We start from the raw sequence: 230,686 nt of genomic DNA, 5'->3' as shown, positions 1-230,686 counted from the left end.
AAAATTTTTGAGAAATTCTTCAGGGAAGAAACCGGAAATATACACAACGTAAAAGGACAGGGATTAGGACTTTCCTACGTTAAAAAAATTGTAGAACTGCACAAAGGACAGATTATCGTGGACTCTCATAAAGGAAAAGGAAGTACGTTTACGATAAAGCTGCCAATGAGCTAGAAAATTAAATGATAGATGATAAACGATAAATGATAAAAAACCTTCTTCACATCAATTATCAATGATCATTCATCCATTATAAAAGTTAAACCAAATATCAAAATATAGAAGATAGAGTGAGAAAGTTCATTCTTAATTGTTAATTATTAATTATTAAAATTATGAGCAACAGAATATTATTAGTAGAGGACGATCAGAGTTTCGGGGCGGTGCTTAAAGATTATTTGACCATCAATAATTTTGAAGTAACTCTTGCCACTGACGGGGAGCAGGGACTTAAAGAATTTACAGAAAATGAATTCGACATCTGCATATTTGATGTAATGATGCCTAAAAAAGACGGGTTTTCATTAGCAGAAGACGTAAAAAAGATTGATAAAAATACACCCATCATATTCCTTACCGCAAGAAATATGAGAGAAGATATCTTAAAGGGATACCAGTTAGGCGCTGATGATTACATTACAAAGCCTTTCGATACTGAGCTTCTTTTATATAAAATCAAAGCAATTCTTCAGAGAAGTTCTACCCTGGAAAATGAAGAGCAGGAGCAGTTCAAGATCAGCAACATTTTCTTCGATTCTATGCTGAGACAGCTGAAAGTAGGTGATAAGGAGTACAAGCTTTCACCGAAAGAAAATGAATTATTGAAGCTTCTTTGCATTCACAGAAATGATTTTATGCCTAGAGATCTTGCTTTAAGAAAAATCTGGAAAAAAGAAAATTATTTTACCGCAAGAAGTATGGACGTTTATATTGCAAAACTTCGTAAGCTGTTAAAAGATGATGAAGGATTGGAAATCATCAACGTTCATGGAGAAGGATTTAGGCTTTTGGTAAAAAATTAATCCAAAAATCAAATTATAAGTATAAAATTAGCAAAACAATTGAAAATGTTTTGCTAATTTTGTTTCATACCCATGGATATGAAGAATACATTTATAGGTTTGATCGCCGTATCATTATTAGCTGCATCTTGTAAAAAAGATGAAAGAGCTACTTATTTAAAAGAAGAAGCTAATGCCGGACAACCCAACGTAGCCCTTAATACGACCTCAAAAACAGCACTTATGGATCAGGCAGGCATTCAGTCTAATCCAACCCCGGCTCCTATGGCTACCGCTCCGGGGATGAATCCTCCACACGGACAGCCGGGACACCGTTGTGATATCCCTGTAGGCCAGCCATTAAACAGTGCTCCTGCAACAGCCACTCCTGCTTCACAAAATATAAATACAACGGGAAACAATATTGTCCAGATTGATCCTAATGCGGTATCACCAGGAAAAATTACCCTGGATAATAACGGAAAACAGGTAAAAACCGCCCCGGGAATGAATCCGCCTCACGGGCAACCTGGCCATCGATGTGATATTCCTGTAGGGCAGCCATTAAACAGCAAGCCTGCTCCGGCTCCCCAACCCGCTCAAAATGCAGTACAGACAACTCCGGCCCCAGCGCCAGCGCCTGCTGCACAGAATCTCGCAATGGGAGAAAAACCAAAGTTAAATCCTGCTCATGGTGAACCCTGGCACAGCTGTTCTCTGAAAGTTGGTGATCCTTTGCCATAAATTTCTTATTTTTGCAGAGATGAAGCTGTTTCACCTACTTGCCATAGTGTTTTGCCTGGGAGTTTTTTTGATTCCCAAGGATAACTTCTATGCGCAATCTATGCAGGAAACATGCTGTAAGGCAGAATCTTCCCAAAAAACGGACTGCTGTAAAAATCATCATTCAAAAAAAGACAGCCAGCATGACAACAAAAAATCATGTAATGATGACTGCTGCTCATCATGTGTGGCTTGCTATACTTTTATTGAAACCCCTTTCTCAAAAAACCTGCGTCTGGAACTGTCTTATTACAAAGCGAATAAGAATGCTCAGTTTCAATATTCAGATCCTTATCTTTCAGACCGTTTAAAGGAAATCTGGCAGCCGCCCAAGATAGGTTAATTAAATCTCAAGGGTTCATTATGTCTTATAGTGAACTGTTTTAATTAATTTAAACTTTAAACAAAATGAAATTATCTATTTCCAGGTTGATACTTGGTGTATTATTCCTGTTTACACCATTGATATCTGCTCAGACACTTTCTAAAAACCAGTTCAAAGTAAAAGGGAACTGCGAAATGTGCAAAACAAGAATTGAAAATGCTGCTAAAAAAGCAGGGGCTAAAACAGCAGTTTACTCTGTTGATCTTCAAACCTTAACGTTAGAAACAGACAAGACATCTGCCGACGATATTTTAAAAAAGGTAGCAGAAGCCGGCCATGATAATGAGAAATTCAAGGCTCCTGATACTACTTATGAAGGGCTTCCGGGATGTTGTCATTACGATAGAGATCTGCAGCCTTCACAGGCAGAAGCACATCATGAACACCATGCAGAAGCTACTATTTCCACTAAAAAAGTGAATGAATTCTATGTAAGAGGAAACTGTGCGTCATGTAAAGCCAGAATCGAAAAGGCAGCAAAAGAAGCAGGTGCCGGTACTGCTGAATGGAATGCAGAGAAACAAACGGTTACTTTAAATTTCGATCCGTCAAAAACCTCATCAGATAAGATTTTAAAAGCTATTGCTGATGCTGGTCACGACAATGAAAGATACAAAGCCTCAGATGCTGTTTACCATAGCCTTCCGGGATGCTGCCTGTATGACAGGGATTTTACTTTTGGGGAAGCTAATCCAACAGTACATTACGAAGAAGAAACAAAGCACGAAGATCATAACATCCATGAGGCCTCATCAGCTAAAGAAGATCATTCCCAGCATGAAAAAAGTATTGATGGAGTTGTCGTAACCGGTTCTAAGGCAGCAACAGCTTTAAGTAAGAAAGAAGCCGGGCTTGTTTTTAATATTGATAAAAAAGAGCTGTTAAAGGCAGCCTGCTGTAACCTGTCAGAGAGTTTCGAAACCAATGCAACAGTGGACGTTTCTTTCAGCAATGCTGTTACAGGAACAAAACAGCTGAAAATGCTTGGTCTGGATCAGAAATATACCAGCTTAACAAAAGAACAGTTACCAGAAATCAGAGGACTGGCTTCTGCTTATGGCTTAAATTTTATTCCGGGAAGATGGATTGAAAGTATTCAGCTTACCAAAGGAGGAAGTACCGTAACGAACGGCTATGAAAGTATCACAGGACAGATTAACACTGAACTTCTGAAGAATGCAAAGACTCCGGAAACATCATTAAACCTTTTCTCTGATTTTAATGGAAGAGCTGAAGTGAATATTACCAATGTTTCTCCTATCAACGATAAATGGTCACAAACCTTTCTTCTTCACGGCAACGGAACTTTTGGGAATACGGATATGAATCATGACGGCTTTCTGGACAGACCGAAAGGAACACAGATCAACGCAGCCTATTTGCTGAATTATAACGATCTTGAAAAGTCGGGATTCGGGTCTCACTTCGGAATTAATTTTATCAGAGATGAAAGAACGGCGGGAGAAATTGGTTTTGATAAAAAACTGGGTCAGGACAAACAGCCTTTTTATGGGGTAGGAATCGATATTTCAAGGTTCCAGGTCTGGAATAAGACGGGGTATGTTTTTAAGGGAAAGCCTTATCAAAGTATCGGCTGGATGAACCAGTACGTTTATCACCAACAGGACAGTTTCTTCGGATTGAGAAATTATGCAGGACAGCAGCATACGTACTATTCCAATTTAATTTTTGAAAGTATCATCGGAAATACCAACCATAAGTATAAGGCAGGTGCAAGTTTCTTATATGACGGCTATAAAGAAACGTATTTACTGGATGATATGAGAAGAAATGAAATTGTGCCGGGAATTTTTGCTGAATATACTTTAACAGGTTTAAAATACACTTTAGTAGCAGGTTCCAGAGTAGATTTTCATAATCTGGCAGGGACTCAGTTTACCCCAAGGCTTAATTTCAAATATGACTTCACGCCTCAGACAATTTTAAGACTTTCTGCAGGACGAGGTTTCAGAACTGCAAATGTATTTGCGGAAAGCCAGCAGTATTTTGCCTCAAACAGGGCTATCAATATTTTACCCAACGGAGGAAATATTTACGGTTTAAAGCCTGAAATTGCCTGGAATTACGGCGCAAGTTTACAGCAGGAATTTAAGTTGTTCGGGAGGAAATCCAGCATTATTGCGGACTTCTTCAGAACGGATTTCCAGGATCAGGTATTGGTGGATCTGGAGAAATCTCCTCAACAGCTGACATTCTATAACCTGGATGGAAAATCTTTTGCGAATTCATTCCAGACCCAATGGGATTTCATGCCTGTAAAAAATCTTGAGGTAAGACTGGCTTATAAATACTATGATGTACAGGCTGATTATATCGGTGGAAGAAGAGAAGTTCCTTTTATGGCAAAGCACAGAGGATTTGTAAACTTAGCGTATTCAACCAATAAAAATAATAATGGAGGATTCTGGAGCTTTGATACTACTTTAAACTGGGTGGGAAAACAGAGACTTCCTGATACATCAAGTAACCCGGCAGAGTTTCAGCTGCCAGCCTATTCTGAATCTTATGCTGTTTTGAATGCTCAGATATCAAGAAGCTTCAATAAAAAGATCAGAGCTTATCTGGGAGGTGAAAACCTTACTTCTTATTATCAGAAAAACGCGATTGTAGATTTTAAAAATCCTTTCGGAAGTTATTTTGACGGTGGAATGGTATACGCTCCGATTATGAAAGCGAACTTCTATGTGGGGCTGGATGCGACGTTTTAAGGCGGGAAGATGGAAGAGTGAAGCTGGGAGTGCTGTTAGCCGGTAGAGTTCTTATTGGGGATAAATTACTGACAGATGCTCTCTGAATAAACAAAACCTTACAAGTTTTTGAAACCTATAAGGTTTGATTTTTACCATCTGCAGGTAAAATTCATCAGCATTAATAAAGGAGAATAAAAACTTCTGATAACCTCCAGAAACTTCCCTCTTCCAGCCTCAAGCTTCCTGACCAATAAAAAAACCGCTTCATTGAAGCGGTTTTTTTATTTATCTCCCAAAGTCATCCTGAACTCTTACGATATCATCTTCGTCTGAAGGATTGGAGGCATCGGTATGCTGCCAGATTTCGGCAACGATTCCCCAGCCTTCAAGGCCGATTAATCTGTGTCTTTCACCCTGCTGAAGTTTTACCTGATCTTTCGGACCATATTCTTTCAACTCTCCCTCTTCATCAGTATTGCTTCTTTTGATGCCTACGGTTCCTTCCACTACCTGCCAGATTTCGGCTCTTCTGTGGTGGTATTGCCAGCTTAATCTTGCTTCCGGAGCCACGATAAGGATTTTCGGGCTCAGCTTTCCTCCTATTCTCAGGCTGTCTACATCAATCCCGTCAAAATACCGGTTGGCAAAATCCTGCGCCTGTGTTTCATCAATGACAAAGAAACCTCCCCATGGTCTTGTATCATCTTTTGCTGCAATGTTAAAACCCTGTGTCTGCAGCATATTTTCTACTCTCTCGAATATTTCTTTTTTTTCTGTACTCATACAGCTATATTTTTAAATTAGCGATTATTTATTTGATTCTTCTTTTGACATTGAATATGGGAAATCTTTTTCCTGTGAACCTCTTTCTTTGTTAGGTTTGCTATCCATTTTAAAATCCAAAACAGCACCTTTCATCAGTTCCTTGTGGCTCAGCCAGTTTTTAGAGTAAGGCTGTTGGTTTACATTCAAAGATTTTACATATAAGTTTTCCGCATTGTTTTCAGGAGCTTTTATTTCAATTTTCTTACCATTTTCAAGATGAATGGTTGCTTCTTTAAATAAAGGAGCTCCCAACACATACTGATCTGTTGCCGGCGTTACAGGATAAAACCCAAGGGCTGAGAAAATATACCATGCAGACGTTTGTCCGTTATCTTCGTCACCGCAGTATCCGTCCGGAGTGGCATGATACAGTTTATTCATCACCTGTCTTGCCCAATATTGGGTTTTGTAAGGTGCCCCTGCATAGTTATACAGATAGATCATATGCTGGATAGGCTGGTTTCCGTGGGCATACTGCCCCATATTCATGATCTGCATTTCTCTGATCTCGTGGATCACGCCTCCATAATAGCTATCATCAAAAACGGGAGGCAATGAAAATACTTCATCCAATTTGGCTTCAAATTTCTTTTTCCCACCCATCAGCTCCGCCAGACCGTCGATATCCTGGAAAACAGACCAAGTGTAATGCCAGCTGTTCCCTTCTGTAAAAGCATCTCCCCATTTGAAAGGATTGAAAGGTCTCTGGAAATTACCGTCTTTATTTTTACCACGCATTAAGCCTGTCTCCTTGTCGAATATATTTTTGTAATTATAAGCTCTTTTCTTATAAATATCAATTTCTGAAGCTGGCTTTCCTAATGCTTTCCCTAACTGATAAATTGAAAAATCGTCATAAGCGTACTCCAATGTTCTGGCTGCATTCTCATTGATTTTTACATCGTAAGGAACATAGCCTAATTCATTATAATACTTTACTCCTGCACGGCCTACAGCTTCTATAGGCCCTTCGTTATCTGCTCCGTGTTTTACAGCCTGCCAAAGCGTTTCCACATCATACCCGCGAAGACCTTTGATGTAAGCGTCTGCCACTACGGATGCAGAGTTATTTCCAATCATAATATCAGAATATCCCGGACTGCTCCATTCCGGTAAGAATCCTCCTTCTTTGTAAGCATTCACCAATCCTTCCTGCATTTCTACATTGATGCCTGGGTAAACAAGGTTCAGGAAAGGGTACAAAGCACGGAAAGTATCCCAAAATCCGGTTCCTGCAAACATTCTTCCGTCAACAATTTTACCGTTGTAAGGGCTCCAGTGTTTTATTTTATTCTGAGCATCAATTTCATATAATTTCTGTGGGAAGAATAAAGTTCTGTATAAAGAAGAGTAAAAAGTTCTCATCTGCTGATCTGTTCCTCCTTTTACGTCTATTTTCCCTAATGTTTTGTTCCAGATATTTTTAGCATCGGTTTTCACCTGCTCAAAGTTTCTGGTACCGATTTCTCTTTTAAGGTTCAGTTCTGCCTGTTCGAAACTGATGAATGAAGAGGCTACTTTTGCATAAACCGTTTCTTTATTTTTAAGCTTAAAACCTACTACAGCACCGGTATGATCACTGGTAATTTCTAATTGGTCATTGACAAGTTTATCATCTTTCCAGGTTTTTGTCAGTTCAAAATCTTTATCAAACTGAATGACAAAGTAGTTTTTAAAGTTTTCGTATTTCCCGGTAGAATATTTCGTTGTATATCCCAGGATCTTTCTTTCTTTTGGTAAAATTTTGATGTAAGAGCCTTTGTTCAAAGCGTCGACAACTACGTAAGCACTGTCTGTTTTTGGAAAGTCAAATTTAAAATAAGAAGCTCTTTCCGTAGGGGTAAATTCTGTGGTAACATTGATATCAGCAAGATAAACACTGTAGAAATAAGGCGTCGTAACCTCAGCTTTGTGACTGAACCAGCTTGCTCTTTCATCTTCTTTAAATTTCACTTTTCCTACTCCCGGCATGATGGAAAATGCGCCATAATCGTTCATCCATGGAGAAGGCTGATGGGTTTGTTTAAATCCTTTTATTTTATCTGCATCGTAGGTATATGCCCATCCGTCACCCATTTTACCGGTCTGCGGTGTCCAGATATTCATTCCCCATGGAAGTCCTACAGCAGGATAGGTATTTCCGTTGGATAAAGAAGGTTTGGATTGGGTTCCCATCAAAGGATTCACATAATCTACGGGAGATACATTCTGACCTAAAGCCCAGGCCTGTAATAACAGTAAGCAAGTAGAAAATATAAACTTCATTGTATCTTTTCGTTTGTTAATTTATATAAGCTTTTTTAAGGCATAGCTGGCAGCTCCAAGAATGGCCGCATCTTCAAATATTGCCGAAATTTTAACCTGCAAGTTAATATTATTCTTTGTTAAGTTCTGAATAAATCTTTGTTCAAAATGAGGATAAGCCTTGGCAATATTTCCTCCTATAACTAAAACTTCCGGTTTGTAATGGTCTACATATTTCACAATAAATTCAGAGAAAGAATCTGCATATTCATCAAACATTCTTTTCTGTATTTCCGCAGGTTTGTCCAGAAGATCTTTCGTTCCTGAAATTTCCTCACCGGTAAGTTTTTTGTAGTGATTCACGAACCAGCGCGTCGCCAGATATTCTTCACTGATAGAATCTTTAAAAGGAGAATCCCATAAGTCTTCATCGGTAGCAAATTCCCCATTATAGAAAGTGGTTCCCAATCCGGTACCGAGAGTGACTCCAAAAATCCTGTCGAATCCCTGAGCACATCCTCCGAATACTTCTCCTTCCATAAAGGCTGCCGCATCATTTACAAAATGAATCTGCTCCTGAGAAATATCCAGCCTTTTTGCCAGTTCTTCTTTGATATTAACCTGATAGATATCAATAAATTTTCCATGCTGCATAAGGGATATCCCGTTTTCATAATCGAAAGGTCCCGGCATTGCGATACCGATCAGAAGATCTTCTTTTACCAGATCATGAGCCACTTTATGAATGGCTGAAACCCATGCCTCAAAAATAACTTCTTTGTTATCAAAAGCATTCACATGTTCTCTTACATAAGTGGAAGAAATAATTTCACGTTTTTCCGGATCTACCTGAGCCAGCGTGATGTGCGACCCTCCGATATCGATTCCTACTATATTCTGCATTATTTTTAATTTTTAATTCCCTGGCTGAAAAACAGACAAACAGGAAATACCACCCCTGCCTGCCTGTATTGCATTTTCAGACTTTATATTTTCAATTCTGATAACTGTTTCATTATCTGAATTTTACTTTACAATTACTTTACCCGTTGATATTACTTTACTGTTTGAGGATGCAATTTTGTAAATATAAGTACCACTGATTAAATCCTGCGTATTCACTGCATTATTATTTTGATCAATATTCTGTTTTTTGAACAGTTTTCCTGAAGCATCATACAATGCCACTTCACTTGCAGAGTTATCGCTGATGGCAAAGTGAATATCATTTCCTCTCTTTACAGGATTTGGATAAACGGCACTGTTCTCTTTTACAGATTCAAGATCTTTCACGGCAAGAGATGATGTACAGGCAACGTCTGTTCTCCAGTTGGCATCTGTCATATTGACCAGGGTCGCAAAATGGGTATTTGCTGTAGCATCTAAGGCTCCCATTCCGCTTCCTTCATCCATTTTCCAGTTGGCTTCAAGACCTGTAGAATTGGCGGGAACACTACAGCTGTTACTCAATATTTCCTGTGGTGTCAGTGCTCGTTTCCAAACTCTGAATTCATCAAGGAAACCGTTGAGTGTACGGGAATTATCATAATTCCTACCCAGATAAAGGATTCCGTTTGCCGTAAAGTTGCCTGTCACCGCAAAGCTTGCATCAAGATTACCATTGACATAGATCTTCATGGCTGCGCCATCGTAAGTGGCTGCTATATGATACCAGGTATTGGTATTGAATGCTGTATTGGTATTAAGTTTCACCTGTGATGAACCGAAGCTCAAAATGAATTGAAGCTTATTATTCGCCAGATTTCCATCTCCGAAACGAAGCATAGCCGAATTATTATCTCCTACTTCCACTCCTAATACTGATGAAATGTAAGGAAAAGCTGTTTTGAAAGCATTTACTTTTACCCACCCTTCCAATGTCACAGCATTTCCGCTCAGGTTAAATTGTCCTGCGTTAAGATAATGCGTGCTTCCGTTAAAAGAAAGTGATCTTGCTCCGGGGCTTGTAACCGGTGCAAAACCGCTGTTAAATGATCCTTCAGCAGAATAGGTACTTGTAGTTCCTCCCGCGCATGAAGCCTGTACTTTCCATACGTAGTTTGTGTTTGGGGTCAGATTCTGTAATGAATAGGAGTTGGTAGTAATATTCGGAATTTCAGACCAGGTTGTTGCTGAAGCTGTTTTGTATTGCAGGGTATATGAAGTGGCGTTTCCTGCATCCCATGACAGTTGAGCCGTATTTCCAAGGAAACTTCCGGAAGTTAATCCTGATGGCGTAGTGCAGCCACTTCCGGAATTAAACCTTGGTGCGAAAATATAAGTACTTGTTAAGGCCGGTGAGCAGCCGGACTGTATTCTCCAGTCGTAATCCGTATTCAGGGTAAGGTTATTAATAACAATATTGTTTCCTGAATAATTGCTGGCTACATTCGTCCATACTGCTGAATTGACCGGCTTGTAATCAATATTGTAAGACTGGGAAGCATTGGAAGTCCAGTTCAGTTGAGCTGAAGTTCCTGTTATATTGGAAACATCGAGTCCCAATGGAGGATCACAGGTTTGTCCTTGCGACCATGAATATAGCTGGCCGCTTAAGATTGTATTTTCATTGTAAAGTATATTAGACCCTGTGCTCAGATAGCTGGCTACATTGGTTCCGGCCAGATCATACCACATGAAAACGCCGTATTGGTCATTCTTTGTGCTGGTAGCAAGGCTTGCCAGTGTAGCGGCGGATGTTGAGCCGGGATTGGGGTTTTGGATCCATGTTGCCGCAGCAGAAATCCTGGATTTATCAAGTGGAGGAACAACAGGAGCATTGTAGGTACTGTACATGGCGTTCCATGTATAATTGATATAGTTTCCTGCTAAATCTCCGTTATAAGTTTGTCTGGTTGTAGCCGGTCCATAATAATAGAATGTAATGAGTTTATCCGGCATTGCTGCTTTCAATTCCTGCAAAAGCATTACAAAAGAACTGTTATTAGGCTGTCCTGTTCCGTTATTTCCGTATCCTGCGTATTCATCATCCAGGTCTACACCATCCAGTCCATAGGTATAAACAGTATGAGCCACCTGCATTGCGAAATCTTTTGCCGCTTCCCGATTAGGAAAATTGGAAATTCCGGCTCCCTGGTGGTTTCCCAAGAGATCCAGAAGAACTTTTATTCCTTTTTGCTGTAAAGGCTTTACGTAGGTATTAACATCATTCAGGACTTTGGTGACGTTGTTATTGTTTGAGATGTAAGCTCTGCTTTTGGAAACATCATAATTGATATTGGCGGCAAAAATAATCGCAACATCAAAAAGCTGTCTGTTGGTGTTCTGCAAAGTATAGGAACCTGCATTCAGCATATTATTGTTATTCACTTCCACATAGCAGACTCCCAAGGGATCAAGCTGCTGTGCTTTGAGCAGCGGAGCAGATTGAAGCATGAGCGCCATTAAGGGAATAAAAAAGGAATTTTTTCTCATAGTCTATCAATTTTGTAGCAGAAAATCATTGGGCCGAAGCCCAATGACTGGTTTTGTTATTTTACAATTAGTTTTTCGGATTGTTTTAAACTTCCGTCATGAGATTCAAACTGAACGATGTAGTTTCCTGCTGAAATTCTGCTCAATTCGTATTGATTGTTTCCTGAGTTCAGTGATTTTGTGTCTACGATTCTTCCATTAAAATCATAAATTGTCAATTTTCCGTTGCTGTATTCATCCGGAACAGAAACTGTCAGTGATGAAGATTTGCTTGCCGGATTAGGATATAGTTTTATTTGATTTTTGACATTTACCTGTTCTGGGTTTATAGCCTTTTGGTTTCCGGCATTTCTCGCCAATAGTGAGCTTCCAGTTGTACATGGCAGATCTGTTCCCCAATTAGAAGAGTCTACACCCGTCAACGTTAAAGTCACTCCGTTTCCTGAAGTATCCTGAACAGTAGAACCACTTCCTTCGTTAAACTTCCAGTAAGCAGCCAGTGAAGCAGCAGGAACGGATACATTACACATATTCTGACTTATTTCCGTCTGGCTCAAAGCGCGTTTCCACACTCTTACCTCATCTATTTTTCCATTGAAATTCCTTGACGTGTTATATAAATATCCTACATTGAATGCTCCTGTTGAATTCACACTTCCGGTTTGAGCTTTAGTCGCATCCAGAACACCATTGATGTAAATTTTCATATTGGCACCGTCATAAGTAGCTGCCACATGATACCAGGTGTTGGCATTTAAGGCTGTTGCAGAGGCCAGTTTTTGCTGTACATTATTAATACTTACCACAAACTGAAGTTTATTATTCGCCAGGCTGGCATCCCCTAATCTCAGGAACGCAGAATTGCTGTCGCTCACTTCTGTTCCCATAATAGAAGAAATATATGGGGATGCAGATTTGAAGGACGAAGGTTTAATCCAGCCCTCAAAAGATAATGCAGAACCGCTCAGATTCATACTGCCGGCAGCTCCTGACTCTGTGCTTCCGTCCAGAGATAAGGCATAAGATCCTGTAGGAGTTGTTCCTGAGGCACTGGTAAACCTTGGAGCAAACATATAGACACTTTTCACGCTGCAATTGGTTCTGATTCTCCAGTCGTAATCAGTATTGGCTGTTAATCCGGAAATCGTTACAGAAGTGGAGCCCGTTGCTGTTACCGCATTCGTCCAGGTTGTTGAAGAAGCTGGTTTATAATCAACATCATAGGTATTGGTTCCCACGGCTGACCAGTTCAGTTTTGCACTTGTTCCTGTAAGATTGCTTGTGTACAGCCCGATAGGGGCATCACAGTTTGTACCTTGTGTCCATGACTGTAAAGTACCGCTTAAAACAGTAGGTTCTCCGTACAATGTCTGGGTTCCTGCTGAAAGCTGTGCAGTTTCATTGGTTCCATGCAGATCATACCACATAAATACTCCGTAACCGCCGTTCTTAGTCTGAGTGGCTAAACTGGTTGTTGTAGAGTTAGACGTATTTCCCATCCATACAGCTGCCGGAGAGATTTGTGCTTTGGTAAGCGGAGGTACATTCGGAGCTGAGAAGGTTCCGTACATCGCATTCCAGCTGTAATTGACATTGTCTCCTACCCTTGCTCCGTTCCAGGAAAGCCTTGAAGCAGCAGGACCGTAGTAATAGAATGAAATAATTTTATTCGGCAATAATGCTCTGAGCTCCTGAACCAGCATTACAAAAGAGCTGTCATTAGGCTGCCCTGTTCCGTTATTTCCGTATTCTGAATATTCATCATCAAAATCAATTCCATCAAGACCATAGGTATTCACTGTATTGGCAAGCTGTAAAGCAAAATCTTTTGCGGCTTCACGGGTAGGAAAATTACAGATTCCTGCTCCCTGATGGTTCCCCAAAATAGTGAGTACTACTTTCATTCCCTTTTGCTGAAGGGGCTTTATGTAGGTATCTGCATTGGTAAGCACTTTGGTAACGTTATTATTGGAATACAGATAAGCTCTTCCACGGCTGGTATCATAATTAATATTGGCCGCAAAGATATTCACCACATTGAACAGATAGCTGTTCGATGTCTGCAGTTTGTACGCTCCTGCATTCAGGAGGTTGTTGTTATTCACTTCCACATAGCATATCCCTGTAGGGCTAAGCTGTTGTGCTTGGATCAGAGAACCGGATTGAAGCATCATGGCAATCAGTGCGGTAAAGATGGATTTTTTTTTCATTGTATAATTTTTTTAAGGTGCTTTGGTGTCTGGATTTTTATATAGCTTTCCCCTGATACCTTCTTTTCAGGAAAGTATCTCAGATGAATAAACCATATAAAAGGATCGGCTATGTCAGTAGCTCAGGGTTTTCGTTAAAGGTTTTCCATAACAATTCGCCAAACAGGGTATTTGCCCATGCAAACCATTCTCTGGTGAACTTTTTGTCATTGTCTTTATGGAAGGATTCATGCATAAAGCCTGTTCCTCCGTGCGTTTTCTGTAAGGTATCTATACACCATCTGATCTCACTTTTATCTTTGGTAGTGAGAGCCTTCATGATGATACTCATTGGCCAGATCATATCCAATCCGATATGCGGCCCTCCTATTCCTTCTGCCAGCTTACCTTTGAAGAAGAACGGGTTGTTTTCTGACCATACAAATTTTCTTGTATTCAGATAAACAGGGTCATCAGCTTTCACCGCATCCAGATAAGGCAGTCCCAGCAAGCTTGGACAGTTCGCGTCATCCATCAGGTTATAACTTCCGAAGCCGTTCACTTCAAAAGCATAGATTTTTCCAAATTCAGGATGATTGTAAATTCCGTATTTTTTGATGGCTGCCTCTACCTCATCTGCAAGGCTGTTCAGTTGCTGAGCCAACGTTTTTTCATTTTTAATCTGAGAAACCATTTCTGCAGCCTGACGCAAGCTTACAACAGCAAATAAGTTAGACGGAATCAGGAATCCATAAATAGTAGCATCATCACTTGGACGGAACATAGAGCTGATAAGACCAACCGGTTTTGTTGGATACCCATATCCTCCCATTGGAACTCCATCTGTTGCCCAGGCTGTTGTACGCTCGAATTTGTAGGGTCCGAGGTCATGTTTTCTCTGCTGTTCTGTAAAGGTCTGCAGGGTAAGCTTAATTCCCTTCAGCCAGTTGGCATCAAAAGGTTTTGTATCTCCTGTTGTTTTCCAGAAGTGGTAGGCCAGACGGATAGGATAGCAAAGCGAGTCTATCTCCCATTTTCTTTCATGGGTACCCGGTTTCATATCAGTATGATCATACTCTTTCCATTTACTGATCTTCTGATCATCGTTATAGAAAGCATTCGCATAAGGATCCTTCAGGATGAAAGCAGTCTGCTTGTGAATCACTCCTGAGATCAGCTTGTGCAGCTTTTCATCTTTCTTCGAGAACTGCAGATAAGGAAAAACCTGCGCCGAGCTGTCACGAAGCCACATGGCATCAATATCCCCGGTGATCACATAGGTATCCGGTGTTCCGCTGGTTTCTGTATAATAAACAGTAGTATCCAATGTATTCGGGAAGCAGTTTTCAAAAAGCCAGCTTAACTCTTTGTTTTTTACTTTCTTTTTAAACGCTGCAATAGCACTTTCTACGGATTCGCTGGCAAAATGTCTTTTCTCTTTAGGGACGCGGACAACAGGAAAATCGTCCAGTACTAAATTTTTAGCAAAAACATTCTGTGTAAACAGCAATCCGGCTCCTGCCAGTGCACTTGTTTTAATAAAATTTCTCCTTTCCATTGGTACTTTGTTTCGTTTATTTTTATAGTTTTATTTTACCGGTTTGCTTCCCATTACGAATCTCAGTTCGCCGCCGTTCATGATATCGCTGTGGTGTAGTTCCCAGCTTTTATATTCTTTGCCGTTCAGGAACATTTTCTGTACATAGATATTCTTGTCGGATACCTTGTCAGCAATTACAGTAAAAGTTTTTCCATTCTCTAGTTTTAATGATGCTTTCGGAAATTGTGGCGCTCCTATGGCATAAACAGGTTTTCCCGGTGTCACAGGATAAAATCCTAATGAAGAGAAAATATACCATGCAGACATCTGACCGCAGTCTTCATTATTGACAATCCCATCCGGTTTCGCCGCGTACATATTATCACGGATGTATTTTACCATTTTCTGAGTCTTGTAAGGACTTCCTGCATAGTTGTACAGGTATGGAACATGATGTCCAGGTTCATCCCCGAATCCTAATGATCCAATGAATCCTGAGATATCAACGTGCTGCTCTCCTTCCATATGCAGCGCTTCTGTAAAGGTTTTATCCAGCTTTTCTTCAAACCCTTTTTTTCCTCCGTACAGATTCATCATTTCATCAATCTGATGCGGAACAAAGAAATCATACGCCCAGATATTTCCGGAAACCCAGTGTGGCTGAAGCTTTTTCCAGTCGTTAAGAGTGAAATCTGATAAGAATTTTCCGTCTTTCTGTCTTGGCCAGAAGTGGTTATTTTCTTTATTGAAGGTATTCAGGAAGTTCATAGAACGTTTTCTGTAAACTTCTGCTTCATCTTTTTTACCTAATTTTTCTGCCAGCTGCTGAATGCACCAGTCATCATATGAATATTCAAGTGTTGCAGACACGGAAGCACCGTTTTCTGATGGTGTATAACCTAGTCTGATATAATCATTAAGACCTCCACCTCCATCACTGCTGCTCATTTTATCCGTTAAAGAAGCATCTTTCATCGCTGCAAATGCTTTTTCGGCATCAATACCCGGAACTCCTTTTGAGATAGCATCCCAGATTACTGAAGCACTGTGATAACCCAGCATACAGAAGTTATCATATCCGCAAAGCTCCCAGATCGGCATATGATCTTTACGGTCTGTATATCTGCTGATCAGAGAATTGGCAAATTCTTTGGTGTGTTTCTGATCCATGATGGTCAGCAGCGGGTGAGTTGCTCTGAATCCGTCCCAGTATGAATACGTACTGTAATTCGTGAACCATTTGGTATTCATATTTTCCTGGGCGGCAACATAATCTCCGTTCACGTCCATATAAAGATTGGGTGCAATGAATGTATGGTAAACGCCGGTATAGAAAATTTTTCTCTGATTATCTGTTCCTCCTGTTACCTGAAATCTTCCGATAAGATCTCTCCAGGTTTTTTGGGCAGTTTCTTTCGCTTTCGCAAAGTCAATATTTTTTGCTTCGGTATCGAAATTTTCCTGTGCGTTTTCTGTACTCACCGGAGATAAAGATACTTTTACTTCAATGCTTTCCTGGTCTTCTGTTGAAAATCTTACGAAAGCTTTGGCATCCTTGGCAAGGGCAATTTTTTCATCATTTTTGATTTTTCCGTCAGCATAAACGCCGTAAGACTTAAACGGTTTGGAAAACTCCATCACGAAGTAAGCAAACCGTTTACCTCCCCAGCCATTGCTGTAGCAGTATCCTTTGATTTTATTATTGCCTTCCACACTGACTAAGGTATGGTAGATATTTCCGAAGATTTTATTGGTAGGATCAATAATGATGTTTGATTCATTACTCTTTGGAAAAGTATATTTATGAAATCCCACTCTTGGAGACGCAGTAAGCTCTGCTTTAATTCCGTAGCTGTCCAGCATCACAGAATAATATCCCGGGGATGCTATTTCTTTATCATGGGTAAATGTTGATCGGTAACCAGTTTCCGGTTTTTCTTCTGACCCGGGAACCATTTTTATCTGTCCTACAGTAGGCATAACCAGAATATCCCCAAGGTCGGCCCACCCTGTTCCGCTAAGGTGATTATGGCTGAATCCCATGATCGTTTTGCTGCTGTAATGATATCCTGAACACCAATCCCAGTCGCCACTTTTCGTATTCTGATCCGGGCTCAGCTGTATCATTCCGAATGGCGTGGTTGCCCCCGGAAATGTATGTCCATGTCCTCCCGTGCCTATGAAAGGATCTACCCAGGATAAAACATCATTTTTATTTTGCTGGGCATTAGCTACAGACATCAGGGTGGTAAAAAAGCAGATAAGCAGTTCTTTTTTCATGATAGAGAGGTATCGGAATTTTTTTGTTTTAAAGTTGGTTTAAAAATAGGAAAACCATTATACAATTCCCAGAAAACAAAGGAAAATTAAAATGATTAACCTATTTTGCTAAACTTATATTACTGTATTAAATTGAATTCTTTTTCATAAAATCAATGATTTCTGAGATATATCCAAAGGCAATAGCAACCACAGTATCAGCCGCACCGTAATATACTGTTACTTTATCTCCTTCTGTCAATGCCGCACAAGGGAATACCACGTTCGGCACATCTCCGGTAAGTTCATACAATTCAGCCGGAGCCAGTAAATAAGGCTTCGTTCTGTACAATACCTTTGTAGGGTCTTCAAGGTCCAGCAAAGCTGCTCCCATTGAATATCTGAATCCTCTGCAGGTATTGATCACTCCATGATAGAAAAGCAGCCATCCTTCTTCTGTTTTGATAGGAACAGGTCCTCCCCCGATCTTCGTACACTGCCATGCACTGTCTTCGAAAGGCGTTACTTTCATCACGCAACGGTGTTCTCCCCAATATTTCATATCAGGACTGTAACTGATATAAATATCTCCGAAAGGCGTATGCCCGTTATCACTCGGACGGCTCAACATGGCATATTTACCGTTTATTTTTTCAGGGAACAAAACACCGTTTCTGTTGAATGGAAGAAAGGCATTTTCACACTGGAAAAATTCTTTAAAATCAAAAGTATACCCGATTCCGATGGTTGGGCCGTTGTATCCGTTGCACCATGTGATCCAGTAACGGTCTTCAATGAAAGTTACGCGGGGATCATATTTGTAATCGGATTCAATCATATCCGTATTTCCTGCCTGCATTTCAATAGGATCATGGTTGATATCCCAATTGATCCCATCTTTACTGAAACCGGCAAAAATATTCATCTGCACGGCCTTGTTATCACAACGGAATACCCCAGCGAACCCATCTTCAAAAGGGATTACTGCACTGTTGAATATACTGTTGGATGTTGGTATCGCATATCTGTTAATGATCGGGTTTTCGGAAAACCTCCACATGATATCACTGCAACCTTCCGGGCGATCCTGCCAAGGGATCATTACTGATTGAGCTGTCATAAAGTTTTTAACTTTTTATTTAAAATTTGTTTATTAATTGTGTTCTTGTTCTTTCTGATTTTCAGGGTAAGGGAAAGGAACAAATAAGGTGACTAAAAATGCGGGAATGGTAGCAATCAATACCCAGATAAAGAACATTTTATATCCGATCCCGTCACTGATCATTCCACTGAACATTCCGGGAATCATTACGCCAAGGTTCATAATTCCTGTTGCAAATGCATAATGCGCTGTTTTGTGTTTTCCGGGAGCAATCTGCTGCATCATGTAAAGCATTAACCCTACAAAACCAAATCCATATCCGAAATACTCTATTACTACAGCAATTCCTACTGGTAAAAGGTCAGCCGGCTGATAGTATGCCAGTAACGCATATACTACAAACGGAATATTAAATGCACAGCAAAGCCATATCAATGATCTTTTCAGTCCGCGTGCTGAGATAAAATATCCGGCCAGTACAGACCCTAAAATAAATGCTGCTGAGCCATAAGTTCCATAAACCAGCCCTATATCCGAAGTGGATAATCCTAATCCTCCTGACGACCTTGGAGCCTTAAAAAACAGAGGAGCAATTTTGATCGCAAATCCTTCTGCAAAACGGTACAGAATAATGAAAAGCACAGACCATACAATATTTTTTTTGGTAAAGAAAGAAGTAATGACTTCCAATAATTCTTTACGGACATTTCCGGCTGTTTTTTCTTTTTTCTGTTCTTCTCTGTTTTCATCCGGAAGAATGAAATAGTGATAAATCGCTAATGCAAAAAACAGTAAGGCATAAATTGCCATAATGATCATCCATGCATTGGTAACTCCTTTTGTTTTTTCCAAAACCCCTGCACAATAAACGAGCGCTCCACTGCTGATAATTTTAGCAAGATTGTAAAAAGCACCCTGCCAGCCGATATATCTTGCCTGTTCCTTATTGGTAAGAAAGCCAATATACGTTCCGTCTGCTACGACATCATGGGTGGCTCCGCAAAATGCCACTACTGCAAAAAGGGCAATACTGTATTTGAAAAAATCATGCATCGGCAGACTTAAAGCTATCAGAGCAAACAGAATTCCTATGGCAAACTGGGTAAAAACAACAAAGAACTTTTTAGTTTTATAGATCTCCAGAAAAGGGCTCCAAAGCGGCTTCAATGTCCATGCAAACAGGATAAGCGCTGTCCAGAATGTGATCTGCGAATCCGAAACACCCATATCTTTATACATAATTCCTGAAACCGCATTAATGGTTACAAAGGGTACTCCCATTGCAAAATATAATGTGGATATCCAGAGAATTGGCTGGATCCGACGGGTTCCGGAATTGTTTTTTCCCATATTAAAAGTAAGATTCTAAAGAAAAAGAGAACATCTCAAAAGATTCATTCAGGCTTAAAAAACGAAACTATAAATTTTTTGGAGGTTCTACTCTATCCTCCCGCCTCAATGTTTGTTTCAGATAAACTGATTTTGAGATGTCTCTTTATTAATGAGTGATTCTGAATATTTTTATTTCTTATCCCACCAAAGCTTGGTTCCTCCGGTATCAGGGCCGTTCAGCATTTGAGCAGCCTGCTGGTAATTATACAATGACGTTTTCGTATCAATAGTGAAAGGAATTCTTCTGATCATTGCCTCTGTACTGATTGCACCGCCACTATCATTTTTTCTTACTTTGAAAAGAACCGGATATCCTGTTCTTCTCTGTTCTGCCCAGGCTTCCGGTCCGTTTGGATAAAGGGAAAGCCATTTCTGGGTAATAATTCTTTCTAATTTTCTTTCGTTGGTATCACTGTTATTCCATGCAATAGTGATGGTACTTAACTGAGGGTTTCCAACAGGTACGTTATTATCCGGATTTTTCGGATCAACATAAGGAGCTTCTGTAGAAGTTGTATCAGCAAGGTAAGCGGCAACGCTTGCACTTTTCCCCCATTCGCCGAAAGATTGCTGAACCCCTGTGGTATAGTTCGTTTGAATATCGCCCGCTCCTGCATATCCTCTCAAAGCAGCTTCTGCTTTAAGGAACCATGTTTCTGCAGCGGTGAATAATTTCATTTTACCATCTGTAGCAGAGAAATAATCTCCGTTGGCAGATTTTGCCTGTGGTTGCGAGAATCCTCCATACGTTGATTTACCATTTAATAAATCAATTCCCTGACGGATTCCTATATATTTTCCCTGTAAGCTTGGATCAGATGCAGGAATAGCATAAGCAGGAAGTCTCGGGTCATTATATCCGTTCATATAAGCCATCAATGGTGCACCAATTAAGCAATCTCCCCATGAGTAAATAATAAAACTCAATTCTGATTGCCCAACACTGATCAATGCATTATCCGCATTATCAGTAATCAATCCCGCAGATGAAGCTAATGCCTCTTCAGCATATTGCTTAGATTTTGCAGGATCTGCATAGCTCATTCTCATCGCTAATCTCAGCTTTAATGAATTGGCAAGCTTTGCCCACTGAGCCATGTTTCCTCCGTAAACCAAATCTGCATTTTTCAGAGATGATCTATCTTCTACATTCTTTGTTGCAGGCATTGCAATAACTTTCTGTAAATCTGCAATAGCAGCAGTAAGGTCAGCTATAAAATAATTATAAGCATCCTGTTGAGAGTCGAAATCAGTAACTCCATTAGGGTTTGGAGTTTCGTATTTGCTGTACACTACAGGACCATGGCTGTCTGAAACTCTTGCAGCAGTAATCACTTTCAGGATTTTCTTCACAGCAAAAGTTCCTGTGAAATCTACCCCTTGATAGTTATTTTTGGCAGCATTGTCAATAATAATAGAATAGTTGAAAATATCCTGCTGTCTGGCAATAATTCTATTATTCCATCCGTCCATCATAGAATAAGTAAGGTTATTTACTCCTCCGTTAAATGGTGTTGCTGTACTGAACATTCCGCTATACATATCTGCACTCAGGTTTGGATATAACTGATAATCTGCCTGTAAACCTCTTTGAATAGATTTCATGGGATTAACAATGGCTATAAAATCTGCATAAAAATTTTCAGGGCCTCCCAGCTTTTCCTGATTGTATTGATCAAAGTCATTGGTACATCCTGATGCGGAAAACAGTACTGCTGCTCCGAATACCAATGTTTTAATAGTATTGATTTTCATTTTCGTAATTGTAAGAGTTAGAAGTTAGCTTTTAATGATAATCCTATAGATCTGGTAACCGGCAGGCCGAATGAGTCTACTCCCACTCCACCAGGCGTATTTCCCGATACCTGTTCAGGATCAAACGGTGCTTTTTTGTAGAAGAAAAATAAATTGGTTCCTACTAAGCTTACCGTTGCGTTTTTCAGATATTTTGAACTTACATCAAATGTATATGAAACAGATGCCTGGCGTAAACGTACCGTGGTAGCACTGTAAAGATAAGCTTCGTCCACTCCTTTTCCATACCCTTCAGTAGTTCCTACTCCTTTATAATAATCTTTTGCGTTGGTCAAACCTGTATAAGCCTGTCCTGCATTCGGAGTACCCGGAGCATATACCGCATTTGGAATCGCAACACCACCAGCATCTCTGGCATCAGCAGTAGCCTGGCTTACCCCATAAAGATCATTTGCTTTTTCTGTAAGCGATAGAACTTTACCCCCGAATTTACCATCAATAAGGAAAGAAATTCCCAGTTTACCAATATTAAACGCGTTATTGAACCCAAGAATAAATTTAGGGTTCGGGTTACCTAAATAAGAAGGTGTGTTTTCGGCCAAAGGAACTCCTTTTTCATTCACTAAAATACGTCCCTGGTCATCTCTTTTGAATTTAATTCCGTAAAGATCTCCGAAAGAACCTCCAAGCTTAAGTCTTGTATAGTCTCCTCCTCCTGTTAATGAGAAAAGTTGATTTTCCGGAATACTAAGGCTTGGCGGGAATAATTCAACAATTTTGTTTTTGTTAGCAGAAGCATTCACCGTAGCCGTCCATCCGAACTTTTCTGAACCAAAGATTTTATAAGAAAGAGATGATTCAAAGCCTGTATTCCTGATTTTCCCGGCATTCAGATAATAGGACCCCGGAGCCAGTCCACCTAAGTTTGAAAAGACTGTTGTTTCCAGCAACTGATTGCTTGTGTTGGAATTATAGTAAGTAATATCGAAATTCAATCTGTTATTTAACAACCTCAACTCTGTTCCAGCCTCGAAAGTCTTATTTAGTTCTGGTTTTGGAAGTAATGCTTCAAACCCAGGTCTTGTTGCAAAAGAACTCTTAGGGTATACAATTGTTCCTGCATCTACTCCATAAGTATATCCTTTGTTGTATTCAACCATTGCGTTGGAAATATTGGTAGGTAGGCCCAATCCTACAGTGGCATAAGAACCTCTTACTTTCCAGAAATTAATAACTTCCGGTAGTTTAAAGATGGTCGATAAGATAGCATTAGCTCCTACAGATTCATAATCAAACCCTGTACGTCCTGTTAATGCTAAAGTAGAATCCCAGTCATTTCTGAAGGTCATATCTACATAGAACATATTTTTGTACCCTACGGAAGCACTTGCAAATACGGATTGTACCTGCTTTTTCATATTCGTATAGGTATTATGATATCCATCTCCCGGCGATCTGTTGATATTCCACTGAAGATTATTCGCTGCAAAGAGATTAGGATTTGCCAGATAGGCATTATCAATCTGTCCTATTTTATTTCTTGTAGTATTGATACTTCCTCCTACTGTAAAATCTAATGAGATAGTCTCACTTATTTTTGGGCTACCAATCAACAAAACATCACCATAGGTAGATGAATTTTCATAGGTATTTTTAAGCATTCTACCATTAGTACCATTAGCCAGCAGGGTTGGTGCGGAAAAAGCTGCAATATCACGCTGACTGTCTGAAATATTCCAGCTATAATTACCTCTCACTCTTGCTGTTAGCCAGGGATTGATCTGGTAAGACAGGGAAAGGGCTCCATATGTATTTTTATTACTTACAGTAACCGGATTACGATTTAAAATCCAGTAAGGGTTCTGTGTTGGAGGATTTCCTTTGAAACTTCCATCCGGGTTAACTTCCCACCAGTTCTGAGCCGGCAGGAATCTTGTTTTATCTAAATATGAATAATTATCAGGTCCGTATTGATCAAAGTCTACCCCTCTTGGCAGCCAGTACAAACTCGTTAAAGGAGAAAAAGATGCCCCTGGCGTTTGTCTGTTCTTACTTTCCTGTAATGAACCAATGAAGTTGGCATCTAATGTCAGCTTATCATCCAGAAATTTACTTGAATTTCTGAAAGAGACATTGTACTGATCAAAATATGACATTGGAACCACTCCCTTGTTGGTTGTATTTCCGATAGAGAAATAACTTGTTGATCTCTCGTTTCCAGACTGAAACGAAAGACTGTTTACCCATGTAGTTCCTGTTTGTAAAAAATCTTTAAGGTAATCTTTTGAAGAGCCTTTTGCTCCCCAGCTGTCTACAGCCTGACCAGGCTGTGATCCTGAAACTGATGGATCATAAGACAGATAGCTATGCTGCAGTTTTGGAAGACTATAAGCCCTGTCCACGGTAAGGCTGGAACTGTAAGTAATTGAACTTTTACCTGCACGTCCTTTTTTAGTCGTAATCAAAATAGCTCCGTTACCTCCGGCTGAACCGTACAATGCTGAAGCAGAAGCTCCTTTCAGGAAGTTGATGCTTTCAATATCATCAGGATTAATGGAACTCAATACATCCCCCGGATCCGGCATATTGGAATACTGTCCGATATCTGCCGATTTTCCTGTCCCATTGATAATAGGAATTCCATCGATAACATACAGCGGCTGTGTATTATTTACAGACTTATTCCCTCTCATAATCACCCTTACGGAACTTCCTACACCATTGGTTCTGTTGATCTGTACATTGGAAACTTTTCCGTTGATCGAATTTAATAGGTTGGGAGTTTTCACTTCTGTAAGCTCATCCCCGCCAATCTGCTGACTGGAATACGTCAAAGAGCGGGCCTGCCTTTTTATCCCCAAAGAGGTGACTACGACCTCCTCAATACTGGTTGTCTTCGTAGTGTCGGCTGATTTTTTCTCCTGTGCATTCGCCGTAAGTGAAAAAACGAACAGAACGGGTATAACTGCTTTTCTCATAAGGTATAGATTCGTTAGATTTAATTGAGAATCAATGACATCACTTTATTTTTCAATACAAAATAAATTATTGGTTTTTCAGCAAAATTTTGCTGTTTATGTATTAAATTATTTAAAGTTTTGTTAAGATTTGATTCACATTCACAAATCTAAATTTTGTAACCAGTCTGATATAATACTATTTTATCATAAAACGATATTATTTTTTCAGCATTTTCGTTTAAATACGATTAACCAGCTCTATATCAAACCAATACACTCTATTATCAACAATCAAAAAAATAGGATTTATCTTAGTTTTCACCAAAATAAAACCGGATATGAATACCCGGTTTTCATTACGCTTTATGCTGAAATAATTAATATCTAAAAGCAAATTTTCAAAATCATTCAATTTTTTTCACTCCTTTAAATTGTTCTTTAAATTCAGTTGGTGTTGTTTTTTTGATGGACTTAAATACCTTATTGAAGTTCGCAATATTATTAAAACCTGCTTCAAAAGCAATCTCAAAAACAGTAAGGTTCTTCTCCATCAGCCAGCGTGCAGCATAGCTGATCCTTATTTCATTCAGATAATTGATAAAGGTTTTCCCTGTTCTTTTTTTAATAAACCTGTTGAATGTCACATTGCTCATATTCACTAATGAAGCAACCTTATCCAGCGTTATTTTATTTTCAAAATTCTTGTGTACAAAATCATGTACAATCTTCATCTTGTCATTATCATCAAAAGTTTCAAGCTCAATACTGTATGATGACAAAAGTGTTTTATTATCCGCAATGGCCAATTCATTCAGAATCTTCATAATTTCTATGAAAGATTCAAAACTGTTCATCTTCGACAGGTTGAGAAACGAATCTTTTAGTTTTTCAGCTGTTTCCTCAGAAAACAGAATGCCTCTGATAGAATCCTTCATCAGATTGTTGATGGGTTTCAGAATATTTTTCTGCATCATGGACTGATTAAAGAAATCCTGATTGAACTGTATAGTGATTTCGTGGGTTTTTCTGTTTTTACACCGGTAGTTTGCCCAGCAGTGTGGCAAGTTAGGCCCTACGAGAACTAATTCCAGATTACCAATTTCTCCGGTATGATCACCGATCATCCTGCGGTAGCCCTTTCCTTTATAAACAAAATTAATTTCAATCTCAGGATGGTAATGATAAGGAAAATCAAAAGAAGCTTTAATCCTGTCAAATACGAGAAAGCTATCCTCGGGAGATAGTGGAGTTATTTCTCTCAGAATGTTTTCTAATTTGCTCATACAGGCAGTTTTGAAAAAAAGTTTTACTAATAGGGAACACAGTACAAATCTTTGTAAAAATGATAAAATAATATTAATGTAAAAACTTATTTTCGATTTATTTTATTCCTAATTCTTTAGATCAGATATCAGAAATTTGGGTTTCAATAATTTAATACCGTTCAAATCCTGCATTTTTGTATCTTTAATCTAAAGTTAAAGTATGCTGCAACCGCTTATTTTTGAAGATCATTATAAAAGACTGGGGCTCGAAGTCTTTTCAGAGGAAAGCCTGAAGAACTTCAGCGGAGATCTGTTCAGAACAGATATTAAAATATTTTTTATTCCTGCCGGATATGAGCTTACGGTCGATTTTAACGATTACAAAACCCAAAAACCTTCTCTGTTTTTTCTGACCAACCAGCATCTGAGCATACAAAAAGGAAAGAATCAAGCTATTCTCCTTTTTTATAACCGCGATTTTTACTGTATCCAGATTCATGATAAAGAAGTAGCGTGCGATGGCCTTCTCTTTCATAATGTATTTGAAATTCCTTTTGTGGAGCTTGATCATTCTGAAACGGCTCTCATAAAAGATCTGTTTCAGAACATTAAAGATGAACTTGAATGGAAGGATTCGTCAGCAGAGGAAATGATAAGAACCTATGTAAAACAGATCATCATCCGGGCTACCCGGAAATGGAAAAAACAAAATTTAGATAATAACACCTTCAGAATTCCTGGCAGTGAACTTGATATTTTCAGGGACTTCAGCAGGCTTCTGGAAATTCATTTCAGAGAAAAGCATCACGTGGCAGATTATGCAGAACTGCTTCATATGGCTCCAAAAACCTTAACCCATAAATTTAAACATCTAAATCTCGAATCTCCCAATCAGTTTATCATCAACAGAATTTTACTGGAAGCAAAACGATTGCTTTTTTATACAGACAAGCCTGTAAAAGAAATTGCCTACGACCTTGGATATGAAGATCCGGCTTATTTCAACCGCCTTTTCACCAACAAAACAGGAAATACACCGGCTAATTTTAAAAAAAATTACACTTCGGGAAAAAAGTACAATATTTAAGCCTTTTTATCTATTGAATACTTCCGAGCACCGACATACCTTTGTAACATCAAAATCAAACAACATTAAATACAAAAACAAACATTATGAGACGTAACGCAACAGCCGTTTGGAACGGTACCATCAAAGAAGGAAAAGGACATTTAACTACTCAGAGTACCACTTTAAACCAGACTCAATATTCTTTCAACAGCCGTTTTGCAGATGGCGTGGGGACAAACCCTGAAGAATTGCTGGCAGCAGCCCATGCAGGATGTTTCACTATGAAACTGGATGCAGAGCTTTCACAAGCCGGATATAACCCTGAAGAATTAAAAACAACTTCTGTCATCACTTTAGATCCCAACATTGGAAAGATTACAAAATCTGAGCTGACTTTAACCGCTAAGGTTCCTGGAATCTCAGAAGAAGAATTCCAGAAATTCGCTAAAATTGCTGAAGAAGGATGTCCTGTAAGTGCCGCATTCAATTTTGAAATTACATTGAATGCTACTTTGGAAAACTAATCCAAGTTTTCATTCAACATCAAATAGGAGCGGGCTTTAGCCCGCTTTTTATTTAAAATAAGAGTCCACTGGCTTTAGCCAAAACCTAAAGCCCAATATTTATCTGATAAACTTTTCCGGATAAAATATACCGAATGGTATATTTTTGTATATTTGCATCATATTTAAACATTTATAATGTCGAAGGCAGAAAAAACAAAACAGCATATCATTGAGAAAACAGCAACTCTTTTTAACACCAAGGGTTACATTTCCACATCGCTGTCAGACATTACCCAGGCAACCGGACTGACGAAAGGCAGTATTTACGGAAATTTCGAAAACAAAGATGAAGTAGCCATTGAGGTGTATAAATATAATGCCGGAGTGCTTGGTAAAACCCTAAGCCGTTCTTTTGGAGATGAATTCCCGACCTCTTTGGATAAGCTTCATGCTTTTGCGGATTTTTACCGGAAAAACTGGAAGTTTGTCTTTGCAAACGGAGGATGTCCTTTGATGAATGCTGCAACAGAAGCAGATGATTCCTTTCCAGCCTTAAGAGCCCAGGTAAAAAGGTCTTTTGAGCAATGGATGACAAAAATATCAGATACAATTGCAGCAGGGCAAAGTAAGGGGGAAATTGATAAAAGTATCCGTGCTGAGCAGTATGCTTCTCTTTTTATTATGCTTATTGAAGGTGGAATCCTGCTTTCAAAAACAATGGGTGATCAAAGCTTTCTAAACCATGCTTTAGATAGAGTCTCCCAGATGATTGATCATGAACTCAATATTCTTCCATCATAAATTATATAATATGGAAACAAAAAAAGTGGCTATTGTAGGATACAACAGAATTCCTTTTGCCAGAATGAATACCGCTTATTCGGAACAGGGGAACCAGGATCTCCTTCTTGCTTCTCTGAACGGATTGATAGACCGTTATCGTCTTAAAGGAAAGCGACTCGGGGAAGTTGCCGGCGGTGCTGTAATTAAACACATTTCTGAAAGCAACCTCATCAGAGAAACTGTGATGAATACAACGCTGGATCCTGCAACTCCTGCATGTGATCTTCAACAGGCATGCGACACGGGAATTGAGGCAGCCATTTATATTGGAAATAAAATTGCCCTGGGCCAGATAGACTGTGGTATTGCATGTGGTGTGGAAGCCATGAGCAATATACCTTTTGAATCTTCATCCCGTTTGAGAAAAGCCCTTCTGAAAGCTAATAAAGAAAAGTCAGCGTTTGGAAAATTAAAACAATTACTGAGTCCGAAACTGAAAGACTGGATGCCTATACCCTACAAAGGACAGGAGCCCAAGACAGGTCTTGTTATGGGTGAACATACAGAAATTACTGCAAAATATTACAATATATCAAGACAGGAACAGGATGAACTCGCCTTAAAAAGCCATGAGAATATGACAAAAGCTTATGATGAAGGATTCTTTGATGATATGGTCACCCCGGCTTTCGGTCTGGATAAGGATAACAATGTAAGACGTGACAGCAGTATTGAAAAGCTTTCACAGCTGAAACCTGCCTTCGACAGGCAGAACGGAACTTTAACGGCCGGAAATTCAACACCATTTACAGATGGAGCTTCAGCAGTTTTGCTGGCCAGTGAGGAATGGGCAAAAGCCAATAACCTTCCTGTTTTAGCTTATATCAGCTTTTCAGAATTGGCAGGAATAGAATATGTTGAAAATAAACAGGATCTTCTTCTTGCACCGGTTTTTGCAGCAGAAAGAATGCTGAAAAAAGCAGGAATGAATCTGTCTGATTTCGATTATTATGAAATTCACGAAGCATTTGCCGCACAGGTTTTAGCCACCATAAAAATCTGGGAAAATGACGAGCTGGCCAAAAAATTCGGACTGGAGAAAGCCCTGGGAAAAATAGACCGGAACAAACTGAATGTAAAAGGAGGAAGCCTTGCAGCAGCCCATCCTTTTGCCGCAACCGGAGGAAGAATTATTGCAACCCTGGCAAAATTACTTCATGAAAAAGGCAGCGGAAAAGGATTTATATCCATCTGTGCAGCCCGTGGACAAGGAGTAACGATGATTTTAGAAAAATAAAAACTCAAGTATGGATAGACTCGCACAATTAAAACAATTCATCGGAAAAGAATTTGACCAGTCGCCCTCCCCTTTTATGAAATGGCTCAATCCTGTTGTTCTTTCTGCAGAAGAAGGTCAGCTGGAATTTCAATATACCATAAGACCGGAATGGCTGAACCCTGCCGGAAACCTTCACGGTGGAGTTACCGCTGCCATTATAGACGATATCATTGGCGCTACCATGTTTTCTTTAAATGAAAATTCTTTCATTACCACGATAAATAATGTCATCGATTATTTTTCAACTGCAAAAGAAAATGATAATATTGTAGCCGAAACTAAAATCATTAAAAGAGGTAAGCAATTCGTCAATGCACAATGCGAGATATGGAACGCAGACAAAACACGATTAATCGCAAGAGGAACCTCAAATTTATTCAAAATCAATAACTAAGTATGAAGAGAGTTGTCATTACAGGTCTGGGCGCAGTGACGCCTTTGGGAAATAATGTCGAAGAATTTTGGCAAAACAGTATTAAGGGAGTCAGCGGCGCAGGACTCATCACCCATTTCGATACAGAAAAATTTAAAGTACATTTTGCCTGTGAGGTAAAAAACTTTGACCCTAAAGTATATCTGAACCACAATGAAATCAAAAGAAGCGACCTGTTTACACAGTATGCCATGTATGCTTCTTCGGAAGCCATTCAGGATTCCGGACTGGAACTTGAAAAGATGGATCCGTTCGATACCGGAGTAATCTGGGGAACAGGACAGGGTGGAATGTGGACCTTCGAAAAAGAAGTAATGGATTTTGCAGCGGGTGATGGCACACCCCGTTTCAATCCTTTCTTTGTTCCAAAGTTTATTGCCAATATGGCTTCGGGAATGATTTCCATGAAATATGGTCTTCAGGGAATTAATTATACTACGGTTTCTGCGTGTGCAACAGGAAATACGGCATTAATGGATGCCTTTAACTATATCCGTCTTGGAAAAGCAAAAGTAATCATCAGTGGCGGTTCTGAAGCGGCTATTACACCGGCTTCCATCGGAGGATTTTCTATTATGAAGGCCATGTCTACAAGAAATGATGATTTTTCAACAGCCAGCCGTCCTTATGATGTAGACAGAGATGGATTTGTAATGGGTGAAGGTGCCGGAGCATTGGTACTTGAAGAATATGAACACGCTGTTGCCCGAGGAGCAAAAATCTATGCAGAATTAGCAGGAGCAGCAATGACCGCAGATGCTTACCACATGACAGCTCCTCATCCTGACGGTGTTGGCGCTATTAAAGCAATGCAGCTGGCAGTGAAAGAAGCAGGAGCCAACATGGAAGATATTGATTACATTAACCCTCACGCTACGTCTACACCGATTGGAGATACGATTGAATTAACAGCCATCAACAAAGCGTTTAAAGGAAGCAAGAACCTTGATATCAGTGCCACAAAATCCATGACCGGGCATTTGCTGGGGGCAGCCGGCGCTGTGGAAGCGATTCTTTCCATTAAAGCCATTCAGAATGGGATTATTCCTCCAACGATTAATCTTCACAATATTGATGAGAGTATTCCTAAAGATATCAATATTGTATTTGGTGAGGCGAAAGAAAAGAACATTAATTTTGCATTGAGCAATGCCTTTGGATTCGGAGGACATAATGCCACTGTAGTATTTAAGAAATTCAGCTAATCTGATTAGATAATTGGAAATCCCTGTATGAAAACCATGCAGGGATTTTTTTTTGCAGTTTAAAACTTAAAAAGCAGCCAAAACTGACTGCTTCCAACATAACGAATTATATATTCCCTTAAAAAGAGATTGACTTGAAATTATTGGGCATCCGGGATAAAAAAATCATCCGCATTTTCGGCAATCGGAATATAGAGCCTCTCCCACTCTTTGCTTTTCACCATATCCCAGCTGTGACCGGTTCCTTTAAGGTCTTCAGCAAGAAGAACTACTCCCGGTTTAATCATAAAAGTGGAGCCATCCGTTACTTTAAATCTTATATTTCCTTTGATGGTAATCACATATTGTCTTCTGGGAGCCGGATGTGCATTTTTTTCCCACTCTTCCGTTTTATTGCTCATCCAGAATGTTGTGGTATTCATATGTTTAAGAGTAGGTATTTTTCCTTTTTCAAAAGTGCATGATCCGTCAGGATTATTAATTAATCTTATGGCAGGAATAAACTCAGTGGAGGCTTCCGCAGTGACGCTCAGATGGTTGTGTTTTTTATGCTGTGCATTCATAAATCCTACAGTAGTTACTAATAAAACAAGGCTTAAGCCCTTAATGATGTTTTTCATTATAAATTTAATTTTTTATTTTTAATTATAAACAGTATCGTAAACCAGCATTCTTTCAAAGAATGGTTTATATTTCTGAACCAAAGCCAGATGCTCAGGAAGTTTTCCGTACGCCTCAAGCTCTTCCAGACTATCGAATTCCATAGAAGCATTATAAGTAAATGTACTGTCTAAAACGTTTCTCGGACTGGAAGCTGCGGGTTTTCCGTAACGGAGATTCTTCTGATAAGGAAGCTTTTTAAGGCCTTCAAAAAAATTTTCAAATTCTTTTACTTCAGACTCGGAAAGATCTTTTCTGAGCCAGAACAACAAATAATGGAAGTACATTTTTTTCTTTTTTATAGGATTAAACATGGGTAAAGCAGAGGCAAACATATTTCCTGAGATCAGCAGCAAAGCAGAAGCCTGAACTGAGCGGAATAAAAATTTTCTTCTTTCCATTGTCATTTATTTTAATTAAAATCTATTCTGTATTTAAGGACAAACTGCCATTTCCTGTCAGAAACTACAGCATTGTTTGAAGGATCATTGGTATAAACGGGCCGGTTCTGAGCATCAAAGGTTAAACGGGAAGACATTCCATTCATCAAAAGAGAAACTCCGGCATCATAGATCACTGCATTATCATGAAGCCCTTTCAGATCTGAAAGCTGCATTCCTACAGCAGGCTGAAGCTGAAGGCTTTTCTTTTCTTTATCCAGATAAGGCAGGGTTCCTCCCAGTTGCACATAATACGTATTCCCGGTTCCGATAACAGGCATTGCATTTCCTGCTCCATTCAGGCTTGCCTGCGTAACCTCTACAGAAGTGGCGGGATTGTTGGTTCCCACATACCGGATATAATTGGGTCCATAATCGTTATGCATTGCCATTCCATAAGCGCTTATTGACGTTCCTTTTTCTTTGTTCAGCGGTGCATCGTAAAATAAATCTACCGCAAAGCTTTTCATATCATCATTCACTGTATTCTTACCGGAATCCAGATGCCATAATGCATTGTGGATATAATCAAAACCGGCTCCAAGACTTAGCACATTCTTCTTCCCTACATACGTTCCGGAATTAAAAGGGGTGGAAATATTTTCCTTGTCTAAAAAAGCATATCTGAAATATCCTGAGAAGTCTTTTCCAGGCGAGTTCTTGCTAAAAGAAGCTACATTCAGTTTCGGGTCGGAGGTTGCCATGGTATAGGGATCGGCCACGACCAGACGGTAATCAAACCTACCAAGCTGTCCTTTAATATAGGCACTCAATTCCCTTACGGTATAATCCGTTGCTCCCGCATTGGAGGTTGCGTAAGCGGGCAGGTCGTATAACAGCGTATTCAATGGTCCTGTAGTAAATCTTGAAAGACCACGCCATGTAGAACGTCCTGCACCAAAAGCAATTTTATCATTAAAAGCATATTCTGCATAAGCATCCAGAAGGTCAAAATAATTACTCCCTTTGGCATTTACGTTCACGTTGGTAGTTCCACCCTGCAATACAAACATCAGCTTTTCTGTTGGCTTATAAGTCATTTTCACACGAACTCTTCTGAGCGAAAGGTCAGACAGATCTGATTTTGCTTCATTATTGACAAGGCTTCCCGGATTAAGCTGGGTATATCTGGCCCACAATTCTGCATATCCGCTAAAGGAAATATATCTTGAGTGATCTTCATTGAAATAATGAGTCAATCCGGGATTATTAAAATCATTTTTTTTCTGGGCTTCTAATTTCCCCATCAATCCCAATAAGGAAAACAACGCAATTGCTGTTTTGAAAGAGGTAGTCTTCATAATTTTTCTATTCTTATCTTTTGTTGATTTCAACGGGACAAAATTAGACCGGGAATGTCCGGACAGGTATTAGAAATCTATTAGAAACCTTATAGAAAACTATTAAAAGGGTTAATGTTTTCTGATAAAAGAAAAATATAAAATACCTTTGTACAGTGCTTAGGGAATAAATGAAAGTCAGGCTTTTAAAACCAAAAAAAACATTTAAAAAACCAACACATATCCATAGTATTTCTTTATGAAAATTTTAATTGTAGAAGATAATTCACGTGTTTCAGGTCTTTTAAAAAGAGGGCTGGAAAGCCAGCAATATCAGGTGTATATTTCGGAAGATGCAGAAGATGCGATTGTTCTGCTGAATAAAATAACATTTGATCTCGCCATTACGGATATTATGCTCCCAAAAATGAGTGGAATTGATCTGTGTAAACTGATCAAACAGCAATATCCTGACCTTCCCATCATCATGCTTACCGCTCTGGGGACGATTGATGAAAAAATTGAAGGATTTGACGCCGGAGCAGATGACTATATGGTAAAACCCTTTGAGATCCGGGAGCTCTATGTGAGAATCAAAGCTATTCTGCAGAGAAGATCAGCTAAAAATAAGGAAGCATATCTTACCTATCTTGAGTATCATGACCTGAAGATTGATAAGAAATTCAACAGGGTTTTCAGAAACGGAGCGGAAATAGAACTCACTCCCAAAGAATTTAAGCTGCTGGTTTTTCTGGTAAACAATGCGGAAAGAATTCTTACCCGTGAGGAAATTGCAGAAAATGTATGGGGAAATCATTTTGATACCGGAACCAATTATATTGATGTTTATATTGCTTATCTGCGGAAAAAGATTGATAAAAATTTTGATCATAAACTGATTCACACCAAACCCGGAGTAGGATTTATTTTTGCTTCACGATTATGAAAATAGCAACCCGAACAGCACTTATATATTCCATCCTTACGGCAGGCATCTTATTTTTGTTCGCCTACGTTCTTTATTTTGTTTCTGAAAAAAACAGGGAAGATGAGTTTAACGACCGGCTGGGATACAAAGTGATCTGGCGTTCAGAATTTATATTTGATGCCAGAATCAGTGATGAAAAAATCCGTGAACTTCACCAGCGTAACCAAAAACTGCTGAATGAAGCAGACATCAGTGTTTACAACAGTAAAAAAGAGCTTACCTTCACAGATATTCCTCCTCTCAAAAGCAATGAAAAATATCTGGATAAAATTATCAAATCCCATAAAAACAGAATATTCTGGCAGCAGGGTGACCGTCAGTATATTGCCATTCAGTTCCGGTCAAACGGAGAAAAATATTATATCATCGGAAGTGCGGTAGATGTCACAGGAAAAGCTCATATTTCGGAGTTTAAAAAAGATATTATCATCATTTATATCAGTTCGATTGTCATTATTTTTATTATAGGATTTCTTTTTTCCTATTACACGCTTAAACCTTTAAAGGATATTATTCTCCAGATCCGCGATATTTCAGAGCATAATCTGAATAAACGGCTGGATATTCCCAAGGCAAAAGATGAGATTTATGAACTGACAGAAACTTTTAATTCTACCTTCAACAGGCTCGAAAAATCCTTTAACAACCATAAACAATTTGTTACCACGATCTCACATGAATTCAGGACTCCTCTTTCTACGCTCATTGCAGAACTGGAGCTTGCCAAAGAGCTTAATGTAACATTGGATGATTATAAGCTTTCTATTGACAATGCCCTTCAGGATGCCAATGATGCTTCGGAACTGTCCTCTGCTTTGTTGGATTTCGCCAGAGCCAGCTATGATGTATCGCAGATCAGTTTTACCAATCTGCGCCTGGATGAAATTTTGGCAGAAGCCAAGCTTGCATTGCTGCAGAAAAATGCCGGTTACAAAATCGGAATCAATTATATGGGCAATGCCTCAGACGATGATGAAAACAATTATGATTTCTATGGCAACCCTTACCTGCTGCAGGTTGCTTTTTCGAACTTAATAGAGAATGCCTGTAAATATTCGGCGGACAAAAGCTGTCATATTGAAATAGAAACTAAAACAGAACATATAAAAATCCGTTTTGTTGATCATGGAATCGGTATTTCAGAAAAAGATCTTTCAAAAATTTTTGATCTTTTTTACCGTGGTTCCAATAAGAGTTTCGAAAAAGGAAACGGAATCGGTCTTTCCATTGTAAAAAGAATTGTAGAAATACACGAAGGAAAACTGACAATAGATTCTGAAGTCTCAAAAGGAAGTGTATTTACTGTAGAATTTCCCTCCAAAAAATAAAAAAGCAGTCAGAAACTGACTGCTTTTTTTTATGCTTTCAACCATTCTGAAGAAGAAAGATAGTTCTGATCCGGATAATAGATGAAGAGGCAGTTTCGTCCCTTAATGGTATTAATGATAGACTGCGTCAGTTCTCTTGGTACAGCGGGACATCCCCAGCTTCTTCCGATTCTTTTGTGCATGGCTGCAAATGCATCACTTACATAATCCGCTCCATGAAGTACAATTGCTCTTCTGTAGGCGGCATCATTAAAGCCTTTGTCCATTCCAAGCAATTTCAAAGAATATCCGTTATCCCCCTGATAGGTTGCATCTGTGATATAAAATCCCAGGCTGCTCTGCAGCGAACTTTCCCTGTTAGAAAAATTCGTCGCAAATTCTTCGCCTGTGTTTTTTCCGTGTGCCACCAATGAGTTAAACAGAACTTTTTTGTCTTCAAGATCAATTACCCAAAGTCTTTTCATATTAGAAGACATAGAAAAATCGCAGATAGTTAATAAATGCGAGTCCTGGGTAAGCAATCCTGCTTTTTTTAAATTTTCATAGCCAGTCAATGCTTTTGAGAACACTTCATAATTCAGTTCATGTTCGGGGTCAAATGCGATTGATTGGTACAGTGCTTCTGATGAAGATATGGCTGTTGTGCCCTTCTCAGATTTCGTTTCAGCTACTTTTTCAGTTTTCGTTGTTTTGACATTCTCACTTTTCACCACCACTCTTAGAGAAATGTAGAATGAAGTCGTCACCATGTAAACAAGGCCTAGTACACTATAAAATCCTTTCATTCAATAATATATAAATCCAAATTAGTGGGGCAAAATTATAAAAACATAATTACCAAGGGGTTATAACTCTAAAAAGTTTAACGCTATTTAAGAAACTTTAACGTCCTGATTTTGTGAATTAAAGCAGTTATTTTTGAGAATCCGGGGCAAATTCCAGACTCACAGAATTCATACAATATCGTAATCCGGTAGGTTTCGGGCCATCATCAAAAACATGCCCCAGATGGGAATCACATCTTTTGCAAAGTACCTCCACTCTGTCCATCCCGTAGGATTGGTCTCTTTTATAATATACGCCTTCTTTATCTGCTTCAAAGAAACTCGGCCAGCCACAGCTGCTGGAAAATTTTGAGGTAGACCGAAAGAGATGATTTCCGCACACAGCGCAATAGTATTCCCCGATTTCATCAAACTCGTTATATTTTCCGGTAAAAGCCCTTTCGGTAGCAGCCTCTCTTGCGATTGCATATAAGTCCGGAGCGAGGATTTCTTTCCATTCTTCATTGGAAACATCAAGTTTTGTGGTATCAGTTCTGGAGTAGTATGGATTGCTTTTTGCTTCTGTATTTTCCATAAGAGTTTTTTTAATAGGTTCATATTTCTGCGTACATGCCTGCAGAAAAAATAATAGGATGAGTGAAACTAAAAATTTCATTACAAATTTTATTGTTTAACCGCAAAAAGTTTGAAGCTTAAAAGCTTTTTTTAAGATTAAACGGTTTCATAACCAAATTTAGTAAATTTGAGAATATGAATGACGAAGCAAAAAGAAAACAGCTCAGAAAATATAAAGCATTTGCCACAGGACTATTCGTCCTGATGGCCGTTATTTTCATCGTTACCACTATTTTACAGAAGTCTGACAGCTCTCACTGGGTTGGCTATGTACGGGCTTTTGCCGAAGCAGCAATGGTGGGTGCGCTGGCCGATTGGTTTGCGGTAACGGCACTCTTCCGTCATCCTCTTGGGCTTCCTATTCCTCATACCAATCTTATTGAAAACAGCAAACAAAGATTAGGGGATAATCTGGGAAGCTTTGTAGTGAGTAATTTTCTTTCTCCACAGAATATCCGTCCCTATATTCAAAAACTCAAAGTATCCAATTTCGCCGGCGAATGGCTTGGGAAAGAGAAAAACCAGGAAATATTACTGAGAAACCTGTCCGATATTGTACTGGATATTCTTAATAAACTGGACGATTCCACGGTGAGCCAGTTTATTAGCAAAAAGGTATCGGAAATGTCAGATGATATTAAGCTCAATAAGGTGGTCGGAAACGGGATTCACTATATTCTTGAAAAAAATGATCATCAGAGAATCATTACCAACCTTTCCAAACAGATCAAAGAATATATCCTTGAAAACGATGAAATGATTAAAGACCGCGTAAAGAAAGGCAGCTACTCCTTCATTCCTTCTTTTGTAGACAATAAAATTGCGGATAAAATTGCCGACGGACTTTCTGATTTTTTCAAAGAAATAGAAGAAAATCCCCAGCATGAAGTAAGGGCATTGATTACACAGAAAATTCATGAATTCTCTGTTGATCTGAAAGAAGATCCTAAATGGGATGAAGAATTTAAAACCATCAAAAACGGTCTCCTGAAAAATGATAAACTGGATGAATATTCCAATGATATCTGGGTTTCTATCAAAAAAACGCTGATGAAAGAACTTCAGGAGGAAAATTCCGCACTGAAGAACTACCTTTCAAAAAACCTGAATGAGTTTGCGCAGAACTTAAAAACAGACGAAAACCTTCAGAATAAAATTGATCATTGGGTTCGTGTGACAGCCTATAAATACATTCTGAAAAATACGCATCAGTTCGGGAGCCTCATCAGTACAACTGTCGGGAACTGGCAGGGAAAAGAGCTCAGTGAAAAACTGGAGCTGGAGGTAGGAAAAGACCTTCAGTTTATCAGGGTCAACGGAACACTTGTAGGAGGCCTTGTAGGGCTGATTATCTACACTATTGCTCACTTTTTCATTTAAAACTAAAATCCACGATACTCAGCCATGAAAAAAGTTTTTACTGCATTCTTTTTTTGTTTCCTCACATGTGCCCTCTGCCAAAAAGTTGAATTAAAAAAAATAACGGATTCTTCCCAGACGTTTACAGGAGAAATCGGAGGAAAACCTGTTACCATTGAACTCAACTACACAGGCGTGGCAGACTGTGATCAGTATCAACACTATGTGGACGGGTGGTATTATTACGACAAATACAAAAAGAAAATCCCGCTCACCGGTATTTATGATTATTATGGAAGCCTCTCATTATATAATTTCGGAACAAAGCAAAAGCAGAATGCCAGGCTGTTAAAGGAGCAGATCACCTCTATGCAGAAAGTTGCGCAAACAGATGAAATAGCACAGAAGCTGGCTCCCCGGGAGTCTATACTATTTGGAAACCTCAACACTAACAGCAACCCGATTTCCGGACATTTTTATATGGGCAAAAAAGAGCAGCCGGTAAAATTATTTACAGGCAATGCTATGATCTACCGCCTCAACAACTATTTGTATTTACCCAATAATAAAAAGATCAATACGTACGACTTTATCAATAAAGCAGGAGGAAATGAACTGATTTCCTATGCATCCGGGAAAAACGGAAACAGGGTGCTTCTTTATTTTGAGCAAACTTCCAACTTTAATGCCTGCGGGCGATGTGGTGCAAGCGAAGGAGAAAAAGGTTACAGGGTTCTGTATTTTACAAAAGACTGGAATTATAAAAATTATGAAGAATTCCTGATTGAAAGCTGCCTGGAAAATATGTATGACGTTACCAAAACAAAATCCAAAGATAAACAAACCATTACCTATACAATAGGAAAATCCGAAAGCACTCCGGCCCATACACTTACTGTTGATCTGAAAAATGCATCCGTGGTAAAGTCCAAATAAAAAGAGAGCCCTATAGACTCTCTTTTATTTTATCTCGGTAATCTGCCTGCTCTTTTCAGAAGTTCCTGATTGATCTCATTGATCAGAGCCGGCCCTTCATAAATAAATCCGGTATATAACTGAATAAGGCTTGCTCCTGCATCTAATTTCTCCATAGCGTCTTTTGCCGAATGTATTCCTCCTACTCCAATGATCGGGAATGCCCTGTTGCTTTTATCAGAAAGATATTTGATCATTTTCGTACTTCTCTCACGGATAGGTTTTCCGCTCAGGCCTCCGTTTCCAATCTGTTCTAAAACTTCCGGAGAAGTTTTCAGACCTTCCCTGTTCACTGATGTATTGGAAACTACGATACCATCAATTTTTGTTTCAGCAATCAGCTCAATGATTTCGTCTAATTGGTTGTTATTAAGATCCGGTGCAATTTTCAGGAGTATAGGCTTCTGTACCGCTTTTGACTGGTTTATTTTTTTCACTTCCGTAATCAGCTCTCTCAGATAGTCTACATCTTCAAGTTTCGCATGGCTTCCTACATTCGGGCAGCTTACATTCAGTACAAAATAGTCTACATGAGGATGAAGACCTTCAAAGCAGTCCAGGTAGTCCTGGGTATAGTTTTCCGGACTTGTATCCGTATTTTTCCCGATGTTTCCACCGATAATTATTTTTCCTTTGTTGGATTTCAGTTTTTCAATAGCTGCTTCCAGGCCATCATTATTGAATCCCATTCTGTTGATGATTCCCCCATCTTCAATAAGGCGGAATAATCTTTTTTTAGGATTTCCGGCCTGCGCTCTTGGAGTTACGGTTCCGATTTCCACAAATCCGAAACCTAAATCTGCCAGTTCATTGAACAAGACAGCGTTTTTATCGAAACCGGCAGCCAGTCCTACAGGATTTTTAAATTTCAATCCGAAAACTTCTCTTTCCAGACGTTTGTCTTCAACAGGTTTTGGGAAAAATAATTGAGTCAGAAATCCAAAATTCTTAAGTACCGAAAAGGTAAAGTGATGAACATCTTCGGGATCGAATTTGAAAAGAACCGGACGAATGAGCGATTTGTACATTGAAAAAAAGTTTTACAAAATTACTCATTTTAAAATTAATGCCCGATTGATGTATGATATTTTATCGAAATGTTTGATACATAGCATCTATAAAACCTAAAACTTTTTTCTAATCATTGAGATTATCTAAACGCTATGATTAGAAACACCATCCTGCCAAGGTTTAAAACCTTGACAAGGATATTTAAAATCTTAAGGTTGTAATTATCGTGAAAGGTTAAGAATATGAGCTCAGATCAAAATTCAGGATATCTCCTATTCTTTTGAACTCTTCATCTATAGTGGCGTTTACTGTAATTCTTTCATTGGAAATGGGATGATTAAAAATCAACTGATGGGCGTGAAGCGTCATTTTGCTGATGCCAAATGTCTGAAGCCACAACTTATTCTGTTTATTGCAGCCATGCTTACGGCAGCCTAAAATAGGATGCAGAATATGTTTAAAATGCTTTCTCAGCTGATGAAATCTTCCCGTTTCAGGAATGGCTTCTACCAAAGAATATCTCGAAGTCTGATGTTTTAAAAATGGCAGATCTATTTCCGAAATCTGCAAACGGCGATAATTTGTAACGGCATTTTGTCTGACTTCATTTTCATTAACCAAATCATAATCAATCGTTTCCACTTCTTTTGTCCAGCCGCGAAGGATGGCCAGATATTTCTTCTCTACTTCGCGTGATGAAAACTGCTCGCTCATGATTCTAAGGGTATCTTTATCTAAAGTGAACAACAGAACACCCGATGTTTTCCGGTCTAACCGATGTACGGGATACACTTTTTGCCCAATCTGCTTCTTCAGCTCCTGAATAGCATATGTATCGGCTTCTCCTGCATAAAAAGATTTATGAACCAGTAGTCCGCTGGGTTTATTAATGGCAATAATATGCTCATCGCGATAAAGAATTTCTAACATGGGGCAAAAGTAGAGGTTTTTTGATTATTCCTCAAACGTAAGATGCTCATTAAAAAACGGCAGCATCTGATTTTCAATTCTTCCGTTTTCTTTGCTCACTTCACTGCCGTGTGTCCCTATATATTCTTCTGCTTCATGTTTTATTTTCAGCATTTCAAGATTTTTGCTCAGGTTCATACAGCTTATGGGAATATGTTTTAATTCGTCATTCCTTCCCCAGTCAAATTTTATAGCCTTCAGTTTTTTAATATTTTCATAATGAGAGAAAATCAATTCTGAGGTAGAGTTTTTCTTTAATTCCTGGACAACAGCAGCATTCACTTTCAATTCATCACCTTCAAAAGAATAAGGGAAATCGGCATAGAAAGGAGGTTTATTTTCATTACCGTTATAAGCTCTTGCTATGGCGAAAATAATATTGGTTCTTGCATGCTCCCGTTTTGAAAGCTCCGAAATATCTTTAATACTATTCAGATTTTTATACAGGTCAATTTCATTGAGGGTAAAAAACTGGGCATCAATAATTCCGGGAGAAAGTGCATAGACAGAAGAAAAAACTTCGGGATGCAGAAAAGCATTCCGCAATGCTCCGTTTCCTCCCATAGAATGTCCGCTAATTCCGCGGCTTTCTTTATCAGCAATGGTTCTGTAATTTTTATCAATAAAATTCACCAGTTCAATGGAAGTAAAATCTGACCAGTTTCCGGAAGATTTTGAATTGGCATAAAAGCTTCCTTTGAAAACCGTGCTTTCATCAGGCATGACCATAATAACAGGCTTAATTTTTTTAGCATTAATGGCACGGTCAATAATATGATTCATTTTATCTCTGCTCACCAATAAACTGTCACTCCAGAAAAAGCCATGCAGGAAATAAATAACAGGATATCTTTTTGAAGATTTTTCATAATCCGGCGGCAGATAAATTGTCACTCTGCGCTTAGGATTTTCCCCGGCTTTATTTTGTAAGGTTCTGGCTGTAATATAAGCTGTCACCACTTTTCCTTCCGGAATTTTCTGTGCCCAAAACAACTGAGACAGAAAAACAAAAATTAAAATGAGAAAGGCTGATCTTTTCATTGCAAAATTTTAAGTCAGTTCAAATGTCGGTAAATTGTCTCAAAATAAGAATATAATGATGGAGATTTTATTCCTGCCTGATTAGCCCTGATTGCAGCGGCATCCTTTTGCGGAACGAAGTGGAGCAAAAGATACAGCGGAGAGCAGGTTCCCGGCTTCTGAAATCACAAAAGTGACTATTTACACTTTTATTTACTGCTTTTTTTGTTCATTTTCATGATTTTGGAATCCAAATTCCTATTTTTGCACATCAGACGTAAAAAAATTATGGCAAAGCAAGAAGATGTTTTCAAGAAAGTGATTTCTCACGCTAAAGAATATGGTTTTATTTTCCCATCGAGTGAGATCTATGATGGTTTATCCGCTGTTTATGATTATGGACAGAACGGTGCTGAACTTAAAAATAATATCAAACAATACTGGTGGAAAGCTATGGTACAGCTTAACGAAAATATTGTAGGTATTGATTCGGCAATTCTGATGCACCCGACAACATGGAAGGCATCCGGCCACGTAGACGCTTTCAACGATCCACTGATTGACAATAAAGATTCTAAGAAACGTTTCAGAGCAGACGTTCTGGTAGAAGATTACTGTGCTAAAATTGAAGATAAAGAGAACAAGGAGATTGAAAAAGCAGCGAAAAGATTCGGGGATGCTTTCGATAAGGATCAGTTTGTTGCTACCAATCCCAAAATCATTGAATATAGGGCAAAAAGAGAAGCTATTCTTTCAAGACTGGCAAAGTCTCTGGAAAATGAAGATCTTGCTGATGTAAAAGCTTTGATTGAGGAGCTTGAAATTGCAGATCCTGATACAGGCTCTAAAAACTGGACAGAAGTGAGACAGTTCAACCTGATGTTCGGAACAAAGCTGGGAGCTTCTGCTGACAGTGCTATGGATCTTTATCTGAGACCTGAAACAGCTCAGGGTATTTTCGTTAACTTCTTAAACGTACAAAAAACTTCACGTCACAAGCTTCCTTTCGGTATTGCACAGATCGGTAAAGCATTCAGAAATGAGATTGTTGCAAGACAGTTTATCTTCAGAATGCGTGAATTCGAACAGATGGAAATGCAGTTCTTTGTAGCTCCGGGAACAGAACTTGAATTCTACGAGCAGTGGAAGCAAAAACGTCTGAACTGGCACAGAGCTTTAGGTTTGGGAGACGAGAACTACAGATTCCACGATCATGAGAAACTTGCTCACTATGCGAATGCTGCAGCTGATATTGAATTTAACTTCCCATTCGGATTTAAAGAATTAGAGGGGATCCACTCAAGAACAGATTTCGACTTAAAGGCACATGAAGAATTCTCAGGAAGAAAGCTTCAGTTCTTCGATCCTGAAAGAAACGAAAACTATGTACCTTATGTAGTGGAAACTTCTGTAGGTTTAGACAGATTATTCCTTTCTATTTTCTCACATTGCTTAAGAGACGAAGTATTGGAAGACGGTTCAGAAAGAACTGTTTTATCGCTACCTCCTGCATTGGCGCCAATTAAAGCAGCTATTCTTCCATTGATGAAGAAAGACGGCTTAGCAGAATATGCAGAAAAGATCTTCAATGACCTGAAATATGATTTCAACTTATTCTACGAAGAGAAAGATGCGATAGGAAAACGTTACAGAAGACAGGATGCCATCGGTACTCCATACTGTATCACAGTGGATCACGACTCTCTTGTTGATCACACCGTAACGATCAGAGACAGAGACACAATGCAGCAGGAAAGAGTTCCTGTTTCAGAATTGAGACGCATCATTGATGAGAAGACGAACTTCAGAAATTTACTTTCTCAATTATAGTTTAAAAAGCCCTGTTTCAGGGCTTTTTTATTTTTTATCAACATATCTGTTAATTTATTACTTTTATCCCTCAAATTTTAACCATGAAAAAAATAACACTAATGGTGTTTGGGCTGATCCAGACCTTTGCTTTTTCCCAGACCCAGGACCTGACAACGCTAGCTGCCGGGGATCACGTGGGAATGAATGCTCTATTTGATGATAAAGACAATCTTTACGGCTACGTTTCTCTATATTCTTACGGAAAATCCGGTGACAAGACCAAAAAATTCGAGTATGTGATACTGGACAAAAACCTCAACCCTGTTGCCAATAAAGAATTTGAAGGAGACATTACGGCTGCCTCTTATTTAGGATATGTCGATTTCAAAGGACAGATTATCCTAAAGCCTTCCATGATGGATTATTCCCTTGTAAAAAGCAAAGAAATATTCACTCCGGTTTCTATGGTGATCGATCCAAAAACCAACTCCATTACCAGAAAAATATATTATGATTATCTGGAAAACGGTACTTTCAAAGAGATCAATGAGCCAAAGAGCTGGAAAGAACAGCGCAAAGAGAACCGTGACGAGAAGAAAGAAAAAGGTTACAACTATGTTTCTGCCGTTGGAGAACTGAAAGAAGGCGGTTATTTTGCTATTGAATACAAAGATTACGGCAAGTATGAGAACGGCAACAGCCTGATGAAGTTTGATGAGAATAAAAAAGAAGTCTGGAGATATAACTATAATACAGACGGAAGCAAAAAAATTCACACTTCTTTATCTGTTCTAGAAAGAGATGAGAAGTATATGTACTGTATCATGAAGAAGGTCAATGACAAGCAGAAAACATTCAGCCTGATGGTCCTGGATATGAAAACGGGTAAAGAAACGTCCAACAAACCCGTTACAGGATTATCTGATGATACGATAGACAATATTGAATCTTTTTACTCAGGATACCGAAAGCTTGACAATGATAAAACCTTTGATGATAAAGTAGTTCTTTTGGGAAGAAATTATGATAATTCCGAATCTGTAGGATTTGCAAGAATGATCCTCAATAAATCTGACTTTTCTGTTGATACGAAAGCCATCAATTACGAGCCTAATATCTCCGCTTTCCTTCCCAAAGTGGATAAATATGGAATGGTAGAAAGCGGCTACATGCTTCAGACCAAAGACATGTACTTTATGAACGATGGAAGTGTCGGTATTTTATCAGAAAAATATAAACCTGCAGGCCAGTACAATGCTCCGAAAACCACTGATCTTGTTTACATCTATACCGATAAGGATTTCAAGGTGAAAAATGTTCAGGTCTTTGAAAAGGAAAAATCAAAGTGGATAAACAGCGATTATCTGTTTTCGCAATACCTCAACGGAGGAAAAGATGTAGTGTTTTTCTACCGCGATTATCAGAAAGATGAAGTAACGAAACAGAAAAGGTGGAATCTGTTTATCAATACTATTATTGACGGAAAATTCAAACAGGAGATTATCCCGATTTCTGAAAAAGACAATTATGCCGTAACTCCGTATGTAGGAAAAGAAGGCTATATCCTGCTTCGTGAGTATAATGAGAAGGAAAAGTTTAATAAGATCCGTCTGGAGAAATTAAATTACTAAAATAATAAGAACCCTGACGTTTCATCAGGGTTCTTTCTTTTATGTTTGGCTAAAGCCAGTGGAATTTTTTATTATTTCAAAAACGGGCTAAAGCCCGTTCCTATTGATATTTCATCAGAAATACTTAAAATCAGTTTACTTTTGCCAGGGTCTCATTCGTTTGATAAAAATCTGCTATATTTTTTATTTCGTCAAGACTTAAATTCCACATAAAGTTCAGGAACTGCTGGTAACTTTCGCTTTGATTTTTAGGTTCTATCCTGTCAAGATACCGGTTCAGGTTATAATTTTTTCTCGCCTCGTATATTTTGGTAAAGCATTTTCCCAGCCAGCTTTTATAATATTTTTCTTCCTCTTCATCCTGCAAAAACTGCATGGCAGCATAAATTCCTAATCCATAATCTTCCGAGTGGAAATAATTGGGTAAAATCTCCATCCTTGCTGTTTTCTGTAATGCGGCAAACAGATCAGAAGGTTTTTCAGAAGCAGCGGGTGTTTTCAGTTCAGCAAATGTCTTTTTAAGCATTTCTATCCTTCTGGAAACTTCAGGATGTGATGCCAGGGAATCTTTGTTCAGCTTTTCTTTGTAAAAATTGTAGTTATACAGTGAGAAGTCTTCCTTTTTCATCCATTTTTCATTGAATGCCTGTCTGGGGAGATTAAATAGTTTTTTATAAGTTTCCACCTTTAATTCCCTTGGAGAGATCGTATCAAAATCCTGTAATCTCTGAAGAGCGTTTACAAATTCTGTTTTCCTGAAATCACTGTTTTTAAAAATAACATACCCTAAAGAATCTGCCTGTATTTCATTTTGTCTTCTTTCCACGCTTTTCTTGTAGACTCTGTTTTTAAAAATATCGAAAGCCTTTTGGTTCTGGCCCTGGCTTCTGCTTATCGTAGTAGACTTTATATTATCAACCACGATTTTATCCAGCTTATCCTGTTCGATGATTTTTAAAAAGGTTTTCAGGGAATGTTCTTCTATTTTATGTCCCAGTTCATGGGAAATCACTGCAGCAATCTGTTCCTCATTATTCAGCCAGCTGTACAATCCCATATTGATGACGAAAGTTCCGTCTGCAAGGCAATAAGCATTAGGAGTATTGTCCTTTGCAATCAGAATTTTCAGATCTTGTGGAATTTTAGGATTATTCTTTTTCAGACGTTGAATCATAGATTGTATGCTGGCTTCAAATTCAGATTTGAAAATGAAATCCTTATTCTTCACCTGCTTTTCAAAGTCAGTTCCGAATTCTTTATAGATCTTGGATAATTCTGAGCCCGTTTTCCCGGAATACTGCGCCTTCAGTCTCTTTACAGTAGCTTCATTATTCCCTTCAAAATTCTTCAAAAATGTTTTTCTCTGTATATAATCTGCAGTATCTATCGGCTTATACATCTGGGCTATTCCAATGATCGAAAATAGAAAGCAACCCAATACAAAAAGTTTTCTGGTCATAGTTTTCATCAATAAGAACAAAAATAACGTATTTGTGGGTTCATTTTAAATTTTATAGCCAAATTATTCTAAATTTGTTAAAGACCCATTCATGAAAAAATGAGAATACTGAAGTATATGATAGGCGGAGCTGTGGCAGGTGCAGCTGCTGCTTATTTTCTGGGATATGATTATTTATTTAATGGTATTTCCAAAACCTATCTGAAAGGAAAATCAAGTGCCTACATTGATGACGGAAATCTTTTCCCGAGCAACCCTGTTGCTACTGAAGAACCCAGACTCTGGGAGGAAGATCCCGGCTACAACAAAAAAGAATTACCGAAACATTTAGTTGAAAACTTAAAACATTCCAGAACAGCAGCTTTTGTGGTGATCAGGAATGGAAAAATCCTTCATGAACAGTATTGGGGCGGCTACAATCAGTTATCACAAACCAATTCTTTTTCGATGGCCAAAGCAGTGACGGTAATGCTATTGGGAAAGGCTCTGGAAGAAGGCATTATTCCGGATATTGATGAAAAGCTGTCGGATTTTTACCCGGAATTTAAAAATAAAGTATTCGGAAATCAGGTTACACTTAAAAATTTAGCACAAATGGAAGCCGGACTGGACTGGGATGAAAATTACAACAATCCTTTTCTTCCCAATGCCAAGGCTTATTACGGCAAAAGCCTTATAAAAGCGGTATTCTCAAGGAAATTTAAAGAAGAACCGGGAACCAGATTTGAGTACCAGAGCGGTTCTACACAGCTTCTTGGCTTTGCTGTCCGAAAAGCGCTGAACCAACCATTGGCAAGCTATTTATCAGAAAAATTCTGGATCCCTTTGGGAATGGAACAAAATGCCAAATGGAGCACAGATGATTACGGCATAGAAAAAGCCTATTGTTGTATTCATTCCAATGCAAGAGATTTTGCCAAACTTGGACAGCTGTTTCTGGATAACGGGAAGGCCGGTGATCATCAAATTCTTAACGCGGACTTTATTGAAAAGATGAGAACCCCTACAGAAAAGTCTGAAAACATTTATGGTATGGGACTTTGGATTAATCATGACAATCCGGTCAAACATTATTATTTCCTCGGATTGCAGGGACAGTATATCATTATGGTTCCGGAACATCATATTGTTATTGTAAAAACCGGAAGCTATCCCAACAATCCTAAAAATGACAGAGGAAGACCTGACCAGGTAAAATTCCTTGTAAATGAAATTGTAGAACTATTCCAATAAACAGCATGGAAAAGCACAGCATAAACGTTGATGAATACATTGAAAAATCTCCTGATTTTGCAAAACCTATCTTACATTATCTCCGTGAAATCATTCACGAAGCCTGTCCCGATGCGGAAGAAGCCATCAAATGGAAATTTCCTACGTTCATGTATAAAGGGAAGATTTTATGTTCCATCACCGCTTTCAAGCAATATTGCAGTATGGGATTCTGGCTGCATCAGGAAATGAAAACGTTACAGGAAATAGAAACAACTGCTGAAAAAAGTTCAATGTTCAGCTTAGGAAAAATAACCCGTCTTGAAGATCTTCCATCCCCAACTCAGCTGAAAAGAGCCATTAAAGAAGCCATGGAACTTACAGACATGGGTGTAAAGATGAAAAAAGCACCTCCATCCAAAATAGAAATGGAGGTTCCTGATTATTTTCAGTCAGCTCTAAATGCCCGGCCTAAAACGCTGGAAATTTTTAAAAAAGCTTCCCCGTCCTTCAGAAAGGAATATATTTCCTGGATCACGGAGGCTAAAACAGAAGCCACCAGAAATAAAAGAATGGAACAGGCTCTGGAATGGATAGCCGAAGGCAAAGGAAGAAACTGGAAATATGAAAGGAAGTAATCTTAATTACACATCGGGGTGTTTAAGCTTTCATTATTTTACCATAAAAGGCACAAAGTTTTAAATACTTCAATTTTCAGAACCAAACCTTATACATAATAAGTACACCTAAGTTTGTGAAAATCTTTGATTTTCATCTGAGCTTTTCTGCGGTATTATTTTACACTTACTTAAGTGAACTTAGGTGTTTAAAATGATACCTTTTATGACGCTGTGGTTTTGTAAAGTTTAAACAACTTTATCATTATTCTGAACTTAAAATTCCTGAAGGTAGGCAACAAGCTCAGTATATGATATATTTTGTCCTTCCTTCAATATTTTTCCGGTTTCAGATTCCTCAATAATGATATCATAATATCCGGTTTGAGAAAAATCAAATGTTGAAATATAGATGACAACATTTCCTTTTTGTATCCCTAAAGCTTCATTATCGGCATCCCAATAATCAACAAGCTTATATCCGTAAAAGTCTTTCCGGGACAGCTCATCCAATAAATAACTGATTTTAAATGTTTTATTTTCCACTCAAAAAAAAAATAGTAAAAAGGAAAAATAAGCAGAGTTTTTAAATTAAAATAATTCCTAATGGAATCTGAAATTGGCTTCCGGTAATGTATTCTTTTTCAGGAAGGCTTCATATTCCGGGGACAGCTTTGCACGGCCGAAAGTATTTTCTCCACTCATGCTTCCCAGGCGAACTTTATCCTTTCCAAATTTCCGGTTCATGGCATCCATTGCTTTCATTACGGGAAGATGCTGGTTTTGTATATCTTCTTCAAAAAGGCTGATCTGTCTCTGATCTTCAGGTACAAAGTCATTGACCATCACTCCTGCCCTTTTATAATGAAATCCTTCTCTGTAAATTGCTTCAAAAAGCTCGTTAACCACTCTCCCAATGAGAATGGATGAATTCGTAGGATTGGAAAGAATCCTTGTCATAGCATTTTTATACTCAGGCAGATCTTTTCTGAAACGGTTGGTCTGCACAAAAACGGTAATCATTTTACAGCAGGTATTCTGCTTCCTCAGCCTTTCTGAACAATACATTCCAAAGGTTTCCACCCGTTCCCGGACTTCCTCTTTTTTGGTAAGCATCTGCATAAAGCTTCGGGTAACCGCTATAGATTTTTTAGGGGAAGGAGCGTCCAGTTCCAGTTGACGGATTCCTCTCAGCTCGTTGATCATTCTTACTCCATGAATTCCCATGATCTTCCGAACCCACATTTCAGGTTTCTGAAGAAGATCCCAGGCTTTATACACTCCGCTGTCATTCATTTTGGCGGCAAGCCTTCTCCCGATTCCCCAGACATCTCCTATATTGAGCCATTTCAAAGCTTTTTCTATCTTTTCAGGAGTATCTAAAATATAAACTCCGTTAAATTTCTCAGGAAAATCTTTCACAATTCTGTTGGCTACTTTACATAAAGTCTTGGTAGGTGCAATTCCTATACTTACAGGGATATTTTCCTTTTCTCTGATCTCTTCTTTAATTTTAAAGCAGTATTCATAAATATCGATATACTTAAATCCTGTTAAATCAAGAAAGAGCTCGTCAATACTGTAAACTTCATGATCAAGAACATAGGATTTGGCAATATTGATGACCTGCTGGCTTTTATAATTATACAATTCAAATTTTGCAGAAAAGCTTTTTACGTCATGCTTCTGAAAAAGCTCTTTGTACTTGAATGCAGGAGCTGCCATCGGAATTCCAAGATCTTTTGCTTCCTTACTTCTGGATACAACGCATCCATCGTTGTTGGAAAGAACCACAACGGGTCTGCCTTCAAGATCGGGATCCAAAGTCCTTTCACAGGAAACAAAAAAATTGTTACAGTCTACCAGAGCATACATGACAATTGTATCAAATATCTGTACAAAATTATAGTTTTTAGGGAATAAAATAATCTTTTAATCCATAATTAACATCATATTTAACAATCTGAAAAACAAATGAATAAAATTTTTAAATACGACATGTTTTGTCGCATAAGCGCTTTAATTTTGTTTTCAAAAACATTATCATGATGCCCGTCAAATCATTCTCAAGCGCTCTTCCTCAAGGTCAATCTGATAAAGCTGATGGCGGATAATTTCTTCATTCACGGAAATATCTTTATTGAGTTCTGAAAGAAACTGTCTCTGGCTTTCCAGCATTTCAAAGAAGATATCTTTTGTTTTTTCATTCATCCACTCTGTTTCATCAGTCTGTATTTTTTCCTCCCAGTGTTTCAGCATTCTTTCTAATCCTGCATGGCTGTTCAGTTCACTTTCATGTTTATTTTTAAGGAAATGATAAATGTGCTGTTTCAGTTTCTGTTTAATTTCTTCCCTGGCCCGTTTGTCTTTCTCTTCATCTGTAAAGTCATCAAATATATGTCCGTATTTTATAAGGTATGGCAATGTGAGCCCCTGAACAAGTAATGTAAGCAGGATCACGACAAAAGTAATAAACAGGATAAGGTTTCTGTTGGGAAAAGGAAGTCCGTTTTCAAGAGTAATCGGAATCGCCAGTGCAGCAGCCAATGAAACAACACCTCTCATACCGGTCCATCCAAGCATAAGAGGCATCAGCAAACGTCTCCTTCTGGAAGAAACACGGGGGGCAACACCTGGCCGGAAAATCAAAGTGGCCAGCATTGCGGCATAGGAACTTATAATTCTGGCAGCAATCAGAATACCGGTCACCAATATCCCATATTGAATGGCTGTTCTCAAAGGAATGCCTTCGGACCTCAGACCGCCAACAATTTCAGGAAGCTCAAGTCCGATCATTAAGAATACAATACCATTCAGAATGAAAACAAAACTCTCCCATACACTATAACCTCTTATACGGCTGGTACTATTTAAGAATATCATCCGTCTGCCTGACATATATAAACCTCCGCAGACTACAGCCAGGACGCCGGAAGTATGAAACTGTTCTGCAATCCAATACATCAGGTAAGGCTCAATAAGTGTCAATGCAATATCTGAAGAAGCATCTGTAGGAAGCCTCCTGTGAGCCTGTACAAAAAGCCAAGCCAATACTAACCCGATTGCTGCACCTCCTGTTACCATCCATAAAAAATTCAACGATGCTTCCTGCCATATAAACTGGCCGGTTCCTGCCGCAATTAAAGCAAAACGGAATATAATCAGTGACGAAGCATCATTCAGCAGGCTTTCTCCTTCCAGAATAGCAGATGTAGCAGATGGTATTTTTACAAACTTCATAATCGCTCCTGTACTTACTGCATCAGGCGGAGATACAATTCCTCCCAGCAGAAATCCGAGCGCGATAGTAAACCCGGGTATAAAGTAATTAGCGGTCACTGCAACGGCAAGTGCGGTGAAAAAGACCACTAAAAAGGCAAAGCTTCCAATGATACGCCACCATCTTTTCATTTCTTTAAAAGAAATGGACCAGGCCGCTTCAAACAGCAAAGGGGGTAAAAAAATAAAGAAAATGAGGTCCGGATTGATCTTTACCACCGGGAGGCCGGGCACAAAACTAACGAGAAGCCCAAATACGACAAGCAAAATAGGATAAGCAATTTTTAATTTTGCCGCCCACATATTCAGCAGCACGATGGCGGCTATCATGGCAAGTAGAAAAGGTAAGATGGTATGCATTTGATATTGTGTTTTTATCCGTCATATTTACTACTTCTATTTGGTTTTTAAAAATTTAAAGCAATTTTTTTCTGTTCTGCATATTTATCCCCTGAGGATGAGTGTTCTGGAATTGTAAACGAATTTCTAATAAAACACGTCAAGTTTCGTCGCTTCCATGTTATACTTTTGTCCTGTAACAAAATAAGAAATATGGACAAAGTAACCTTAGAACGAATTCAGAAACTTCACCCGCTGGTAAGAGATGAAGTGAAGCAAATAATACAGGAATGTGACGAAGCCCTGACCGGCAGAGCCAAAATACGGATCACCCAGGGCTTAAGGTCTTTTGAAGAGCAGGAAAAGCTGTATGCAATCGGAAGAATTACTTCAGGAAAAAAGGTAACCAATGCTAAAGCAGGACAAAGCATCCACAATTATGGTCTTGCTGTAGACATCTGCCTGATGATTGACGGAAAAACAGCAAGCTGGGACACTGTAAAAGACTGGGATAATGACAAAGTTGCTGACTGGTATGAATGTGTAAAAATTTTTGCCCGTCACGGCTGGGACTGGGGCGGAAACTGGAAGACATTTAAAGATCTCCCCCATTTTGAAAAAAAGAATATTCCATCTAAAAAAGGTTCCGTAAAAACAAGCTGGAGAATGCTTTTAAAGATGCCAAGAGATAAGCAGGGTTATGTTATTTTTTAACCATTGTTGATTTAAGATTAAAAAAAACCAATAAACACATAACAATATGGTTTACAGTTCTATTTTTTAATAAAATTAATTAAAAATATTTATAATACGACAAGTTCTGACGCTTCCTCCATCTATATTTGCTTTATAAGAAAAACACCAAAAGCATCCTTATAATAAGCTGAAACCAATAGACATTTTTTCGGAAATCTATTGGTTTTACTTGTCTAAAGCTGCTGAATGTTTCTTCTAAAAAATGAAAAAATAACATGAAAAAGACAACCATTCTTTCTTTGGACGGAGGCGGAATAAGAGGAATTATTACCTGTATTATTCTGCGTTACATAGAAGAACAGCTCCAGTATTATGATAAACCCACGGCAAAGCTCGGGGATTATTTTGACCTGGTGGCAGGCAGCAGTACCGGAGGTCTGATTGCTTCTATTATTCTGTGTCCCGACGAAACCCGAAAAGCAAAATATTCTATCCAGAAAGGATTGGAATTATATGCGGAAAAGGGCGGCGATATCTTCCAGGTTTCCTTTTGGGAAAAACTGGTTAATCCATTCGGATTATTGAATGAAAAAATTCCACAGGAATCACTTGAAAGGAATTTAAATGACTTTTTTGGAAATTTGGAATTAAAAGAATTAATAAAACCATGTTTAATAACAAGTTATGATATAGAGAACAGAAGGGCAAAGCTTTTCAACTCATGGAAGGCCCATCTCAGCACAGATAATTTTTACGTAAAAGATGTCTGCAGGGCCACCTCAGCTGCTCCCACCTACTTCAGCCCTGTTCAGATTAAATCTATGTACGGGCAGATCTTCAGCCTGATAGACGGTGGTATGTTTGCCAATAATCCCGCGCTATGTGCGTATGCAGAAGCCAGAAAAATTCCCTTCGCAGAAGTGCTGAGAAACCATCAGAAAGCCAATCATCCGGGAGTAAATGATATGATTATTGTTTCCATCGGAACAGGAATAGAAGCAAGACCTTACTCCTTTAAAAAACTGCAGAAAGCAGGAAAAATAGGCTGGGTAAATCCTATTATTGATATTTTGATGTCTGCCAATGCAGAAACGGTAGATTATCAGCTGGGGCAAATGTTTCAGACGTTGGGATTCAGAAATCAAAAAAACTATTACCGTTTGAACCCATCACTGAAAAATGCTTCCCCGGCAATGGATAATGTGAGAAGATCCAATATTGAGAACCTGATACAAGCCGGATTAAGCTATATTGATGACAACAGGGATACCCTGAACCAGATTGTTCAGAAACTCATCAAAAATAAAATATAAGCTATTTACCTTATAACAATCTCATATAAGCTTTAAAGATTATATTTTAAAATTAGAAAATCTTTTTTAAACACGTCAAGTTTTGTCGTTTCGCCCCCTTACCTTTGGAGTATCAAAAAAGACACAAAACAATCATCCATAAAAACTTTTAAAAAGCCTTTGAATTCAACATTCCCTTATGCTGAACAGCCTGAAATATGTTCAAAATACAACCAACACCAATTACACAAAACATGGAAACACCAGATCACAAAACAGATACCCTCTTCGATGAAGACCTCTATACCATAGAATGGAGCGATATCGAAAATGCTGAGATGGATTATGAAAACTATCTCAATGACATTGAAAACTTTTTCAGAGAAGATTTTGAAGAAGGCCTACTTGAAGAAGATATTTTTTAAGTAAAGATTTAAAAACACGACAAGTTCTGACGCTGTCCGGTATTACCTTTATAATCTACGAACAGTAATCTCATCAAACATTTCCAACACCTTTTGAATTCATCATTCACAAAATGCTGGACAGCCGGAACTATGTCTGAAAATATAGTAACAATGAAACTGCTAAAAAGGCAGGACATATAATCAATTTATTAACCAACAAATCACACAACATTTTATGAAGACAAAAGAAGAACTCAGGCTCTATTTTGAAAATGGAGATATCCCAAGGCAGGAAGACTTTTGGGAATGGCAGAACTCTTACTGGCATAAAGATGAGAAAATTGATATGCAGAAGGTTTCAGGATTAGAAAACGGCACATTCAACCTGCTCTATGCTGAAATGGATGCCGAAAAGAATGCTTCATTGGCGTTCTTTATGAAAAGAAAAATAATTATAAAACCAGGAACACTAAGCATTCCAAAAAACTTTGGCGGAGGCTTAGGAATTACTGAAATACAAATTCCGGACACCTTACTAAGTATTCAGGAAAGCGCATTTTCAGGAAGCGGCTTAACTGCGTTGGAACTCCCTGGCCGTGTAACAGATATCCAGAGCTGGGCTTTTTTCGGCAACAGATTAACCTCTTTAATTATTCCGGATAGTGTCACCAGCATTGGCATTCAGGCATTTGCAGGAAATCAGTTAACAGAAGTACATCTTCCAAAAGGAATAACACTTGTTTCACAAGGTGCATTCACAGGTAATAAACTAATGTCCGTTGAGATTCCAAATGGAGTCACAGAGATTAAATCTGATGCTTTCCGCAGCAACCAGCTGACCTCGGTATCTATTCCCAACAGTGTTCTCAATATTGAAGCAGGAGCATTTTTAAACAACAAACTAACAGAGGTTGTATTGGGAGAAAACACACAATATCACTCGTATTCTTTTGATACCGGAGTACAGGTAACAGGAGGAAAACCAATCAATTAAATTTTTATACAAATGAAAACAAAAGAAGAATTAAAAAAATATTTCGAAAACGGAGATATTCCGGTACAGGAAGATTTCTGGGCTTTGATGGACTCATACTGGCATAAGGATGAGAAGATTTCCGAAAGCGCTATTGATTCAACAGAAAAAGTAATGCCTTTTATTATTGATGAAGTAATTCTGGGAAATGCATTATCCATTTCTATTCCTGAAAATGTAAAAAAAATCAAGCAAGGCGCTTTTCAGTACTCAGGAATGGATTATCAAATCATTGAAGTAAACTTTAGTGAAGGGATTGAAGAAATTGAAGTCGGAGCATTTCAAGGCCAAAATATAAAGAAAATCAAGACACCTTCTACTTTAAAAGTTATTGGTGGTGGTGCTTTTTCCAATCAATCAAATGGGGTGAATGGCTCAGATTCATTGGAAGAAATCAACTTCAATGAGGGTCTAACAACAATTGGAGATTATGCTTTTGACTGCCCCAGAGCAACTGTTATTGAAAACTTGTACATTCCAGGCACAGTAACCTCTGTCGGACAAAATGCATTTGCAATCCCTTCGTTAAAAACAGTTTCTGCTCCTGCAGGATTAGATTTAAGCAATGCAGGAATCCCTGCCACAGCCACAATTACCTATAGATAAATAAAATATGAAAACAAAAGAAGAATTAAAAAAATATTTCGAAAACGGAGATATTCCGGTACAGGAAGATTTCTGGGAGTGGCAGGAGTCATACTGGCATAAAGATGAAAAAATTCCGGCTGATAAACTAGACTATGATCTTACTCAAAAAGCAGATGTGACGGCATCCAATTTAACTCCGCAAAATGCACAGCTCTGGAAAGATAAAATTGAAACTCAGACGTCTATTCAGGCTCCGCAATTGAACGGAAATGTCTTGACAGTATTTTATACAGGTGAGAATGGTGTACAGCAGAGTAAATCGGTAGATTTAAACAGTTTAGTAACCCGTGATATCAGTATTGAGAATGCGGCATATGATGCCTCTCAAAATATTATTACGATTACCCAGAATGATGGTTCAGCCTTTCACATTAATCTTTCGGAATTCAGTATCATTCCAACCACCAATTCTGATGGAAGTGTAACGTTGTCCCAGGAAGGACAGGAAAAAGTCACGGTAAAAAAGGTGGCTGTAACAGGCAGCTATAATGATCTTTCTGATAAACCTGTCTTTAATGGGAATGATAATTTACAAAATGTTATCGACAGAGGTAACGGAACAACCAAACCTATTATTTTCCAACCGAATGAAGGCAGGGCCGGTGAAATAAATTTCAACCCTAACACGTATTCATTATGGTTTGGAAATATGAATCCTGACCACACAGGAACATATGGAATTGGAATTGGGTATAATACTCTTCCAAACTTAACAACCGGTCTAAGTAATATTGCCATAGGAGGTTATTCAGGCGCCAATTTAACAGCCGGAGACTGGAATACACTTGTTGGCGTAAACAGCGGTTCACTTTTAACCACTGGAAACTATAACTTAATGGTTGGAACTGAGGCAGGCAAAAACTCCACAACTGCTCTAGGATGTACTTATGTCGGAGACGAAGCAGGTGTTAAGAATATTGACGGCAAGTACAACACTACTCTAGGGATTGGCTCCGGATACTGGCTGACACATGGGGTTCAGAATACATTTGTGGGAGCTTTTGCCGGTCAGACACACGGAAAAGTTACAACTTCTGGCGCATGGGGCTCCAATACTTTTATCGGCTACAATGCAGCTTCTACTACTCATGCAATGGGCGTTTGGGGAGATAACAACGTGGTTATCGGCTGTAATGCACCATTAGGAGGTTCAACATTCAACAAACTGGTTATTGAATCAAATCCGGTAGCAAGGCGTCATGATTTTGTTACTCCTCTAATTGGTGGCGACTTTGCCGCAAGAACACTTGATTTTGACGCTGTTGTTTCTGCAAGAAGAACTCCTCTCGCCGACAGTACTTATACAAAAGTAGCTGTTCTGAATGCCGGTAATGTATTTGGGTATAAAAATTTATCAGACTTTACTGATTTTGTTCCGCTAGCCGGAACCTCCGGAACTCCTGTAACCGGTAATATTCAATTCACAAATGAAGATTCGGCAGAGAGAATCATTTACAGAATAAATGAAGTTGACGGTATAAAGAATGCATTCGGCTTATCTCCAGAATCTGTAATGATGGTTTCGGGTAATTTAGATGGAACGAATGCTGCAAGCGTGGATGTAAGTAAAGAAAATGGAGTTTTCGCGTACGGCCATGGTTCACGTTTGATGCTGAGTGATGTAGGTGCCGCCCTAAGACAAACCAATGGAGGAGCCGTAAAAGGAATTTTTGCAAGCTCAACTCCTGATGAACCGGTATTTATAGAAGATGAATCGACAAAACCAAGAGGATTAAGTTCTAAAACTTATTTCGGAGACAATGCCCAGGAAAATGATTACATCCAGAAACAATATGCAGACAAACAGCATTCCTACAGTACCCATGAAGAGCTGACAGGTGGAAAATGGATCAACGGAAAGCCTGTTTACAAGAAAACCTTATATCTGGATCAGATTCCAAGGACAGGTGAAATTGATCTGAAGGCTGAATTCCCGGATCTCGAAACCATTATCTCCAACGAAATGTTTACAGAATGGTATGATCTTAAAACCGCATTTGCAGGTAACCAATGGCGAACAAAAGCTTACATCACCATCGAAAGGGAAATGGCTATCATAGAACTATTGAACATCCCTGATTATGACTATTCCCGTATCAACTCGTTTACTCTAACTCTTGAGTATACAAAAAAATAAACAAAATGCCAAATAATACATCAACAAAATCCGCATTTACTGTCGGAAAATCCTTAATAGGAGAAGGAATTATTAACTATAAACAAACAAACCCTATGAACACAAACAACCCATCACAAACACTTTTCAGATTCGTAAGCTTAAGAAGCCCGCAATTACCCGATGAAGATAAGCAAAATAAAAAATTCATTACGATTCCGGATTCTTTAAAAAGCGACAATACATTTTATGTACCTGTAGCTTCAGGAACAAGGCCCAAGCAGGAATTGTTAAAAGAAAGAGCTGCTGTTTTTGCCCAAAATGCCAATTTTATTGCTGATATGGACGCATTGAAACAAACCTATGGTATTGTGTACGATTACGCACTTTGGCTTGCAAAAAATAAAAACACCTGTTCTTATAATCAATTTAATGGGAAAAAGAATCAGGTAAAACTATCCTCTTCTTATGCATTTCCCGATCTTATCAACTTATGGAACAACCTAATTTATCAGATTGCCACTCATAAAGACTTCTATGTTAAAGAAGGGTTGATGCAGGTTTTATTGGCAGCCCATACCCTTACCCCTGAAAATTCAGCTCCGGCCGAGGATGAATACAAAGATTTATTATCCGCAAGAGTTGTAATTCCCAGAGAACTGATGCTGGATACTCCGGATGCCAACCCTATTGGCATTACTTCAAAAATGGAGGAACAAGAATCGGGAGAAGTTACATCACCGTCCTCTTACATGGAAAAGCAGCAAAATATCCAGGAAGCTCAGGCTCTTCTTAAGAGATATGAAGTGTTAACCAAAGAGATGTCTCTTATTGAGAACAGCTATAAAAAAGAATATACACGAGAATATAAAGCCAGTGAAGAAAAACATAACGAATCCAACCAATCCATCCTTGACGAATATTATGCCCGTGTAGAAGAAGCAAGGAGAAAATATTGTGAGATCAGAAATCCTGAGTTGCCTTATGATCCTGAAGATCCTTGTAACAGACCGGAAGAAATTCCTTATCCGAAGCTTCCGAAATTTGAATTCTCGTTCCGCCCTGAAGTAGATGCGAGAACTCTTGTAGGAGGATTGAAACCCGACAGTATTGATACAGTATTATCCCTTTTAGAATATGACTTTTCAGAGCCAGAGAAAGAAAGGATTGATGACGCATCACTAATTGATAGTTTGCTGGCAGGAAGAAATACGTTCAATGAATTAAAAGACATTATTTCCAATGCTACGGAGAATGCCAATAAAGTTATTCTGGATAATATCATGGATAATTCTGAAAGCTATACAAGTATTGGTGGAGTCATTCTTCCTGTCTCAAGAGTAGAAACGATTCCTTTTACCTATCAGTTATGCCCAAGGCATATTTTAAGAAATACGTGTCTGGACTTATCTATCGATGTTCCTGATGCTTCCTGGAATGTAGCAAGTATGAGCTATACTTTCTATACCAATGCAGGACCTATTTCCGGTACTTATTTTGAAAAAAGCCGTGTTGGTAATAAGATTTTCTTAAGTAAATTATTAGGAAGCGCAACAACAGACGGTGTATACATTTCTCAAACAGAGAACTTTACAATGGATGTTAAAATCACCTTTACCAATGGTAAGGTAACGACTTTCTTCCCAAGAATTATTTCAATGAAGTCCTGCTACACCTCATCTTTCGAGTTTGTAAATGAAATTAAAGATCCTGTTCAGGAACCTGATGATTCTTATATCCCTTCCGGATTTGGATTTAAGCAAATCGGTATTGCTGACTATCTTAAAGTAGAACAGACTACCCATGCTTATGTAGAAGGGGAAGTGGCTCATATTGAAAACGTAATGGCCCGTGAGTACCGTGAAAAGGCAACAAGAAGACTACGAAGAAGCGAAAACACCACTACTACATCTTCAGATACTGAAAGAGAAAAACTTACGGACACTACTACTGCAACCAGATTTGAAATGCAGACTGAGATTGCCAAAATGATGCAGGAATCCAGAGATGCCAATGTACAGGCACATTTTGATGCCACCTGGAAAACTGGAACAGGAGCAATGGGGGCAACAATAAGTACAGGAATTGCCGGTGGGTATGCCACTCATTCTTCCAAAGAAGAAAGTACAAGACAAGCACTTACCCAAGCTCAGGATATTACAGCAAGAGCATTAGACAGAGTAGTCACAAAAGTTCATGAGGAAAGAATTGAAAAGATCATTGAAGAGTTCGAAGAGAATAACAAACACGGCTTTGACAATACCAAAGGAGATAAGCATGTTGTAGGTGTTTTCCGTTGGGTAGACAAACTTATGAAAAACCAGATCTATAATTACGGTAAGCGTCTGATGTTCGAATTTATGATTCCTCAACCTGCTAAATTACATACGCTGGGAATGACATTGGACAATTCAGCAACGAAGAGCGATCTTGTAAAACCTGAAGACCCAAGAAAAGCAAGCTATCTGCCATTAGAAAACTATTCATCTTTAGGTAACGAAGCTGCATTAAAATATTGGATAAGTAAATACAATGCCGAAATTGATGAGAGACCTGCAGAATCCTTTGCTATAAGTAAATCATTCAGTGGACGCGATGGAAACTTCGGAGGAAAAGATGATGACAAGGTTCAGATTGTAAACGGAAACGGAGAAGTTGAAGTTCCGGAAGGTTATTTATTAAAAACTGTTGATTATACTTTCCAAACCTATCCACACAGCTTTAAAGGAGCTCATCAGGCTTTCATGACCATTGGAGGGCAAGGTACTTACTGGATTTCTTCACCGAACAGTACACAGGTAAGCGGAACAACAACAACCCTGAATATCAAAAATAAACTGGAATTTAGTTTTGCTACAGGAGAAAGCCCAATTATGCAGGGTACTCTGAAACTGAATTTAGAACTTACTCCAGAAGCAAGAAATGCATGGCTTCAGAAAACATTCAAAGCCATTATTGACAGCTATGAAAAGGCTTTGGCAGTGTACGAACAGAAAATAGCGGAAGAAAAAGCTACCGGTATCCAGATTAAAGGATCCAATCCAGGATTCTATCGTCAGATCGAGAATACGGTACTCCGTAAAAACTGTATCTCTTATATGATCAACAGATCAGCCAATTCTACCCATGGCTATGGTATGGCAGGGCTAACTACCGGAAGTACCTTTACAGATTATGAAACAGACCTGTCATCAAAACTGGATAAATATACAGCTTTCCTTAAGTTTATGGAACAGGCATTTGAATGGGAAAACCTTTCTTATTATCTGTATCCTTACTATTGGGCTAATAAAACGGAATGGACAAATCTTTACCAGGCTGAAGATGTAGATCCGTTATTCAGAGCATTCCTGCAAAGTGGTATGGCAAGAGTTGTTGCTACGGTACGTCCGGGATTTGAAGATGCCGTTCAGTTCTATATGGCAACAGGTAAAATCTGGAATGGAGGCGAAGTTCCTGTCATTGGAGATTCTCTTTATCTATCTATTGTAGATGAAATGAAACAACCTAAAGGCATAAAACAAGGAAAAGCCTGGATTACCAGACTTCCAACTCCATTAAATATTCTTCAGGCTGAAAGCATCGGCTTAAAAGTAGCGCATGCTTTACCATTTAGTGCTGAAGATCCTAACGAGTTTGAAGTGCCGGGAGAGGTGATCACGGAAAGTAACTTCGTGAAAGATAATTCTTTAATGGGAAACAAATCCAGCATAAAACAGATCCAATTCTCTCTGAAAGAATTAGATAATACAGGCTCGTATAATACCATTGGAGATCTTGACCAGGCAGGGGAGTTTCCTAGAAAATACGAATGCATGGGACAAACCATTGAGGTTGTAAGAGACGCAACATGGGCCAAAACAGATTCTCTAGTGAAGGTTTATGGAGCTTTAGCTTCCGGACTTTCAGGAATAGATGGCATTGAAGCTTTTGCCAATACCGAGAATGGAGTTACGATCCGAGTGGACATAGACAAAATCAAAAATTTCAAATTTGTCAAACCTCCTTATACAGAAATGTCAGACACATTAGCCTTTACAACGGATGGAATTACTTTCCTGAAATTTGCTGATGATTTCTTCACCGGTTCATCCAACCGACTTTTTGACAAAGACGATAAGCTGGTTGATGCCCAAGAATATGCTGAAAAGCTCTCTCTATCAAGATTTTTAATTTAATCTAAAAACAAAAAACCATGAGCCGGGTAAAACCCGAGGCTATCTGGCAGCACGATAAAGTGCTGCCTTATATCCTCACGACCTTAAAGGACAAGATTGATGATATTACTGCTGTAGAAAAGATATTTCTTTTCGGAAGCAGAGGCAGGGTACCATTTGATAAATGGGACACGCTGGAAGGAAAAGACTGGGATGTTTTGGTACAGGCTAAATGCAAACTTAAAAATGCCCACACACTCCTTGATAAAGATTACTATCTGGATCTTCTCGTATTGGATGAAGAAACAATTCAGAAGCATTATTACAACAATAAGCTTACGATGATTTTTCCGGGAAATGAACTAGATGATTTCATAACTAAAACTCAATAGCATGGCAAAGATTAAAGATATTATCGAATTTCTGAGGCTGAACCGAAGAAATGAAGAAGCAAACAAAACACCTGTCACTCCGAATTATGTTATATTGGAATCCCTTGATACCCATAAGGAGTATACTGTTAGCAAAGATGATTTTGAAAACTTTGATAAATATATAAGGCTGGTAAATGTATTGAATGATTATAAAGCCAACTATATTTATATTCTTGAAACCAATGCTAATAAAACATTTTATATAAAAAATGCAAGTAACAAATTTGTTGATATTATTACTCATCAAGTAAACAGTGCCGTTACTGAAAATAGTCTTAAACAATATGAAATTGACTTTGGTTCTAATTTTTATTTTTATGATACTTCTCAAAATAATGTCGTGATCTCAGTCACACAATTAGCTGAAATTAAAATTTTTAGTGACACCATTAAATACATTCCTAATGAAGAGCCCATAAAAAGCTTCCAAAATGACGATTATGCTTACAATTATGACAGTCATGAAAGTATCTCACACTCTATTTTAAAAAGAATTGCCGTTGCAGCATCATCTCGTTATACCCCTTCCGGAATATATAGCTCTGATCGGATGGTAAAACTTACAAAGTCTGAAGAAAACGGAAAAATGTTTCTGATTCCGGATATTAAACATGATACACTAAGGGGAAAATATTTTTTACAATATCAGTTTTGGAAACCCAAACAGGATAGTGAACAGAAAATAAAACCCTTTTATGCTCCTATCGGAGATGTTGCAATGACTTTAGAATTTAACTATATTGGAGCTTTTCTCTCTTTTCTTAATGAAACTATTTTCAGTCAGCCAAATTTTAATTATTCATCTGAAAACAATGGAAAAAGAGAAGAATTCAAGGAACAGTTTAAAAATATTGTTATTGTTCCTTTAGAAAATTATGCCCTTAGAGATACAGATAAATATTATCGGGAAATTATTGAGGTTTTTTATTATTTGCACGAAGATGTAGCTTCCACCATTAATCCTAATATAATCTGGAAACTCATCAATAAAGCAATTGAAAATGATGGGCTTACTAATTTTTCTATTAATGAAGAGGATTTATTTATAAAACTTCTGGAAACTCTTTTAGCAGCAGAAGGCAGAGAAGAAAAATTCCTTATTCGGTTAAATGAAACTATTTCTGTTAAAAATACCACAACTGTTTTAGAATATCTATATGACAGACTGAATGGAGAAAATGGGGTCAAGTTTGTAAACCTCATCAACAAAGCTTGGAGAAAAACGAGATTTGCAAACCCTGATATCGAAAAAAATCCTGAATTTGCTTCAACGGATGGTCCTTTAATGCTTCCTTATGAATCAGAAAAGTGGTTGGGCTTATATTTTAGCAATGCTAAGGTCAGCTTTGAAAATAATTCAAAAAAAGAACGTCTTTTAAACGTCGCAGTTACTACTGACCAATATAAAAAAGTTACCAAAATAACTCCTAAGGGTGATACTTATGAAACTCGCGAAAAGATAAAAGAACATTTTTGGTATCACCCGTTTTATCCTGTTTATTTAAAAAATGTTGAGAAACAAGACTCAGAATTGAAATTAGATTCCATTGTTCCTGCCTTTGTACTAAAAGCAAACGAAGATAAGCAGTTCTGGAGCAATGTAATTACGAGTGCGGAGTATGCATTGGATGTGGCAACAACCTTATCTGGTATTGGTAATATTACAAAATTCAGGTATCTTACAAGAGTTACCCAACTGGCAGAAGTCATAGAGGGAACAAATGCCATTTCCAAAGTAGCAAAAGCCGCAAATATTTTACGCTATGTGAAAGGAGCGGCAGGAGTGGTAGAAGTTACTAGTGGAAGTATAAATCTGATGATAAAGATTACTGGGGCCAAAGATTCCGAGTTTGGGGAAAGCCTGAGTAAGGTACTTTTTTACCTAGAACTTATAACATTGGCTGGCGAACTTACCACTTCTATGAAAATGGGGCTAAAAAAAAGTGCTAAAGAAGCAATAGAAGAATCAAATGGGGCTCTGCGTGTAAAACACCCTGAGCTTTTTGCAGAACTTTATCGAATTGCAGAATTGAAAAAAGTATACCAACATGTGGACGATTTTATGAAGACCCGACCTAAGTTTCATGACCCAAATTTGGTAAACCAACTGTGGAAAGAAAAAATTGTCAAAAAACTTATTTTTCCAACTAACCTTAGAAAACTTTATTTCAAATATTTAGAAGAATTCCCTTCGTTGAAAAGAGGTTTTAACCAAGCTGAATTTAAAACCACTATTAAAAAGAATGGCAAGCTCATAGAAGAAGTAGAAGAATTTTCAATTTCAGGAAATAAAAAAAGATTGTCAGAATTTGGAGACCCACCAGAATTACCACCCAATACCATAAATGTATTGGATGATTGGGAAAATTTCGAGAAATTTGTAGAAGGAGCGGTTGATTTTTCTGGAGGAATTAGAAAATATGACAGCGAGATCAAATACATTTTCAACTTCCTGAAAAACCATATGAATAAAGGAGACGAATTTGTAATAGAAACCAGAAATATTTTCAAAACCTGCGGAAGCTGTAGACGGGAATTTGTAATGTTAGAAGATTATCTCCGTACTCAAGGTAAAAAAGTGAAAATTGTTGTATATAGTGATGATACAATAGAAGGAACAAGAAAGTTAAAAGATAAATTAAAAATAAAATAATTATGATTATACAATATATGACTCAAGTAAAAGAAAACCCTAAATTAAAAGGTTTTGTAAACAGAGGCTTTTCTTTGGATAAAATTAAACAGCTTGAAAAAGAATTTAATCAAGGAATAGAGTTTCCAAAAGCTTTTAGAGAATTTCTGTTTTTAGCAGGAGATTTTAATAATTTTGGGTTTGATGACATTGATGGAATTAAAGAACTCCAAGAATATGCCCAGGAAGATTTAAAAAAAACTAAACAAAAAGTTGACAAACCTTTTTTTGCTTTTCATGTTTATGATGGTTTATATAGTGTAATTCTTTTAGATGAAATCAATGAAGATCCTAAAGTTTATATGATAGACCCTTTTGAAGCATTAGAAGGAAGTACATTAGTTAGCATTCCTAAAGGGGGTTTTAAAGAAAATTACACATTTACAGAACTAGTTAATGAAAGCATAAGAAGAGTAAAGAATAACATTCCGTTTTAAAAGTATCCGCCTCAATAAGAGGCGGTTTTTATTGACTCGTTATTTGAGAAATTATGGCTTATGCACCTCTTGAGAAAGGGAAATCTGGGCAATTGCAAATTATTATAAAGTTGGTTATTTTTATCCTGATCATTATAGAGGTCTATTTAGTTGGGATAGTTATTTTAAAATGAATACTATTTTTATTAAAGGTATTGAAAATCTTATTGAAGACAATATGAAACCGACAAAAGAACAAATCATACAAATAGGATTAAAAGTAGTTGATGATGTCTTTAAAGAAGCTTATAATTTGCAAACGGCTTCAGCAACAAAAGATAAAGTAAAAGTATATTCATTAGGCAATGATGGATATTATGAACATGACGGATGGCATTTTAGTGTGAATAGTAAAGAAAAATATGATAATGAATATAAATCTTTTTTTATATACTTTTTAGATAGTGGAGTTCCTCTTCATATGGCCTCTTTTTTAGGAGATGACAAACCGAGGTTTGTTTATGCTATAAAAGATAAAAATGATAAATACACTGTTGTTGATGAAGATAAATATTTTAAACATCAAAATTTTGACTTTAAAAATTTTGTAAGGAAGAATTTTTAACACACTTCCAATAAGTTTATATAACAAAACTTTACTACAAAAAAATAAAACACGACACGTTTTGTCGCATGAACCGCATATATTTGTCTTATAAAACTTTACCATGAATCGCAGCGCTGCTGCACCCTAAAAATAGAGAAATGAAAAAAGATTTTTATCTGACAAGATATGCCTTAATTATTAAAAGATTAGAAAGTTCTCCGGCTACTTATTCCCAGCTGGAGGACTATCTTTTAAACTCTTTTGAATTCCAGGATGCAGGAATCAAGAGCTACTCTATCCGTACTCTGCAAAGGGATATCCGGGAGATTTCAGATCTTTTCAATCTCTCCATTCATAACAAAAAGAAGGGTGACAACCGGTATTATATCGAGAGCCGCCCGATTATGGAAGTGGATGAATACAATCAGAAACTTCTTGAGTCCTTTCAGGTAAGCAATGCGCTGAACCTTCACCCGGATTTTTCAGATTTTATCTTTTTTGAAAGCCGTAAACCAACGGGTGTGGAACATTTTTATGACCTGTTCTTTGCCATCCGCAATAAAAGAGTGGTGACTTTTGAACACTACAATTACAAAAACAAACTGATGACCTCCAGGAAAGTGCATCCTTTGGCTTTAAAAGAATCTAAAGACCGATGGTATCTTATTGCCATCGATACAAAAGATAAAGTTTTAAAATCGTTCGGGCTTGACAGGATCAATTATCTTGATGTGGCTAAAAATCAGTTCAGGGAGAAATACAAATACAACTTCAGAGAGCATTTTAAAAATGCATTCGGAGTCATGAATCTGGCAGAACAGAAACCACAGAATATCGTATTGAAATGCAGCCGCCATCAGGGAGAATACATCAGAAGTTTCCCACTTCATCAATCCCAGAAAGAGACCAAAGAAACTCCGGATGAAATCTATTTTGAGTTCTTCCTCCATCCTACTTATGACTTTATGCAGGAGATTCTTTCTTATGGAAAAGAAGTAACCGTTCTGGAGCCGAAAGCTTTAGTTGAAGAAATCCGCAATCATTTACAGGAATCTTTGAACCGTTATCTTGAAAGCTGATCATAAAGGACTTATTTCATATTTTTTGTTATATTTACATAAATATACCCTTATTGAAAACCTTATTCATTGGCATCAGCTGTTTTATTTCTACCTTTTTTCTCGCACAGCAGAAAGAAGAGTTCAGGCTTGTAAAGAGTTATTATAACCAGCACAGGAACATGCTGAACAAAGAATTCAAAAAGAAATTTGATGCCGAGTCCAATGCCGTAAAAAAAGCAGAGATTAAAGGTGATTTTCTTTTTTTCATGAAAAAAATGGACAGCATTGAAAATAATGCACTGATTGGAGCTTTATTAAAAGTCAGAAATCTGGAAGACCTTCAGACCATCAGGAATCCCGGTTTTCAGACCTCACCTGGAAAGTTTACAGACGCTGAAAAGATTGCAGATTACCCGGGCGGGATCAATTCTTTGAGGCAGGAAGTTGCCAATCTCCTGTATGTTGACGGGGTATATTCTGAAGAAAAAACGATAAAAACGGATGTGGATTTTATTGTCGAAAAAGATGGAACAGTCAGCAATGTTCATGCACAGGGTAATAATTTCACCTTTAACAGGCAGGCGGAAATTGCCCTATATTCTCTGGCAGAAAAATTTTCTCCGGCAACGATAAAAGGCGATCCTACTACCTATCGTTTCAAACTTCCTTTAACTTTAACGATAACGGACTAAATGTTTACAGACGAATATTATATGAAAATGGCATTGCAGGAAGCAGAAGCCGCTTTAGAAAAAGATGAGGTCCCTATCGGGTGTGTGGTGGTTTCCAACAACCGGATTATTGCAAGAGCCCATAATCTCACCGAAACATTGAATGACGTCACTGCCCATGCAGAGATGCAGGCCATAACTTCGGCAGCTAACTTTCTTGGAGGAAAATATTTAAAAGACTGTACATTGTATGTAACCATGGAACCTTGTGTCATGTGCTCAGGAGCGCTTTCCTGGTCTCAGATTTCCAAAGTTGTCATTGGAGCACGCGATGAACAGAGAGGGTTTATCAATAAACATCTTTCTCTCCATCCGAAAACAGAAGTTATCACAGGCATTATGGAAGCAGAATGTTCCTCTATTGTTAAAGAATTCTTCAAAAGTAAACGATAATTTAAAAACACAAAGCCGGAGAATAGTTAAATATTCCCGGCTTTTATTTATAATTTTTATACTGTTAAAACTTCTTCTACTCTTTTACAATACAGTATCTTACCAGATCAAAATATTCTCCATCCTTTTTCACCTCCTGTATGAGAACAGCCTCCTGCTTCATTCCTATTTTCTCCATAATTCTTCCGGAAGCGGGGTTATGAGGGAAATGAGTAGCAAAGATCTTATGAAACTCCAATTCATTAAAACCAAAATCTATCAGGGCTTTTGCAGCCTCGGTTACATACCCTTTATTCCAGTAAGGAATTCCTATCCAGTAGCCTAATTCCGCTTTATCATCATCCTGATCGTGAAGCCCAATCGCTCCAATGATCTGCCCCTCTTTATTCCTGATTCCAAAAATATATCCGGTATGATTATCAAAGGCTTCCTTAGACATTTTCAGCCACATCCGGGCATCATTTTCTACATAAGGATAAGGAATATTAGAGGTAAGATCAGAAAAAATTCTATGCTGGAGGTATTCAACGATAAAGGGAATATCCTTCTCCTCCAGTTCTGATAGAATAAGCCTTTCTGTCTGTATAATCGGAAATTTTTTCATTATTTTAAAATTAAGGTTGAGGTGAAGATTAAGGTATTACCCGGATTCAACCTGAACCTTACTCTTTTATTTATAAATCTTTCCCAAGGAAATAAAGTCCTTTCAGGGTGTGAAGCCTGTCCATCACATGAATTTTATCTGTCAAAGGTTTATAGATATGAGAAACTCCTCCTGTTGCAACGACAAAGCAATCATCATTTACTTCTTCATTGATACGGCTGACAAAGCCTTCTACCATTCCCAGGAAGCCATATACCATTCCGCTTTGCATACAGGTTACGGTGTCCAGGCCCAGGACAGATTTCGGCTTCTTCAGTTCGATATCCGGGAGCTGAGCGGTTTGGTTGATCAGAGAATTCAGAGAAGTAACAATTCCGGGAGCAATAATTACGCCCAGGGTCTCTCCATTTTCCGCTACACAACTTGCCGTAAGAGCAGTTCCGAAATCGATAATAATCTTTTTCTTACCAGGATATAAATTATGTGCAGCTACAAGGTTCGCATAGATATCGGTTCCCATCTGCTTGGATTTAGCCTGTACTGCTGAAGGAGTATTGCGGTCGACAACTACAGGAGTGGTTCCGTGAATTTTTTTGATTCCTGAGCTCATTACTTTGGTAAGCTGAGGAACTACTGATCCGATGATAACCTTATCGATTTCTTTGGGTTCAATTTTATAAGTCTGATAAAGCATCAGCATCTGCACATAAAGTTCGTCTGCTGTTCTGTATGGTTTTGTATTGATTACCCACGAAATATCACAATTATCACCATTGAAAAGACCAAATCTGATATTGCTGTTCCCTACGTTGATTACGATTGAATTCATTGACATATTTTTCAGAAGAAATTCATGATATATAATTGAAATTCCTGCTTGATTTTGAGGGATTAAATTTAATCATTTTAAAAAAAAGAACCTGTCATTATCAAAACTAAATTACAATAACACCCTTATTTTTTCTTTCTCCGGAACAAATCAGTATATTTAAAACACAATATTATTATTCTGGCTATCTCATGAAAAAACTGATCCTTTGTACTTTACTATGCTTCAGCACCTGTATTTTTGCGCAATCCGGCAACTCAATGGCAAGCGTTTTACAAAACATAAAGAGTCATTCAAAAATTGATTCCCAGGATAAGGCAGTGTATAACCTGATGGACGAATTTTATCAAAAAAATCTTCAGGCTGACAATGATGAAGTAACTCCCGAACTGGCACACAGAATTCAAAAAGCAGTTTCTGATCCTAATACCAAAAATATACACCTGCTTTACCTTCTTCTGATGTATCAGCAGCATATCAGCCAGACTGTAGCGGAAGGAAAAAATTCAAATCCTGTATTTCAGATTGAAACCATGAATCTCCTGGAAAGTGAAACAAAAGAAGTATATGGAAAGGTCCCGGCAATCATTTACATTTTTAAAGCAGAGGCCTTGGATAGCGGCTCCAAAAAAGAAGAAGCAAAAATTACGGTCGCAAACGGTTTGAAAGAATATCCGGATTCTATTCCTTTAAAGGTTTACAGTTATTTAAATACCCAAGATGAAGCTTTGAAACAGGATCTCATCCAAAATCATCCCAATCACTGGATGGTACAGCAATTTGGAATAAAATAAAAAAATCCACAGATGAGTCTGTGGATTTTTCTTTGTATCTGTTTATCGTTATTTCACCTCTACAAAATTATTTTCCATATTCACATCTGCAATTCTCTGGCTGAAATCAATTCCCAGAACAGATAACTGAGATTTTGTATAAGGAATAGTAAGGGTATATTCTTTCTGAGTCCATGGCCAGTAAGGCATTGTTTTAAACTCACCATACACATCTTTTTCTTTCCATGTATGAGTCATATTCATTGGGATCTGATAGGTAACAATTTTCTTATCCGTTGTCATCACTCCGAAATCAATCGGCATTGGTACCTGACCATTATTAACAAGGGTAATCGTAGTTGATTTTGCGTCGTACTTTACATCCTTAATTCCGTAATCAATGGTTTTTGTCGTATTGATCCAGTAATTGTGGAACCATTTCAGATCCATCCCGGAAACTTTCTGCGCAATATGAAGAAAGTCCCTGTCTGAAGGATGCTTCATGCTCCACTGGTCATAATATTGCTTCAGGGTTTCGGCAAGATTCTGCTCTCCCATAATGTATCCAAGCTGCACCAGATACAATTCACCTTTTACATAAGAAGCAAAGGTATAAGATGTACCGTTATCGTGATGATCCCCTAACCAAACTGCAGGTTCTTCAATTCCTTTTTTAACGAACTTTCTGTAAGCATCTAATCTTTCAACAAAAGGATTCGGCAGATCTTCAGGGAATAGCTGATACATCGTATAACCTTCCGCATAGCTTGTGAACCCCTCATCCATCCATGGGCGTACCGACTCATTGGTGGCAAGCATCTGCTGATACCAGGAGTGGGATCCTTCGTGAGCCATTAAGCCCATTAAATCTTTAATGCTTTTGGCTTCCCCTAAAATCATGGTACACATCCCATACTCCATTCCGCCATCTCCTCCCTGGATAAATGCATAGGTAGGATATACATATTTTCCGAAATGGGAATTCATGATCTGAAAATACTTGGTGATATAAGGCTGTGCTTCACCCCATGCTTTTGTTTTATCATTTTTCTGATATACCAGATATACTTTCGGGCCTTCCGGAACATTGAAGCTTTCTACAGCATAATCTCTGTCTGCACTCCATGCAAAATCAAGGATGTTTTTTGCGGTCCATTTCCAGGTTGCTTTTTTATCTTTTTCAGTTTTTACTTTAGCATTGGAATCATATCCTTTTACTTCCGCCGGATTTTCAAGAATGCCTCCCGCTCCCACTACATAATCTTTATTGATTTTAATGGTAACATCAAAATCGGAGAACGGCGCATGAAATTCTCTTCCCAGATAATCAAAAGTTGCCCAGCCGTCATAATCGTATTCTGCAATTTTCGGATACCATTGCGTCATTGTCATGTCAACTCCTTCTTTGTTATTTCTTCCGCTTCTTCTGATCTGCTGAGGAATCACGGAATCCCAATCCATTGTAAAGGTAGTGGTAGAATTCGGTTTGATAGGTTCAGCCAGATACACTTTCATAATGGTTTCCTGAACTTCAAATTTCAGATCTTTCCAATTCTGCTTAATCCAGTGAATATTCTGAGCACCTTCCTGATCTTTCGGAATGGAAGCAAGTCTTGAAATGCCATCTTTCTGCAGTCTTGAGTCTCCGTTTTTCCCCTGGGAAGCCACTCTCTGATCCATCATGGAATTAGGTTTGAAAGCATTCCAGTATAAATGAAAATAAACCACATTCAGCTCATCCGGTGAATTGTTGGTGTATTCTATCGTTTGTTTTCCCTGGTAGGTAAATTTTTCAGCATTGACATCTATATCCATCTTGTACTTCGCAGCCTGCTGATAGTAAGCTCCTTGCTGAGCCTGAAATTGTGAAATGATAAACGCAAAAATGATTGCAGCCGATTTTCTCATTTAAAATTTTATTTTTTCTAAAGGTAGGTAATTTAAATAAGAACCTCAAATAGGAGTTATTTTGAGATTTTATTCTGTTTAATATGGTTTTAGATGAATTTTAATTCGGGTTGTTAAATTCTTTTTAAGCCTTATTTGTGATCCTTGACAAGGGTTAAAACCTTGACAAGGATATTTTATCGGCTTTTCAAGAGTTTTTTGATTAAAGTAATCTGTCCCAGGTGATAATAGCTGTGCTCTATCATTCCGTCGATATTTCTCCGGTAGGTTCCGTATTTTTCATCCACAAAAACCTCATCAAGCTTAGAATCGGGCATCTGTTCCAGCAATGCTGCAAACTTTTCAGAATCTTCCCAAAGCTTACCCAGCAAGTCTTCCCATTGCTTCTGTGATTCTATGGGTGGAAGATTAAAACTGAATTTATCCTTTATCTCCAGATCTCCGCCCTCAAAGACATGCACAATCCCTGCAATATAATAATCGATGTGAAAAGTGAGCATTGCAATCGTGTTTAAAGAATCAATCTTTGTCACAGCCTGTTCCCAGGTCACATCCGAAAGCTGATCTTTAAAATTGGTATTGGCGATCCAGAGACCATCCAGCAAAACTTCTCGGAATCTTTTTGATAATTGTAAGATTGGGCTCATAATTTTATTTATTAATTTCTAAAATATAACCATTTTTTTCACCAATATATTGGGGATCCTCCCACAAATTACAAAACTCATCCTTATCATAAACCTTTAAGGTGTCTCCCGGATCTGCTACATAAACTTTTGAATTTTCTATCCTATAAACGACTACGAAGTGCTTAGATTTCCAATAAGCAATACATGGTAAATTTACATTTTTACTCAGATTCAGAAAATCAACCTTTAGTCCTACAGGTTTAAATCCCAGCGTTTCTGAGGCATCAGATAATTCAAGCATAGTTGTTCCATTACTATTGACATGAGTCATTTCACCTAAGTACTTTTCTGAATAGATTTTTCCATAATACTCAAAAATCATTTTTAAGCAAGCCGGGCCGCAATTATTTTCATCCGTTTGCTGGTAAAAAGGAAAATTTTGTTCTTCTTTTACATTACAACTTGATACAAAAAAAATCATGAGCATAAAAGATACGCTCATGAAATTATTTCTTAATTTATAAAGAAAAGTCATCTTAAAAATGTAATTATTTTTTAGCTGAAACTTCTTTTTTTCCGCTTCTTAAGATCTTTTCAAGGATTCTTAAAGTAATCAGGTATGTTGGCTTCACTCCTGTAAGTCCAAGACCGCCTGAAGAAAGTGTACTTCCTGTCTCCAGCGGATTATCCGATGCATAATAAGCATAGCATACGAACAGATCCGGTGAAATATGATGTCTGATCTTGGAAGCTACCTGAATGGCTTTCTGATAATGTGCCCCTTCCATTTCAAGCCCAATAGCTTTCCATGAAGTATTCATAAAGTAAGAAAGAATGTCCTTGTTCTGAAGAGAGGTTCCCAGAACGGTAATCATTGGACCTTCGAAAGCTCTCAGCTCATCATCGATGAAATCTTCCAGTTTTAAAGCATTTTCAAAAGGATAGTTATCTGCAGTTCCTTCAAAAATATGAGAAGTAGGAATCATGATATCTCCTTTCGCTCCGGTAAGAATACCTGCTTTCCCCATGATGGAAACGGATTTTACATGCATCATGTACACTTCTCCTTTATGTTCAAAAGGTCTCAGCAATTCATCCATCACCTCGAAAGCCTGTTCCCCGAAAGCATAATCAAAAACCATTACAACATCATCTCCTGAGAACTTGATGTCTGCAAACGGAGTATTCTTCAGATCTGTTTTGCTGAGGTCTATGATCTGGACATCAATATTACTTCCACTCTTGTCCGCAATATGAATCATCCCTTCCTCCAAAGCATATTTTAAAACTTTATCACGAAGTTCTTTCTTGTTTGAAATCTCTTCATACAGTTTATAATCAACTTCATGATGCTGTTTCTTCTTAAGTGCATGATTGGCATACAGCATATTTTTCACCGAATGCATATTGGCAGAAATAATATGCAGGGGACGCATGTGAAGGTTATTTTCAAATAAAACCTCTTTCACCTTGTTAGCCCATTTTTCACCAAAATAATGGTGTCCCACTCTCTCTTTTAAAATAGAGCTGAAATAAATTTCTCTTTCTCTGCTTCCTTTTGCATCCTCAAGACTTACCTTTCCTAAGTTGTAAATAATTTTGAAAAGACGGTCAGGATTATGATCATCACCAAAAGTATTGTAAGCTCTTAAAGTTTCATCAAAAGATCTTCCTATTAAAGAAGAAAGATGAATAAGCGCCACTTCTTTTTCTTTTCTGCTGAATTTCTTTTCCCCCTTCACCACTTCTTCAATAATCTTGAAAGCACGTGTCGGTTTCCAGTTTTCATCCTGGATGAATGCCAGGTTACGGATTTTATCAGCTTCTATAAACAGGAATGTCAGGTGGGTAAGAATGTCATAAATTTCGGAACGGCCCAAAAGAACCTCAATATTCATCTGGTGTTCGTCTATTCTATAACAGTTTCTTCTTCTTTTCTTTGGAACAATAGGCTCGAAACTTCCTTTATCAAACCCTTCATCAGATGTAAGATGAATAAAAGCACATTCTTCAATTCCTTCCGGAAGCCTGTCTAAAACATACATCAAACCATCCAATTCCAATTTGCTAGGAATATTCATGGTTCCGTAAATTTCCGGATTGATGGTTTTCAACAAACTTCTGATACTCTCTCCTGAAACTCCTCCCGGCTTGAAAAATCCTCTATAAAACAGGTGTCTCATAGAGATGTATAATCTTTCAATAGCCTCCGTTGTTTCTCTTGCTCTAGAATTTGTCATAAAATAAATTTCACACAAATATACGAAATCTTTACCCACTTTATTTTAACTGTCTTTTAATAAGTATTTTAATCCTTCAGTATTATTGTTAATTGTACAATATGTAGTATATTTACTCTATATTCTATAAACAGGCTGAAAATCTCACATTTTAAACATTAAATCACCAAACACCCCTGTTAAAAAACACCAAACATTTGTTTAAATTATATAAATTTTCAAAATACCCCTTAAATTTTTAGGGTGGAAATATTTTCAATTCATTTTTTTTGTAAATTTGCCCTGTAAAAAATCAACCCATTTATGTCAACCTTAAGATTCAAAGCGTTAGAAACCCTACCATTTAAGGATTTCAGAAGAGATAACTCTATTGAAGTGCCTGTAAAATTATCAGAATTATTCTGCCAGAATGTTTTCTCAGAGGAAACAATGAGAGAATATTTAACGAAAGAAGCATTCCAGTCTATTATGGATGCAGTAAAAAAAGGGACTAAAATCCAGAGACACATTGCAGACCAGGTAGCTGTAGCAATGAAAGACTGGGCAATGAGCAAAGGAGTAACTCACTATACTCACTGGTTTCAGCCTTTGACAGGGACAACCGCAGAAAAACACGATTCTTTCTTCACCCCTATCGAAGGAGGAAGAGCTATTGAAAGATTCAGCGGAAATTTATTGATTCAGCAGGAACCGGATGCGTCTTCTTTCCCGAACGGAGGAATCAGAAACACATTCGAGGCCAGAGGTTATACCGCATGGGACCCTACTTCTCCGGCTTTCATCATGGGAACCACATTGTGTATCCCATCCATCTTCATCTCTTATACGGGAGAAACTTTAGATTATAAAGCACCTCTTTTAAGAGCTTTGAATGCTGTAGACGAAGCTGCAACCAGCGTAATGCAGTATTTCGATAAAAATGTAACAAAAGTAACTCCTACTTTAGGTTGGGAGCAGGAATACTTCCTGGTAGATTCAGCATTATACCAATCCCGTCCGGACCTTGTATTAACAGGTAAAACTTTGCTAGGACACTCTCCTGCCAAAGGACAGCAGCTTGATGACCATTATTTCGGTTCAATTCCTACAAGAGTAATGAACTTCATGAAGGAGCTGGAGATCGAATGTATGAAATTGGGTATTCCTGTAACCACAAGACATAATGAGGTAGCTCCAAACCAATTTGAGCTGGCTCCAATGTTTGAGGAAGTAAACGTTGCTGTAGACCACAACTCTTTGTTGATGGATATCATGGCAAGAATTGCTCACAGACACCACTTCCATATTTTATTCCACGAAAAACCATTTGCAGGAGTAAACGGAAGCGGAAAGCACAATAACTGGTCTTTAGCTACAGATACAGGCGAAAACTTATTAAGCCCGGGAAAAAACCCTAAGAAAAACTTACAGTTCCTAACTTTCTTTGTTAACACGATCAAAGCAGTTCATGAGTATGCTGATCTTTTAAGAGCAAGTATCGCATCTGCAAGCAACGACCACAGATTAGGTGCTAACGAAGCTCCACCGGCAATTATCTCCGTATTCATCGGAAGCCAGCTGTTCAGCGTTTTGGAAGAACTTGAAAAAGTAACCAACGGAAAATTATCTCCGGAAGAAAAAACAGAATTAAAATTAAATGTAGTAGGAAAGATTCCTGAAATTTTATTAGACAATACTGATAGAAACAGAACGTCTCCATTTGCATTTACAGGAAATAAATTTGAGATCAGAGCGGTAGGTTCTTCTGCAAACTGCGCAGAGTCTATGACCGTAATGAATACCATTGCAGCAAAGCAATTGAACGATTTCAAGAAAGAAGTTGATGCTTTAATTGAAACCGGGCTTAAGAAAGACGAAGCCATCTTTAATGTATTGAGAGAATACATCAAGCAGTGTAAAAACATCATGTTTGAGGGTGACGGATATTCTGACGACTGGGCAAAAGAAGCCAAGAAAAGAGGATTGAACAACCTTAAGACAACTCCTGAAGCTTTAAAACAGGAAATGGATAAGAAATTCCTTGACCTTTATGAAGAGATGGGTATTTTCACCCACAGAGAAGTTGAGGCAAGAAACGAAATCAAATTAGAAAAATATTCTACAGTTATTGATATCGAAGCAAGAGTATTAAGTGATATTGCAAGAAATCACATCATTCCTTCTGCATTAAATTATCAGAACAGATTAATTGAAAACGTAAAAGGTCTTAAAGAAATCTTTGGAGATAAAGAATTCAAGTCGCTGGCAAAAGAACAGATGAGTTTAATTACAAGCATTTCTGAAAATGTTTCTAAAATTAAGCTTGGTGTTGAAGATCTTATCAAAGCCAGAGAAGCAGCAAAAAGCATATCAGACAGCCAAAAACAGGCAGAAAGCTATTGTAATAAAGTAAAACCGTTATTTGATACTATCAGAGAAGCTTCTGATGCATTGGAAATGATGGTTGACGATGAGCTTTGGCCGATGACAAAATACAGAGAAATGTTGTTTACAAAATAACACCTGTAAAGTTCCATATTAGTTTAAATTCCCCGTTTTCCGGGGAATTTTTTATTTAACCTAAAACACTCATAGACAAAGACTTCTATAACTTCAAATTTGATACAGAATTTAACTTTACCTTTGTTTTCGTTATGAAAATCCTGATCATAGAAGACAACCACGAACTTGCCCAAAGTATGAAATATTATCTTGAAGGCGAGAACTATATCTGTGAGTGCTCCCATCACTACAATGAAGCCCTGGAAAAACTCAGCTTCAATTCGTACGATTGCATTTTGCTGGATATAATGCTGCCTGACGGAAACGGATTAAACATTTTGAATTACATTAAAACCGAAAAAATCAGCAGCGGAATTCTCATTATTTCTGCAAAAAATGCATTAGATGATAAGATCAACGGACTGGAACGGGGTGCTGATGATTATATCACAAAACCTTTCCATTTACCGGAATTGCACGCCAGATTAAGAGCCGTTTACCGGAGAAAAAAAATGGATGGCTACAGTGAAGTCAAATTCAATGAGATCATTTTAAATACTGACACTTACGAAGTTATTATTAACGGGACAAGATTGGAAGTTACCCAGAAAGAATTTGAACTCTTGCTGTATTTTCTTGTCAACAAAAACCGTGTATTATCAAAACAGTCTATTGCCAATCATCTTTGGGGTGATTATACAGATAATTTAGCCAATTTTGATTTTGTTTATCAGCACGTTAAAAATCTCAGAAAAAAGATTGGTGCTGCAGAGGGAAAAGATTACATTGAAACGATCTACGGATTAGGCTACAAGTTTAATGCTTTAAAATATAGCGGTTCATGAGTTTATTGAATAAGATATCAGTCTGGTTTATCGCCATTGTATTGCTGGTTACCCCCGTAAGCATGTATATATCCTATACCGGTATCAAAAAAAGACTGGATAACGTTGAGATAGAAAGGTTGAAAACCGTCAACAATTACGTTATCAATCAGCTCCGGAAAGGAGAAGCCCCGGCAAAAACCTCACAGGGGCTGCCTATTACCGTAAGTTTATTCCAGGGTAAAAATATTCCTTTAGAACCACAAGTCATACACACCTGTCTTGAAGATCAGGGCGTTTCCAGAAATGAATGTAAAATCCAGATCAATTCTTTTGCAGACATCAACAGCAGGATTTATAAAATTTCTTCATACGCTTACATCACAGCTACAAAGGAAATAATGGGCGGAATGCTGATTGCCCTTTTCTGGAAACTTTTATTAATCACAGCCGTTGTTTTTATTACAGCACGGGTTCTGTCTAAATTTATATTAAAGCCCTTTCACCATGCAATTGACAGACTTCAGAAATTCAGCATTCAGAAAAAAGAAAGGCTTGACCTTTTACCCACAAGCACCAAAGAGTTTAAAAAATTAAATGAATTTCTGAAAACAATGACAGACAAAGCCCTGGAGGATTATGCTTCTGTCAAAGAATTTTCAGAAAATGCCTCACATGAAGTTCAGACTCCTTTAGCCATCATTCAAAGTAAAATTGAGCTGCTGGCAGAAACAGAGATCAATGAAGATCAAGCGGTTTTATTAACGGACATTCAAAACTCCATCGATAAATTAAGCAGAATAAACCGCTCATTAATTCTTCTTACCAAACTGAATAACAATGAATTTCTCACCAACGAGGAATTGAAGTTCTGTCGTGTGGAAAGAGAAGCACTATGCATGTATTCCGATCATTTAGCCTTAAAAAATATTACCTTACACAGAAATTGCGAAAAGAATGTTTTTATTAAGATCCATCCTACTTTAGCAGAAATTCTATTAAGCAATCTTCTTTCAAATGCCATTCGCCATAATCTTGAAGGGGGAAAAATTGAAATAAATTTGACCCAAAATTACTTTCAGATCAATAATACCGGTCTCCCTCCTCATGTTCCCACACAGGAACTGTTTAAAAGGTTCAAGAAAAGTAATCAGTCACAGGAAAGCATTGGTCTGGGACTTTCTATTGTCAAGCAGATCTGTGAGGTAAATGATTTTGCTGTTCATTATGATTTTGCAGACGGATGGCACAGCATAACGGTATATTTTGACGGTAACAAACTGCACGGAACTTCAATTTCTGAAAAAATACCGGCTGAAAATCCCATCGCATTTGAACCCGTAGAACAGATGGTAAATTTTGCTAAATAATTACCATCAACATTAATTTTTCAACTTCAAATTTGCTTCAAAATGTATTTTTTACTTTGAAAAAAGAAAATACGTTAGATGCTTTCAAGAATTTTTATTCTCGCCTTATCATCCGTTTTTTTGTTCAACACAGCAAAAGCACAGAAGGTCCTCACGCTGCAATCTGCACTGGAAACTGCTGTTCATAATTACGGAACCATTAAAGCCAAAGAATCTTACCGGCTATCATCGCAGGAATCGATAGAACTGGCAAAACGGCAATACCTGCCTAACCTGAATATCAGCCTACAGCAGGACTATGGAACCGTCAACGGACAAAACGGTCCGCTGTACGGATTTGGAGGCTACGGAGTAGCTTCATCCGGACTTCCCCTCCCTGATCAAAACTGGAATGCTTCTTTCGGAGCCTTGTACCTGGCTAATGTCAACTGGGAATTTTTCGCTTTTGGAAAAGCCAGACAAAGAGTGAAAGTTGCCGAAACTAAAAACCAGAGGGATGCCAAAGATTTATCTGATGAAATCTTTCAGCACAAAATAAAAGTAACCGCCGCTTACCTGAATGTTTTAGCTGCAAAAAAATTAAAAATTTCATACGCCCGGAATCTGGGAAGGACTGATACCATCAGAAAAATTGTTGAAGTTAAAGAAAAAAACGGCCTCGTTCCCGGCGTAGATTTATCACTTGCAAAAGCAGATTACGCCAATGCAATGATCACTTACACCAAAGCAAAAGACAACGAACAGGAGCAGGAAAATAAACTTGCCCAGCTATTGGGAATTCCGGCTCAGGAATTTGTACTGGACAGTACTTTACTGAAAAGAATTCCGGCGGATTTCCCTACAGAAAAGAGTTCTTCTTTAGACAGCCATCCTTTATTGGCTTTATACAAAAGCAGAATTGATGTAAGCGAGCAGGAAAAACAGCTCCTCAGGACACAGTATTATCCATCATTCTCTATGGTAGGTATCTTTCAGACAAGAGGTTCAGGATTCGGAAGCAACTATGCACAAAATCAGAATGACTATTCCTCCTCCTACTGGGACGGGGTTCATCCTACAAGAAGCAACTACCTCTTTGGGATTGGCGTTTCCTGGAATTTCACACAAACCTACAGGCTCTCAAAGGAAATAAGCGCTCAGGATTATGTAAGCCAGGGATTAAAACATGAGTACGACCTCGCAGAGCAACAGTTAAAAGCCCAGCTGGATTTATCTGATAACAAGTGGAAAAACGCCATCCGGATTTATGATCAGGTTCCGGTTCAGCTCAAGTCAGCCAATGATGCCTATATCCAAAGGTCCGTTTTATATAAAAACGGACTGACAGATCTTGTGGATTTGTCCCAGGCTATTTACGCTCTGGTAAGAGCAGAAACCGACAGGGATATCGCCATCAGCAATGTATGGAATGCCTTACTGCTAAAAGCAGCGGCTATGGGAGATTTCGCTGTGTTTGAAAATGAACTGTAAGATTTAATATCAATTATAATCAATAGTATCTCAATGAACTTAATAAGATTTGCATTAAGAAAACCCATTACGATTTTAGTGATTGTTGCCGGTCTGTTTTTCTTTGGAATCCGGTCCGTGAACTCTATTAAAGTCGATATCTTTCCAAAACTGGATTTACCGGTAATCTATGTTTCCCACCCTTTCAGCGGATATACTCCTCAGCAGATGGAAGCATTTTTCGCCAAACAATATATTAACATTTTCCTATTTGTCAACGGAATCAAAAGTATTGAAACCAAAAATATTCAGGGACTGACGTTAATGAAAATTAACTTCTATCCCGGAACCGATATGGCTCAGGCGGCGGCAGAATTGAATTCATTTTCCACCAGAATTCAGGCCGCTTTTCCTCCGGGATCAAATCCTCCTTTTATCATTCGCTTTGATGCATCCACACTTCCGGTCGGACAGCTTGTTCTAAGCAGCGATAAAAGATCAAACAATGAACTGCTTGATCTCGCCAACGTTTATGTTCGTTCCACATTTACTTCAATTCCGGGAATTGTTTCATCACCTCCTTTCGGGGGAAATATCCGGACAGTGGTGATTAATGCCAATCCGGACTTGCTTCGTCAACATAATATGACGCCAGATCAGCTCGTAGAAGCACTGAGGCTGAACAATCAGACCGCGCCGTCAGGAAACGTAAGAATAGGTGATAAATACTATATCACCCCTACCAATACGATGATTAAAAATGTAAAAGATTTTGAAAATATCCCTCTCTATAAAGGCAGTGTTCAGAATCTATACTTAAGAGATGTTGCCACAGTAACCGACGGGGCAGATATGACTTCTGGTTATGCTCTGGTAAACGGACGCCGCTCGGTGTATCTGAGCATTGCTAAAAGTGCCGATGCCTCTACCTGGGATGTGGTTCAGAATCTGAAAAAACAGTTGCCACAAATTCAGTCTAACCTTCCGGATGATGTAAAGGTCAGCTTTGAATTTGACCAGTCTACCTATGTCATCAATTCTGTTAAGAGTTTATTGAGTGAAGGAACCATCGGAGCCATTCTCACCGGATTGATGGTTATATTATTCCTTGGAGATATCAGAGGTGCACTGATTGTAATTCTTACGATTCCGACCTCTATTATTTCAGCCGTTTTATTTTTAAACCTTTTCGGCCAGACTATTAATATCATGACTCTAAGCGGGCTTGCCCTTGCCATTGGAATTCTTGTTGATGAAAGTACCGTTACCATAGAAAATATTCACCAGCATCTGGATATGGGGAAACCTAAATCTCTTGCCGTCTGGGATGCCTGTAAAGAAATTGCTTTTCCTAAACTGTTGATTCTATTCTGTATTCTGGCTGTTTTTGCTCCTGCATTTACAATGGGTGGAATTCCGGGATCATTATTCCTGCCTCTTGCATTGGCCATCGGTTTCAGCATGATTGTTTCTTACTTCCTTGCACAGACCTTTGTTCCTGTAATGGCTAACTGGATCATGAAAGTGAAACACCACAAAGCAAAAGACGGCCATGTTCTGACAGACTCTGAAGAACTGCAGCAAGCAGGATTAAGCAATGAGAATGATACATGGAGCCAGAAAGAAATCTTATTGCAAAACGAAGACAGCAACCGTGACGGGAAAGTAAGTATGTTTGAAAAAATCCGGTTCCGTTACCTGAAGTTTTTAGATAGAATCATGCCTTACAGAAAAATATTGGTTTCTGCCTATATTATCCTGATGATGATAATGGTAGCCTTATTCTTAAACAGTATCGGACGGGATGTTTTACCTCAGGTAAACGGAAGTCAGTTTCAGGTAAGAATGCGTATTCCGGACGGAACGAGAATTGAAAAAACCGAGCTGCAGACATTAAAATTATTAGATGCCATTAAAGAAATTGTCGGAAAAGACAATGTTTCAATTACATCTGCATATGTAGGTACCCATCCTACTCTTTTTTCCGTAAGCCCTATTTATCTTTGGATGGCAGGCTCACATGAAACCGTTTTACAGGTGGGACTAAATGAAGATTACCCTACCAATATGGATGATTTAAAAGATAAAATCAGAGAAAAAGCCAAAAGCATTAATCCTGACATGAAATTATCTTTTGAACCCATTGAACTGACAGAAAAAATTCTTAGCCAGGGATCTCCTACTCCTATTGAAGTGAGGTTATCAGGAAGGGATAAAAGTGTGAATGAAGCGTATGCCAAAAAAATAGAAAGTGAACTTAAAAAAATTCCATATTTAAGAGATGTTCAGATAGGCCAGTCCATAAAATATCCAGCTCTTGACATTCATGTCGATCGTATTCGTGCGGCCCAGCTTGGTATAGATATGTCAGACGTTTCCCGTTCATTGGTAGCATCCACCTCATCATCAAGATTTACCGAAAAAAATATCTGGACGGATGAAAAAGCAGGCTACAGTTATAATGTACAGGTTCAGATTCCTGAAAATAAAATGAACAGCAAAGAAGAAATTGCAGGAATTCCATTGCAGAAAAATTCAAACAGACCGAATCTGGGTGATGTAGCAACGATTAAAAATAGTTTCACATATGGGGAAACCGACAACCTGGGGGCAATGCCAACACTTACTGTTACGGCCAACCTTAATCATACCGATTTAGGAACTGCTTCAAAAGATGTTCAAAAAGTGATTGATACCGTGGGAGAGCTTCCAAGAGGACTCAATGTACAGCTGATTGGTTTAAGCCAGACTTTAAATGAGACCCTGAGCAGCTTACAAAGCAGCCTGATCATTGCTATTGTTGTGATATTTCTAATGCTTGCGGCCAACTTTCAGTCTTTCAAAGTTTCAGGGGTAGTATTGGTAACTGCACCGGCGGTTCTGGTTGGATCTTTAGCATTATTAATCATCAGCGGATCTACATTAAACCTTCAATCCTATATGGGAATCATTATGTCTGTAGGAGTTTCAATTTCAAATGCCGTACTGTTAATCACCAACGCAGAACAATTAAGAAAACATAATGGAAATGCTTTACTTTCCGCAAGAGAAGCCGCAGCCCTGAGACTTAGACCTATCGTGATGACTGCTTTGGCAATGGTTGTAGGGATGGTTCCTATGGCATTAGGACTGGGAGAGGCAGGAGATCAGGTTTCACCATTGGGCAGAGCTGTTATCGGTGGTTTGATTGCCTCTACATTTGCCGCCCTTTTTATCCTTCCGCTGGCATTTGCATGGGGACAGGGAAAAGCTGCTACCCAAAGTGTTTCCCTTGATCCTGAAGATGAGGAAAGCATTCACTTTATGCCTGAAATTGTTAAATAAATAACCTTAAGCTACTAAAAATAAAATATGAACCGATTATATAAATATTTAATTCCGGCAATACTTATTTTCAGCCTTCAAAGCTGTGGTCATGCAGAAAAGAAAGAAACTAAAAAGCCTGCAGACCCCGCTTCTCCGGAAATCGAAACGGTTAATCCCAGACAGGATGATTTTTCTTCATCCACCACAATTCCCGGAGAATTGCAGCCTTATCAGAAAGTGGATGTTTATGCCAAAGTCAGCAGTTTTGTTAAAAAGTTATATGTAGATGTTGGAAACGAAGTAAAAGCAGGTCAGTTACTGGCGACTTTAGAAGCTCCTGAGATCAGCTCCCAGCAGAGTGCAGCCTCATCAGCTCTAAAATCAAAAGAAGCTCTGTATATTGCCAGCAAAGCAAAATATGACCGTTTAAAAGAAACGAGCAAAACTCCCGGAACCATTTCAGCTCTTGATCTGGAGCAGGCTTTAGCAGCACAAAAATCTGACCTGGCTCAACTGGAGGCTGCAAAAGCATCCTACCGGGAAGTTGCAGATGTTAAAAACTACCTGCAGATCAGGGCTCCTTTCAGTGGAAATATTGCAACAAGAAATGTAAGTGCCGGAGCGTATGTAGGACCATCAGGGAAAGGCTCTGACCTTCCTATGTTCAGCCTTGTACAGCAGGACAGATTACGTCTGGTGGTTAATGTTCCTGAATCTTATACCGGACTGCTGAATAAAAATGGAGATATTAAGTTCTCCATCCTATCTATTCCCGGAGAAACTTTCACCGCAAAAGTATCAAGATTTGCAGGAGCGCTGGACAGTAAATTACGTTCTCAGTGGGTAGAAATGGATGTTTATAACAAAGACAAAAGGCTTTTACCGGGCATGGTAGCCAATGTTATTCTTCCTTTAAGCGAAAACAGCAAATCCTTGTCAGTTCCTTCTTCTGCTGTACTTAATTCCACCCTTGGAGTATTTGTAATTAAAGTAGAAAAAAATACTGCCCATTGGATCCCTGTAACATCAGGAATTGCCAATGGTGAGACCACAACAATTATAGGCCCCGTATCCCCGGGTGATGTAATTGTCAAGACTGCAACAGAAGAAATCCGTGATGGGCAGAATATTAGAATTAAAGCCCCTAAATAGGCTTATAGCCAAATATTTATTAACAAAATTTATACTTGCTTTTTTAGACTTAAAAATGTAGAAATAGGCTGATTCAGGATAAACTGAAATAAGTTTGTTAAAGAATCTTAATAAAAAAAACCGCACACTGACCAAAAATAGGCTGTTGCGGTTTATTTTTCTTTAACATATGTAAATAATATGTTAAATAGTGTTAAAATAAGATCCTGATAATTATCATAACAGGGGTCTTTTGCTCGGAATCTCTACTTTTGTAATGCTTTTGAAAATAAATATTCCTTTTTAACACGGATAATCAAATATATATGAAGAAAAGAGTTTTGTTTTATTTAGTTGCTTTAGTTACTACAGTTTCATTGCAATCGTGTGCTACAAATTATGTGGTTTCAAAACCAGCAACTTACACAAAAGAATACAAAACAGATGCCAAACTAGCTTCTATAGATAACAAAAAAATGGAGCAGGATAAGCAAAAACTTATCGACTCTTTCCTTGCTGAAAAGGCGGCATCTATCGCCAACGCGAAAAAAGCAATTAAGAATTCTGAGATTGCAAAAGCAGTCAAACATAATAAAACCATTGATGGTATCCTTGAAGAAGCTGAAACATACCTTGGGACTCCTTACAGATACGGAGGAACTACAAGAAACGGTATAGATTGTTCAGCTTTTGTTCTTTCCGTATTCGGGGCAGCAGCAGGTCTTAGCTTACCAAGAGTAGCAGCCTCTCAGGCTCAGGAAGGAGAAAGAGTAGAAAGAGGAGAGCTACAGAAGGGAGATCTTATTTTCTTTTCTCATGGAAGAAGAATTTCTCATGTAGGTATTGTAGAAAGTGTTTCTGAAGATGGGGAGATCAAATTTATCCACGCAGCAACATCAAAAGGAGTAATGATTTCTTCACTGAATGATTCTTATTGGGGACCTAAATTCAGATTTGCCAAGAGAGTAATCAACGAAGAAGGAGAAGCTTATAACAATCTTGCCGCTGTTACTCCAGCTACACCAGCAAATTTTTAATTTTATAAATAATTGATTTAAATAATGAAGCCATCAGAATCCTGATGGCTTTTTTATATGTGATATTTTACGATAATTTAGGCTAAGCCTTGAAATATATATTTAAAAGAAAAGCGGGTTAAAACCTGCTCTATTGATCACATTGTATTTTAGGCGAATAACAATTTTACACCAGTGTCATTCGGCTACTTCGAATCATCGATTTCTGACGAAGGAAGAATCTCATCTGAAGCCCGGATTCTTCATTTCACTCCTGAACCATGTTCGCAGACTTTTAGTCTGTATTCAGAATGACAAAGTCATAATCATAAGATAGCAGGATTAATATAAATTGTATAGAATGGCCATATTTATATCAGCTATTGCCCATCAGTGGCCGCCTGTTTTCAGAAATCAGCTATTCTTATCAATTTCGATATCCAGCTTATATAACAGTCCATGTACTTCAGAAAGCGAAAATTTAGCCTTTTTAAGCCTGTTTAAAGCCGGATCTATGGAATAATTGACCGAAGTCCTGAAATCTGCTTTTTCGAGGTTTGTGCCATCAAAAACAGCGCCCGAAAAATCGCAGTTACTGAAGGCGGCATTGGATAAATCAGATTCAGTGAAATCTGCTTCAATTAATTTGGAATTCTTGAAAACTGTTTTCTTGACAGATGTCTGATAAAAAACTGAATTATTTAAAGCGCAGCCGTCAAATCTGAAAGATAATCCGAACGGATTGCAATCATTAAACTGAATCCCAAACATTTTACATTCTTTGAAAAGCACTTCATGGAAAGATGTCTTAACAAGTTTTGCCATGCTGAGGTTACATTCAATAAATTCACAATCAGTAAAACTGAACCCAGACAGATCCAGATATTCAAAGCTGCAGTTGCTGAAAGTACAGTTTTCGTATTCCCCTTTTTCTAACTGGGAGCCGTCTGTATTTACGAAATCCTGATCGAGGATGTAAGCTTCTTTCATCAATTTAAATGATTATAAAATGACAATATACTCCGCAATCTGCAGATTTACAAAACAGATAATTACCATACTTTTTTGCGGTTTTACATCACCGCCTGAAAGCAGTTACACCAGACTGTTTTTATCGGAATAATTAAGTTTGAAGAAAATAAAAGTCATCATTGAGAAAGCCAGTAGAGAACTTCCTCCATAACTGAAATACGGAAGAGGAATCCCAACCGTAGGGAAAAGGCCCATAACCATCCCTAAATTAATCGAAAAGTGCATCAGCAGGATCGAGGCAAAGCAATACCCAAAAACACGGTTAAATGTAGATTTCTGCTTCTCTGCAAGGTAATATATCCTGCCGATATAAACCATGTAGCATAAAATAAGAATTGCACTTCCCAAAAAGCCCCATTCTTCTCCTACTGTACAAAAGATATAATCGGTTTCCTGCTCCGGCACGAATTTACCCTGGGTAACGGAACCTTCACGGTAACCTTTTCCCCAAAGTCCTCCTGACCCAATAGCCGTCTTGGAATATAATAAGTTGTATCCTGAAGTATCCCTGAACGCCTTTTCTCCTTTGTAAAGAACCTCAATTCTTTCTCTCTGGTGTTTAGGAAGCTTTTCTAAAATATAAGGAGACCCGAAAGCCAGACCGCACAGCAAAAGGACAGACCCTGCAATTCCGGAGATAGAAATCACATCCCATGACATTCTGTGGTAATTCATGGCAATCAGAACACCGGCAATGACTAAAACTGCCACCGCAACATAAACCGGAGGAACAGCCAGTGAAATCAGAAAAACTCCGGCAAAAATAAATCCTACCCCGAACAAAAGGCCGCTCAGCCCTTCTCTGTATAAAGCAATAAAGAATGCAATAAACACAAGCATGGAACCAACATCCGGAATGGCAAGAACAACCGCAGCCGGAATTCCTATAATCGCAAGGGCCATCCAGAGAGATTTTTTATTTTTAAGATTAAAATCCGGGCTTGAAACATAATTGGCCAGCATCAATGCCGTTCCGATTTTTGCAAACTCCACAGGCTGCATGGTAAAACTGCCGAACTTATACCAGTTCTTCTGCCCGAGGATCTCTTTACCAAACGGAAAAAGCCCTATCAAAAGCAGGACACCACCAATATAAATGATACCAGCCATATTCTCAAAGAATTTGCTTCTTCCCACGAATATGACAAGACCCACAAACAGGGAGATACAAAAGAAAACCAATTGCTTTTCTCCCAGTTTCTGATCAACACTGTAGATATTTGCAATCGCAAAAATGCAAAGCAGGAAATACAGCCCAAGGCCCAGTTTATCTATTCCTTCCGTCCATTTCATTGCTTCACAGTTTTTTTAGCAGTGTTATTTTTTTTAGCTTCTTCTATTTTCTTTTGCAGCTTTGCTTTTTGTTGTTTTACCAACTCCAGGCTATCCTTAATTCTTTTTTGCTTAATAGAATCAGGTTTAGGGTCAACATATAATCCTTTACGCTTCAGGTCTGCAATCCATTGCCTTTTATATTCAGGCATGAAACTCGAGGTGATCATTTTCTTGTAAAGATTTTCTCTTTTTAAATCACCGGTAATATATTTTTCAGCAATCACTGTACAAGCCGGACCTGCCCATGTAGCACCGAATCCTGCGTGCTCCATTACTGCCACTACAACAATTTTAGGTTTTTCTGCAGGAGCAATCAATACAAAAATTGAGTTATCTTTCCCCTGCGGTACCTGTGCAGTACCTGTTTTGGCTAATTGCGTAAAATCATTGGATTTCAAACCACGGGCTGTTCCTCTTAAAACCACAGCCTCCATTCCTTTCAGAACCGGTTCGAAATGTTTTGGATCTACGAGTGTTTTATGTTTTACTTTGAACCTTGGATCAGGATTTGGCTTCCCGTCAATTGCTTTTACGATATGAGGAGTGTAATACCATCCTCTGTTAGCAATTGCCGCCACATAATTGGCCAGCTGAATAGGAGTTACCAATACGTCTCCCTGCCCCATCCCGTTATAAATAGCACCGGTTGACATTTCATCCCAGTTTTTGAAATCAGTTCTCTGGGAACCACTGGCTTTCATGATGGCTTTAAATCTTTTTTCGTAAAAATCTCCTGAAGGGATTCTGCCTCTTGCCCCAACAGCAAAATCATTATTTAAAAATTCTCCAACTCCGAAACTGCTCATGATTTTTTTCCATTCATCAACACCTTTTGATGGATTTCCCGGGTATTTTTTAATAATCGCAATAAATGCATAAGTAAAGAAACAGTTACTGGAAACTTGAATAGAAGGAATAAGCGGATCTGCTCCACCATGACCTTTGATTCTTTTCCCTTTATAGAAGAATCCGCCGCCACAAGGGAAAATGGTTTTTTCATCCATTACTCCCATCTGCATTGCCGCTAAAGCAGTCAACAGTTTAAAAGTGGATCCTGGAGGATATCCTGCCTGTAATGCACGGTCAAAAGTGGGTTTGTTTTCGTAAAGTGTATCTTTGGACAGAGCATATAAATTTTTGGATTTGTTGGGTCCGGTAAAAAGATTCGGATCAATATCCGGTCCGGTTGCAGAAACCAGTACTTCCCCGTTATTAGGATCCAGGGCTACAATTGCACCATGCTTATTGACCAGCATTTCTTCAGCGGTTCTCTGAAGGTCGTAATCAATGGTTAATGTAATATCTTTACCCGTAATAACATCTTTATCCAGGGCACCGTTTTTATAGGATCCAATATTCCGGAGCCTGATATCTTTCTGGATATATTTTACTCCTTTTACTCCACGAAGTTCTTTTTCGTAGGATTTTTCAACACCGGTTTTCCCGATGAAGTCTCCCGGTAAATAATAGGTAGAATCTTTTTTAATATCTCTTTCATTTACCTCACTCGTATACCCAAGAAGGTTCCCGGATGTGGATACTTCATATTGACGCTGGGGTCTTGATACAATATTAAATGCGGGATACTTAAAAATAATTTCCTGAACTCTTGCAATATCTTCTCTGCTGAGGTCTTTAATAAAAGTCATCGGCGTCAGCTTAGAATAATATTTCTCCTTTTTGATAGCATTGATTTTATTGATAAAATCCTGTTTTGTAATTTTCATTAAACTACAAAATGCCAGAGTATCAAAATCAGGTTTCATCAAAGCCTGCGTAAACGAAATTTCATAAGCAGGCTGGTTACCTACCATGATTTTACCATTTCTGTCAAAAATAACGCCACGCTGTGGAATAACATATTCTGTTTTAATGGATGTATTCGCAGCATTCAGTGCATAACGGTCTGTAAACAGTTGCAAATACGCAAGCCTCGCCACAAAAATAAGGGCGATGACAACAAGAATGGAAAAAATTTTTAAATAACGTGTGTTCAAACTTTTTGTTTGATTTTAAATATTAATGCGTAGATGACTATAAAGATAAATGAAATTACACTTGTTACCAACACATTAAATAATATTTCAAAAAACCTGCTAAACTTAAAGAATTCAATGTACTGTACTAAAAGCTGATGCAGGAAAATACTTGAAAATAAAAACAGCAAAAACTGCGCCCACTGAAGGGACTGAAATGAGAAAAAGTCTGTAGACGTATCTGTGGAAGTCCTGAAGATCAACGTTCTGAAATAAGCAATCAACGTTGTTGCAAATGCATTGATTCCCCATGAATAAAGAAAACCGTCGATAGACAGCCCTATTAAAAAGCTCAATGCCAGGAACTGAAATTTATTTCTGAAAAACGGATAGAACATAACGAACACGGGATATAACACCGGCGTATATTTCCCGAAAAGTGTAATCCTGTTGAGTACAAAAATCTGTAATGCAACAAGAAAGATCATGATCAATATATCTGTAAATAAAGTTCTGCTAATCATTTTCTTTTTTTATTACAGCCTGCATAGTGTCCTGAATCTTCTGCACTTCTGCTTTCTTAAGATTCTTCACTACATACACTTTATTCAACGCTCCCATTTTTTCACTCAGCTCCACGGAAATGTCCCAGAAGCCGGTTTTGTTGTCCACAGAGTATCCTGCAATGGTACCAATGGTTACTCCCTTAGGGAAAATAGCAGACTTACCGTCTGTAACAACAGTATCTCCTATCTTTAATGCAACATATTTCGGAATATCTGCCAGGTGCATTACCCTTGAGTTATCCCCGTTCCATGTTAAAGTACCAAAATACCCTGAGTTTTTAAGCGCGGCATTAATTCTGATCTTGTTTACACTTAACACGGATTGAACCAATGCATAGCTATCTGTAGAATTGATTACAATTCCCGCGATTCCTCTCGGCGCCATTACCCCCATTTGAGGAAAGACTCCGTCTCTGCGGCCACGGTTGATTGTAAAATAGTTGTTCCTTCTGTTGATACTGTTGAAAACAATTTCTCCATCAACAAAAGTATAAATCTGCCCACCGCCAATGGTATCATGAACTCTTTTAAAAACAGGATTCTTTGATCCGTCTTTTCCGTAGAGTTCAGTCATAAGGGCTTTATTCTGGGCCACAAGATCTTCATTGATCTGTTTTAGCTTCAGATAAGAAACTCCTTCATCAATATATCCGGAAACCCATGAATTGAACGCTGCCGTTTGGCCCGCAATCCAGGATCTCTGCATGGCATTTCTTGAGAATATCAAAACCAGAGCAATAATTTGCAGGAATATAAAGAAGACGAAAAGAGTATTCTTCGAAAATAATCTCAGCAAAAATCCCATTCAGATATAAAGTCGTAAAAAGTTAAAATTATTTAATTAAGAAATTGAACTTATCCATATTCTTAAGCGCAATACCTGTTCCGCGAACTACAGCTCTTAACGGATCTTCAGCAACAAATACAGGAAGACCTGTCTTTTTGTGGATTCTGTCCGCAAGACCTCTTAATAACGCTCCTCCTCCGGCAAGATAAATACCTGTTTTGTAAATATCAGCTGCCAGTTCCGGTGGTGTAAGAGAAAGGGTTTCCATTACGGCATCCTCGATTCTGATGATCGATTTGTCTAATGCACGCGCAATCTCTTTGTATCCAACCATAATTTCTTTAGGCTTACCTGTGATAAGGTCTCTACCTTGTACCGGGATGTCCTCGATATCTACATCAAGATCTTCTACTGCAGAACCTACTTCAATTTTGATTCTCTCAGCTGTTCTTTCCCCGATATAAAGGTTATGGTGAGTTCTTAAGTAATAAGCAATATCATTGGTAAATACGTCTCCTGCAATTTTCACAGATTTATCACATACGATACCTCCTAAAGCGACTACAGCAATTTCCGTAGTACCTCCGCCTATATCGATGATCATATTTCCTTCAGGCTTTTGTACGTCGATCCCTACTCCAATTGCCGCTGCCATTGGCTCATAAATAAGCCTTACTTCTTTTGCATTTACTTTCTGAGCAGAGTCTCTTACCGCTCTTTTTTCAACTTCAGTAATACCAGAAGGGATACAGATTACAATTCGTAATGCCGGTTGAATGAATTTACCTTTGATGCCAGGAATTTTTTTGATAAACTCCTTAATCATGTGTTCAGAAGCATGGAAATCAGCAATAACCCCATCTTTCAAAGGACGGATCGTTTTGATATCCTCGTGAGTTTTACCCTGCATATGTTTAGCCTGCTCTCCGACGGCAATCGGCTTACCCGATGAACGTTCAATTGCAACAATTGAAGGTTGATCTATAACAATTTTATTATTATGGATGATTAGGGTATTAGCAGTTCCAAGGTCTATCGCAATTTCTTGCGTAAACATATCAAATAAACTCATATTTTTCTTCTGATTTTAAGTTTACAAAGATATAAATTTAACACTACTAAAGAAATTTCCCACCAACTTAATTTGGTTAAAATTTTATTAAAATTTATAATTCTTTATTAACTTTCAGTTTAGAGGTTTACAGAGTTTGAGTTCAACTAAAATTCATGGCGTGTTAAAAGGGCTGAAAAGCGAAATAGCAAAAGGGGAAAAAGACTAAGAAAGCACAATCATGCGGGCAGAAATAAAACTTAAAAACAGGAACCGTTTTGATACAATATGCGATTTTGCCATTTTACAGTTTTGTCTTTTGCGGCATTCCCTTTTATAGTTTTTTACGATAATTATCATATACACTATCAGAGAATGATTAATTAAAAAAATTGTAAATTTGCCACTGCTTATGTTACAGTATTCCAACATTCATCAAACATCAAATTTCGCCGTGCTTTCAATAAGCTACGAGAAAGCCGATGTAGAAACAAGAGGAAAGTTTGCATTCTTTGATGAGAACATCAAAAACTTTGTTTCCAGGGTCCACCAGGAAGATCTTGGGGATGCATTTGTGGTTTCCACCTGTAACAGGACTGAAATCTATACCACTTCTCCCAATTATCTTTTAGTTGCTGAAGAATACTGCAAAACCATCGGGGTACAGCTTACAGATTTTCTTCAGTTTGCCAATATTCTTACGAAAGAGGAGGCACTGATTCATCTTTTCAGGGTAGCAGCCGGGCTTGAAAGCCAGATTATCGGGGATTTTGAAATCATCGGGCAGATTAAAAAAGCATACAACCGTTTCAAAAAAGAGAGACAGAATTCAAATCCTTATCTGGAGAGAGCCATCAATGCGGCTATTCAGATTTCGAAAAGAATAAAAAACGAAACCGGCATTTCCAATGGAGCGGCATCGGTTTCTTATGCGGCAGTTCATTATATTCTGAACAGCCAGAAAAGAATAGCTGAAAAAAACATTCTTCTTTTAGGGGTAGGCGAAATAGGACAGAATACGGTTGAGAATCTGGTAAAGCATGTTTATCAGCCGAAAATTAAAATTGCCAACAGAACTCAGGAGAAAGCTGAAAAGATTTCCCAGAAATATAATATTCCTCATGTTGATTATTCTGATTTTGATCAGGAATTAAAGAATACTGATATCCTTATTGTGGCAACAGGGGCCAAGCATCCTATTGTCAACCAGTCACATTTTCCGAACGGAAAAGAAACACTTGTTATAGATCTTTCCATCCCTCATAACGTTGAAAAGAATGTTACGGAAAATAAAAACGTAACACTGATTGATGTAGATGAACTTTCAAAACAGATCCAGGAAACCATTCAGCAGCGTGAAAAAGAAATCCCGAAAGCTGAAAAAATCATAAAGGAGCTGATGAAAGATTTCATTGAATGGGAGAAAAAGAGAAAGCTGGCACCTAATATTCATCATTTCAAAGCCGTTCTAAAGAACATGGAACGCAATGAAATGCATAATTTTTATAAAAAGAATAAATACATAAACATCACGGATATGGAACTTTCTGATAAAATGATCCAGAAAATCACCAACCGTTTTGCAAAATATATCATCGATAACCCTTTAAAAGCCGAAGAAATTAGTAAATTAATGCACGAAATATTAGTTGAACAACCAAACAACGAATTCAATGAAAAGCATTAGAATCGGAACGAGAAATTCCGCACTTGCACTTTGGCAGGCTAGAGAGGTTGCGAGGCACCTTCAGAACAATAATTATTTAACGGAAATTGTTCCTATCGTTTCTTCCGGCGATAAGAATCTTAATCAACCGCTCTATTCTTTGGGAATTACCGGGGTTTTTACAAGAGACCTTGATATTGCCTTATTGAATGACGAAATTGACATTGCCGTACATTCCTTAAAAGACGTTCCAACCCAATTGCCTCAGAATATCGAGATGATCGCTTACCTCGAAAGAGATTATCCTCAGGACATTCTGATCAGAAAAGAATCTGCGAGGAATAAAGAATTCCATGAGCTTAAACTGGCCACCAGCAGTTTGAGAAGAAGAGCTTTCTGGCTGAGAAATTATCCTACTGCTGAATTTTCGGATATCCGTGGAAATATTCAGACCAGGCTTCAAAAACTGGAGGAAGGAGATTTCGACGCAACGATTCTGTCTCTTGCAGGAATTAAAAGAATGAAAATGGAGATCGATTATGAGATGCTTCCATTAATGATTTCTGCTCCGTCACAAGGGGTTATTTCCGTAGCCGGACATACTGACAAACCGGAGATCAATGAAATTGTACGCCAGATCAATCACCAGCAGACTCAGATCTGTGTAGAAATTGAAAGAAACTTCCTAAGCACTTTAGAAGGAGGCTGCACTGCACCTATCGGAGCATTTGCAGAAATCATCGGCGATCAGATCCGCTTCAAAGCTGCACTTTGCTCCCTGGACGGGAAAAACTGCATTGCTGTAGATGAAAACTTTGTATATACTCCAACCGAGAATTTCGGGGAAAAGTATGCAAAAGTAGTTCTTGAAAACGGAGGAAAAGAATTAATGGCCGAAATCAAAAGCCAGATCTGATATTTCAGATTGTAGATTCTTACCTGTTCCTTTCATCTTCTTAATTTTACAGACATGAAAATCTTATTTACCAAAAATATAGACCCATCTATTATATCCAAAGAATTAGGAGAGGATATTTTGGTTGACTGTGTTGAGGTGATTAAGACCAATCCTATCATGATCAGTCCTTTTGATCTGAAAAATTACTCCCTGATTTTCACCAGCGTCAATGGGGTTATATCTTTTTTTAAAAACAGGTTTAGACCTAATGAGGATTTTACTGCAAAAAACTACAACAAAATCTATTGTGTAGGCGAAAAGACCAAAAGAGAGTTAAGAAAACATGGTTTTGGAACATTTAAGGTATTGAAAAATGCTGAAACGCTTTCCAGGTTTATTATCGGAAAATGCCAGCATGAACAGTTTCTTCATTTCTGCGGCAATCTTGCCATCAATGTTCTGGATAAAGAGCTTCCGTTACAAAATATTAAATACAGAAAAGTTACGATTTACAATACTGAGGAAATCAATCCTGTAATAACTGAAAAATATCATGCTGCGGTATTTTTTAGTCCGAGCGGAGTTCGTAGTTTTGCAAAGCGAAATTCGCTGGAAGGCATGAAGCTTTTTTCAATTGGAGAAACCACTTCCGGTGAGCTGAGAAATTATACGCAGGAAAAAATTTTTACTTCTGAAGAAAATACATTGACATCCATCTTTGCATTGATCAGAAAAGAAATCGGAAGTATAATTTAGAATATCCGTTACCGGATATTACCGGTAATATTAGTTAAAATAGATTATGATTAAAAACGACCTATATTTAAAAGCACTTCGCGGAGAAACCGTTGAAAGACCTCCTGTCTGGATGATGAGGCAGGCTGGAAGATATCTGCCGGAATTCATTGCTTTAAGAGATCAGTATGATTTCTTTACAAGATGCCAGACCCCTGAGCTTGCAGCTGAGATCACTTTACAGCCTATCCGCAGATTTCCTCTGGATGCCGCGATTCTGTTTTCTGATATCCTGGTAGTTCCACAGGCAATGGGAATTGATTTCAAAATGAAAGAATCCGTTGGACCATGGTTAGATACTCCTATCAGAACGATGGAACAGGTTCAGAATATTGAAACTCCGGATGTGAATGATACTTTAGGTTACGTTTTTGATGCTATTGAGCTTACTCTTCAGAAACTGGACAATGAGATTCCACTGATCGGTTTTGCGGGTTCTCCGTGGACCATTCTTTGCTACTGTGTAGAAGGAAAAGGAAGTAAAGCGTTTGATATTGCAAAATCTTTCTGTTTCCAGCAGCCTGAAGCAGCTCATTTATTACTGCAAAAAATTACCGATACTACGATTGCTTATTTAAAAAGAAAAGTAGAAAAAGGAGTTTCTGCAGTACAGGTTTTCGATTCCTGGGGAGGGATGCTTTCTCCTGCGGATTATCAGGAATTTTCATGGCAGTATATCAACCAGATTGTTGAAGCATTAAGCCCGCTTACCCATGTGGTAGTATTTGGGAAAGGATGCTGGTTTGCTTTGGAAGATATGACAATGTCTAAAGCTTCTGCACTGGGTGTAGACTGGACTATTAAACCGGAATTCGCAAGAACGCTGACCAATCATACAATGACTTTACAGGGGAATTTTGATCCTGCAAGACTTCATTCGACTCCTGAGACCATTAAAAAGATGGTGAATGAAATGATCAACCGTTTCGGAAAAGACAGATACATAGCGAACTTAGGTCATGGAATTCTTCCTAATGTTCCTGTAGAAAATGCTGAAGCATTCATCAGAGCTGTAGTAGACTGGAAACCGACTTTATAAGATTATTCTCTTAAAAAATATAATAGCCTTGTTATCCGTTAACAGGGCTTTTTTATTGTAATTAATTTTATTTATCTTTGATTATTAACACTTTAAATCACATCCTATGAAAAAACTAAACAAAGACAAAATGAAAAGCATTATGGCAGGAGGAGAAATCTGCCTTGAGTGTGCCATCGGATATTACCAGGTTATTATTGACGGGCATTGTTACTGCATTCCGATAGACTAATAAAAAAAGCAGCGTAACGGCTGCTTTTATTTATACTTGTATAATCATTGGTTAACTCAACATTCTCTGAGCTTTTTTAACTCCTTCTACTAAAATATCAATTTCTTCAAAAGTATTATAAACAGCGAAACTGGCTCTTACCGTCCCCGCAATATTAAAGAAATCCATAATAGGCTGTGTACAGTGATGCCCTGTTCTTACAGCAATCCCCATTTTATCAAGGATCATCCCTACATCAGAGGCAATCCCCACTCCTTCAAGATTAAAGGAAACAACCCCGGTTCTTTTTGCTTTTTCACCATAGATCTTAATACCCTCTAATTCCAAAAGCTGTCTCTGGGCATATTCCAATAAAGCATTCTCATGATTCTGGATATTGGTATGACCTACCCTGTTTATAAAGTCAACAGCGGCTCCTAAAGCAATATTTCCACCTACATTAGGTGTTCCCGCTTCATATTTAAATGGAAGCCCGGCATAAGTAGTTCCTTCGAAAGAACATGTCGCAATCATCTCTCCTCCTCCATGGAATGGGGGTAAAGCTTCCAGGATTTCACGCTTTCCATATAAAACACCTGTACCCATAGGAGCATACATTTTATGACCCGAGAATACAAAGAAATCACAATCCAGCTTCTGGACATCGATATTGAAATGCGGAGCAGACTGTGCCCCGTCAATAACAATATAGGCATCAGTATTTTTTCTTGTCTTTGCAATAATCTCCTCAACAGGGTTTACAATTCCCAACGCATTGGAAACCTGATTTACAGAAACAACCTTAGTTTTTTCACTTAGAAACTGATCAAAATAATTCATCTGAAGAATTCCATTTTCATCAATAGGAATCACCCGGAGTTTTGCTCCTGTCCTTTCACAAAGCATCTGCCATGGGACAATATTGGAATGGTGCTCCAGATATGAAATGATGATCTCGTCATCTTTCTGCAGTTTCTGTGTTAAAATATAAGCGATGAGGTTTAATCCTTCCGTAGTTCCTTTTGTAAAGATTACTTCAAAATCATGTTCAGCATTGATGAATTTCTGGATTTTTCTTCTTGAAAGCTCCATTTCTTCTGTAGCCAGCTGGCTCAGGGTATGAATTCCCCGGTGAACATTAGCATTAAGTTCTGTATAATATGCGTGACAGACTTCCAAAACTGAATTTGGCTTTTGAGATGTAGCTGCATTATCCAGATAAACCAGCGGTTTACCGTTCACTTCTCTGTCCAGTATAGAAAACTGGCTTCTTATTTCCTGAATGTCAAACATTTATTTATTTTTTAAATTAAAACGTTCTTATTTAGAACTCTTCAAATTTACGGCTTTTTTTCCGAAAGGAAGCATGAGGTTGGCAGCTGATCGTTATCAGTTGATAGAAATATTCGATGAGTTATAATGAAGAAAGTATATTAAAGAAAATAGTGAAGAGTAATAAATCTGAACTTTATAAGGTGATTCCAAAAAACAAAAAACCCGTCAACAACTGACGGGTTCTATATTGTTTAAATAAGCAATTCTTATTCTGCTGCCGCTTCTGCTGCTTCAGGAGCTGCTCCTTCTTCAGTTGCAACTTCTTCTTCATCTTCATCATCCATTGCAGCTGCACCTCCTTTCATTGCATTTCTAGACATCTTAACAGCAACTACTACTGCGTTGTCCGGGTGCATGAAAGAATATCCTTCTGTTTTGATACCACCGATGTAAAGTTTGTTACCGATTCTTAATGGAGTAACATCTACAACGATTTCGTCAGGTAGGTTAGCAGGGATAGCTTTTACTTTTAGTTTTCTGAAAGACTGACGTAAAACACCCCCAGCAACAACACCTTTAGAACGTCCTGTAATTCTTACCGGAACTTCCATGATAACTGGCTTATCGTCAGATAACTGATAGAAATCAGCGTGAAGAATTTTGTCTGTAATAGGGTGAAACTGGATGTCCTGAAGAACAGCCGGAATTGTTTTTCCGTCAACTTCAATAGATACCGTGTGTGCTTCAGGAGTGTATACTAGACCTTTGAAAGCTTTCTCTTCAGCAGAGAAGTTCAAAGGAGCTCCACCTCCATAAACAACACAAGGAACTAATTCAGCATCACGTAAAGCTTTTGTAGACTTTTTGCCCACGCTTTCTCTTTTTGTACCTTGAATTGTAATAGATTTCATTTATAAAAAATTTAAGAGTGCAAAGATATGTATTATTATTTAAATAAAGCAATATTTTAAAAAAAATCAGAATGGGTTTTTATTTTTTGTTACCTTTAGCCTTCAGTGCTTTATACACAATTATGAATAGAAATTTATGCAAGAAGGAATAAAGGAAAAACCAGCCGGCCAAAGAAAAGTTTCAATAGATATATTGAAAATAGTTATGGCTTTTTTAGTTGTCGGGCTGCATGGCAATAATTTTTTAGCGGATGTCAATCCGCTTTTGGCTTATTTTTTCCGGGAAGGAATAGGCCGTACCGCCGTTCCAATGTTTTTATTGATCAATGGTTTTTATTTTTTCGAAATCCAATCAAAAAAACAATTTTTCAATTTGATAAAAAGACTTCTTTTTCTCTACTTAATTTGGGTTTTTCTATATTATCCCTTATGGCATTCACCTGGGTCCAATATTTTGAAAATTGTAAAACAGTTATTAATCGGGCCTCTTCATTTATGGTACCTTATAGAATCCTTATTTGCATTTATCATGCTTTGGGCTATAAGAAGACTGAATTATAAAATAGTATTTTCAATATTCATTATATGTACCCTCTCAGGCATCTGTCTTCAATATATGGATATTTATAGCTTAAAAAAAATAACCATGACAGCGTACCGAAATTCTCTTTTCTTTTGCTTTCCTTTTATTTTTATAGGCTATAGTCTTAATAGGTTTTCATTTCAAGAAAAAAAAATGAAATGGAATATATTGTTTTTATTAAGTATTATTATACTAATCGTTGAGGTTTCCCTGAATTATGTATATGGAAAAGGAAGCTTTGATATACTTGTGAGTCTTTATTTCATTTGTCCGCTGTTATTCTTAATAGCTTTAAATATAAATACCTACTCAAACAAGAAAACATTAGCATTATATTCTACAGGTGTTTATTTAGTTCATTGGTATGTTCTTAAATCGCCTGTTTTAAACATTTTTAATTTACAGGGCACACCACGTATTATTTTTGTGTTTATCCTATCTTTAATCCTATCCTGGCTTTTAATTCAAGTAAAGAAAAAATTCAAATATATTTTATAAAAACCCCAACGATCAGTATTTTTTATCTAAATAATAAATTTATCACTGATTGACTGATGCTCATGAACGCTCTTCATCACATCTGCAAATAACGGAGCGCACGATAGCACTTTAATTTTAGATGACATATTATCTTTAACAGGAATTGAGTCAGTTACAATAACTTCCAGGATTTTTGAATTCTCAATATTATCATAAGCTTTTCCTGAAAGCACACCATGCGTTGCCATAGCTCTTACCGTTCTTGCTCCTTTTTCAATTAAGATATCTGCAGCCTTACAAAGTGTACCTGCAGTATCAATCATGTCATCAATAAGGATAACGTTTTTACCTGTAACATCACCGATAAGGAACATTTCTTCTACAACATTTGCTTTTTTTCTTTCTTTATAAGCAATTACCACTTCAGCACCTAAGTGACCGGCGTAGTTTTTAGCTCTTTTTGCACCTCCCATATCCGGAGAAGCAATGGTAAGATTATCAAGGTTCAGAGATTTGATATAATCTACGAAAATAGTGGAAGCATACAGATGATCTACCGGAATTTCGAAGAATCCCTGAATCTGATCTGCATGAAGATCCATTGTCATGATTCTTGTTGCACCTGCTGCAGTAAGAAGGTTCGCAACTAACTTTGCACCGATCGGCGCTCTTGGTTTGTCTTTTCTGTCCTGTCTGGCAAGTCCGAAGTAAGGAATTACTACGGTAATGCTCTTTGCAGAAGCTCTTTTTGCTGCATCAATCATTAGAAGAAGCTCCAAAAGATTGTCTGCAGGAGGGAATGTAGATCCAATCAGGAAAACTCTTCCTCCTCTTACAGATTCGTCCAGAACAGGCTCAAATTCCCCGTCGCTGAACTCCTGAAAGTTGATTTTTCCTAATTCTTTCCCATAATTCTGGGCAATTTTCTCTGCCAAGTCCCTGCTGGTTCTTGTACAAAATAGATAACTTAACTGATCGGCCATTTTTACTTTTTAAAAGATTTTGCAAATTTAAAAAAAAACCACAAGATTTACTCTTGTGGTTTCTAAGTTTTTATTTTATCAATTATTAAGGGAATTTAACTCCTGAATATTTGTTTGGATCTACCTGCGGAAGTGTAGAGTTGTATTTCGCATTGATAGACTTAATAAATTCATTAGCAACAATACCGTATCCACGCCCTGTCAGGTGAACTCCATCTAAAGAGAAAGCTCCTCCTGTTACAAATTTCGCAGTATACCTTACCCCGTCAAATAAAATTCCTGACTGGGCATTCAATTCCACCATCTTGGAATTCGCATCTACAAATGCAAGTCCATAAGAATCTGCAAGTGATTTTATGGAAGCATTATATGCATTTGTCGCTGTTTTCACATAACCTGCTTCTGTTTTTGTTAATACATGCTGGTTCTGTAGCGGGTAAGAAATTCCATAAACATTTACCGGAGCAGGAACTCCCGTCGCAGTACTTCCAATTACAGAACTTGTTGTAAGCAAAATATAATCATCCGCCGTTGCTTGTCTTGCCTGACCGAAGATCTGACCGAAAACCGTAGCTGTAGGCAGTCCTAAGGAAGGAGTAAGCGCAACTGTAAGCTGTGCCGATAAATCTGTAAGCGCAACATCTTTAATCAGAACCGGATTCGGACCTGTTGCAGAAAGTAAATTAATTCTATCCCCTGCACCAAAAGCGGTAAGTGCCTGCTTCAAAGGTCCGTACAGATTGGTATTAAGAGTTGTCAGATTTGATCCTAAAGCAGCAGGCGTCAAAGGGTTATATGGAACCGTCGTGAAAAAAGGGACGGAAGTAACTGAAGGAATGTTAGCAATAACACCTTTCGTTGTTCCCACACTTTTCAGACCGTCTAAGATTGCTTTAATAGACCCGGCAACAAGTGCAGGATCAGAAATATCATTTGATTTATACGTTGTAGGATTTGTATTTCCTGTCTGAACTGTAGCAGCGGTATAAGTTGTAACCCCTCCTACGGTCTGGGAATTTGTACCTCCATTGGTAGCATAAGACAGTACATCATTATTGCCTATCCAAAGAGAGAAGAACGTCGCTTTCTGAGCCATAGCATCAGCGAGTACACTGGTTGTAGCGGAAGAAGCAAATCTCACAAAATAAGGATTAGCTGTTCCTGTTGCAAGACCTGCCTGGCTACCATAGCCCGGAGCCACTAAGTGGAATGACTTTGCACCAGGTACTCCCATATTATTATAGGAACCACCACCGGATAAGATATCTAATGCCGCCGCAGGAGCGCTTGGAACCGGAGATAAGGAGCCGTTAACAACCTGAAGGGTTAGTTTTCCGGCAAATCCCGGAAGATTGTTGAAGCCCCCTACGTCATTAGGCATCAACGGTTGTTTAAAGTCTCCTCCACCCGCAAGCTTCATCTGTGCAGCAATCATACTTGGATAAGATTCATTCTGGCCGCTGCTGTAAAGGGCACCATCACGATATCCGGAAGTAAGGGAATTTCCCAGTGATATGTATTTTGTAAAATCAGCATCTCCTTTTGTTACCGGGATATCTCTCACATCCGTATCGAAATCCGTATTACAGCTTGTTACCGTAAAAAGAAGTGCAGAAACTGCAATTGTCGATATTATAATTTTTTTCATAGTCTTCTAAAATTAAAATGGATTATACGATAAACCTAGACCAAAGTAGAAAGCTGTTGCTTTAGATTGCCCGTTAAGTCCAATATTAGCATTGTTTACCTTTCTGTACTGAGGCATTGCATATCCTCCCGCAACATCAATTCCGAATTGTTTCAGTTTGAAACCTACCCCACCTGTAACCACATAAGTATCATATGAAGGGGTCTCCGGAATAAAGTTATCCGTAGTATAAGGCGCTTCATCATAATAAGCTCCCAAACGGCCGTAGATCATATTTGTGAACGCATATTGAGTTCCCAGTCTGAATGTTTTGGAGTTTTTGAAATTCTTAGGATTGGTAAGAATCGTCGGGTCTGACGGATTATTTCCGATAGGTGCATTATCAAAATCCAATGTCAGCTTGCTGTATCTCTCCCATCCATGATAGTTAAAGTCTGCAGAAACCTGCCATTTCGGTGTCACTTTATAGGTTAAACCAATGGTATATTCTTCAACCAACGGAAGTGTTGCGGAGAAGCCATCTTGTCCGGCTGCATTCAGCCTTAACTGATTATAAACAGATTGTGACGGGAACTGGAATGTAGCTGTTCCCTTTTTAGCTTTCATATCTACTGCAGAACGGTAAGCAATACTCACATCTAATTTCGGATCTGGTCTGAAATAAAAACCGAATCCATATCCGTGACCTGTTGCGTTATCATCATTAATATTAACCTTTCCGTCAAATTGGGTTACCGCTTTGTCCCAATCTACTTTTCCTCTTGCGTAGATATAGCTGGCACCAAAAGATACCCACGGAGCTAATTTCACGGAAACCATGGGTTGGAAGTAGTAACTCTTCAGCTCCATCTTCTGAACCAATTCTTTACCTTCCCAGTTTTCAGGCCATTTGATTGTACTTCCAAAAGGCGTTGTAAAACTGAAACCTACGGATAGATTCTCTATTGGTTTATAAGTAATCGCTGCATATATAGGAGTTCCTATAGGATTGTCTGTTTCTGCACTTTGCAAAGTATTGAAGTTTTGAAAAGTAACTTTATTACTTGCACCGAACCCTCCTGCCACTACACTCAGTCTGGAAGGGATAAATGACATACCCGCCGGGTTAAAGAATGTCACACTCGCGTCTTCGGCATGAGCACTAGTATGCGCCATTGCCAATTGTTTTACCCCCTGCAGGGAAACTCTGAAGCCTCCTGCGTAAGATAGAACTCCCGCCAATAAAGCAGTTGATACTAATATTTTTTTCATAGACTATTATTATATAATCCAAATATAAAATTATTTTGAATACGTCTGTTAATATTTGCCAATATTTTAAACAATATCCTAAAAGAAAACTATGTTTAAAATAATATCTTCAAAGAAATAAAAGATAAAACATTCATTATTAAAGAATTAATACAATACAAACTCTATTTTGATTTAATTGTTTAATTTTAAACAAATGTTTAACACTAACACTGCAGTGCTTAAAAACCTGAACGGAAGAACAAAATGATAATAAATGTTAAATTAAACAGCAATTGAAAAAAATAATGAATTTAACATCTGTATCTTATTTCTGTAATAACAGCCTTTCTCGGCCTCCAGCATTCATTCTTACTTAAAATACAGAAATGTTTTAACCTGAATTCAGGTTATTTGAGTATTTTAGAATCGCATAAAGATAAAAATACATAAATTTGCAGATTATAAATAATAGTAATATGAGTTGTGGATGTAAAACATCCGGCGATTCTGCACATTCTTGCGGCCCTAAAAAAACCGCAAATGGCTGTGAAAATGTAAATACCTGCGGGAATAGTTATAAATTAAGTGTTTTTGACTGGCTTTCTAACATCAACAATCCGGCACCAAACAGGTGTGATTTTGTAGAAGTTAGATTTAAAAATGACAGAAAATCGTTTTATAAGAATGTAAATAATATTCCTTTACATATCGGTAGTGTAGTTACAGTAGAATCAAGTCCGGGACACGATGTAGGCGTAGTAAGCCTTACGGGAGAATTAGTAAAGATTCAGATGAAAAAGAAAAAGTTTTCTGAAGAATCGGCACTTAAAATATACAGACAGGCCAACCAAAAAGATCTTGAGGTATGGCAGGAAGCAAGAAAAAAAGAAGACGGCGTAAAGCTTGAAGCAAGAAAAATTGCCCAGAGATTAGGCCTTGAAATGAAAGTTACTGATGTGGAATATCAGGGTGATGCTTCAAAAATCACCTTTTATTACACCGCAGATAACCGAGTGGATTTCAGACAGTTAATTAAAGATTACGCCGGAGCTTTCCGTACTAAAATCGACATGAAACAAATCGGTTTCAGACAGGAGGCTGCCAAAGTGGGCGGAATCGGATCTTGCGGGCGTGAACTTTGCTGCTCTACATGGCTTACAGATTTCAGATCTGTAAACACCAATGTGGCAAGGTATCAGCAATTAAGTATCAATCCCCAGAAACTGGCCGGACAGTGTGGTAAGCTTAAATGCTGCCTGAACTATGAACTGGACAGCTATCTGGATGCACTCAGCAACTTCCCTTCTTCTTCAACAACGTTGGAAACTGAAAAAGGAAAAGCATTCTGTATTAAAATCGATGTTTTCAAAAAGAAAATGTGGTTTGCTTATGTAGACAGCTCTATCGCATGGTATGATTTCGATATTGATCTTGTTAAAAAGCTGATTTCAAAAAACAAAAGAGGAGAGAAAACACTTCCTCTTGAAGATCTGAAACAGCCGGAAACTTCTATCCATACCATTGATCTGATCCAGGAAAACAATGTGGATCGTTTTGAAAAGAAGAACAGAGGAAACAGGAACAGAAACAACCAGAATAAGCAGAATAACAATCAACAGGGTCAGGGACAAAAAAGAAACAGACCGGAGAAACAGGAAAGACCGGAAAGGACTCAAAAAACCGAAAACCCAAATGCTCATTCAGCCCATCAGCCTAAGCCTCAGAAGCAGCAACCACAGCAAAAAGCCCCTGTGGAAAAAGCAGTGAGTAATGGTAATGCTGATACTGATAAAAAGCCGCAGAGCAATAACCCCAAAAAGAAATTCAAAAAGAAATACCCTCCAAAAAAAGACAATAATGCGTAAAATTTTAGGATTACTTTCATTTATCCTTTTCTTTAGCTGTAACTCTTCCTCTGGAGGAGATGTTATGATGAACTCCGTTGATAACAAGTGGAATAAGAAAAGTGAGCAAAAATTTAATCTTGAAATTTCAGATCCGCAGAATCCTAAAAATATTATATTTGTTGTAAGAAATAACAACAGTTATCCTTACAGTAATATAAGATTTATAGTGAATTTCACCAATCTTCAGAACAAAAAAAAGGAGACAGACACCCTGAATTATGTACTGGCAAAACCAAACGGAGAATGGCTTGGTACAGGGTTTGGTGATACGAAGGAAACTTTGTTTCAGTATAAATTAAATTATAAATTTCCGGGAAAAGGAAAATACGAAATCGGTTTAATTCAGGCGATGAGAAACGACAACCTTCCTGGAATTGAGGACATTGGTGTAAAAATAGAAACGGCTAAACCGTAACCATAAATGGAAGAGAACAAAAAAAATGCAGGAAATAAGGGGAAAACATTTCCTCTGCCTCCCAAGAAAAAGAAAGATACCTCCTGGAGAAAATGGGTTTCATTTATCTGGATCGGACTCATTGCAGTAGTTCTGGGAATTTCAGGGCTTTTCTTTTCAGTTTCTCAAGGATTCCTTGGGGAAATGCCTGATGTAAAAGAACTTGAAAACCCCGATATCTTTGTTGCTTCTGAGATCATTTCTTCAGACGGAGTAACCCTGGGTAAATTCGAAAAGGAAAAAACCCAGCCGATTGTTTATAAGGACCTTCCTCCTTATCTTATTTATGCCCTTCAGGCTAAAGAAGATGAGCGTTTCAAAGAACATTCAGGAATCGACTTATATTCTGTTGCCAGAGCCGTGGCTTATGGTGGTGGACGTGGTGGAGGTTCTACCATTACGCAGCAGCTTGCCAAACTTCTTTTTACAGGAAATGCTTCCCAGAATAAAATTCAGAGAGCATTCCAGAAACTGAAAGAATGGGTTGTAGCGGTAAGTCTTGAAAAAAGGTATACCAAAGAAGAGATTATCACTCTTTATTTCAATAAGTTTGATTTCCTTTTCAATGCCAATGGTATTGAAATGGCTTCCAGAGTTTACTTTAACAAGAAAACCTCTGAACTTACATTACCTGAAGCGGCAACATTTGTAGCCATGCTTGAAAACCCAAGAAAAAACAATCCTTACAGATACCCTGAAAAGGCAAAAGAAAGAAGAAATGTAGTGTTGGACCAGATGCAGAAAACCGGATATATTGATGCTGCAACTTACGAAAAGGCAGCCAATACACCGATTGAGGTGGATTTTCACCCGATCAAAAGCATCACTGACGGATACTCTGCTTATTATAAATTTTACCTGAGAAAAGAGATTGATAAATATCTTGAAACTCACGAAAAAGAAACCGGAAAGAAACTGAATCTTTACAAAGACGGTTTAAAAATATATGTGACCCTTGATTCTAAAATGCAGAAGTATGCTGAGGAAGCCATCAAGGAACATTTAACAGATCTTCAAAAGAGATTTGACGCAGAACAAAGAGGAAGAAAAAACAGACCTTTCTACTACCTTACTGACAAGCAGATTAATGATGTAATGGTTCAGGCAATGAAAAGAACCGGCCGTTATAAGCTTTTGAAAGCTGACGGAATGCCTGAAGATTCTATCATGATGGAATTCAAGAAGCCTATTAAAACTTCACGATTCACCTGGAACGGAGAAGAAGAAGTTGAAATGTCTCCATGGGATTCTATCAGATATCACAAGCAAATTGCACAGGCAGGTCTGATGTCTATGGTTCCGGGAACCGGAGAGATCAAAGCCTGGGTAGGGGGTATAGACTGGCAGCACTTCCAATATGACCACATCAAGCAAGGTAAGAGACAGGTAGGATCTACCTTTAAGCCTTTCGTATATGCTACTGCTATTATGAAACTGGGAATGACACCTTGTTCGGCTGTTTCTAACGGAACTTATGATCATAACGGATGGCATGTACCGGGAAGAGGAGGAATGCTTACATTAAAAGATGCATTGGCACACTCTCAAAACCCTGTTGCAGCAAGACTTATTGAAATGACAGGAGTAGACGCCGTAATCCAGACTGCAAGAGATCTGGGAGTAACGGAAGATATTCCAAGAAACAATACAATCGCTTTAGGTTCATCAGACATTACGATTTACGAAATGTTAGGTGCTTACAGTACTTTTGCCAACTATGGTAACTACAACAAACCGGAGATGATCTGGAGAATTGAAGATGCCAACGGTAGAGTTATCAAGGAAGTAAACGTAGAACCTAAGGAAGTAATGAATCCAATGTATGCCTACACCATGATTGAACTGATGAAAGGTGTTGCGCAATACGGAACCGCTTCCGGAGAGCTTGGAAGAAGAGGAATCTCAAAAGCCGTGGAAATTGCTGCCAAAACAGGAACCACACAGAACAACTCCGATGGATGGTTTATGGGGATCACACCAAAACTGGCAACCGGAGCATGGGTTGGATGGGAAGACAGAGCAACTCACTTCTTTGGAACAGGAGAAGGTCAGGGTGCGAGGATGGCATTACCGATCTGGGCAATTTTCATGAAGAAAGTATGGGCAGACAAGAGCTTAGGCGTTACTCCTGATGATAAGTTTGTTAAACCTTCAGACTGGAAAGACGGCTGTTCAAACCTTAAAGGCCTTGGAGGAGGATATGGAGACGATGGAAGTCTTCAGACTATCGATGAGATTAAAAACCCAAGACCGGTAGATCCTACACCTAAAAAACCAGCAGAGAAGAAAGAGGATAACATCAATGAAAATCTTCATACCAATGATGAAGTAGATTTCAATAAATAAATTCTCTTTTAGAAATATATAAGACCTTTCAATAATTTGGAAGGTCTTTTCTTTTATAATTAATACCTTTGAAAGATGAATATCGAACGTATCAGACAGCCATTTATTGAGAGTTTTCCCGGGGATTTCTCCAACAACCCTATGCAAAGAAATACCCCAAAGGTTTTGTTTGCCACCATTCGTCCTGCCGGCTTTAACAAGCCTGAACTGATCGCTTTTAATGAAGCCTTATCAGAAGAAATCGGTTTGGGAAAATATGAAGATAAAGACCTGGACTTTCTGGTTGGAAATAACCTTCCGGAAAACGTTCAAACCTATGCTACCGCTTATGCCGGCCATCAGTTCGGAAACTGGGCAGGGCAGCTTGGTGATGGAAGAGCTATTCTGGCAGGGGAGATAACTAATGAAAAAGGGAAAAAGACAGAAATCCAATGGAAAGGGGCAGGAGCCACACCCTACTCCAGACATGCCGATGGAAGAGCCGTATTACGATCTTCTGTTCGTGAATACCTGATGAGTGAGGCCATGTATCATCTTGGTGTTCCTACTACAAGAGCACTCAGTCTCGCCTTTACCGGAGAAGATGTAATGCGTGACATTATGTATAACGGAAATCCGAAATTAGAAAAAGGTGCAGTAGTGATCAGAACCGCTGAAAGCTTTTTACGTTTCGGTCATTTTGAACTGATGTCTGCCCAAAGAGAATACAATAGCCTTCAGGAGCTTGCTGACTTTACCATTGAAAATTATTACCCGGAAATTACATCCGCTGACAGTAAGAAATACAAAGACTTTTTTGAAAGGATCTGCACCCGGACTGCTGATTTAATGGTTGAATGGTTCAGGGTAGGTTTCGTGCATGGGGTTATGAATACAGACAATATGTCAGCGCTGGGATTAACTATTGATTACGGACCCTATTCCATGATGGATGAATATGATTTGAATTTCACACCTAATACAACTGACCTTCCAGGAAGAAGATATGCATTCGGAAAACAGGGACAGATCGCTCAATGGAATCTTTGGCAGCTGGCCAACGCCCTCCATCCTTTGATTAAAGATGAAAAATTTTTAGAAGATACTTTAAATAATTTCGGCACCTATTTCTGGAATGCTCATGACAGGATGCTCTGTAAAAAATTCGGTTTTGATCAGCTTCAGAAAGATGATGAGGAGTTTTTCACCAACTGGCAGGGATTAATGCAGGAACTCCAGCTGGATTACACCTTATTTTTCAATCAACTGGAAAAAATAAACCAAATCACTAATATAACAGAACATTTTAAAGATATCTCTTATACTATTCTGGATGAAGAAAAGGTAGCGAAACTCGAACATTTTATCAGTAATTATGAAACCAGAATAGCACTGAACTCCATTTCAAGAGAAGCCTCTTTGGCAATGATGGAAAAATCAAATCCGAAATTTATTCTGCGGAATTATCTTCTTTATGAATGCATTGAAGAGATCAGCAATGGTAAAAAAGATATGCTGGAAAAACTTACCAAAGCCCTTGAAAATCCGTACCTGGAATTATATCCTGAATTTTCTGTCAAAAGGCCATCCGGATATGATGATATTGCGGGATGTTCTACACTTTCGTGTAGCTCATAATTAATAATATTCATAAAATATTAAAAAACAAGTAATTATTTTCATTTTTTCATTACATTTACTAATAACTTTAAACGTAAACCAAATGAAAACAAAATTACTATTCATTTTCTTAGTCTCTTCTATATTGGGGAATGCGCAGATTCTCTCAGAGACTTTTCAGGGTACGACATTTCCTCCGACAGGATGGACAACAGGAACAAATGTAGCATCAAGACCTTGGGGTTTTACAACAACGATTTTCAATGCATCCGGACAGCTTACTTTTAATATCACAGGTGGAAAATCCGCAGGTATCGGGTGGATTGCCCAGGCACAGGATGCTCATTTAACAAGCCCTTCCTTCAGTTTGGCAGGAACAACAAATCCGGTGTTAAAGTTTAAGGCCAAAATAGGATATGAATACATGGTTGACCCTAATCCTAACGGAGACTTAAAAGTAGAAGTATCCACAGATGGGGGAACTACATGGAACCAGGTATGGGTTGAAGAAAACTATGGGGTGTATACAGATTACGAAACATTGGCTATTACAGTCAGTTTAGCTCAATACGCAGGACAAGCTAATGTAAAATTCAGATTCCATTACGTAGCTAACGATGCAGACAGCCTTTCAATAGATGATGTTGAGGTTTGGGCAAATGGCACATTATCTACTCAGGAAACGAATGCCAAAGTAAAAGACGTTACCAATATCTATCCTAACCCGACAAAAGGAGAAATAAACATCAAAGCAGATAAGAAAATCAAATATTCCACAATATTTGATGCAAGCGGAAAATCTCTGCTTACCGATACTTCTGAGAGATTAGATATTTCTTCACTTCCAAAAGGAACTTACTTACTAAAAGTAGACTTCTCAGACGGAACTTCCAAAACGGAAAAGGTAATCAAACAATAACACCATTTATATAAACTTTTACAACCACCAGCTTTGGTGGTTTTTTTATTTACTTTTGCAAAAAATTTGACAGTGTCTTTTATCAAAACAAAAATCATCAGTTTTTTCAAATTGGTTTTTCCTTCCACTTATACAGAAGCGGCGGTATTTCTGTTCTTCCTTACCTGTTATGGAATTCTGGGATCTTATATTGCTCTTCATTACAGGATCATTTTCGACAGCAGAATTCCCTGGGACGCATACTTCAGTTTTGATAATAAATCGATCCTGATGACCGGAGGAAGCTTTGAAAGACACCCCCTGTCCTATTATTTTTTCAACTGGGTAAGAGAATTCTCATTATTCATTTCAGGAGGAAAAATGGATGCCAGCTTCAGGCTCACTCTGGCATGGCTCAGCAATATGATCATCTCATTGAATATCATTCAGGTTTTCAAATATTTAAAGAATATCATCCGCCTTCCTTTGTGGTTAAGCGTCTTAATTATTCTCTTCTTTGGAGTTTTTTCAACCAACATTGTTCTCTCTTTTACTCCGGAGAACTTCACATACACTTTATTTTTACTTTCCCTATACAATCATTACGCAGCCATAAAATTAAGAAAAGAAGAAAAAACACCTGCACCCGCATTATCACTGGCAGGTATTACCATCGGAGGACTTACCATTACTAATTTTGTAAAGGTTTTTATACCTCTCCTTTTTGAAAAAGATCTTTTCAGAAGCTGGAAAAAATTCGGGAATGCTGCACTTAGGGTAACTGTTGCTGTGATCTGTTTTGTACTCCTTTACCTGAACAGAATTGATTTTAAATACCAGAATATCTTTTCAAAAACCAATCAGCAATATGAAAAGTTCTCAAATGTAGAATCAATGCCGGCGTGGGATATGATTTTGTCCTTCTTTTTCGGAGGGAATATTCTTTTCCCGGGATTTATTATGTCTGATAAACACAATATGAAAGGATTCAACTTCAAAGGGCTTTATATGGATCTTTATTCGTCAGCTGTGCCTTACTTTTTTATAACAATATTACTGATCCTGATAAGTTGGAGTTATTTTAAAAATTTCAGGAATAAATGGGTCCAGATCATCATTATTTCATTTGCAGTTGATATCATCATCCATTGTGTGATGAGGTTCGGACTTCATACTTCCTACATCTATGGGGGACATTTCGTTTTTGTCTATCCGATACTTTTAGGATGGCTGTTTTACGCTTACAGATCATCCCCTAAAATCATGTCATTTTTAACATGGACGCTGGTGATATTATTCACCTATCTGTTGGCCAATAATATCTTCAGAATGACAGAATTCTTCTGGTTTATGGAAAATTATTATCAATAAAAAAAGCTGAGAAAATTACTCAGCTTTTTGTTTTTTATGTTAAAATAAATTAATCTTATTTTGCTTCAGCACAGAAAATTCTATATTGTACTGCTACTGCAGATTTAAAATATTCTCTGATTCTGGAAAGGTCACTTGCAGCACTTTGTTTTGTGAAATAACTTCCTGCTAAAATTTTATAATTAGGTCTTAAAGAAGCATCCGTTTCCACTTTCAGGTTAGGAAATCTTTTTCTGAAATAAGATTTTACCTCATTAGCTTCCTCATTACTTTTTACTGTTGTAATCTGGATTTTGAACCCTAAAATCCTAGGATTTTTCCTGCAAATTTCAGCATTGGTAAGCTCTCTGCTTGGCACAAAGATTTTAGGAGGTTTTGTGTTTATTCCGGTAGAAATTCCACTGTCATTATTGCTGAAATCTTTAGTAGAATTTGTTGGGACAGCTTTAGCACATTTCCCTTCAACTCCCTCCAGAGCAGCATTTATTTTGGAATCCATCGTCATGACAAGCTCCGTTCCTGACAGGGTATCTTTTTTAACAACCTGCTGTGCCTCAATATTATAAAATCCAAATAATGATAATATCGAAAATATTTTGATTAGATTTCTCATTTAAACTTGTTTCCGCAAATTTATACAAATTAAAAAACTATACCAAACAGGTTATTTAGAATCAATACAAATTAACCTTAAATGACATTTTCCCCTTTTTATATGCCGTTAAATTTCTGTTAAAAATATTATTTTTGCCGAATTGATTGAATGTTCAATAATTTACTAACATAAGATAATTTAAATGATTAGTTGGAGAAAGCATTATAAAAAAACGTTGATCGCGATAGGCTTATTGCTATCAACCAGTGCTTCATTTTACGGGCAAGACGGCGATCCTAAAAACGGAGAGAAACTTTTCAAAGCGAATTGTACTGCATGTCACGCGCTGGACAAACAGGTTGTAGGACCACCATTAAAAGGGGTTGTAGAACGTGTGAAGACAGAAGGTGGTGTAGACAAAGACTGGCTTCACAAGTGGATCAAAGACAACAAAGCTCTTAGAGCTTCTGGGGACAAATACGCCAATGAGATTTTTGAAAAGTTTAATAAGACTGAAATGCAGGTCTTTCCGAATCTTACAGACAAGGATATTGACGACATTTTAGCTTTCACAACTAACCCTCCTGCTCCGGAGGAGAAAAAACCGGAAGCAACCCCTGCAACTGACGCTACTGCGGCAGCTCCTGCAGACAAAACTACTACAAACGTTGTAATCATTTCACTTTTAGCGATCGCAGCTTTACTGGTTTGGATCCTGGTAAAACTAAGACAACTGGTAAAATTGGGTCAGTCTGAAGATTTAGCCGGACTTAACGAAACAAGAGTTCGTTCTTTCGGTGAAATGTACGAGAAGTTCCACTACATTGGTAAAGGTTTACTGGCAATTCTTGCTATTCTGGCTGCTTACGGAGTATGGAACTGGCTGATGTGGATCGGTGTTTACAAAGGGTACAAGCCTGAACAGCCTATCTACTTCTCTCACAAAATCCACGCTGGGGAACAGAAAATTGACTGTCAGTTATGTCACTCCAGTGCTAAATACGGAAAAGTATCTGAAATCCCTTCTATGAACGTTTGTATGAACTGTCACAGAACAATTTCTGAATACAACGCAGAACACTACATGGAACCAGGAAAAGACAAGGCATTCTATGACGGTGAAATCCAGAAGATCTACGCTGCAACAGGTTGGGATCCTGCAAAACAACAGTACACAGGAAAAACACAGCCGGTTGAATGGACAAGAATCCACAATATGCCAGACTTCGTTTACTTCAACCACTCTCAGCACGTAATTGCTGGAGAACAGGCAATCATCAATTCTTTCAACAAAAAGAATCCTAACAACAAAATTGATGTTGTATGTAAAGCTTGTCACGGTAAAATTGATACAATGAATGTTGTTCAGATGGCTAACGACTTTACGATGGGATGGTGTATCGAGTGCCACAGAACTACTGAAGTTGATATGAACAACGGTTATAATAAAGAGTACTTCAAGAATCTACATGACAAGTTGAAAAAACAATATCCACAAGATGGAGGTAAAATCACTGTAGATGCAATTGGAGGTCTTGAGTGTGGTAAATGTCATTATTAATAACTAAAAAATTAGAAGTATAAATGGCTTCAAACAAAATACAATTCAGAAGTATTCATGAACTTAAAGATCCGGCTTTGAATAATAAGCTGGCTCAGAAAGAGTTTCAGGAAGAAATTCCGGTAGAAGATTTCCTTGGAGATGCTGAGAAAAACGGATCAAGTACTTCAAGAAGAGATTTCCTTAAATTACTAGGATTCTCTACAGCAGCAGTTACATTGGCTGCCTGCGAAGCTCCGGTAATCAAAACGATTCCTTATGTGGTAAAGCCGCATGATATTATTCCGGGAATCCCTAACTATTACGCTTCAACTTATTTTGACGGTTTCGACTTTGCTAGTGTTTTAGTAAAAACCCGTGAAGGAAGACCTATCAAAATTGAACCCAACCCGGCTGGTGGTGATTTAGGTAAAACTAATGCAAGAGCTCAGGCAAGTGTACTTTCTCTTTATGATAACGATAAAGTAAAACAGCCTAAACTGGACGGAAAAGACGAAACTTTCGATAAAGTAGACAGTTTTGTGATGAAAGGGTTGGAAGAAGCTAAGGCGTCAGGCAAAAAGATTGTGGTTTTATCACACTCTTTTGCTTCACCAACTTTCAAAAAGTTATTCGCTGAATTCAAAGCTAAATATCCTACAGCAGAATTAGTAACTTATGATGCCTTCCCTTATTCTGCACAATTAGATGCAGCACAGGAAGTATTCGGACAAAGAGCATTACCTGTTTATGACCTTAGAGGTTCTGAACTGGTAGTTTCTTTCCAGGCTGATTTCTTAGGAGATTATAACGCTTCAAGCTTAGAAACTTCTTATGCAGCAGCAAGAAAGCCAGGACCAAACATGTTAAGACACATCCAGGTGGAGTCTAACATGTCATTAACCGGTGCTAATGCTGACTCCAGATACAGATTAAAACCAAGTGCTGTAAACAAGACTTTAGTTGAAGTTTACAATGCAATCGTAGGTGGTGGTACTTCTGATAAGACTGCAACTGAAATTGCTAACGAATTGAAAGCAAAAGGAAGCAAAGCTGTTGTTTTTGCTGACGGTTCTAAAGGAGCACAGGTTTTAGCACACTTAATCAACCAGAAATTAGGTTCAGTAGCTTTCACAGGTAAGGCCAACTTACTGAAAGAATTCGACGGTGCAAGATACCAGGAATTCCTTGGATGGGTAAACGGTGGACAGGTTGGTGTTTTAGTTACCAACAATGTGGATCCTATCTACTCTCATCCAAAAGGAGAAGATTTCAAAAAATCTTTATCTAAAGTTCCTTACGTAATTGCTGTAGCAGATAAGAAGAATGAAATGTACAAAGCAGCGAAAGCTGTAATTCCGGTTGCTAACTGGTTAGAGTCCTGGGGAGATATCGAACCACAGACAGGAGTATATTCATTAATGCAGCCTACCATCCAGAAAATCTACAAATCAAGACAGATTGAAGAATCTCTATTGGTTTGGAAGAACGGAAAAAACAATGCCGCAAACAACTACTACGATTATTTAAAAGCGAGCTCTGCTTCTCTTTTAGGTGGTACTTCTTTCAACAAGGCATTGTATAACGGTATCAACGCTTCTACCAATGCAACAACTCTATCTTATGCAGGTGGAAACGCTGCTCAGGCTGTTGCTGAACTAGGAAACTTTAAACCTTCTGAATTAGAATTAGTATTATACACTAAGACTTCTATGGGAGACGGTACTCAGGCAAACAACCCTTGGTTACAAGAATTACCTGACCCAATCACAAGAATGTCTTGGGATAACTATTTGACAATTTCTCCAAAAGACGCAGAAAAGTTCGGAATCGATAACGACCTTAACGCAAGAATGCAGTTGGATGGTTCTATCGTAAACCTTACTGTAAACGGAGTAACAATAAAAGACGTTCCTGTATTCGTACAACCGGGACAAGCTGAAGGATCTGTAGGTCTTGCGCTTGGTTATGGTAAGAAAAACTCAGGAGCAACTGCTGATACCGGGGTAAATGCTTATCCTTTATTTGACGGTTCTAACCTTGTTCTTTCAGGTGTTAAAATCGAAAAAACAGGAGAAGACCACGAATTTGCAGGGATCCAGCTTCAAAATACATTGATGGGCCGTTATGAGATCGCGAAAGAAGTTCCTTTGGCAGATTTCATCAACGTAGCTTTCGATGACGAGCACAAAGGATGGAACAAGCCTTTGGAGTACCACACCATCAGCGGAGCTCTTCCAGCAAGAAAAATTGACCTTTGGGATGCTTTCGATGATACAGACGGACCTCACTTCAACTTATCTATCGACCTGAACTCTTGTACGGGTTGTGGAGCATGTATCATTGCTTGTCAGGCAGAAAACAACGTTCCTGTAGTAGGTAAAGAAGAAGTAAGAATGTCAAGAGATATGTACTGGTTAAGAATTGACCGTTACTATTCTTCAAGACAAACGGTAGAAGTATACGAAGGATTAAAAGATGGAATGGCTGTACCTGAATTATACGGTACTGCATTCAACAAAGAAGGAGGTGCACTGAACCATCCTGCTGATAATCCGGATGTAATCTTCCAGCCGGTAATGTGTCAGCACTGTAACCACGCTCCATGTGAAACGGTATGTCCGGTAGCGGCTACTTCACACGGTAAGCAAGGTCAAAACCATATGGCTTACAACAGATGTATCGGTACAAGATATTGTGCAAACAACTGTCCTTACAAAGTAAGACGTTTCAACTGGTTTACTTATAACCTAAATGACAAGTTCGATTTCAACATGAACAATGATTTAGGAAGAATGGTACTTAACCCGGATGTAGTTGTAAGAACTAGAGGGGTAATGGAGAAATGTTCAATGTGTATCCAAATGACTCAGAATACAATTCTTGAGGCTAAGAAAGAAGGAAGAAGAGTGAAGGATGGAGAATTCCAGACGGCCTGTTCTAAAGCTTGTTCTACTGGAGCAATGACATTTGGAGATATGAACGATAAAGATTCTGAAATTAGAAAGGTATATGCCTCTAACAGAAGATATTATTTACTAGAGGAGATCGGAACAAAACCAAACGTGTTCTATCACACTAAAGTAAGAAACAGAGTAGAAAAATAAAGTTTAAATAATAAATAGGTAAAAAATGTCAGGACATTACGAAGCTCCGATAAGGGAACCTCTAATTATTGGTCACAAAACTTATCACGATATTACAGAAGATATCGCACGACCTATCGAAGAAAGAGCAGGTAAATTATGGTGGATCTCATTATATGCTGCGCTAGTTCTATTCCTCTATGGATTCGGCTGTATCGCTTACACTATCGGGACAGGTATTGGAGCATGGGGGCTTAACAGAACTATTAACTGGGGTTGGGATATTACCAACTTCGTATGGTGGGTAGGTATCGGTCACGCCGGGACCCTAATCTCCGCAGTATTATTATTATTTAGACAGAGATGGAGAATGTCTGTAAACAGATCTGCAGAGGCGATGACGATCTTTGCGGTTGTACAGGCGGCAATCTTCCCTGTAATCCACATGGGTAGAGTTTGGGTTGGATACTGGGTATTCCCTTTACCAAACCAATTCGGTTCTCTTTGGGGGAACTTCAACTCTCCTCTACTTTGGGACGTATTTGCGATCTCCACGTATTTCTCAGTATCAACGGTATTCTGGTTCATGGGTCTAATCCCTGACTTTGCAATGATCAGAGATAGAGCTAAAACTCCTTGGACTAAGAAAATTTATACATTCCTTGCATTCGGTTGGGGTGGTAAAGCAAAACACTGGCAAAGATTCGAAGAACTTTCTTTGGTTCTTGCAGGTTTGGCAACTCCGCTTGTATTCTCAGTACACACTACCGTATCCTTCGACTTCGCGACTTCAGTAATTAAAGGATGGCACTCAACAATCTATCCTCCTTACTTCGTTGCCGGTGCGATCTTCTCAGGATTTGCAATGGTACAAACACTATTGTTGGTAGCTAGAAAAGTGTGTCACTTAGAAGAGTATATTACAATGTATCATATCGAAATTATGAACATCGTAATCATCTTAACTGGTGGTATGGTAACTGTAGCTTACGCCACTGAATATTTCATCGGATGGTACTCAGGTTCAAGATTCGAAGATTTCACATATCTTTCTCCGGGTGCTGCTGTAGGACCTTACTGGTGGGCATTCTGGTCATTGATCATCTGTAACCTTGTTATTCCTGCTTCTTTCTGGTTCAAGAGACTAAGAACGAACATTATCTGGACATTCATTGTTGCATTGATCATCAACATCGGTATGTGGTTTGAGCGTTTTGATATCATCGTTATCAACCTTTCCAGAGACTACTTACCAGGATCATGGACAATGTTTAAGCCAACGATCATTGATGTGGGTGTATACTTAGGAACAATCGGATTCTTCTCTGTATTATTCTTATTATATGCAAGAACATTCCCTGTAATTGCACAGGCTGAATTAAAATCGATTTTGAAAATCTCAGGTGAAACTTATAAAGCAAAAGAAGGAGATGAGCACCACTAAAATTGTATACGGACTTTATGCTGACGACGACGATTTGATGAACGGCGTTAAAGCATTCAACGATAAAGGAATCGCAATCAACGAAGTTTATACTCCGTTTCCGGTTCACGGACTAGATAAAGCTTTAGGTTTAAAGAAAACCAGAATTTCTGATGCTGCTTTTATCTATGCTTGTTATGGTGTAACTATCGGTGCTACTCTTACCTGGTATGTGATGAATCACGACTGGCCTCAGAATATCGGTGGTAAGCCAGCTTTTGACTGGGGACACAACATGCCTGCATTCGTAGTTCCAATGTTCGAATTAATGGTATTCTGTGCGGCTCACATGATGTCTTTAACTTTCCTGGTTAGAAACAAAATGTATCCGGGAGCTCCGGCTCAGAACCCAGACCCTAGGACTACTGACGATAAATTCATGATGGAATTTGTAACTGAAGATGTAGAATCTGTAAAGCAGTTGCTTATTGAAACTGGAGTTGAAGAAATAACTGTTAAAGATGCTTAAAATGAAAAAGAATGTATTAAAGATTACAGCAGTTTTAGGTTTAACAACAGTTTTACTTAACTCTTGCGGACCAAAGGAGAATACTCCATTGGTATATTTCCCGGACATGTATTTTCCGGTAGCTTATGATCCATTGATGAAAGCCCAGGATGCGTATTCAGATCATGAAAATGAAATTCCTGCTTTTGTTAAAAATAATGGTGCAACAGGCCTTTCTCCGGTAGAAGGATCCGTTCCTCAGAATAAAGACGGCGTTTTTGAAGAAAGCTTATTACCTAAAAATGTTGACGAGTACAACGCAGGGTATGAAGCCTCTAAAAAACTTACCGTATCTCCTTTGAATCCTGCTAACGCAGCGAAGGACCTTGAAAGAGGTAAAATATTGTTTGATCACACTTGTGCTGCATGCCACGGAACAGGAGGTGATGGACAAGGACCTATCGTACAAAGTGGAGCATTCTCCGGAGTACCGAACTATGCTGACAGAGAAATTACTGTAGGATCTGTTCATTATGTATTAACAAACGGTAGAAATGCCATGGGATCTTATGCGGGACAACTGAACGCAGGAGACAGATGGAGAGTAGCAATGTATGTGATGAGTGCTTTCAAAAAAGGAGCAGCAGCACCGGCAGCAGCTACAGCGGCGGCACCAGCAACAACTGAAACGACTACCGAAACTAAAAAATAAGAAAAGAAATGTATAGTTTTTCACCAAAATTAAAATCAACTTCTATAATACTTCTTGTTGTAGGTTTAGTTCTTTTCGGTATTGGTTTCTTTTTGAACAAAGGAATTTCTACTGAGAAAATAGAACAAATGATGGAAGCTGTTCATGCTTCAGGTCATACTGCTCCTACACACTCAAGTGAAATGGTTGGACCTCAGGATCACGCAGCTCACCTTGAGCACGCTACATTGCAGGTACACAACCAGCCTTTAGCAGCAATACATTTTGTAGCTGTATTTTTCTTTGGAGTTAGCTGCTGCGTATTATTCTTCTATTCTATTCAGCACGCTGCACACGCAGGATGGCCGATCATCATTACAAGAGTAATGGAAGCGATTGCTTCTTATATCCCTTACGGTGGTGCAATCTTAGTAATCCTGATGATCTTGAACATCACTCATAATGGTCACTTATTCCACTGGATGGACCCTGAATTGACAAACCCGGATTCTCCGCATTTTGATGTGATCTTATTCGAAAAGAAAAAATTCTTAAATATTCCTTTCTACGCAGTAAGAACTTTAATCTATGTGATTGGTGCTTCTTTCTTCGCATGGAAATTAAAAGCTCAGTCTAAGAAAGTAGACGAAACGAAGTCTAAAGTAGAGTACCAGATGCTTTACAGATGGTCAGTAGGATACATCGCATTCTTCGGATTTGCTTCTGCAGCTTGGGCTTGGGACTGGTTGATGTCTATTGACCCTCACTGGTATTCTACAATGTATATCTGGTATTCAATGGTTAGCTGCCTTTCAAGTGGTATTGCCGTAATCATTTTATTAAGTGTTTACCTTAAGAAAAATGGTTTCTTACCACAGTTCAATGACAACCACTTACACGATTTAGGAGTATTCCTTTTCGCTACAAGTATGCTTTGGACATATACATGGTTTGCTCAATTCATGCTTTACTGGTATGCCAACGTTCCGGAAGAGGTTAACTACTTCTTCGGTAGATTCCAGCACTACTCTCCTACTTTCTTACCGATGTTGATCATCAACTTCTTATTACCGCTATTGGTATTGGTAAGCAGCAGCATCAAGAGAAATTACAAAGTAGTTACTACAATGGCAGTAGTGGTGATCCTGGGACACATCTTAGATTACTTCAACATGGTAATGCCAGGAACAGTAGGACCATACTGGAACACTCCTGAAGTATTCCTTTTAATCCTTGGAGCAATCCTGTTCGTAGTTGGATTATTTATGTTTACTGTACTTTCAGCTTTATCTAAACTGAAGTTGATTCCTACAGGAAACCCGTTCTTACACGAATCTGAAATTTATGAGTATCCTTTCTAAGGACTTGTAACAAAATAAAATGATAAAAGACTGATTGTTAAAACGATCAGTCTTTTTTTATGCATATCAATCAGCAGCCATCCATTCTGAAAGGTATGCGTCTATACTGGCATCAACATTTAAAAACAAAATTTTATTATGAAAACAAAACTTTTCCTCTATTCGCTCTTTCTTTTTCTGGCCAGCTTTATCCAGGCTCAGACCATCACTTTCGTTTCTGAAAAAAATAATATTCCCCTTCCCAGAGTTTCAGTATTTGGAAAAGACGGAACCATTTTAGCCTATTCGGATATTGAAGGTAAGATTGACAAACAGTCATTGTCGCCTTCTCAGGAGAAGTTCCAGCTTGTCTATAATAATTTTCCGGTGGCTACTTTATCTTATTCGGACTTTGATCAGTCCGTTATAAAAATCAATGATCAGGTAAAGGAAATTGAAACAGTAGTTATCAAGAACAGCAAACCAGCCAGGTACATTTTTATCAAAGGGAATTTTAATGCCTACGTAACGGTAAATAATAAGCTGAACAGTTATGCAGACGGAATTGTAACTTATATTTTCGACAACAAAACAAAAAAACTGAAAAATACCAATGTAGAGCAGTACAGGGTATTCAGAATGGCAGAATCTAAAAACGAAAAGAAAGAAACTTCATCATGGGATTATGGCAACTCACTGAATCTCCCCAAACTTAAAAACGTGGGGAACCCGGAAGAATATAAAAACTCAAAAAATACGATCAGAGAGTTGAAGGGAGATCGCAGAGACCAGATTGAAGTGACAGGAGGTATTCTGCAGGAAAAAGAATTTTCATTTTTCGGATACCGGTTTTATGATATCAGAACCATTTTAAACATGTCCTTCGAAAAGGATTCAGAGAAGACCCTGAAAGATTTCCTGGAATATAATGAACTTGTTTTTGTTAAACTAAAACATAAAAGTGAACCCGAATATAATCAGATTGCAGTTTACAATAATTTCTATCCTACAGAATTAAGCTTCAACAATGACAACGATATTGAAAAAGTAAAATTTGATAAAGGCAACAGCAGTTATAAAACCCCTTATTGGCAGGATCCGTCATTCCCCAATATGCAGACTATCTTCAGTAACTTTTTCAAAGGAGATCTGAAAGAACAACCTAACAAAAAGTAAAAATATAAGTTTATGGCTACTGTGAACGGGAATATAACAGTCCATAAAATATAAAGTGAAAATAAAAATCAGTATTAATAAAGGTTTTACTAAATTTGCAACAAACCAAATAAAAATGAAAAAGTTTTCTTTTCTACTTGTTTTCAGCCTGTTGCTTTTTACAGCATGCAAGAAAGATCATGTAGATGCTACGAATACTAAAACACTGCAGTCAAGTATCAACGATATGACTTCCAGTTTACCGACCATTAAACAGATTAAGTTTAATGAAGCTCTTTATATCCTTAAAACATTTGGAGTAGAAGCTGATGGTGATATCAATGAGCTGAAAGCCCTTGGAAAACTGATCAACGGGAAAAAAGTTCCTGAGATCATGGCTCTGGCTGATGAAGTTGCACAGAAAAACGGAATCGAATGGGCAAGTACTGCCCCTCCATCACTGGGAGAAATGAATATCTTCGGGGATGATAAAGCTAAAGAAAGCGATCCGAATGATGTAAAAGCCGGATCATTAAGCCTTGTGACAAGACCTACAGGTGATGACGGAACCGGAGCGCCAACCGCTATTCAGATCGTTCCGAGACTTGTAGACGCTGCAGGAAACCCGGTATCATTTACCGGAGCCGGCCTTGAAGCTACTCTTGAAGTCTTCAGTAACGGTGTAAGACTGGTAACAGCCAAAAACCTGATGCAGGATAACAACTTCAAAGGTTTCAACCTGAAATTCTCCTCTATCCCTGCTTCTAAAGTAGTGGATAATAAAATAGACATTACCGTTTCTGTAAAGACAACAGCTAAGACTTTCAAAATGTCAAAAATCGGGCTTGACGTGAATGCAGCAGCCCTGAAAGTACCTGCCGTTCCAAAAACAGATTCAACAGCTGTATCTGAACAGCCAAGCGCAGTGGTAGATCCCAATAACCCAACAGCTCCTTCCGGAACTGCTACAGATCCTGCAGCAGCTACTCCTGCAGCACCAGCTGCACCAAAACAGCCGACCACAGATCCTAAAAATACAGTAAGCAAATTTTTGAACAGTGTGAGCTCTCAGAATTTAAAAGCAGCCTATGAAACATCCAGCAATCCTAGCTGGGGAAGCTACGAATCTTTTTCAAACCCTACTTCAGGTTTCGGGTCTGTGAAAAACGTGAGCGTAAAGAATATTACGACAAGCGGTGCTACAGCCAACAGTGCCAGCGTAAATGCTACTTATGATGTAACGGATAAAAGCGGAAAGACTACTTCCCTAAAAGTAACTTTCGGGCTTAAAAATGTAAACGGAGACTGGAAAATTTCCAGCTATAAAATCAATTAATAAATGGCTTCAGCAGAACTGATCAACAAATTAGAAGAAACAATTGAAAACATCCCCGATTTTCCGATTCAGGGAATACAGTTTAAGGATATTTCACCAATCTTTTTAAACCCAAAACTTTATGAAGAGGTAATTACAGATCTTGCAGCCTTCAGTAAAGGAAAAATAGATGCAGTCTGCGGAATAGAAAGCCGTGGTTATCTTTTTGGAATTGCTATTGCTGTCGCATTGGAAGTTCCGTTTATCCTGATCAGAAAAGCAGGTAAACTTCCCCCTCCTGTCATTTCTGAAGAATATGATCTGGAATATGGAAGTGCCATTATCGAAACCCGTGAAGGACAGTTAAAGCCAGGACAAAGAGTTTTGATTCACGACGATCTTTTAGCAACAGGAGGAACCACTGAAGCGGCTGCCAAACTGGTAGAAAAACAAGGAGCCACTGTTTCACAATTCAGCTTTCTGATTGGTTTAAAAGGACTGGGAGGCGATGAGAAGTTGAAAAAATTCGGTGCAGAAGTCTATCATATTTTAGAATATTAAGATTTAATACATAAGCTTCGACATGCTCGGCATGACAAACCTAATAATTTACTGTGAGATTTGAACAGGTAGTATTAGAAGTGTCATCCTGATTCTGTCGAAGCATCTTTTTTTAATTAATTCCTCATTCACGGCTACAATTCATAAAATTTCATTAATAATACTCAGAAAGTATTTTGTAAATCATTCAGAAACAATTAAATTTGCATTTCAATTTTTAAAAACTTATGGCAAAATTGGGAAAGAGTGCTCAGAACGAGCAAGAAGGTAAAGAAACGGTTGAGTTCTTTAAAGACCTTGACAGAGAAGCATTAAACACTGAAAGATTTGTTGAAAAATATTCAAAACCTTTGGGATTAATATTTGGAGCATTACTTTTAGGGGTTTTAGGATTCTTTGCTTATAAGCAATTTGTAATTGCGCCAAAGAACGCTGAAGCTGTAAAAAGTTTCCTTGCTGCTCAGAAAAACCTTACAGAAGGTAAAGATAAAGATGCTTTAGGCGGAAAATCTGCGGCTAATCCTGGCTTTATAGGTACAGCTAATGAATATTCTTCTACTGAAATCGGTAAACTTTCTGCTTACAATGCCGGTTTATTAAAATTCAAAGAAGGAAAATTCCAGGAAGCTTACGATCTTTTGGATAAATTCTCTTCCAAAAACAAAACCCTGATGGCAATGAAGTATGGAGCTATGGCTGATGCAAAATCAGGCCTTAATAAAAATGACGAGGCTCTTTCTTTACTAGACCAGGCAGCATCAGCATCAGATGATCCTTATACAACCTATTATTTCACAAGAAAAGCAGGTATCGTTGCATTAGGATTAAAGAAAAATGCAGAAGCTAAAAAATACTTCGCTACAATTGACGAAAAATATCAGGACTACGACAACGGAATGTCTGATTCTTATATTGAAATGACTAAATATTATTAAAAAATGGCAACAGTTAATCTTTCCGATTACAAGCCACTTCATATAACTAATGCCGAAGATTTTTCTATCGGCATTGTTTTTTCTGAGTGGAATGATTTTGTAACGTACAATCTTCGTGATGCAGCTTTGGAAATTCTTGAAAAAGAAGGGGTAAAACCCGAAAACATCAAGCTTTTTCCGGTTCCGGGCGCTTTTGAATTAAGCTATGCAAGTATGCAGCTTTGTAAAGAAAGGAAGTATGATGCAGTAATCTCTATCGGATGTGTTATCCGTGGGGAAACGCCGCATTTTGATTACGTATGTTCTGCAGTAGCACAGGGAATCAAGGATTGTAATATTATGACTGATACTCCTACTATTTTCTGTGTATTGACAGATGACACCAAAGAACAATCTATTGCAAGAAGCGGTGGTGATCTTGGAAACAAAGGCGTAGAAGCAGCTGTAACAGCTCTTAGAATGATTGATTTCAAAAAGAAATTATCTGATAAAAAAGGAAATATCGGTTTTGGACATTCTTAACCGGAGTTTACTTTCAAAATATCATGGGACTATTTTTTAATAGTCCTTTTTTATTGAATATTAATAAATCATAAATCTCATCAATAAAAAGGATGTTTTTGTTTTTTTCCGTCAAAAGTTCTCTACAAAAACTATCTTTGTGAAAACTAATAAAAACAGTCAATACATGTTTTTAAAAAAAATAAAACCCTTCCTTTATTTAGGAATTTTCTATCTTATTATTTCATTGATAATAAGAATAATATTCTTTTTTCATCCTATTACAACAGCTGGTTTTGGATTTTTCGAAGTCGTAAAGGTTCTGCTGATAGGTCTGGTAAATGACGTTTTTGTCTTCATATTGGCCAGCTCTATTCTCGCCCTTTATTTCCTCTTCCTTTCCAATTCGAAATATAAAAAACCTTACGGCTCCATTATTTTGGGAGCATTGGTTCTGTTCTTCCTTTATATATGGCTTGTTCCGAACAATATTTTCAAGCAGTACGGCGGTTCTGTAATGGAAATCGCTCTTGCCTTCGTAGGAATAAAAACTCTTTTCTTCGGATTGATGCTTTTTCTTCCTTCACAAAGAATTAAAATCCGTAATACTCTTTATTTCATTACGTTATTCTTATACGTTCTTGTGATTATTTTCAACGGCGTAAGTGAATATTTCTTCTATAATGAATTTGGGGTGCGTTATAATTTTATTGCAGTAGATTACCTTATTTATACGAATGAGGTGATCGGAAATATCATGGAAAGCTATCCTGTTATTCCATTGTTTTCTGCAATTATGATCGTTACGCTTGCCATTACATGGTTTATTTATAAGAAAACGAAAGATGAGCTTCTGGACCTTCCTGATTTTAAACAAAAAATGGTGCTTCTCGGCAGTTTCATGGTGCTTTGTGCCCTCAGTGCACTGGCTATACCTTCTTTAATGCAGATCCGGTCAGACAATGTTTTTGCAGACGAAATTGAAGCGAACGGACTTCCTAAGTTCTATTGGGCCTTCACTCATAATGAGCTGGATTACTTCCAGTTTTATTCACAGATTAACCAGCAGCAGGCTGAAAAGAATTTCCTGAGCCAGTATCCGCAGCATACACTATCCAGAGCGGTTGTTGCAGAACAGCCGGAAATGAAGAAGAATGTAGTATTGATTTCTATCGAAAGCCTTTCTGCAGATTTTATGGAACATTATGGAAATACACAGAAAATTACTCCTTTCCTGGATAGCCTTGCAGAGAAATCTCTGATGTTTACCAATCTTTATGCTACCGGAAACAGAACCGTACGCGGACTGGAAGCCTTAACATTGTGTATTCCCCCAACTGCGGGAGAAAGCATCATCAAAAGAGATGACAATAAGAATAAATTCACAACCGGAAATGTCTTTAAATCCAAGGGATATGATGTCAGATTTTTATACGGAGGTTACAGCTATTTCGACAATATGCAGGATTTCTTCGGAGGAAACGGCTATGACATTGTAGACAGAAACAGCTTTAAACCAGAAGAAATCACTTTTGCCAACGTTTGGGGTGTTGCTGATGAGGATATGGCCAGAAAAGCCATTCAGGTAATGAATGCTGAAGCGAAATCAGGAAAACCATTTTTCAATCACTGGATGACTGTTTCCAATCACAGACCGTTTACTTATCCTGACGGAAGAATCGATATTCCGGGAACAGCAAAATCCCGTGAAGGCGGTGTAAAATATACAGACTACTCGCTTAAACTGTTCTTTGAGATGGCTAAGAAGCAGGATTGGTATAAGAACACGGTTTTTGTGATCATTGCTGACCACTGCGCATCAAGTGCCGGAAAAACAGAGCTTCCGATGGATAAATACAGAATTCCTGCAATGGTATTCTCAGAAGGATTTATTCAGCCGCAGAAATTTAATGGACTGATGTCTCAGATTGATGTAATGCCTACCCTTTTCGGATTGCTGAATTTCAGCTATCAGTCTAAATTCCTCGGCCAGGATGTGTTCAAACCGGAATTCCAGCCTAAAGCTTATGTGGCAACCTATCAGGATCTGGGCCTTATAAAAGACGGACATCTGACTATTATTTCTCCGGTAAAAAAGGTAAAACAATATTCTCTGGAACTGGAAAAAAGTGATCTGGCACCTGAGTTTAAGCTGTATTACGACGAAAACCTATTAAAAAATCCGGATCAGAAACTGGTAGATGACGCTGTATCAGCATATCAGTCTACTTCTTACTGGTTAAAAACGAAACAGCTTAACAGATAAATATCTAAATATTTTCGCTTATAATCTGGTGTAAAATATTTAAATTAACCGATAAATTTATTAGTATGAAATGGACAGACGACAGAGGCGGAAACGTTGATGACCGCCGTGGTTCAGGAGGCGGAAGTGGCGGTATGATTGTAGGAGGCGGACTCGGGACCTTAATTATAGCAGCTATCGTGTTCTTTTTAGGAGGTGACCCATCCGGTATTTTGAATTCCGGAAGCATGCAGCCTTCAGGCAATACAGGAGAACAAAGAGAACTGACTGCCGGTGAAAAACAAGTCGGAGAAATGGTCGACATGATGGCCAAATGGAATATCCTTACCTGGGATCAAATTTTTAAAGAAAACGGAATGACTTACAGTGCTCCCCAGGTAGTTCTTTTCGAAAATACAACTTCTTCAGCATGTGGTACAGCGCAGTCTGCCATGGGGCCATTCTATTGCCCGGCTGATCAGAAAGTGTATATGGATATGAGCTTCTTCAATGAGCTTCAGCAAAAGTTTGGCGCCAAAGTAACCGAATTTACAGTGGCTTATGTTCTTGCGCATGAAGTAGGGCACCATGTGCAGACTCTTTTGGGAACGACTCAAAAAGTAGATGCGTTAAGAAGAAGCGGAAGATATTCTGAAGAGCAAATGAACAGAGTTTCCGTTGCTACAGAATTACAGGCAGATTTCTATGCAGGCGTGTGGGCAAAAAGAACCAATGACAGCAAACATATTCTGGAGCCCGGAGATATTGAATCGGCCATAGATGCTGCAGAAGCTGTTGGAGATGATAATATCCAGAGAAGAGCACAGGGATATGTAAATCAGGAAAGCTTTACTCACGGATCTTCTGCACAGCGTAAAGAATGGTTTATGAAAGGATACAACACCGGAGATATCAGACAGGGTGATACTTTCAACCAGCTGTTGAAATAATTTATAAAACTTTTAAATAATAAAAAATGCGGTCTCAGTGTGAGGCCGCATTTTTATTATTGCAATTCGATCGGATTAGAATTCTTCTTGGCTTCTTCTTTTATCCGCTCTTCCATTCTCTTTCTCATATCGGCAGGATTCTGATTTCCGCCCCCGCCAGGGCCCCTTCCGCCACCAGCTATTACCGTTGTCATAAATCCACCTTGCCCTCCTCCTTGTGTCATAAATGACATAGGATCAGTCTTAAATTTTTGCTGCTGCTTTACAAAATCGGCTCTTTTCACTTTTAAAGTATTTCCAAACTGGTTCAAAGCAGGAAATTCTGCAATTTTGTAATTCTTCATAAGATCAAAAGAATAATCTCCTTTGTCATCTTCTATTTTTACAATTAATCCCGGAAGTCCGCCAAACTTGTATGGTCCGTCCTGATAAGGAAGATCCGTGGTAAACCATGCGGTCCATTTTCTGCCTCCAAAATCAGTTTCTGCTTTCTGAACTTTATATTCACCTATTTTTCTTGTTTCCGATTCAATTTTCCAGTTCAGCGGTCTGTCCTCTTCGTACGAATAAATATCACGTCCGATTCTGTCTTTGAAGTAGGTCTTTTGGTTGGTCTTATCCTTTTCTACAGAATAGTTGATATTGGACCTCAGACTTTCCATCTGATCTCTGTTAATACTTCCTCTTCCGCCTCCGCCCTGAAATGCCTTTTGCATGATAGAATCCCTTTTGATTCTGTTTTCAGAGTAAAACACCGATTTTTCAGGGGAAATATCCAGATAAGCATTTTCTGTCTTGATATCTGTTTTATTTTCTGCATCCGGCTTCATAGTCACCTGATACACAAACCTGTTTGTCTGTGCAGAAACATTCTGTATGAAGAGTGCCAATGCGATAATACCTAATTTTTTCATTTATATTTTTATTTATTTTAATTCAATTGGATTTTGAGTCGTATTCGTAAAAGAAGGAACTTCTCCAGACGAACCTGTTGAGACCGGGATTCCTTGATTTTCACCTCCCATTCCCCGATGCATTCCACCACCATGGCCACCGCCTCTCATTCCTCCGCCACTCATTACGCCCATGCCACTATGTTTTCCTTCTCTGAAATTCATATTTCCGTTATTTCCAGCCATTGCTTTTCTGCTTTTACCAAACTCCAGCTCCAACGCTGCTTTATCGCCATGGAAATTTATCCTTGTACTTTGTTTGGCATCCGGCTCCATCTGTTCTTCAAAAGCATTTTTAATGATCATCTTTTTAACGAGATCAAATTTATAATCCCCCTTATCATCTTCCAGCTTTACAATCAGGCCCGGCAATCCTGAGAATTTGTACGGCCCGTCAGGGAAAGGAATTTCTTTGGTAAACCATGCAGTCCAGGTTCTTCCGCCAAATTCAGTGACTGCTTTTTGAGCAGCATACCCTTTCTGTTTCTCAATTACATTTGTCACTTCCCATTGTAAAGGTCTGTCTTCCCGATAGTAAATTTGTTTCCCGGCAGCCTTTTCATAGTAATACACTTTCTGTTCCGGAATAGCTTTGGTAATAAAATATTCAAAAAAAGTAGGTTCAAAATGTTTTCTCCCTTCCATTTTTGAAAAATCTTTTTCCTCTTTTCTCTGAGTTTCTTTCGCTTCTGATCTTATAGAAGCAACAAGAGAGTCTCTTTTCAATTTGTTTTCGCTGATAAAGAGCGAGTGTCCTTCTTTGATGTCCAGAAAAGTTCTCTCACTTTTCATGCTTACCAGATTGATTGAATCCGGGTTTACCAGCGTTTCATAAACGAATCTTGTGGTTTGGCCATAAGATACTGTGGTGAGAAACAACACAAAAAAGATGATGATTTTTTGTCCCATTACCAATTTTCTTTATAGATCGGAAATACAACAGAAGGTTAAAATTACAAATGAAATCTTCACATAAAGAGAAGAAATTTATCTGTCTTTACCATAAATTGTAACCGCTATTAATATCAGAATCATTAAAATAGATATCTTCGATTTGAGATTGCGGAAATTAGTTCGTATTTTTGCATCATTAAATCATTCTAAATAAATACAATGATAAAAGTATCAGACCATGCAAAGGAGAAAGCCATCCAGTTGATGACGGAAGATGGTTTTAACCCTGCTGAAGATTATATAAGAGTAGGGGTGAAAAGCGGCGGATGCTCTGGTTTAGAGTATGTTTTAAAGTTTGACAACGAAAAAACAGACGCAGATCAGATTTTTGAAGATAATAACATTAAAATTATTATAGATAAAAAATCCATCCTTTATTTAGCAGGAACAACTCTTGAATATTCAGGAGGATTGAACGGAAAAGGGTTTGTTTTTAACAACCCGAATGCATCCAGAACATGTGGGTGCGGGGAATCATTTAGTCTTTAGAGAAAAGACATTAGATCCTAGATTTCAGACCTCAGAGCTATTCTGGATTCTGAAATCTACCATCTGAAATCTAAAAAATTATAATGAGTAAATATACAGAAGACGATTTAAGAGTCGATCTAGAAAATAAAAAATATGAATTCGGTTGGGAAACCAAAATAGATTATGAAGATTTCCCGACCGGATTAAATGAGGATATCATCCGTGCGATCTCTGCTAAAAAAGAAGAACCGGAATGGATGACTGAATGGCGACTGGAATCTTTCAAAATCTGGCAGAAAATGGTAGAGCCTGAATGGGCCAATATCAAATATGAAAAACCGGATTTTCAGGCAATCCGTTACTATGCTGCTCCTAAAGTAAAGCCTGAGCTGGCAAGCCTTGATGAAGTAGATCCTGAATTATTGAAAACATTCGAAAAACTAGGGATTAATATTGAGGAACAAAAAAGACTTTCAGGAGTTGCTGTGGATATTGTAATGGACTCAGTTTCTGTGAAAACCACTTTCCAGGATACACTGGCAGAAAAAGGAATTATTTTCTGTTCAATTTCTGAGGCTATTAAAAACCATCCTGATTTAGTAAGAAAATATCTTGGAAAAGTTGTTCCGAGAGGAGATAACTTTTATGCAGCATTGAATTCCGCAGTATTCTCTGACGGAAGTTTCTGTTATATTCCCAAAGGGGTAAAATGCCCGATGGAACTTTCCACTTACTTCCGTATCAACCAGGCAGGAACAGGGCAGTTTGAAAGAACGCTTCTTGTAGCTGACGAAGGAAGTTATGTTTCTTACCTTGAAGGATGTACAGCTCCGTCAAGAGATGAAAACCAGCTTCACGCTGCTGTAGTGGAACTGATTGCACTAGACAATGCTGAAATTAAATATTCAACCGTACAGAACTGGTATCCAGGTAATGAAGAAGGAAAAGGCGGAGTATTCAACTTCGTCACCAAAAGAGGGCTTTGCGAAAGAAATGCAAAAATCTCCTGGACACAGGTTGAAACTGGATCTGCAGTAACATGGAAATATCCTTCCTGTATCTTAAAAGGTGACAATTCAATCGGAGAGTTCTACTCTATCGCTGTAACGAACAATCACCAATACGCAGATACAGGAACAAAAATGATCCACATTGGTAAAAACACCAAATCTACGATCATTTCCAAAGGTATTTCTGCTGGAAAATCCCAGAATTCCTACAGAGGACAGGTAAAAGTAATGCCTTCTGCAAAAGGAGCCAGAAACTTTTCGCAGTGTGACTCTTTATTGATGGGTAATGAATGTGGGGCACACACTTTCCCTTACATTGAAATCAAAGATCCTACTGCACAATTGGAGCACGAAGCAACCACTTCAAAAATCGGGGAAGATCAGATTTTCTACTGTAACCAGAGAGGTATTGATACTGAAAGAGCTATTGCTTTAATCGTAAATGGTTTCAGTAAAGAGGTTTTAAATAAACTTCCGATGGAATTTGCTATTGAAGCGCAGAAACTACTTGAAATTTCATTGGAAGGATCAGTAGGATAAAGATATGTTAGCTACAGAAAGATTAATTTTAAGAAAACCATCAAAAGAAGACTTTGAAAAATTCTTCGAAATTAATCATGACCCTGAAACCAATATTCATAATCCAGCCGGACCCATGAGTTTTCAAAAAGCAGAAAGTACATTTACGAAAATGCTTGAACACTGGGAAAGGTATCATTTCGGAGGCTGGGCAATTACTGAAAAGGAGTGCCCTGAAAATATAATAGGTTTTGGAGGCCTGAGCTATAAACTCTACGGAGAAAAAGAAAAATTGAATTTAGGCTATCGTTTTGCTTCCCAGGCATGGGGGAAAGGATATGCTACAGAATTCACCAGGAAAGCTATAGATTTTGGGCTTAATGAGGACAATAAAGAAGAAATATTTGCTGTTGTCCGTCCCGGTAATATAGCTTCTGTTAAAGTTTTGGAAAAGGCAGGTATGATCAAAATCGGGACCCTAAATGATGTTCCTGGTCAACCTGAAAGTTTAGTATATAGAATTCAAAAATAATTTGTTTAAGCAAATAAAATGTTAGAAATTAAAAACCTTCACGCCAAAATTGAAGATGGCGCAGAAATATTAAAAGGGATTAATCTTGAAATAAAGCCAGGCGAAGTTCATGCTATCATGGGGCCAAACGGAGCCGGTAAGTCTACTCTTTCTTCTGTAATTGCAGGAAAAGAAGATTACGAAGTAACTGGCGGAGAGATCCTTTTCGAAGGGCAAGACATCAGTGAAGATGCTCCTGAAGACAGAGCTCACAAAGGAATTTTCCTTTCTTTCCAGTATCCTGTGGAAATTCCGGGGGTTTCTGTAACCAACTTTATCAAAGCTGCTTTGAACGAAACAAGAAAAGCAAACGGACTGGAAGAAATGCCTGCAAAAGAAATGCTTGCCTTAATCCGTGAGAAATCTGAAAAACTGGGAATCAAAAAAGATTTTCTTTCAAGATCACTGAATGAAGGATTTTCAGGGGGTGAGAAGAAAAGAAACGAAATCTTCCAGATGATGATGCTTAATCCTAAACTGGCCATTCTTGATGAGACCGATTCAGGACTTGATATCGATGCTTTAAGAATTGTAGCAGACGGAGTAAATTATTTTAAAAACGAAGGAAACGCAGTTCTTTTGATTACGCACTATCAAAGATTGCTTAATTATATTCAGCCTGACTTCGTTCACGTGTTAGCAGACGGGAAAATCATCAAAACAGGTGATAAGTCTTTAGCGTTAGAACTTGAAGAAAAAGGTTACGACTGGCTTTTAAATTAATTTGAAATTTACTATTTGAGATTTGAAATTACGGCAACCATTCATGAAATGCAGCAAATATGAATCTCTAAAGTAAAAATTGGATTCCTATTCCTCGGAATAACAATATTTTAGTTCAAAAAAAAGAAAAAATGGTGCAAACCACAGATATACCAGTAATGGCATTAAAAGAACAAATTATAGAGAACCATAATGAGTTTTTGGAGAGTCTTCGTCACAGATTTCTGGATGATGAAAGAAAAACGGCGCTTCAAAGATTTACCGATATTGGTTTTCCTACTAAAAAAGACGAAGAATATAAATATACCAATCTAAAGGAGATCACGGAAAAAAGCTACAACTTCTTCCCGAAAGAGAACCATAATATCACTAAAGAGCAGTTTGATGAGCTGCATCTTGGAGAAGAAAATTTTGATTGGATTGTTTTTGTAAACGGCAAACTTCACAAAGAACTTTCAAAAGTTTCTATTGAAAACGTAGAGTTCCTTTCTTTCAACTATGCATTGAACGATGAGAAGCACAAAGAGGTTTTTGAAAAATACTTCAACACCATCGCTTCTAAAGAACAGGCCTTCACAAACTTAAACCTTGCTTACTGCAAATATGGTTTCTTTTTGAAAGTACCTAAAAATGTAGTCATTGAAAAGCCAATCCACGTTTTTTACATTTCCCAGAATCAGGAGGAAAATACATTCTACAATACAAGAAATCTTTTGATTGTAGAAGAAGGAGCAAAAGTAGAAGTGATTGAAAGCCATCATAATTTTGACAGCACTTATGTACTGACCAACTCTGTTACGGAGATCTTTACTTATCCTAATGCAAAAGCTGACTGGCATAAACTGCAGAATGATAACAACACAACCTATCTTATCGACAATACTTTTGCAAAACAGGAGAAAGACAGTTTAACAACTGTAAACACATTCTCTTTCGGAGGTAAACTGGTAAGAAACAACCTTGATTTTATTCATAATGGATCCAATATCAATTCATTCATGAACGGAATCACCATCATCGGAAAAGACCAGCTGGTAGACCACCATACAGCGGTGCACCATAACTTCCCGAACTGTGAAAGTTATCAGAACTATAAAGGAATCTTCGATGGCAATGCACACGGAGTTTTCAACGGGAAAGTTTTTGTTGACAAAATTGCTCAGAAGACAAACGCTTATCAGCAGAACAACAACGTATTGCTAAGTGAAGGGGCAAGTATTGATACAAAACCTCAGTTAGAAATCTTTGCTGATGATGTAAAATGTTCTCATGGCTGTACAGTAGGCCAATTGAATGAAGATGCTTTATTTTACCTGAGAGCAAGAGGAATTTCTAAAAAAGAAGCACAGGCGTTACTTCTATATGCTTTCGCAAATGATGCAATGCAGAATATTGATATAGAGCCTCTGAAAGAAAAGATTTCAAAGCTTTTGGCTGAGAAATTAGAAGTTGATATAGAATTTTAAGACTTATATATATTGATACACAAAAGCACTTCAAATGAAGTGCTTTTTATTTTATGATAAGTCGTTTTATTTTTTTAACCAGCTCTGGTTATCCTTATTTTCTGAACGTTTTTTACCGTTATCAAAATTATAAGCCAATCCTACGCCTAGTGTCTGCTTCAACTGTGTTTTCCATATCTGATTGTGATCATACAAGAGATCAAGGGTAACGTTGGTGGAAATGTATTTATTGATCTTCATACTTAAAACTCCGCTATATCCAAGAACCAGCCTTTCCGGGTGGTCAAGATAGTTTGAGAAGACAGACGCTGTATTCAGCAACGTAATATTCTCCATAATTTTAAGCTTATACATAGCCGTTCCTAAAAAACCGAACTGGAAAAGGGAAGAATCTCCATCATTTTTAAGGCCATAAGTACCCGCTTTCTGAAGATCTTTGTCTAAAACAAATGTCCATCTGGCGTTCGCCGGACGTAAAGTTACTGTGAGGTTATCATTAGGGCGGTAAGTAACACCAGCTCCTAAATTCAAATAACCAGGCGCCATAAAATTCGAAATTTTGGCCGCGTCCGGATTATTTCCATCTTCATATCCGGGAGCAAATTGGGTCTGAAGTCCTGCACCTGCAGAGAAATACCAGTGTTTGGCGAATTCTCTACCATAATTGGTTGAAAGATTGATAACATCCTGGGTTTTTCTTACCCCTGTTCCCTGAGTATTATTTTGCCCATAACCCAGGATAATAATATTTTCCCAAAGATCTTTTCCTTTTTCATAGGTCAGATTGTAATTAACCCCGGCAAGCCAACCTACGTTATTGGCTCCGCCGCCTACCCAGTTGGAAAAGGCTGCCTGATTAAGCATTAATGTATTTTGTCCCTGAATAGACCAGGCTTTCACTGTGTCTGATGCCGGAGCGTCTGTTTTCGTCTCCTGAGCCATTGCTAAAGCTCCGAAAGAGATAGAACTGATCAATAAAATTTTTTTCATAATAACGATTTAATACAAATGTATAAATAATAATCTACGCCTTTATAAAATTCACTTTAAAATGAATTTAACACTGTTGATTTTGCGCCTATAATACTATGAAAACTAATTATTTAAACCTTACCTCCCTGCCCGGCAAACTTAAATCAACTTAAAATTACAGTCTTTTAAAAGCAAAAAGCACCTCATTTCTGAAGTGCTTTCTTTATCAATGTGATTCTTTATTATTTTTTGATCCACCACTGGCTGTCTTTCCGGTCGGAACGCTTTACCCCATTATCGAGTGTGTAAGCGAACCCTATTCCTAAGGTTTGTTTCAGCTGTGTCTTTTCTAGCTGATTATGATCGTACAGTAAATCTAACGTCACGTTGGATGAAATATATTTGTTTACTTTCAGGTTCAGTAAAGCCCCGTAAGCCAGAACCAATCTGTCCGGATGGTCAAGGTAATTCGAGAAGACAGATGCTGTATTGGTCAGGTAAATATCTTCCATGATTTTTAATTTATATATCGCAGTTCCCAGAAAACCGAATTGCAGTAATGAAGTATCGCCATCATTCTTTAAACCGTAGCTTCCTGCTGTCTGAAGGTCTTTATCCAATACAAACGTCCATCTGGCGTTGGTAGGACGTAAGGTAACCGTAAGATCATCATTGGGCCTGTATGTGATCCCCATCCCGACGTTCAGGTAGCCTGGTGCCATAAAGTTTGAGATTTTTTTAGCCTCGGGATTGTTTCCGTCTTCATATCCTGCAGCAAACTGTGATTGAAATCCTGCTCCCATAGAGAAATACCAGCTTTTTGAAAATTTTCTTCCATAATTGGTAGAGACGTTAATGATATCCTGAGTTTTTCTTATTCCCAACCCTTTCGTGTCATTTTGCCCATAGCCCAGTATGATAATATTTTCCCAAAGGTCTTTATCTTTTTCATAGGTCAGATTGTAATTGACACCAGCAAGCCAGCCTACGTTATTGGCTCCACCACCAACCCAGTTTGAAAATGCAGCCTGGTTAATCATTAATGTGTTTTTTCCTACTACTGACCAGTATTTTACTGTGTCTGTCACCACGGAATCTTTTTTCAATTCTTCTTGAGCACTTGCATACATTCCTACAAAAAAGGAAAGAATCAATAAAAACTTCTTCATTACTCTAAATAATTTTCAATGCAAAAGTATTAATATAATTTTTTTAAACGGTACATTCAGCTTTAAAGAATTCCACTTCAATAAAGTTTAATTACCTAACAACAAAGTATTTCTATAAAATCAGTGCCAAATAATAAGCTTAAAAATTAAATTTGATACCTTTTGTCTTAAAATCAGGTAAGTAGAAACTCATTCGTCGACAAATTTTCCGAAATTTATCATTGGCTTTTGATTTGACGTAAAATCCCCATGTTTAAGAATGTAATTTCCAAAAGAGCGATTATATACCCGCTGCTGATGCTTTCAGCAATGTGGTTCGGGTATTTTTTACAAATGCAGGGCTTCTTTCAAAGCTGTTTTGGAGCCATTATTCCTCTTTTGCCCGAGGGATTACTTGGTATTATTACATCTCCTCTTTTACATGGAAATATTGATCATATCATAGGAAACTCCATTCCGATAGCAGCACTTATGTTTTTGCTGTATCAGTTCTATCCTTTGGTCGCCAACAAGGTTTTTATTATAGGATGGCTGGCAACAGGACTTTTGGTATGGCTTCTTCCTCCTATTGACATCCTCACCGGCGAATATATGTATACCTGTACCATTGGAGCCAGTGGTGTGGTATATGTACTCGCTTTTTTCCTTTTTTTCAGCGGGGTATTCAAATGGAATACAAAACTTCTGACCATTTCAATGCTTGTTGTGCTGTATTATGGAAGTTTGGTATGGGGAATGCTTCCGGAGGAACTTTTCTACAATATGGAGGAACCCAGTAAGATTTCATGGCAGGCACACCTTTCCGGAGCTGTAGTAGGAAGCATCATCGCCTTTGCTTTTAAAAATGTTGGAGAAAAAAAGAAAAAATTCATATGGGAATTCCCGAATTACTATAGTGAAAAGGATGATAAGTTGTGGCAGGAATACAAGGAGAACCATCCCGAAGATTTTATGGAACTTCCTTACAAGAAAAAAGATGATATCTGGGATCACCTGGATGAATTGAGGAAGAGATAAAACTTATTTCACTACATTTGAAAAAAAAACACACATGATCTCCGAAGAATACTTATATGCCATTGCCCTCCGCGAGTGCAACCACATTGGCAACATTCAATTCCATAAACTTGTCCGTACTTTCGGAAGTGCCCGGGAAGCATGGAAAAGAGCAAAAAAAGAGTATAAAAAACTCGAAGGAATAGGACAAAAAACTGTTTCCGATATTGGAAATGCAACTCATTTGGAATTCGCAGAAGAAGAATTAAATTTTTGCGAAAAAAATAATATCAGAATCAGGCTGAAACATCATAATGAAATCCCTTTCCTGCTCAATGAATGCAATGATGCACCTGCTGTTCTTTATCAAAAAGGAGAACTTAATGACACAAAGCCCAAAGTAAGTATCGTAGGGACCCGGAATATGACAGATTACGGGCGGCAGTTTATTGAAAACTTCTTTGAAGCAACCCGATTTTCAAAATATACCTCTGTGAGTGGTCTTGCCTTAGGCGTTGACAAAGAAGTTCATGAGCAGTCTCTTTATTACCGAAAACCTACTGTAGCGGTCTTGGCACATGGTTTTCAATATTTATATCCTGCAAAAAACAGAAGGCTTTCTGATAAAATTTTACATGAGGGAGGTGCATTAATAACGGAGTTCAGCTCTTCAAGAAAACCTGACCGGGAGAACTTCATTCAGAGAAACAGAATTATTGCCGCATTGTCTCCTTCTACAATCATAGTGGAAACAGGTTTTGGAGGCGGTTCCGTAAGCACAGCAGCCTTTGCCAATGATTATAACCGCGATGTTTTTGCCCTACCCGGAAAAATCACAGATGCATCAAGCCAAGGGTGTAATCAATTGATTTTCCATAATAAAGCAACGGCAATTTCTACCATCAAAGATCTTGTCCGTCTATTGGAATTTGATGATCCTAAAGAAAAAACTGCAGAGTTATTTCCTTATAGTGAAACAGCTATACAATTATCTGACAATCAGTATTTAATATATCAATCTATTAAAGAATACCCTCATATTTCTTTGGACGATCTCGCTCAAAAAATTGATGTTTCTACTCACAAAATCTTACCAATAATTTTGGAATTGGAGCTTTTAGGGAAAGTAAAATCGTTTTCCGGGAGGCAATTCATAGCGATTTGATATTTAACGATTTCTTAATATTGCATTATTTCACACATAACATTTCATTTTTAATAAAATTTAAAGACAAATTATCAATTTAATAATATTACGAAACATTATTATTTAATTTTTAACAATGTTAAAATATGGTGTTGTGAATCTTGAAAAAAAAATTAAATTTGTTGACAATAATATTCAACCTTAATATATGGAACAATATAATATTGACCAGAAAATCCAAGAGTTTATTGCAAAAATTGAAGCAAAAAATCCTAACGAACCGGAGTTTTTACAGGCTGTAAAAGAAGTTGCCGTAACTGTAATTCCATTCATTGCTACGAAAAAAGAATATACCGGAATGAAGCTGCTTGAAAGAATGGCTGAAGCTGAAAGAATTATTATTTTCAGAGTTCCATGGGTTGATGACAAAGGAGAAATTCAGGTTAACAGAGGTTTCAGAATTCAGATGAACTCTGCTATTGGGCCATACAAAGGAGGAATCCGTTTCCACCCTACTGTAAACTTATCCGTTCTTAAGTTCTTAGCTTTTGAGCAGGTATTTAAAAACTCTTTAACAACGCTTCCGATGGGAGGTGGTAAAGGAGGTTCAGATTTCGATCCGCAAGGAAAATCTGATATGGAGGTAATGCGTTTCTGCCAGGCCTTCATGACAGAATTATGCAAGCACGTTGGTCCTGAAACAGACGTTCCTGCAGGAGATATCGGAGTTGGAGCAAGAGAAATCGGGTATTTATTCGGACAATACAAGAAAATCAGAAATGAATTTACCGGAGTTCTTACAGGAAAAGGTCTTGCTTACGGAGGTTCACTGATCCGTCCTGAAGCTACAGGATATGGTGTAGTATACTTCGCAGAGCAGATGCTAAAAACAATCGGACAAGATTTCCAGGGGAAAACTGTAACGGTATCCGGTTTCGGGAACGTTGCATGGGGAGTTATCAAAAAAGCAACTGAACTAGGTGCTAAAGTTGTAACAATCTCTGGTCCTGACGGATATATCTATGATAAAGATGGTATCAGCGGAGAAAAGATCGATTACTTATTAGAACTTAGATCTTCAGGGAACAACAGAGCTGAGGATTATGCTAAAAAATATCCATCTGCTGAATTCCACGCCGGAAAACGTCCTTGGGAAGTAAAATGTGATGTTGCATTCCCTTCTGCAACCCAGAACGAATTAGATTTAGATGATGCAAGAAAATTAGTTGAAAACGGATGTATCTGTGTTACAGAAGCGGCTAACATGCCTTCTACATTAGATGCCATCAACTATTTCTTAGACAATAAAGTGTTATTTTCTCCTGGTAAAGCTTCCAACGCCGGAGGTGTTGCTACATCAGGATTAGAAATGACTCAGAACTCTATCCGTCTTAACTGGACTTCTGAAGAAGTTGATGCAAGATTAAAGGAAATCATGATTGGTATCCATAAGGCTTGCAGAGACTATGGAAAAGACGAGGACGGTTATGTAAACTACGTAAAAGGTGCAAATATTGCCGGCTTCGTAAAGGTAGCAGAAGCCATGTTGGCTCAAGGAGTTGTGTAACAAAAAATACAAAGGTTGGGAAAAATTCCCGACCTTTTTTGATATAGCCTGTTCCCGGGATAATGGGAAAAAAGTAAAAAGTGAAAGGAGAAAGCGCTGCTACAGGCAGTGCTTTTTTTTATTTTCCATAAAAGGTTCCCGGTTCATAAAAAAGGGTAACAAAAAAAATCCTGAAATACAAGATTTCAGGATTCCGACTAGTGTTTGCTAAAGTGCTTTTACTTTTTCTTTTTCTTGTCTTTCTTTTCCTCTTTAGGAGTATCTGCAGGCTTGGTTGCATCAGTAGGTGTTGTACTTACTGACGGATCTGTTGCAGGTGCAGTCTCCGTGGTTGTTGCAGGTGATTTTTCCTGGGTTTTCGGATCCGAAGGACTTGTAGTCTGGGTATTCGGTTGTTGGGTTTGAGTTGTCGTAGTGTTATTAGTAGAAGTATCTGCCGGCTTCTGGGTTGTTGATTGTGCTGATACTGCGATTACTCCGACTAATGTAAACGCTGCCGTTAAAAATAACTTTTTCATAATAATAATATTTAAATGATTGTTTAACTTAAACGAAGCATCATTTATAAAATTATGCGTAAACGGCTTATTTAACGGACTTTATGATTATTTAAGAGGAATTTGCAAAAATAAGTTCGTTTGATTTGGCTGAAAGAATGATGCTGAAAGCTGGGAGTTTTTTAGAACTTAACAGAAGATTCATTAAGTTTAAAATCAAGAAATAATAGTTTTACTATCAACGATGAGTGCTTACAGCACCCATCTTCCATCTTCCTGCACACCATGTTACTTCCCTATATTCTTCATCATTTTTTCTACAAATTCAAATGCTGCGGGGCAGATCACTGTATTTTTCAGCATTAAATTATTAATCTGGTAGATCTTCTTCCGGTCTGTATGCGGGTATTCACGACAGGCTTTTGGTCTTACTTCATAGATGGAACAGGTATTATCACTGTTGAGGAAAAAACAGGGGAGATGCTGCAGTACTTTATCATTATCCTCATCTACTCTTAAAAATTTAGCTTCAAAGTCTGCAGGCTTCATTCGCAGATGTCTGGCAATACGTTCAATATCTTTCTCTGTGTAAAGAGGACCGGTTGTCTTGCAGCAATTGGCACATTGCAGGCAGTCTATTTCCTCAAAAACTTCATCATGGGTTTCCTGCACTATGTAGTCGAGATTTTTGGGCGGCTTTTTCTTTAACCCGTCCAGAAATTTCTTGTGCTCTTTCTGTTTTTGTATAGCCTGTTTTTTATAAAAATCTAAGTTCATCTATTCTTTATTTCTTACAGAATCCGGAAGCTCTTCTTTCCTGTATTCATTAATTTTGTCCAGATCCAGCACTGTTGAAAGATTTTCTTTATTGGGGTAATACATCGGGACAAACTTTGCGCCGTATACAATTTCCCCTGTAGTATACGAAGACCTTTGTACCACAGTGTTTGAAAATACTTCATCAAATGCACGCACCTGCACGATAAGCTCAATGTCCGTATTTTTAAAATCCTCTTCGGAAAAGCCATAAAACGGAGAGTTTTCATCAATTTTATGTACCACAGTCCAGTTAAGCGCTAAGGTATTAATCTTGCTTAGCTGGGTTTCAAGCCTGTAAAAATTGCTTTTGGCAACTCCATTTTCTATCACTTCAATAGCTGCAGATACAATCACATCAGCATCCGTCAATGCATTATTTTTATATGGGGCAAGCCTGAACATTAATGCTGAAGATTCCTGAAAAGGAGCAATAATCGCAATATCGGAAAATCTAAGATAGGCCCGTGGTCTTGAAAATCTTCCGTAAAAAAGACCGGTTGCAATGGCAAAGGTAAGCAATCCCAGGAAAGCTTCAAAAGTGGCCACAAGGCTCGCCAAAAAACCTACCGGGGCTATTCTTCCGTACCCCACTGTGGTAAAGGTCTGGGAGCTGAAGAAAAAAACATCAATAAACTCGTTTAGCGGATCACTTTTGTCGATGCCGGTAAGGTGTTCTACCCCGATCAGATAATAGATCATGGCAAAAAACAGATTTACCATAATGTAAGCAATAACCAGATAGGAAATAAAACGGAATGAAGAAAGATTCAGCATGGTGTGATACCAGCTTAGCCTGTTAAAAACATTTACACCTCTTCTCTGAACATTCGGAAGACCGTCCTTATTGATAAATCTTCCGGTTGCATTGGTCCCGAAACCACTGTTCTCCGCATTTTTCTGACGGATCTTTTTTCTGAATCCTCTTGTCATTTTTATAGCATTTTCTTACCGTTTGTGATGCAAAGATAAAATATTGTTTTGATGAATTTTATCAACTGATTCATTTGAGTTTTAAATCGATTTTGGAGTACATTTGAAGTATGAAAAAACTGGAATCGAGAGAGGACATTGAACACCTTGTCAACTCATTTTATGCAAAGGTAGTTAAAGATGAAACCATAGGATTCTTTTTTAATGATATCGCTAAAGTAGATTGGGATAAACATCTTCCTAAAATGTATTCTTTCTGGGAATCTATCCTTTTCGGGCAGATGACCTATAAAGGAAATCCTATGGGGGTACACTTCCCGATTAATGAGATACAGGCCATGGAGCAGAAACATTTTAACAGATGGCTTGAGCTCTGGAGAACTACTATTGAAGAAAACTTTGTTGGAGAAAATGCTGACATGGCTATCTACAAATCCGAAAATATAGCAAAGCTGATGGCTTTCAAAATGGATCTGGCCAGAAGGCTGTAAGGGAAAATATATCCGAGATGCGGGATCCGGGATACTCAATAAGCAGATTAGATTCACTTTACTTTTCTGCGATTTGTCCTTTTGCTTTTTCTCTTTTAAGGAACGATTACGGTAAAGATATAAGCAGCCAGATTCACTAATAAAACGGTCCCGTACAGGATGTTCGTTTTTCCGCGACTAAGGGAAAGCATTACGATAAATACGGATAAAGAGAGCAAAATAACGTCTTTTTTGTCCAGGCCAAGCACCAAGGGTATATCGTACATAATACACACCACTGAAACCGCAGGAATAGTTAATCCGATACTTGCCAATGCAGATCCTAATGCCAGATTTAAACTGGACTGAATCTGGTTAGCCCGTGCTGCGCGGATAGCAGCTACACCCTCAGGAAGAAGAACAACGGCTGCAATAATTACTCCTACAAGGGATTTTGGCGCTCCCAGGCTTCTTACCATATTTTCAATCGTGTCTGATAATCCTTTTGCCATAAGCACTACAATTGCCAGACAAACAAGCAGGAAAACAAAGCTTATCAGTGTTTTGCCCAATGTAGGAATATAATGCTCCTCCGGATGTTCATCCGGAACAATAAAGTAGCTTCTGTGACGCACCGTCTGAACCATCAGGAAGATACCATAAATGATAAGACATGCTATGGATATAAAAATAAGCTGAGCTTCGTTATAGAAAGGTCCGTTAACACTTGAAGTAAAATTGGGAAGGACCAGCGTAAGCACCAGAATAGAAACAATGCTTACCAGATAAGTAGTGGCTGAGGTTCTTGCAAAGAACTGCTCATGGTATTTAACACCTCCGACAAGAATACAGATCCCCAGAATTCCGTTAAGAATAAGCATTACGGCGGCAAAAACAGTATCTCTGGCCAGCGTGATCGCCTGATCTCCGCCGGCAACCATCAGCGAGATGATCAGCGCTACTTCAATAATGGTGATACAAAGAGCCAGGATAATAGTTCCGAAAGGCTCCCCTACTTTATGGGCTACAACTTCAGCATGATGCACTGCTGATAAAACACTTCCGATTAACAAAATACCGGCAAGAATATCATAAAGAACTCCCGTTCCCATCAGTCCGGAAAAGTAATACCCTACCGCAAGGAGAGGAAAAATATAGGTGTAATGTAAGAATTCTTTAAGTCTCATAAAGTGACTACAAAATACAAAAAATCTATAATATTTTCAATATCAAAAGAAATTATTAATGTTATTTTAATGAGGCCAGAAGTTAAAGTCCTGATAATCTGTCAACATATGAAGCAGAAGTCCAATTCCTACAATTCTGATATTGCCTCTGAAAAACAACATCAAAAAATACACCGCAATAGCATAATACGAATGTAAAAAATGGAACCCAATACTTTCCCTTGACGGATCAAAAACAGGATGGGCAAAAAGATGGTCCAGATCTACCAGCATCGTTGCCAATAAAATGAGATACACTTTTTTCCAGTTCTTAGGATAAAAAGCCAATGCTATAAATACCGGAAACACAAAATGTAAGAAATAATGTGTACATGTTTTAAGCAGAGCAATTTCAGATGAAGCCATTAATGGTATATATTTTCAGTTTAGATTACCACCGTAAAATTAGGGGTAAATCTCTTTTCTTTGCTTTTATTTTCACCCAATAATTCTGAGCTTTATTCCCATACAGGATATAATCAATATCTGAAATGATCTTTTTCTCACTGTCAGTCAGTGATTTTAAAGATGAATACAGCAAAGCATTATTCCTGATCAGGAAGTAATTTTCGCTTACCTGAGGTGATAACTTTACTGGTTTCCTGGCCGATTGTATGACAACCCTATTATTACTCAAACTGATCTTATTGGGCTGAAAAGGAATAGCCGTGAATTGATTTTCACTACTGATCCATTTCTTAGTTTGGAAATACTCCCATATTTTTACGGCATTACCGCTTTGAAGATCAATAATATAATTGGGCTGTGTAATTTTCTGAAAGGTCTTTTTTTCCACTTCATTAAAGTTGTCATCATATTCATAACTGATAATGGTATCATTGACCTGTTCCAGATCTGCAACAGCTTTTAAGGAGTTTGCCTGTAAGGAATCCGCAATGCCTTTACTGAAAAAACGGGTAAAATTTCTGATATTTTCTTTGTCAAATTCCAGTTCAAGAAAATGATTTCCTTTCTGAAGCTTTGAAGCTATATCATTAAAAATTTCAGAATCTGAGTTATTTCTGATCTCAATTTCATCATCGTTCAGTTCAATAGAAAAATTTTGAATTTTCTGCCCGGAAATGAATGAAATACTTCCCAATGTATTGTGAATAAGCTGATCTGCGTCCCAAATATGATTTGCAGAAGGATGAAGAATCTGTTTCTGAATCGTTTTAAAACCAAAATCAGAAGTTCCTGCAATACAATTGTTCCCCTCTACCCTAACGAAAAACTGGCCCTTCTGAAAGCAGTTATTTCCTTTATCGGTAAACTTTCGCTTCTTTAAACAGGCAATGAATTTCTGTGGATCTTTAAGTTCTAAAATGGTATACCATTCAGAGAATCCGGTATCTTTAATATGGAAAATCTGTAAAAAATCAGGAATTCTGATTCCTGAGTCTTTGGCCGGGCCGGAGCTTTTACTTTTTGCTTTACTTCCGGACCATCCTGAGGGATGTGTAAGCCAGCTGAAGAGATATTGCCCCGTTAATTTCTTAGTATCAATTAAAACAACCGCATCTGCATTCTGAGGAATATATCTTAGTTTTTTATCTTTACGAAAAACTATAAAATACACTGAAACAGCCAGCAATAAAAGTAATGGGACAATAATCTTCTTTTTATTCATCTATAAAATTTGTGGCTTCTTTTCCGTTTCTTTTGTTTTAAAAACCTGATCGAATATATCAAAGAAATACATTAAACTGTTCTCTGAAGAATCTTTGATATTATAATCCATTTCAGTCCGGATGCTTTCTCCTTCTACTTCCGTTTTATAGTATAACTCTCCCATATTTTTTCTGACAGCATCCAGTGCTCTTCTTTCTTTCGCACTCTTGAATTCTTTATCTAAACCGGTCAAAAGCTTCCTGATATCCAGTCTTCCTGACAAAGGGTATTTGGCCGAATCCTTTGCCCATTTTCTGGAAATTTCAGACTGGCTTACGGATAAAATATTGTCGGCAGAACTCATCAGGTATACTATTCCGTCTTTTACCGTAAAGAACAGCTGGTCAATATATCCTCCGTCTTTCTCTTCTTTGAATGTATACAGATTTCCTTTTTTAGAGAATCTTTTGGAAAATTTCTTGTTGGTCGCCAGCACATCAAAAATACGGTTCCAGTATCCTTCATTTTCCGTTGCGAAAGCTAAGGTAAAGTTTGGAACAGCAATCTCTTTGGTTTTCTTTACTTCTTTTTCATTGAAGTCTGCATCATATTCGTAATCCGTATACTCTACTGTTTTGGATTTCAGTTCATTCAAAACGAATATTCCGTTTCCGGGAGCTATTTTCGTAATGGCTTCCTCATCCAGAACAATTTTCATCGTTTCCATGATCAGTTCCATTTCTTTTTTGTACTCGTTCTCCCCGGAGCTCTGAAGAAGACTATACATCATATCAAAGCATTTTGCCCCGTTGACATTCATGGCATAGTAACCAACACTTTTCTCATTGATCAGCGCCAGCAGTTTTTTGTTTTTCTTGCCTTTATAAACGGCCGCAATATTCTTTTGAATATCAGCATTTTTATGCTGATAATGATTAACCAGCCTTACTTTATCTTTGTCGAAATACAAGTTGTATGAATAATTGGAATCATACATATTCCGGAAGAACTTATCATAACTATAGAACTTCGTCATCTTGCCATAGATTCCTTCATTCACAATTCTTCCATAATCTGTGTACACAAAAACATCAGAATTGGAATCCCGGAATTTCAGCATTTCTTCAGGAACTTCAATTTCCAAATTGGAACTGAAGTATTGATCAAACCTTTCTTCAGCATTCTTTTTAACGATTCTGAAGTTTTCTCTACGGATAGAATCCTGCTCTTTCCGGAAGGCTTTTTCTTCTTCCTCGTCATAAGCGGTATCAGGCATCTCTTCTCCATTTTCGGGACTTTCAGCGCTTTCCTTTTCTTCAGGGTATTTATGATGTTTTTGGAGATACTTAATATCTTTCTGAATTCTTGCGATTTCGTTGTTGTTATCTTTAATACTTTCTTTCAGATATTTAATATCCTCCTTCAGGTTTTTGATTTCTTCTTTATAATCAAAAGGCTTTTCCGGTTCATCCGTATACGCTGTATCCCCGGCATCTACAGCAACGCTGTCTGCGGCTACCACCGAAGTACTGTCTGCAACGGCTTCTGTAGCCCAGAGATCTTTATAAGGTTTGGTATAGCTGATCATGCTGAGAACTGCACGGCTTCCGTTCCAGGCAACAAAGACATCATCATTGATATCTACATAAGAATAGTTTTTTCTGCTGGAAACTTCCTGCCCTTTTTTCTTCACTGAATTAATAAATTCCCGGAACTTTTCCTTATTATCGATGATAAAGTGGGTATTATACGTCTTAATAGAATCATTAAAGCTTGCATAGTGATACTGAACAGCATCGTATTTGATTCCTGTTTTGGAGTAATCTGTCCATGAAAGATTTTCTTTGCTTTTTTTGCTGAGCTCATGCAGCAAAGGGTTCAGTTTATTCCAGTTGATTTTATTATTCAGCTGCTTTCCGTTGACCTCCATATAAAATACAGCATCAGAAGGGATTTTCATGCTGCTCTGGGCTAAAACCAACGTAAAGCCAAAAAGTACGAAAATAATTTTTTGTGTTTTTAATAAGATAGATTTCATGACTATAGTTTAGAAATTTATTGAAAAAGAATTGTGTTCTGGATTTGCTTTTTCTGAAGGATCAGATCCAGGATATCAGCATCGAGTTTGAGTGCTTTTTTATTGGGTGAAAGTATATAATTATTATTGGTTTGTGACTTCACCGTATTTTCAAATTGCATGATGGAAGTATATTTTGCATCATTAAAAACTTCTTTGTCTGCCTTGCTCAACTTGTCGTAATCAGCCTTGAAAGTATTCACTTTATTTCTGGTAAATGTCTTTTTTTCAGGATTCTGATTATAGACCTGCGCAGGGACCATTTGGCCCAAAATTTTCTGAGCTTTCAGTTTTTCCAGGCCGGCATTGATGTTTTCAATCTTTTTAAAATTACAGCTCAGTCTGATGATATAATTATCAAAATCCACAGATGTTTTCACATTGCTGATTCCGGGAGTTGCTTTAAAAATTTTTGCTGCTTCATTGATCTTGTTTTCAATCTCCGCCTTTTTGGGAACTTTTTTTCCGTTGATGGTTTCCATTTTGGAGATAGACGCCAGTCTTGTTTTGCTTTTGCTGGCATTCAAAATTATGGTATACTCTCCCGTACCGTCAGCTTTCACATTCACTTTATCAAGAATATCAAAACAGCTTGTCAGAAATAGTAAAGGCACACATAGAAGAAATAATCTGAGAAAATTTTTCATGATTGGGTTTAAAAGCACAAAATTACTCAATTCCGGCCTTACATCCTTACAATCTTTTATTTTTTGAGCATAAATAGCTGTTTTCCAGTACCTTTTAATACGGAAACAATACAATTGTAGTTTTATTGTATTTAAATATCTCCTTTCAGATATTCCTGGCGGAGGTCTTCATCCAGCTTTTCTATAGCGTAACGCAGGCAGGTTCTCGGCATTTCTTTGTAATACGAATTCAGATAGCTGATCAGTTCGCCTTCATTCTTATTCCCCATCTCCCTAAGCAGCCATCCGTTTGCCTTATGCATCAGATCATGGGGATGCTTCATATTTCTGGTTACAAATTCTTTTGTAAGGTCAAATGAACCTTTTTTTATATAATGCATCGTCCCCACTACAGCGATTCTCTTATGCCACATCTCTTCAGATTCCGAAAGTTCTCTAAGCAGGTTTTCTTTCTGATTTTCAAAAGCATACCTGCCTAAAATTTTGTAGCAGGTAGAATCTACCAGATCCCAGTTATTGACATAAGGAAGATGATCAAGATAAAAAGCGACCACGTCTTCTTTTACAGCTTTATCTTTTGTTTTTTCAAATTTTAAAATCAGCATAAAAAGAGCCGTTAATCTATGCTCATGGTATTCTGAAGACAGTAAGATGCTGAGTTCCTGCAGGCTTATTTTAGGGTAATATTCCTTTGCAACAGAGCGTTGATCAGGAACTTTTACTCCCAGAAACAAATCGCCTTCACCATATTCTCCTTTTCCGGTTTTAAAAAATCTCGGAAAGAATGCTGCCTTTTCAGGGATGGAAAGAACAGCTAATGCTTCCTGTATCTCTTTTACAATACTCATATTCCGAATGTCTGTTACGTTTAAGCTTTTTCTTCTGCAGTGATATTCTCCTGCTCTTCTTCCTCTTTGGCAATCTTATTAGGGTTGGCTACTTTAGCAATGGTAAGCCCCTGAACAATAATTGAGAAGACCACGACACAGTAGGTAATACTTAAGATAATCTGGCTGTATTCACTTTTAGGAATAGACATTGCCAATGCAATAGACACTCCCCCACGGATTCCTCCCCAAACCAGCACTTTTACGGTCTGCGGACTGAAACTTCTTCTCAGAGAAGTAAATTTTGAAGGCCCCCAGATAGAAATAAATCTTGCCAATAAAACGACCACAATGGCAACCAGACCAGGAATCATGAAGTGTCTGAGATCTTTAATCATCAGAAGCTCAAATCCTATGAACAGGAATAATACGGCATTCAGGATTTCATCAATCAGTTCCCAGAATTTGATCAGATAATCCTGAGTAATGGATTTCATTTTAAATCTCACATTAAAATTCCCCATAAATAATCCTGCTGCTACCATCGTCAATGGTCCGGAGATATGCATTTGTCTTGCAATAAGATACCCTCCCATCACAACTGAAAGTGTTACCAGCACGGAAATAATATAATCATCCACTTCACGCATCAGTCTGGAAGTCACCCATCCCAGCAATCCTCCCAGCAAAATCCCTCCTCCGGCTTCTCTCAACAGCAGTAAACCAATGTTTTCAACTCCAAGATCCACTTCTTTTCCAATGGCAAGCTGCAGAACAACGGTAAAAACCACTACTGCCATACCATCATTGAAAAGGGATTCCCCGGCAACCTTTGTCTCCAGTGATTTGGAAACATTTGCCTGTTTCAGGACACTCAGAACCGCAACGGGATCTGTAGGCGAGATCAGCGCTCCAAAAACAAGACAGTAGATAAAAGGAAGATTAATCCCTACATAAGGCAGTAAATAAAACATCCCGAAACCTACTACAAAAGTGGAAATAACAACACCTACCGTAGAAAATATCAATACCGGCCGGAACTGCTCCTTCAGGTCATTAATATTAATGTGAATTCCTCCTGCAAAAAGAAGAAAATTAAGCATGGCTCCCATCAAAACCTCTGTAAAGTCGATGCTGTCCATCAGGTTGTGAAGGTGTCCGAAAGTTCTCGGAAGGACTGTTTCCCCGAACATTACCAGAAAAATAGAGACCACAATAGCGATCACCATAATTCCGATGGTACTCGGAAGTTTTAAGAACCTGTAATTAAGATAGGCAAATATTGACGCTAATACGATTAATGCTGAAAATGAATAATATAATTCCACTAAGTGTTTTTATTTGAGATTAATTGGTTAGTTCCAAATAAAGTATTTTAATATAAATCTGCTTTCCGTCTTTTTCCCAGATGTCAAACATGCCATCTTTGGCCGGCTTTGAACTTCTTTTATAATCCTGTCCTACATTCAGGATGTTGAGCAGGATATATTCGTCTCCTACAGAATTGACAATATAAGCTGTCTTTTCGGATTTCCCGTCTCCTGAGCCTTTTATGCCTTCAGTAAGTGCACGGAACTGATTCAAGTGATGGATAAAGTTATTTCCATCCTTTAAAGAATCATATGCCCTGAGCAGAATAAGCAAAATGTCCAGGTTGGTAGGATCTTTATCATATAATGCCTTTCCCTGCTTAATGCAGTCTGCAAAATTATTCTGCTTAAAAGCATCCACAAGATTTTTAAAGCGGTCTTCAGATGTGCTTATCTTATCATTTCTGAAGTTTCTTCCATAGTACAGGTATTGTGATTCTATACTGTCTAAAGACTTCGGATATCCTTTAAACTTAAAAATAAGTTTCTCGTAATTGTAAGGAGAATCAGAATTTTTGAGGCTTTTCTCAATAGCTTTTAAATCAATTTTTGATTTTTGGCTGAACCCAAAAACCGAAAACACGATGAATAAAAGGAAAAAGTGATATTTCATTAATTGTTGCTTTCTTCTTCCTCATCATCGAAATATTCGAAAAGGAAATCATTGTACGGGAATCTGGAAATATGAATTTTCATGACCTCGTCATAGATCATTTTCTTCATTTCCGGGAAATTTTCCTTCGTTAAGGCAGAAATGAAAACCGTTGGATATTTTGATTTTGCCATCCATGTTTTTTTCCATTCTTCCAGTGAAATATTTTTACGGGTTGAAGGGGTAAGATCATCTTCATCCTTTTTCTCATAGCTGAAATCATCAATTTTATTGAAAACCATAATCATTGGTTTCTGATGTGCGTTGATTTCCATCAGGATATGATTTACAGATTCAATATGATCTTCAAAACTTTCATGAGAAATGTCTACCACATGAATCAGAAGATCTGCTTCACGAACCTCATCCAAAGTAGATTTAAATGATTCCACCAGTTGGGTTGGTAATTTCCTGATGAATCCTACTGTATCTGTAAGCAGAAACGGCAAATTCCCGATCACTACTTTTCTTACTGTAGTATCCAGTGTTGCAAATAATTTATTTTCTGCAAAAACTTCAGATTTTGAAATGGAATTCATCAGAGTAGATTTTCCTACATTGGTATATCCTACCAGGGCTGCACGAACTACCTTTCCACGGTTGTTACGCTGGGTAGCCATCTGCTTGTCAATTGTCTTAAGTTTATCTTTCAGTAATGTAATTCTGTCACGGATAATACGGCGGTCAGTCTCAATTTCCGTTTCACCGGGACCTCTCATCCCAATCCCCCCTTTCTGACGCTCAAGGTGGGTCCACATTCTTGTTAATCGTGGTAAAAGATATTGATACTGGGCTAATTCTACCTGAGTTCTTGCATAAGAAGTCTGTGCCCTCTGGGCAAAAATGTCAAGAATAAGATTGGTACGGTCCAGAATTTTAACTTCCATTTCTCTTTCAAGGTTTTTAAGCTGTGAAGGTGAAAGTTCATCATCGAAAATGACTGTTCCTATTTCGTTTTCTTTTACATATTCTTTTATCTCAATGGCTTTTCCGCTTCCGATAAAGGTTTTGGAGTCAGGCTGAGTCAGTTTTTGGGTAAAACGTTTTTGTACGGTTGCTCCTGCTGTGAAAGCTAAAAACTCAAGTTCATCCAAATACTCCGTCAGTTTTTCTTCGTCCTGATTCTGGGTAATAACACCCACCAGGACCGCTTTCTCATAGTTATGTTCTTTCTTTTCTAGCATTAAATTCTGTCTATGTTTATGATTTTTACAAGTTAATATTTTTCAGAAAAAAAACAAAATCAATTTTTATTTAATAATATATTTTAATATAAATTTAAGTTAACTGACGGAAGATGTTTAAAAAATCAATAACTTTATATAATAAATTTCTGATTTTTACTTATTTAAATTAAAAACTAATCTCCGGAATATCATGATTACCCATATCAGATGTATGATTATTGATGATGATGAACTGGACAGGCTGGTTCTTCAGCATTATATCAGGCAATATCAGAATATTGAAATTATTGCCTCTTTTGACTCTGCAGAAAAGGCTATTCCTTATCTTGACCTTCCTATTGATTTTCTGATTACCGAAACCAATTTAAACGGTATGAACGGGCTTGAATTCCGGAAACTGGCCCATAAGATCCCTGCGTGTATTTTTGTAAGCTCACATCCTGAACTGGCTGCGGGAACCTTTGAAATCAACACTTTAGATTTTATTACCAAACCTCTTACCGCAGAACGATTTCATTACTCTATGGAGAAGCTTTTTGATTTTTTTGAAGCCAGGCAAAAATGCGAATGCTATGATGCCATGACAGGTGAAAACTGCCTCAAGATAAAAGAAGGCGGACATGTTTTTCAGATTAAGATGAAAGATATCCTGTACCTGGAAGCGCTGAAAGATTATACGAGGATCATTACCCTAGAAAAAAATCACTGCATCTTAAATTCCCTGGGGAACCTTCTGCAAAAAAACTGTTTTGATTCCTTCGTCAGAATCCACAGAAGCTATGCTGTCCCACGTCATCTTATCCGTGGAAAAAGCTGTCATGAAATAGAACTTGCCCATCAAATAAAGCTACCTATCGGCAGAACCTACAAGGATAATCTTTCCTTTTTCAATCCTTAAAAGTTTATACAAAAATTCAGCTGTTATTCATAAATGCCATTGGTCGATTATTTCTGCCGTTGGTCTATTTTCCTGTCATCTGATTGAGATTCGTGGTAATTTAGTCTTCCCAAATTCCCCTCAGAAAACACATCTATTAATCACCAAAACTGTTATCCATGGAAAGAATATCTATTTACTGTATTATTCTGTCTGTCTTTTCCATCCCCATACTGCACGCTCAATCTGCAGTTCTGGCAACCGGGCTGGATACATCAGCAGCTAATGGTTTTGTTTCTTACAGCGTAGGCCAGCCGGTTTATCTGGAAAAAGGAGCAGGACAAGTGCTGGAAGGCGTTCAACAGCCTTACGAAATCATCACCCTTACCACCGTTGAAAATTCTTCTGAATTATCTGGCATTTTGCTCTATCCCAATCCTTTCAGAGATTATCTGTATCTGGATTTTACCTCAAATAATTTTAAAGGATCAGAATATCAGCTATTTGATGGCCAGGGAAAACTGGTAAAAAAAGATAAGATTTCACAATCAAAATCTGAGCTTAATTTCTCCTCACTCCCTTCAGCCATGTACATCATCAGGATTACCCAAAATGGAGAAAATATTAAAACTTTTAAAATCATTAAAAAATAAAACGCCATGAAAAAAATATTATCACTGTTCTGGATCCTGACCGGTTTCTTTATGGGACTTTCTCAGGCACCGGAAAAAATGAGCTACCAGGCTGTCATGAGAAACGGTTCCGGACAACTTTTAGCCAATCAAGCTATTGCTGTGAAAGTAAGCATTTTACAGGGATCTCCCGCCGGAGCCGCAGTTTACTCTGAAAGACTCACCGGGAACACCAATGCCAACGGACTCATCAGTCTTGAAATAGGAACGGGAACTGTACTTACCGGAACATTCTCTACCATTGCCTGGCCTGCTGGAAGCTATTATTTAAAAACAGAAACAGATCCTGCCGGAGGAACCAACTATACCATAGCAGGGACCAGCCAGCTGCTGAGTGTGCCCTATGCTATGTATGCCAAATCTGCAGGCGGCGGGGGTGGAAGCTTTGCCATTCCTTACAGCACAAGCGTTAATAATGCTTCCACTTTATTTTCATTGGTCAACGATGGAGATGGTACTTCCCTTGAGGGAGTAAATAATACGACCACATCAAATATTTCTGCAGTAAGGGGGATTGTAAACAGTACTTCTCCTGGTGGATTTTCCAGTGCTGTACGTGGTATTAATAATGGAACAGGCGGACTTGGAGTAGGGGTTTACGGAAGCCAGGCCGGAAGCGGATGGGGTGTATACGGAGTTACCCCCAATGGATTAGGGGTATATGGTAATGCCAGTGCTAACGGAACCGGGGTTTATGCCAACAGTAATACAGGAACCGGTCTTACTGCTACCAGTAATAACGGAATTCCTGCAAGCATTTCAATTTTCAACAACGCGAATAATAATGTTGCTCTCAGTGCATCCAGCGTAGGAAATGGTACGGTTGTAAATGTTACGACCTCAGGAAACGGAGCCGGAGTAAGAAGTTCTACAGCAGCTGGATTTGGGGTACATGGAATGACTTCTGCAGTTACTTCAGCCGGGGTAGTAGGAGATAACAACGGAGGCGGAGAAGCAGTAGTGGGCAGAACTACCAGTGATATTGCAGGAGCAGTAGTAGGCAGAAATGATGGAGGTGGATATGGAGTAAGAGGTTTTGTTGCAACCAATACATCCGGAACAGGTATCGGTGTTTACGGACAGGTAGGGTTAAATAACAGTACAGGCCGTGCCGGAAGATTTGAAAATTTCAACAATACAAATACTGATGCCAATACTTTTGAAGTGATATCTAACGGAAATGGAAATATCCCTGATAATACCAAAGGCAATGCCGCGTCTTTTCTACTCAATAATACCAATAGCGTTGGAGCAGCCGTAAGAGGGGAAGTCAATACTATTTTCGGAAATTTTGGTGCGGCCGCTATTTTTGGAGTTTCTTCAGGTACTGGTGGACGCGCCGGGCTATTCTATTCTTCCAATCCTGCCGGAAACGGAGCATCACTGATCGCTTTAACAGACGGTAACGGAAACGCCATTACAGCCAATGCAGGCAAAGACGGAAATGGTGTTGAAACCAATATTGATGGGGCCGGAAACGCCCTTTACGCATGGGTACCTTCTTTTTCTACAGGGCGGGCCGGAAGATTTAATATTTTCAATGAATCCAACACCAGCGATGTTATCACAGTAACTACTGTTGGAAACGGTATCGCAGGGAATTTTAAGGTAGATAAAGTGACCGGAACTTCGGCTGCCGTAAGAGGAGAAGTCAATTCACAGTTTGCCAATTTCGGTACGGCAGGGATTTATGGAGTTTCTTCAGGTACGGGAGGATATGCGGGATTATTCCACGCCAGTAATCCGGCAGGTAATGGTCCTGCACTGATTGCCATTGCAGATGGTAACGGTAATGGTATCACCGCCAATGCTTCCAATAGCGGAGACGGAGTGGAAGCAACAGTAGACGGCACAGGAAATGCAATTTATGGCTGGGTTCCCAACTTCGGTACCGGAAAGGCTGGTAGATTTTCCAACTTCAATATCAGTAACAGCCAGCCGGTACTGTATGTAACCAATTCAGGTACAGGATCTGCTCTGTCTATTAACCATACAGGTTCTTCAGGAGATCTTGCTATTTTACAAAGTGCCGGAGCAAATGTTGCCAGAATCAACAAAGCAGGAAGAGGCTTTTTTAACGGCGGAACTCAAAACAGCGGTGCCGACGTTGCTGAAGCATTTGATGTAAACGGAAATATTTCTCAGTATGAACCTGGGGATATTCTTGTGATCTCAACCAGCGCGGACAGAACCGTTGAAAAATCTTCAACCCCTTATTCTAATCTTGTTGCCGGAGTGTATGCCACAAAACCCGGTGTACTTCTTACGGAGGAAAATATTGACACTGATATTTCCAATAAAGCTCCCATGGGCGTCATTGGTGTAATTCCTACCAAGGTATGTCTTGAAAACGGAAAAATAAAGAGAGGTGATCTACTGGTAACTTCATCTAAGCCAGGTGTTGCAATGAAAGCCAGTCTTAAAAAGGTAAAAGTAGGACAGGTCATCGGAAAAGCGCTTCAGGATTATGACCAAAAAGAGATTGGAAAAATTCAAGTATTAGTCAACATAAAATAAACCGTCATGAAAATAGCATATATTATCCCGTTATTATTTTTCAGCACCATTATCCATGCTCAGGAAAATAAAAAGACTACCCCTACAGAGGAAGATCAAACACTGGTTGTAAAACAGGCGCAGGAACAGCAGGCTAAACTCATACAGGAAGCTAAAGAAAAGACCACTGTAAATACCGGCCTGCCTTCTGATCATGGCCTTGCCGTTAAAAAACAGGATTCCAAACCCAAAGCTGCTTCAGACAATTCGGGAAACCTTCTTTCCAATACGGCAAGTCTTGAAGACATAAAAAAAACAATCCCCAACAGACAGGCATATCACAATATAAATTCTAGGAACACAAAAGCGACTGTTACCGGGCTGCCCAACACAGCAACTCTGGAAGAAATAAAGAAAACTATCCCTAAAAACTAATAACTCTCAAAACTGATAACCACAAAAAAGCTGATAACCAAACTAGATTTTTCAAACAAAGAAGTCCGCCAAAGAGCGGACTTTTTATATTGACGGCTGCATTATTAATCCCAATCAGCAGCTACAAATTTCATTGTATGACCATGATCATCAGACAGGGTAAGAAAATGTCCTTCAACAGAATATCTGGTCATGGTTTCAATTTTCTTCTGAAAAGATGTTTCAAGATCCATATCCTCGCAGGCTTTAGTTGTGCTGACTCCTTTTGAAATCTTTACCTTTCCTCCTTTTTTAAATTCGGACATAAAAGACATCTGATTACATCCCATGTAGGCACTCCCCTGAATTTTACCCTCTACAATAGCAGCCGTCAGATTCATTTCTGCTTTGTGGGCAATAAGCTGATCTTTTGAAAAACCATCAAAAGAAATCAACATCCACTGCCTTTGGAGAGATGGGTTTTTATCCGGTATTGCAGAGCAATTCAAAACAACTCCTAAAAGTAAAGCGGTAAAAAGTGATAATAGTATCTTTTTCATGCGGATTATCATCCCATTTTCATACCAACCCGGGACAGAATCTCGTAAAAATTAGTAAATTAGCGACACAAAAATTATTTTATAAAATGAAAAGACTATTTCTACTATTCACTTTCTTACTGGGCTTTGCTCAGATGAGGGCGGATGAGGGGATGTGGCTGCTAATGCTCATCAAAAGACTTAACGGTGTTGATATGCAAAAAGAGGGTCTGCATCTTACGCCTGAAGAAATTTATTCAGTGAACAATTCAAGCTTAAAAGATGCTATCGTAAGTTTCGGTGGTTTCTGTACAGGAGAAATTGTTTCTGATAAAGGACTTATATTTACCAATCACCACTGTGGCTACGGGGCTGTTGCTGCGGCTTCTACACCAGAAAAAGATTATTTGAAGAACGGTTTCTGGGCAATGAAACAGAAAGACGAATTCAATGCAAAGGATCTTTATGTAAGATTTTTAGTGAGAATGGATGATGCTACCAAAAGAATCACTTCCAAGCTAAACAACAATATGACCGGAGCAGAGAGAAAAGCTGTTATCGATGCTGAAACTAAAGCCATCCAGACAGAAAACTCTGAAAACGGAAAATATACTGTAGTAGTAAAAGATTTCTTCAACGGAAATGAATTTTACTATTTCGTATACCAGGATTATAAAGATATCAGATTGGTAGGTGCTCCACCTTCATCATTAGGAAAATTCGGAGGAGATACAGACAACTGGGAATGGCCAAGACACACTGCAGACTTCACCGTTTTCAGAGTGTATGCTGATGCTGCAGGAAACCCTGCTGAGTATTCTCCAAGCAACACTCCTTTGAAGCCTAAGCATTTCCTTCCGGTTTCTCTTAAAGGAATCAAGCCTGGTGATTTCTCAATGATCCTGGGATATCCTGGAAGAACAAACCGTTACCTGACTTCTTACGGAATTCAGCAAATGGTAACCAAAGATTACCCGGCATGGGTTGAAGCTTCCAAAACGGCCATGGATGTTATGAAAAAATACATGGACAAGGATAAAGCAACTCAGCTTAACTACGCTTCTCAATATGCTTCTGTAGCTAACTACTGGAAAAACAGACAAGGTACTATTGATGCAGTAGAGAAAAACGGAACCATTTCTGACAAACAAAAGATTGAAGAAACGTACAATAAATGGGCTGCAATGCCAGGAAATGAGGAATACAATGGAGTTTTAGAAGATATAGGCGCCTATTACAAACAAGTATCTGACAGAAATGTTGAAAGAAACTATGCTACACAGTTTACAAGAAATGCAAAATATATTACCCTTGCATTACAGTTAGGATTAGTTCTTAAAACTTATGCAGCTCAGGATATGCAGGGAAGACTGGCAATGAAACCTAAAACTGAAGCTGCAATCAAAGCTGCCTATGAAAACTTCAATCCGTCTTTGGAAGGAGAAATGCTTGCTGCTATGACCAGCCTTTATCAGGCAAGAGTTAAAAACCCGGACGTTGCTTCTGCTACTATTTTAGGGCTTGATGCCAAGACTGTTTCTAATTTGGCATATTCTTCAATTTTCGCTAATAAAACTTCTGCAACGAACTTCTTATTGAACCCGGATGCACTGAAGCTTGATGCTGACCCACTTTGGAAAGCAGCTAACGGAATTATGGCAGATCAAAAGATAAGCACTGAAAGATTTGTTAAGATAGATGACTTTTTTGCCAAAAACAACCGTCTTTTCTTAGCGGGTCTAATGAAGGCTATGCCTGAAAAGAAATTCTACCCGGATGCTAACTCTACCATGAGATTAACTTACGGTACGGTAGATAAACTACCCATCAGAAATGACAGAAACTATTTCGGGATTACGGATAACTATTATACAGACATGACCGGTCTTGTTGGAAAATACAAGAAAGGTGATGAAGAGTTTGATCTTCCTCAAAGAGTGATCGACCTTTACAATCTTAAAGATTTCGGACAGTATGCTGATGCTGCAGGTTATATGCCTGTAAACTTCCTTTCTAACAACGATATTACAGGTGGTAACTCCGGTTCCCCGGTAATTGATGGCGACGGAAACCTTATCGGTATTGCTTTCGATGGAAACAGTGAAGCATTAAGCGGTGATATCGTATTCGAGCCTGAATGGCAGAAAACGATCAACGTTGATGTTCGTTTCGTTCTTTGGACAATTGATAAGTTTGCAGGAGCAAGAAGATTAATTGACGAGCTGAAGCTTGTAAGAGATGCCAATACTCCGGCTGATACAAAAACTAAAAACTCAGGTACTACAGCAATGCCTAAGAAAGCTAAAAAATAATCTTATCTGATATATTTTTGAAAACCGTGAAATTTACTTTCACGGTTTTTTTATTTTTGATTATTAAAAATATTTCAACATGAATCATCAAACTATTAAATTCAGAGCTGTTATTCAGCAAAACGGAGCAATGAATGCTGCATTTGTAGAATTTCCGTTTTCTACGGAAGAGCTGTTTAATAAAAAAGGACAGGTAAAGGTTAAAGCCCTGTTTGACGATAAAGTTGAATACCGCGGAAGCCTCGCCAAAATGAAATCTGACTGCCATATTTTAGGTCTGACGCAGGAAGTCAGAAAACAGCTTGGTAAAACCTTCGGAGATGAGGTTTCTGTATCTCTTATGGAAGATAAAGAAGAAAGAATGGTTGAAATTGCAGATGACATCACCTCTGTTTTTAAACAAAACCCTGAAGCAAAGGCTTTATTTGATAAGATGAGCTACACCCACAAAAAAGAATATATCCGCTGGATTGAGGAAGCCAAGAAACCTGAAACCAGGGAAAACCCGAAAGGTAAAAATGGTTCAGATGATTTTGGATGGGAAGAAAGGGATATAATCTCCTTCCCATTGCATTATATTTTCAGTTCTCCTTGCAGATATTGTTTTCCTCCTCCATTGGTAACCGTTATAAGTCCGTCATAATGATTCACTTTTACTCCTAAATCATTGATTACCTCCTTAAAATACCCTGTTTTTCCTCTGTTATGAGTGATCTCTCTTTGCCAGATAAACGTTGCATACTGTCCCGTTTTATTCCGAAATGTAAGTGCACCCAACGGGTTTGTGTATCCCAGCCATTTAATATCTACTACCGCACTTTCATTGGCAGCAAAATCTTTAGACAATACAATAAAGTTGTTCATTTATGATTTGTTTTCCGGTTAATTAATTATTATCTTTTTTAAGAGGTACAAATATCCCTTTGCATTACGACAAAACTCGACGTATTATTCATCGAATAAAAAAGGCCCAGAAACTGTCTGGACCTTAATAATTCAAATATTATTCAACCGGAATTCCCAGGTACTTTAAATAGGAATCCAGTATTTTTTTATCAAACACCGGTTCCTGAATCCCGGACCCTTCCAGAAATCGGATCACATTGGAACAATCCCATATATAGGTATTCTGATAAAGCTCTACCGTGGATAAGCCTTCATGCATATTATCCCTGAAAAGGCTTGTCAGTGGATACAAACGGTTTTTACTGTCATCCTCCCATTGTTTTCGCCATTCTTTGTATGGAAGCGCTTCCAGTGTAAACGGATAATACTGCTTCATCAATCTGAAGAAGTCTTCCAGCGTAAGATTTGTTTCCGGGCGGGCAATTAAGTTGAACTTCATACCTATTGCATCTTTATTTTTTGTGATATGCGCCATGGCTTTGGTCATATAATCTACCGTAATGAGCCCTTCTCTAAGCTCTGTTAAAGCAGGGTAAGACTGGAACTCTATACAGTTTTTCACTAATCCCGACCACCATTGATAGGACGCACTTGCACCTGTTTCGCTGTGGCACATTGCATATCCCAAACGATAGGTGATTAACGGAAGCCCTTCTTTAGCGGCTAAATCTGCCACAGCCTCCATCACCCATTTGCTTCTTACATATCCTATATCTTTACTTACGGACATTAAGTTCTGTTCGATATCATCAGACTCAAGCATTACTGTTTTTCCTGTAAATATATGTCCCCAGCTATATACTGAGATTGTGGATAATAAAGCAAGACATTTTGTTCTTTCTGCTCCTGCCAGCTTTATGATTTCTCTTAATCCTTCTACATTCGGAGCTTTCATATAGGAATAGGGTTCAATGAAGTTTACTGAGCTTCCGGAATGATAGATCACATCAACCTGTTTTGCCAGCCTGGCGAATATTTCTTCAGACAACCCTAAAGATGGCAATGCCAGATCTCCTATCACAGGAATAATCCTCAGTTTCTGTTCATCTTTATGGGGGATGTGGTATTGTTTAAAACATCTTCCAATCTTTTCCATTGCGGCAAATTCATCCTGAGCTCTCACAAGACAATAGATATCTGCATCAGTAGTATCCAGAAGCTCCTGTAAAAGATGAATCCCTACAAATCCTGTAACTCCCGTTAAAAATATTGTTCCGGGGTTTTCTACCTGTCCGGGATCAAATCCTCCCGCAAAGACAGTTCCGGGAGCCAGATAAACATCTTTCTGTAATTCAACATAAGGCTCCACATCTTCTGCCGGAACCGCGTTTCTCATTTCTCCGGACCTGGCTATAAGAATCTCTGACAGCTGCTGCAATACCGGATACTGATAGATATCCCGCAGATAAACCTTTACATCAAGCTTCCTTTGTAATGTAACAGCAACGGTTGCTACCAACAGGGAGTTTCCTCCGATGTCAAAAAAGTTATCTGTAATATTGATAACTGGACGTTCCAGAGCAGAAGACCAGACATCCACAATAATCCTTTCCGTTTCATTGGTTGGCGGCTCAGATGAAATTACTTCTTTTGCTTCCTGATCAGCCAGTTCCTTTAATGCCCTGGTATCTGTTTTTCCGTTGGCTGTTAACGGAATGGCATCTATAAAAATAATCTGGGCAGGAATCATATAACCTGGAAGCTCTTCCTTCAATGCATTACGGATTGAAGAAATATCTGTTACCATTTCAGGTTTTAATACAACAAAAGCAATCAGGTATTTGGTGCTCCCTTCCGTTTCCTTTCCCATGACCACAGCCTCTTTGATTTCTTCCTGTCTGATCAGTGAACGTTCTATTTCTCCCAATTCAATTCTGAATCCACGAATTTTCACCTGATTATCAATCCTTCCCAGAAATTCAATCTCACCATCCGGCTTCCATCTGGCCAGATCTCCGGTACGGTAAAGTTTTTCTGTTTCCCTGAACGGGTTCATAATAAATTTGGAATGAGTAAGCTCTTCATTATTAAGGTATCCTTCTGCTAAAAGATTTCCGCCGATACATAATTCTCCGGCAGCTCCTACCGGCAGCAATTCCATATTTTCTCCCAGGATATATGCTTTTGCATTGGCAATGGGCCTGCCAATAGAGGAAACATATTTCCCGTTGATATCCTTCACTTTTTTGAAGGTAGCATATACAGTACATTCTGTAGGACCGTAATAATCTATCAGCTCATAGCTTAATTCCGTAGTAAGCACCGGCTTCAGCTTTTCTCCTGCCGTAAAGAGATATTTTAATTTCAGGTCATTATAATTCCGGGTAAGATCTACTACAGAAGGAGCTAGAACCGTAGGTACAAAGCCATGGGTAATATGATTTTTTCTATAGTAATCTACCAATGCCTGAGCCTCTGTTCTATCCTCATTGTCTGCAATAAAAACGGTTGCTCCTGAGGTAAGCGCCGACCAGACCTCCCATACTGAGATATCAAATGCCAATCCTGCAACAAGAGTTAGCCTGGAACTGTGATCCACATGAAAATGATGGTTATGCCACGTTACCAGATGCTGTATAGCCTGATGGCTTATCATTACTCCCTTCGGCTTTCCGGTTGATCCTGATGTATAAATTGTATAGGCAAGGCTTTTTTTGTGAATTTTAATCTCAGGATGATGCGAAGGTAAATGATTGAGGTTTTCCATGCTGCTCAGGTCAAATACTTTTTCTTTTCCGGATTCAGATAAGAGATCTTTAAGGTGTTGATTGGTAATAATGAGATCTGAAGAAGTATCGGAAAGAATATATTCTACTCTTTTCGCAGGGTAAGCAGGATCTACAGGGACATACGAAGCTCCCGTTTTAATAACACCAAGAACAGCAATAATCCATTCTAAAGAACGATCAAGCCAGACAGGAACATATTGTCCTTCTTTCACACCATGTTTTAGTAAGAAGTTAGCTACCTGATTGCTTCTCTGGTCCAGATCTCTGTAGGTAATTTCCTGCTCCTGATAAACAGCTGCTGTTTTATCCGCGTGAAGGATTGCCTGTTTCCGGAAAAGGGATTCCAATGTTTTTTCATGATGATAGTCCCAGCCTGTTTTATTGAATCCGTTTAAAAGTTTTTCTCTGTCTTCAGATGACAGCAATACAGCCGAACCTATTGATTGGGCTTCTGATGAGGGAATTGTGTTTGACATCGTAATAAATTTTGATTGGTTTAAAAAATTAGTAATCAATGGCTTTCATCCTCTGTAGAATAATTTTAAATGAAATGAAATAAGGACACACCAGGGTATAAGGTATAACCACAGTTTATGTACTAAATGCGTTTCATTATAGTTGTAAAAATGAATGATACAGAGTCTTAAGCGATCCACTCAGTGAGCAGAACGTAAACAGCGTTCACACGTTATTTATGACAGTCGGAAAAAAGAAAAGAATATATTGTGGATATTCTTCGGCAATTCAATGCAAATTTCTATTCAGTATTTAAAAATTTGATTTTCATAATGTAATATTTTAATAATATGGCAACCAAACTTAACATAATAATTTAACCTATGCGTTACATAATTGCTACATTTATCCTACCACAAAGAATTAAACTTATGAAAAGAATATTTGTATTTGTTTTAAAATCAGATAAATAGATTAAAAATCAACCATTCCAGAATTCACGGTCCAGGCTTCTGTATTGTATGGCTTCGGAAATATGGTGAGACAAAATATTCTCAGATTCTTCAAGGTCGGCAATAGTTCTGGCAACTTTCAGAATTCTGTCATATGCTCTTGCCGAGAGGTTTAGTTTTTCCATTGCTGATTTGATAAGGCCGAAAGAGGTTTCATCCAGCTCACAAAATGCTTCAATTTCCTTCGGTCCTATCTGGGCATTGCTGCTGATATTGAGATTCTGATACCGCTTATTCTGAATCTCCCGGGCTTTCAGTACGCGTTCTCTGATGTCTTTGCTTTTCTCCCCTTTTCTTTTTTCGGAAAGCTGCTCAAATTCTACCTTCTGAACTTCAATATGAATATCAATTCTATCCAGAAGAGGCCCGGAAAGTTTATTCATGTAGCGCTGCATTTCATAAACCGATGAGGTATTATTAGGATCATCGGGAAAGAAACCGCTTGGACTGGGATTCATGGATGCTACCAGCATAAAACTTGCGGGATAGTTTACGGTAAACCTTGCTCTTGAAATGGTTACCTCACGATCTTCCAGAGGCTGTCTCATTACTTCCAGCACTGTTCTTTTAAATTCAGGCATTTCATCCAGAAATAAAACGCCGTTATGGGCAAGGGAAATCTCCCCGGGCTGCGGGTAACTCCCGCCTCCCACGAGAGCAACATCAGAAATAGTATGATGTGGAGATCTGAAGGGGCGGACAGTCATCAGTGAAGCTTCTGTTCCTATTTTCCCGGCAACAGAATGGATTTTTGTTGTTTCCAGAGCCTCTTTCAATGTTAAAGGAGGTAAAATACTGGGAACTCTTTTGGCCAGCATTGTTTTTCCGCTCCCTGGCGGGCCGATCAGAATAATGTTGTGCCCACCGGCGGCGGCAACCTCCATCGCCCTTTTGGCTGTTTCCTGACCTTTAACTTCAGAGAAATCGAAAGGAAAGTTGTTAATTTTCTCGTGAAATTCTTTTCTGGCATCCAACGTCATTTTTTCAAGGAGCTTTCCTTCATTAAAAAAATCAATAACCTCTCTGATATTTTCTACCCCATATACTTCAAGATCATTAACAATAGCGGCTTCCCTTGCATTTTGTCCGGGGAGAATGATCCCTTTGAATCCCTCTTCCCTGGCCTGAATTGCAATGGGGAGGACGCCTTTGATCGGCTGCAGGCTTCCATCCAGAGAAAGCTCTCCCATAATGATATAGTCTTTAACTTCTTCTGCCAGTATCTGGTCTGAAGCGGTTAAAATCCCAATGGCAATACTAAGATCATAAGCTGAACCTTCTTTTCTGAGATCTGCCGGAGCCATATTAATCGTGATTTTCTTTCCGGGAATCTTATATCCTACGTTTTTCAGTGCGGCCGATATTCTGTAGCTGCTTTCTTTGATGGCGTTATCGGGAAGTCCCACCAGGTGGTATCCCACTCCGCCAGTGTCTACATTTACTTCAATGGTAATGGTCTGTGCCGCCACCCCATGAATGGCACTTCCGTAAATTTTAATCAGCATGGTGTGTTTTTGAAGTAAAAATAATCAATATAGTATTTTAAAAATCCGGGATTTACGTTAATGGCATTCTGGTCAGACGGGGATATTTAAAAAGAAATTCAGAAAACAAACATCGGATTTGAAAACATATTTAAACTCTTACTCTTTAATTTAAATCATTCAAAGCCATAAGGCGATCTCCACATTCAGAGTAGTTTGTCATGTAAAAACAATTAACCTTGACCAGTGAGTGGCCAAGGTTAATTGTTGAATAGTAATATTTCAATTAAAAATCATACCCAATCCTAAAACTTAAATTAGGAACTACCTGAAGAGAATACTCTGATTTTAGAATTTTCCCTACTCCTAAACCTAGCTGAACTTCATAATTAAAATTTTTCGTAAAATTCCTTCTTAGTCCCCATGTAGGAATCAATGAAATCATTGGGTTTACTTCTATTCCATCAACGTTTGAAATAACAAACCAGTCAGGAACGAATCCAAATTTTGCAGAAAGATAGTTTGCAGAATTATACTTAGTATTCTTGTTTTCAATATTTCTTTGATTGATATTGTAGTACCATTTCGGAGCTACAGCCAAAGCAGATACTAATGCAAAACCTGTTTTAGAGTACAAATCTCCTCCCCAAATCCCAGCAGTTAAATCAATCTCACTTCTAAGTGTAAATTGTTCAGAAAAATTGACTTCATTATAGACATTTGCACCAAAAAGCCCGGCTTGAACTCCAAAGAATGAGTTTTTTGTTGATGATTTTTCTTGCGAATACACTACAGCTACACTAAATACTAATAAAATTAAAAATATTTTTTTCATCATATTATTTTTTATAAAAATTATAGTTCCCATTTAAACTACCTTTTGACCATTTCCCATTCATGGATGAATCATTCAAATATCCTGAAAAACTTAATCCGGCTTTTGTAGCTGCGTCAAATTTCCCGCTAATCATTACATAGCCCGATATCATTTCAGAACTATCGGCTGTAGTATAATATACCGTCCCTTCAAGGTTACCTGTATCAGATACGCTGAATTTTATTTCACCAGATAAATCTCCATTAAAGCTTCCAACGTAATTCCCTTGAAATTTAGAATTTGATTGTAAATTTAGGTTCTCATCAGAAATACAAGAGGTAAATAAAAGAAAAAATGCAAGAAAAAAATATTTCATAATTTTAATTAGCGTTAAGTTTTACTCCATGCCAAGCTCCATTTTTCTTGGTTATTCAGAATAAACCCATAAGCAAATGGTAACGACGGAATGTTTTGATTTTTTTGAAAATTTAAAAATTATATCACTTGAGTCTAATTTTTCACATGAAAAAGATTTATTAACATGGGTTTCCATCTATTGTTATTGCATTATCTCAAGTGCTGCAAAAATAACCAATATAGTATTTTAAAAATCCGGGATTTACGTTAATAGCATTCTGGTCAGACGGGGATATTTAAAAAGAAATTCAGAAAATTCAGGATAAAAAAAACCGGTACAAATTTCTTTGTACCGACCCAACCATTATTAAAAACTAACGAATAGATTATTTCATCTGAGTTACAGAAAAATTAAATGTAAGTCAGGAAGCCGGATGCCGGAAAGAGAGAACTCCTTTTGGGGTAATTATGACGTCATTAGATTAACAAGGATGAAAATTTTATCTATTGAGCGTAAAGTATTAAAATAAATTACTCTAGTTCTTCTTCAATACAAGGAAACTCTCTCCTCTGACATCCATTCTTCCTGCCACAATCAATATTTTAGCATCATCAGATTACGTAATCCTATTTTTTTATAAATCTATTTTTGTATTCAATGCCCTCTGCACTTTTAGAAACAATAATATAGTTCCCCGGCACCAGCTGGCTTACATCAATGGGCTGATTGTATCTGTGATCTGTTTTTTTCAGAACCAGCTTTCCGGACATATCTATAATGGTAACTTCTTTATAAACTTTGTCTGATTCTTTTCCGATATAAAGGTGCTGTGCTGTAGGATTAGGATAGATTTTCAGATTATTATCTTTAATTTTTGCCTCTCCTGTTCCCAGATTGCTGCAGAACTCCCAGTTCCCGAAATTTACCTCAACAAAGGCAAATGGATCCAACATCTGGCATTGGTCCGGACAGTATTCAGTACAGGCATAGAATCCATATTTTCCGGAAGTTGTTGCTACATAAGTATCTCCTACTACACCTGGAATGATACAAGGATCCCCTGCCACCGGAGGATTACTGCTTGGGACACATTTGAACCAGGTATGCTTGCCATACACTACAGGGAATATATCGTCAAATTGAATAGAAGCACCATTGCACACATTTACTGTTCCCATATTTTCTTCATAGGTTCCCGGAGTATAAGTAGTCATCATAGCCGGAAGCCCATATACGAAGCCATCTGCAAATACTGTCGGGCTTTCTGCTGTACAGTCTCCATCGGTAACAACCACTTTAAAATAATTCAGCTGCTCGTTCCCGCTGATGGTCAGCTGCTGTGACGTAGCTCCCGGAATAGCAACCCACGGATTGTTATTAGGAGTCTGCCAGGTCCACGCCTGTTTATACCACTGGTAAGTTGTGTAAGCCTGTGTGGTAGAAAGTACTTCATCTTCCGTATCACAGAACAGAACGGTTCCGGGATATTTCTGCCCAAGTCTGGGACTGGTAACTGTAGGGGTACACTGTGCTTTTAGATTCAAAATGCTGAATAATAAAAACATCAAAAAGATTAGTTTTGTTTTCATATATAAATAATTAAGCTTGGTTTTTAAAAATCTCCGGCATTAATCCAACAGCACTCTTACACCGAACTTCATATTAAAATGAAGTGGTTTTTCTTTATAAATTGTATTGGGAGCATTTTCTTTTTTAAAATGATATCCTATTCCCGGCTCTGCATAAATTCCGACCTTATCAATAATCTTCAGCTGAAGGCCTGCTGCTGCGTTGACTGAGAACTGTAAAGGTTTGGGCACCAAACTTTCTTTTGAGGATTCCTTTATTTCATCATTCACTACATAGGTTGTTGTGATACTTCCTGCCACAGGCTTTTCCACAAGCGCTCCCCCTGTCACATATCCTGTAAATTTGCCCTTCTGAATGACATTGTAATTGATCTGCACAGGAATTCCTATGTAATGAACGGTCTGATCTCCCTTAATATAATTGTTATCACTCCCGGAATGCAGCTCAGAAGACAGTTTGGTATAATTTACTCCCGTTCCTATTCCCCATTTTTTCCCCAGATTATAGTAAACAGAAAGCCCGAAAGTAACAGGTACCTTATGCCTGATTCTCGCTTCTACCGGCTGGCTCTGATTTGCCAGCAATATGGCTGTCAGAGGATCATCATGGAACTCTGAAGTAGTCCATACCTGCTCGACATTCATGGCTTTTCCGGTAATTGAAGCATACCCTGGAAACTGCTGTTCTGCGGAATTGGAAGCCATATTTCCTGTCAGCATACCCAGCATCCAGGACTTTTTATTTCCGGATTTTCTGGCATCATGTTTTGTGTTTTCTGCGTATATCTCCTTCAATTTTTCCTGTTTAAAAAGAACCTCATCTGATTCTTTTTCTTCCGCCGTTTCCTTCACAGTATCATCAACAGGCGATATTTTCTGAGCAATTTTATTTTCCTGCTGAAAGGCCTCGGAAGCAGCAGGAATCTTTATAATATCCTGGGTTTTTCCAGCGTTATTTTTTATTCCGTTATCAGAATAGCTTTGAGTTAAGTTTTTCTTCAGAATTTCTGTATTGAATGTATTTTCAGCTAAGAAGGCATTTATTCCTGATTTTACCTCACTGCTTACAATATGTTCGGTTTTTCCGGCATTTAAAGATCCTTTTTCCTTGTCATTTCTCATATCTGCCGGTTTCTGAGACAGAACTTTTTCCTTGTCATGATAAGGCAGTATTTTTGTCAGTAAAAACAGCAATGCAATGGCAGCAGCAATACCTCCGATGCGATAGAATAAAGATTTTTGTCCCGCACCTGCAATTCTTTCTTTCTTTTCCGCACCACCTTCATGAATTTCAGGAATAAACCCGGGAACGCCGTTGTTTTCTTCTCCCGAGAATAATTCATCTCTGATGTCATCCCACAACCCTTCCGGAACGTCCTCTTCATGGTCATCCATTCTGCTTCGCAGGTTATTTAGCCATTCATTATTCATATTGTGCTTTTTTTGACATTTTACATTCTTTTATTTTCTGAACAAGCAATCCTTTTGCACGGTGAAACTGAGATGCAGAAGAGTTTTCTGCAATTCCCAGCAGCCCGGCAATTTCTTTATGGCTTTTTTTCTCAAATACAAACAGGTTAAAAACAGTTCTGTATCCTTCAGGAAGAGATCTGATCATTTTCATAATATCATCCCGTGGAATTTCTTCAAAATCAGGTTCTTCTTCATTAGGAATATCCGGAAGATCATCTACTTCAACCGCCGATTTGAAATCTCCTTTCTGCTTTATATGTTTCAAAGATTCATTAACTGTGATACGCGTCATCCAGGCTTTTAAAGAACCGTTTCCTCTATACTCAAAGGATTCTATCGAACGGAACATTTTGATAAAACTGTTTTGAAGCACATCATGAATGTCTTCTTTTTCCGTCACGTAGCGGGAGCATACATAGCTCAGATTTCCGGAATAAGCTCCAAAAAGCTCTTTCCATGCAGCTTCCTCCTTCTTCAGAAGGTGCTTTACCAAAATCTGTTCTTTACTTTCTTCCATATATGCTACTGCTGCCGTACCCGTCAGGATGTTATAAACTGTCAAGCAAAAATAGATTGCATCTTATTAAAGCGCAATCCATTTATGATAATATCTATTAATTTTTTATACAGAACGGAAAATTATAATCGATCACTTCATAAGGAGTAATCAATGTCCCATCTACTGTAATTTTTTCTGCTGTAAGAGCATATCTAAGTGTTCTATCCATACCTACATAATATCCTTTCTGCTTGGAAACAAATTCTACAACGGTCTTTTTATTAACGCCGTCTACAGGAATCTGAAGTTCCATTGTCTTAGGAGCCAAAGTTAATTCTATCACATTATTTGCTGTATTGATCACTGCTGCATATTTAAGATCATACTTTACTTTTCCAAGCGCTTTTATGGCTGTTTCTGCTTTTGCAGGGTCTTTCACCACTGTTTTTACAATTTCGGTAACAGGAAATTCTGCAAATGAGATCGTATCTTTTTTTACTTTGAATTCTTTTATTCCTTCTCTTTTACTATTTCCCTGGATAATAATCAGCTTACCTTTATAGTTTCCTGGTAATTCTTCCATTTTTACAGGTGGAATATCCTGTCCATCACTATCATTACATGAGTATAAGGCCAATCCTGCCAAAACCATTAAAACTGTTATAAAAAATCGGGGTACTGTCAATTTTTTCATTGCATTACATTTTCGTTAAACATTAATTATTTTCGAGTACTCATCTATATAAATCCAGCTTTTCAAAAATCTTGCATATTTTTTTTGAAAAAAGATGAAATTTTCCATAACTGACTGATTTAATGCATGTAAATTTTCACCCATTTTTATTTATAGCTATAAAGTTCATGTTTAAAAATCAGAATTTTTCATTGGGAAAAGAGCTATAGCTTATTTTCTACCTGATTCCCGGTAGAAAAAAAACATGGTTTTTATGTATTGCCGGTAGTATACGTCTCAGACTACATTTGTCTCAACAATAAAAGGCAAAATAGTAACTGTTATGAAAAAACCAAGGACAAAAAAAATTATTTCGGCTTTTTTAATGATCGCAGCTGCCGGCATTATTTTTTCGGCCTGCAGTAAGGATGATGATCCTGCCGATGCAAAAGCGAACATGAAATTTACCATTACTGTAAACGGGGTCGATTCCAATGATCAGGTTGATTTTCTTGTCAGTGCAGGAAATCACGATGCCAGCCAGTACGGAAGTCCTGTATGGAAAAAGAACGGAGCCACTGAAGGGAATGCAAATACCAGTTCATTGGAGGTGAGTGATTTTACCGGCAGTACAAAAACCTATGTGTTTGAGACTGTAAAGCCATTCAACTTTTCAAGTCTTCATGTTGCTATATCCAATCTTGACGGGGCTCCTATTTCTGTAAGCTATAAAGCTGAGGTGAATGGAAGTGTAGAGACTGACGAGAATAAAACCTACGCATCCGGGCAGGCTTTCATCAAAGATTATTCATACGTAGCAAAATAGATTTTATCATATCACATATTGTTGATCGTGGGAAATAAATAGTCATTCTGGCTATTTATTTTTTTATTGGAGCAACCAATTATTTTGGACATAAAAAGGAAGCTGTGTCATGCAGCTTCCTTTTATTTTTCATTTACATTTTACTCCACTCCTCCTCCAAGTGCCCTGTACAGATCAACCTCAGCATTTAATCTTTCCAGTGTAACATTAATAGCTTCCAGGTCATTCTGCAGTTTGTTGTTTTGTGCAGTGATCACTTCCAGATAAGTTGCCATTCCGCTTTTATACAGCTTCAGTGCATCATTGATTCCTTTATCCAGAATGGCTGTTCTCTGTTCTAAAAGCTGCAGCCTTTCCGAAGATCCCTTAGACTTTGCCATTGCATCGGAAACCTCTCCAACTGCGGTCATTACAGATTGTTTAAAGTTGACCGCTGCTTTTTCCTGCTCAATCAATGCTGTTTCGTAAGCTGTTTTCAATTGCTTTTTCTGAAAAACCGGAGCTGCCAGATTGGCTGCAATGGCTTTGGTAATAGAGCCCGGAATATCAAACCATGAGCTGAATTTATTGGAATTCACTCCAATCTGCGGACTAAGGCTGATACTCGGATACATCGCTGCTTTTGCCAATCCGGTTTTTGAATTCAGGCTGATAACATTAAATTCTGCCATTTTCAGATCCGGCCTGCGGCTCAGCAATTGTGCGGGTAATCCTTCTGATAATTTATTTTCAGGAATCATTGTTTTAAGGTTACCTTCCCTCTCAATCCTCGCCGGATATTCTCCGCAAAGAATGCTCAATGCATTTTCCTGTATGGAAATATTCTGTTTTGCCAAAGGAATCAGCAGCTCAGCGGTTTTCTTTTGTGCCTCAGCCTGCTGAACGGCCAGAGAATTAATCTGCCCTGCTGTAAATTGCAGATTCATCATTTTGAGCGTATTGTCACTCAGTTCAATATTCTGCTCCGCTATTTTCAGCTGTTCATCCAGACTGACAAGATTGTAATAAGCCTGTGCTACCTGAACAACGATCCTGCTTTTTATGGCATTTAAGTTCTCTTTCTGTCCAAAATATTCTGCAGCGGCAGATTCTTTCTGCATTTTGGCTTTTCCCCAGATATCTACTTCCCAGGAAAGCCTTAACGCAGCAGTGAAATCATCCAGGTATTTTGTCCCAACAAACTGTTCATTCAGGGAACCGTTAAGCGTATTTTTGGAAGCCCAGCTTCTGTTGGCTCCTGCACTGAAATCCATTGTTGGCATGAGGCTCAGCTTGGCCTGTTTATAAGCAAGATCCAGCTGTTCTATGTTTTTCAGGGCAACGTTTACTTCATTGTTTCTGGAAAGGGCCTTATCTATTAACCCTATCAGTTTAGGATCTTTGAAAAAAGTCTTCCACGGAAGCACCACCGTATCGCCTGTTACCTGTAAAGATTCTTTGTATTTTTCGGGAATCTGAAGGTCTGTTCTTGTATATTTCTTCCCTACGGCACAAGACATCAGCAATGATGCCATTGCGCCTGAAATAAGGAAATTCTTTATATTAAATAGTCTCATTTGTCAATTGATTTTCTGTTGTACGATACTTCTTTTTCACAGAGAATTTCTCATCCAGATACTGAAAGAACATGTAGAGTACAGGAATTACAAAAACGCCTAAAACCACTCCGCTCAACATTCCCATGGCAGCACTTGTACTGATGGATTTGTTACCGGAAGCCATTCCTCCTGAAGAAAGCATCAGCGGAACCATTCCTACAATAAAGGCTAACGACGTCATAATAATCGGACGTAATCTCGCCTTTGCTCCTTCCAGTGCAGAATCCAGAATAGAAAGACCTGTTTTTCTCCTTTGGATGGCAAATTCCACAATAAGGATTGCGTTTTTGGCCAGGAGGCCGATAAGCATGATCAGCCCTACCTGTACATAAATATTGTTATCTAAACCAATGGCTTTTATTCCCAAAAATGCTCCTACAATTCCTGTTGGGATGGAAAGCATTACTGCCAGAGGAAGGATATAACTTTCATATTGAGCTGCCAACAAAAGATATACGAAAAGCAAACATAAGCCGAAGATGGCGACCGTCTGATTTCCTGCTGATTTTTCTTCCAGGCTCAATCCCGTCCATTCGTAGCTGTAGTCAGAAGGCAAATTACTTAAAGTCTGTTCCAGTTTGGCCATCAATTCCCCGTTACTTACACCTGGCTTTGGAGACACGTTGATATTTAATGAATTATAAAGGTTATAACGCTGAACGGATTCCGGTCCGTAGACTTTTTTCAAAGTGATTAATGTATTCACCGGAACCATATCTCCATTTTCATTTTTCACGAAAATATCATTAAACGCCTGCTCATCCATTCTGAAAACACCGTCTGCTTTAATATTTACTCTGTAGAATTTCCCGAATCTTGAGAAATTCTGGGACTGGTCTCCGGAGAAATAGGTCTGAACGGTTCCCAGCAGGTTTGAAATACTTACTCCTAATTGTTTTGCTTTATCTTCATTGACTTCAAGCTCCATTTGGGGATAGTCTGCCCTGAACATGGTGTAGGTAAATGCTACTTCCGGAACCTGCATCAGCTGGCTGATCAGTTCATCCGCTTTTGCTTTCAGTACCTGAGGATCTCTTCCCATACGGTCCTGAAGTACAATTTCTGCATCATTCGTCATTCCATAGCCTTCTACCGGAGGCATTCTGAAAGTCATCACGCTTCCTTCTTTTATCACTCCTAATTTTGCAGTAGCCCTATCTACCACCTCCTGGATATCCTGAACTTCACCTCTTTCTTTTTTAGGTTTCAGCTTAACAAATCCCATGGCGTAAGCCGGTCCTGCGCTGTTGCTGAGCAGATTATATCCTGTAATGGAAGTATTTTCCTGTACCGCTTCCACGCCCTTTAAGATGTCATTGATTTTATTGGAAACTTCTGTAGTTTTTGTCAATGCAGTTCCCGGAGGCATACTTAGTGTATACATAAAGAACCCGTCATCTTCCATCGGCACAAAACTTTTAGGTGTGCTTGACATCAGCCAGCCAGCAACACCGATAACCGCTGCAATTAATCCGCCTGCAATCCACTTTTTTCCAATTAAAAAGCGTACACCTTTCGCATAACGGTTGGTCATACTACTAAAACCGGCATTGAATGCCACAGCAAACCTTTGTCCGAATCCTTTTGATTTTTCTCCTTCTCCTGCATGGTTGTTTTTCAGAAATACCGCACATAAAGCAGGCGTTAAAGTCAATGCATTAACGGCTGAAATAATAATGGCTATGGCCAGTGTGTACGCAAACTGCTTATAAAAGAGTCCTGCTGAACCGGACATAAACCCGATCGGGATAAATACCGCTGACATTACCAACGTGATGGAAATAACCGCTCCTGTGATCTCGCTCATCGCTTTATGAGTGGCCTCTCTTCCTGAAAGGGCTGTCCCTTCCATATTACTGTGAACGGCTTCTACTACAACAATAGCATCATCCACTACGATACCGATCGCCAGTACAAGGGCAAAAAGGGTCAGTACATTGATGGTAAATCCTAAGACCAGAAGGAAGAAGAAAGTACCAATAATTGCCACCGGAACTGCTACTGCAGGAATAATTGTAGATCTGAAATCCTGCAAGAAGATAAATACTACAATAAATACAAGGATAAATGCTTCTATCAGTGTAGATTTTACCTGTCCTGTAGCCTCATCCAATCTTTCTTTGGTGCTCATTACCTTCGTATATTTGATCCCCGGAGGAAATGATTTTGATAACTGATCAAGGGCTTTGTTTACGCCTATTTCAATCTGGTTGGCATTGGATCCTGTAGTCTGCATGATCGCTACAGTAACCGCATTTTTACCATTGGACAGGTTATCTCCCGTATTTGAAATGGCTCCGAATTCCACACGGGCCACATCTTTAAGCCTGATGACCTGGCTTCCTGTGTTTTTAACAATGATGTTTTCATATTGTTCAGGCCTGTTCTTCTTTCCTTTATATCGGATCACATATTCTAAAGCGGCATCAGATTCTTCTCCCAATTTACCCGGAGCAGATTCCAAACTGTGGTCTGCAATGGCTCTGGAGACATCTGCCGGTTCAAGTCCGTAGGATGACATTTTCTGAGGGTTAAGCCATATTCTCATGGAGTAATCTTTAATCCCGAAAACCATGGCCTGCCCTACTCCTTTTACCCTTTTGACCTGTGGGATAAGGTTAATATTCGCATAGTTCTGAAGGAAGGTTTCATCATATTGCTTATTGTCCTCAGTATAGATATTGAAGATCAATACCATACTGTTCTGCTGCTTGGAGGTGGTAAGCCCCATCCGTACAACCTCCTGGGGAAGTATCGGAGTGGCCTGCTGCACTCTGTTCTGGACATTTACTGCGGCCTGATCCGCATTGACTCCCTGCTTGAATATAATAGAAATGGAAAACGTACCGTCATTACTGGCAGTAGACTTCATGTATTCCATATCTTCCACTCCATTGATCTGCTCTTCCAGCGGCGTTACCACGGAACGGATCACGGTCTCACTGTTTCCTCCCGGATAAGACCCTGAAACGGTAATCGTAGGCGGAGAAATATCCGGGAATCTGGTCACTGCCAGCTGGTTTAATCCTATGATCCCTAAGATGACAATGATAAGGGATATTACCGTCGCCAGTACCGGACGGTCTATTATTTTTTTTAACATTTTTGAATTTTCTGATGGTGGTTATACAACTATTTCAAAGGAACGGTATGCGCAACAACCTGTGCTCCGTCTGTAAGGGCATCAATTCTGTTGATGGCAATTTTATCTCCTGCATTCACTCCTTCTTTGATAAAATAATCCTGGGATGTACTTCCTGAAACGGTAATCTGAGTCATTTTTACTTTGTCTTTACCATTCAGCTTGTAGACAAAAAATCTGTCCTGAATATCTTTTACTGAGGTTTTCGGAAGTTTAATTACTCCATTCAAAGCATTGTGAATCATCACTCTGGCTGTTCCTCCGGCTCTTAATAATTTATCAGGATTCTGAAAAACAGCTTTCATCTGGATACTTCCGGTATTTCTGTCGAAGTTTCCACTGGCATTTTCAAGTTTTCCCTTAAGAGCATAGGTGGAACCATCTGCAAGGATCAGCTCTACATTTTCTGCAGTATTTCCTGATGCTGAAGCTCTGCTGTGTGCAATGAAATCTGCTTCATTCATAGAAAAATAAACATTCACGGTGTTTATACTGGAAAGGGTCGTCAACGGTGATGCATCAGACGGACTGATGAGATTTCCTACCCTGTTCGGAATTCTTCCTATGTATCCGCTAACGGGTGCTTTGATATAGGTAAAATTAGCATTGATCTTTGAAGATCCTAATGAAGACTGTGCCTGAGCAACCTGAGCTGATGCAGCTTTATAGCTTGCCTGTGCCGTTTTCAGCTGCATATCGGAAACTACTTTCCCTTCTACAAGAGGTTTCAGTTTTTCCACTTCAAGCCTTGCTGTTTCCTGTGCTGCCAAAGCTGATTTCAAAGCAGCTTCATTGGTATTTACCTGTTCGTTGTACACTGATGGGTTTATTCTGAAAAGGGTCTGTCCTTTACTTACATACTGTCCTTCTTTCACGTATACCGCCTCCAGATATCCTGTTACCTGTGCTTTGATGTCCACATTATCCTGTCCTTCTATACTTCCCGGGTAACCGGTGGATACATCCGCATCTCCCGATTTCACCTGAATAAAATCTGTAGGCAATGCCTGCTGCATCTGCCCGGTATTTTCCTGACCGTTCCCGGAGCCGCACGAGTAAAGCACCGCAACAGCAAGTGAAAGTACCAGATATCCTTTTCTGTAATTCATAACATTGGTTTTTAAATTTTACAGCAGCAAAATAACTTCATATAATAAGGATGTAGGTGCAGAAATTGAGTGAAGCGTCGTTAATTGCAGGTGAAACGTAGGATAGCAAAAATGAAAGGAAAACAGTTGTATCCCCCTATAACAGGACAAAAAGGATGTATCCGGCGGAACCAGGTAAAACCATTAAGATCAATAATATGCCGGTAAGTAAGGCAAAAAAGACCGCTTCTGTAAAAAAGCAGTCTTGTATGTTTTTCAGGAATGAATTATCAATAATCCATCCAGGATTTGAAAATGGAAGCTTTTTCGCGGCTTACAATCACTTCCATCTCCGGATGTTTTCTTAATTCCAGCTTCAGTTTTCCGTTAAAATGATTAAAAATCTGCTTTACAGAATCAATATGAATGATAAATTGCCTGTTAGCCCGGAAAAAGAATTTCGGATCCAACTGTTTCTCAAGCTCTTCCAGGGTCTGTGGCACATTCTCCACAACACCGGTATTCAGCATGGCTTTACTGATTCCCAATTCGGTATAAAAATACAGGATATCCTCTGCCAGAACTGTTTTATACCCGTCTTTGTGGGCAATAAGAAAACGTTTTCTGTAATCTTTTGGCTGGATATAGTTCAACAATCCTTCAATAGCGGTTCCTACTACCGGAACGGCTTCCATAAAGGTTTCATAACGTTTCAGGGCAGCATCCAGCTCTTCTTCTTCTATAGGTTTCAGAAGATAATCCACACTGTTGTATTTGAATGCCTGTACTGCATATTCATCGTAAGCTGTGGTAAATATGACCGCACTTTTAATGTCATGTTTATTAAATATTTCAAAGCTGAGCCCGTCTGCAAGGCGGACATCCATCATGATAACATCAGGAACAACATTATTTTCCAGCCAGTGCACCGTTGAAGTTATTGAGTCTTCTACAGACAGAATTTCGATATGGGGTCTTAATTTCAGCAACAGTCTTTTCAGCCTATCTGCATTGGGTCTTTCGTCTTCAACTATTAAAATCTTATTAATCTTCATATCAATGGAAGTTTTACAATAAATTTATCTTCAGTTTTTTCAATCACAGGTTTAGGATATCCTAAAATTTCATACCGTGTAATAATATTGGTAAGGCCCACTCCGGAGGAATCCGGCTTGTTGATTAAAGGCAGAAATGTGTTAGAGACTACAAGTTCTCCTTCAGGATTGGTGTAAACATGAATTTCCAGGGGATGCACCTTTGAAGTCTGGTTGTGTTTAATGGCATTTTCAACCAATAACTGCAGAGACAGCGGCAGGGTAAACCTGGATCTGTACTCTTCTTTAATATCAATTTTAAACACAACACCTTCCCCGATCCTTTTTTCAATCAGAAAAATATAAGATTCCAAAAACTTAAGTTCCTCTTCTACTGCAATGATATCTTTTTTGGAATTGACCAACAGGTACCGGTAAACTCTTGCAAATTTCTCTGAATATTCATACCCTAACTGCTGATCTTCCAAAATAAGTTCTGACAATACACTTAAATTATTGAAAATAAAATGCGGGTCTATCTGAAGCTTAAGTGCCTGAAGCTCTGCCGCCATAGCCGCTTGTTTATGTTTTGATGCCCGGAGTTTATGCTGGGCAGCTTCTACAGCAGTTTTCTTCCAGTTTTCAAGCAGGTAATCCACCGTATTAAAAGCACTGATAATCAAAGAGATTACAATATTTGTCGCAATCCATTGCCCTAGTAAGGTATATTCTTTCCTGGAATCCATTTCAGGCAGTGTTACTGAGGTACAGTCTACGATCGCATTAATAATAATCACAATCATAACACTTCCCACAATCTGCAGCAGACACTGAATGAGCAGCCGCTTTACAGTTCTGTTTCTCCAGGGAAGCAGTTTATTAAGTGTTCTGTCAATAAATATACTGACCTCTGAAATGATAACAGAAAATAAGATAATCCATGAGGCATCTTCCAGAATCATTTGCAGCGGCGTGTTCAGATAACCTTTCCAGACCGGATCAAACGGGTCTATCAGATAGGAGAAAACACAGAAAGTAACCACCGCTACGGCCCATATTACGAGCCTTCTTTTCATAGCGGAAAGAATCTTTTTATTTCGTACTATATTTTTCCTGATGGCGGAAATCCTATTCATAGGTGAACTTTGTGATTGTAAATATAGAAATAGATTTTATATGGGTCTTCCCCATTTCAGACGAGACCGCCAAAACGGGATATGAAACGTAAAATAGCAGCGTTCAAATGAATCTGACGGTTCATCACCTGAAAAAGACATTTCATCATTGTTTTATGCAACATCACATTATTTTTATCATAAGCTCATGATGGACTGTCCTAGTTTTGCAGTACTAAATCCTGTACAATGAAAACAATAATTGCCTGCACAGATTTTTCCCGTGAAGCTGAAAATGCCACTCATTATGCAGCTTCTATGGCTAAAGAAAATGCTTTTAAGATGATACTTTTTAATCTGCAGACCGTTTCTATCCATGCTCTGAATGCACAGGCTTCCGCTGATTTTTTTTATACCCAGACACTTAAAAATCAAAAAAAGCTGAAAGATAAAGTAATGGAGCTTAGAAGAGTATATGCTATCGAAGTGGAATATCATCTGGCATCCGGAAACTTTATTGAGGAACTTGAAAATTGTATGCAAATACACAGCTGCGATTTTCTGGTGATGGGAATGGAAGAGAAAACTTTGGAACAAAAACTTTTGGGCAACCATGTAACAAGGGCTTTTCACAGGATAAAAAAACCGATACTCATTGTTCCTTCCCATATAGAATATACAGGAATCAGGAAAATACTTTTTGCTTATGATACTCACAGGAGTATGACCTGGTCTGCAATGAATGATATTTATTATTTTATTAATGAATTTAATGCTGAGGTTGAAGTCTTTAACGTAAGTGAAAGTCTGGAAGATTTTGCTGAGGTTATTCAGGATACGGATCTGAATTCGGGATATGATCTGGATGATATCAGATACCGTTTTAAAATGATCCAGTCCATAGAAGTCATCAAGGCTATTGAAGAGGAAATAAGATTGACAAATCCTGATCTTCTGACCATGGTTCCCTACAGATACAGCCTTGTGGAATCTCTTTTCCACCGCAGTAAAACAGCTATAATGGCTTACAAAAATAAAATACCATTACTGTCAATTCCCCTAAACATAGATTAAGATCAATAAAAATCTGTTCACATTGAATTATCCTTTTTTGCCTTTAAAGGCTAAATTTTACACTTAATCTTGTTTAACAGTCCCGGGAAACTTTCCCGGGACTGTTTTTATTTCAGAGATTTACAATCACTTTTCCGGCAACACGGTTAGTCTCAACCTCCAGATGGGCCATTGCTATATCTCCAAACGGAAATGTTTTATAAACAAAAGGCTTCAGTACTCCCTGTTCTAATAAACCCGCTATTGCCTCTGTGGTTGACTTTTTAGACGCTACCATCATAAACTCAATATTCACCTTTTTCTGCACGGCTTTTCCTGCAATATCCTCCGGAATCTCAGGAGACGGAAGTGTTACGATAATTCCGTTCTCTTTTACAATATCTACCGAATCAGACAATGTTCTTCCCTGAAGGGTATCAATGACTATATCTGCATCCTGCACCCTTTCATGAAAGTTTTCCGTTGTATAATCAATATGTTCATCTGCCCCAAGCGATAAAATAAAATCCCTGTTTTTCCCGGATGATACGCCAATAACATACGCACCGAAATACTTCGCAATCTGAACCGCAAAATGGCCGACACCGCCTGAAGCTGCATGAACCAGAACTTTATTTCCTTTTTTAATTTCAGCAACATCTACCAATGCCTGATATGCCGTTGAAGCGGCCATTGATGCTGCAGCCGCCTGCTGATGGGTAATGTTCTGAGGCTTTAATGCCAGATGGGCTGCCGGGGCAACCACATATTCTGCATAGGCATTTCCTTTTCCAAAAAAGTTGACCATCCCGAAGACCTCGTCTCCTGTTTTAAAATCAGTTACATTTTTCCCTGTTTCCACTACTTCTCCCGAGATATCCCATCCTAAAATAACAGGTCTTTTTTCTTCAAAAATCCAGTTCAGAACGCCTTCATACGCTCTGGACTTTACATCTACAGGATTAATGCTTATCGATACCACTTTTACCAATACTTCATCATTTCCTATTACAGGCTTGTCTATTTCTGCACATTGAAGATTTTCAACACTTCCCGCTTCGTTTAAAATTACAGCTTTCATTTTTTTTAATTTTAATTATCGGACAAATGTAATCTCATCATATCTTTGCAGCAAGTATGTACTTTTTTGTAATCTACATACCAAAAATATACTGATACTGATTATCAAATCATTGAAAAAATGTTAAAAATAAAAAAAGTTACCAGTGAGCCATCCTGCCCTGTAGACTATGCTTTTAAACGGATTGGAGGGAAGTACAAAGGCCGTATTTTATGGTATCTCCATCTGAATACGATTATGCGTTACGGCGAACTTCGTAAAACCCTTTCCGATATTACCCCTAAAATGCTTACCCAGACTGTCCGGGAGCTTGAAGATGACGGACTTATCCACAGGGAAGTTTATCATGAAGTTCCTCCGAAAGTAGAATATTCTTTAACGGAAACCGGTGCCGAACTCATTCCTTTTATTGATTATCTGCGGCTTTGGGGTGAAAATCAGATAGAAAAAGAGAGAATAAAAAATTAAAACCGTAACCCGTTTCAAAGAAATAGGTTACTATTCCTTCAAAACCATGAGTGATCATCATGGTTTTAATTTTATGTATAAAGGAATACTACCGGATATTTTTAACTAAAAAAACAAACATAGCAATTCATATTCATCTGAATATCAAAAAGTCGTAAATTTAGTATAGGATAAAAACAGTGTTTTCACCCTTTTTTATAGTTGTGCCGTTAGCTAATTTTGTTCCATAAAATTAAAAACCATAAAAATGAAAACTTCCTTTTTTACTAAGATTGTAAGTACGCTCTGCACAGCATTTATTCTTATTTTCTGTTTGCTAAGCTGCAATGAACCTCCTAAAGAACCTGTAAGTAACAGTTATAAAAAGAAACTGATCAGCTACCGCGAAGGCCGGGTCCTTTTTGATGAATACACCAGAACCAACCATGAGATTCTTACCAGATACAGAAACGGAGAACCTGATTCCAGATGGTATTGGTTTTCGCTTGAAGACATGGAAGGGTATATTAAATATGTAAAAGAAAACGCAAAAAAACAAAAATTAAAAAATCCGGGAATCAGAATTTATATGGGAAAATATCCCATGAACCATCCTAAAAACAGAATGGCAAAGCCTGAGTATGCAGGTTATCAAACCATATTTCTGGTGCCTACTTCACAGAAAAGAAAGAGAGACAATGCCATGGCCAGAACGGAGGCCACTGAGGAAAATACAGATGTACAATCTATAGAGTCTATGAATATGACCAATCTGGCTCCTCCTCCAAAAACACTGTCCGGAACAATGCCATAAAAACGAGATCATGAACTGGAATATTGAAACAGGGAAACAGACATCGATGGCCATATCCATTATAGTGATGATTCTAATGGTCATAAAATATAGAAAAACCGGAAAGGAAAATTTATTTTTCATCATAGGATATCTGTTGTTTTCCCTGATTGATATCTCCTGTTATTTCTATTTCAAGCTGACAAATCTGCCTACGGACATCTTCTACGTAATTGGTTTTCTTATGATTGTATTCTTTTTGTATTTATTTTACTATTACCAGTTATTGTATGTTTCGCTGCTCAAAAAGATCCAGGCTGTCATTCTGGTTCTTTTTGTCCTCAATATTGCTGTTATGTTGTACACGGAAGATGATCTGCTTCACCATTTTTCTTTTAATATGCTGTATGCAGATATTCTTCTGTTGCTGTTTTCAATTATTTTGTTCCTGTACCAGACCTTTAATTCTGACAAGATACTGGAAATCAAGAATTATTTACCGTTCTGGATTTCAGTAGCTTTACTGATTCTTTTTATCGGAAGCATTCCGATACTTTTTTTCAGAACTACTGTTTCGGAGACGATTTATTTCTTCATTTTATTTATGCTGAATCTGATCAGTAACGGCATACTCATACTGGGTTTACTCTGGAACAAACAGGAAAGAATAAGATAAATGCCTTGCAGATATGGAAGAGAATAATCTGGTCATCATTTTTACGATTACTTTATTTATCGTTGTTTTGACAATGGTCTTCATCTATGCGGTTTTTATCAGGAAAAAAACAACACTGCTGATCGAACAAAAGGAAAAAGACTTACGATTTGAAAAAGAGCTGGCCACCTCACAGGTGGAGATGAAGGAGCAAACCCTCAATTATATCGGGCAGGAACTGCATGATGATCTGGGACAGAAACTGTCTGTAGTCCGCCTACGTCATAACCAATTGATTACCAAATTAAAAAACTCAGAAAAAGAAGACCTGATTGAACTCAACGAATTATTAGGAGAATGTATACAGGATATAAGAAACCTTTCCAAAACATTAATCACCGAGCAGATCATTCACTTCGGGCTGGCAGAATCCATTGAAAGGGAAGTTCAGAGGATCCGGAAACTGAAATTATTAAAAATCGAATTCATCACCCAAAAACATGATATTGATATCTCTCCTAAACATGGTCTTATTCTTTTCAGAATTATCCAGGAAAGCATCAACAATATTCTCAAACACTCCAAAGCCAAAAACGTTTCCATCCAACTGGAAGATGATTGTGAAAAATTACATATCAGTATTTCTGATAACGGAAAAGGCTTTGATACCAGCATTATTCAGGACGGCTCAGGATTAAAAAACATGGAATTGAGAGCCAAACTGATTCATGCCGAACTGTCTATACAATCACAACTGAATAAAGGAACACAAACTCTGATAACCTATCACAAAAATTTATTATGAAAACTATTCCCATAGCGATCGTTGATGATCATACTTTAATCTCCAAGGCTTTGGAAAATATGATCACAGAGAATACTCAATACAGGGTCATTATGAATCATCCCAACGGAGAAGAATTTATTGCAGGAGTGGAAAAAGCTTCTGAATTACCTGCCGTAGTCCTGATGGATGTCAATATGCCCTATAAAAACGGTATAGAAACCACAGAATGGCTTACAGAACATTATCCTGATATTAAAGTCATTGCCCTGACAATGGATGATGATGAAAGAATATTGATCAAAATGCTGAAGGCAGGTGCTAAAGGTTATCTGCTGAAAGATATGCAGCCTTCTATCCTTTTCCAGGCCATTGAAACTGTATTTGAGAAAGGCAGCTTTTACACTGATTTTGTGGCCCAGAAATTACTGAAAGTAAAAACAGAAGAAGCAAAAAACGCATCCTTACTTTCAGAGCTGAGAGACAGAGAGAAAGAATTTATAAAATGGGCCTGCAGTGAGCTCACTTATAAGGAAATAGCAGACAAAATGTGCCTCAGCCCTAAAACCATTGACGGCTACAGAGATTCTGTTTTTGTAAAACTGGATATAAAAAACAGAGCGGGCCTGGTACTTTTTGCCCTGAAACATGATCTGTGCTAACTTAAAACCTCAATTTCAAACCTTTAACTATTATCTGAAAAAAACATCTTTACATTCTATGTATGGATCCGGCGGCTTTTCAAGCCGCCGGATCTTATTTATAACACACTCATATACAAACAAAAAGGTGTTTTTCCTTTCTCAGAATACGGCTTTCTCCTCTGTTTTCGTCTTGCAGAATGACGGAATTTTGTCATAGAAAAAAACACCAAAAGGCAGCACCCGAAAAGCCGGAACAGAGTAGGGAATATTTTTAAAAACTAATACAATGAAAAAAGCACTTATCGTAGGTATTAATGATTATGCACCCATCGGATACGGAGGTCCGGATCTTAACGGCTGTGTAAATGATGCTAGAGATATGGCCAATACATTGGTAATCTGTGGTTTTAGTCCGGCAAAGATTAAAATCCTGACCAATCAGAATGCCACAAGAGCGAATATATTAAATTATCTGAAATCAATGATCACCACAAGCGTGAAAGGAGATTCTCTTGTTTTTTATTATTCAGGGCATGGAACCAGAGTGGCTAATATCGGCTCCGATCTCGAGCTTGACGGTTTGGATGAAGCTATTTGTCCACATGATTATGCCAATGCCGGGGTCATTCGTGATGATGATTTTAAAGCGGTACTTGATAAGCTAAAAGCCGGAGTTAATATGGAAGTGATCTTCGACTGCTGTTACTCAGGAACCGGAACCAGAAAAATGGATCTGGGTCTGGAAGCTGATCTTCTCAACGAAACTGCCCGTTACATCCCTCCAATGCTTGAGGATGAATTTTACCTGACCTATGCCAGTGAAATCGGAGCTAAAAATGCAAAAAAGTCAACCGTTCTTACCAAAGCACTTGTCCCGGTTACAGGAATGAATCACACGTTATGGGCGGCCGCAAAAGACAATCAGGTATCCATGGAAGGAAATATCAGCGGACAGATACGTGGCTATTTTACGTATCATTTCTGTAAAATATTGCGTGCTACCAATGGAAATATTGTAAGAAAAACTCTTGATAAGCAGGTCGCTATTGCCTTAGCAGCTATGGGAGCGGCCCAGGTCAACCAGACAGAAAGCATGACTACAGAATTTTCACAAAAAATATTCACTTAACCAATAACCATTAGGCGGAATCCGAAAAGCCATAAAAGAGTAGGAATATACCAGATTAAAAATAATAATCATGTCAAAAATTGAAAACAACAACCCGATGACCGCTGAAGAAGTATCAAGACTCAGAACGGTTAAAGCAAAATCAACTGAAAAACCGGAAGTTATTCAGAAATTATTCAGCCAGGCACCTGCCATGGAAATGATTAACGGAAGAACTTTTCCTAAAGGAATGAAAACCATAGGAATGCCTATGGACGAAAAAACAACAGAAAACCGGGCATTGGAAACCGACCATTTCTATCCTACCCATGCTGATTTTGAATACAGCCCAAAACTGGAACCGAAAAGAGACCGTAAACCTAAATTCATTGACAGAGATTCTTTCCTGACTCCTGAAAATGCAAGAACCATTTTTGGAGTCGATCAGAGAAAAGTATACAATTCTACAGCCTATCCATGGAGATGTGTCGGCAGAGTAGAAAGCTCTCTGGGGTCAGGGAGCGGCGTAATGATCGGACCAAGACACCTTCTTACCTGCTCTCACATTGTAGACTGGCAGGCTAATAATACCACAGGATGGCTGAAATTCACTCCAATGTATTATAACGGAAGCGCGCCTTACGGAACTGCCTGGGGTACCTTGACGTACTACAAGTATAAAGTTGCAGGCCCTTCTATTGACTCTACAGAAATACAATATGATTATGTAGTGATTGTATTGGACAGACCCATCGGAAACAGCACAGGCTGGTTAGGCTCAAAATCCTATTCCGATTCATGGGACGGAGGCGCTTACTGGACCCACGCAGGATATCCGGGAGACCTTACAGGAACGCAAAGACCAACCTACCAGACAGGTATCGCACTGGATGGAGATTTCTGGAGTGCCGATGACAACGAAAGCATGAGCCATAAAGCAGATATATGGCCTGGACAAAGCGGAGGCCCTTTCTGGGGATATTGGGACGGCTCTCCGTATGCTGTAGCCACTCAAAGCGCGCATAATCCAAGTGATAATTTTGCAAGTGGCGGCTCAGATTTAGTCAATCTGGTCATCAGAGCAAGAAATGAACATCCTTAATTTATTTTTTTAGTTTAAAACCAAAGTCCGCCTTCCGGGGCGGACTTTTCTATGCAGATTAAAATATCGGACTGATTTAGCCAGTATTCTCAATATTTTAATACATTTGTTTAAAACATACTTCAGATGAATTTCGAACAGATCAACTTACACCTTGAGGCTTACAAAGAACATCATCAGATTCTGGATGCAGCAAAATACCTGATCCATTCTTTTAATCTTGAACATGAAAACTTTGCGGGATTCGGGTTCAGGGAAGAGCTTTCTCCCACCTCGATGCTTCTTACGGCAGAAGGTGATCTGGGAGGTCCGCAAACCGTGATGATCCCACGAAATTTATTTGATTTTGACCTGAACCTTGTGTTGAATATGGTTGCCCATGAAATGCTCCACGTAAGACAGAAAGCCCCCGGACAGGTCATTGAAGACAAAAACGAACGGGAATTTCAGGCATATTATGAAATGCTTTTTCACAAAGTTTTCCCACAGATTCCTGAAGTTTCGGATTTCCATAAAAAATTTTTTGGGGGAAAAGCGTTGGAATACTATAAAAGAATGGGTGAAGGTTCAGTATTACAGCAAAAATATGCAGAACAGAAAACAGAAGTTGAACATTTAATTAACGAATTGCCATGACAGTAAAACCAGATATCACCTGGGCAGATTTTGAAAAAATAGACATCAGATGCGGAACTATAATCTCAGTGAATGATTTTGAAAAAGCAAGAAATCCATCGTATCAGCTGGAGATTGATTTCGGAGATTTAGGAATCAGAAAGTCATCCGCACAGATTACTTCCCTTTATACAAAAGATGAATTGATCGGTAAACAGATTTTAGCAGTGGTGAATTTCCCGAAGAAACAGATTGCCAACTTCTTCAGTGAATGTCTTGTGTTAGGATTATATGGTGAGGACAAAAAAGATGTCACTCTTTTAACGCCTTCATTACCCACAAAAAACGGAATGCAGGTAGGATAACCGTCTGTTAAGTATAAAAAAGCCTTATAAATTATAAGGCTTTTTTAAATTAATTATTATTGATGAAGGGTCTTTACTCCAAGATTCGTAACCTGACCGAAGCTTACCGATACATTAGACGTATTCTCATCCACATATCCCGTATTATTTCCGGCATCGTAAGAAACGGTATAATTTCCCTGTGGCAGCCCGGAAAACATGAAAAATCCATCGGGGTTAGGTATTGCTGTAGAAATCGTATCTGAAGCCATAATGGCGTGAACGACTGCCTGCGCCGCCTGAGGCTGTACATATCCTTTAATCTGGCCGTTGGTAAGCTCAGAGAACGCCCGTATCACCGGTTTTAGGATATAAGATCCGTTCCCTGTAGTAACAATAGATCTTCCCGCATCGAAATCAATCCATACAGTATAAGCTCCGTTTGCTGATAATGTCTGATTCCAGTTGAATTTCAGCCCGCTTTGCTGGGCCGAAGGAGTTTGCAGAGGATAAGTAATTCCATTGACGACTACACTGTTGTTAGGGCCCAGCACCATTCTCATCTGAGAAACATTTCCCTCGGGGAGTGTGGCCTGCCCTAAAACTACATCTGTTCCGTTTTTAAAGTTAAGAAGATTATAAACGCCTGGATTTGGAAAGTTTAATGCTGTCCATTCTCCATTACTGTTAATTTCGATTCGTTGAATATCAATATTAACAGCATTATATGCTGCAGGGCCGTCAGTAAGCCTTACATTCACTGTAGCAGTACCGTTTTCGTTAGAATCATTACATGATGCCAGAAATAATAGGCAGATACTGCTTCCCATAATGAATAACTTCTTCATAAGCTAAAATTTAGGTATAATAAAAACGTTTTGGATAATTGGTTTATTATGTCATATATTCGGTTATAAAAAACAAAAAATGATCCAAAGTATTCCTTTAGAAAGAGTCTTATTTCTTGATATCGAAACAGTTCCACAGGCAGGTTCCTGGAGCGACTTATCCGAAACAGAACAGTATCTGTGGGATAAAAAAACAAAATTCCAGAGAAAGGAAGAGGTGACGGCAGAAGAATTTTATGAAAGAGCCGGCATTATGGCCGAGTTTGGAAAAATCATCTGCATCACCATCGGAATGGTGGAAAAGAATGAAACGTTAAAAATAAAGAGTTTTTCCGGGCATGATGAAAAGAAAATGCTGCAGGAATTCGGGGAAATCTTCAACAGTCCAAGGCTTTATAATGTGATTCTCTGTGCCCATAACGGAAAAGAATTCGATTTTCCATGGATTGCCAGGCGTTATCTTATCAATGGTATGCAGCCACCGGCACCGTTTCAGATGTTTGGGAAAAAGCCCTGGGAAATTCCGCATATAGATACTATGGAACTCTGGAAGTTCGGGGATTATAAAAGTTTTGTTTCCCTGGAATTACTGGCTCATGTCTTTGGTATTCCTACTCCGAAGGATGATATTGACGGCTCAATGGTTTCATCAATTTACTACATAGAAAAAGACTTGCAGAGAATTGTTGACTATTGTGAAAAAGATGTCTTAACTTTGGCAAATATTTTCCGGCGCATGCGTCAGGAAGATTTGTTGAAAAGGAATATCAATCTAGATTAAAAAATGAAATTTACAGACGATCAAATTGCTGACATTGGTGAGGAAATCATTGGTGTGCTGAAAACCGTATATGACCCCGAAATTCCGGTAGATATTTACGAATTAGGACTGATTTATGATGTCCAGATCTCCGATGATGCTGATGTAAAAATTATCATGACACTTACTACTCCCAACTGCCCTGTTGCAGAGACACTTCCACAGGAGGTAAAGGATAAAGTGTCTGAAGTAGAGCATGTAAAAAGTGTAGATTTAGAGCTTACTTTCGAACCGAGCTGGAATAAGGATATGATGAGCGAAGAGGCGAAGTTTGAGCTGGGAATGCTTTAATCACTCTTAACAATATAAAACCCCGAAGAATCATTTTTCGGGGTTTTTATTTTTAAATATCTTTTGCAATTTCCTTTCCTTCCCTCCTGCTCCATTCGCTCCATGAGCCTACATACAGATCCGGAATGGGAAATCCTGCATAGTCCAGCGCCAGAATCGTATGGCAGGCTGTAACGCCTGATCCGCAGTGAATAATAAGATGTTCAGGTTTGTCTTTTAATAATTGGCTGTATTTTTCTTTTAAAACTTCCGGGCTCAGAAAATTTCCGTCTTCATCAAGATTCTCAGAAAAAGGAATATTGATCGCTCCGGGAATGTGTCCTGCAACCAGATCAATCGGTTCAGATTCACCTTTATAGCGGTAGGCATCTCTTACATCAACAACCGTAGAGGAATTGTTTTTCAATTCATTTTCAACAACTTCCAGACTTGAAACCGGAAGAAGCCATTGCTTTTCTTGAATGAAAGACGCTTTATCAAATTTCTCTTCTCCTGAAGAAAATGCTAACCCGGTTTTTTCTGCAGCCTGCATTCCGCCATCAAGAACCTGTACTTTTTCAAATCCGAAAGATCTTAGCATCCACCAGGCACGTGCTGCTGCATTTGAAGCATTTTTGTCGTCATACACAACAATATGAGCTCCTTCTTCCATTCCGAGATCTGAAAGTGTTTCTGCAAATTTTTCTATAGAGGGAAGCGGATGCCTGCCTCCAAAAGCCGCATTTTCTCCAATCTCTGCCAGATCTCTGTCCAGATCGATGAACCGGGCTCCTTTAATATGTTTTTCAAGGTAGTTTTGCTTTGCATCTTTTCCTGTTCTTGCATCAAGAATGATAAGATTTTCCGCTGGAATATTTTTGAGTTCGGAGGATGAGATTATTGGTGACATTCTGGTGATTTTCTGGTTAAATTTTAATTCAATTCGGGGCACAATCCATTATATCCGGAGATATTAAACAGGTCGCACGGCTGTATTTGGCCATTCCGTAGGAATCTCAATTCATTATTAAAAAATAGTCCTGATTCCTACGGAATGACAAATCTGGCTATGGACATCAAATATCCCTGTAAGTTTTTAAATAGGTAAAACTTATAATTCATTCATCTTAAAAATGAAAGATATCCTTCGCTTTGTTGTAAGAGCTTTCAAAATTCAGCAGATTCAGTTTATGTTCTGCTTTTTCCACGCTCATAAAATTGATAACCTGTTCGGTAGGCATATTTCCTACAAGGTCATCTTTAGCCATAGGACAGCCTCCTATTCCTTTTATCGCACTGTCAAATCTTCTGCAGCCTTTATCATAAGCTGCTTTCAATTTGGAATAAGAATCTTCATAGCGGTTATGGAAATGCCCTCCAAAGTTAATTTCAGGATATTTGGAAGGTATTTTTTCAAACAAAAGAGCAATGGTTTCCGGAGTTGCTACCCCTGTAGTATCTGAAAGTAAAATATCTTTCACCCCGATATCTGAGAACCGCTGGGCCCACTGGTCTACATCTTCCCACTTCCACATTTCACCGTATGGATTTCCAAAAGCCATCGAGAAATAAATGGTAAGCTGTTTTCCTTCACTCCTTACCAGGTCAAGCATTTTAATGATCTCATCAAAAGCTTCTTCCTGGCTTTTATTGGTGTTTCTGTGCTGAAAAGTTTCAGAAATAGAAAACGGAAAGCCCAGAATATCTACCGACTGGTGTTTCAATGCTTTTTCGGCACCTCTGTAATTACCGATAATTGCAGAAACTTTCGTTTTGGAACGGGATTTATCAATATGCTCCGCTACCTCATTGGAATCTGCCATTTGCGGAATTGCTTTCGGAGAAACAAAACTCAGACAATCCAATACATCAAAACCAACATCCATCAAGGAGTTGATATAATCAATTTTTTTATCGGTAGGGATAAATTCTCCCCATCCCTGCATAGCATCTCTAGGACATTCGGTAAGAAACATTGTTACTTTTTGATTTTCTCAAATATAATAAAACTAAACTATTTGGTATACGGCACATACAAAGCTAGCACTATTTTGATTTTCAAACTTTTATATCCGATTTATAATTTCGATAACTGATATTAAATCGCAAATAACGTATTCTCAGCATCAAATTTGCTAACTTTGTTAAAATTTTGATATCTGATGAGTACAATAGAATTCAACCCTTTGTGGAAAGAAAAATTACTGAACCGCTTTCTTAGCTATGTAAAAATATATTCAACCAGTGATGCAGAAAGTGAAACAACACCTTCTACTGAACGCCAGTGGGATATTGCCAATTATATTACTGAAGAACTGAAGACTATTGGTCTTGAAGACGTTTCTATAGACAGCAACGGTTATATTATGGGCTATATTCCTTCTAACCTGGAAAATGATGACAGACCTACCATCGGATTTATTTCACATTATGATACTTCACCGGATTTCAGCGGAGAAAATGTAAGACCTCAGGTTTGGAAAAACTATGATGGAAATGATCTTCTTTTGAATCAGGCGACAGGATTTACATTATCTCCTTCAAGATTTGAAAGTTTAAAAAAATATATCGGCCAGACGTTAATTACCACTGACGGAAATACGCTTCTTGGTGCTGATGATAAAGCAGGCTGCGCAGAAATTGTAACAGCAGCCGAATATCTTATTGCACACCCTGAAATCAAACATGGAAGAATTGCTGTAGGATTTACTCCGGATGAGGAGATTGGAAGAGGAGCACATAAATTCGATGTTGCCAAATTTGGTGCAGAATGGGCCTATACCATGGACGGCGGAGAAGTCGGAGAGCTTGAATATGAGAATTTTAATGCTGCCGGAGCGGTAGTAAAAATCCACGGATTAAGTGTACACCCGGGTTATGCTTACGGAAAAATGATCAATGCTGCTTTATTAGCTGCTGAATTTGCTCAAATGCTTCCTGCTAATGAAACTCCGGCCACTACAAAAGGCTTCGACGGATTCTACCATTTAATGGATATCACGGCTGATATTTCTGAGGCTAAACTGCAATATATCATCAGAGATCATGATGCAGATAAGTTTGAAGCCAGAAAGAAATTTATGGAAGAAAAAGTAGCTGAATTCAATCAGAAGCATGGTGAAGGAACTGCCGAAGTGGAGATCAGGGAACAATACAGAAACATGAAACAGCAGTTTGAAGGGAAAATGCACATTGTAGATCTTGCGGCAAAAGCAATGACTGAAGCAGGTATTGAGCCTAAGATCAAAGCGATCAGAGGAGGTACAGACGGCGCGCAGCTTTCTTATATGGGACTTCCATGCCCGAATATCTTCGCGGGAGGAATCAACTTCCACGGACCATATGAGTATGTAGCTTTGGAAAGTATGGAAAAAGCAACTGAAGTCATCATTAATATTGTAAAAGCTTAATAATCATGAAAAAGGTCTTAGCATCAGCATTCATTTTCACTTTTATTTTCAGCAGTGCCCAGGTTTCTGAATTTCAGAGGGCAGACTCACGCTATGAAAGAAAGAAAACGGCTCTGTATAATAAATATCCTAAGCCTAATGATTTAAGAACAAAGAAAGAATGGCTTCTGACGGAGGATAAAATAACAGCATATAAGACGGCTTTGGATAAAGCTTCTCTCGAGGATCAGAAAATGATTGCTGCCGACCCTCCAGTAAAAACAAAAGTCACTAAAGAAGCTGAATATGATAAAGGGAAGACAGGTTTTCAAAAGCTTTTATATGAAGCCGTAGATCTTGATTTTCTCAACTTTTCGTCGGATTCTTACAAAGCTACAATCAGTTTTGTGGTAGACTCTAAAGGAAATGCCCTTAACCCTAAAGTAAAAGGCAATAATGAAGATGTAAATGCATTCATTGAAGCTGCTTTTTACAGGATTAAAGATAAAGGCAAGTGGAAACCGGCAGAAGACAAAGGAAAACCGGTCTCTTCCAATCTTTCAGTCCCTTTAACATTAAATTTTAAAAAATAATATACAAACCCTGCTGGTATGACGGCGGGGCTTCTTTTTCATATAATGAAAACATAATCAAAGATCATTATGTTGTTGATATTAATTTAACACAATTCTTTTGTAAGTTTTAAATAATTCACTTAATTTTGATTAAAACTTAAAATCACTCTATATGAAAATGAAATCCAACCCCTTCAAAATCAACAGAAATTTTTACTTTACTTTTCTATTATCTGTTTTCTGTTTGTTTCTTTTAACGTCTTGTTCTCAGGATGATTCTGCAGATCTCCCTGCTGAAAAATCTTCCGAGTCTATTCAATTGAAGACTTTGGGCAATCTGACTTTACAGAAAAATGTTATTATTCTGAATGATGAATCAGTCAATGCAATTTCTAACCATAATGATGGAAAAATTACGTTTAGCCGTATGACTCCTCAAACGGACAGTATTTCGGTAGGAACTGTTATTGTAGGGACTAAGGTAGAAGGTGATCAGGTAAGCACCATTCTTTCAAAAGTAAATTCTGTTTCAAAACTGAATAACCAATTTACAGTACAGACTTCCAGTGCCAAGCTTGAAGAATTTATCTATAGCGGAACACTGAGCGGAGTATATGATCCACAAGGAAAAGCTCCCGTTAATATTGATGGAAAAATGGTTAATTATGTCCCTGTAGAAGGCATGGTTTCTGAGCAAATTAACCAGAGAATACGTTCTATTGAAGCTAAAAATCTTCAAAATCAGAAACTAATTACCTTCAACCGTTATAATTTTAATAAAACCTTTTCGTTTCCTTTATCTTCGGCAGGAACATCCAGTGTTAATGTACAGGGAGGATTTACACCAAAGATTGATTATAATATTACATTCTCGTGGGGCCATTTGTCCAACTTCTATGTAAACCTCATTATGGATGACATCAAGCTTCAGAGCTCCGCGACTATTGCAGGAAGCCTGGGCTATACAGCCAGTACTACAGACTACCTGAATATTCCTATTGTTCCAATCGTCTTAGGACCTACAGGACTGATTTTAAGTCCTACCCTTTCTGCAGGCCCTTTCCTGGGAATAGAGGCTACAGGAAAAGTACAGGCACAGCTTCTGGATCTTGAAGGAAATGCCAACTTCTTGGTAAGCAAAGCTCCGGACATTAATATCAACCTTCAAAAAAAATCTGACCCTGCCATTACAAGCGCAGAAGGTAACTTATCTGCTGAAGCTGGTTTGGAAGCAAAAGGAGCTGTAGGATTAATGTTCCTTACCATTCCTATTGCTAATTCAGGGCTGAAAGGAAGAGCTTCTGCTCTTTCATCTTTAGGATTAACATTTGTTCCTCAAAGAAAAGGTGTAATTTCTGTAAAAGGCAAAATTCAGGCTGATATGTTCTATGGTTTTGGAATTGCTCCATTGCGGTATGAAGGAACTATTCCTCTTTTCAAAAAAGAACGTATGCTTTATCAGAAGGAGTTCAGCTTCTAAGCCAACTTATCCATATTATTATAAAAAGCCACTTTTACAGTGGCTTTTCTTTATTAAAGCTACCCATAAAATTCATTTACAGTACATTAAGTCAATTTTATTATATTTACAAGGAAGTACAATTTTAAACAATAACATTTAATACCAATTATCATGAAAACAATGAAAAAACTTTTGAGAAAAGACTTATCTTCCATTCTTGGCAGCGGGGGAAATGAATGCCATATGGGAGGAGATTCCTATAACTGCCAGAGTGACTGTGAGTGTGCCTGGGGAAAAGCCTGTGAAATGTATGAAGACGGAACACCCGGACAATGCATTGCTGTGGGTGGAGGCGGAAATCCTGGCGGTGGAGGCACCGGCGGATGCATCCCTCCTTCCATTTGTGAAGAACAACCTTATTAATGAATAGAAAACCGGGAACATAGATGTTCCTGGTTTTATTTTTTCATCGGGAAACAGGTCCTTGTCAAAGTATCCCTGCCGTTCATCAAATAAAATTTCATTCTCATCTTCATAGTTGTTGTTTTGCATCAGATTTTTAACAACAATTACATTATGAAGCAGCAATTTTTAGCGCTTAGTACTCTGTTATTATGCATCTTTTGCACAATAGAAACTAAAGCACAGCAGACTCCGGCTTTTCACATTGGAGTCAAGGGAGGGGCAAATTTTACAAAAACCTCAACGGAATCTTCTTCCTTGGAAGGGAAATACGGGTTCGGTTATCAGGCAGGAGTAATGACAAGAGTGGATCTCGGAAAACTGTATGTGCAGGGAGAAGCTCTGTTCAACAAAAGAAAGACATCGTTCCAGTCCCAAGACGGAGGCTCTTCCAAACTTTCCTGGAACGCTATTGATATTCCTGTGGTAGTAGGATATAAATTCATTAAAACCGAAGATTTTAATGTAAGAGCTTTCGCCGGAGGTGTCTACAGCTATGCCTTTAATAATAAATTATCCACTTCTCAGGCTCTTCAGGAAGGATTTAAAAAGTTTGACAAATCCAATATCGGAATTACGGGAGGTCTAGGATTAGATTATAAGAACTTCACGGTAGATTTGAGATATGAGACCGGTCTTACAAGCATCAGTAAAGAATTTAAGTCCAAACCCCACAGTTTTTCCCTTGGGATAGGTTATTTCCTGTTCTGAAAAACTTAAATTATCTTTACCATTAGAAACTGTTTTCCCTGCAGTTTCTAATTTTTTTATCAACCTATTTCCTGTTCCATGACAAAATCTTTTGTTTTAAAAGAATACATATTTACCTTTATTTTCTGGCTTGTACTGGCCATTGTATTGTGGTTTAATTTCCAGAGTACAACAGAAAGCTATCTGGCGATGACCCAGGCTGCAATTATTGCCGCATTTTCGTTTGCATTTACTCATTTTTTAACCAATAAGCTTTTGCCGAAAGCTCTTCGGGAAAAGAAAATGAAACTGTTTCTGGTGCAGCTGGTAATGGTTATTTTCATGCTTAGCCTGGTTTTCTCCGTTATATTCACATACCTTGAAGTGGAGCCCAAAGAGCAGCTTCCGGAAAATTTCAGAGATCAGCTGCCTTTTTTGTGGAAGGGCTTTTATATGTCCCTGCCTGCCTCATTCCTCATCAACGGAGCAGCCTGTGGTGTAAAATTTTACAATGAACATGGAAGAATAGAGCGAGATCATATTCTCCTTCAGCAGGCTCACCTGGAAAATCAGCTTAAACTTTTACAGGATCAGATCAATCCGCATGTAGTATTCAATATCCTGAATCATATCCATATTCTGATGAAAACGGATACCCAGCTTGCCGATTTTTTACTGATGAAATTTTCAGACATTCTGCGATACCAGCTGTATCACTGTAATCAGGCCATGGTTCCTCTGGATAAAGAAATTGAGTATCTCCAAAATCTTGTTGAGGTAGAAAAACTGAGGTGGGGAAATGAACTGGATGTAAAAGCCCAATGGCAAATCAATAACAGAAAAGCTTTTATTGCTCCATTACTTTTGGTCCCTTTTATAGAAAATGCATTTAAATACGTTTGCAGGCTTCCGGGACATAAAGGTTATGTGAAAATCTCCTGTAAAGAAAAAGACAATCAACTCTATTTTTATGTGGAAAATTCCTATTCGGATATGGCAACCTATAAAAAGAAGGACGGAACTGGTGGAATTGGCCTTCAAAATGTAAAAAAACGGTTGAAATTACAATATCCGGACTCCCATGATCTGAATATGGAATCGGATAATCACATCTTTAGAATAACATTAATACTAACACTATCTGACAGTTATGAGCTCTAATATTCCTAAAATGAAATGTCTTATTATTGATGATGAACCTCTGGCAAGATTTCATCTTAAAGAACTGGCTGATCAGATTGATTTTTTATCCGTTGAAGGAACCTGCGCAACAGCACTGGAAGCAGATACCAAAGTAAAAGAGAGTGAAATAGATCTTCTTTTCCTGGACATCAATATGCCTTATCTTACCGGCCTGGAGTTTCTGGAACAGCTTGAAAATCCTCCTTTATGTATCCTTACCACAGCTTATTCCGAATATGCTTTAGAAGGATTCCGGCTGCAAGTGGTGGATTATCTTTTAAAACCCATTGCCTTCAACAGATTTTATCAGGCTGTAAATAAGGCACAACAGCAATTTATCATCAGTGAAAAACTAAAAAAGAATACATCTCTTGATGATCCGTTCCTCTATGTAAGGCAGTCTGATACTTTCATTAAAGTTTCGTGGGTTGATATTCTGTACATTGAAAGCATGCAGAATTATACCAAGCTTCATTTTAAAGATAAATCATTGGTCATTCACCAGACGATGAAAGCGATTGAAGAATCACTTCCTTCGGATCATTTTTTCAGGATTCATAAATCATACCTCATCAATATTACCCATATTGATATGATCTCCGGCGGGCGTCTTTTCATTAATAAAACTGAATTACCTATTTCGCGTAACCGAAAGGAAGAATTACTTAATCAGGTAGTATATAAAAAGCTGATCAGTAAATAGAAAAATTGATAATATTAGAGGGAAGGCAGTAAAAGAATATTACTCCTTCCCTTTATTTTTTATGGCAGATTCCAGCGTAATGATACTGCTGCGTAAAATGTACTCGAAAATCTCGGATCAGCTATTTTTTTATCTCTGAAAATACTGCTGATTTTCCGGTCATTTTCACTAAAGCTCCGCAATATCGCTGTTCCTCCCGTGAGGCGCAACGTCAGTTTGTCATTGATTTTTAATTCCGGTCTGAGTCCTGCAGTGATCTGCTGATAACCCAGCAACATCGATTTTCCGTTTATATTTCTCTCTGCAGTCATTCCGTTCAGCTCTACAACGGCTTTTAAGGCAAATTTGTCCGAGAAAAGATATCCGGCTTCCATTCCTTCCGGGAAATTGATATTGAATTTAATTTTCCCGTTTGTTTTCCAGTCAAAATAAATCCACGGTAAAATCATAGGGACACCGAAAGCCGTGGTAAGTACCGGCCCGGCGCCTAAGGAAAGATTAGGATTAAAATGTCTGATAAACAAAATACCTCCCTGCCCCAGCACATCATCAAAGTCTACCTTTTCAAGATCTGTATATACTCCTACAGACGCTGTCATCATCATGCTCCACTTTTTACCCAAAGGTCTCATATGCTGTATTCCGACCTGTGCATTCAGCATCTGATCCGGAAACAGCTGAGTTTCATAATTTTTGTGTGCCATCTTTGCGTAAGATCCGCTGAGCAGCATAGACCAGGCTCTTACTTTCCCATCGGTATCTTTTTTTACAGACAACGGAATGCTGAGGTTCAGATCTACTCTTTTAAAATCACTTTTAGAATTGGTCTTTGTACTGTCTTCTGGACGAATATAATTGGATGCCGGGATATATTCGGTTTTAAGCTCTGCGGAGAGTCCGGACTGTGCATTCACCCAATATCCTAATGGCAATATACAGCATAAAGCTGCCGAAAGGGTTCTTTTCATATTTTAAATTTTATGCAAAGAGAACCCTTTGGATATTTTTTACAAAAATTACTTGATTAAGTGTCCGGATTGTGTGACAACAGGATCAAATAGCAGGATTAGTTTCTGTGGAAGATTGTGTATTTAAACTTTCCTTTTTCTGGGTCTTAAAAATACGATATCCGAACCAAACTGCAATTAATGCCATTGCAGAACGGGTTACCACCATTGGAATTATAGAATCTGCTTCTAAAAAGCCCAGCAATGCTGACATTAAAAATGTAACCATCAATTGCATAAAGCCCAGTAATGCAGCAGCTGTTCCTCTTCCTTCTTTAAACGGAGACAGTGCATGGGCTGATGTAATCGGAAATAAAATACCAATAGCCAGCAATGAAAGATAAAGCATGGCGATCTCCAATGCTACGGATAAATTTTCTGCCGCAATAAGGATGTGAAGCGTACATACCAACAGTAAAATAACTGTAGCTGCAAATAAAAGTGTTGAATTGCTTATTCTTTTAATCAGCTTAGGTGTAATGTAGGCCGCGGTAATCAAAGCCAATGAATTAAAGGCAAATATAAAGCTGAATACACTGCTTGAGAAACCATGAATTTCCATGAATAGAAACGGAGCATTCGAGATATAAATGATCAGAGAAGCAAAAGCTATACTTCCTACCATGGTACTGCTGATAAAATCTTTATTGGAAATAATCATTTTCAGCTGATCTTTTAACTTTTTTTCATCCGCTGCTTCATCATCAGGAAAATTGATCCTGGTATTGGTTTCGGGTACATATTTATACACCATAAAAAAGGTTATAAGTCCCATTATGCATAAAAAGGCAAAAGAACTGTTCCATCCCCAGAATCTAAGGAATACACTCCCCAGTAATGGCGCAACAATAGGAGCGATACCACTGATCTGCGACTGCTGGGAAAAGATAGTGACTGCTTTGTGCTTGTCATACAGATCAATAATGATCGCTCTTCCTACAACAATTCCGGCACTCCCTCCAAACGCCTGCAGGAAACGCATTGCCCATAATACATAGATATCTGAAGTAAAATAGATGGCTGTAGCTCCTGTAATAAAAAGTAAAAGGCCGCAGTACAGCACAGGCTTCCGTCCTTTCTTATCAGATAAGGGCCCCCACAACAGCTGTCCAAAAGCAAATCCGGCAAAAAACACAGAAATGGATATCTGGATATGCCCGATATCGGTATTAAAAATCTTGGCCATATTAGGAAAAGCAGGAAGATAAAGATCTATACTTAATGACTCCAGCGTGTTGAGCAGTGCAAGAATAAACACTACAATATTCAAATTCTTCTTCATAAATAACGGTAAGCCTTACGGGCATTTTTTCAGCTGCAAAGTTGCTTTAAAAACAATCGCTTTTCAATAAAAGAACTGAAGGAAGTATAGGACAAACTGAAGATTCAAACTGAACAATAAATGAAAAATATCATTTTAAACTTATTGTTATAGTAAATACTGAAGATTACCTTTTTTCATTATTCTTAAAACAATCGGGTGTCTGGCCGGTATGTTTCTTGAAAAATCGGGAAAAATATGAAGCATCATTAAAACCAAGTTTAAAAGCAATTTCCTTCACCGTAAGGGCTCCGAAGCTAAGCTCTCTTTTGGCTTCCAGGATGAGACGCTGGGAAATCATCTTTTTTACAGTTGTCCCTCTCAAAAGACGTACAATATCATTAAGATGATGGCTGCTTATTTTTAGCTGATCAGCATAGAAATCCGTTTCTTTATGCGCAATATAATTCCGTTCAATAAGTCCCACCAGTTCCTGAATACGCTGACGGTCATTCTGTAGAGGCTCCTGAGGAATAATCTGTTCCCCGATGATGATACAGAATGCTTTCAGATATGCCTTCAAAAGTTCCGTCCTTGCTGTGGTTTTATATTCCTGTTCCATCAGGGAGATAATGGTGATGCAGGTCTTTTCATTTTCTGGGTTCAAAAGAAAGGGAAGCTCCCCTCCGTTGAGTACTGATTCTATCTCACATGCTTCATTGAAAATTTCTCTGCTTATAGCCATGGCATATCCTTCCTCTCCCGCCAGTTTCATATTGAAGGCCTGCCCCGGTGCAATGATACAGATTTGATTGTTTTCAAGTCTGTAGCTTTCAAAATCCAGTTCCAGCCGGCTGTTTTCAAATACTTCCCTGAACCAGATAATTTCAAAAAAATTATGCCGGTGCACATCATGGAAATTTTCAGGACCTGCTGCACTCAGGGTACTCATTTGAAACTCTTCAGAAGTCAGATGGTGAACCGGGATTTCTTTTTCAGACGTAATCATCACTAAAGTGTAAAATAATTAACTGGAAACAAAAACCACAGCAAAAAAAGCTGCGGTTTTCTTACAATATTTAAAATTAAATATAATTTTTCGGTTATTGGTTCAGGAAAGCATCCCATCCCTGGGCAGTAAGTGCTACCAGTTGATTAGATCCTCTGGCCACCATAAAGTTTCCTTCTTCTTTTTCTACAGCATGTCCTATAATGGTAAAGTCCGGATGATTTTTAATCTTATCAAAATCGTTGGGAGAGATCGTGAACAAAAGCTCATAATCTTCACCACCACTTAATGCCGTCATTACCGGATTCAGATTCATTTCATCCGCAGTAGAAATTGTAAGACTGTCCAGCGGAATTTTTTCTTCGTATAATCTGAAACCTACCTTAGACTGATCCGAAAGGTGGAGAATTTCGGAAGCTAAGCCATCAGAAATATCAATCATAGAAGTTGGTTTAATATCCAGTTCTTCCAGAATCTTTTTGACATCTGTTCTTGCTTCAGGTTTCAGCTGTCTTTCCAGAATATAATCATAACCTTCCATTTCAGGCTGCATATTCGGATCAGCAAGGAAAACGGCGTGTTCTCTTTCAAGAATCTGCAAGCCCATATACGCTCCGCCCAGATCTCCGGTTACTACAAGAAGATCATTTGGCTTCGCACCGCTTCTTTTTACTATATTTTCTTCGTTTTCAATTCCTACAGCGGTAATACTCATGACCAATCCTGAATTGGAACTTGTGGTGTCCCCTCCGATCAGGTCGACTTTGTACCTTCCGCAAGCGGCCTGAATTCCTGAATAGATTTCCTCCAAAGCCTCCACCGGAAAACGGTTGGATACAGCAAGAGAAACCAGAATCTGCGTAGGAGTTGCATTCATAGCAGCGATATCGCTGAGGTTTACCACCACTGCCTTATATCCCAAATGTTTTAAAGGAACATAGCCCAGATTAAAATGTACCCCTTCTGCCAGTACATCTGTTGTAAGAACTACTTTTTTGCCGTCCGGATTAATGACTGCCGCATCATCTCCTACCCCAAGCTCTGAAGATTCATTGGATAACGGAAAATGCTCCGTCAAATGTTTAATTAGACCGAATTCTCCTAATTTTGAGATGGGTGTAAGTTCCTGTGATTTATCTTCAAACATGATTTTTTGTATTAATGTCCAATGTAAAAAGTACGAATGAATTTAAAATTGCTTCTCCAACATTGAACCTTGAATTTTAAACTTTGAATTATTGAGTAAGCTCTGCCGGGTCGATATTATGTGGGTGGAAAGGCAGCTTTTTAAAATCTTCTTTCGACAGCACCACTGTTTCCGGGCTCTTGTATTTATTCATTGCTTCCACTACATCATCCGGCGGAGTGGTCATTTTTCTAAGCATCATATCAATCCATACTCCTGTAGCTTCTGACGTTGCACAATGTACGCCATCCGGAGTATAGAACTTATGCAGGAAACGGTAGATAGAAGAGTCTTCTGAACATCCGTCTATTTCCACACTTACGATTACCGTCTGGTCTGCATAGATCTCTTTAAAGAAAGAATATCTCTCATGCAGGATCACCGGGCCGATCCCCCATCTGCTTAACTGGGTAACCCCCATTTTCTCTTTAGTCATAAAAGCCATTCTGGCTTGCGCACAATACTGTACATATGATGAATTGGCTAAGTGCTTGTTGGCATCAAGATCGCTCCATCGCACTTCAAATTTATGGTAGAAAATCATTTGAAAATCGTTTTTGGTCTCACTAAAATTATAATCTTCAAAAATACTCAAATAAGATGGTTTATAAAAATTGTACTTTTGAAAAAATAATCTTCCGCATAGGATTACATATACATGAAACAGATCATTATTATCGGAGGCGGTGCTGCAGGCTTTTTCTGTGCATCCAATCTTGACGAAAAGAAATATACAATTACGATTTTAGAACAGAATTCTGATGTCCTTCAGAAGGTTAAAATTTCCGGAGGCGGACGCTGCAATGTAACTCATGCCTGTTTTGATCCAAGAGAGCTTGTTCAGTTTTATCCCCGTGGAAATAAAGAACTGCTGAGTGTTTTTACTAAATTCCAGCCCGGCGATACGATGGAATGGTTTGACCAGCGCAATGTTCCGTTAAAAATTGAAAGTGATAACAGGACTTTTCCGGAAAGCAATTCTTCTCAGACCATCATCAATACTTTTCTGAATGAAACACAAAAGAAAAATGTATCTGTAAAAACAAAATGTACGGTAAAAGAGATTGAGAAACAGGGTGAAAAATATAGGGTGAGAACCAATTCCGGGGATTTTGAGGCAGATTATATTGTGTATACTACCGGAAGTTCTCCAAAATCACTCAAAATTGTTGAAAATCTTGGACATAAGATTGTAGACCTTGTTCCTTCCCTTTTTACATTTAATATTAAAGATGAACTCCTGAAAGAGCTTCCGGGAACAAGCTTTGAAAATGCAGGAATTTCAATTCCGAAGCTGAAAACAGAAGAAAGCGGACCTTTGCTCATTACGCACTGGGGACTTTCAGGACCTGCTGTTCTGAAAATTTCTGCCTGGGAAGCGATAAGTCTTGCCAGGCTTCAATATAACTTTGAAATTGAAGTTAATTTTATTTCGAAAGAAATGGATGAGGCAGAAGATATCTTTCAGAAATTCAAACAAACCCATCCTAAAAAAACGGTCGCACAGTCTAAGATTTTTGATATTACCAACAGATTCTGGCAGAAGATTATAGAAATTTCAAAGGTTGATCTTAACAAACAGGTAGCCAATGTTTCCGGAAAGGAAATGCAGAAAATACTGGAAAATCTTTGCAGGAGAAAATTTCAGGTAACCGGAAAATCGACTTTCAAGGACGAGTTTGTAACAGCCGGAGGTGTTGATTTAAAGGAAATTAACTTCAAAAACATGTCTTCAAAACTGCTCCCTAATTTTTATATTGCCGGAGAGGTTTTGAATATCGATGCGGTGACCGGCGGGTTTAATTTCCAGGCTTGCTGGAGTGAAGGATGGCTCATTGCTCAGGATCTCAACAGCTTATAAAAAAGTATTATTTTTACGAAAAACTATAACCATGAAAAAAATTTTCGGTTCCTTTCTTTTATTCTGGCTCTTTTTAGGATATAGCCAGGAAAGAACAATTGTTTCTGACTGGACTTCACTTACCCAGGCCGTCAATATAGAGAATAAACCGAACTGGAACTTCCGCATCACTGCAAAAATCAGGAAAGAAAATGAGGATAATGGTTCCAATTGCGGACTGTGGTGCAGAATAGACAATAAAGATGAATCTACAGGTTTTTTTGAAAATCAATATTACGGAATCAAAGTAACCCATGAATGGAAAACATATGAAATAAAAGGGACCATCAGCCCCTCAGCAAAAACTATGAATATCGGTGCTTTTGCTCAAAACAACGGGGATTTTTATTTTGACGATTTCAAGCTGGAAGTCAATGACGGAAAATCAAAAAAATGGATCGAAATTCCTTTGCAAAACTCAGGTTTTGAGAAAGATATTACAGCATCTGGTGGTTGGTTTGAAGGAATACATTTCCAGAGAGTAACGCACGTAAAGCACTTTACAATTGGAGCTTCAGATTATAAGCCATTCAGTGGTAGCAGATCATTGCTGATGAAAGGGCATGATATTATCGGTACAATGCCGCATGGAAAATTTATGGATGTTAACGGCATCAAATTATATTATGAGGTTTATGGAGAAGGTGAACCTGTACTTTTGCTTCATGGTAACGGCCAATCTATCAGTGCTTTTATGAACCAGAAGGATACATTTGCCCAAAAATATAAAGTCATTATCGTTGATTGCCGTGAACGTGGAAAATCTACTTACGATAAAACAAAAGAACTTACTTTTGATATTCAGACAGAAGATATTAAGCTGTTTTTAGAGAAACTCAACATCAAAAAAACAAAGATCCTGGGCTGGAGTGACGGCGGAATTCTTGCCTTGTCCATGGCAATGAAATACCCTCAGATGGTAGATAAAATAGCGTGCTCCGGAGCCAATATTTATCCGGAAGGAGTTAAAGATGATGAGCTGAAATCCATGAAGGAAATGCTTGCCAGCCTTATTAAAGAGAATAAGGATCATAAAAATGATATCCTTATTGATCTTTTGAATCTGGACCTGAAGTATCCGAACTGGAAGTATGAAGACCTGAATAAAATACAGTGTCCATCATTGATTATTGCAGGAGATAAAGACATTATAAAAACAGAACATACCGTAAAAATAGCAGAATCAATTCCCCATGGGCAATTGGCTATTATTCCTAATTCAGGCCATTTTGTTCCTGAGGAAAAACCGGAACTGTTCAATGAATTAGTCATTGATTTCTTTGAAAATAAATAACGTCAATATTCAGATTTAAACAGACAATGCTCTCTGCCAAAAGAAATATCTCTGCTTTCTTTAAAATCCTTCTTATTGCAGGATTTGTATATTTCTTTTGGCTGATGTTGGGAATTACCTTAGAATATATCCCATTTAATCCCGAAGTCAGTTTTCTGATGATTAAACAGACGGAAGTATCAGCAAGACCGGAATATCTTACATTGTTCTATACGCATGTTTATACAAGTATTTTTGTACTTCTTTCAGGTTTTCTGGCCATTCTCAGAAAAGATTTTGGACTGAAAAACTTTCACCGGAATACCGGAAAAGTGTATATTCTTCTTATTCTGATCTTTGCTGCACCCTCGGGAATTTATATGGGGCTCTTTGCCAATGGGGGCTTTTTATCAAAAACTTCTTTTGTCATATTAGGCTTTTTATGGTGGTTTTCAACATACAAGGCCTATCAGCTGGCAAAACAAAAGAAATTTAAAGAACACGAACAATGGATGTGGCGGAGTTTTGCCTTTACATTATCTGCCATTACCCTGAGAATGTGGAAAGTAATTATTGTATATTTATTTCATCCCAACCCCATGGATGTTTATCAGGTTATCGCATGGCTGGGCTGGATTCCCAACATCCTCATTATTGAATATTTAATCACAAAAAAACATATATGAAAATTGTAAAGTACACTCTTATTTCTTTACTGGCAGTTTCTTTGGTAAGCTGCAAAAAAGAAGCAAAAACCAATGAGTCCGGAAAGGATTCTCTGACCGCAAAGAAAGATTCTGTTGTTGTTCCTGAAGTACACAAAGAATATTACGGAATTTATACCGGAGAATTTGCCGGAATGGAAAAGGTAGTTGACGAAACAGACGGCTCGGAATATGATGTTGATAATTACAAAAGAATTTCTTTAAAAATCAACAGAATTACCAAGGACAGTGTTTACGGGCAAAGTATCGTGAATGGCAATCAGCGCCCGTTCAGAGGGGTTTTCAATGAAGCTACGGCATCTTTTGTGCTTGATGAACCGGGAAATGACAAAACAGACGGAAGATTTGAAGTAAAACTGAAAGGAGACAGCTTAACCGGAAAATGGAATGCATTCGATAAAACATCCGTTAAAGCCCCTTTAAAAACCCTGAAACTGATTAAAAAAGAGTTTGTTTACAATCCCAACTTTATGCTGGATAAGGATTCTGATCTGGTAGACTGGTCAAATTCTAAAGAGTTCACCGAAAAATATACAGATGAGGAAACCGGTAAAACAGAAAGCTATAAAACAACTAAAAACCGTTTCGCTTCCGAAGCCATATTCAAGCTGAATGCATCCAAGCAGAAATTAACTGAAAAAGATCTTAAAAACTTAAGAAAGCTTGATCTTGAAATTATCAAAAATTCTGTATTTGCAAGACATGGCTACTCCTTCAAAAAAGAAACCTACAGAAATTTCTTTGAGCAGACAGATTGGTATATCCCTGTCTCTAATAATGTAGACAATGATCTTTCTCCTCTTGAAAAGGAAAATGTGGCGTTACTGAACCGCTTTACCAAATATGCTGAGGATAAGTATGACAGTTTTGGAAGATAGGTGCCGGACTGCAGGCGTTAGGGATTAGGGGCCGAGGTTACGCCACCATTGTTTGCCATCCTTACGAAAATATAGAGAATCAGGCAGCCTATGGTATAGCACAGATTATCAATCCATGAAAAAGAATTTCCGATCACAATATACATCAGGCTTCCAGGACGGAAGCCTAGTTTTTCTGCCATATGAAAATACTGTGCAGATTCTACTAAAAATGAAAAAATCAAAATTCCAGAAATCAGCTTCTGGTCATTTACTTTTACAAAACTCCTGACAAAAGTATAAAGGAGCATCACCACAATGACATCTCCGAGATATGCCCTCACGAAGAAAATATGGCTTAGTTTGGTGGCAATCAATACTTCTACCAGAAAAATAAAGATTGTGATAAGGAAATATTTCAGACTGAATTGTAATTTCATTTTAAACCGGGTTTAAGGCATAAAAAATTGATATTCCCGGAAATCTCTGTCTGTTGCACTTTATTGATCAGGCTAATCATTTATAAAAGACAAAATATTATCATTCAACAATATACAAAAACAAAATGTACCGCTAAAAAAAATATTTTACAAATAAAGGATTTATTTGTATCATCAATTCATTTTTTTGATATTTTTACAGCCTTAAAAATTAAACCATGAAAAAAACTTATTTACTTCTGCCAATCTTCTTTTTGGCTTCATGTTCAAGCAGCAATGATGAAACAGATTCATCCAACAATAATGGGAATAACAATGGCAACAATAATTCCGGCACTCCTGTCTTAATCTCGAAACTTACTGTAGATGGAGATACATCCGTATTCACCTATAATGGCTCAAAAATTTCTCAGGTTAAAAATATTAATACTGGAGAAGTTTCCACTTATACATATACCGGAGATTTAATAACGGAAGAATTAACCACGGGAGGAAGCTCAACCTTTAAAGTAAATTATACTTATGATGGAAGCGGAAGATTAATTAAAAAAGTGAGTGTACAACATATGCTTGTTAATGGATACACCGCAACAGATGAATATAATTATGCCTATACTTCCAATACTACTTTAAAAATAACTTATACCAAGACTGTTGCAGGAAATTTCACAGGATCTCCTTCTGTAACAACAGGAACTAAAAATGCGACATTAAATGCAGATGGTTCATTAAATAGTTGGACAGAAACGGCCTCAATCCCTATTCCTGGTACTTCTGGTTTTAATTCTGCTACCGGTATTTTGAAGCCTATTGTATATGATACAAAGAATTCTCCACATAAAAATATAACAGGATATCTAAAGATTATTGATACTGAAGATGAAAATGGATCTTCTCACAATATTTTAAGTTATAGTGATAAACTGGATCTTAACAATGGTTCTGGAGGGGCTATGTGGGGAATATTTAAGTCCACTTATGAATATAATACAAGTAACTATCCTACCAAAAATGTCAGAGTTTATTATGACAAGACATCCACTAACGTAACAAGCAGTGAGGTTATTACATACGAATACAATCACTTATAATACAGAAGAGCGCTCAGGCGCTCTTTTTTATTTTCTTTAGTTCACAGATTTTATTTTTCACACACTATAGAATTATGCAGATAATTTCGTATATTTGAGTTGAATCAAAACTAAAATATCATGAAAAAATCAAACATTCAGAAAAGAAAACTAACCAAAAACGAATTGAAAGACATTAATGGGGGCAACGGCCCTATTGTATGTCCTGAAGGGCTTTGCGACAGAGGTGACGGTGAATATGTAATCGGGCCTGTAGGAAGAAACGGCTATTGCTGTTAATATCCGCTAACTTTGTTAGATATAGAATAAGGATTGAGGCAACTCCTCAATCTTTTTTTATAAAACTCTATTTCAAACAAAACATAACATTTTGACTCACAATATTTTGAACATACTAAAATAACTTGTAAATTAGCTTTTACCAAATTAAAATTATTATGAAAAATTCAAAAAATCAGAAAAGAAAGCTTAGTAAAAATGAGCTGAAAGAGATCAGCGGAGGAGCCAACAGACCGATCTGCCCAAGAGTGATAAGCTGTACAGATCCGGATACCGGAGAAGAGCGATATGGAGTTCCGGGCATGCAGGACGGATTCTGCTGCTAGTAAAATAAGACTAAAAAAATGATTGGATTAGCCTCCAATCATTTTTTTTATGGCGTTGAGCTTCATTAAAGCTTCAATCGGTGTTAAAGTATTGATATCTATTTTCGTCAGTTCTTCACGAATATTCTCCAGAACAGGGTCATCCAACTGGAAGAATGAAAGCTGCATGTTTTCCTCAGTTACCCTCTTGATGCTCTCTGAAGTACCTCCATTACCCTGAGTTCTGCTGGCTTCAAGTGTTTTAAGAATTTCATTCGCTCTGTTAACTACTTTGGCAGGCATACCCGCCAGTTTTGCCACATGAATACCGAAACTGTGCTCACTTCCTCCCGGAACCAGCTTTCTCAGGAAGATGATATTTCCTTTGTTTTCCTGGATAGAAACGTGGAAATTTTTCACTCTTTCGAAATTCACAGTCATTTCATTCAGTTCATGATAATGTGTTGCAAATAAAGTCTTTGCCTGCGTTGGATGCTGATGAAGGTATTCTGCAATCGCCCATGCAATGGAAACCCCGTCATAAGTGGAAGTTCCACGCCCGATTTCATCCAATAAAATAAGGCTTCGCTCGGAGATATTATTCAGAATATTCGCAGCTTCATTCATTTCTACCATAAAAGTAGATTCACCCGCAGAAATATTATCGGTAGCTCCTACTCTTGTAAAAATCTTATCCAGCATCCCAATTTCAGCATATTTTGCCGGTACAAAACTTCCGATCTGTGCCAGAAGGCATACAATCGCTGTCTGGCGTAGAATTGCTGACTTACCGGCCATATTTGGTCCCGTTACCATAATGATCTGCTGGGAATCCTTATCCAGGAAGATATCATTCGGAATGTATTTTTCACCTAAGGGAAGTGCGTTTTCTATGATCGGATGCCTTGCTTCTTTCAGATCGATTGCATAGCCATCATTCAGCACAGGCTTTGTATAGCTTTCAGAAACAGCCAGTTCAGACAATCCTGATGCCACATCAAGCTGAGCAATAATGTTGGAGTTCCCCTGGATCTGATCAATATAAACCATGGTTTCTCCACATACATTTCTGTACAGTGAAGCTTCGAGAACGCCTATTTTTTCTTCGGCTCCCAGAATCTGGTTTTCGTATTCCTTCAATTCTTCGGTGATATATCTTTCAGCATTCACCAGGGTTTGCTTTCTCACCCAGTCATCTGGAACTTTATCTTTATGAGTATTCCGAACTTCAATATAATATCCGAAAACGTTGTTAAAATCAATTTTAAGGCTGGTAATTCCTGTCCTTTCAATTTCCCTCTGGCACATTTCATCCAGGAAGCCACGGCCTTTACTCTGAAGGTTTCTCAATCTGTCCAGCTCTTCAGACACGCCTTCTTTGATGATATTTCCTTTCGCTATACTTACCGGAAGCTCTTCATTAAGATGATTCTGCAGGAATTTAATCAATTCTTCAAGGTCAAACAGAGGTTCTAACCATGCCAGTACACCTGCATGAGGGTGCAATAACGCTTTGATTTTATGGATATTAATCAAACTTTGCCGTAAATACCCAAGTTCTTTCGGAGAAATTTTTTCTGCCGCCAGTTTTCCCATCAGCCTGTCCAGATCCGAAATCGATTTCAGAAGCTGACAGATCTCATATTTCAGATGATCATTTTCATTTAAAAAATCAATCAGGGAAAGTCTTCTCATGATCTCATCCACAGATTTTAAAGGAAGAATAATTCTTCTTCTCAAAAGCCTTCCGCCCATTGGCGTAGACGTTTTATCAATAATATCCAATAATGATTTCCCCTGTGGATTGCTTGGATACACGATTTCCAGGTTTCTCAGGGTAAAATTATCCATCATCAGGTAATCTTCCTGAGGAATGATCTGAAGTTTAGTAATATGGGAAAGCAGGTTGTGATGGGTATCTTCCACGAGATAGGCAAAAATAGCACCAGCTGCCGTAATCGCTAACGGAAGGTTTTCTACCCCAAAACCTTTTAGGGAATTGGTTTTAAAGTGATTCGTTAATTTTTCGTAGGCAAAATTATATTGGAAGGCCCAGTCCTCAAGCTTAAAAGCATTTTTATTTTTGATCTGTTCCGGAATCTGTGTGCTTCTCTGGAAGATAATCTCACTCGGATCAAAAGTATTGACGATATGCAACAGCTTTTCCAGGGCTCCTTCACTTACCAGAAACTCTCCTGTAGAGATATCTACTAAAGCAATTCCGTATTTCTCTTTTTCTTTATGTAATGAAAGAAGAAAATTATTCTTTTTTGAATTTAATACCTGGTCATTGAAAGTAACGCCGGGAGTAACAAGCTCTGTTACACCTCTTTTTACAATTCCTTTCACCATTTTAGGATCCTCCAGCTGATCACAGATCGCCACACGCATTCCTGCCCTCACCAGTTTGGGAAGGTAAGAATCTATGGAATGATGCGGGAAACCTGCCAGCTCCACACTTCCTTCGCCGTTATTTCTTTTGGTAAGAACAATGCCCAGGATCTGGGATGTTTTCACTGCATCCTGCCCGAAAGTTTCATAAAAGTCCCCTACCCTGAAAAGCAAAAGCGCATCCGGATATTTACCCTTGATGGTATTGTACTGCGTCATTAGCGGGGTTTCTTTCTTTGATTTTGCCATAGTAAAAAATGAGCCCCAAATTTAAAAAAATAAATTCAGGGTAAGAGAATTGTTTAAGGGTTAATCTTCCCTGTTTTTCTTAATCAGTAATTAATCGTATTTTCACCGTCAAATCACATTATTTATGGAATTTCCTGTTTTAGAGACAGAAAGACTTATCTTGCGACAGCTTACTTTCAATGACATCCAGGACCTTTTCGAGTATTTTTCTCTGGATGAAGTCATGGAATATTATGATCTGGACACTTTCAAAACGCCTGATGATTCACGCCGCATTATTGAACATTTTAACAGTGAGTTTGAAAAAGGAAAAGGATTCAGGTGGGCTCTGGAGCTGAAATCCAGTGGAAAAGTCATTGGTACATGCGGCTATCACAATTGGTACAGGGAGCATTTCAGGGCAGAGGTCGGCTATGAGCTTAATCCAAAATTCTGGCAGCAGTCCTATATGAAAGAAGCTCTTCTTCCCATTCTGACCTATGGATTTGAAACGATGAGACTTCACCGTGTAGACGCATTCATTGATCCGTCCAATATTTCTTCTGACAGACTGTTGTCTTCTTTAAATTTCAGTAAAGAAGGAACGTTGAAAGATTATTTTTTTGAAAAAGGAAAATTCGTTGATGCAACGATCTTTGGGCTGATTAATAAATAAGCTGAAAGCACGAAGCTGGGAGATGGAAGTTTCAATTGGTCATTTAGGTAATCATTATCCTTTGAATAAAAATGAAAACCATTAATACTAAGCTGCAAAGAGTCTTCCAGCTTCCCGCCTCCTTCACCAGCCTTTCTTATTTTCCTGTTTTCATATATTTCTCCAAAGCTTCGGAACTTTTTTTATAGGCCCATTTCTGCTTGTAATTTACCCATTTGGCTTTGAAAAGTTTTCGCATCAGCTTGTCTGTGTATCTCATAATGAAAACATGATACAGCATATTGGCAAAAACGTTTGGCTTATTCGGAAGTGCTCTTAAAGAAAGAGAAAAACCAGGCTCAAGGTATCTGTTGAAATGCCAGAACGCCCCCGGAATAAAAAGAGCATCACCATGTTCCATGAAAATCTCATATCCTTTGGCATATTTCAACGCGGGGAACTTTTCATAATCCGGGTTTTCATAATCAAGTTCGTAAATAGTATGAACAGATAAGGGAACTTTATATAAAAACGGGGACTGTTTCTGATCAAAAAGCAGGATTCTTTTCTTTCCTTCAAAGTGAATATGCATAAAATCACCCAGATCTACATCATAATGCATTAAAACATGGGCTTCGCTTCCTCCGAAAAATAAAGTTGGAAGTCTTTTAAAAAACTTCATCCCAAGATCCGGATATGTGAAATTTTTCAGCAGCTCGGGAAGCCTGTCAGTAATGATATAGAAAAAGATACGAAGGTCTGAAGGTTTGCTTTTTATGGTATCAATATATTCCTTCATGCTCATATGAGTGACCGGAGCATCAGAACTTTTAGAGGCATCGGCAGGTTTATTATCATACAACGGAACTTCCTGATCACCTGCTTTTTCTCTGATATATGCCAGATTCCATTTGTCAAAGGCATCCCAGCGGCTGGCAAAATTTTTAATCAAAAGAGGCTTCTGCTTTTTGAAATAATTCTTCTGAAAATCTTCTTTACTGATATCAGTTACAATATCTACGTTTTCGAGGATCATGTACTTTGTATTTAATGCGAAATAAAAATAGTGTTTTTTTGAAACCTGAGAAAATTAAGATTAGGAGAGAAGATGGAAGATGGATGCAGGAAGTTTCTATTTGCCCGCAAACCTCTGTACATCATTTCATAAAAAGATTTTACGGAAAACTCAAACCTCCTCTTCGGCTTCAAGAAGATCCTTCTTCCAGCTTCAGACTTCCTTACTTTATTGGCAGAGCTCGGATGAAAAATTTATATTTGTGGTAATAAGTAAATTTATGAGAGTCTATAATACCAAACATTTCCTTAAAATCCTTTTCAGCCTGCACAAAAGCGATACCCTGAAAATTCTTTTCCCGAGTATGCTTCTTGTAGGATTGTACTCATGGGGAATTCAGTATCTGGAGGTAGAATATCTCCATCTTACTTCAAAATCAGGAATCAGCAATGTGGGGATGATTCACTCTCTGCTGGGCTTTGTTCTTTCTCTTTTGCTGGTTTTCAGAACAAATACGGCTTATGACAGATGGTGGGAAGGCAGAAAACTTTGGGGTAAACTGGTCAATGATACCAGAAATTTTGCAATAAAAATCAATACCATTCTTGGTGATAACCGTCAGGATGCTGAGCAGATTGCAAGATATCTGAAATTCTTTCCTCACTTTTTAGCCAAACACCTTTCCAAGGAATCTACAAGACTTGCCCTGAACGAAGATTATTCTGAAATTGAAAGCTCTTTAAAAAATCATGGCCCGAGTGAAATGATTATTCTGTTAAGCCATAAATTAAATCAATTAAAAAAAGAAGGGAAAATATCTGATGTTGAAATGCTGTATCTGGATACCCAGCTTTCAGGGTTTCTGGATGTATGCGGAGGCTGTGAGCGAATCAAAAACACCCCGATTCCTTATTCCTACTCTTCTTTCATCAAGAAATTTATTATCCTGTACGTTTTTGCCCTGCCCATTGCTTACGTGATCACCATTGGTCTTTTCATGATTCCGCTTACCGTTTTCGTATATTATGTATTGATGAGTCTTGAACTCATTGCTGAAGAAATTGAAGATCCTTTCAATAATGATGAAAATGATATTCCTATGGAAACATTAGCTCAGAATATTGAGAAGAATGTGCATCAGATTATGATCAGAAAATAAAGAAATCAAGCTTTTAAAGCTTGATTTCTTTCAGTTCGCCGTCCTGCTTTATTTCTACAAATTTGCTTTCCCTGTTGGCTGCAGAATATCCGTAGAAAAATGTACTGTATATCGGGGTTGAATACAGATAGGCTCCGTAGCCGTTATAAGCATCTGAAGTTCCTGTCTGTTGCTGGTAACTTGCTGTTGCTGTAAAATTGACGATGGTTTCAAGATAATATTTCCCCGGCTTCAGCTTTTCGAATTTAAACCTTCCGTGATCATCTGTTAAAGCTTCTACTCTGTATTTAAAAGCTTCTTCAGACATATATACCGTAGTTTTTTTATTTTCATACTTCCTTCTCATGTCGTAAAATTCCTGAAAATAAGGCGTTACGGGAAAAAGCATAACAACAGTTCCTTTGGGTGCATAATGCTTTTCTCCAAGCAACGGCTTAATACCCCAGTTGTTTTTTTGTTTTGTGGAAGCCACACCTTCAATGGTAGAATTCCCAAACCCAAGCATTTCCCTTGCCAGTTTTTTATCAAAAAAAGCCTGAGGATAATAGGTGTTTTGTGCTTCCAGGTAAATAAATCCCCACATTAATATGAATAAGGTGAATAATTTTTTCATAGTATATTTTTGAGTCAAATATAAGTATTTTACTATTTTTGAAATAAAAATAGCTATGAAGTACATGTTTCTATTATTTTTTTCCGCTTCTGCCCTCATTATGGCACAGAAACCCTGCGGATATAAAGACGGATTGCAGGAGGGATCCTGTAAAGAATTTTATGAAAACGGACAGGTCAAAAATGTAGTGGAATGGAAAAAAGGAAAACTGGACGGCGATGCTGTTTTTTATTATGATAATGGAAAAATACAGTCCAAAGGCGAATACAAAAAAGGATTCAAGGTAAAAGAATGGTCCTATTTCGACAAAAATGGCGTTCTCACATCTAAAGAAGCTTTCAGGAATGGAGAAAAGAATATTTATGATAACAGCCTTACCGCTACTTTTTATTCTCCTGCCGGTAAAATAACTGAAATTTCGAATTATAAATTCAATAAATTACAGGGAGAAAGCAAAACCTTTCATGAAGACGGAAAATCAATAAAAGACATTGGCCAGTATGACAACGGTCTTGCTACTGGAAAATGGAAAGTATTCTACCCGTCAGGGAAATTACAGCGTGAAACTGAATTTGCCGATGACAAAAGAAATGGCACCCGGGTTCATTACCGTGAAGACGGAAGCATAGAAAAGACAGAGGTCTACAAAGACGGAAAATTAATCTCAACAAAATAATACAATTGGTACAGAAACTAAAACTGGAAGAACTTAACAGAATAGATGTAGAAACATTTAAGAAGGTTGAAAAAATTCCGTTGGTCATCATTTTAGATAATATCAGAAGTATGCACAATGTAGGTGCAGCCTTCAGAACGGCAGATGCATTTTTAATTGAAAAAATAATCCTTTGCGGAATTACGCCGCAGCCGCCCCACCGCGAGATCCATAAAGCAGCATTAGGCGCTACTGAAAGTGTAGACTGGTCTCACGAAACAGATACCAATACCGCTATTGCCGATCTGAAAAGCAATGGCTACGAAATCATTGGAATTGAGCAGACTACCGGCAGCCAGCTTATTACTGATTTTACAATTGACAGGTCAAAAAAATATGCCTTGATTTTAGGAAATGAAGTAGAGGGAATCAGTGATGATGTTCTTCCTAATATTGATGTGTTTTTAGAGATTCCCCAGCTTGGAACGAAGCATTCTCTTAATGTAAGTGTATGCGGCGGAATTGTAATGTGGGAATTTGCAAAAGCTTTAAAATAAAAAAACTGCATATGTCCTTAGTAGACAGTGCAGTTTGAAATAAATCTAATAAAAAGTAAAAATGAAAGGCGACAAAGGTACTTTATTTTTCTTTACAAACAAATTTTGACGGCACTTTTTTTGTTTCATCTTAAAAAAAGTCGGGTTTTCAGAAAAAGTTTCATTTAATTTTTTATAAATTAGCACAATGTTTATCAAGGACTATATCTCAAAAGACTTTCCGTGTTTTAGCCTGTCTGACTCCATAGAGTCGGCCAGAAATATATTGGAAGATTTTGGATATTCCCATGTTTTCATCAAAAAATCCCACCACTTCTATGGTGCTATTGCCATGGACTTTCTGTATGAGGAGGAAGGGGGAACACTGAAAGATCTGGAACATCAGATAGAGCGTTTTGCCATTCTGGAGGACAGCAATATCATGGATAGTATCCGCCTGTTTTATACATTCAGTTCCAATGTAATTCCGGTGATCAATAAAAATGAAAAATACCTGGGATATATTACCTGTGAAGATGTTTTTCAGGACCTTTCCCGTTATCCTCTGTTTTCGGAAACAGGAGCCATTCTTACCGTAGAAACTCCCGCCAGAAAATATTCTATGACGGAAATCACCAATATCGTGGAAAGCAACAACTCGAAGTTTTACGGTGGGTTTATAAGCTTTATGTCTGAAGAAGTGGTCCAGATCACCATAAAGATCAGCAATGAAAACCTGGCCTCGATAGACGCTACTTTTGACCGGTACGATTACAGAATTGTTGAAAAATACTATTCTGATGAGAAATCCGATCTGTTTAAAGACCGATTCGGGTTTTTACAAAAATTCATAGAAATATAACATGAAGGCAGCCATATATTCTCAGAAAAAAGATCTTGATACTTTTTTATATTTAAGCAAGTTTATCTCTGAACTTGAAGCAAGAGGTGTAAAATCTGTTCTGTATGATGAAATGGCTGAGGCTCTTCAGTTTTCAAAAATATTCGAAACTTTTAACTGCAAACAGGATCTTCTGGACAAGGAAGTGGATCTGTTCTTCACTTTCGGTGGTGACGGAACCATTGTAAACTCTTTAACCTTTATTGAAGATCTTGAAATTCCGGTAGTGGGAGTAAATACAGGACGTCTTGGTTTTTTAGCCTTTTTCACTAAAGAAGAAGTATTTAAAGAGCTGGATTCCATCTTAAAAGGAGATGTAAAAACAAGCCGCCGTTCGGTAATAGAAGTTGTTTCTCCCAAGCTTGAAGGGTCTTTTCCCTATGCATTGAACGACGTTACCGTTTCCCGAAAAGAAACCACATCCATGATCACTGTAGATTCGTACATCAACGATGAATTTCTGAATGTATTCTGGGGTGACGGCGTGATCATTTCAACACCTACAGGCTCTACCGCCTACTCTCTGAGCTGCGGCGGACCAATTATCTCTCCTAACAACGAAAACTTTGTCATTACTCCTATTGCACCTCACAATCTGAATGTGAGGCCTCTGGTTGTAAATGATAAGGTAGAAATAAAATTCAGGGTGGAAAGCCGGGTGCCTCAGTACTCACTTTCCTTGGACTCCCGACTGATCCATATAGAAACGGATAAAGAAATCATTATCAAAAAAGCAAAATTCCAGCTTCTTCTGGTACAGCCCAACAGTTTAAGTTTCTACGAAACCATCCGTCAGAAGCTACTTTGGGGAAGAGATAAAAGAAATTAGCAATTTCTTAAAAATGATTACCTTTACACGAAATTAAAAACACCTAATAAATTTATACTAAAAAGTAAAACATGAGCAGAATTTTTCCGGCAGGAGTTGCCACAGGTCAGTTAGTTACTGATATCTTTCAGTATGCTAAAGAAAACAAATTTGCATTACCTGCAGTAAACGTAATTGGATCAAGCAACATAAACGCTACGATGGAAACTGCAGCGAAATTAAACGCTCCTGTCATTATTCAGTTTTCAAATGGTGGAGCTTCTTTCAACGCAGGAAAAGGATTAAGCAATGACGGGCAGAAGTCTGCTATCCTAGGAGCTATCGCTGGAGCAAAACATATTCATACGCTTGCGGAAGCTTACGGAGCAACTGTAATTCTACACACAGACCACTGTGCAAAAAAATTACTTCCTTGGATTGACGGCTTGATGGATGCTAATGAAGAATTCTTCAAGCAGACAGGAAAATCCCTTTATTCTTCCCACATGTTAGACCTTTCTGAAGAGCCTTTAGAAGAAAATCTTGAAATTTCTGCTAAATATTTTGAAAGAATGGCTAAGCTACAGATGACTCTTGAGGTAGAAATCGGAGTTACCGGAGGTGAAGAAGACGGTGTTGACAACTCAGACGTTGATAACTCAAAATTATATACTCAGCCTGAAGACGTAGCTTATACGTACGAAAAATTAAAAGCTATTTCTGATAACTTTACAATTGCTGCTGCTTTCGGTAACGTACACGGAGTTTACAAGCCAGGAAACGTAGTTCTTACGCCAAAAATCCTTGACAATTCCCAGAAATATGTTCAGGAAAAATTCGGAACGGCTGCTAAACCGATCAACTTCGTATTCCACGGAGGTTCAGGATCTACTTTAGAAGAGATCAGAGAAGCTATCGATTACGGAGTAATCAAAATGAACATTGATACTGACCTTCAGTTTGCATACACAGAAGGAATCAGAGATTATATGATCAACAATATTGAATATTTAAGAGCTCAGATCGGAAACCCTGAAGGAGAAGAGAAACCTAACAAAAAATTCTATGATCCAAGAGTTTGGGTAAGAAAAGGTGAAGATACATTCTCTGCAAGATTGGTGAAAGCATTTGAAGATTTAAATAACGTAAATACTTTAAAATAAGAACTGTACAATTGTATCAATGTAAAAATATTCATACGAAATAGATTTACATTGGTACATTTTACATTTATACATTAATACAAACAAAAATGGCATTCGACTGGTTTAAAAGAAAAGCAAAAAACATTACCACTTCTACTGATGAGAAAAAGGACGTTCCCAAAGGCCTGTGGCATCAGACTCCATCCGGAAAAGTAGTGGAACATGATGAACTAAAGAGAAATAACTACGTTTCTCCTGAAGACGGATTTCATGTGAGAATAGGAAGTGCAGAATTTTTTGACATCCTTTTTGACGGTGGTAAATTTACCGAACTGGATGCCAATGTTGAGAGTATTGATATCTTAAACTTCAAAGATACAAAGCCTTACAAAGACCGTCTGAAAGAGGTGAAAGCTAAAACAAAGCTTACAGATTCTATCAGAAACGCAGTAGGAACTGTAAAAGGAACTGAAATGGTAGTTTCGTGTATGGATTTTGCTTTCATCGGTGGATCTTTGGGTTCTGTAATGGGAGAAAAGATCAGAAGAGCAGTAGATTACTGTATCGCACACAAACTTCCGTATATGATTATCTGTCAGTCCGGAGGAGCAAGAATGCAGGAAGCCACTTACTCTCTGATGCAATTGGCAAAGGTTCAGGCTAAATTAGCTCAGCTTTCTGAAGCAGGACTTTTATACATCGCTTACCTTTGTGACCCTACATTCGGAGGAATCACAGCTTCCTTCGCTATGACTGCTGATATTATTATGGCAGAGCCTGGAGCGCTGATCGGCTTCGCAGGACCAAGAGTAATCCGTGAAACGATTGGTAGAGACTTACCGGAAGGATTCCAGACATCAGAATTCTTGCAGGAAAAAGGATTTGTAGATTTCATCGTAAAAAGAACTGAAATTCAGGATACGGTTGCCAAAACAGTTAATTTATTAGCTGTAAAAGCATAGTATCTGTAACAAAAACAATACAATCTCTCTCTAATTAGGGAGAGATTTTTATTTATGAGGACTTTTAAGATATTTTTCAATACCATCAGGAGTATGAGTTTTAAAAAGATTATGCGTCTTTTATCACTTATCCTTCCCCATCCTCTTTTCGCTTTACTAAGTTTTTATGCAACAGTAAAAGCATTCACCATTGCACAGAAAAAATTCCCTGAAACAGCTTCCAATAACGGGATTGGAAATGCTTTCAGGCATGCTCTCTGGTGCTGCTTCATTATGATGTACTGCTGTAAGATTTCTTCCCCTAAAAAAGCGCTCGATTTTTGTAAAAGGATCACAGACATGCATGAAGAGCTGTTCCCGAATGAACCCCTGGAAACCAAAATGGATCTTCATAACAACAAAATCGGAATGGATTATTTCATGGAACTTTTACCGGGAATTCACCGCCAGTTTTTTGAAAAAAGCTTCTTTGTAGACGCATTAATCAAAAAAATGGATGATGCTAAAGTTCTTAAAAAACTAGATGACAATTTTGAGGGGAATCTTGTTTATCTGGAAGAATAACTGTTTAAACCTTCATTATTTTGAAACATTAAGATTGATTTAAGGCTTTAAGAGTATGAAGATAAGTTTCGCTTTAAGCTTAAAAGAGTGATACATCTTAACTAAGCTTTATTTCTTCAGTTCTTCTTAATGGTAAAATATTGAGAATTTTTTATAATCTAACATCAGAAGCTGTCATTAGTTTACTTTCAAACCATAATAACAAAAGACTTTAGTTATTTTTGTGGTTTAAAGTATTTTTGATAAGTTTAAACAATTAAATCAATCAGATGGTCCTCAGCAGAATTTGGTCGGCTTTCATTATCATTGCCATTGCCATTGCCAGTATAAAATACGTTTCGTCAGGTAATTACAAAACCATTTTCAATGATATGGTGGTAGGAAAAGGTGGTGATACAGTGAAGATTGCCTCCCAGCCTATGAACAGCCTCTCCCCTGTTGTAAGAGACAGCCTGATGAAAAAAAATGATTTTGCAGACAGCAGAATTCACTACAAAACGGATTCTTTGAAGCAAAATGTTCATGTTTACCGCGTTCAGGAATCAGACGGAGTGATCGGTACTTCAGAAACCGCAGTTAAAATCTGCCTTGGACTTATCGGGATTATGACTCTGTTTATGGGATTCATGAGTATTGCAGAAAAAGCAGGAGGCATCAACCTTTTAAGCCGCCTGATACAGCCGTTTTTCTCAAGACTTTTTCCTGATATCCCTAAAAACCATCCTGCATTCGGGCACATGCTGATGAATTTCAGTGCCAATCTTCTGGGATTGGATAATGCTGCGACTCCTTTTGGTTTAAAAGCAATGGAAAGTCTTCAGACTTTAAACCCCAATAAAGATACAGCCAGCAATTCACAGATTATGTTCCTGTGTCTCCATGCCGGTGGTATGACTTTGATTCCTGTATCGATTATTGCGATCAGAGCCTCAATGGGCTCCAAAATGCCTACAGATATTTTCCTGCCTTGTATGATTGCCACTTTTGCGGCTACACTGGCAGCAATGATTATCGTTTCTTTATACCAGAAAATCAACCTTCTCCGTCCGGTAGTGATTGCTTATGTAGGAGGAATTTCAGCCGTTATCGCTTTATTGGTTTTGTACCTGGTTCAATTGAGTAAAGATGAACTGGATGATTTCAGCAAAGTATTGAGCAATGGTCTGATTCTCTTTATCTTCCTGGCAATTGTGCTTGGGGCTGTTTATAAAAAAATCAACGTTTTTGATGCCTTTATTGAAGGAGCAAAAGAAGGTTTTACAACCTGTGTTAAGATTATTCCCTACCTTGTCGGAATGCTGATTGCCATTTCATTATTAAGGACTTCAGGTGTTTTCGATGTGATCATTGATGGAATGAAGTGGGTGGCTAATACAGCCAATATGGACCCTAGATTTGTGGATGGGCTTCCTACCGCCTTAATCAAACCGTTATCCGGCTCCGGAGCCAGAGGAATGATGGTAGATACAATGACAACATTTGGGGCAGACAGTTTCCAGGGTAAATTGGCCGCTGTGCTTCAGGGAAGCTCAGATACGACTTTTTACGTGATCGCGGTATATTTTGGAGCCGTAGCTGTTAGAAACACGAGATACACGGTAATTGCCATGCTTCTGGCCGATCTGGTAGGTATCATCACTTCTATTGCGTTGGCTTATTTATTTTTCGCATAATGAAAAGTTGCTGGTCAGATCGTTGCTGTTTTTTTTACCGTTAAAAATGTATTGATGAGTTACGAAAAACTTGATATCTATAATATTGCTTTTGAGCTGTTTATTGAAACACATAAGTTATCACTCCAACTGCCAAACTATGAATTACATGAATTGGGTAGCCAATTGCGACGATCTGCAGACTCCGTTGTCACAAATATTGCTTGAAGGCTATGGAAGAAACAATTACAAAGGTGACTTCATAAGGTTTCTTACCTATTCTCAAGCAAGTTGTGATGAAACTGTTTGTCACTTATCAAAAATCAACAGGCTTTATCCGGAATTAAGCTTAAGCTTCAAAGAAAAAACGGAACAATATAAACTCTTAGAAGGAAAAATCAATAACTTTATAAAATACGTCCAGTTAAACTGGCGTACATAACCCAAACCAGCAACCGCAACCAACAACCAGCAACCAACAACCAGCAACCAGCAACTGCAACTAACAACCAGCAACAAAACTACCCATTATGATTACAGATAAAGAATTTACATTAAGGCTCATCCGCCAGTTAACCCAGGCATTGGAAAAACTGATTCTGGACAAACCCGAAGAAAGTTTAATGCAGAAAGAGCTGGATTTTGACACTTTAATGAGGGATATTTTTAAGATGAATTTCACGGAAGTTTCCTCAATGACTAAAGAAGAAATGATTGCCCTGGTCAATGAAAGACAGGAAAGGGACCGCAAAGATTATTATGAAATGCTTGGAAATCTTTTTTACTTTAACAGCAGACATGATCAGAACAAAGATTTTCAGGATAAAGCAAAAACATTCTATGAGCTGTATCTTCAGACCAGCGGTATTTTTGCCCTTCCGGTGATCAACAGAATCAACGAATTAAAAAAAGCACTTGGATAAAGTGCTTTTGTATTTTATATTTTAGAAAGTAATTTTATAAGTTCCTGTTGATGAAGTATTGGCTTTCTCAGCCTTTACATATTTCTTAACCCAGGCCACAGATGTAGATGACACACAAGGATCTGAAATACCTCCTGATCTTCTTGCAGACACCACATTTCCTGCTTTATCTACAGTATAGGAAATCGTAATCGATCCGCTTGCCGTACAGCTGTGAGAGGGCTGTGCTCCCCCTCTTCCCATTGTTCCCGGAATATAACCTACAAGCTTTCTATCAATTCCAACCTTACTATCACCGTTTCCGTCACCACCTAAAGGATCTCCTGCATTTCCGATACCATCACCAGTTCCCTGGCTTCCGGCTTTAGTTCCTCTTCCTTTGATCAGGTTTCCTATGGCTGCAGTTCCTTTTCCGTCCCCATTTCCTGTTTTTGAATTGGCTGTGGCAGCGCCTGATTTTTTGGTGTTTTTAGAGGCACTTGTACTGGTTGCTTCTTTTTTCTCAGCTTTTTTTGATTCTTCTTTCTTAGCAACTGCTGTTTTTGAGTTATTACCCGTGATTACCTTTTCCTTCACTTCTGTTTTCTTAGGTTCAGGAGTAGGTAAAGGCTCTGGCTTTACAACAGTTTTTGTCTCCGGAACCGGTGTTTCTGCAGGTTCAGGCGTCACTTCTTCTGTGGCGGCGGCAAGGCTTCCAGGCTGCTCAGCAGGTTCCTCAACTCCTTTTCCGTTCCTGTTGTCTCCAAAGTTCACCAGCATTGTAGTTACTACCTCCGGGTCTTTATCCAGTTCGGGTTTTAGTTTATATAAAAAAACAAAAAGCAGAATAGCAGCCCAGATCAGAATAGAAAGCAGTGCGCTTTTTACCCTGTCTTTATTTTCTTCGTTTCTGTTTGCTGTATAGCTTCTCATCTTAAAAAGTAATTCTTTCCGGAAATCCGGCTCTGTTATTTATCTTTAACGGTTGCAATCGCAATGTTAAATTTATGTTTTTCAGCAATTTCCATTACAAAAACAACATCTTTATGCAATGTGTTTTCGTCAGCTCTGATTGTAAACGATTTATTGGTCTGCCCCGCTAATTTATCTACAATAATTTTCTCAAGTTCACCTTTATTGGCAGGATTATCATCCACAAAAAATGAACCGTCCGGTTTGATACTAACAGTTAAAGGATTAGGTATATTATCGTCCACTGCTCCGGCTTTCGGCAGATTCACATCAATAGCACTCTGGTTGGCTGCTGAAGAGGTGATCATAAAGAAAATCAGCATCAACAGGATAACATCTGTCATCGCTGCTAAACTGAATTCCGGATTCGCTTTATTTCTTCTTTGAATTTTCATCGTAAGAAAATTATAAAGGTTTATTGATAAGGTCTAAAAATTCCCCTGACATGTTCTGAGCCTTCAGTACAAATTTATCAATCCTTGTCAAAAGGATATTGTAGCAGAAGTTGGCCGGAATTGCTACTGCCAGACCTACAGCGGTTTGCCCTAAAGCGGTATAAATACCTTCTGAAAGCGTTTTCGGAGAGAAAGACCCTGTGGCATGGGATAAATTAAAG

General features: G+C 38.2%; 210 protein-coding genes (2 of these 210 cut by a window edge). 121 read left to right on the top strand and 89 right to left on the bottom strand.

Annotated features, from left to right (window positions below; translation table 11 throughout):
* From ACR1PO_RS10570 to ACR1PO_RS10550, 5 genes are all read left to right on the top strand, one after another.
* Positions 1-174: the 3' end of a sensor histidine kinase gene (locus ACR1PO_RS10570; RefSeq protein ID WP_433986743.1), read on the top strand. Its footprint begins 1,371 nt before the window's first position; the window shows 174 of its 1,545 coding nt (coding positions 1,372-1,545); its start codon lies beyond the left edge, outside the window; the stop codon is at positions 172-174.
* Positions 175-335: 161 nt separating this feature from the next.
* Positions 336-1,022 (top strand): response regulator transcription factor, encoded by a 687-nt coding sequence (locus tag ACR1PO_RS10565; protein ID WP_002982671.1) that lies wholly within the window; start codon positions 336-338, stop codon positions 1,020-1,022.
* A gap of 78 nt (positions 1,023-1,100) precedes the next feature.
* Positions 1,101-1,745, top strand: coding sequence for a polyadenylate binding domain-containing protein (locus ACR1PO_RS10560; RefSeq protein WP_433986897.1), 645 nt, complete (start codon positions 1,101-1,103; stop codon positions 1,743-1,745).
* Between the two features lie 19 nt (positions 1,746-1,764).
* The gene (locus tag ACR1PO_RS10555) at positions 1,765-2,127 is read left to right on the top strand and encodes a hypothetical protein (protein WP_433986742.1); all 363 of its coding nucleotides are present in this window, start codon (positions 1,765-1,767) and stop codon (positions 2,125-2,127) included.
* Positions 2,128-2,192: 65 nt separating this feature from the next.
* On the top strand, positions 2,193-4,898 hold the full coding sequence (locus ACR1PO_RS10550; protein WP_433986741.1) for a TonB-dependent receptor domain-containing protein: 2,706 nt from the start codon (positions 2,193-2,195) through the stop codon (positions 4,896-4,898).
* A gap of 267 nt (positions 4,899-5,165) precedes the next feature.
* On the opposite strand, the gene ACR1PO_RS10545 is transcribed toward ACR1PO_RS10550, so the two are convergent.
* The 12 genes from ACR1PO_RS10545 to ACR1PO_RS10490 all read right to left on the bottom strand — a co-directional run bounded on the left by ACR1PO_RS10545 (position 5,166) and on the right by ACR1PO_RS10490 (position 25,864).
* Positions 5,166-5,663, bottom strand: a complete 498-nt coding sequence (locus ACR1PO_RS10545) for a cupin domain-containing protein (RefSeq protein ID WP_433986740.1) — start codon at positions 5,661-5,663, stop codon at positions 5,166-5,168.
* Between the two features lie 24 nt (positions 5,664-5,687).
* Complete coding sequence (locus ACR1PO_RS10540; protein ID WP_433986739.1) at positions 5,688-7,970, bottom strand: GH92 family glycosyl hydrolase; 2,283 nt, start codon at positions 7,968-7,970, stop codon at positions 5,688-5,690.
* Positions 7,971-7,991: 21 nt separating this feature from the next.
* A complete protein-coding gene (locus ACR1PO_RS10535; RefSeq protein WP_433986738.1) occupies positions 7,992-8,852 on the bottom strand; it encodes an ROK family protein in 861 nt (286 codons plus the stop codon).
* Positions 8,853-8,975: 123 nt separating this feature from the next.
* Positions 8,976-11,384, bottom strand: coding sequence for an endo-beta-N-acetylglucosaminidase H (locus tag ACR1PO_RS10530; RefSeq protein WP_433986737.1), 2,409 nt, complete (start codon positions 11,382-11,384; stop codon positions 8,976-8,978).
* A gap of 56 nt (positions 11,385-11,440) precedes the next feature.
* Positions 11,441-13,594: an endo-beta-N-acetylglucosaminidase H gene (locus ACR1PO_RS10525; RefSeq protein ID WP_433986736.1), complete on the bottom strand. Its 2,154-nt coding sequence runs from the start codon at positions 13,592-13,594 to the stop codon at positions 11,441-11,443.
* Between the two features lie 109 nt (positions 13,595-13,703).
* Positions 13,704-15,131, bottom strand: a complete 1,428-nt coding sequence (locus tag ACR1PO_RS10520; RefSeq protein WP_433986735.1) for a glycoside hydrolase family 125 protein — start codon at positions 15,129-15,131, stop codon at positions 13,704-13,706.
* A gap of 30 nt (positions 15,132-15,161) precedes the next feature.
* Entirely contained in the window at positions 15,162-17,393 is a 2,232-nt protein-coding gene (locus ACR1PO_RS10515; protein ID WP_433986734.1) for a GH92 family glycosyl hydrolase, read from the bottom strand.
* Positions 17,394-17,520: 127 nt separating this feature from the next.
* Positions 17,521-18,492, bottom strand: coding sequence for a glycoside hydrolase family 130 protein (locus ACR1PO_RS10510; protein WP_142726383.1), 972 nt, complete (start codon positions 18,490-18,492; stop codon positions 17,521-17,523).
* Between the two features lie 33 nt (positions 18,493-18,525).
* Positions 18,526-19,824 carry an MFS transporter gene (locus ACR1PO_RS10505; protein WP_433986733.1) on the bottom strand — a complete coding sequence of 433 codons (1,299 nt, stop codon included), beginning with the start codon at positions 19,822-19,824 and terminating at the stop codon, positions 18,526-18,528.
* A gap of 171 nt (positions 19,825-19,995) precedes the next feature.
* Entirely contained in the window at positions 19,996-21,621 is a 1,626-nt protein-coding gene (locus ACR1PO_RS10500) for a SusD/RagB family nutrient-binding outer membrane lipoprotein (RefSeq protein WP_433986732.1), read from the bottom strand.
* Positions 21,622-21,638: 17 nt separating this feature from the next.
* A complete protein-coding gene (locus ACR1PO_RS10495; protein WP_433986731.1) occupies positions 21,639-24,599 on the bottom strand; it encodes a SusC/RagA family TonB-linked outer membrane protein in 2,961 nt (986 codons plus the stop codon).
* A 386-nt stretch (positions 24,600-24,985) separates the two neighbouring features.
* A complete protein-coding gene (locus ACR1PO_RS10490; RefSeq protein ID WP_374463463.1) occupies positions 24,986-25,864 on the bottom strand; it encodes an AraC family transcriptional regulator in 879 nt (292 codons plus the stop codon).
* 202 nt (positions 25,865-26,066) lie between these two features.
* Between ACR1PO_RS10490 and ACR1PO_RS10485 the strand changes: the two genes are divergently transcribed.
* The 6 genes from ACR1PO_RS10485 to fabF all read left to right on the top strand — a co-directional run bounded on the left by ACR1PO_RS10485 (position 26,067) and on the right by fabF (position 31,181).
* A complete protein-coding gene (locus ACR1PO_RS10485; protein WP_433986730.1) occupies positions 26,067-26,933 on the top strand; it encodes a helix-turn-helix domain-containing protein in 867 nt (288 codons plus the stop codon).
* Positions 26,934-27,019: 86 nt separating this feature from the next.
* The gene (locus tag ACR1PO_RS10480) at positions 27,020-27,439 is read left to right on the top strand and encodes an OsmC family protein (RefSeq protein ID WP_002982623.1); all 420 of its coding nucleotides are present in this window, start codon (positions 27,020-27,022) and stop codon (positions 27,437-27,439) included.
* Between the two features lie 177 nt (positions 27,440-27,616).
* Positions 27,617-28,222 (top strand): TetR/AcrR family transcriptional regulator, encoded by a 606-nt coding sequence (locus ACR1PO_RS10475; RefSeq protein WP_433986729.1) that lies wholly within the window; start codon positions 27,617-27,619, stop codon positions 28,220-28,222.
* Positions 28,223-28,232: 10 nt separating this feature from the next.
* Positions 28,233-29,501, top strand: coding sequence for an acetyl-CoA C-acetyltransferase (locus ACR1PO_RS10470; RefSeq protein WP_433986728.1), 1,269 nt, complete (start codon positions 28,233-28,235; stop codon positions 29,499-29,501).
* Positions 29,502-29,511: 10 nt separating this feature from the next.
* Complete coding sequence (locus tag ACR1PO_RS10465) at positions 29,512-29,937, top strand: PaaI family thioesterase (protein ID WP_332388577.1); 426 nt, start codon at positions 29,512-29,514, stop codon at positions 29,935-29,937.
* Positions 29,938-29,939: 2 nt separating this feature from the next.
* The gene (gene fabF, locus ACR1PO_RS10460; protein WP_433986727.1) at positions 29,940-31,181 is read left to right on the top strand and encodes a beta-ketoacyl-ACP synthase II; all 1,242 of its coding nucleotides are present in this window, start codon (positions 29,940-29,942) and stop codon (positions 31,179-31,181) included.
* 140 nt (positions 31,182-31,321) lie between these two features.
* Here fabF and ACR1PO_RS10455 read toward each other — a convergent pair whose 3' ends face one another.
* From ACR1PO_RS10455 to ACR1PO_RS10445, 3 genes are read right to left on the bottom strand one after another with little or no spacing between them, the layout of a single operon-like run.
* Positions 31,322-31,801 carry a cupin domain-containing protein gene (locus tag ACR1PO_RS10455; RefSeq protein WP_433986726.1) on the bottom strand — a complete coding sequence of 160 codons (480 nt, stop codon included), beginning with the start codon at positions 31,799-31,801 and terminating at the stop codon, positions 31,322-31,324.
* Between the two features lie 21 nt (positions 31,802-31,822).
* Positions 31,823-32,242 (bottom strand): Dabb family protein, encoded by a 420-nt coding sequence (locus ACR1PO_RS10450; protein WP_332388580.1) that lies wholly within the window; start codon positions 32,240-32,242, stop codon positions 31,823-31,825.
* 11 nt (positions 32,243-32,253) lie between these two features.
* On the bottom strand, positions 32,254-33,582 hold the full coding sequence (locus tag ACR1PO_RS10445; protein ID WP_433986725.1) for a hypothetical protein: 1,329 nt from the start codon (positions 33,580-33,582) through the stop codon (positions 32,254-32,256).
* A 238-nt stretch (positions 33,583-33,820) separates the two neighbouring features.
* On the opposite strand from ACR1PO_RS10445, the gene ACR1PO_RS10440 reads away from it, so the two are divergent.
* Both ACR1PO_RS10440 and ACR1PO_RS10435 read left to right on the top strand, forming a co-directional pair.
* On the top strand, positions 33,821-34,507 hold the full coding sequence (locus ACR1PO_RS10440; RefSeq protein ID WP_433986724.1) for a response regulator transcription factor: 687 nt from the start codon (positions 33,821-33,823) through the stop codon (positions 34,505-34,507).
* The gene (locus ACR1PO_RS10435; RefSeq protein ID WP_433986723.1) at positions 34,504-35,877 is read left to right on the top strand and encodes a HAMP domain-containing sensor histidine kinase; all 1,374 of its coding nucleotides are present in this window, start codon (positions 34,504-34,506) and stop codon (positions 35,875-35,877) included. Before ACR1PO_RS10440 ends, ACR1PO_RS10435 begins: the two co-directional genes overlap by 4 nt.
* Positions 35,878-35,906: 29 nt before the next feature.
* Here ACR1PO_RS10435 and ACR1PO_RS10430 read toward each other — a convergent pair whose 3' ends face one another.
* Complete coding sequence (locus ACR1PO_RS10430; RefSeq protein WP_433986722.1) at positions 35,907-36,662, bottom strand: murein L,D-transpeptidase catalytic domain family protein; 756 nt, start codon at positions 36,660-36,662, stop codon at positions 35,907-35,909.
* Positions 36,663-36,789: 127 nt separating this feature from the next.
* Entirely contained in the window at positions 36,790-37,236 is a 447-nt protein-coding gene (gene msrB, locus ACR1PO_RS10425; RefSeq protein WP_433986721.1) for a peptide-methionine (R)-S-oxide reductase MsrB, read from the bottom strand.
* A gap of 176 nt (positions 37,237-37,412) precedes the next feature.
* On the opposite strand from msrB, the gene ACR1PO_RS10420 reads away from it, so the two are divergent.
* Together ACR1PO_RS10420 and ACR1PO_RS10415 are read left to right on the top strand one after the other, a co-directional pair.
* On the top strand, positions 37,413-38,657 hold the full coding sequence (locus ACR1PO_RS10420) for a DUF445 domain-containing protein (RefSeq protein ID WP_433986720.1): 1,245 nt from the start codon (positions 37,413-37,415) through the stop codon (positions 38,655-38,657).
* 24 nt (positions 38,658-38,681) lie between these two features.
* On the top strand, positions 38,682-39,572 hold the full coding sequence (locus ACR1PO_RS10415; protein WP_433986719.1) for a hypothetical protein: 891 nt from the start codon (positions 38,682-38,684) through the stop codon (positions 39,570-39,572).
* 29 nt (positions 39,573-39,601) lie between these two features.
* On the opposite strand, the gene ACR1PO_RS10410 is transcribed toward ACR1PO_RS10415, so the two are convergent.
* The 3 genes from ACR1PO_RS10410 to ACR1PO_RS10400 all read right to left on the bottom strand — a co-directional run bounded on the left by ACR1PO_RS10410 (position 39,602) and on the right by ACR1PO_RS10400 (position 42,632).
* Positions 39,602-40,639, bottom strand: a complete 1,038-nt coding sequence (locus tag ACR1PO_RS10410) for a quinone-dependent dihydroorotate dehydrogenase (protein WP_433986718.1) — start codon at positions 40,637-40,639, stop codon at positions 39,602-39,604.
* A 217-nt stretch (positions 40,640-40,856) separates the two neighbouring features.
* Entirely contained in the window at positions 40,857-41,552 is a 696-nt protein-coding gene (locus tag ACR1PO_RS10405; RefSeq protein WP_332388589.1) for a pseudouridine synthase, read from the bottom strand.
* A gap of 24 nt (positions 41,553-41,576) precedes the next feature.
* A complete protein-coding gene (locus ACR1PO_RS10400; RefSeq protein ID WP_433986717.1) occupies positions 41,577-42,632 on the bottom strand; it encodes an alpha/beta hydrolase-fold protein in 1,056 nt (351 codons plus the stop codon).
* 267 nt (positions 42,633-42,899) lie between these two features.
* Between ACR1PO_RS10400 and ACR1PO_RS10395 the strand changes: the two genes are divergently transcribed.
* Positions 42,900-44,441, top strand: coding sequence for a glycine--tRNA ligase (locus ACR1PO_RS10395; RefSeq protein ID WP_332388591.1), 1,542 nt, complete (start codon positions 42,900-42,902; stop codon positions 44,439-44,441).
* Positions 44,442-44,524: 83 nt separating this feature from the next.
* Positions 44,525-46,054, top strand: a complete 1,530-nt coding sequence (locus tag ACR1PO_RS10390) for a hypothetical protein (RefSeq protein ID WP_433986716.1) — start codon at positions 44,525-44,527, stop codon at positions 46,052-46,054.
* A 130-nt stretch (positions 46,055-46,184) separates the two neighbouring features.
* Here the strand turns inward: ACR1PO_RS10390 and ACR1PO_RS10385 are convergent, their stop codons facing one another.
* A complete protein-coding gene (locus ACR1PO_RS10385) occupies positions 46,185-47,513 on the bottom strand; it encodes a M48 family metalloprotease (protein WP_433986715.1) in 1,329 nt (442 codons plus the stop codon).
* Positions 47,514-47,612: 99 nt separating this feature from the next.
* On the opposite strand from ACR1PO_RS10385, the gene ACR1PO_RS10380 reads away from it, so the two are divergent.
* Positions 47,613-48,746, top strand: a complete 1,134-nt coding sequence (locus tag ACR1PO_RS10380) for a serine hydrolase domain-containing protein (protein ID WP_433986714.1) — start codon at positions 47,613-47,615, stop codon at positions 48,744-48,746.
* 5 nt (positions 48,747-48,751) lie between these two features.
* The gene (locus ACR1PO_RS10375; RefSeq protein ID WP_433986713.1) at positions 48,752-49,363 is read left to right on the top strand and encodes a YdeI/OmpD-associated family protein; all 612 of its coding nucleotides are present in this window, start codon (positions 48,752-48,754) and stop codon (positions 49,361-49,363) included.
* Between the two features lie 255 nt (positions 49,364-49,618).
* Here ACR1PO_RS10375 and ACR1PO_RS10370 read toward each other — a convergent pair whose 3' ends face one another.
* The 3 genes from ACR1PO_RS10370 to ACR1PO_RS10360 form a co-directional block, all read right to left on the bottom strand.
* On the bottom strand, positions 49,619-49,888 hold the full coding sequence (locus ACR1PO_RS10370) for a hypothetical protein (protein WP_433986712.1): 270 nt from the start codon (positions 49,886-49,888) through the stop codon (positions 49,619-49,621).
* Between the two features lie 57 nt (positions 49,889-49,945).
* Positions 49,946-51,217 carry a Y-family DNA polymerase gene (locus ACR1PO_RS10365; protein WP_332388596.1) on the bottom strand — a complete coding sequence of 424 codons (1,272 nt, stop codon included), beginning with the start codon at positions 51,215-51,217 and terminating at the stop codon, positions 49,946-49,948.
* Between the two features lie 180 nt (positions 51,218-51,397).
* Entirely contained in the window at positions 51,398-52,981 is a 1,584-nt protein-coding gene (locus ACR1PO_RS10360; protein WP_433986711.1) for a Na+/H+ antiporter, read from the bottom strand.
* A gap of 192 nt (positions 52,982-53,173) precedes the next feature.
* On the opposite strand from ACR1PO_RS10360, the gene ACR1PO_RS10355 reads away from it, so the two are divergent.
* The 14 genes from ACR1PO_RS10355 (at position 53,174) to ACR1PO_RS10290 (ending at position 69,643) form a co-directional block, all read left to right on the top strand.
* Entirely contained in the window at positions 53,174-53,674 is a 501-nt protein-coding gene (locus ACR1PO_RS10355) for a M15 family metallopeptidase (protein WP_332388599.1), read from the top strand.
* Between the two features lie 257 nt (positions 53,675-53,931).
* Positions 53,932-54,969, top strand: coding sequence for a patatin-like phospholipase family protein (locus ACR1PO_RS10350; protein WP_332388600.1), 1,038 nt, complete (start codon positions 53,932-53,934; stop codon positions 54,967-54,969).
* A gap of 233 nt (positions 54,970-55,202) precedes the next feature.
* Positions 55,203-55,373 carry a hypothetical protein gene (locus ACR1PO_RS10345; RefSeq protein ID WP_332388601.1) on the top strand — a complete coding sequence of 57 codons (171 nt, stop codon included), beginning with the start codon at positions 55,203-55,205 and terminating at the stop codon, positions 55,371-55,373.
* A gap of 217 nt (positions 55,374-55,590) precedes the next feature.
* Positions 55,591-56,349, top strand: coding sequence for a leucine-rich repeat domain-containing protein (locus ACR1PO_RS10340; protein WP_433986710.1), 759 nt, complete (start codon positions 55,591-55,593; stop codon positions 56,347-56,349).
* Between the two features lie 12 nt (positions 56,350-56,361).
* Entirely contained in the window at positions 56,362-56,994 is a 633-nt protein-coding gene (locus tag ACR1PO_RS10335; protein ID WP_433986709.1) for a leucine-rich repeat domain-containing protein, read from the top strand.
* Between the two features lie 7 nt (positions 56,995-57,001).
* Positions 57,002-59,173 carry an autotransporter outer membrane beta-barrel domain-containing protein gene (locus ACR1PO_RS10330; protein ID WP_433986708.1) on the top strand — a complete coding sequence of 724 codons (2,172 nt, stop codon included), beginning with the start codon at positions 57,002-57,004 and terminating at the stop codon, positions 59,171-59,173.
* A 5-nt stretch (positions 59,174-59,178) separates the two neighbouring features.
* Positions 59,179-63,330, top strand: coding sequence for a hypothetical protein (locus tag ACR1PO_RS10325; RefSeq protein ID WP_433986707.1), 4,152 nt, complete (start codon positions 59,179-59,181; stop codon positions 63,328-63,330).
* 17 nt (positions 63,331-63,347) lie between these two features.
* Positions 63,348-63,701: a hypothetical protein gene (locus tag ACR1PO_RS10320; protein ID WP_433986706.1), complete on the top strand. Its 354-nt coding sequence runs from the start codon at positions 63,348-63,350 to the stop codon at positions 63,699-63,701.
* A 1-nt stretch (position 63,702) separates the two neighbouring features.
* On the top strand, positions 63,703-66,396 hold the full coding sequence (locus tag ACR1PO_RS10315) for a hypothetical protein (RefSeq protein ID WP_433986705.1): 2,694 nt from the start codon (positions 63,703-63,705) through the stop codon (positions 66,394-66,396).
* Positions 66,397-66,398: 2 nt separating this feature from the next.
* Entirely contained in the window at positions 66,399-66,872 is a 474-nt protein-coding gene (locus ACR1PO_RS10310; RefSeq protein ID WP_433986704.1) for an SMI1/KNR4 family protein, read from the top strand.
* A 169-nt stretch (positions 66,873-67,041) separates the two neighbouring features.
* On the top strand, positions 67,042-67,476 hold the full coding sequence (locus ACR1PO_RS10305; protein WP_433986703.1) for a hypothetical protein: 435 nt from the start codon (positions 67,042-67,044) through the stop codon (positions 67,474-67,476).
* Positions 67,477-67,616: 140 nt separating this feature from the next.
* A complete protein-coding gene (locus ACR1PO_RS10300) occupies positions 67,617-68,537 on the top strand; it encodes a helix-turn-helix transcriptional regulator (protein WP_433986702.1) in 921 nt (306 codons plus the stop codon).
* 53 nt (positions 68,538-68,590) lie between these two features.
* Positions 68,591-69,211: a hypothetical protein gene (locus tag ACR1PO_RS10295; protein ID WP_332388614.1), complete on the top strand. Its 621-nt coding sequence runs from the start codon at positions 68,591-68,593 to the stop codon at positions 69,209-69,211.
* Entirely contained in the window at positions 69,212-69,643 is a 432-nt protein-coding gene (locus ACR1PO_RS10290) for a nucleoside deaminase (RefSeq protein ID WP_120232447.1), read from the top strand.
* 76 nt (positions 69,644-69,719) lie between these two features.
* Here the strand turns inward: ACR1PO_RS10290 and ACR1PO_RS10285 are convergent, their stop codons facing one another.
* Positions 69,720-70,247 carry a GNAT family N-acetyltransferase gene (locus tag ACR1PO_RS10285; RefSeq protein WP_433986701.1) on the bottom strand — a complete coding sequence of 176 codons (528 nt, stop codon included), beginning with the start codon at positions 70,245-70,247 and terminating at the stop codon, positions 69,720-69,722.
* Positions 70,248-70,317: 70 nt separating this feature from the next.
* A complete protein-coding gene (locus tag ACR1PO_RS10280) occupies positions 70,318-71,076 on the bottom strand; it encodes a type III pantothenate kinase (RefSeq protein ID WP_332388616.1) in 759 nt (252 codons plus the stop codon).
* A 191-nt stretch (positions 71,077-71,267) separates the two neighbouring features.
* Here ACR1PO_RS10280 and ACR1PO_RS10275 point away from each other — a divergent pair, with 191 nt between their 5' ends.
* Entirely contained in the window at positions 71,268-71,870 is a 603-nt protein-coding gene (locus ACR1PO_RS10275) for a hypothetical protein (RefSeq protein WP_433986700.1), read from the top strand.
* Between the two features lie 48 nt (positions 71,871-71,918).
* Here the strand turns inward: ACR1PO_RS10275 and ACR1PO_RS10270 are convergent, their stop codons facing one another.
* The 4 genes from ACR1PO_RS10270 to ACR1PO_RS10255 all read right to left on the bottom strand — a co-directional run bounded on the left by ACR1PO_RS10270 (position 71,919) and on the right by ACR1PO_RS10255 (position 76,626).
* Positions 71,919-73,757, bottom strand: a complete 1,839-nt coding sequence (locus tag ACR1PO_RS10270) for a M1 family metallopeptidase (protein ID WP_433986699.1) — start codon at positions 73,755-73,757, stop codon at positions 71,919-71,921.
* 176 nt (positions 73,758-73,933) lie between these two features.
* The gene (locus ACR1PO_RS10265) at positions 73,934-74,404 is read right to left on the bottom strand and encodes a DUF1572 domain-containing protein (RefSeq protein WP_433986698.1); all 471 of its coding nucleotides are present in this window, start codon (positions 74,402-74,404) and stop codon (positions 73,934-73,936) included.
* Positions 74,405-74,408: 4 nt separating this feature from the next.
* The gene (locus ACR1PO_RS10260; RefSeq protein WP_433986697.1) at positions 74,409-74,888 is read right to left on the bottom strand and encodes a cysteine peptidase family C39 domain-containing protein; all 480 of its coding nucleotides are present in this window, start codon (positions 74,886-74,888) and stop codon (positions 74,409-74,411) included.
* A 46-nt stretch (positions 74,889-74,934) separates the two neighbouring features.
* The gene (locus tag ACR1PO_RS10255) at positions 74,935-76,626 is read right to left on the bottom strand and encodes a DUF6909 family protein (RefSeq protein WP_433986696.1); all 1,692 of its coding nucleotides are present in this window, start codon (positions 76,624-76,626) and stop codon (positions 74,935-74,937) included.
* Positions 76,627-76,929: 303 nt separating this feature from the next.
* On the opposite strand from ACR1PO_RS10255, the gene ACR1PO_RS10250 reads away from it, so the two are divergent.
* The 7 genes from ACR1PO_RS10250 (at position 76,930) to ACR1PO_RS10220 (ending at position 88,224) form a co-directional block, all read left to right on the top strand.
* Positions 76,930-79,125 (top strand): glutamine synthetase III family protein, encoded by a 2,196-nt coding sequence (locus ACR1PO_RS10250; RefSeq protein WP_433986695.1) that lies wholly within the window; start codon positions 76,930-76,932, stop codon positions 79,123-79,125.
* Between the two features lie 134 nt (positions 79,126-79,259).
* Positions 79,260-79,952 (top strand): response regulator transcription factor, encoded by a 693-nt coding sequence (locus tag ACR1PO_RS10245; RefSeq protein WP_433986694.1) that lies wholly within the window; start codon positions 79,260-79,262, stop codon positions 79,950-79,952.
* The gene (locus tag ACR1PO_RS10240; protein ID WP_433986693.1) at positions 79,949-81,301 is read left to right on the top strand and encodes a sensor histidine kinase; all 1,353 of its coding nucleotides are present in this window, start codon (positions 79,949-79,951) and stop codon (positions 81,299-81,301) included. The genes ACR1PO_RS10245 and ACR1PO_RS10240 overlap by 4 nt, the downstream gene beginning before the upstream one ends.
* Before the next feature lie 78 nt (positions 81,302-81,379).
* A complete protein-coding gene (locus ACR1PO_RS10235) occupies positions 81,380-82,771 on the top strand; it encodes a TolC family protein (RefSeq protein WP_433986692.1) in 1,392 nt (463 codons plus the stop codon).
* A gap of 33 nt (positions 82,772-82,804) precedes the next feature.
* Entirely contained in the window at positions 82,805-86,074 is a 3,270-nt protein-coding gene (locus ACR1PO_RS10230; protein WP_433986691.1) for an efflux RND transporter permease subunit, read from the top strand.
* Positions 86,075-86,101: 27 nt separating this feature from the next.
* Entirely contained in the window at positions 86,102-87,208 is a 1,107-nt protein-coding gene (locus ACR1PO_RS10225; RefSeq protein WP_332388625.1) for an efflux RND transporter periplasmic adaptor subunit, read from the top strand.
* Between the two features lie 305 nt (positions 87,209-87,513).
* Positions 87,514-88,224, top strand: a complete 711-nt coding sequence (locus ACR1PO_RS10220; RefSeq protein ID WP_433986690.1) for a C40 family peptidase — start codon at positions 87,514-87,516, stop codon at positions 88,222-88,224.
* A 393-nt stretch (positions 88,225-88,617) separates the two neighbouring features.
* Here the strand turns inward: ACR1PO_RS10220 and ACR1PO_RS10215 are convergent, their stop codons facing one another.
* From ACR1PO_RS10215 to ACR1PO_RS10190, 6 genes are all read right to left on the bottom strand, one after another.
* Entirely contained in the window at positions 88,618-89,193 is a 576-nt protein-coding gene (locus ACR1PO_RS10215; RefSeq protein ID WP_433986689.1) for a pentapeptide repeat-containing protein, read from the bottom strand.
* A gap of 105 nt (positions 89,194-89,298) precedes the next feature.
* Positions 89,299-90,528: a rod shape-determining protein RodA gene (gene rodA / locus ACR1PO_RS10210; RefSeq protein ID WP_433986688.1), complete on the bottom strand. Its 1,230-nt coding sequence runs from the start codon at positions 90,526-90,528 to the stop codon at positions 89,299-89,301.
* Positions 90,525-92,567: a peptidoglycan D,D-transpeptidase FtsI family protein gene (locus tag ACR1PO_RS10205; protein WP_433986687.1), complete on the bottom strand. Its 2,043-nt coding sequence runs from the start codon at positions 92,565-92,567 to the stop codon at positions 90,525-90,527. Before ACR1PO_RS10205 ends, rodA begins: the two co-directional genes overlap by 4 nt.
* Positions 92,564-93,070: a hypothetical protein gene (locus ACR1PO_RS10200; RefSeq protein WP_002982456.1), complete on the bottom strand. Its 507-nt coding sequence runs from the start codon at positions 93,068-93,070 to the stop codon at positions 92,564-92,566. The genes ACR1PO_RS10205 and ACR1PO_RS10200 overlap by 4 nt, the downstream gene beginning before the upstream one ends.
* Positions 93,063-93,917: a rod shape-determining protein MreC gene (mreC, locus tag ACR1PO_RS10195; protein WP_041461965.1), complete on the bottom strand. Its 855-nt coding sequence runs from the start codon at positions 93,915-93,917 to the stop codon at positions 93,063-93,065. Before mreC ends, ACR1PO_RS10200 begins: the two co-directional genes overlap by 8 nt.
* A gap of 28 nt (positions 93,918-93,945) precedes the next feature.
* Positions 93,946-94,971, bottom strand: a complete 1,026-nt coding sequence (locus ACR1PO_RS10190; RefSeq protein ID WP_002982450.1) for a rod shape-determining protein — start codon at positions 94,969-94,971, stop codon at positions 93,946-93,948.
* Positions 94,972-95,362: 391 nt separating this feature from the next.
* Here ACR1PO_RS10190 and hemA point away from each other — a divergent pair, with 391 nt between their 5' ends.
* From hemA to ACR1PO_RS10165, 5 genes are all read left to right on the top strand, one after another.
* Positions 95,363-96,637, top strand: coding sequence for a glutamyl-tRNA reductase (gene hemA / locus ACR1PO_RS10185; RefSeq protein WP_131437104.1), 1,275 nt, complete (start codon positions 95,363-95,365; stop codon positions 96,635-96,637).
* Positions 96,624-97,532 carry a hydroxymethylbilane synthase gene (gene hemC / locus ACR1PO_RS10180; RefSeq protein WP_433986686.1) on the top strand — a complete coding sequence of 303 codons (909 nt, stop codon included), beginning with the start codon at positions 96,624-96,626 and terminating at the stop codon, positions 97,530-97,532. Before hemA ends, hemC begins: the two co-directional genes overlap by 14 nt.
* Before the next feature lie 54 nt (positions 97,533-97,586).
* Positions 97,587-98,270 (top strand): uroporphyrinogen-III synthase, encoded by a 684-nt coding sequence (locus tag ACR1PO_RS10175; protein ID WP_433986685.1) that lies wholly within the window; start codon positions 97,587-97,589, stop codon positions 98,268-98,270.
* A 46-nt stretch (positions 98,271-98,316) separates the two neighbouring features.
* On the top strand, positions 98,317-99,348 hold the full coding sequence (gene hemE / locus ACR1PO_RS10170; protein WP_332388631.1) for a uroporphyrinogen decarboxylase: 1,032 nt from the start codon (positions 98,317-98,319) through the stop codon (positions 99,346-99,348).
* A 106-nt stretch (positions 99,349-99,454) separates the two neighbouring features.
* Positions 99,455-99,580, top strand: a complete 126-nt coding sequence (locus tag ACR1PO_RS10165; RefSeq protein ID WP_433986684.1) for a GNAT family acetyltransferase — start codon at positions 99,455-99,457, stop codon at positions 99,578-99,580.
* Positions 99,581-99,631: 51 nt separating this feature from the next.
* On the opposite strand, the gene ACR1PO_RS10160 is transcribed toward ACR1PO_RS10165, so the two are convergent.
* Together ACR1PO_RS10160 and ACR1PO_RS10155 are read right to left on the bottom strand one after the other, a co-directional pair.
* On the bottom strand, positions 99,632-100,852 hold the full coding sequence (locus ACR1PO_RS10160; protein WP_433986683.1) for an aminotransferase class V-fold PLP-dependent enzyme: 1,221 nt from the start codon (positions 100,850-100,852) through the stop codon (positions 99,632-99,634).
* A 248-nt stretch (positions 100,853-101,100) separates the two neighbouring features.
* Positions 101,101-101,745 carry a 50S ribosomal protein L25/general stress protein Ctc gene (locus tag ACR1PO_RS10155; RefSeq protein ID WP_131437093.1) on the bottom strand — a complete coding sequence of 215 codons (645 nt, stop codon included), beginning with the start codon at positions 101,743-101,745 and terminating at the stop codon, positions 101,101-101,103.
* Positions 101,746-101,881: 136 nt separating this feature from the next.
* Between ACR1PO_RS10155 and ACR1PO_RS10150 the strand changes: the two genes are divergently transcribed.
* Entirely contained in the window at positions 101,882-102,826 is a 945-nt protein-coding gene (locus ACR1PO_RS10150; protein ID WP_433986682.1) for an acyltransferase family protein, read from the top strand.
* 26 nt (positions 102,827-102,852) lie between these two features.
* Here the strand turns inward: ACR1PO_RS10150 and ACR1PO_RS10145 are convergent, their stop codons facing one another.
* The 3 genes from ACR1PO_RS10145 to ACR1PO_RS10135 all read right to left on the bottom strand — a co-directional run bounded on the left by ACR1PO_RS10145 (position 102,853) and on the right by ACR1PO_RS10135 (position 106,690).
* Positions 102,853-103,791 (bottom strand): ribose-phosphate pyrophosphokinase, encoded by a 939-nt coding sequence (locus tag ACR1PO_RS10145; protein WP_374463083.1) that lies wholly within the window; start codon positions 103,789-103,791, stop codon positions 102,853-102,855.
* Between the two features lie 85 nt (positions 103,792-103,876).
* On the bottom strand, positions 103,877-105,439 hold the full coding sequence (locus tag ACR1PO_RS10140) for an SGNH/GDSL hydrolase family protein (RefSeq protein WP_433986681.1): 1,563 nt from the start codon (positions 105,437-105,439) through the stop codon (positions 103,877-103,879).
* Positions 105,440-105,451: 12 nt separating this feature from the next.
* Positions 105,452-106,690, bottom strand: a complete 1,239-nt coding sequence (locus ACR1PO_RS10135; RefSeq protein ID WP_433986680.1) for an OmpP1/FadL family transporter — start codon at positions 106,688-106,690, stop codon at positions 105,452-105,454.
* A gap of 458 nt (positions 106,691-107,148) precedes the next feature.
* Between ACR1PO_RS10135 and ACR1PO_RS10130 the strand changes: the two genes are divergently transcribed.
* The 6 genes from ACR1PO_RS10130 (at position 107,149) to ACR1PO_RS10105 (ending at position 115,247) form a co-directional block, all read left to right on the top strand.
* Positions 107,149-108,537, top strand: a complete 1,389-nt coding sequence (locus tag ACR1PO_RS10130) for a PSP1 domain-containing protein (RefSeq protein WP_433986679.1) — start codon at positions 107,149-107,151, stop codon at positions 108,535-108,537.
* The gene (locus ACR1PO_RS10125; protein WP_433986678.1) at positions 108,530-108,994 is read left to right on the top strand and encodes a gliding motility lipoprotein GldH; all 465 of its coding nucleotides are present in this window, start codon (positions 108,530-108,532) and stop codon (positions 108,992-108,994) included. The genes ACR1PO_RS10130 and ACR1PO_RS10125 overlap by 8 nt, the downstream gene beginning before the upstream one ends.
* Positions 108,995-109,000: 6 nt before the next feature.
* Positions 109,001-111,379: a transglycosylase domain-containing protein gene (locus tag ACR1PO_RS10120; RefSeq protein ID WP_433986677.1), complete on the top strand. Its 2,379-nt coding sequence runs from the start codon at positions 109,001-109,003 to the stop codon at positions 111,377-111,379.
* Between the two features lie 75 nt (positions 111,380-111,454).
* Positions 111,455-112,996, top strand: a complete 1,542-nt coding sequence (locus tag ACR1PO_RS10115) for a protein adenylyltransferase SelO (protein WP_433986676.1) — start codon at positions 111,455-111,457, stop codon at positions 112,994-112,996.
* 85 nt (positions 112,997-113,081) lie between these two features.
* Positions 113,082-113,897: a T9SS type A sorting domain-containing protein gene (locus ACR1PO_RS10110; protein WP_433986675.1), complete on the top strand. Its 816-nt coding sequence runs from the start codon at positions 113,082-113,084 to the stop codon at positions 113,895-113,897.
* Between the two features lie 72 nt (positions 113,898-113,969).
* Entirely contained in the window at positions 113,970-115,247 is a 1,278-nt protein-coding gene (locus ACR1PO_RS10105) for a DUF6080 domain-containing protein (protein ID WP_433986674.1), read from the top strand.
* Positions 115,248-115,302: 55 nt separating this feature from the next.
* Here ACR1PO_RS10105 and ACR1PO_RS10100 read toward each other — a convergent pair whose 3' ends face one another.
* A complete protein-coding gene (locus ACR1PO_RS10100) occupies positions 115,303-115,860 on the bottom strand; it encodes a hypothetical protein (RefSeq protein WP_002982407.1) in 558 nt (185 codons plus the stop codon).
* Between the two features lie 184 nt (positions 115,861-116,044).
* Between ACR1PO_RS10100 and ACR1PO_RS10095 the strand changes: the two genes are divergently transcribed.
* From ACR1PO_RS10095 to ypfJ, 13 genes are all read left to right on the top strand, one after another.
* Positions 116,045-117,403: a c-type cytochrome gene (locus ACR1PO_RS10095; RefSeq protein WP_433986673.1), complete on the top strand. Its 1,359-nt coding sequence runs from the start codon at positions 116,045-116,047 to the stop codon at positions 117,401-117,403.
* Positions 117,404-117,426: 23 nt separating this feature from the next.
* Entirely contained in the window at positions 117,427-120,489 is a 3,063-nt protein-coding gene (locus ACR1PO_RS10090; protein WP_433986672.1) for a TAT-variant-translocated molybdopterin oxidoreductase, read from the top strand.
* Between the two features lie 25 nt (positions 120,490-120,514).
* Positions 120,515-121,912 (top strand): NrfD/PsrC family molybdoenzyme membrane anchor subunit, encoded by a 1,398-nt coding sequence (nrfD, locus tag ACR1PO_RS10085; RefSeq protein WP_034691792.1) that lies wholly within the window; start codon positions 120,515-120,517, stop codon positions 121,910-121,912.
* Complete coding sequence (locus ACR1PO_RS10080; protein WP_027371993.1) at positions 121,899-122,420, top strand: DUF3341 domain-containing protein; 522 nt, start codon at positions 121,899-121,901, stop codon at positions 122,418-122,420. The genes nrfD and ACR1PO_RS10080 overlap by 14 nt, the downstream gene beginning before the upstream one ends.
* Positions 122,413-123,111: a c-type cytochrome gene (locus tag ACR1PO_RS10075; protein WP_433986671.1), complete on the top strand. Its 699-nt coding sequence runs from the start codon at positions 122,413-122,415 to the stop codon at positions 123,109-123,111. Before ACR1PO_RS10080 ends, ACR1PO_RS10075 begins: the two co-directional genes overlap by 8 nt.
* Before the next feature lie 8 nt (positions 123,112-123,119).
* Positions 123,120-124,451, top strand: coding sequence for a hypothetical protein (locus tag ACR1PO_RS10070; RefSeq protein WP_002982396.1), 1,332 nt, complete (start codon positions 123,120-123,122; stop codon positions 124,449-124,451).
* 138 nt (positions 124,452-124,589) lie between these two features.
* A complete protein-coding gene (locus tag ACR1PO_RS10065; protein ID WP_433986670.1) occupies positions 124,590-125,606 on the top strand; it encodes a hypothetical protein in 1,017 nt (338 codons plus the stop codon).
* Between the two features lie 115 nt (positions 125,607-125,721).
* A complete protein-coding gene (locus tag ACR1PO_RS10060; RefSeq protein ID WP_433986669.1) occupies positions 125,722-126,921 on the top strand; it encodes a hypothetical protein in 1,200 nt (399 codons plus the stop codon).
* 3 nt (positions 126,922-126,924) lie between these two features.
* Positions 126,925-127,461, top strand: coding sequence for an adenine phosphoribosyltransferase (locus ACR1PO_RS10055; protein WP_433986668.1), 537 nt, complete (start codon positions 126,925-126,927; stop codon positions 127,459-127,461).
* A gap of 227 nt (positions 127,462-127,688) precedes the next feature.
* On the top strand, positions 127,689-128,396 hold the full coding sequence (locus tag ACR1PO_RS10050) for a YfgM family protein (RefSeq protein ID WP_002982387.1): 708 nt from the start codon (positions 127,689-127,691) through the stop codon (positions 128,394-128,396).
* Between the two features lie 3 nt (positions 128,397-128,399).
* A complete protein-coding gene (ribH, locus tag ACR1PO_RS10045; protein WP_065400059.1) occupies positions 128,400-128,918 on the top strand; it encodes a 6,7-dimethyl-8-ribityllumazine synthase in 519 nt (172 codons plus the stop codon).
* Between the two features lie 166 nt (positions 128,919-129,084).
* Positions 129,085-131,163, top strand: coding sequence for an LTA synthase family protein (locus ACR1PO_RS10040; protein ID WP_433986667.1), 2,079 nt, complete (start codon positions 129,085-129,087; stop codon positions 131,161-131,163).
* Between the two features lie 65 nt (positions 131,164-131,228).
* Complete coding sequence (gene ypfJ, locus ACR1PO_RS10035; protein ID WP_332388641.1) at positions 131,229-132,092, top strand: KPN_02809 family neutral zinc metallopeptidase; 864 nt, start codon at positions 131,229-131,231, stop codon at positions 132,090-132,092.
* Positions 132,093-132,148: 56 nt separating this feature from the next.
* Here ypfJ and ACR1PO_RS10030 read toward each other — a convergent pair whose 3' ends face one another.
* Both ACR1PO_RS10030 and ACR1PO_RS10025 read right to left on the bottom strand, forming a co-directional pair.
* Positions 132,149-133,006: a GLPGLI family protein gene (locus ACR1PO_RS10030; protein WP_433986666.1), complete on the bottom strand. Its 858-nt coding sequence runs from the start codon at positions 133,004-133,006 to the stop codon at positions 132,149-132,151.
* 12 nt (positions 133,007-133,018) lie between these two features.
* Positions 133,019-133,954 (bottom strand): GLPGLI family protein, encoded by a 936-nt coding sequence (locus ACR1PO_RS10025; RefSeq protein ID WP_433986665.1) that lies wholly within the window; start codon positions 133,952-133,954, stop codon positions 133,019-133,021.
* Positions 133,955-134,158: 204 nt separating this feature from the next.
* Here ACR1PO_RS10025 and ACR1PO_RS10020 point away from each other — a divergent pair, with 204 nt between their 5' ends.
* From ACR1PO_RS10020 to sufD, 5 genes are all read left to right on the top strand, one after another.
* Positions 134,159-134,488, top strand: coding sequence for a HesB/IscA family protein (locus tag ACR1PO_RS10020; protein WP_002982371.1), 330 nt, complete (start codon positions 134,159-134,161; stop codon positions 134,486-134,488).
* Between the two features lie 83 nt (positions 134,489-134,571).
* Positions 134,572-136,020 (top strand): Fe-S cluster assembly protein SufB, encoded by a 1,449-nt coding sequence (gene sufB / locus ACR1PO_RS10015; protein ID WP_062673097.1) that lies wholly within the window; start codon positions 134,572-134,574, stop codon positions 136,018-136,020.
* Between the two features lie 4 nt (positions 136,021-136,024).
* Complete coding sequence (locus ACR1PO_RS10010) at positions 136,025-136,531, top strand: GNAT family N-acetyltransferase (protein ID WP_332388645.1); 507 nt, start codon at positions 136,025-136,027, stop codon at positions 136,529-136,531.
* 18 nt (positions 136,532-136,549) lie between these two features.
* A complete protein-coding gene (sufC, locus tag ACR1PO_RS10005; protein WP_002982364.1) occupies positions 136,550-137,293 on the top strand; it encodes a Fe-S cluster assembly ATPase SufC in 744 nt (247 codons plus the stop codon).
* Between the two features lie 158 nt (positions 137,294-137,451).
* A complete protein-coding gene (sufD, locus tag ACR1PO_RS10000) occupies positions 137,452-138,759 on the top strand; it encodes a Fe-S cluster assembly protein SufD (protein ID WP_332388998.1) in 1,308 nt (435 codons plus the stop codon).
* Positions 138,760-138,825: 66 nt separating this feature from the next.
* Here the strand turns inward: sufD and ACR1PO_RS09995 are convergent, their stop codons facing one another.
* Positions 138,826-139,749 carry a DUF3078 domain-containing protein gene (locus tag ACR1PO_RS09995; RefSeq protein WP_433986664.1) on the bottom strand — a complete coding sequence of 308 codons (924 nt, stop codon included), beginning with the start codon at positions 139,747-139,749 and terminating at the stop codon, positions 138,826-138,828.
* 224 nt (positions 139,750-139,973) lie between these two features.
* A complete protein-coding gene (locus ACR1PO_RS09990; protein ID WP_433986663.1) occupies positions 139,974-140,900 on the bottom strand; it encodes a DUF3078 domain-containing protein in 927 nt (308 codons plus the stop codon).
* Between the two features lie 249 nt (positions 140,901-141,149).
* On the opposite strand from ACR1PO_RS09990, the gene ACR1PO_RS09985 reads away from it, so the two are divergent.
* The 3 genes from ACR1PO_RS09985 (at position 141,150) to gdhA (ending at position 144,610) form a co-directional block, all read left to right on the top strand.
* The gene (locus ACR1PO_RS09985; RefSeq protein ID WP_002982351.1) at positions 141,150-141,917 is read left to right on the top strand and encodes a rhomboid family intramembrane serine protease; all 768 of its coding nucleotides are present in this window, start codon (positions 141,150-141,152) and stop codon (positions 141,915-141,917) included.
* 34 nt (positions 141,918-141,951) lie between these two features.
* Positions 141,952-143,061: a DNA-processing protein DprA gene (dprA, locus tag ACR1PO_RS09980; RefSeq protein WP_433986662.1), complete on the top strand. Its 1,110-nt coding sequence runs from the start codon at positions 141,952-141,954 to the stop codon at positions 143,059-143,061.
* Between the two features lie 190 nt (positions 143,062-143,251).
* On the top strand, positions 143,252-144,610 hold the full coding sequence (gene gdhA, locus ACR1PO_RS09975) for an NADP-specific glutamate dehydrogenase (RefSeq protein WP_131437063.1): 1,359 nt from the start codon (positions 143,252-143,254) through the stop codon (positions 144,608-144,610).
* Positions 144,611-144,828: 218 nt separating this feature from the next.
* Here the strand turns inward: gdhA and ACR1PO_RS09970 are convergent, their stop codons facing one another.
* The 3 genes from ACR1PO_RS09970 to ACR1PO_RS09960 form a co-directional block, all read right to left on the bottom strand.
* Positions 144,829-145,128, bottom strand: a complete 300-nt coding sequence (locus ACR1PO_RS09970) for a hypothetical protein (protein WP_041461964.1) — start codon at positions 145,126-145,128, stop codon at positions 144,829-144,831.
* A 267-nt stretch (positions 145,129-145,395) separates the two neighbouring features.
* On the bottom strand, positions 145,396-145,884 hold the full coding sequence (locus tag ACR1PO_RS09965; RefSeq protein WP_374463113.1) for a YkgJ family cysteine cluster protein: 489 nt from the start codon (positions 145,882-145,884) through the stop codon (positions 145,396-145,398).
* Positions 145,885-146,856, bottom strand: coding sequence for an ion channel (locus tag ACR1PO_RS09960; RefSeq protein ID WP_433986661.1), 972 nt, complete (start codon positions 146,854-146,856; stop codon positions 145,885-145,887).
* Positions 146,857-146,966: 110 nt separating this feature from the next.
* Between ACR1PO_RS09960 and ACR1PO_RS09955 the strand changes: the two genes are divergently transcribed.
* Positions 146,967-147,347 (top strand): group III truncated hemoglobin, encoded by a 381-nt coding sequence (locus tag ACR1PO_RS09955; protein ID WP_332388648.1) that lies wholly within the window; start codon positions 146,967-146,969, stop codon positions 147,345-147,347.
* A gap of 95 nt (positions 147,348-147,442) precedes the next feature.
* Here the strand turns inward: ACR1PO_RS09955 and ACR1PO_RS09950 are convergent, their stop codons facing one another.
* From ACR1PO_RS09950 to hflX, 9 genes are all read right to left on the bottom strand, one after another.
* Complete coding sequence (locus ACR1PO_RS09950; protein ID WP_332388649.1) at positions 147,443-148,513, bottom strand: calcium:cation antiporter; 1,071 nt, start codon at positions 148,511-148,513, stop codon at positions 147,443-147,445.
* A 66-nt stretch (positions 148,514-148,579) separates the two neighbouring features.
* Positions 148,580-148,918 carry a DUF6122 family protein gene (locus ACR1PO_RS09945; RefSeq protein ID WP_332388650.1) on the bottom strand — a complete coding sequence of 113 codons (339 nt, stop codon included), beginning with the start codon at positions 148,916-148,918 and terminating at the stop codon, positions 148,580-148,582.
* A 25-nt stretch (positions 148,919-148,943) separates the two neighbouring features.
* Positions 148,944-150,182 (bottom strand): hypothetical protein, encoded by a 1,239-nt coding sequence (locus ACR1PO_RS09940; protein ID WP_433986660.1) that lies wholly within the window; start codon positions 150,180-150,182, stop codon positions 148,944-148,946.
* A complete protein-coding gene (locus ACR1PO_RS09935) occupies positions 150,183-152,201 on the bottom strand; it encodes a hypothetical protein (RefSeq protein ID WP_433986659.1) in 2,019 nt (672 codons plus the stop codon).
* 17 nt (positions 152,202-152,218) lie between these two features.
* The gene (locus ACR1PO_RS09930; protein ID WP_433986658.1) at positions 152,219-152,887 is read right to left on the bottom strand and encodes a hypothetical protein; all 669 of its coding nucleotides are present in this window, start codon (positions 152,885-152,887) and stop codon (positions 152,219-152,221) included.
* 131 nt (positions 152,888-153,018) lie between these two features.
* Positions 153,019-153,735 (bottom strand): DNA alkylation repair protein, encoded by a 717-nt coding sequence (locus tag ACR1PO_RS09925; RefSeq protein ID WP_433986657.1) that lies wholly within the window; start codon positions 153,733-153,735, stop codon positions 153,019-153,021.
* Positions 153,736-153,755: 20 nt separating this feature from the next.
* The gene (locus ACR1PO_RS09920; protein WP_433986656.1) at positions 153,756-155,042 is read right to left on the bottom strand and encodes a cation:proton antiporter; all 1,287 of its coding nucleotides are present in this window, start codon (positions 155,040-155,042) and stop codon (positions 153,756-153,758) included.
* Between the two features lie 19 nt (positions 155,043-155,061).
* A complete protein-coding gene (locus tag ACR1PO_RS09915) occupies positions 155,062-155,697 on the bottom strand; it encodes a DUF4919 domain-containing protein (RefSeq protein WP_332388661.1) in 636 nt (211 codons plus the stop codon).
* Positions 155,697-156,920 carry a GTPase HflX gene (hflX, locus tag ACR1PO_RS09910; protein ID WP_002982307.1) on the bottom strand — a complete coding sequence of 408 codons (1,224 nt, stop codon included), beginning with the start codon at positions 156,918-156,920 and terminating at the stop codon, positions 155,697-155,699. The genes ACR1PO_RS09915 and hflX overlap by 1 nt, the downstream gene beginning before the upstream one ends.
* A gap of 193 nt (positions 156,921-157,113) precedes the next feature.
* Here hflX and ACR1PO_RS09905 point away from each other — a divergent pair, with 193 nt between their 5' ends.
* From ACR1PO_RS09905 to ACR1PO_RS09890, 4 genes are all read left to right on the top strand, one after another.
* Complete coding sequence (locus ACR1PO_RS09905; protein WP_433986655.1) at positions 157,114-157,821, top strand: LytR/AlgR family response regulator transcription factor; 708 nt, start codon at positions 157,114-157,116, stop codon at positions 157,819-157,821.
* A gap of 158 nt (positions 157,822-157,979) precedes the next feature.
* The gene (locus ACR1PO_RS09900; RefSeq protein WP_433986654.1) at positions 157,980-158,453 is read left to right on the top strand and encodes a T9SS type A sorting domain-containing protein; all 474 of its coding nucleotides are present in this window, start codon (positions 157,980-157,982) and stop codon (positions 158,451-158,453) included.
* 6 nt (positions 158,454-158,459) lie between these two features.
* On the top strand, positions 158,460-161,009 hold the full coding sequence (locus tag ACR1PO_RS09895) for a beta strand repeat-containing protein (RefSeq protein WP_433986653.1): 2,550 nt from the start codon (positions 158,460-158,462) through the stop codon (positions 161,007-161,009).
* A gap of 6 nt (positions 161,010-161,015) precedes the next feature.
* Positions 161,016-161,423, top strand: coding sequence for a hypothetical protein (locus ACR1PO_RS09890; protein ID WP_433986652.1), 408 nt, complete (start codon positions 161,016-161,018; stop codon positions 161,421-161,423).
* A 104-nt stretch (positions 161,424-161,527) separates the two neighbouring features.
* Here ACR1PO_RS09890 and ACR1PO_RS09885 read toward each other — a convergent pair whose 3' ends face one another.
* Positions 161,528-161,962: an META domain-containing protein gene (locus ACR1PO_RS09885; protein WP_433986651.1), complete on the bottom strand. Its 435-nt coding sequence runs from the start codon at positions 161,960-161,962 to the stop codon at positions 161,528-161,530.
* A gap of 86 nt (positions 161,963-162,048) precedes the next feature.
* On the opposite strand from ACR1PO_RS09885, the gene ACR1PO_RS09880 reads away from it, so the two are divergent.
* Complete coding sequence (locus ACR1PO_RS09880) at positions 162,049-164,253, top strand: S46 family peptidase (protein WP_433986650.1); 2,205 nt, start codon at positions 162,049-162,051, stop codon at positions 164,251-164,253.
* 79 nt (positions 164,254-164,332) lie between these two features.
* Entirely contained in the window at positions 164,333-164,896 is a 564-nt protein-coding gene (locus tag ACR1PO_RS09875) for a YdeI/OmpD-associated family protein (RefSeq protein ID WP_433986649.1), read from the top strand.
* Here the strand turns inward: ACR1PO_RS09875 and ACR1PO_RS09870 are convergent.
* From ACR1PO_RS09870 to ACR1PO_RS09830, 9 genes are all read right to left on the bottom strand, one after another.
* Positions 164,827-165,117 (bottom strand): hypothetical protein, encoded by a 291-nt coding sequence (locus ACR1PO_RS09870; RefSeq protein WP_332388670.1) that lies wholly within the window; start codon positions 165,115-165,117, stop codon positions 164,827-164,829. The two genes, ACR1PO_RS09875 and ACR1PO_RS09870, sit on opposite strands and share 70 nt — an antisense overlap.
* 139 nt (positions 165,118-165,256) lie before the next feature.
* Positions 165,257-168,364: a non-ribosomal peptide synthetase family protein gene (locus ACR1PO_RS09865; RefSeq protein ID WP_433986648.1), complete on the bottom strand. Its 3,108-nt coding sequence runs from the start codon at positions 168,362-168,364 to the stop codon at positions 165,257-165,259.
* Between the two features lie 461 nt (positions 168,365-168,825).
* On the bottom strand, positions 168,826-170,361 hold the full coding sequence (locus ACR1PO_RS09860) for a YifB family Mg chelatase-like AAA ATPase (RefSeq protein WP_433986647.1): 1,536 nt from the start codon (positions 170,359-170,361) through the stop codon (positions 168,826-168,828).
* Between the two features lie 265 nt (positions 170,362-170,626).
* Positions 170,627-171,208 (bottom strand): hypothetical protein, encoded by a 582-nt coding sequence (locus ACR1PO_RS09855; RefSeq protein WP_433986646.1) that lies wholly within the window; start codon positions 171,206-171,208, stop codon positions 170,627-170,629.
* Positions 171,180-171,533: a hypothetical protein gene (locus ACR1PO_RS09850; RefSeq protein WP_433986645.1), complete on the bottom strand. Its 354-nt coding sequence runs from the start codon at positions 171,531-171,533 to the stop codon at positions 171,180-171,182. Before ACR1PO_RS09850 ends, ACR1PO_RS09855 begins: the two co-directional genes overlap by 29 nt.
* A gap of 608 nt (positions 171,534-172,141) precedes the next feature.
* Positions 172,142-173,104 carry a T9SS type A sorting domain-containing protein gene (locus ACR1PO_RS09845; RefSeq protein ID WP_332388673.1) on the bottom strand — a complete coding sequence of 321 codons (963 nt, stop codon included), beginning with the start codon at positions 173,102-173,104 and terminating at the stop codon, positions 172,142-172,144.
* Positions 173,105-173,143: 39 nt separating this feature from the next.
* On the bottom strand, positions 173,144-174,535 hold the full coding sequence (locus tag ACR1PO_RS09840; protein ID WP_332388674.1) for an outer membrane beta-barrel protein: 1,392 nt from the start codon (positions 174,533-174,535) through the stop codon (positions 173,144-173,146).
* Positions 174,528-175,139 (bottom strand): RNA polymerase sigma factor, encoded by a 612-nt coding sequence (locus tag ACR1PO_RS09835; RefSeq protein WP_433986644.1) that lies wholly within the window; start codon positions 175,137-175,139, stop codon positions 174,528-174,530. Before ACR1PO_RS09835 ends, ACR1PO_RS09840 begins: the two co-directional genes overlap by 8 nt.
* 52 nt (positions 175,140-175,191) lie before the next feature.
* The gene (locus ACR1PO_RS09830) at positions 175,192-175,770 is read right to left on the bottom strand and encodes a DUF4840 domain-containing protein (protein ID WP_332388676.1); all 579 of its coding nucleotides are present in this window, start codon (positions 175,768-175,770) and stop codon (positions 175,192-175,194) included.
* A gap of 322 nt (positions 175,771-176,092) precedes the next feature.
* Between ACR1PO_RS09830 and ACR1PO_RS09825 the strand changes: the two genes are divergently transcribed.
* Positions 176,093-176,575, top strand: a complete 483-nt coding sequence (locus ACR1PO_RS09825) for a hypothetical protein (protein WP_433986643.1) — start codon at positions 176,093-176,095, stop codon at positions 176,573-176,575.
* 140 nt (positions 176,576-176,715) lie between these two features.
* On the opposite strand, the gene ACR1PO_RS09820 is transcribed toward ACR1PO_RS09825, so the two are convergent.
* The 5 genes from ACR1PO_RS09820 to ACR1PO_RS09800 form a co-directional block, all read right to left on the bottom strand.
* Complete coding sequence (locus tag ACR1PO_RS09820) at positions 176,716-178,131, bottom strand: efflux transporter outer membrane subunit (RefSeq protein ID WP_433986642.1); 1,416 nt, start codon at positions 178,129-178,131, stop codon at positions 176,716-176,718.
* Complete coding sequence (locus ACR1PO_RS09815; protein WP_433986641.1) at positions 178,118-181,276, bottom strand: efflux RND transporter permease subunit; 3,159 nt, start codon at positions 181,274-181,276, stop codon at positions 178,118-178,120. Before ACR1PO_RS09815 ends, ACR1PO_RS09820 begins: the two co-directional genes overlap by 14 nt.
* 29 nt (positions 181,277-181,305) lie before the next feature.
* Positions 181,306-182,424, bottom strand: coding sequence for an efflux RND transporter periplasmic adaptor subunit (locus ACR1PO_RS09810; protein WP_433986640.1), 1,119 nt, complete (start codon positions 182,422-182,424; stop codon positions 181,306-181,308).
* 269 nt (positions 182,425-182,693) lie between these two features.
* Positions 182,694-183,458, bottom strand: a complete 765-nt coding sequence (locus ACR1PO_RS09805) for a LytR/AlgR family response regulator transcription factor (protein WP_332388681.1) — start codon at positions 183,456-183,458, stop codon at positions 182,694-182,696.
* Positions 183,455-184,573, bottom strand: a complete 1,119-nt coding sequence (locus ACR1PO_RS09800; protein ID WP_433986639.1) for a sensor histidine kinase — start codon at positions 184,571-184,573, stop codon at positions 183,455-183,457. The genes ACR1PO_RS09805 and ACR1PO_RS09800 overlap by 4 nt, the downstream gene beginning before the upstream one ends.
* A gap of 228 nt (positions 184,574-184,801) precedes the next feature.
* On the opposite strand from ACR1PO_RS09800, the gene ACR1PO_RS09795 reads away from it, so the two are divergent.
* On the top strand, positions 184,802-185,626 hold the full coding sequence (locus ACR1PO_RS09795; RefSeq protein WP_433986638.1) for a universal stress protein: 825 nt from the start codon (positions 184,802-184,804) through the stop codon (positions 185,624-185,626).
* A gap of 112 nt (positions 185,627-185,738) precedes the next feature.
* Here the strand turns inward: ACR1PO_RS09795 and ACR1PO_RS09790 are convergent, their stop codons facing one another.
* The gene (locus tag ACR1PO_RS09790) at positions 185,739-186,686 is read right to left on the bottom strand and encodes an NADP-dependent oxidoreductase (RefSeq protein ID WP_433986637.1); all 948 of its coding nucleotides are present in this window, start codon (positions 186,684-186,686) and stop codon (positions 185,739-185,741) included.
* 120 nt (positions 186,687-186,806) lie between these two features.
* Here ACR1PO_RS09790 and ACR1PO_RS09785 point away from each other — a divergent pair, with 120 nt between their 5' ends.
* From ACR1PO_RS09785 to ACR1PO_RS09745, 9 genes are all read left to right on the top strand, one after another.
* On the top strand, positions 186,807-187,154 hold the full coding sequence (locus ACR1PO_RS09785) for a winged helix-turn-helix transcriptional regulator (protein WP_433986636.1): 348 nt from the start codon (positions 186,807-186,809) through the stop codon (positions 187,152-187,154).
* Between the two features lie 247 nt (positions 187,155-187,401).
* Complete coding sequence (locus ACR1PO_RS09780; RefSeq protein ID WP_332388688.1) at positions 187,402-187,947, top strand: hypothetical protein; 546 nt, start codon at positions 187,402-187,404, stop codon at positions 187,945-187,947.
* Positions 187,948-187,957: 10 nt separating this feature from the next.
* Positions 187,958-188,602 (top strand): hypothetical protein, encoded by a 645-nt coding sequence (locus ACR1PO_RS09775; protein WP_433986635.1) that lies wholly within the window; start codon positions 187,958-187,960, stop codon positions 188,600-188,602.
* Between the two features lie 13 nt (positions 188,603-188,615).
* Positions 188,616-189,386, top strand: coding sequence for a sensor histidine kinase (locus ACR1PO_RS09770; RefSeq protein ID WP_433986634.1), 771 nt, complete (start codon positions 188,616-188,618; stop codon positions 189,384-189,386).
* Positions 189,383-190,027 carry a response regulator transcription factor gene (locus ACR1PO_RS09765; protein ID WP_062672986.1) on the top strand — a complete coding sequence of 215 codons (645 nt, stop codon included), beginning with the start codon at positions 189,383-189,385 and terminating at the stop codon, positions 190,025-190,027. The genes ACR1PO_RS09770 and ACR1PO_RS09765 overlap by 4 nt, the downstream gene beginning before the upstream one ends.
* Positions 190,028-190,295: 268 nt before the next feature.
* Entirely contained in the window at positions 190,296-191,138 is an 843-nt protein-coding gene (locus ACR1PO_RS09760) for a caspase family protein (protein WP_433986633.1), read from the top strand.
* A 70-nt stretch (positions 191,139-191,208) separates the two neighbouring features.
* Positions 191,209-192,219 carry a trypsin-like serine peptidase gene (locus tag ACR1PO_RS09755; RefSeq protein ID WP_332388692.1) on the top strand — a complete coding sequence of 337 codons (1,011 nt, stop codon included), beginning with the start codon at positions 191,209-191,211 and terminating at the stop codon, positions 192,217-192,219.
* 126 nt (positions 192,220-192,345) lie between these two features.
* Positions 192,346-192,855: a hypothetical protein gene (locus ACR1PO_RS09750; RefSeq protein ID WP_332388693.1), complete on the top strand. Its 510-nt coding sequence runs from the start codon at positions 192,346-192,348 to the stop codon at positions 192,853-192,855.
* Positions 192,852-193,199: a tRNA-binding protein gene (locus ACR1PO_RS09745; protein ID WP_002982221.1), complete on the top strand. Its 348-nt coding sequence runs from the start codon at positions 192,852-192,854 to the stop codon at positions 193,197-193,199. Before ACR1PO_RS09750 ends, ACR1PO_RS09745 begins: the two co-directional genes overlap by 4 nt.
* Positions 193,200-193,255: 56 nt before the next feature.
* On the opposite strand, the gene ACR1PO_RS09740 is transcribed toward ACR1PO_RS09745, so the two are convergent.
* On the bottom strand, positions 193,256-194,026 hold the full coding sequence (locus tag ACR1PO_RS09740) for a DUF4382 domain-containing protein (protein ID WP_332388694.1): 771 nt from the start codon (positions 194,024-194,026) through the stop codon (positions 193,256-193,258).
* A gap of 79 nt (positions 194,027-194,105) precedes the next feature.
* Here ACR1PO_RS09740 and ACR1PO_RS09735 point away from each other — a divergent pair, with 79 nt between their 5' ends.
* Both ACR1PO_RS09735 and ACR1PO_RS09730 read left to right on the top strand, forming a co-directional pair.
* Positions 194,106-194,807: a 3'-5' exonuclease gene (locus ACR1PO_RS09735; protein ID WP_433986632.1), complete on the top strand. Its 702-nt coding sequence runs from the start codon at positions 194,106-194,108 to the stop codon at positions 194,805-194,807.
* Between the two features lie 3 nt (positions 194,808-194,810).
* Complete coding sequence (locus tag ACR1PO_RS09730) at positions 194,811-195,137, top strand: SUF system Fe-S cluster assembly protein (protein WP_002982214.1); 327 nt, start codon at positions 194,811-194,813, stop codon at positions 195,135-195,137.
* Between the two features lie 52 nt (positions 195,138-195,189).
* Here the strand turns inward: ACR1PO_RS09730 and ACR1PO_RS09725 are convergent, their stop codons facing one another.
* Positions 195,190-196,026, bottom strand: a complete 837-nt coding sequence (locus tag ACR1PO_RS09725) for a sulfurtransferase (protein ID WP_433986631.1) — start codon at positions 196,024-196,026, stop codon at positions 195,190-195,192.
* 217 nt (positions 196,027-196,243) lie between these two features.
* Positions 196,244-197,092, bottom strand: a complete 849-nt coding sequence (locus ACR1PO_RS09720) for a hydroxymethylglutaryl-CoA lyase (RefSeq protein ID WP_332388697.1) — start codon at positions 197,090-197,092, stop codon at positions 196,244-196,246.
* A gap of 186 nt (positions 197,093-197,278) precedes the next feature.
* Here ACR1PO_RS09720 and pepT point away from each other — a divergent pair, with 186 nt between their 5' ends.
* The 7 genes from pepT to ACR1PO_RS09685 all read left to right on the top strand — a co-directional run bounded on the left by pepT (position 197,279) and on the right by ACR1PO_RS09685 (position 203,579).
* Positions 197,279-198,526: a peptidase T gene (pepT, locus tag ACR1PO_RS09715; protein ID WP_433986630.1), complete on the top strand. Its 1,248-nt coding sequence runs from the start codon at positions 197,279-197,281 to the stop codon at positions 198,524-198,526.
* Between the two features lie 5 nt (positions 198,527-198,531).
* The gene (locus ACR1PO_RS09710; protein WP_332388699.1) at positions 198,532-199,098 is read left to right on the top strand and encodes an energy transducer TonB; all 567 of its coding nucleotides are present in this window, start codon (positions 198,532-198,534) and stop codon (positions 199,096-199,098) included.
* Positions 199,099-199,252: 154 nt separating this feature from the next.
* A complete protein-coding gene (locus ACR1PO_RS09705) occupies positions 199,253-200,560 on the top strand; it encodes a hypothetical protein (RefSeq protein WP_433986629.1) in 1,308 nt (435 codons plus the stop codon).
* Between the two features lie 162 nt (positions 200,561-200,722).
* Positions 200,723-200,965, top strand: a complete 243-nt coding sequence (locus ACR1PO_RS09700; protein ID WP_332388701.1) for a hypothetical protein — start codon at positions 200,723-200,725, stop codon at positions 200,963-200,965.
* Positions 200,966-201,118: 153 nt separating this feature from the next.
* Positions 201,119-201,715 carry a porin family protein gene (locus ACR1PO_RS09695; RefSeq protein WP_433986628.1) on the top strand — a complete coding sequence of 199 codons (597 nt, stop codon included), beginning with the start codon at positions 201,119-201,121 and terminating at the stop codon, positions 201,713-201,715.
* A 78-nt stretch (positions 201,716-201,793) separates the two neighbouring features.
* Complete coding sequence (locus ACR1PO_RS09690) at positions 201,794-202,855, top strand: sensor histidine kinase (RefSeq protein WP_332388704.1); 1,062 nt, start codon at positions 201,794-201,796, stop codon at positions 202,853-202,855.
* The gene (locus tag ACR1PO_RS09685; RefSeq protein WP_332388705.1) at positions 202,845-203,579 is read left to right on the top strand and encodes a LytR/AlgR family response regulator transcription factor; all 735 of its coding nucleotides are present in this window, start codon (positions 202,845-202,847) and stop codon (positions 203,577-203,579) included. Before ACR1PO_RS09690 ends, ACR1PO_RS09685 begins: the two co-directional genes overlap by 11 nt.
* A gap of 59 nt (positions 203,580-203,638) precedes the next feature.
* Here the strand turns inward: ACR1PO_RS09685 and ACR1PO_RS09680 are convergent, their stop codons facing one another.
* From ACR1PO_RS09680 to ACR1PO_RS09660, 5 genes are all read right to left on the bottom strand, one after another.
* The gene (locus ACR1PO_RS09680; RefSeq protein ID WP_332388706.1) at positions 203,639-204,547 is read right to left on the bottom strand and encodes a DUF6268 family outer membrane beta-barrel protein; all 909 of its coding nucleotides are present in this window, start codon (positions 204,545-204,547) and stop codon (positions 203,639-203,641) included.
* Between the two features lie 85 nt (positions 204,548-204,632).
* The gene (locus ACR1PO_RS09675) at positions 204,633-205,868 is read right to left on the bottom strand and encodes a multidrug effflux MFS transporter (protein ID WP_433986627.1); all 1,236 of its coding nucleotides are present in this window, start codon (positions 205,866-205,868) and stop codon (positions 204,633-204,635) included.
* A gap of 166 nt (positions 205,869-206,034) precedes the next feature.
* Complete coding sequence (locus ACR1PO_RS09670; RefSeq protein WP_433986626.1) at positions 206,035-206,856, bottom strand: helix-turn-helix domain-containing protein; 822 nt, start codon at positions 206,854-206,856, stop codon at positions 206,035-206,037.
* A gap of 94 nt (positions 206,857-206,950) precedes the next feature.
* Complete coding sequence (gene thiL, locus ACR1PO_RS09665) at positions 206,951-208,003, bottom strand: thiamine-phosphate kinase (protein ID WP_433986625.1); 1,053 nt, start codon at positions 208,001-208,003, stop codon at positions 206,951-206,953.
* Positions 208,004-208,091: 88 nt separating this feature from the next.
* Positions 208,092-208,586 (bottom strand): acyl-CoA thioesterase, encoded by a 495-nt coding sequence (locus ACR1PO_RS09660; RefSeq protein ID WP_041462010.1) that lies wholly within the window; start codon positions 208,584-208,586, stop codon positions 208,092-208,094.
* Between the two features lie 114 nt (positions 208,587-208,700).
* On the opposite strand from ACR1PO_RS09660, the gene ACR1PO_RS09655 reads away from it, so the two are divergent.
* From ACR1PO_RS09655 to ACR1PO_RS09640, 4 genes are read left to right on the top strand one after another with little or no spacing between them, the layout of a single operon-like run.
* Positions 208,701-209,903, top strand: coding sequence for a BaiN/RdsA family NAD(P)/FAD-dependent oxidoreductase (locus ACR1PO_RS09655; RefSeq protein WP_433986624.1), 1,203 nt, complete (start codon positions 208,701-208,703; stop codon positions 209,901-209,903).
* Between the two features lie 31 nt (positions 209,904-209,934).
* Positions 209,935-211,236 (top strand): alpha/beta fold hydrolase, encoded by a 1,302-nt coding sequence (locus ACR1PO_RS09650; RefSeq protein ID WP_433986623.1) that lies wholly within the window; start codon positions 209,935-209,937, stop codon positions 211,234-211,236.
* Positions 211,237-211,262: 26 nt separating this feature from the next.
* Positions 211,263-211,901 carry a DUF2306 domain-containing protein gene (locus ACR1PO_RS09645; protein WP_433986622.1) on the top strand — a complete coding sequence of 213 codons (639 nt, stop codon included), beginning with the start codon at positions 211,263-211,265 and terminating at the stop codon, positions 211,899-211,901.
* Complete coding sequence (locus ACR1PO_RS09640; RefSeq protein ID WP_433986621.1) at positions 211,898-212,818, top strand: YARHG domain-containing protein; 921 nt, start codon at positions 211,898-211,900, stop codon at positions 212,816-212,818. The genes ACR1PO_RS09645 and ACR1PO_RS09640 overlap by 4 nt, the downstream gene beginning before the upstream one ends.
* Before the next feature lie 17 nt (positions 212,819-212,835).
* Here the strand turns inward: ACR1PO_RS09640 and ACR1PO_RS09635 are convergent, their stop codons facing one another.
* The gene (locus tag ACR1PO_RS09635; protein ID WP_332388713.1) at positions 212,836-213,237 is read right to left on the bottom strand and encodes a ribosomal maturation YjgA family protein; all 402 of its coding nucleotides are present in this window, start codon (positions 213,235-213,237) and stop codon (positions 212,836-212,838) included.
* Between the two features lie 218 nt (positions 213,238-213,455).
* Here ACR1PO_RS09635 and ACR1PO_RS09630 point away from each other — a divergent pair, with 218 nt between their 5' ends.
* The 3 genes from ACR1PO_RS09630 to ACR1PO_RS09620 all read left to right on the top strand — a co-directional run bounded on the left by ACR1PO_RS09630 (position 213,456) and on the right by ACR1PO_RS09620 (position 214,933).
* Positions 213,456-214,328, top strand: a complete 873-nt coding sequence (locus ACR1PO_RS09630) for a hypothetical protein (RefSeq protein WP_332388714.1) — start codon at positions 213,456-213,458, stop codon at positions 214,326-214,328.
* 120 nt (positions 214,329-214,448) lie between these two features.
* Entirely contained in the window at positions 214,449-214,607 is a 159-nt protein-coding gene (locus ACR1PO_RS09625; RefSeq protein WP_332388715.1) for a class IIb bacteriocin, lactobin A/cerein 7B family, read from the top strand.
* Between the two features lie 158 nt (positions 214,608-214,765).
* Complete coding sequence (locus tag ACR1PO_RS09620; protein ID WP_002982158.1) at positions 214,766-214,933, top strand: bacteriocin; 168 nt, start codon at positions 214,766-214,768, stop codon at positions 214,931-214,933.
* A 27-nt stretch (positions 214,934-214,960) separates the two neighbouring features.
* On the opposite strand, the gene mutS is transcribed toward ACR1PO_RS09620, so the two are convergent.
* Complete coding sequence (gene mutS, locus ACR1PO_RS09615; protein ID WP_433986620.1) at positions 214,961-217,552, bottom strand: DNA mismatch repair protein MutS; 2,592 nt, start codon at positions 217,550-217,552, stop codon at positions 214,961-214,963.
* A 124-nt stretch (positions 217,553-217,676) separates the two neighbouring features.
* Between mutS and ACR1PO_RS09610 the strand changes: the two genes are divergently transcribed.
* On the top strand, positions 217,677-218,207 hold the full coding sequence (locus tag ACR1PO_RS09610) for a GNAT family N-acetyltransferase (RefSeq protein WP_332388716.1): 531 nt from the start codon (positions 217,677-217,679) through the stop codon (positions 218,205-218,207).
* 136 nt (positions 218,208-218,343) lie between these two features.
* Here ACR1PO_RS09610 and ACR1PO_RS09605 read toward each other — a convergent pair whose 3' ends face one another.
* A complete protein-coding gene (locus tag ACR1PO_RS09605) occupies positions 218,344-219,222 on the bottom strand; it encodes a cupin-like domain-containing protein (protein ID WP_332388717.1) in 879 nt (292 codons plus the stop codon).
* Between the two features lie 259 nt (positions 219,223-219,481).
* On the opposite strand from ACR1PO_RS09605, the gene ACR1PO_RS09600 reads away from it, so the two are divergent.
* A complete protein-coding gene (locus ACR1PO_RS09600) occupies positions 219,482-220,360 on the top strand; it encodes a bestrophin family protein (protein WP_433986619.1) in 879 nt (292 codons plus the stop codon).
* A 13-nt stretch (positions 220,361-220,373) separates the two neighbouring features.
* Here the strand turns inward: ACR1PO_RS09600 and ACR1PO_RS09595 are convergent, their stop codons facing one another.
* Positions 220,374-220,973, bottom strand: a complete 600-nt coding sequence (locus tag ACR1PO_RS09595; protein WP_041462008.1) for a hypothetical protein — start codon at positions 220,971-220,973, stop codon at positions 220,374-220,376.
* A 64-nt stretch (positions 220,974-221,037) separates the two neighbouring features.
* Between ACR1PO_RS09595 and ACR1PO_RS09590 the strand changes: the two genes are divergently transcribed.
* The 11 genes from ACR1PO_RS09590 to ACR1PO_RS09540 all read left to right on the top strand — a co-directional run bounded on the left by ACR1PO_RS09590 (position 221,038) and on the right by ACR1PO_RS09540 (position 229,119).
* Positions 221,038-221,649 (top strand): toxin-antitoxin system YwqK family antitoxin, encoded by a 612-nt coding sequence (locus ACR1PO_RS09590; protein WP_433986618.1) that lies wholly within the window; start codon positions 221,038-221,040, stop codon positions 221,647-221,649.
* A 5-nt stretch (positions 221,650-221,654) separates the two neighbouring features.
* Complete coding sequence (locus ACR1PO_RS09585; RefSeq protein WP_332388720.1) at positions 221,655-222,185, top strand: RNA methyltransferase; 531 nt, start codon at positions 221,655-221,657, stop codon at positions 222,183-222,185.
* Between the two features lie 187 nt (positions 222,186-222,372).
* A complete protein-coding gene (locus ACR1PO_RS09580) occupies positions 222,373-223,026 on the top strand; it encodes a CBS domain-containing protein (RefSeq protein WP_332388721.1) in 654 nt (217 codons plus the stop codon).
* Between the two features lies 1 nt (position 223,027).
* Positions 223,028-223,894, top strand: coding sequence for an NAD kinase (locus tag ACR1PO_RS09575; RefSeq protein WP_374463186.1), 867 nt, complete (start codon positions 223,028-223,030; stop codon positions 223,892-223,894).
* 71 nt (positions 223,895-223,965) lie between these two features.
* On the top strand, positions 223,966-225,036 hold the full coding sequence (fbaA, locus tag ACR1PO_RS09570; RefSeq protein ID WP_332388722.1) for a class II fructose-bisphosphate aldolase: 1,071 nt from the start codon (positions 223,966-223,968) through the stop codon (positions 225,034-225,036).
* Positions 225,037-225,125: 89 nt separating this feature from the next.
* Positions 225,126-225,980, top strand: a complete 855-nt coding sequence (gene accD, locus ACR1PO_RS09565; RefSeq protein ID WP_002982142.1) for an acetyl-CoA carboxylase, carboxyltransferase subunit beta — start codon at positions 225,126-225,128, stop codon at positions 225,978-225,980.
* 54 nt (positions 225,981-226,034) lie between these two features.
* Positions 226,035-226,544 (top strand): DUF6973 domain-containing protein, encoded by a 510-nt coding sequence (locus ACR1PO_RS09560; protein WP_433986617.1) that lies wholly within the window; start codon positions 226,035-226,037, stop codon positions 226,542-226,544.
* A gap of 269 nt (positions 226,545-226,813) precedes the next feature.
* Positions 226,814-228,217 carry a nucleoside recognition domain-containing protein gene (locus tag ACR1PO_RS09555; RefSeq protein WP_433986616.1) on the top strand — a complete coding sequence of 468 codons (1,404 nt, stop codon included), beginning with the start codon at positions 226,814-226,816 and terminating at the stop codon, positions 228,215-228,217.
* A 54-nt stretch (positions 228,218-228,271) separates the two neighbouring features.
* The gene (locus tag ACR1PO_RS09550; protein ID WP_433986615.1) at positions 228,272-228,424 is read left to right on the top strand and encodes a four helix bundle protein; all 153 of its coding nucleotides are present in this window, start codon (positions 228,272-228,274) and stop codon (positions 228,422-228,424) included.
* Positions 228,357-228,638, top strand: a complete 282-nt coding sequence (locus ACR1PO_RS09545; protein ID WP_433986614.1) for a four helix bundle protein — start codon at positions 228,357-228,359, stop codon at positions 228,636-228,638. The genes ACR1PO_RS09550 and ACR1PO_RS09545 overlap by 68 nt, the downstream gene beginning before the upstream one ends.
* Positions 228,639-228,726: 88 nt before the next feature.
* Positions 228,727-229,119, top strand: a complete 393-nt coding sequence (locus tag ACR1PO_RS09540) for a hypothetical protein (protein WP_332388725.1) — start codon at positions 228,727-228,729, stop codon at positions 229,117-229,119.
* 21 nt (positions 229,120-229,140) lie between these two features.
* On the opposite strand, the gene ACR1PO_RS09535 is transcribed toward ACR1PO_RS09540, so the two are convergent.
* The 3 genes in view from ACR1PO_RS09535 to ACR1PO_RS09525 are tightly spaced (at most 35 nt apart) and all read right to left on the bottom strand, a layout consistent with a single transcriptional unit that may run on beyond the window.
* On the bottom strand, positions 229,141-230,031 hold the full coding sequence (locus ACR1PO_RS09535) for a ferric siderophore ABC transporter substrate-binding protein (protein WP_433986613.1): 891 nt from the start codon (positions 230,029-230,031) through the stop codon (positions 229,141-229,143).
* A 35-nt stretch (positions 230,032-230,066) separates the two neighbouring features.
* Positions 230,067-230,465, bottom strand: coding sequence for an ExbD/TolR family protein (locus tag ACR1PO_RS09530; RefSeq protein WP_002982137.1), 399 nt, complete (start codon positions 230,463-230,465; stop codon positions 230,067-230,069).
* 10 nt (positions 230,466-230,475) lie between these two features.
* Positions 230,476-230,686, bottom strand: the 3' end of a protein-coding gene (locus ACR1PO_RS09525; RefSeq protein WP_374463194.1) for a MotA/TolQ/ExbB proton channel family protein. It continues 494 nt past the right edge of the window; 211 of the gene's 705 nt are visible here — the last part of the coding sequence; its start codon lies beyond the right edge, outside the window; the stop codon is at positions 230,476-230,478.

Source organism: Chryseobacterium amylolyticum (assembly GCF_051011775.1).
Classification (GTDB): Bacteria; Bacteroidota; Bacteroidia; order Flavobacteriales; family Weeksellaceae; genus Chryseobacterium.
The sequence above is the reverse complement of the archived record's forward strand: the minus strand, read 5'-3'. Positions and strand labels throughout refer to the sequence as shown.

Coding starts and splice junctions, on each gene's coding strand:
- ACR1PO_RS09640 (WP_433986621.1), top strand. CDS start 211,898: ATGAAAATTGTAAAGTACACTCTTATTTCTTTACTGGCAGTTTCTTTG.
- ACR1PO_RS10465 (WP_332388577.1), top strand. CDS start 29,512: ATGGATAGACTCGCACAATTAAAACAATTCATCGGAAAAGAATTTGAC.
- ACR1PO_RS09755 (WP_332388692.1), top strand. CDS start 191,209: ATGTCAAAAATTGAAAACAACAACCCGATGACCGCTGAAGAAGTATCA.
- ACR1PO_RS09895 (WP_433986653.1), top strand. CDS start 158,460: ATGAAAAAAATATTATCACTGTTCTGGATCCTGACCGGTTTCTTTATG.
- ACR1PO_RS10060 (WP_433986669.1), top strand. CDS start 125,722: ATGAAAAAGTTTTCTTTTCTACTTGTTTTCAGCCTGTTGCTTTTTACA.
- ACR1PO_RS09535 (WP_433986613.1), bottom strand. CDS start 230,031: ATGAGAAGCTATACAGCAAACAGAAACGAAGAAAATAAAGACAGGGTA.
- ACR1PO_RS10065 (WP_433986670.1), top strand. CDS start 124,590: ATGAAAACAAAACTTTTCCTCTATTCGCTCTTTCTTTTTCTGGCCAGC.
- ACR1PO_RS10345 (WP_332388601.1), top strand. CDS start 55,203: ATGGAAACACCAGATCACAAAACAGATACCCTCTTCGATGAAGACCTC.
- ACR1PO_RS09630 (WP_332388714.1), top strand. CDS start 213,456: ATGAAAAAAACTTATTTACTTCTGCCAATCTTCTTTTTGGCTTCATGT.
- ACR1PO_RS09725 (WP_433986631.1), bottom strand. CDS start 196,026: ATGTCACCAATAATCTCATCCTCCGAACTCAAAAATATTCCAGCGGAA.
- ACR1PO_RS10245 (WP_433986694.1), top strand. CDS start 79,260: ATGAAAATCCTGATCATAGAAGACAACCACGAACTTGCCCAAAGTATG.
- ACR1PO_RS10440 (WP_433986724.1), top strand. CDS start 33,821: ATGAAAATTTTAATTGTAGAAGATAATTCACGTGTTTCAGGTCTTTTA.
- ACR1PO_RS10225 (WP_332388625.1), top strand. CDS start 86,102: ATGAACCGATTATATAAATATTTAATTCCGGCAATACTTATTTTCAGC.
- ACR1PO_RS10255 (WP_433986696.1), bottom strand. CDS start 76,626: ATGACAAATTCTAGAGCAAGAGAAACAACGGAGGCTATTGAAAGATTA.
- ACR1PO_RS09995 (WP_433986664.1), bottom strand. CDS start 139,749: ATGAAAAAAATTTTATTGATCAGTTCTATCTCTTTCGGAGCTTTAGCA.
- ACR1PO_RS09780 (WP_332388688.1), top strand. CDS start 187,402: ATGAAAACTTCCTTTTTTACTAAGATTGTAAGTACGCTCTGCACAGCA.
- ACR1PO_RS09620 (WP_002982158.1), top strand. CDS start 214,766: ATGAAAAATTCAAAAAATCAGAAAAGAAAGCTTAGTAAAAATGAGCTG.
- ACR1PO_RS09605 (WP_332388717.1), bottom strand. CDS start 219,222: ATGATCCTCGAAAACGTAGATATTGTAACTGATATCAGTAAAGAAGAT.
- ACR1PO_RS09830 (WP_332388676.1), bottom strand. CDS start 175,770: ATGAAAAAATTGACAGTACCCCGATTTTTTATAACAGTTTTAATGGTT.
- ACR1PO_RS09745 (WP_002982221.1), top strand. CDS start 192,852: ATGACAGTAAAACCAGATATCACCTGGGCAGATTTTGAAAAAATAGAC.
- fabF (WP_433986727.1), top strand. CDS start 29,940: ATGAAGAGAGTTGTCATTACAGGTCTGGGCGCAGTGACGCCTTTGGGA.
- ACR1PO_RS10320 (WP_433986706.1), top strand. CDS start 63,348: ATGAGCCGGGTAAAACCCGAGGCTATCTGGCAGCACGATAAAGTGCTG.
- ACR1PO_RS09810 (WP_433986640.1), bottom strand. CDS start 182,424: ATGAATTACAGAAAAGGATATCTGGTACTTTCACTTGCTGTTGCGGTG.
- ACR1PO_RS09595 (WP_041462008.1), bottom strand. CDS start 220,973: ATGAAAAAATTATTCACCTTATTCATATTAATGTGGGGATTTATTTAC.
- ACR1PO_RS09625 (WP_332388715.1), top strand. CDS start 214,449: ATGAAAAAATCAAACATTCAGAAAAGAAAACTAACCAAAAACGAATTG.
- ribH (WP_065400059.1), top strand. CDS start 128,400: ATGGCAACAGTTAATCTTTCCGATTACAAGCCACTTCATATAACTAAT.
- ACR1PO_RS10040 (WP_433986667.1), top strand. CDS start 129,085: ATGTTTTTAAAAAAAATAAAACCCTTCCTTTATTTAGGAATTTTCTAT.
- ACR1PO_RS09985 (WP_002982351.1), top strand. CDS start 141,150: ATGTTTAAGAATGTAATTTCCAAAAGAGCGATTATATACCCGCTGCTG.
- ACR1PO_RS10480 (WP_002982623.1), top strand. CDS start 27,020: ATGAGACGTAACGCAACAGCCGTTTGGAACGGTACCATCAAAGAAGGA.
- ACR1PO_RS09900 (WP_433986654.1), top strand. CDS start 157,980: ATGGAAAGAATATCTATTTACTGTATTATTCTGTCTGTCTTTTCCATC.
- ACR1PO_RS09600 (WP_433986619.1), top strand. CDS start 219,482: ATGAGAGTCTATAATACCAAACATTTCCTTAAAATCCTTTTCAGCCTG.
- ACR1PO_RS10020 (WP_002982371.1), top strand. CDS start 134,159: ATGATAAAAGTATCAGACCATGCAAAGGAGAAAGCCATCCAGTTGATG.
- ACR1PO_RS09990 (WP_433986663.1), bottom strand. CDS start 140,900: ATGAAGAAGTTTTTATTGATTCTTTCCTTTTTTGTAGGAATGTATGCA.
- ACR1PO_RS10055 (WP_433986668.1), top strand. CDS start 126,925: ATGGCTTCAGCAGAACTGATCAACAAATTAGAAGAAACAATTGAAAAC.
- ACR1PO_RS10025 (WP_433986665.1), bottom strand. CDS start 133,954: ATGGGACAAAAAATCATCATCTTTTTTGTGTTGTTTCTCACCACAGTA.
- ACR1PO_RS09960 (WP_433986661.1), bottom strand. CDS start 146,856: ATGACAAGAGGATTCAGAAAAAAGATCCGTCAGAAAAATGCGGAGAAC.
- ACR1PO_RS10525 (WP_433986736.1), bottom strand. CDS start 13,594: ATGAAAAAAAAATCCATCTTTACCGCACTGATTGCCATGATGCTTCAA.
- ACR1PO_RS09870 (WP_332388670.1), bottom strand. CDS start 165,117: ATGAACAACTTTATTGTATTGTCTAAAGATTTTGCTGCCAATGAAAGT.
- ACR1PO_RS10250 (WP_433986695.1), top strand. CDS start 76,930: ATGTCAACCTTAAGATTCAAAGCGTTAGAAACCCTACCATTTAAGGAT.
- ACR1PO_RS09945 (WP_332388650.1), bottom strand. CDS start 148,918: ATGGCTTCATCTGAAATTGCTCTGCTTAAAACATGTACACATTATTTC.
- ACR1PO_RS10315 (WP_433986705.1), top strand. CDS start 63,703: ATGGCAAAGATTAAAGATATTATCGAATTTCTGAGGCTGAACCGAAGA.
- ACR1PO_RS10240 (WP_433986693.1), top strand. CDS start 79,949: ATGAGTTTATTGAATAAGATATCAGTCTGGTTTATCGCCATTGTATTG.
- ACR1PO_RS09775 (WP_433986635.1), top strand. CDS start 187,958: ATGAACTGGAATATTGAAACAGGGAAACAGACATCGATGGCCATATCC.
- ACR1PO_RS09845 (WP_332388673.1), bottom strand. CDS start 173,104: ATGAAAACAAAACTAATCTTTTTGATGTTTTTATTATTCAGCATTTTG.
- mutS (WP_433986620.1), bottom strand. CDS start 217,552: ATGGCAAAATCAAAGAAAGAAACCCCGCTAATGACGCAGTACAATACC.
- nrfD (WP_034691792.1), top strand. CDS start 120,515: ATGTCAGGACATTACGAAGCTCCGATAAGGGAACCTCTAATTATTGGT.
- ACR1PO_RS10305 (WP_433986703.1), top strand. CDS start 67,042: ATGAATACTATTTTTATTAAAGGTATTGAAAATCTTATTGAAGACAAT.
- ACR1PO_RS10160 (WP_433986683.1), bottom strand. CDS start 100,852: ATGTTTGACATTCAGGAAATAAGAAGCCAGTTTTCTATACTGGACAGA.
- ACR1PO_RS10095 (WP_433986673.1), top strand. CDS start 116,045: ATGATTAGTTGGAGAAAGCATTATAAAAAAACGTTGATCGCGATAGGC.
- ACR1PO_RS09785 (WP_433986636.1), top strand. CDS start 186,807: ATGTTAAAAATAAAAAAAGTTACCAGTGAGCCATCCTGCCCTGTAGAC.
- pepT (WP_433986630.1), top strand. CDS start 197,279: ATGAGTACAATAGAATTCAACCCTTTGTGGAAAGAAAAATTACTGAAC.
- ACR1PO_RS10520 (WP_433986735.1), bottom strand. CDS start 15,131: ATGGAAAGGAGAAATTTTATTAAAACAAGTGCACTGGCAGGAGCCGGA.
- ACR1PO_RS10540 (WP_433986739.1), bottom strand. CDS start 7,970: ATGAAGTTTATATTTTCTACTTGCTTACTGTTATTACAGGCCTGGGCT.
- ACR1PO_RS10475 (WP_433986729.1), top strand. CDS start 27,617: ATGTCGAAGGCAGAAAAAACAAAACAGCATATCATTGAGAAAACAGCA.
- ACR1PO_RS10215 (WP_433986689.1), bottom strand. CDS start 89,193: ATGAAAGAAGCTTACATCCTCGATCAGGATTTCGTAAATACAGACGGC.
- ACR1PO_RS09765 (WP_062672986.1), top strand. CDS start 189,383: ATGAAAACTATTCCCATAGCGATCGTTGATGATCATACTTTAATCTCC.
- ACR1PO_RS09760 (WP_433986633.1), top strand. CDS start 190,296: ATGAAAAAAGCACTTATCGTAGGTATTAATGATTATGCACCCATCGGA.
- ACR1PO_RS10565 (WP_002982671.1), top strand. CDS start 336: ATGAGCAACAGAATATTATTAGTAGAGGACGATCAGAGTTTCGGGGCG.
- ACR1PO_RS09965 (WP_374463113.1), bottom strand. CDS start 145,884: ATGAACTTAGATTTTTATAAAAAACAGGCTATACAAAAACAGAAAGAG.
- ACR1PO_RS10140 (WP_433986681.1), bottom strand. CDS start 105,439: ATGAAAAAAATTATAATATCGACAATTGCAGTTTCTGCACTTCTTTTT.
- ACR1PO_RS09705 (WP_433986629.1), top strand. CDS start 199,253: ATGAAAATGAAATCCAACCCCTTCAAAATCAACAGAAATTTTTACTTT.
- ACR1PO_RS09860 (WP_433986647.1), bottom strand. CDS start 170,361: ATGCTGATTAAAATTTACGGAAGTGCCATTCATGGGGTGGCGGCACAG.
- ACR1PO_RS10070 (WP_002982396.1), top strand. CDS start 123,120: ATGTATAGTTTTTCACCAAAATTAAAATCAACTTCTATAATACTTCTT.
- ACR1PO_RS09880 (WP_433986650.1), top strand. CDS start 162,049: ATGAAAAGACTATTTCTACTATTCACTTTCTTACTGGGCTTTGCTCAG.
- ACR1PO_RS09935 (WP_433986659.1), bottom strand. CDS start 152,201: ATGAAATCTATCTTATTAAAAACACAAAAAATTATTTTCGTACTTTTT.
- ACR1PO_RS09695 (WP_433986628.1), top strand. CDS start 201,119: ATGAAGCAGCAATTTTTAGCGCTTAGTACTCTGTTATTATGCATCTTT.
- ACR1PO_RS09710 (WP_332388699.1), top strand. CDS start 198,532: ATGAAAAAGGTCTTAGCATCAGCATTCATTTTCACTTTTATTTTCAGC.
- ACR1PO_RS09660 (WP_041462010.1), bottom strand. CDS start 208,586: ATGATTTTCTACCATAAATTTGAAGTGCGATGGAGCGATCTTGATGCC.
- ACR1PO_RS09790 (WP_433986637.1), bottom strand. CDS start 186,686: ATGAAAGCTGTAATTTTAAACGAAGCGGGAAGTGTTGAAAATCTTCAA.
- ACR1PO_RS10560 (WP_433986897.1), top strand. CDS start 1,101: ATGAAGAATACATTTATAGGTTTGATCGCCGTATCATTATTAGCTGCA.
- ACR1PO_RS09815 (WP_433986641.1), bottom strand. CDS start 181,276: ATGTTAAAAAAAATAATAGACCGTCCGGTACTGGCGACGGTAATATCC.
- ACR1PO_RS09550 (WP_433986615.1), top strand. CDS start 228,272: ATGAGTTACGAAAAACTTGATATCTATAATATTGCTTTTGAGCTGTTT.
- ACR1PO_RS09555 (WP_433986616.1), top strand. CDS start 226,814: ATGGTCCTCAGCAGAATTTGGTCGGCTTTCATTATCATTGCCATTGCC.
- ACR1PO_RS09590 (WP_433986618.1), top strand. CDS start 221,038: ATGTTTCTATTATTTTTTTCCGCTTCTGCCCTCATTATGGCACAGAAA.
- ACR1PO_RS10110 (WP_433986675.1), top strand. CDS start 113,082: ATGAAAACAAAATTACTATTCATTTTCTTAGTCTCTTCTATATTGGGG.
- ACR1PO_RS09955 (WP_332388648.1), top strand. CDS start 146,967: ATGAAAAAACTGGAATCGAGAGAGGACATTGAACACCTTGTCAACTCA.
- ACR1PO_RS10325 (WP_433986707.1), top strand. CDS start 59,179: ATGCCAAATAATACATCAACAAAATCCGCATTTACTGTCGGAAAATCC.
- ACR1PO_RS09610 (WP_332388716.1), top strand. CDS start 217,677: ATGGAATTTCCTGTTTTAGAGACAGAAAGACTTATCTTGCGACAGCTT.
- ACR1PO_RS10275 (WP_433986700.1), top strand. CDS start 71,268: ATGAAAAAACTGATCCTTTGTACTTTACTATGCTTCAGCACCTGTATT.
- ACR1PO_RS10360 (WP_433986711.1), bottom strand. CDS start 52,981: ATGCATACCATCTTACCTTTTCTACTTGCCATGATAGCCGCCATCGTG.
- ACR1PO_RS09670 (WP_433986626.1), bottom strand. CDS start 206,856: ATGATTACGTCTGAAAAAGAAATCCCGGTTCACCATCTGACTTCTGAA.
- ACR1PO_RS10500 (WP_433986732.1), bottom strand. CDS start 21,621: ATGAAAATCAATACTATTAAAACATTGGTATTCGGAGCAGCAGTACTG.
- ACR1PO_RS10130 (WP_433986679.1), top strand. CDS start 107,149: ATGAGTTGTGGATGTAAAACATCCGGCGATTCTGCACATTCTTGCGGC.
- ACR1PO_RS09700 (WP_332388701.1), top strand. CDS start 200,723: ATGAAAAAACTTTTGAGAAAAGACTTATCTTCCATTCTTGGCAGCGGG.
- ACR1PO_RS10125 (WP_433986678.1), top strand. CDS start 108,530: ATGCGTAAAATTTTAGGATTACTTTCATTTATCCTTTTCTTTAGCTGT.
- rodA (WP_433986688.1), bottom strand. CDS start 90,528: ATGAAATGGACGGAAGGAATAGATAAACTGGGCCTTGGGCTGTATTTC.
- ACR1PO_RS10270 (WP_433986699.1), bottom strand. CDS start 73,757: ATGAGAAAATCGGCTGCAATCATTTTTGCGTTTATCATTTCACAATTT.
- hflX (WP_002982307.1), bottom strand. CDS start 156,920: ATGCTAGAAAAGAAAGAACATAACTATGAGAAAGCGGTCCTGGTGGGT.
- ACR1PO_RS10530 (WP_433986737.1), bottom strand. CDS start 11,384: ATGAGAAAAAATTCCTTTTTTATTCCCTTAATGGCGCTCATGCTTCAA.
- ACR1PO_RS09940 (WP_433986660.1), bottom strand. CDS start 150,182: ATGAATAAAAAGAAGATTATTGTCCCATTACTTTTATTGCTGGCTGTT.
- ACR1PO_RS09740 (WP_332388694.1), bottom strand. CDS start 194,026: ATGAAGAAGTTATTCATTATGGGAAGCAGTATCTGCCTATTATTTCTG.
- ACR1PO_RS09875 (WP_433986649.1), top strand. CDS start 164,333: ATGAATCATCAAACTATTAAATTCAGAGCTGTTATTCAGCAAAACGGA.
- ACR1PO_RS10075 (WP_433986671.1), top strand. CDS start 122,413: ATGCTTAAAATGAAAAAGAATGTATTAAAGATTACAGCAGTTTTAGGT.
- sufD (WP_332388998.1), top strand. CDS start 137,452: ATGGCATTAAAAGAACAAATTATAGAGAACCATAATGAGTTTTTGGAG.
- ACR1PO_RS10355 (WP_332388599.1), top strand. CDS start 53,174: ATGGACAAAGTAACCTTAGAACGAATTCAGAAACTTCACCCGCTGGTA.
- ACR1PO_RS09560 (WP_433986617.1), top strand. CDS start 226,035: ATGAGGACTTTTAAGATATTTTTCAATACCATCAGGAGTATGAGTTTT.
- ypfJ (WP_332388641.1), top strand. CDS start 131,229: ATGAAATGGACAGACGACAGAGGCGGAAACGTTGATGACCGCCGTGGT.
- hemC (WP_433986686.1), top strand. CDS start 96,624: ATGAAAAGCATTAGAATCGGAACGAGAAATTCCGCACTTGCACTTTGG.
- ACR1PO_RS10350 (WP_332388600.1), top strand. CDS start 53,932: ATGAAAAAGACAACCATTCTTTCTTTGGACGGAGGCGGAATAAGAGGA.
- ACR1PO_RS10415 (WP_433986719.1), top strand. CDS start 38,682: ATGAAAAAAGTTTTTACTGCATTCTTTTTTTGTTTCCTCACATGTGCC.
- accD (WP_002982142.1), top strand. CDS start 225,126: ATGGCATTCGACTGGTTTAAAAGAAAAGCAAAAAACATTACCACTTCT.
- ACR1PO_RS09540 (WP_332388725.1), top strand. CDS start 228,727: ATGATTACAGATAAAGAATTTACATTAAGGCTCATCCGCCAGTTAACC.
- ACR1PO_RS09650 (WP_433986623.1), top strand. CDS start 209,935: ATGAAAAAAATTTTCGGTTCCTTTCTTTTATTCTGGCTCTTTTTAGGA.
- ACR1PO_RS10510 (WP_142726383.1), bottom strand. CDS start 18,492: ATGACAGCTCAATCAGTAATGATCCCTTGGCAGGATCGCCCGGAAGGT.
- ACR1PO_RS10470 (WP_433986728.1), top strand. CDS start 28,233: ATGGAAACAAAAAAAGTGGCTATTGTAGGATACAACAGAATTCCTTTT.
- msrB (WP_433986721.1), bottom strand. CDS start 37,236: ATGGAAAATACAGAAGCAAAAAGCAATCCATACTACTCCAGAACTGAT.
- ACR1PO_RS10260 (WP_433986697.1), bottom strand. CDS start 74,888: ATGAGCGTATCTTTTATGCTCATGATTTTTTTTGTATCAAGTTGTAAT.
- ACR1PO_RS10280 (WP_332388616.1), bottom strand. CDS start 71,076: ATGAATTCAATCGTAATCAACGTAGGGAACAGCAATATCAGATTTGGT.
- ACR1PO_RS09890 (WP_433986652.1), top strand. CDS start 161,016: ATGAAAATAGCATATATTATCCCGTTATTATTTTTCAGCACCATTATC.
- ACR1PO_RS09950 (WP_332388649.1), bottom strand. CDS start 148,513: ATGAGACTTAAAGAATTCTTACATTACACCTATATTTTTCCTCTCCTT.
- ACR1PO_RS09730 (WP_002982214.1), top strand. CDS start 194,811: ATGAAATTTACAGACGATCAAATTGCTGACATTGGTGAGGAAATCATT.
- ACR1PO_RS09915 (WP_332388661.1), bottom strand. CDS start 155,697: ATGAAATATCACTTTTTCCTTTTATTCATCGTGTTTTCGGTTTTTGGG.
- ACR1PO_RS10330 (WP_433986708.1), top strand. CDS start 57,002: ATGAAAACAAAAGAAGAATTAAAAAAATATTTCGAAAACGGAGATATT.
- hemE (WP_332388631.1), top strand. CDS start 98,317: ATGATTAAAAACGACCTATATTTAAAAGCACTTCGCGGAGAAACCGTT.
- ACR1PO_RS09930 (WP_433986658.1), bottom strand. CDS start 152,887: ATGAAAAATTTTCTCAGATTATTTCTTCTATGTGTGCCTTTACTATTT.
- ACR1PO_RS10290 (WP_120232447.1), top strand. CDS start 69,212: ATGTTTACAGACGAATATTATATGAAAATGGCATTGCAGGAAGCAGAA.
- ACR1PO_RS09690 (WP_332388704.1), top strand. CDS start 201,794: ATGACAAAATCTTTTGTTTTAAAAGAATACATATTTACCTTTATTTTC.
- ACR1PO_RS10555 (WP_433986742.1), top strand. CDS start 1,765: ATGAAGCTGTTTCACCTACTTGCCATAGTGTTTTGCCTGGGAGTTTTT.
- ACR1PO_RS09750 (WP_332388693.1), top strand. CDS start 192,346: ATGAATTTCGAACAGATCAACTTACACCTTGAGGCTTACAAAGAACAT.
- sufC (WP_002982364.1), top strand. CDS start 136,550: ATGTTAGAAATTAAAAACCTTCACGCCAAAATTGAAGATGGCGCAGAA.
- ACR1PO_RS10100 (WP_002982407.1), bottom strand. CDS start 115,860: ATGAGAAATCTAATCAAAATATTTTCGATATTATCATTATTTGGATTT.
- ACR1PO_RS10220 (WP_433986690.1), top strand. CDS start 87,514: ATGAAGAAAAGAGTTTTGTTTTATTTAGTTGCTTTAGTTACTACAGTT.
- ACR1PO_RS10405 (WP_332388589.1), bottom strand. CDS start 41,552: ATGTTAGAAATTCTTTATCGCGATGAGCATATTATTGCCATTAATAAA.
- ACR1PO_RS10365 (WP_332388596.1), bottom strand. CDS start 51,217: ATGTATGCTCTGGTAGACTGTAACAATTTTTTTGTTTCCTGTGAAAGG.
- ACR1PO_RS10335 (WP_433986709.1), top strand. CDS start 56,362: ATGAAAACAAAAGAAGAATTAAAAAAATATTTCGAAAACGGAGATATT.
- ACR1PO_RS10200 (WP_002982456.1), bottom strand. CDS start 93,070: ATGATTAGCAGAACTTTATTTACAGATATATTGATCATGATCTTTCTT.
- ACR1PO_RS10135 (WP_433986680.1), bottom strand. CDS start 106,690: ATGAAAAAAATATTAGTATCAACTGCTTTATTGGCGGGAGTTCTATCT.
- ACR1PO_RS10120 (WP_433986677.1), top strand. CDS start 109,001: ATGGAAGAGAACAAAAAAAATGCAGGAAATAAGGGGAAAACATTTCCT.
- ACR1PO_RS09795 (WP_433986638.1), top strand. CDS start 184,802: ATGAAAACAATAATTGCCTGCACAGATTTTTCCCGTGAAGCTGAAAAT.
- ACR1PO_RS10420 (WP_433986720.1), top strand. CDS start 37,413: ATGAATGACGAAGCAAAAAGAAAACAGCTCAGAAAATATAAAGCATTT.
- ACR1PO_RS10400 (WP_433986717.1), bottom strand. CDS start 42,632: ATGAAAAGATCAGCCTTTCTCATTTTAATTTTTGTTTTTCTGTCTCAG.
- fbaA (WP_332388722.1), top strand. CDS start 223,966: ATGAGCAGAATTTTTCCGGCAGGAGTTGCCACAGGTCAGTTAGTTACT.
- ACR1PO_RS10030 (WP_433986666.1), bottom strand. CDS start 133,006: ATGAAAAAATTAGGTATTATCGCATTGGCACTCTTCATACAGAATGTT.
- ACR1PO_RS09970 (WP_041461964.1), bottom strand. CDS start 145,128: ATGAAAAAGTTATTTTTAACGGCAGCGTTTACATTAGTCGGAGTAATC.
- ACR1PO_RS09800 (WP_433986639.1), bottom strand. CDS start 184,573: ATGAATAGGATTTCCGCCATCAGGAAAAATATAGTACGAAATAAAAAG.
- ACR1PO_RS10340 (WP_433986710.1), top strand. CDS start 55,591: ATGAAGACAAAAGAAGAACTCAGGCTCTATTTTGAAAATGGAGATATC.
- ACR1PO_RS09530 (WP_002982137.1), bottom strand. CDS start 230,465: ATGAAAATTCAAAGAAGAAATAAAGCGAATCCGGAATTCAGTTTAGCA.
- dprA (WP_433986662.1), top strand. CDS start 141,952: ATGATCTCCGAAGAATACTTATATGCCATTGCCCTCCGCGAGTGCAAC.
- ACR1PO_RS10150 (WP_433986682.1), top strand. CDS start 101,882: ATGCAAGAAGGAATAAAGGAAAAACCAGCCGGCCAAAGAAAAGTTTCA.
- ACR1PO_RS10550 (WP_433986741.1), top strand. CDS start 2,193: ATGAAATTATCTATTTCCAGGTTGATACTTGGTGTATTATTCCTGTTT.
- gdhA (WP_131437063.1), top strand. CDS start 143,252: ATGGAACAATATAATATTGACCAGAAAATCCAAGAGTTTATTGCAAAA.
- ACR1PO_RS09655 (WP_433986624.1), top strand. CDS start 208,701: ATGAAACAGATCATTATTATCGGAGGCGGTGCTGCAGGCTTTTTCTGT.
- ACR1PO_RS10380 (WP_433986714.1), top strand. CDS start 47,613: ATGAGAATACTGAAGTATATGATAGGCGGAGCTGTGGCAGGTGCAGCT.
- ACR1PO_RS09905 (WP_433986655.1), top strand. CDS start 157,114: ATGATTACCCATATCAGATGTATGATTATTGATGATGATGAACTGGAC.
- ACR1PO_RS10080 (WP_027371993.1), top strand. CDS start 121,899: ATGAGCACCACTAAAATTGTATACGGACTTTATGCTGACGACGACGAT.
- ACR1PO_RS10050 (WP_002982387.1), top strand. CDS start 127,689: ATGGCAAAATTGGGAAAGAGTGCTCAGAACGAGCAAGAAGGTAAAGAA.
- ACR1PO_RS10165 (WP_433986684.1), top strand. CDS start 99,455: ATGAAAAAACTAAACAAAGACAAAATGAAAAGCATTATGGCAGGAGGA.
- ACR1PO_RS09770 (WP_433986634.1), top strand. CDS start 188,616: ATGGAAGAGAATAATCTGGTCATCATTTTTACGATTACTTTATTTATC.
- ACR1PO_RS10090 (WP_433986672.1), top strand. CDS start 117,427: ATGGCTTCAAACAAAATACAATTCAGAAGTATTCATGAACTTAAAGAT.
- ACR1PO_RS10535 (WP_433986738.1), bottom strand. CDS start 8,852: ATGCAGAATATAGTAGGAATCGATATCGGAGGGTCGCACATCACGCTG.
- ACR1PO_RS10190 (WP_002982450.1), bottom strand. CDS start 94,971: ATGAGTTTATTTGATATGTTTACGCAAGAAATTGCGATAGACCTTGGA.
- ACR1PO_RS09885 (WP_433986651.1), bottom strand. CDS start 161,962: ATGAAAAAGATACTATTATCACTTTTTACCGCTTTACTTTTAGGAGTT.
- ACR1PO_RS09805 (WP_332388681.1), bottom strand. CDS start 183,458: ATGAAGATTAATAAGATTTTAATAGTTGAAGACGAAAGACCCAATGCA.
- ACR1PO_RS09850 (WP_433986645.1), bottom strand. CDS start 171,533: ATGAAATATTTTTTTCTTGCATTTTTTCTTTTATTTACCTCTTGTATT.
- ACR1PO_RS10410 (WP_433986718.1), bottom strand. CDS start 40,639: ATGTACAAATCGCTCATTCGTCCGGTTCTTTTCAAATTCGATCCCGAA.
- ACR1PO_RS10265 (WP_433986698.1), bottom strand. CDS start 74,404: ATGAGCCCAATCTTACAATTATCAAAAAGATTCCGAGAAGTTTTGCTG.
- ACR1PO_RS09825 (WP_433986643.1), top strand. CDS start 176,093: ATGAAAAAACCAAGGACAAAAAAAATTATTTCGGCTTTTTTAATGATC.
- ACR1PO_RS10495 (WP_433986731.1), bottom strand. CDS start 24,599: ATGAGAAAAGCAGTTATACCCGTTCTGTTCGTTTTTTCACTTACGGCG.
- ACR1PO_RS09820 (WP_433986642.1), bottom strand. CDS start 178,131: ATGAGACTATTTAATATAAAGAATTTCCTTATTTCAGGCGCAATGGCA.
- ACR1PO_RS10435 (WP_433986723.1), top strand. CDS start 34,504: ATGAAAATAGCAACCCGAACAGCACTTATATATTCCATCCTTACGGCA.
- ACR1PO_RS10175 (WP_433986685.1), top strand. CDS start 97,587: ATGAAAATCTTATTTACCAAAAATATAGACCCATCTATTATATCCAAA.
- ACR1PO_RS10445 (WP_433986725.1), bottom strand. CDS start 33,582: ATGAAGACTACCTCTTTCAAAACAGCAATTGCGTTGTTTTCCTTATTG.
- ACR1PO_RS09545 (WP_433986614.1), top strand. CDS start 228,357: ATGAATTACATGAATTGGGTAGCCAATTGCGACGATCTGCAGACTCCG.
- ACR1PO_RS10515 (WP_433986734.1), bottom strand. CDS start 17,393: ATGAAAAAAGAACTGCTTATCTGCTTTTTTACCACCCTGATGTCTGTA.
- ACR1PO_RS10395 (WP_332388591.1), top strand. CDS start 42,900: ATGGCAAAGCAAGAAGATGTTTTCAAGAAAGTGATTTCTCACGCTAAA.
- sufB (WP_062673097.1), top strand. CDS start 134,572: ATGAGTAAATATACAGAAGACGATTTAAGAGTCGATCTAGAAAATAAA.
- ACR1PO_RS10485 (WP_433986730.1), top strand. CDS start 26,067: ATGCTGCAACCGCTTATTTTTGAAGATCATTATAAAAGACTGGGGCTC.
- ACR1PO_RS09645 (WP_433986622.1), top strand. CDS start 211,263: ATGCTCTCTGCCAAAAGAAATATCTCTGCTTTCTTTAAAATCCTTCTT.
- ACR1PO_RS09840 (WP_332388674.1), bottom strand. CDS start 174,535: ATGAATAATGAATGGCTAAATAACCTGCGAAGCAGAATGGATGACCAT.
- ACR1PO_RS10390 (WP_433986716.1), top strand. CDS start 44,525: ATGAAAAAAATAACACTAATGGTGTTTGGGCTGATCCAGACCTTTGCT.
- ACR1PO_RS10450 (WP_332388580.1), bottom strand. CDS start 32,242: ATGGAAAGAAGAAAATTTTTATTCCGCTCAGTTCAGGCTTCTGCTTTG.
- mreC (WP_041461965.1), bottom strand. CDS start 93,917: ATGGGATTTTTGCTGAGATTATTTTCGAAGAATACTCTTTTCGTCTTC.
- ACR1PO_RS10115 (WP_433986676.1), top strand. CDS start 111,455: ATGAATATCGAACGTATCAGACAGCCATTTATTGAGAGTTTTCCCGGG.
- ACR1PO_RS09865 (WP_433986648.1), bottom strand. CDS start 168,364: ATGTCAAACACAATTCCCTCATCAGAAGCCCAATCAATAGGTTCGGCT.
- ACR1PO_RS10430 (WP_433986722.1), bottom strand. CDS start 36,662: ATGAAAGGATTTTATAGTGTACTAGGCCTTGTTTACATGGTGACGACT.
- ACR1PO_RS10300 (WP_433986702.1), top strand. CDS start 67,617: ATGAAAAAAGATTTTTATCTGACAAGATATGCCTTAATTATTAAAAGA.
- ACR1PO_RS10285 (WP_433986701.1), bottom strand. CDS start 70,247: ATGAAAAAATTTCCGATTATACAGACAGAAAGGCTTATTCTATCAGAA.
- ACR1PO_RS10235 (WP_433986692.1), top strand. CDS start 81,380: ATGCTTTCAAGAATTTTTATTCTCGCCTTATCATCCGTTTTTTTGTTC.
- ACR1PO_RS10155 (WP_131437093.1), bottom strand. CDS start 101,745: ATGAAATCTATTACAATTCAAGGTACAAAAAGAGAAAGCGTGGGCAAA.
- ACR1PO_RS09925 (WP_433986657.1), bottom strand. CDS start 153,735: ATGAGTATTGTAAAAGAGATACAGGAAGCATTAGCTGTTCTTTCCATC.
- ACR1PO_RS10545 (WP_433986740.1), bottom strand. CDS start 5,663: ATGAGTACAGAAAAAAAAGAAATATTCGAGAGAGTAGAAAATATGCTG.
- ACR1PO_RS09675 (WP_433986627.1), bottom strand. CDS start 205,868: ATGAAGAAGAATTTGAATATTGTAGTGTTTATTCTTGCACTGCTCAAC.
- ACR1PO_RS10490 (WP_374463463.1), bottom strand. CDS start 25,864: ATGAGCAAATTAGAAAACATTCTGAGAGAAATAACTCCACTATCTCCC.
- ACR1PO_RS09635 (WP_332388713.1), bottom strand. CDS start 213,237: ATGAAATTACAATTCAGTCTGAAATATTTCCTTATCACAATCTTTATT.
- ACR1PO_RS10310 (WP_433986704.1), top strand. CDS start 66,399: ATGATTATACAATATATGACTCAAGTAAAAGAAAACCCTAAATTAAAA.
- ACR1PO_RS10385 (WP_433986715.1), bottom strand. CDS start 47,513: ATGACCAGAAAACTTTTTGTATTGGGTTGCTTTCTATTTTCGATCATT.
- ACR1PO_RS10505 (WP_433986733.1), bottom strand. CDS start 19,824: ATGGGAAAAAACAATTCCGGAACCCGTCGGATCCAGCCAATTCTCTGG.
- ACR1PO_RS10375 (WP_433986713.1), top strand. CDS start 48,752: ATGGAAAAGCACAGCATAAACGTTGATGAATACATTGAAAAATCTCCT.
- ACR1PO_RS09720 (WP_332388697.1), bottom strand. CDS start 197,092: ATGTTTCTTACCGAATGTCCTAGAGATGCTATGCAGGGATGGGGAGAA.
- ACR1PO_RS09685 (WP_332388705.1), top strand. CDS start 202,845: ATGAGCTCTAATATTCCTAAAATGAAATGTCTTATTATTGATGATGAA.
- ACR1PO_RS09855 (WP_433986646.1), bottom strand. CDS start 171,208: ATGGGAACTATAATTTTTATAAAAAATAATATGATGAAAAAAATATTT.
- ACR1PO_RS10010 (WP_332388645.1), top strand. CDS start 136,025: ATGTTAGCTACAGAAAGATTAATTTTAAGAAAACCATCAAAAGAAGAC.
- thiL (WP_433986625.1), bottom strand. CDS start 208,003: ATGTTTGAAGATAAATCACAGGAACTTACACCCATCTCAAAATTAGGA.
- ACR1PO_RS10230 (WP_433986691.1), top strand. CDS start 82,805: ATGAACTTAATAAGATTTGCATTAAGAAAACCCATTACGATTTTAGTG.
- ACR1PO_RS09680 (WP_332388706.1), bottom strand. CDS start 204,547: ATGAAAAGAACCCTTTCGGCAGCTTTATGCTGTATATTGCCATTAGGA.
- ACR1PO_RS09735 (WP_433986632.1), top strand. CDS start 194,106: ATGATCCAAAGTATTCCTTTAGAAAGAGTCTTATTTCTTGATATCGAA.
- ACR1PO_RS09580 (WP_332388721.1), top strand. CDS start 222,373: ATGTTTATCAAGGACTATATCTCAAAAGACTTTCCGTGTTTTAGCCTG.
- ACR1PO_RS10145 (WP_374463083.1), bottom strand. CDS start 103,791: ATGGCCGATCAGTTAAGTTATCTATTTTGTACAAGAACCAGCAGGGAC.
- hemA (WP_131437104.1), top strand. CDS start 95,363: ATGTTACAGTATTCCAACATTCATCAAACATCAAATTTCGCCGTGCTT.
- ACR1PO_RS09575 (WP_374463186.1), top strand. CDS start 223,028: ATGAAGGCAGCCATATATTCTCAGAAAAAAGATCTTGATACTTTTTTA.
- ACR1PO_RS10455 (WP_433986726.1), bottom strand. CDS start 31,801: ATGAAAAACATCATTAAGGGCTTAAGCCTTGTTTTATTAGTAACTACT.